Annotated in this window: 203 protein-coding genes, 1 tRNA gene, 1 other RNA gene, 3 pseudogenes and 1 riboswitch (2 of these 209 only partly in view); of the genes and pseudogenes, 118 read left to right on the top strand and 90 right to left on the bottom strand. The window is 67.6% G+C overall.

From position 1 onward, the window contains the following. The 5 genes from FHR73_RS05660 to FHR73_RS05640 form a co-directional block, all read right to left on the bottom strand. A protein-coding gene (locus FHR73_RS05660) for a multidrug efflux RND transporter permease subunit (RefSeq protein ID WP_183629946.1) crosses the window boundary here: on the bottom strand, positions 1-1,062 show its beginning. The gene continues 2,070 nt to the left of window position 1, outside the view; the window shows 1,062 of its 3,132 coding nt (coding positions 1-1,062); it begins with the start codon at positions 1,060-1,062; its stop codon lies off the left edge, out of view. Between the two features lie 9 nt (positions 1,063-1,071). Continuing rightward, positions 1,072-2,307 carry an MdtA/MuxA family multidrug efflux RND transporter periplasmic adaptor subunit gene (locus tag FHR73_RS05655; protein ID WP_183629945.1) on the bottom strand — a complete coding sequence of 412 codons (1,236 nt, stop codon included), beginning with the start codon at positions 2,305-2,307 and terminating at the stop codon, positions 1,072-1,074. Positions 2,308-2,465: 158 nt separating this feature from the next. Beyond that, entirely contained in the window at positions 2,466-2,966 is a 501-nt protein-coding gene (tpx, locus tag FHR73_RS05650; protein ID WP_183629944.1) for a thiol peroxidase, read from the bottom strand. A 79-nt stretch (positions 2,967-3,045) separates the two neighbouring features. Further along, the gene (locus FHR73_RS05645; protein ID WP_183629943.1) at positions 3,046-6,738 is read right to left on the bottom strand and encodes a translocation/assembly module TamB domain-containing protein; all 3,693 of its coding nucleotides are present in this window, start codon (positions 6,736-6,738) and stop codon (positions 3,046-3,048) included. Then, positions 6,735-8,468, bottom strand: a complete 1,734-nt coding sequence (locus FHR73_RS05640) for an autotransporter assembly complex family protein (RefSeq protein WP_183629942.1) — start codon at positions 8,466-8,468, stop codon at positions 6,735-6,737. Before FHR73_RS05640 ends, FHR73_RS05645 begins: the two co-directional genes overlap by 4 nt. Positions 8,469-8,589: 121 nt before the next feature. Here FHR73_RS05640 and xthA point away from each other — a divergent pair, with 121 nt between their 5' ends. Continuing rightward, on the top strand, positions 8,590-9,402 hold the full coding sequence (gene xthA / locus FHR73_RS05635) for an exodeoxyribonuclease III (protein ID WP_183629941.1): 813 nt from the start codon (positions 8,590-8,592) through the stop codon (positions 9,400-9,402). Between the two features lie 69 nt (positions 9,403-9,471). Beyond that, the gene (locus FHR73_RS05630; protein ID WP_183629940.1) at positions 9,472-10,827 is read left to right on the top strand and encodes a substrate-binding domain-containing protein; all 1,356 of its coding nucleotides are present in this window, start codon (positions 9,472-9,474) and stop codon (positions 10,825-10,827) included. A 209-nt stretch (positions 10,828-11,036) separates the two neighbouring features. On the opposite strand, the gene FHR73_RS05625 is transcribed toward FHR73_RS05630, so the two are convergent. After that, positions 11,037-11,519: a DUF192 domain-containing protein gene (locus FHR73_RS05625; RefSeq protein WP_183629939.1), complete on the bottom strand. Its 483-nt coding sequence runs from the start codon at positions 11,517-11,519 to the stop codon at positions 11,037-11,039. 64 nt (positions 11,520-11,583) lie between these two features. Here FHR73_RS05625 and FHR73_RS05620 point away from each other — a divergent pair, with 64 nt between their 5' ends. Then, positions 11,584-12,792: an MFS transporter gene (locus FHR73_RS05620; protein WP_183629938.1), complete on the top strand. Its 1,209-nt coding sequence runs from the start codon at positions 11,584-11,586 to the stop codon at positions 12,790-12,792. Beyond that, positions 12,789-13,997, top strand: a complete 1,209-nt coding sequence (locus FHR73_RS05615) for an MFS transporter (RefSeq protein ID WP_183629937.1) — start codon at positions 12,789-12,791, stop codon at positions 13,995-13,997. Before FHR73_RS05620 ends, FHR73_RS05615 begins: the two co-directional genes overlap by 4 nt. A 73-nt stretch (positions 13,998-14,070) precedes the next feature. Here the strand turns inward: FHR73_RS05615 and FHR73_RS05610 are convergent, their stop codons facing one another. Continuing rightward, positions 14,071-14,265, bottom strand: a complete 195-nt coding sequence (locus FHR73_RS05610) for a hypothetical protein (RefSeq protein WP_007158427.1) — start codon at positions 14,263-14,265, stop codon at positions 14,071-14,073. Between the two features lie 252 nt (positions 14,266-14,517). Here FHR73_RS05610 and FHR73_RS05605 point away from each other — a divergent pair, with 252 nt between their 5' ends. The 3 genes from FHR73_RS05605 (at position 14,518) to mqo (ending at position 18,715) form a co-directional block, all read left to right on the top strand. Further along, positions 14,518-14,934, top strand: a complete 417-nt coding sequence (locus FHR73_RS05605) for a response regulator (protein WP_183629936.1) — start codon at positions 14,518-14,520, stop codon at positions 14,932-14,934. 240 nt (positions 14,935-15,174) lie between these two features. Further along, a complete protein-coding gene (locus FHR73_RS05600) occupies positions 15,175-16,764 on the top strand; it encodes an ABC-F family ATPase (RefSeq protein WP_183629935.1) in 1,590 nt (529 codons plus the stop codon). A gap of 454 nt (positions 16,765-17,218) precedes the next feature. Then, complete coding sequence (gene mqo, locus FHR73_RS05595; RefSeq protein ID WP_183629934.1) at positions 17,219-18,715, top strand: malate dehydrogenase (quinone); 1,497 nt, start codon at positions 17,219-17,221, stop codon at positions 18,713-18,715. A 121-nt stretch (positions 18,716-18,836) separates the two neighbouring features. On the opposite strand, the gene FHR73_RS05590 is transcribed toward mqo, so the two are convergent. From FHR73_RS05590 to FHR73_RS05580, 3 genes are read right to left on the bottom strand one after another with little or no spacing between them, the layout of a single operon-like run. Beyond that, complete coding sequence (locus tag FHR73_RS05590; protein ID WP_409258651.1) at positions 18,837-20,648, bottom strand: gamma-glutamyltransferase family protein; 1,812 nt, start codon at positions 20,646-20,648, stop codon at positions 18,837-18,839. Between the two features lie 60 nt (positions 20,649-20,708). Further along, a complete protein-coding gene (locus FHR73_RS22630; protein ID WP_311629065.1) occupies positions 20,709-21,209 on the bottom strand; it encodes a DUF1294 domain-containing protein in 501 nt (166 codons plus the stop codon). Then, entirely contained in the window at positions 21,206-22,042 is an 837-nt protein-coding gene (locus FHR73_RS05580) for an undecaprenyl-diphosphate phosphatase (RefSeq protein ID WP_183629932.1), read from the bottom strand. Before FHR73_RS05580 ends, FHR73_RS22630 begins: the two co-directional genes overlap by 4 nt. A 266-nt stretch (positions 22,043-22,308) precedes the next feature. Between FHR73_RS05580 and pnuC the strand changes: the two genes are divergently transcribed. The 5 genes from pnuC to FHR73_RS05555 all read left to right on the top strand — a co-directional run bounded on the left by pnuC (position 22,309) and on the right by FHR73_RS05555 (position 24,970). Continuing rightward, positions 22,309-22,872, top strand: coding sequence for a nicotinamide riboside transporter PnuC (gene pnuC, locus FHR73_RS05575; protein ID WP_183630204.1), 564 nt, complete (start codon positions 22,309-22,311; stop codon positions 22,870-22,872). Beyond that, on the top strand, positions 22,869-23,396 hold the full coding sequence (locus tag FHR73_RS05570; RefSeq protein WP_183629931.1) for an AAA family ATPase: 528 nt from the start codon (positions 22,869-22,871) through the stop codon (positions 23,394-23,396). Before pnuC ends, FHR73_RS05570 begins: the two co-directional genes overlap by 4 nt. A gap of 37 nt (positions 23,397-23,433) precedes the next feature. Continuing rightward, positions 23,434-23,988: a Smr/MutS family protein gene (locus tag FHR73_RS05565; protein WP_183629930.1), complete on the top strand. Its 555-nt coding sequence runs from the start codon at positions 23,434-23,436 to the stop codon at positions 23,986-23,988. 63 nt (positions 23,989-24,051) lie between these two features. Continuing rightward, positions 24,052-24,600: a GTP cyclohydrolase I FolE gene (gene folE, locus FHR73_RS05560; RefSeq protein WP_183629929.1), complete on the top strand. Its 549-nt coding sequence runs from the start codon at positions 24,052-24,054 to the stop codon at positions 24,598-24,600. A gap of 64 nt (positions 24,601-24,664) precedes the next feature. Further along, positions 24,665-24,970 carry a putative quinol monooxygenase gene (locus FHR73_RS05555; protein ID WP_183629928.1) on the top strand — a complete coding sequence of 102 codons (306 nt, stop codon included), beginning with the start codon at positions 24,665-24,667 and terminating at the stop codon, positions 24,968-24,970. 508 nt (positions 24,971-25,478) lie between these two features. Here the strand turns inward: FHR73_RS05555 and FHR73_RS05550 are convergent. After that, entirely contained in the window at positions 25,479-26,027 is a 549-nt protein-coding gene (locus FHR73_RS05550; protein WP_017640536.1) for an adenine phosphoribosyltransferase, read from the bottom strand. 208 nt (positions 26,028-26,235) lie between these two features. Here FHR73_RS05550 and FHR73_RS05545 point away from each other — a divergent pair, with 208 nt between their 5' ends. Genes FHR73_RS05545 through rbsD form a run of 6 tightly spaced genes read left to right on the top strand, consistent with a single transcriptional unit; the run spans position 26,236 to position 32,056 of the window. Beyond that, positions 26,236-27,192: a sugar ABC transporter substrate-binding protein gene (locus FHR73_RS05545; RefSeq protein ID WP_133860613.1), complete on the top strand. Its 957-nt coding sequence runs from the start codon at positions 26,236-26,238 to the stop codon at positions 27,190-27,192. Between the two features lie 15 nt (positions 27,193-27,207). After that, complete coding sequence (locus FHR73_RS05540; RefSeq protein WP_183629927.1) at positions 27,208-28,764, top strand: sugar ABC transporter ATP-binding protein; 1,557 nt, start codon at positions 27,208-27,210, stop codon at positions 28,762-28,764. Beyond that, positions 28,761-29,738 carry an ABC transporter permease gene (locus FHR73_RS05535; protein WP_183629926.1) on the top strand — a complete coding sequence of 326 codons (978 nt, stop codon included), beginning with the start codon at positions 28,761-28,763 and terminating at the stop codon, positions 29,736-29,738. The genes FHR73_RS05540 and FHR73_RS05535 overlap by 4 nt, the downstream gene beginning before the upstream one ends. Continuing rightward, positions 29,738-30,757, top strand: coding sequence for a LacI family DNA-binding transcriptional regulator (locus FHR73_RS05530; RefSeq protein WP_183629925.1), 1,020 nt, complete (start codon positions 29,738-29,740; stop codon positions 30,755-30,757). The genes FHR73_RS05535 and FHR73_RS05530 overlap by 1 nt, the downstream gene beginning before the upstream one ends. Further along, positions 30,747-31,655, top strand: coding sequence for a ribokinase (gene rbsK, locus FHR73_RS05525; RefSeq protein WP_183629924.1), 909 nt, complete (start codon positions 30,747-30,749; stop codon positions 31,653-31,655). The genes FHR73_RS05530 and rbsK overlap by 11 nt, the downstream gene beginning before the upstream one ends. Then, a complete protein-coding gene (rbsD, locus tag FHR73_RS05520; protein WP_183629923.1) occupies positions 31,652-32,056 on the top strand; it encodes a D-ribose pyranase in 405 nt (134 codons plus the stop codon). Before rbsK ends, rbsD begins: the two co-directional genes overlap by 4 nt. On the opposite strand, the gene FHR73_RS05515 is transcribed toward rbsD, so the two are convergent. Further along, positions 32,053-34,917 (bottom strand): EAL domain-containing protein, encoded by a 2,865-nt coding sequence (locus FHR73_RS05515; protein ID WP_260175597.1) that lies wholly within the window; start codon positions 34,915-34,917, stop codon positions 32,053-32,055. The two genes, rbsD and FHR73_RS05515, sit on opposite strands and share 4 nt — an antisense overlap. A gap of 351 nt (positions 34,918-35,268) precedes the next feature. On the opposite strand from FHR73_RS05515, the gene FHR73_RS05510 reads away from it, so the two are divergent. From FHR73_RS05510 to FHR73_RS05500, 3 genes are all read left to right on the top strand, one after another. Then, positions 35,269-35,781: a ferritin-like domain-containing protein gene (locus FHR73_RS05510; protein ID WP_183629922.1), complete on the top strand. Its 513-nt coding sequence runs from the start codon at positions 35,269-35,271 to the stop codon at positions 35,779-35,781. A gap of 39 nt (positions 35,782-35,820) precedes the next feature. Then, complete coding sequence (locus FHR73_RS05505) at positions 35,821-36,720, top strand: manganese catalase family protein (protein WP_183629921.1); 900 nt, start codon at positions 35,821-35,823, stop codon at positions 36,718-36,720. A 340-nt stretch (positions 36,721-37,060) separates the two neighbouring features. Next, positions 37,061-37,483, top strand: a complete 423-nt coding sequence (locus FHR73_RS05500; RefSeq protein ID WP_260175596.1) for a hypothetical protein — start codon at positions 37,061-37,063, stop codon at positions 37,481-37,483. 46 nt (positions 37,484-37,529) lie between these two features. Here the strand turns inward: FHR73_RS05500 and FHR73_RS05495 are convergent, their stop codons facing one another. Next, the gene (locus tag FHR73_RS05495; protein WP_183629920.1) at positions 37,530-38,129 is read right to left on the bottom strand and encodes a glutathione S-transferase family protein; all 600 of its coding nucleotides are present in this window, start codon (positions 38,127-38,129) and stop codon (positions 37,530-37,532) included. Position 38,130: 1 nt separating this feature from the next. Beyond that, positions 38,131-39,300 (bottom strand): PLP-dependent aminotransferase family protein, encoded by a 1,170-nt coding sequence (locus FHR73_RS05490; protein WP_183629919.1) that lies wholly within the window; start codon positions 39,298-39,300, stop codon positions 38,131-38,133. An 80-nt stretch (positions 39,301-39,380) separates the two neighbouring features. Between FHR73_RS05490 and FHR73_RS05485 the strand changes: the two genes are divergently transcribed. The 5 genes from FHR73_RS05485 to FHR73_RS05465 all read left to right on the top strand — a co-directional run bounded on the left by FHR73_RS05485 (position 39,381) and on the right by FHR73_RS05465 (position 43,905). Next, positions 39,381-39,860, top strand: a complete 480-nt coding sequence (locus FHR73_RS05485) for a MarR family winged helix-turn-helix transcriptional regulator (RefSeq protein WP_183629918.1) — start codon at positions 39,381-39,383, stop codon at positions 39,858-39,860. Between the two features lie 88 nt (positions 39,861-39,948). Beyond that, positions 39,949-40,554 (top strand): LysE family translocator, encoded by a 606-nt coding sequence (locus tag FHR73_RS05480; RefSeq protein WP_183629917.1) that lies wholly within the window; start codon positions 39,949-39,951, stop codon positions 40,552-40,554. A gap of 9 nt (positions 40,555-40,563) precedes the next feature. Next, positions 40,564-41,751, top strand: a complete 1,188-nt coding sequence (locus FHR73_RS05475; protein ID WP_183629916.1) for a benzoate/H(+) symporter BenE family transporter — start codon at positions 40,564-40,566, stop codon at positions 41,749-41,751. 55 nt (positions 41,752-41,806) lie between these two features. Further along, complete coding sequence (locus tag FHR73_RS05470; RefSeq protein ID WP_183629915.1) at positions 41,807-42,808, top strand: NADP-dependent oxidoreductase; 1,002 nt, start codon at positions 41,807-41,809, stop codon at positions 42,806-42,808. Between the two features lie 173 nt (positions 42,809-42,981). Then, positions 42,982-43,905 carry a GGDEF domain-containing protein gene (locus FHR73_RS05465; RefSeq protein ID WP_183629914.1) on the top strand — a complete coding sequence of 308 codons (924 nt, stop codon included), beginning with the start codon at positions 42,982-42,984 and terminating at the stop codon, positions 43,903-43,905. A gap of 30 nt (positions 43,906-43,935) precedes the next feature. Here FHR73_RS05465 and rluB read toward each other — a convergent pair whose 3' ends face one another. From rluB to zwf, 4 genes are all read right to left on the bottom strand, one after another. Then, positions 43,936-44,997 carry a 23S rRNA pseudouridine(2605) synthase RluB gene (gene rluB / locus FHR73_RS05460; RefSeq protein WP_183629913.1) on the bottom strand — a complete coding sequence of 354 codons (1,062 nt, stop codon included), beginning with the start codon at positions 44,995-44,997 and terminating at the stop codon, positions 43,936-43,938. Between the two features lie 130 nt (positions 44,998-45,127). After that, positions 45,128-45,766 carry a bifunctional 4-hydroxy-2-oxoglutarate aldolase/2-dehydro-3-deoxy-phosphogluconate aldolase gene (locus FHR73_RS05455; protein WP_183629912.1) on the bottom strand — a complete coding sequence of 213 codons (639 nt, stop codon included), beginning with the start codon at positions 45,764-45,766 and terminating at the stop codon, positions 45,128-45,130. A 20-nt stretch (positions 45,767-45,786) separates the two neighbouring features. Next, positions 45,787-46,497 (bottom strand): 6-phosphogluconolactonase, encoded by a 711-nt coding sequence (gene pgl / locus FHR73_RS05450; RefSeq protein WP_183629911.1) that lies wholly within the window; start codon positions 46,495-46,497, stop codon positions 45,787-45,789. Next, positions 46,484-47,953 (bottom strand): glucose-6-phosphate dehydrogenase, encoded by a 1,470-nt coding sequence (gene zwf / locus FHR73_RS05445; RefSeq protein ID WP_183629910.1) that lies wholly within the window; start codon positions 47,951-47,953, stop codon positions 46,484-46,486. Before zwf ends, pgl begins: the two co-directional genes overlap by 14 nt. A 164-nt stretch (positions 47,954-48,117) precedes the next feature. Between zwf and FHR73_RS05440 the strand changes: the two genes are divergently transcribed. Beyond that, positions 48,118-48,987: a MurR/RpiR family transcriptional regulator gene (locus FHR73_RS05440; RefSeq protein WP_133860632.1), complete on the top strand. Its 870-nt coding sequence runs from the start codon at positions 48,118-48,120 to the stop codon at positions 48,985-48,987. A gap of 186 nt (positions 48,988-49,173) precedes the next feature. On the opposite strand, the gene FHR73_RS05435 is transcribed toward FHR73_RS05440, so the two are convergent. The 8 genes and pseudogenes from FHR73_RS05435 to FHR73_RS05405 form a co-directional block, all read right to left on the bottom strand. After that, positions 49,174-50,223, bottom strand: a complete 1,050-nt coding sequence (locus FHR73_RS05435; protein ID WP_183629909.1) for an AI-2E family transporter — start codon at positions 50,221-50,223, stop codon at positions 49,174-49,176. Between the two features lie 123 nt (positions 50,224-50,346). After that, positions 50,347-51,102, bottom strand: a complete 756-nt coding sequence (locus tag FHR73_RS22710; protein ID WP_409258665.1) for a methyl-accepting chemotaxis protein — start codon at positions 51,100-51,102, stop codon at positions 50,347-50,349. 102 nt (positions 51,103-51,204) lie between these two features. Continuing rightward, positions 51,205-51,963 (bottom strand): annotated as a pseudogene (locus FHR73_RS22705) (cache domain-containing protein); the annotation flags it as partial. Between the two features lie 127 nt (positions 51,964-52,090). Beyond that, positions 52,091-53,428 carry a sensor histidine kinase gene (locus tag FHR73_RS05425; RefSeq protein ID WP_183629907.1) on the bottom strand — a complete coding sequence of 446 codons (1,338 nt, stop codon included), beginning with the start codon at positions 53,426-53,428 and terminating at the stop codon, positions 52,091-52,093. Continuing rightward, positions 53,425-54,090, bottom strand: coding sequence for a response regulator transcription factor (locus FHR73_RS05420; RefSeq protein WP_183629906.1), 666 nt, complete (start codon positions 54,088-54,090; stop codon positions 53,425-53,427). The genes FHR73_RS05425 and FHR73_RS05420 overlap by 4 nt, the downstream gene beginning before the upstream one ends. Then, complete coding sequence (locus tag FHR73_RS05415) at positions 54,091-54,447, bottom strand: PepSY domain-containing protein (RefSeq protein ID WP_311629048.1); 357 nt, start codon at positions 54,445-54,447, stop codon at positions 54,091-54,093. Then, positions 54,387-54,695 carry a PepSY domain-containing protein gene (locus FHR73_RS05410; RefSeq protein WP_183629905.1) on the bottom strand — a complete coding sequence of 103 codons (309 nt, stop codon included), beginning with the start codon at positions 54,693-54,695 and terminating at the stop codon, positions 54,387-54,389. Before FHR73_RS05410 ends, FHR73_RS05415 begins: the two co-directional genes overlap by 61 nt. A 74-nt stretch (positions 54,696-54,769) precedes the next feature. Further along, positions 54,770-55,027 carry a DUF3253 domain-containing protein gene (locus FHR73_RS05405; RefSeq protein ID WP_183629904.1) on the bottom strand — a complete coding sequence of 86 codons (258 nt, stop codon included), beginning with the start codon at positions 55,025-55,027 and terminating at the stop codon, positions 54,770-54,772. A gap of 90 nt (positions 55,028-55,117) precedes the next feature. Between FHR73_RS05405 and FHR73_RS05400 the strand changes: the two genes are divergently transcribed. The 4 genes from FHR73_RS05400 to FHR73_RS05385 all read left to right on the top strand — a co-directional run bounded on the left by FHR73_RS05400 (position 55,118) and on the right by FHR73_RS05385 (position 59,016). Further along, positions 55,118-56,215, top strand: coding sequence for a DNA topoisomerase IB (locus FHR73_RS05400; RefSeq protein WP_183629903.1), 1,098 nt, complete (start codon positions 55,118-55,120; stop codon positions 56,213-56,215). A gap of 268 nt (positions 56,216-56,483) precedes the next feature. After that, positions 56,484-57,218, top strand: coding sequence for a zinc ABC transporter ATP-binding protein AztA (gene aztA, locus FHR73_RS05395; protein WP_183629902.1), 735 nt, complete (start codon positions 56,484-56,486; stop codon positions 57,216-57,218). Further along, positions 57,215-58,084: a metal ABC transporter permease gene (locus tag FHR73_RS05390; protein WP_183629901.1), complete on the top strand. Its 870-nt coding sequence runs from the start codon at positions 57,215-57,217 to the stop codon at positions 58,082-58,084. The genes aztA and FHR73_RS05390 overlap by 4 nt, the downstream gene beginning before the upstream one ends. 11 nt (positions 58,085-58,095) lie before the next feature. Further along, a complete protein-coding gene (locus FHR73_RS05385; RefSeq protein ID WP_183629900.1) occupies positions 58,096-59,016 on the top strand; it encodes a metal ABC transporter substrate-binding protein in 921 nt (306 codons plus the stop codon). 436 nt (positions 59,017-59,452) lie between these two features. Here the strand turns inward: FHR73_RS05385 and FHR73_RS05380 are convergent, their stop codons facing one another. Genes FHR73_RS05380 through cobW form a run of 4 tightly spaced genes read right to left on the bottom strand, consistent with a single transcriptional unit; the run spans position 59,453 to position 65,970 of the window. Next, on the bottom strand, positions 59,453-60,097 hold the full coding sequence (locus tag FHR73_RS05380; RefSeq protein ID WP_221191464.1) for a VWA domain-containing protein: 645 nt from the start codon (positions 60,095-60,097) through the stop codon (positions 59,453-59,455). 20 nt (positions 60,098-60,117) lie between these two features. After that, positions 60,118-61,161, bottom strand: coding sequence for an ATP-binding protein (locus tag FHR73_RS05375; protein ID WP_183629898.1), 1,044 nt, complete (start codon positions 61,159-61,161; stop codon positions 60,118-60,120). A 1-nt stretch (position 61,162) separates the two neighbouring features. Further along, positions 61,163-64,912, bottom strand: coding sequence for a cobaltochelatase subunit CobN (gene cobN, locus FHR73_RS05370; protein WP_183629897.1), 3,750 nt, complete (start codon positions 64,910-64,912; stop codon positions 61,163-61,165). Positions 64,913-64,917: 5 nt separating this feature from the next. After that, a complete protein-coding gene (cobW, locus tag FHR73_RS05365; protein WP_183629896.1) occupies positions 64,918-65,970 on the bottom strand; it encodes a cobalamin biosynthesis protein CobW in 1,053 nt (350 codons plus the stop codon). Between the two features lie 102 nt (positions 65,971-66,072). Next, a riboswitch (cobalamin riboswitch) is annotated at positions 66,073-66,399 on the bottom strand. Positions 66,400-66,673: 274 nt separating this feature from the next. On the opposite strand from cobW, the gene FHR73_RS05360 reads away from it, so the two are divergent. Beyond that, positions 66,674-67,048, top strand: coding sequence for a cobalamin biosynthesis protein (locus FHR73_RS05360; RefSeq protein ID WP_183629895.1), 375 nt, complete (start codon positions 66,674-66,676; stop codon positions 67,046-67,048). On the opposite strand, the gene FHR73_RS05355 is transcribed toward FHR73_RS05360, so the two are convergent. The 3 genes from FHR73_RS05355 to FHR73_RS05345 all read right to left on the bottom strand — a co-directional run bounded on the left by FHR73_RS05355 (position 67,039) and on the right by FHR73_RS05345 (position 69,376). Further along, a complete protein-coding gene (locus FHR73_RS05355; RefSeq protein WP_183630200.1) occupies positions 67,039-67,767 on the bottom strand; it encodes a ScpA family protein in 729 nt (242 codons plus the stop codon). The two genes, FHR73_RS05360 and FHR73_RS05355, sit on opposite strands and share 10 nt — an antisense overlap. 110 nt (positions 67,768-67,877) lie before the next feature. Beyond that, positions 67,878-68,507 (bottom strand): L-threonylcarbamoyladenylate synthase, encoded by a 630-nt coding sequence (locus FHR73_RS05350; RefSeq protein WP_027599504.1) that lies wholly within the window; start codon positions 68,505-68,507, stop codon positions 67,878-67,880. Beyond that, positions 68,504-69,376, bottom strand: coding sequence for a PHP domain-containing protein (locus FHR73_RS05345; RefSeq protein ID WP_183629894.1), 873 nt, complete (start codon positions 69,374-69,376; stop codon positions 68,504-68,506). The genes FHR73_RS05350 and FHR73_RS05345 overlap by 4 nt, the downstream gene beginning before the upstream one ends. A 60-nt stretch (positions 69,377-69,436) precedes the next feature. On the opposite strand from FHR73_RS05345, the gene FHR73_RS05340 reads away from it, so the two are divergent. From FHR73_RS05340 to FHR73_RS05325, 4 genes are all read left to right on the top strand, one after another. Next, the gene (locus tag FHR73_RS05340; protein WP_183629893.1) at positions 69,437-70,021 is read left to right on the top strand and encodes a septation protein A; all 585 of its coding nucleotides are present in this window, start codon (positions 69,437-69,439) and stop codon (positions 70,019-70,021) included. A gap of 4 nt (positions 70,022-70,025) precedes the next feature. Beyond that, positions 70,026-70,703: a response regulator transcription factor gene (locus FHR73_RS05335; RefSeq protein WP_133860652.1), complete on the top strand. Its 678-nt coding sequence runs from the start codon at positions 70,026-70,028 to the stop codon at positions 70,701-70,703. Positions 70,704-70,814: 111 nt separating this feature from the next. Continuing rightward, positions 70,815-71,249, top strand: coding sequence for a Spy/CpxP family protein refolding chaperone (locus tag FHR73_RS05330; protein ID WP_183629892.1), 435 nt, complete (start codon positions 70,815-70,817; stop codon positions 71,247-71,249). Positions 71,250-71,303: 54 nt separating this feature from the next. Further along, positions 71,304-72,677, top strand: coding sequence for a HAMP domain-containing sensor histidine kinase (locus FHR73_RS05325; RefSeq protein WP_183629891.1), 1,374 nt, complete (start codon positions 71,304-71,306; stop codon positions 72,675-72,677). Here FHR73_RS05325 and FHR73_RS05320 read toward each other — a convergent pair. Continuing rightward, positions 72,652-73,218: a nitroreductase family protein gene (locus FHR73_RS05320; protein WP_183629890.1), complete on the bottom strand. Its 567-nt coding sequence runs from the start codon at positions 73,216-73,218 to the stop codon at positions 72,652-72,654. The two genes, FHR73_RS05325 and FHR73_RS05320, sit on opposite strands and share 26 nt — an antisense overlap. A 200-nt stretch (positions 73,219-73,418) precedes the next feature. Here FHR73_RS05320 and FHR73_RS05315 point away from each other — a divergent pair, with 200 nt between their 5' ends. Continuing rightward, the gene (locus FHR73_RS05315) at positions 73,419-74,801 is read left to right on the top strand and encodes an adenylate/guanylate cyclase domain-containing protein (RefSeq protein WP_183629889.1); all 1,383 of its coding nucleotides are present in this window, start codon (positions 73,419-73,421) and stop codon (positions 74,799-74,801) included. A gap of 68 nt (positions 74,802-74,869) precedes the next feature. Here FHR73_RS05315 and FHR73_RS05310 read toward each other — a convergent pair whose 3' ends face one another. Then, positions 74,870-76,564, bottom strand: a complete 1,695-nt coding sequence (locus tag FHR73_RS05310) for a DEAD/DEAH box helicase (RefSeq protein WP_183629888.1) — start codon at positions 76,562-76,564, stop codon at positions 74,870-74,872. A gap of 281 nt (positions 76,565-76,845) precedes the next feature. Next, the gene (locus tag FHR73_RS05305; RefSeq protein ID WP_183629887.1) at positions 76,846-77,595 is read right to left on the bottom strand and encodes a spermidine synthase; all 750 of its coding nucleotides are present in this window, start codon (positions 77,593-77,595) and stop codon (positions 76,846-76,848) included. A gap of 112 nt (positions 77,596-77,707) precedes the next feature. On the opposite strand from FHR73_RS05305, the gene FHR73_RS05300 reads away from it, so the two are divergent. Further along, entirely contained in the window at positions 77,708-79,054 is a 1,347-nt protein-coding gene (locus FHR73_RS05300) for a class II 3-deoxy-7-phosphoheptulonate synthase (RefSeq protein ID WP_144958803.1), read from the top strand. Here the strand turns inward: FHR73_RS05300 and FHR73_RS05295 are convergent. After that, complete coding sequence (locus tag FHR73_RS05295; protein ID WP_183629886.1) at positions 79,051-80,274, bottom strand: winged helix-turn-helix domain-containing protein; 1,224 nt, start codon at positions 80,272-80,274, stop codon at positions 79,051-79,053. The two genes, FHR73_RS05300 and FHR73_RS05295, sit on opposite strands and share 4 nt — an antisense overlap. Positions 80,275-80,308: 34 nt before the next feature. Further along, positions 80,309-80,560, bottom strand: a complete 252-nt coding sequence (locus FHR73_RS05290) for a DUF1127 domain-containing protein (protein WP_183629885.1) — start codon at positions 80,558-80,560, stop codon at positions 80,309-80,311. 101 nt (positions 80,561-80,661) lie between these two features. On the opposite strand from FHR73_RS05290, the gene FHR73_RS05285 reads away from it, so the two are divergent. Beyond that, the gene (locus tag FHR73_RS05285; protein ID WP_183629884.1) at positions 80,662-81,513 is read left to right on the top strand and encodes a LysR substrate-binding domain-containing protein; all 852 of its coding nucleotides are present in this window, start codon (positions 80,662-80,664) and stop codon (positions 81,511-81,513) included. Here FHR73_RS05285 and FHR73_RS05280 read toward each other — a convergent pair whose 3' ends face one another. The 3 genes and pseudogenes from FHR73_RS05280 to earP all read right to left on the bottom strand — a co-directional run. Further along, positions 81,514-82,254 (bottom strand): sulfite exporter TauE/SafE family protein, encoded by a 741-nt coding sequence (locus tag FHR73_RS05280; protein WP_183630199.1) that lies wholly within the window; start codon positions 82,252-82,254, stop codon positions 81,514-81,516. 122 nt (positions 82,255-82,376) lie between these two features. Continuing rightward, the gene (gene efp / locus FHR73_RS05275) at positions 82,377-82,943 is read right to left on the bottom strand and encodes an elongation factor P (protein ID WP_166655901.1); all 567 of its coding nucleotides are present in this window, start codon (positions 82,941-82,943) and stop codon (positions 82,377-82,379) included. Between the two features lie 48 nt (positions 82,944-82,991). Further along, positions 82,992-84,119: pseudogene (earP, locus tag FHR73_RS05270) on the bottom strand (elongation factor P maturation arginine rhamnosyltransferase EarP); the annotation flags it as partial. A 138-nt stretch (positions 84,120-84,257) separates the two neighbouring features. Between earP and FHR73_RS05265 the strand changes: the two are divergent. Further along, positions 84,258-84,950 (top strand): endonuclease, encoded by a 693-nt coding sequence (locus FHR73_RS05265; RefSeq protein WP_183629883.1) that lies wholly within the window; start codon positions 84,258-84,260, stop codon positions 84,948-84,950. A gap of 27 nt (positions 84,951-84,977) precedes the next feature. Here FHR73_RS05265 and FHR73_RS05260 read toward each other — a convergent pair whose 3' ends face one another. The 3 genes from FHR73_RS05260 to FHR73_RS05250 form a co-directional block, all read right to left on the bottom strand. Further along, the gene (locus FHR73_RS05260; protein ID WP_166655902.1) at positions 84,978-85,589 is read right to left on the bottom strand and encodes a tRNA-(ms[2]io[6]A)-hydroxylase; all 612 of its coding nucleotides are present in this window, start codon (positions 85,587-85,589) and stop codon (positions 84,978-84,980) included. A gap of 83 nt (positions 85,590-85,672) precedes the next feature. Next, a complete protein-coding gene (locus FHR73_RS05255; RefSeq protein ID WP_183629882.1) occupies positions 85,673-86,149 on the bottom strand; it encodes a DUF1289 domain-containing protein in 477 nt (158 codons plus the stop codon). A 109-nt stretch (positions 86,150-86,258) separates the two neighbouring features. Further along, positions 86,259-87,704 carry an NCS1 family nucleobase:cation symporter-1 gene (locus tag FHR73_RS05250; RefSeq protein WP_183629881.1) on the bottom strand — a complete coding sequence of 482 codons (1,446 nt, stop codon included), beginning with the start codon at positions 87,702-87,704 and terminating at the stop codon, positions 86,259-86,261. Between the two features lie 298 nt (positions 87,705-88,002). On the opposite strand from FHR73_RS05250, the gene FHR73_RS05245 reads away from it, so the two are divergent. From FHR73_RS05245 to FHR73_RS05190, 12 genes are all read left to right on the top strand, one after another. Next, on the top strand, positions 88,003-88,707 hold the full coding sequence (locus FHR73_RS05245; protein ID WP_183629880.1) for a GntR family transcriptional regulator: 705 nt from the start codon (positions 88,003-88,005) through the stop codon (positions 88,705-88,707). A gap of 8 nt (positions 88,708-88,715) precedes the next feature. After that, a complete protein-coding gene (locus FHR73_RS05240; RefSeq protein ID WP_183629879.1) occupies positions 88,716-89,447 on the top strand; it encodes an aspartate/glutamate racemase family protein in 732 nt (243 codons plus the stop codon). A gap of 368 nt (positions 89,448-89,815) precedes the next feature. Next, complete coding sequence (gene acnB, locus FHR73_RS05235) at positions 89,816-92,416, top strand: bifunctional aconitate hydratase 2/2-methylisocitrate dehydratase (protein WP_183629878.1); 2,601 nt, start codon at positions 89,816-89,818, stop codon at positions 92,414-92,416. Between the two features lie 242 nt (positions 92,417-92,658). Further along, positions 92,659-92,871 carry a hypothetical protein gene (locus FHR73_RS05230; RefSeq protein WP_183629877.1) on the top strand — a complete coding sequence of 71 codons (213 nt, stop codon included), beginning with the start codon at positions 92,659-92,661 and terminating at the stop codon, positions 92,869-92,871. A gap of 44 nt (positions 92,872-92,915) precedes the next feature. Next, the gene (locus tag FHR73_RS05225; RefSeq protein WP_183629876.1) at positions 92,916-93,983 is read left to right on the top strand and encodes an endo-1,4-beta-xylanase; all 1,068 of its coding nucleotides are present in this window, start codon (positions 92,916-92,918) and stop codon (positions 93,981-93,983) included. 127 nt (positions 93,984-94,110) lie between these two features. Beyond that, entirely contained in the window at positions 94,111-94,329 is a 219-nt protein-coding gene (locus tag FHR73_RS05220) for a hypothetical protein (RefSeq protein WP_027602181.1), read from the top strand. Between the two features lie 142 nt (positions 94,330-94,471). After that, positions 94,472-94,561 carry a potassium-transporting ATPase subunit F gene (locus FHR73_RS05215; RefSeq protein ID WP_017640468.1) on the top strand — a complete coding sequence of 30 codons (90 nt, stop codon included), beginning with the start codon at positions 94,472-94,474 and terminating at the stop codon, positions 94,559-94,561. A gap of 9 nt (positions 94,562-94,570) precedes the next feature. Then, positions 94,571-96,268, top strand: a complete 1,698-nt coding sequence (gene kdpA / locus FHR73_RS05210) for a potassium-transporting ATPase subunit KdpA (protein WP_183629875.1) — start codon at positions 94,571-94,573, stop codon at positions 96,266-96,268. Position 96,269: 1 nt separating this feature from the next. Then, a complete protein-coding gene (kdpB, locus tag FHR73_RS05205; protein ID WP_183629874.1) occupies positions 96,270-98,300 on the top strand; it encodes a potassium-transporting ATPase subunit KdpB in 2,031 nt (676 codons plus the stop codon). A gap of 10 nt (positions 98,301-98,310) precedes the next feature. Next, positions 98,311-98,862 carry a potassium-transporting ATPase subunit KdpC gene (gene kdpC / locus FHR73_RS05200; protein ID WP_183629873.1) on the top strand — a complete coding sequence of 184 codons (552 nt, stop codon included), beginning with the start codon at positions 98,311-98,313 and terminating at the stop codon, positions 98,860-98,862. After that, positions 98,859-101,483: a sensor histidine kinase KdpD gene (locus FHR73_RS05195; RefSeq protein WP_183629872.1), complete on the top strand. Its 2,625-nt coding sequence runs from the start codon at positions 98,859-98,861 to the stop codon at positions 101,481-101,483. Before kdpC ends, FHR73_RS05195 begins: the two co-directional genes overlap by 4 nt. A 62-nt stretch (positions 101,484-101,545) precedes the next feature. Further along, positions 101,546-102,235: a response regulator gene (locus FHR73_RS05190; protein WP_183629871.1), complete on the top strand. Its 690-nt coding sequence runs from the start codon at positions 101,546-101,548 to the stop codon at positions 102,233-102,235. A gap of 303 nt (positions 102,236-102,538) precedes the next feature. Here the strand turns inward: FHR73_RS05190 and FHR73_RS05185 are convergent, their stop codons facing one another. The 4 genes from FHR73_RS05185 to FHR73_RS05170 form a co-directional block, all read right to left on the bottom strand. Then, complete coding sequence (locus FHR73_RS05185) at positions 102,539-102,913, bottom strand: histone-like nucleoid-structuring protein, MvaT/MvaU family (protein WP_007158514.1); 375 nt, start codon at positions 102,911-102,913, stop codon at positions 102,539-102,541. A 349-nt stretch (positions 102,914-103,262) separates the two neighbouring features. Further along, the gene (locus FHR73_RS05180; RefSeq protein ID WP_183629870.1) at positions 103,263-103,838 is read right to left on the bottom strand and encodes a hypothetical protein; all 576 of its coding nucleotides are present in this window, start codon (positions 103,836-103,838) and stop codon (positions 103,263-103,265) included. Between the two features lie 155 nt (positions 103,839-103,993). Beyond that, positions 103,994-104,070, bottom strand: a tRNA-Asp gene (locus FHR73_RS05175). A 164-nt stretch (positions 104,071-104,234) separates the two neighbouring features. Beyond that, on the bottom strand, positions 104,235-105,182 hold the full coding sequence (locus FHR73_RS05170) for a LysR family transcriptional regulator (RefSeq protein WP_183629869.1): 948 nt from the start codon (positions 105,180-105,182) through the stop codon (positions 104,235-104,237). Positions 105,183-105,360: 178 nt separating this feature from the next. Here FHR73_RS05170 and FHR73_RS05165 point away from each other — a divergent pair, with 178 nt between their 5' ends. From FHR73_RS05165 to FHR73_RS05140, 6 genes are all read left to right on the top strand, one after another. Next, positions 105,361-106,659 (top strand): MFS transporter, encoded by a 1,299-nt coding sequence (locus FHR73_RS05165; protein ID WP_183629868.1) that lies wholly within the window; start codon positions 105,361-105,363, stop codon positions 106,657-106,659. 12 nt (positions 106,660-106,671) lie between these two features. Beyond that, positions 106,672-107,856, top strand: a complete 1,185-nt coding sequence (gene rhmD / locus FHR73_RS05160) for an L-rhamnonate dehydratase (protein ID WP_183629867.1) — start codon at positions 106,672-106,674, stop codon at positions 107,854-107,856. Between the two features lie 21 nt (positions 107,857-107,877). Then, the gene (locus FHR73_RS05155) at positions 107,878-109,212 is read left to right on the top strand and encodes an MFS transporter (RefSeq protein WP_183629866.1); all 1,335 of its coding nucleotides are present in this window, start codon (positions 107,878-107,880) and stop codon (positions 109,210-109,212) included. A 21-nt stretch (positions 109,213-109,233) separates the two neighbouring features. Further along, a complete protein-coding gene (locus FHR73_RS05150) occupies positions 109,234-110,034 on the top strand; it encodes an aldolase/citrate lyase family protein (RefSeq protein ID WP_183629865.1) in 801 nt (266 codons plus the stop codon). 13 nt (positions 110,035-110,047) lie between these two features. Further along, positions 110,048-111,481: an aldehyde dehydrogenase gene (aldA, locus tag FHR73_RS05145; RefSeq protein WP_183629864.1), complete on the top strand. Its 1,434-nt coding sequence runs from the start codon at positions 110,048-110,050 to the stop codon at positions 111,479-111,481. A 121-nt stretch (positions 111,482-111,602) separates the two neighbouring features. Continuing rightward, positions 111,603-111,827, top strand: a complete 225-nt coding sequence (locus tag FHR73_RS05140) for a DUF2188 domain-containing protein (RefSeq protein ID WP_183629863.1) — start codon at positions 111,603-111,605, stop codon at positions 111,825-111,827. Between the two features lie 30 nt (positions 111,828-111,857). Here FHR73_RS05140 and FHR73_RS05135 read toward each other — a convergent pair whose 3' ends face one another. Then, the gene (locus FHR73_RS05135) at positions 111,858-112,766 is read right to left on the bottom strand and encodes a LysR family transcriptional regulator (RefSeq protein ID WP_183629862.1); all 909 of its coding nucleotides are present in this window, start codon (positions 112,764-112,766) and stop codon (positions 111,858-111,860) included. Positions 112,767-113,133: 367 nt separating this feature from the next. Here FHR73_RS05135 and FHR73_RS05130 point away from each other — a divergent pair, with 367 nt between their 5' ends. From FHR73_RS05130 to FHR73_RS05040, 19 genes are all read left to right on the top strand, one after another. Continuing rightward, positions 113,134-114,297, top strand: coding sequence for an isovaleryl-CoA dehydrogenase (locus FHR73_RS05130; protein ID WP_183629861.1), 1,164 nt, complete (start codon positions 113,134-113,136; stop codon positions 114,295-114,297). Between the two features lie 10 nt (positions 114,298-114,307). Then, the gene (locus FHR73_RS05125; protein ID WP_183629860.1) at positions 114,308-115,915 is read left to right on the top strand and encodes a carboxyl transferase domain-containing protein; all 1,608 of its coding nucleotides are present in this window, start codon (positions 114,308-114,310) and stop codon (positions 115,913-115,915) included. Between the two features lie 3 nt (positions 115,916-115,918). Then, a complete protein-coding gene (locus tag FHR73_RS05120) occupies positions 115,919-116,719 on the top strand; it encodes an enoyl-CoA hydratase-related protein (RefSeq protein ID WP_183629859.1) in 801 nt (266 codons plus the stop codon). Further along, positions 116,716-118,650: an acetyl/propionyl/methylcrotonyl-CoA carboxylase subunit alpha gene (locus FHR73_RS05115; RefSeq protein ID WP_183629858.1), complete on the top strand. Its 1,935-nt coding sequence runs from the start codon at positions 116,716-116,718 to the stop codon at positions 118,648-118,650. The genes FHR73_RS05120 and FHR73_RS05115 overlap by 4 nt, the downstream gene beginning before the upstream one ends. After that, on the top strand, positions 118,647-119,561 hold the full coding sequence (locus FHR73_RS05110; protein WP_183629857.1) for a hydroxymethylglutaryl-CoA lyase: 915 nt from the start codon (positions 118,647-118,649) through the stop codon (positions 119,559-119,561). The genes FHR73_RS05115 and FHR73_RS05110 overlap by 4 nt, the downstream gene beginning before the upstream one ends. 81 nt (positions 119,562-119,642) lie before the next feature. Continuing rightward, positions 119,643-120,677 (top strand): LacI family DNA-binding transcriptional regulator, encoded by a 1,035-nt coding sequence (locus tag FHR73_RS05105; protein ID WP_183629856.1) that lies wholly within the window; start codon positions 119,643-119,645, stop codon positions 120,675-120,677. Between the two features lie 148 nt (positions 120,678-120,825). Next, positions 120,826-122,181, top strand: a complete 1,356-nt coding sequence (locus FHR73_RS05100) for an MFS transporter (protein WP_183629855.1) — start codon at positions 120,826-120,828, stop codon at positions 122,179-122,181. An 18-nt stretch (positions 122,182-122,199) separates the two neighbouring features. Next, positions 122,200-123,558 carry a glucarate dehydratase gene (gene gudD / locus FHR73_RS05095; protein ID WP_183629854.1) on the top strand — a complete coding sequence of 453 codons (1,359 nt, stop codon included), beginning with the start codon at positions 122,200-122,202 and terminating at the stop codon, positions 123,556-123,558. Between the two features lie 205 nt (positions 123,559-123,763). Continuing rightward, complete coding sequence (locus FHR73_RS05090) at positions 123,764-124,474, top strand: YfdX family protein (RefSeq protein ID WP_183629853.1); 711 nt, start codon at positions 123,764-123,766, stop codon at positions 124,472-124,474. Positions 124,475-124,603: 129 nt separating this feature from the next. Then, complete coding sequence (mdcA, locus tag FHR73_RS05085; protein ID WP_183629852.1) at positions 124,604-126,280, top strand: malonate decarboxylase subunit alpha; 1,677 nt, start codon at positions 124,604-124,606, stop codon at positions 126,278-126,280. After that, entirely contained in the window at positions 126,280-127,137 is an 858-nt protein-coding gene (locus FHR73_RS05080; protein WP_183629851.1) for a triphosphoribosyl-dephospho-CoA synthase, read from the top strand. The genes mdcA and FHR73_RS05080 overlap by 1 nt, the downstream gene beginning before the upstream one ends. Then, complete coding sequence (locus FHR73_RS05075) at positions 127,137-127,451, top strand: malonate decarboxylase subunit delta (RefSeq protein ID WP_145003410.1); 315 nt, start codon at positions 127,137-127,139, stop codon at positions 127,449-127,451. The genes FHR73_RS05080 and FHR73_RS05075 overlap by 1 nt, the downstream gene beginning before the upstream one ends. Continuing rightward, on the top strand, positions 127,444-128,310 hold the full coding sequence (locus tag FHR73_RS05070) for a biotin-independent malonate decarboxylase subunit beta (RefSeq protein WP_183629850.1): 867 nt from the start codon (positions 127,444-127,446) through the stop codon (positions 128,308-128,310). Before FHR73_RS05075 ends, FHR73_RS05070 begins: the two co-directional genes overlap by 8 nt. Next, the gene (mdcE, locus tag FHR73_RS05065; protein ID WP_183629849.1) at positions 128,307-129,122 is read left to right on the top strand and encodes a biotin-independent malonate decarboxylase subunit gamma; all 816 of its coding nucleotides are present in this window, start codon (positions 128,307-128,309) and stop codon (positions 129,120-129,122) included. Before FHR73_RS05070 ends, mdcE begins: the two co-directional genes overlap by 4 nt. A gap of 14 nt (positions 129,123-129,136) precedes the next feature. Continuing rightward, positions 129,137-129,823 (top strand): malonate decarboxylase holo-ACP synthase, encoded by a 687-nt coding sequence (locus FHR73_RS05060; protein ID WP_183629848.1) that lies wholly within the window; start codon positions 129,137-129,139, stop codon positions 129,821-129,823. After that, a complete protein-coding gene (gene mdcH, locus FHR73_RS05055; RefSeq protein WP_183629847.1) occupies positions 129,820-130,755 on the top strand; it encodes a malonate decarboxylase subunit epsilon in 936 nt (311 codons plus the stop codon). Before FHR73_RS05060 ends, mdcH begins: the two co-directional genes overlap by 4 nt. 221 nt (positions 130,756-130,976) lie before the next feature. Continuing rightward, positions 130,977-131,411: a malonate transporter subunit MadL gene (madL, locus tag FHR73_RS05050; RefSeq protein WP_183629846.1), complete on the top strand. Its 435-nt coding sequence runs from the start codon at positions 130,977-130,979 to the stop codon at positions 131,409-131,411. Between the two features lies 1 nt (position 131,412). After that, complete coding sequence (gene madM, locus FHR73_RS05045; protein ID WP_059315062.1) at positions 131,413-132,177, top strand: malonate transporter subunit MadM; 765 nt, start codon at positions 131,413-131,415, stop codon at positions 132,175-132,177. Positions 132,178-132,238: 61 nt separating this feature from the next. After that, a non-coding RNA gene (locus FHR73_RS05040) (sX9 sRNA) lies at positions 132,239-132,314 on the top strand. Between the two features lie 3 nt (positions 132,315-132,317). On the opposite strand, the gene FHR73_RS05035 is transcribed toward FHR73_RS05040, so the two are convergent. Continuing rightward, a complete protein-coding gene (locus FHR73_RS05035; protein ID WP_183629845.1) occupies positions 132,318-133,226 on the bottom strand; it encodes a LysR family transcriptional regulator in 909 nt (302 codons plus the stop codon). A gap of 135 nt (positions 133,227-133,361) precedes the next feature. On the opposite strand from FHR73_RS05035, the gene FHR73_RS05030 reads away from it, so the two are divergent. From FHR73_RS05030 to FHR73_RS05020, 3 genes are all read left to right on the top strand, one after another. Continuing rightward, positions 133,362-134,261 carry a LysR family transcriptional regulator gene (locus FHR73_RS05030; RefSeq protein WP_183629844.1) on the top strand — a complete coding sequence of 300 codons (900 nt, stop codon included), beginning with the start codon at positions 133,362-133,364 and terminating at the stop codon, positions 134,259-134,261. 188 nt (positions 134,262-134,449) lie between these two features. Continuing rightward, positions 134,450-135,766 (top strand): MFS transporter, encoded by a 1,317-nt coding sequence (locus tag FHR73_RS05025; RefSeq protein WP_183629843.1) that lies wholly within the window; start codon positions 134,450-134,452, stop codon positions 135,764-135,766. Positions 135,767-135,814: 48 nt separating this feature from the next. Next, positions 135,815-136,813, top strand: coding sequence for a succinylglutamate desuccinylase/aspartoacylase family protein (locus tag FHR73_RS05020; RefSeq protein ID WP_183629842.1), 999 nt, complete (start codon positions 135,815-135,817; stop codon positions 136,811-136,813). Positions 136,814-136,867: 54 nt separating this feature from the next. Here FHR73_RS05020 and FHR73_RS05015 read toward each other — a convergent pair whose 3' ends face one another. The 4 genes from FHR73_RS05015 to FHR73_RS05000 form a co-directional block, all read right to left on the bottom strand. Further along, complete coding sequence (locus FHR73_RS05015) at positions 136,868-137,866, bottom strand: transketolase family protein (protein WP_183629841.1); 999 nt, start codon at positions 137,864-137,866, stop codon at positions 136,868-136,870. Continuing rightward, on the bottom strand, positions 137,866-138,714 hold the full coding sequence (locus FHR73_RS05010; RefSeq protein WP_183629840.1) for a transketolase: 849 nt from the start codon (positions 138,712-138,714) through the stop codon (positions 137,866-137,868). Before FHR73_RS05010 ends, FHR73_RS05015 begins: the two co-directional genes overlap by 1 nt. Before the next feature lie 14 nt (positions 138,715-138,728). Beyond that, positions 138,729-140,027: an MFS transporter gene (locus FHR73_RS05005; protein ID WP_059229683.1), complete on the bottom strand. Its 1,299-nt coding sequence runs from the start codon at positions 140,025-140,027 to the stop codon at positions 138,729-138,731. 78 nt (positions 140,028-140,105) lie between these two features. Next, positions 140,106-140,855: an SDR family NAD(P)-dependent oxidoreductase gene (locus tag FHR73_RS05000; RefSeq protein ID WP_027599557.1), complete on the bottom strand. Its 750-nt coding sequence runs from the start codon at positions 140,853-140,855 to the stop codon at positions 140,106-140,108. A gap of 194 nt (positions 140,856-141,049) precedes the next feature. Here FHR73_RS05000 and FHR73_RS04995 point away from each other — a divergent pair, with 194 nt between their 5' ends. After that, positions 141,050-141,961: a LysR substrate-binding domain-containing protein gene (locus FHR73_RS04995; RefSeq protein ID WP_183629839.1), complete on the top strand. Its 912-nt coding sequence runs from the start codon at positions 141,050-141,052 to the stop codon at positions 141,959-141,961. Here FHR73_RS04995 and FHR73_RS04990 read toward each other — a convergent pair. Further along, entirely contained in the window at positions 141,958-142,839 is an 882-nt protein-coding gene (locus FHR73_RS04990; protein WP_183629838.1) for a LysR family transcriptional regulator, read from the bottom strand. The two genes, FHR73_RS04995 and FHR73_RS04990, sit on opposite strands and share 4 nt — an antisense overlap. A gap of 128 nt (positions 142,840-142,967) precedes the next feature. Here FHR73_RS04990 and FHR73_RS04985 point away from each other — a divergent pair, with 128 nt between their 5' ends. From FHR73_RS04985 to FHR73_RS04975, 3 genes are read left to right on the top strand one after another with little or no spacing between them, the layout of a single operon-like run. Then, positions 142,968-144,278 carry a CitMHS family transporter gene (locus tag FHR73_RS04985; RefSeq protein ID WP_183629837.1) on the top strand — a complete coding sequence of 437 codons (1,311 nt, stop codon included), beginning with the start codon at positions 142,968-142,970 and terminating at the stop codon, positions 144,276-144,278. Next, complete coding sequence (locus FHR73_RS04980) at positions 144,279-145,631, top strand: acyclic terpene utilization AtuA family protein (protein WP_183629836.1); 1,353 nt, start codon at positions 144,279-144,281, stop codon at positions 145,629-145,631. Then, a complete protein-coding gene (locus FHR73_RS04975; RefSeq protein WP_183629835.1) occupies positions 145,628-145,942 on the top strand; it encodes a hypothetical protein in 315 nt (104 codons plus the stop codon). The genes FHR73_RS04980 and FHR73_RS04975 overlap by 4 nt, the downstream gene beginning before the upstream one ends. A 3-nt stretch (positions 145,943-145,945) precedes the next feature. Here FHR73_RS04975 and FHR73_RS04970 read toward each other — a convergent pair whose 3' ends face one another. Beyond that, complete coding sequence (locus tag FHR73_RS04970; protein WP_183629834.1) at positions 145,946-146,224, bottom strand: hypothetical protein; 279 nt, start codon at positions 146,222-146,224, stop codon at positions 145,946-145,948. 349 nt (positions 146,225-146,573) lie between these two features. Between FHR73_RS04970 and FHR73_RS04965 the strand changes: the two genes are divergently transcribed. Continuing rightward, positions 146,574-146,864 carry a hypothetical protein gene (locus tag FHR73_RS04965; protein ID WP_183629833.1) on the top strand — a complete coding sequence of 97 codons (291 nt, stop codon included), beginning with the start codon at positions 146,574-146,576 and terminating at the stop codon, positions 146,862-146,864. Positions 146,865-146,918: 54 nt separating this feature from the next. On the opposite strand, the gene FHR73_RS04960 is transcribed toward FHR73_RS04965, so the two are convergent. Then, positions 146,919-147,890: an SDR family oxidoreductase gene (locus FHR73_RS04960; protein ID WP_183629832.1), complete on the bottom strand. Its 972-nt coding sequence runs from the start codon at positions 147,888-147,890 to the stop codon at positions 146,919-146,921. A gap of 170 nt (positions 147,891-148,060) precedes the next feature. Beyond that, entirely contained in the window at positions 148,061-149,944 is a 1,884-nt protein-coding gene (locus FHR73_RS04955) for a sigma-54-dependent Fis family transcriptional regulator (protein ID WP_183629831.1), read from the bottom strand. A 364-nt stretch (positions 149,945-150,308) separates the two neighbouring features. On the opposite strand from FHR73_RS04955, the gene FHR73_RS04950 reads away from it, so the two are divergent. The 5 genes from FHR73_RS04950 to FHR73_RS04930 are packed head-to-tail and all read left to right on the top strand — an operon-like array spanning position 150,309 to position 155,577. Beyond that, positions 150,309-151,358 (top strand): ATP-NAD kinase family protein, encoded by a 1,050-nt coding sequence (locus FHR73_RS04950; protein WP_183629830.1) that lies wholly within the window; start codon positions 150,309-150,311, stop codon positions 151,356-151,358. Between the two features lies 1 nt (position 151,359). Continuing rightward, positions 151,360-152,337, top strand: coding sequence for a thiamine pyrophosphate-dependent dehydrogenase E1 component subunit alpha (locus tag FHR73_RS04945; protein WP_007158560.1), 978 nt, complete (start codon positions 151,360-151,362; stop codon positions 152,335-152,337). A gap of 25 nt (positions 152,338-152,362) precedes the next feature. After that, positions 152,363-153,382 (top strand): alpha-ketoacid dehydrogenase subunit beta, encoded by a 1,020-nt coding sequence (locus FHR73_RS04940; protein ID WP_007158561.1) that lies wholly within the window; start codon positions 152,363-152,365, stop codon positions 153,380-153,382. Further along, positions 153,379-154,500: an acetoin dehydrogenase dihydrolipoyllysine-residue acetyltransferase subunit gene (locus FHR73_RS04935; protein WP_183629829.1), complete on the top strand. Its 1,122-nt coding sequence runs from the start codon at positions 153,379-153,381 to the stop codon at positions 154,498-154,500. The genes FHR73_RS04940 and FHR73_RS04935 overlap by 4 nt, the downstream gene beginning before the upstream one ends. Positions 154,501-154,512: 12 nt before the next feature. Next, a complete protein-coding gene (locus FHR73_RS04930) occupies positions 154,513-155,577 on the top strand; it encodes a 2,3-butanediol dehydrogenase (protein WP_183629828.1) in 1,065 nt (354 codons plus the stop codon). A 38-nt stretch (positions 155,578-155,615) separates the two neighbouring features. Here FHR73_RS04930 and FHR73_RS04925 read toward each other — a convergent pair whose 3' ends face one another. The 3 genes from FHR73_RS04925 to FHR73_RS04915 all read right to left on the bottom strand — a co-directional run bounded on the left by FHR73_RS04925 (position 155,616) and on the right by FHR73_RS04915 (position 158,767). After that, complete coding sequence (locus tag FHR73_RS04925) at positions 155,616-156,194, bottom strand: glutathione S-transferase family protein (protein ID WP_183629827.1); 579 nt, start codon at positions 156,192-156,194, stop codon at positions 155,616-155,618. Positions 156,195-156,260: 66 nt separating this feature from the next. Then, positions 156,261-157,223 (bottom strand): class I SAM-dependent methyltransferase, encoded by a 963-nt coding sequence (locus FHR73_RS04920; protein ID WP_183630198.1) that lies wholly within the window; start codon positions 157,221-157,223, stop codon positions 156,261-156,263. Positions 157,224-157,294: 71 nt separating this feature from the next. Next, complete coding sequence (locus FHR73_RS04915) at positions 157,295-158,767, bottom strand: iron-containing redox enzyme family protein (protein ID WP_183629826.1); 1,473 nt, start codon at positions 158,765-158,767, stop codon at positions 157,295-157,297. A gap of 271 nt (positions 158,768-159,038) precedes the next feature. On the opposite strand from FHR73_RS04915, the gene FHR73_RS04910 reads away from it, so the two are divergent. Beyond that, positions 159,039-159,959 (top strand): sensor domain-containing diguanylate cyclase, encoded by a 921-nt coding sequence (locus FHR73_RS04910; RefSeq protein ID WP_183629825.1) that lies wholly within the window; start codon positions 159,039-159,041, stop codon positions 159,957-159,959. On the opposite strand, the gene FHR73_RS04905 is transcribed toward FHR73_RS04910, so the two are convergent. Both FHR73_RS04905 and FHR73_RS04900 read right to left on the bottom strand, forming a co-directional pair. Then, a complete protein-coding gene (locus FHR73_RS04905; RefSeq protein WP_183629824.1) occupies positions 159,956-160,264 on the bottom strand; it encodes a hypothetical protein in 309 nt (102 codons plus the stop codon). The two genes, FHR73_RS04910 and FHR73_RS04905, sit on opposite strands and share 4 nt — an antisense overlap. Positions 160,265-160,423: 159 nt before the next feature. After that, positions 160,424-162,043, bottom strand: a complete 1,620-nt coding sequence (locus FHR73_RS04900; RefSeq protein WP_183629823.1) for a methyl-accepting chemotaxis protein — start codon at positions 162,041-162,043, stop codon at positions 160,424-160,426. 227 nt (positions 162,044-162,270) lie between these two features. Between FHR73_RS04900 and FHR73_RS04895 the strand changes: the two genes are divergently transcribed. Next, positions 162,271-165,357, top strand: coding sequence for an ATP-binding protein (locus tag FHR73_RS04895; RefSeq protein ID WP_183629822.1), 3,087 nt, complete (start codon positions 162,271-162,273; stop codon positions 165,355-165,357). Here the strand turns inward: FHR73_RS04895 and FHR73_RS04890 are convergent. After that, complete coding sequence (locus FHR73_RS04890) at positions 165,354-166,670, bottom strand: APC family permease (RefSeq protein WP_183629821.1); 1,317 nt, start codon at positions 166,668-166,670, stop codon at positions 165,354-165,356. The two genes, FHR73_RS04895 and FHR73_RS04890, sit on opposite strands and share 4 nt — an antisense overlap. 394 nt (positions 166,671-167,064) lie before the next feature. Between FHR73_RS04890 and FHR73_RS04885 the strand changes: the two genes are divergently transcribed. Further along, positions 167,065-169,974, top strand: a complete 2,910-nt coding sequence (locus tag FHR73_RS04885) for a PAS domain-containing protein (RefSeq protein ID WP_260175594.1) — start codon at positions 167,065-167,067, stop codon at positions 169,972-169,974. 9 nt (positions 169,975-169,983) lie between these two features. On the opposite strand, the gene FHR73_RS04880 is transcribed toward FHR73_RS04885, so the two are convergent. Both FHR73_RS04880 and FHR73_RS04875 read right to left on the bottom strand, forming a co-directional pair. Next, entirely contained in the window at positions 169,984-170,898 is a 915-nt protein-coding gene (locus FHR73_RS04880) for a transporter (protein WP_183630196.1), read from the bottom strand. A 110-nt stretch (positions 170,899-171,008) separates the two neighbouring features. Beyond that, a complete protein-coding gene (locus FHR73_RS04875) occupies positions 171,009-172,001 on the bottom strand; it encodes a helix-turn-helix transcriptional regulator (RefSeq protein ID WP_183629820.1) in 993 nt (330 codons plus the stop codon). A 277-nt stretch (positions 172,002-172,278) separates the two neighbouring features. Here FHR73_RS04875 and FHR73_RS04870 point away from each other — a divergent pair, with 277 nt between their 5' ends. Beyond that, positions 172,279-173,244 carry an alpha/beta hydrolase gene (locus FHR73_RS04870; RefSeq protein ID WP_183629819.1) on the top strand — a complete coding sequence of 322 codons (966 nt, stop codon included), beginning with the start codon at positions 172,279-172,281 and terminating at the stop codon, positions 173,242-173,244. A gap of 15 nt (positions 173,245-173,259) precedes the next feature. On the opposite strand, the gene FHR73_RS04865 is transcribed toward FHR73_RS04870, so the two are convergent. From FHR73_RS04865 to FHR73_RS04855, 3 genes are all read right to left on the bottom strand, one after another. Beyond that, a complete protein-coding gene (locus tag FHR73_RS04865) occupies positions 173,260-174,426 on the bottom strand; it encodes a D-alanyl-D-alanine carboxypeptidase family protein (protein WP_183630195.1) in 1,167 nt (388 codons plus the stop codon). Between the two features lie 113 nt (positions 174,427-174,539). After that, positions 174,540-175,913, bottom strand: coding sequence for a HAMP domain-containing sensor histidine kinase (locus FHR73_RS04860; protein ID WP_183629818.1), 1,374 nt, complete (start codon positions 175,911-175,913; stop codon positions 174,540-174,542). Beyond that, on the bottom strand, positions 175,891-176,568 hold the full coding sequence (locus FHR73_RS04855) for a response regulator transcription factor (protein WP_183629817.1): 678 nt from the start codon (positions 176,566-176,568) through the stop codon (positions 175,891-175,893). The genes FHR73_RS04860 and FHR73_RS04855 overlap by 23 nt, the downstream gene beginning before the upstream one ends. Before the next feature lie 151 nt (positions 176,569-176,719). Between FHR73_RS04855 and FHR73_RS04850 the strand changes: the two genes are divergently transcribed. Further along, the gene (locus FHR73_RS04850) at positions 176,720-177,508 is read left to right on the top strand and encodes an extracellular solute-binding protein (protein WP_183629816.1); all 789 of its coding nucleotides are present in this window, start codon (positions 176,720-176,722) and stop codon (positions 177,506-177,508) included. A gap of 17 nt (positions 177,509-177,525) precedes the next feature. Here the strand turns inward: FHR73_RS04850 and FHR73_RS04845 are convergent, their stop codons facing one another. The 3 genes from FHR73_RS04845 to FHR73_RS04835 form a co-directional block, all read right to left on the bottom strand. Then, positions 177,526-178,839 carry a CitMHS family transporter gene (locus tag FHR73_RS04845; RefSeq protein ID WP_183629815.1) on the bottom strand — a complete coding sequence of 438 codons (1,314 nt, stop codon included), beginning with the start codon at positions 178,837-178,839 and terminating at the stop codon, positions 177,526-177,528. A gap of 114 nt (positions 178,840-178,953) precedes the next feature. Next, positions 178,954-180,267 carry a C4-dicarboxylate transporter DctA gene (gene dctA / locus FHR73_RS04840; RefSeq protein ID WP_183629814.1) on the bottom strand — a complete coding sequence of 438 codons (1,314 nt, stop codon included), beginning with the start codon at positions 180,265-180,267 and terminating at the stop codon, positions 178,954-178,956. Between the two features lie 58 nt (positions 180,268-180,325). Then, complete coding sequence (locus FHR73_RS04835) at positions 180,326-181,405, bottom strand: 4-oxalomesaconate tautomerase (RefSeq protein ID WP_183629813.1); 1,080 nt, start codon at positions 181,403-181,405, stop codon at positions 180,326-180,328. 146 nt (positions 181,406-181,551) lie between these two features. Between FHR73_RS04835 and FHR73_RS04830 the strand changes: the two genes are divergently transcribed. The 5 genes from FHR73_RS04830 (at position 181,552) to FHR73_RS04810 (ending at position 186,500) form a co-directional block, all read left to right on the top strand. Further along, positions 181,552-182,451 (top strand): LysR family transcriptional regulator, encoded by a 900-nt coding sequence (locus FHR73_RS04830; RefSeq protein ID WP_007158583.1) that lies wholly within the window; start codon positions 181,552-181,554, stop codon positions 182,449-182,451. A gap of 207 nt (positions 182,452-182,658) precedes the next feature. Continuing rightward, positions 182,659-183,513, top strand: a complete 855-nt coding sequence (locus FHR73_RS04825; RefSeq protein WP_311628990.1) for a ubiquinol oxidase subunit II — start codon at positions 182,659-182,661, stop codon at positions 183,511-183,513. 22 nt (positions 183,514-183,535) lie between these two features. Continuing rightward, positions 183,536-185,569, top strand: coding sequence for a cbb3-type cytochrome c oxidase subunit I (locus FHR73_RS04820; RefSeq protein ID WP_409258664.1), 2,034 nt, complete (start codon positions 183,536-183,538; stop codon positions 185,567-185,569). Further along, a complete protein-coding gene (locus FHR73_RS04815; protein WP_183629810.1) occupies positions 185,566-186,195 on the top strand; it encodes a cytochrome (ubi)quinol oxidase subunit III in 630 nt (209 codons plus the stop codon). Before FHR73_RS04820 ends, FHR73_RS04815 begins: the two co-directional genes overlap by 4 nt. After that, complete coding sequence (locus tag FHR73_RS04810; protein WP_183629809.1) at positions 186,192-186,500, top strand: cytochrome o ubiquinol/quinol oxidase subunit IV; 309 nt, start codon at positions 186,192-186,194, stop codon at positions 186,498-186,500. Before FHR73_RS04815 ends, FHR73_RS04810 begins: the two co-directional genes overlap by 4 nt. 45 nt (positions 186,501-186,545) lie before the next feature. Here the strand turns inward: FHR73_RS04810 and FHR73_RS04805 are convergent, their stop codons facing one another. Both FHR73_RS04805 and FHR73_RS04800 read right to left on the bottom strand, forming a co-directional pair. After that, positions 186,546-187,841: a sorbosone dehydrogenase family protein gene (locus FHR73_RS04805; protein WP_183629808.1), complete on the bottom strand. Its 1,296-nt coding sequence runs from the start codon at positions 187,839-187,841 to the stop codon at positions 186,546-186,548. Next, positions 187,838-188,266 (bottom strand): DUF2231 domain-containing protein, encoded by a 429-nt coding sequence (locus FHR73_RS04800; protein ID WP_158894380.1) that lies wholly within the window; start codon positions 188,264-188,266, stop codon positions 187,838-187,840. The genes FHR73_RS04805 and FHR73_RS04800 overlap by 4 nt, the downstream gene beginning before the upstream one ends. A 264-nt stretch (positions 188,267-188,530) precedes the next feature. Here FHR73_RS04800 and FHR73_RS04795 point away from each other — a divergent pair, with 264 nt between their 5' ends. Continuing rightward, entirely contained in the window at positions 188,531-189,655 is a 1,125-nt protein-coding gene (locus FHR73_RS04795; RefSeq protein ID WP_183629807.1) for an MFS transporter, read from the top strand. Positions 189,656-189,710: 55 nt separating this feature from the next. Here FHR73_RS04795 and FHR73_RS04790 read toward each other — a convergent pair whose 3' ends face one another. Both FHR73_RS04790 and FHR73_RS04785 read right to left on the bottom strand, forming a co-directional pair. Further along, positions 189,711-191,036, bottom strand: a complete 1,326-nt coding sequence (locus tag FHR73_RS04790) for a M20/M25/M40 family metallo-hydrolase (RefSeq protein WP_183629806.1) — start codon at positions 191,034-191,036, stop codon at positions 189,711-189,713. Positions 191,037-191,391: 355 nt separating this feature from the next. Beyond that, a complete protein-coding gene (locus tag FHR73_RS04785) occupies positions 191,392-192,354 on the bottom strand; it encodes an aromatic alcohol reductase (protein WP_183629805.1) in 963 nt (320 codons plus the stop codon). 92 nt (positions 192,355-192,446) lie between these two features. Here FHR73_RS04785 and FHR73_RS04780 point away from each other — a divergent pair, with 92 nt between their 5' ends. Further along, a complete protein-coding gene (locus FHR73_RS04780; protein WP_183629804.1) occupies positions 192,447-192,914 on the top strand; it encodes a helix-turn-helix domain-containing protein in 468 nt (155 codons plus the stop codon). Positions 192,915-193,023: 109 nt separating this feature from the next. Further along, positions 193,024-193,647, top strand: coding sequence for a VOC family protein (locus FHR73_RS04775; protein WP_183629803.1), 624 nt, complete (start codon positions 193,024-193,026; stop codon positions 193,645-193,647). A 33-nt stretch (positions 193,648-193,680) separates the two neighbouring features. Here the strand turns inward: FHR73_RS04775 and FHR73_RS04770 are convergent, their stop codons facing one another. The 7 genes and pseudogenes from FHR73_RS04770 to FHR73_RS04745 all read right to left on the bottom strand — a co-directional run bounded on the left by FHR73_RS04770 (position 193,681) and on the right by FHR73_RS04745 (position 201,630). Further along, complete coding sequence (locus FHR73_RS04770) at positions 193,681-194,895, bottom strand: HD-GYP domain-containing protein (RefSeq protein WP_183629802.1); 1,215 nt, start codon at positions 194,893-194,895, stop codon at positions 193,681-193,683. Between the two features lie 183 nt (positions 194,896-195,078). Then, the gene (locus FHR73_RS22700) at positions 195,079-195,870 is read right to left on the bottom strand and encodes a methyl-accepting chemotaxis protein (protein ID WP_409258663.1); all 792 of its coding nucleotides are present in this window, start codon (positions 195,868-195,870) and stop codon (positions 195,079-195,081) included. 66 nt (positions 195,871-195,936) lie between these two features. Continuing rightward, positions 195,937-196,707: pseudogene (locus tag FHR73_RS22695) on the bottom strand (MCP four helix bundle domain-containing protein); the annotation flags it as partial. Between the two features lie 139 nt (positions 196,708-196,846). Continuing rightward, the gene (locus FHR73_RS04760; protein WP_183629800.1) at positions 196,847-197,473 is read right to left on the bottom strand and encodes a response regulator transcription factor; all 627 of its coding nucleotides are present in this window, start codon (positions 197,471-197,473) and stop codon (positions 196,847-196,849) included. Next, positions 197,470-198,528, bottom strand: coding sequence for a sensor histidine kinase (locus FHR73_RS04755; RefSeq protein ID WP_183629799.1), 1,059 nt, complete (start codon positions 198,526-198,528; stop codon positions 197,470-197,472). Before FHR73_RS04755 ends, FHR73_RS04760 begins: the two co-directional genes overlap by 4 nt. A 26-nt stretch (positions 198,529-198,554) precedes the next feature. Further along, positions 198,555-199,862 carry an AAA-associated domain-containing protein gene (locus FHR73_RS04750; protein ID WP_183629798.1) on the bottom strand — a complete coding sequence of 436 codons (1,308 nt, stop codon included), beginning with the start codon at positions 199,860-199,862 and terminating at the stop codon, positions 198,555-198,557. A gap of 13 nt (positions 199,863-199,875) precedes the next feature. Beyond that, positions 199,876-201,630, bottom strand: a complete 1,755-nt coding sequence (locus FHR73_RS04745; protein WP_183629797.1) for an ABC transporter permease subunit — start codon at positions 201,628-201,630, stop codon at positions 199,876-199,878. Between the two features lie 275 nt (positions 201,631-201,905). Here FHR73_RS04745 and FHR73_RS04740 point away from each other — a divergent pair, with 275 nt between their 5' ends. The 12 genes from FHR73_RS04740 (at position 201,906) to FHR73_RS04685 (ending at position 213,438) form a co-directional block, all read left to right on the top strand. After that, positions 201,906-202,907 (top strand): substrate-binding domain-containing protein, encoded by a 1,002-nt coding sequence (locus FHR73_RS04740; RefSeq protein WP_183629796.1) that lies wholly within the window; start codon positions 201,906-201,908, stop codon positions 202,905-202,907. Beyond that, entirely contained in the window at positions 202,904-203,917 is a 1,014-nt protein-coding gene (locus FHR73_RS04735) for an ABC transporter substrate-binding protein (protein WP_183629795.1), read from the top strand. Before FHR73_RS04740 ends, FHR73_RS04735 begins: the two co-directional genes overlap by 4 nt. A gap of 1 nt (position 203,918) precedes the next feature. Further along, positions 203,919-204,776 (top strand): ABC transporter permease, encoded by an 858-nt coding sequence (locus FHR73_RS04730; protein ID WP_183629794.1) that lies wholly within the window; start codon positions 203,919-203,921, stop codon positions 204,774-204,776. Beyond that, positions 204,773-205,567: an ABC transporter permease gene (locus tag FHR73_RS04725; protein WP_183629793.1), complete on the top strand. Its 795-nt coding sequence runs from the start codon at positions 204,773-204,775 to the stop codon at positions 205,565-205,567. The genes FHR73_RS04730 and FHR73_RS04725 overlap by 4 nt, the downstream gene beginning before the upstream one ends. Next, complete coding sequence (locus tag FHR73_RS04720; RefSeq protein WP_183629792.1) at positions 205,564-206,595, top strand: ABC transporter ATP-binding protein; 1,032 nt, start codon at positions 205,564-205,566, stop codon at positions 206,593-206,595. Before FHR73_RS04725 ends, FHR73_RS04720 begins: the two co-directional genes overlap by 4 nt. Before the next feature lie 9 nt (positions 206,596-206,604). After that, complete coding sequence (locus tag FHR73_RS04715) at positions 206,605-207,432, top strand: phosphodiesterase (RefSeq protein ID WP_183629791.1); 828 nt, start codon at positions 206,605-206,607, stop codon at positions 207,430-207,432. A 178-nt stretch (positions 207,433-207,610) separates the two neighbouring features. Further along, the gene (locus FHR73_RS04710; RefSeq protein WP_183629790.1) at positions 207,611-208,297 is read left to right on the top strand and encodes a GntR family transcriptional regulator; all 687 of its coding nucleotides are present in this window, start codon (positions 207,611-207,613) and stop codon (positions 208,295-208,297) included. A gap of 40 nt (positions 208,298-208,337) precedes the next feature. Continuing rightward, entirely contained in the window at positions 208,338-209,144 is an 807-nt protein-coding gene (locus FHR73_RS04705) for an ABC transporter substrate-binding protein (protein WP_183629789.1), read from the top strand. Between the two features lie 12 nt (positions 209,145-209,156). Continuing rightward, on the top strand, positions 209,157-209,924 hold the full coding sequence (locus FHR73_RS04700; RefSeq protein ID WP_183629788.1) for an amino acid ABC transporter permease: 768 nt from the start codon (positions 209,157-209,159) through the stop codon (positions 209,922-209,924). Between the two features lie 2 nt (positions 209,925-209,926). Next, positions 209,927-210,703, top strand: a complete 777-nt coding sequence (locus FHR73_RS04695) for an amino acid ABC transporter ATP-binding protein (RefSeq protein ID WP_183629787.1) — start codon at positions 209,927-209,929, stop codon at positions 210,701-210,703. Positions 210,704-210,716: 13 nt separating this feature from the next. Beyond that, positions 210,717-211,805, top strand: coding sequence for a polyamine ABC transporter substrate-binding protein (locus FHR73_RS04690; RefSeq protein WP_183629786.1), 1,089 nt, complete (start codon positions 210,717-210,719; stop codon positions 211,803-211,805). 16 nt (positions 211,806-211,821) lie between these two features. Continuing rightward, positions 211,822-213,438 (top strand): gamma-glutamyltransferase family protein, encoded by a 1,617-nt coding sequence (locus FHR73_RS04685; protein WP_183629785.1) that lies wholly within the window; start codon positions 211,822-211,824, stop codon positions 213,436-213,438. Between the two features lie 40 nt (positions 213,439-213,478). Here the strand turns inward: FHR73_RS04685 and FHR73_RS04680 are convergent, their stop codons facing one another. Together FHR73_RS04680 and FHR73_RS04675 are read right to left on the bottom strand one after the other, a co-directional pair. Continuing rightward, positions 213,479-215,680 (bottom strand): OsmC domain/YcaO domain-containing protein, encoded by a 2,202-nt coding sequence (locus tag FHR73_RS04680; protein ID WP_183629784.1) that lies wholly within the window; start codon positions 215,678-215,680, stop codon positions 213,479-213,481. A 97-nt stretch (positions 215,681-215,777) separates the two neighbouring features. Further along, positions 215,778-216,656, bottom strand: coding sequence for a LysR family transcriptional regulator (locus FHR73_RS04675; RefSeq protein ID WP_183630194.1), 879 nt, complete (start codon positions 216,654-216,656; stop codon positions 215,778-215,780). 106 nt (positions 216,657-216,762) lie between these two features. On the opposite strand from FHR73_RS04675, the gene FHR73_RS04670 reads away from it, so the two are divergent. From FHR73_RS04670 to FHR73_RS04660, 3 genes are all read left to right on the top strand, one after another. After that, positions 216,763-217,626, top strand: coding sequence for an SDR family oxidoreductase (locus FHR73_RS04670; RefSeq protein ID WP_183629783.1), 864 nt, complete (start codon positions 216,763-216,765; stop codon positions 217,624-217,626). Positions 217,627-217,780: 154 nt separating this feature from the next. Next, the gene (locus FHR73_RS04665) at positions 217,781-218,491 is read left to right on the top strand and encodes an SOS response-associated peptidase family protein (RefSeq protein ID WP_183629782.1); all 711 of its coding nucleotides are present in this window, start codon (positions 217,781-217,783) and stop codon (positions 218,489-218,491) included. A 197-nt stretch (positions 218,492-218,688) separates the two neighbouring features. Beyond that, entirely contained in the window at positions 218,689-219,300 is a 612-nt protein-coding gene (locus FHR73_RS04660) for a histidine phosphatase family protein (RefSeq protein WP_260175593.1), read from the top strand. 9 nt (positions 219,301-219,309) lie between these two features. Here FHR73_RS04660 and FHR73_RS04655 read toward each other — a convergent pair whose 3' ends face one another. The 5 genes in view from FHR73_RS04655 to FHR73_RS04635 are tightly spaced (at most 8 nt apart) and all read right to left on the bottom strand, a layout consistent with a single transcriptional unit that may run on beyond the window. After that, positions 219,310-220,713 (bottom strand): LLM class flavin-dependent oxidoreductase, encoded by a 1,404-nt coding sequence (locus FHR73_RS04655; RefSeq protein WP_183629781.1) that lies wholly within the window; start codon positions 220,711-220,713, stop codon positions 219,310-219,312. Between the two features lie 8 nt (positions 220,714-220,721). Continuing rightward, complete coding sequence (locus FHR73_RS04650; RefSeq protein WP_183629780.1) at positions 220,722-221,675, bottom strand: ABC transporter permease subunit; 954 nt, start codon at positions 221,673-221,675, stop codon at positions 220,722-220,724. Then, a complete protein-coding gene (locus tag FHR73_RS04645) occupies positions 221,672-222,661 on the bottom strand; it encodes an ABC transporter permease (protein ID WP_260175592.1) in 990 nt (329 codons plus the stop codon). The genes FHR73_RS04650 and FHR73_RS04645 overlap by 4 nt, the downstream gene beginning before the upstream one ends. Continuing rightward, the gene (locus tag FHR73_RS04640) at positions 222,645-224,183 is read right to left on the bottom strand and encodes a sugar ABC transporter ATP-binding protein (RefSeq protein ID WP_183629779.1); all 1,539 of its coding nucleotides are present in this window, start codon (positions 224,181-224,183) and stop codon (positions 222,645-222,647) included. The genes FHR73_RS04645 and FHR73_RS04640 overlap by 17 nt, the downstream gene beginning before the upstream one ends. Further along, positions 224,180-225,009, bottom strand: partial view of a sugar ABC transporter substrate-binding protein gene (locus FHR73_RS04635; RefSeq protein ID WP_183629778.1) — the 3' portion only. Its footprint extends 136 nt past the window's final position; the window shows 830 of its 966 coding nt (coding positions 137-966); the start codon falls outside the window, past its right edge; the stop codon is at positions 224,180-224,182. The genes FHR73_RS04640 and FHR73_RS04635 overlap by 4 nt, the downstream gene beginning before the upstream one ends.

The raw sequence follows: 225,009 nt of genomic DNA, 5'->3' as shown, positions 1-225,009 counted from the left end.
GCGCAGGAAGACGAAGGTGACCATCACCACCAGCCCCACCGCCAGCAGCATCTCGTGCTGGACGTCGGTGACCGCGGCGCGGATGGTCTCGGTGCGGTCGCTGAGCACGGCGATGTCGAGACCGGCCGGCAGGCTTTCCTTGAGGCTAAGCAAGAGCGCCTGGATGCGGTCGACGGTCTGGATGACGTTGGCGCCGGGCTGGCGCTGGACATTGACCAGGATGGCGCCGCTGCGATTGGCCCAGGCGGCCAGGCGGTCGTTTTCCGCGCCCTGGGCGATGGTGGCGACATCACCCAGGCGCAGGGCGCCGTTGTCGGCGTAGTTGAGGATCAGGTCGCCGTAGGCCTTGGGATCGCGCAACTGGTCGTTGGCATCCAGGGTGGCGACCCGGGTGGGGCCGTCAAAGCTGCCCTTGGGCTGGTTGGTGTTCTCGCTGGTGACCAGGCTGCGCACGTCGGCCAGGGTCAGGTTGTGGGCGGCGAGCTTGTCCGGATCGACCTGGATGCGCACGGCCGGACGCTGGCCGCCGGCCAGGCTGACCATCCCTACCCCGCTCACCTGGGCCAGCTTCTGCGCCATGCGGGTATCGACCAGGTCGTAGAGCGTGGGCAGCGGCAGCGTCCTGGAACTGATCGCCAGGGTGACGATGGGCGTATCCGCCGGATTGACCTTGTTGTACACCGGCGGCGCCGGCAGGTCGTTGGGCAGGAGGTTGTTGGCCGCATTGATCGCCGCCTGGACCTCCTGTTCGGCGACCGACAGGTCCAGCTCCAGGTTGAATCTGAGGGTGATGACCGAGGCGCCGCCGGAGCTGGTGGAGGCCATCTGCGACAGGCCCGGCATCTGCCCGAACTGACGCTCCAGGGGCGCGGTGACGGCACTGGTCATGACATCGGGGCTGGCGCCCGGATAGAGGGTGAGCACGCGGATGGTGGGATAGTCCACCTGCGGCAGGGCCGCGACCGGCAGCAGGCGATAGGCCAGCAGACCGGCGATGAGCAGTGCCACCATCAACAGGGTGGTGGCGACCGGGCGCAGGATGAAGGGGCGCGAGATATCCATCGCGGCCGGTCAGCCCTGGGTCTTGCCGGGCTTGCGTACCGCCGGCTTGGCCGGTTCGCTGGGCGCCGCCGAGGCGCCGGTGACCACCTCCACCTCGTTGCCCTCGCGCAGGCGATCGGTGCCTTCGGTCACCACCCGGTCACCGGCGGCCAGGCCCTCGGTGACCACGGTCAGGCTGCCGTCATCCGGCCCCAGCTTGAGGCTGCGCACCTGGATCTTGTTGTCGGCACCGACCACGTAGGCGAAGATGCCATTGGAGCCGAACTGGATGGAGGCCGAAGGCACCACCAGGGCCTGCTCCAGCACCTGTTCGCGCACGCGCACGGTCACGAACTGGTTGGGGAACAGCGCCTCGTCGCCATTGGCGAAGCGCGCGCGGAACTTGAGGGTGCCGGTGGCCGTGTCGATCTGGTTGTCGAAGCTCTGCAGGGTGCCGTCGGCGACCTTGCGCGAACCCCCGCGATCCCAGGCTTCGACCGGCAGGGTCTGGCCGGCGCGGGCGCGCTTGAGCAGTTCGCCGAGCTGGCTTTCCGGCAGGGTGAAGACCACCGAGATCGGCTGGGTCTGGGTGATGACGGCCACCACGGTGCTGTCGTTGGCGGACAGCAGGTTGCCGCCGTCCAGCTGGCGCAGGCCGACGCGACCGGCGATGGGCGCCTTGATCTGGGTGAAGGCCAGATTCAGCTTGGCATCGGCCACCGCCGCCTGGCTGTTCTTGAGCGTGCCGCGGTACTGGTTGACCAGGGCTTCCTGGGTATCCAGCGTCTGCCGGGCGATGCTGTCTTCACGGAACAGGCCCTGGTAGCGCTTGAGGTCCAGCTCGGCATTGCGCAGCTGCGCCTGGTTCTGCTGCAGGGTGCCTTCGGCCTGTTGCAGGGCCACCTCGTAGGGACGTGGATCTATGGTCGCCAGCAACTCGCCGGCCTTGACCTTCTGGCCTTCCTCGAAGGCCACCCGCACCAGTTCGCCGGCGACCCGGGTGCGCACGTTCACGGTATTGAGCGCCGTCACCGTACCGATGGACTTGCGCACGATGGGAAAGCTGCGCTGCTCCACCGCCACCACCCGTACCGGCGTGGGGCCGGTCATGCCGAAGGGCGAACGCGGGCCCTTGCCGGCGGCGACCTCGTTCTTCTGTGCGTGCTGGTGATACCAATACCAGCCACCCGCGGCCACCAGCGCCACGAGGACGAGCAGCCAGACCAGTCGGCGACGGGAGGAAGAGCGAGGCGAAGAGTCGGACATCGAGAATACGTACACGCTGGGAAATGCGGAAGATAAGCAGTAGCGAGACGGCTAACCAGCCCCTTTACCGCGTTTTTACCTAAAGCAAAACGGGCAGGCACAAGAGGCGCCTGCCCGTCTCGAAGCGCCCACCGCTCTGGGCGGTGGATGGCCGGCGATCAGCCGAGAACGGCGAGTGCAGCCGCGTAATCCGGCTCCTGGCCAATCTCCGGAACCAGCTCGCTGTGCAGCACCTTGTCCTGCTCGTCCAGCACCACCACGGCGCGGGCGGCCAGGCCCTGCAACGGACCGCTGGCGAGGGCGACGCCATAGTCCCGCAGGAATTCGGCACCGCGCAGGGTGGACAGGTTCACGACCTTCTCCAGGCCCTCGGCGCCGCAGAAGCGCTTCTGGGCGAACGGCAGGTCGGCGGAGATGCACAGCACCAGGGTGTTATCCAGCTTGTCGACTTCGGTGTTGAACTTGCGTACCGAGGCCGCGCAGGTCGGGGTATCGACGCTGGGGAAGATGTTGAGCACCTTGCGCTTGCCGGCGAGGCTGGCCAGGGTGATGTCCTGCAGATCGCCATTGACCAGGCTGAACGCCGGGGCCTGCTGACCAGGTTGCGGCAGGTTGCCCTGCACCTCGACCGGGTTGCCACGCAAATTGACGGTTGCCATGAACGGCTCCTTTCTCATGAGACGGGACAGGGAGTAAACACGTTTTCCGCAGGCGATCAAAGCGTTACGCGTACCCACTTCAAAAATCGCGGCGATAGAAGAAATCCAGGGAGTTGGCCAGACCGCTGGCGATCTCGAGATAGAGCCGGCGGGTGAGCTGGTAGCGCAGGGCCACGGTGTTCGCCGAAGCGAACACTCCGACCCCATAGCGCACCGACAATCGGTCGGTGAGGTTACCCGAGGCCACCACGCTGGTCTTGTCTCCCGAACCCGCCGTATCCAGCTGGAAGTTCTGGATGCCCAACCGCTGCGCCAGGGCGCCGGCGGTACCGGAACTGCCGGCCAGGCCCAGGGCCAGGGCCGCCTGGCCGAGCACGTTGTTGTCCCCTTCGCTGCCGCTGGACAGCGGACGACCCAGCACCAGGTAGGCCAGCGCCTGCTCCTGGCTCATGCTCGGCTCGGAGAACACCTCGATGCGCGGCTGCTGGGCGAAACCCGAGAGCCGCAGGCCCGCGGTGACGTTCTGCTCCTGCACCACCCGCACGGCTTCGACGTCGATATAGGGCTGGGCGATGGGGCCCTGGAAGAACAGCCGGGCGCGTCTCATGGTTAGGCGCTGGCCATAGGCGTTGTAGCGGCCGTTGCGCAGATTCAGCTCGCCGCGGGTGTCGAGGTTGTCGCCGATGTGCACCTTGCCGACGATCTCGGCGGACAGCCCGAAGGCATCGAAGGTGAGCTTGTCGGAACCGACCAGCACGTCGACGTCCATGGCGATCTGCATGGGCTGCTGCCTGGCGGGCGCTTCCTGGCCGACGATGACGGCATCGTCCGACACCTTGACCGTGGACGGCGGCAGCTGCTGGACCTGGATGCGCCCGCGCGGCACCCGGACCTCGCCGGCCAGGGCCAGACGGCCGTCCTTCATCAGGATCTTGAGATTGGGCGCCACTTCCAGCTGGGCATAGGGTTCGACGTTGACCGGCAGCTTGTCGCCGGTGACCGCCACGTTGACGTCCAGGCCATTGGCCCAGCCGACGCTGCCCTGGATCTGGCCACGCCCCTGGGTCCCGCTGCGCCAGCCGCCGTCGAGAACGGCGCTATCGCCCTGGATGCGAGCGGTCAGGCCGAGATCCTGCAGGCGCGTCGGCACGCTGCCGCCGCCGATGTCGCCACCACTGAGCTGGATCTGGCCATTGACCCGCGGTTGCAGCAGGGTCCCTCCCAGCTCGCCCGCGCCGTTGATCTTGCCCTCGAGGTGTTCGATGCCTTCGACGAAGGCCTTGCCCAGGGCCAGATTCAGGCCCTGCAACTGGAAACGACCGGCCAGCGCCTGGCTCGGATCGCGGGGATCCAGCCGGGCCTGGACGTCGAGCCGGCCGAGATCGGCACTGGTCAGGCGGACCTGGGTGTCGACCTGCTGCGGCTTCAGGGCGCTGGTGACGTCCAGACTGTCGTAGCTGAAGGTCTGCCACTGCCCCGCCGCGTCGCGCAGTTTGACGCTGCCCCGCCCGGCCTGGAGCCGGATCTCGCCCTCGGGTCCGGCCTTGGGCAGGCGCAGGTCGACGTCGCCATCCAGCGTTCCCTGCCAGGCCAGTTCCGGCGGCAGCAGCGGTTGCAGACTGGCGAGCGGGAAGGCGCGCAGGTGCCAGGCTAAACGGGTGTCGGGCAGCAGTTGCTGATCGTCGCCACAGAGGCTGGCCGCGCCGGACCGCCAGCAGTGCCGGCCCAGCTCCAGGCGCCCGTTGGCCAGGCGTTCGATGCGCGCCGGGCTCTGCAGGGTCCAGTTCTGGCCGCTGGCGGCGACCGAGCCGCGCGCGAGCTGGCCCTTCCAGTCGCCGTTGTCGGCCAGGGTACCGCCGGCCGCGAGCGCCAGGTTGAGCGGCGCGCCCTTGAGCGACAGCTCGGCCTGCTGCTGGCGACGATCGCCCTGCCCCTGCAGGCGCAGGACGCCGAAGTCGCGCCCGGCCGCCTGCAGCCCCTGGGCGGTCAGGTCCAGATCGCCGCGTTGGCGATCATCCAGCGTCGCCGCCAGGGTCAGGCTGGCCATGCGGTTATCGGCATAGGCGAGTTGGCGCCCGTCGAGGCGCAGCTGGCCAGCCGGCGCCTTGAGGGTGCCGGCCAGATCCAGGCGGCCCTGGGCACTGCCGGACAGATCGGGCCAGAGTTGGCCGAGGCGGCGCAGGTCCAGTTGCAGCTGGCCTTGCAGCCGCTGGTCGAGGGCGCCTTGCCCCTGGATGCGGTTGTCACCCAGGCGGATGTCCAGCTGCGAGACCTGCCATTGCTCGTCGGCGCCCTTGGCCTTGGCCGTCAGCACGGCCGGCTGGTTGCGCAGTCGGCCCTTGAGATCCAGATCGGCGTCCAGCTGCAGGCGGCCATCCTTGAAGGCACCGGAACTGCGCAGCGGACCGGCCAGGCTGCCGGGCAATTGGGCGACCCAGAAGGCCGGATCCAGGCGACTCAGATCCAGGGCCACCTGCCAGCTCACGCCCTCGGCGAAGCCCAGGTTGACCTTGCCCTGCGCCCGCCCCTGACCGGCCTGGAGATCCAGCGACGGCAGGTTGAGCTGGGTGGTATCGCCACTGAAGGGGGTGGCCAGGGTGAAGGCGCCGGCCGGACCGGTGGCGGCGGCCTTGAGATTGCCCAGGTAGGCGCCGTCCCGGTAGGCCACCTCGCCTTGCAGGCGCTGCAGGCTCACCGGGGGCTCCGCCATGGGATAGAGCCGCCGCCAGGGGAAATCCTGCCAATTCAGGGTGGCATCGGCCGCCAGCCCCTGGTGCCAGTCGACCTGTCCGGCCAGCGCCACGCGCTGGTCGGGCGCGGCCTGCAAGCGCAGCGCCGCGATCTGCGCGCCCTGGGCATCGACCCGGCCATCCAGATTCAGCGCCACCGGACCGCCCTCGCCCGGCAACCGTGCCTGGCCGACCAGGGCGTAGCCCGCGGCCAGATCGCCCCGTGCGGTCAGTTTGAGGTCGTTCAGCCGCAGGGTCTCGGGCAGGCTGGCGGCCGCCTTGAAGCCATCGGCCACCAGTTGCAGATCGGCCGGGACGTTTTCCACCAGTGGCTGCACCGTGCCGGTCAGGCGGCCGGGCAGATAGCCGCTGCTGTCGGCCTCCAGCTGCAAGGTCTTCTGCAATTCGCCGTCCAGCTTGAGCGCCAGCGACCAGGGCGCAGCCTCCGGCGCGGGCAGGCCGAGGGTGCCCTGCAACTGCAGCGGCCAGGCGCCGCTGGGCTGCAACCGGCCGTGAGTATCCAGAGTGATGCCGTGGGCCATGCCGGCCAGGCGCTCGATGGCGATGCCATCGGCCTGCCAGCGGGCCTGGAGTTCCAGGTCGCGGGCCTGCTCGGCGCCGTTGTAAAGGATCTCGCCGATCCGTACCTCACCTAGCTGCACCCCCAACGGCAAGCCGAGGCTGGGCAACTGGATGGGTCCGCTCCGCTCGGGCGCAGGCTCCGGACTGGGCGCCTGCTCGATGGCGACACGGGAGGCGACCAGGGTATCGAGGCACAGCTGCAGCCTGAGCAGGCAGCCGGGTCGCCAGGCGAATTCGGGCGCCTCGACCGTGACCCGGGTGGCACCGCCGTCCCAGACCAGCTGCCGGGCCTGCCAATGGCCACCCAGGCGCCCCTGAAAATCGACCAGGGTCAGACCCGGGACCCGTTCCAGCAGCAGACGGCTGACGCTGCCGTTGCCCAATACCAGGGCCAGCAACAGGATCAGGGCGCCCAGCAGGGCGGCCAGTACGCCAAGGATGACACCGCCTACCGACTTCACAGCTCAGGTCCTATGGAAAAGTGCAGGCGGATGCCGCCGGGTTCGTCGAGACCATGGGCCAGGTCGACGCGGATCGGCCCGACCGGCGAGACCCAGCGCACGCCGACGCCGACGCTGGTCTTGAGTTCGTAGTTGTTAAGGTCGTTGAAGGCGCTGCCCTGATCGATGAAGGTGGCCAGGCGCCATTTGTCCCGCAGGGGATACTGGTACTCGACGCCGCCGGCGACCAGGTAGCGGCCCCCCACGTAGTCGCCTTCATCGTTTTCCGGCGACAGGGTCTGGTAGTCGTAGCCGCGAACGCTCTGGTCGCCGCCGGCGAAGAAGCGCAGTGACGGCGGCACCTTGTTGTAGCCATTGGTGAAGTTGCCGCCCAGTTGCAGGCGTCCGAGGAAGCGGTGCCCATCGCCCACGGTGATCAGCCCGCGGGCCAGCGCCGTGGCATGGATCATGTTGGCGTCCGAGAGCAGTCCTTCCTTCGCCGCCGAGACGCCGAATTGCAGACGGTAGCCGCGATTGGGGTCGATGCGGTTGTCGCTGCGCAGCAGGGAGAAATCGACCCCCGGCATGACCAGGTTGGACGTGCCCTCGTCATTGCCCAGGCGATAGCTTTCGTTGCGCCACTTGAGCGAGAGCACCCGCTCCCAGCCGTTGGGAAACTTGCGATGCCACTCGGGGCCCACGGTCAGCAACTGGCTGAGGGAGTCGTCGTTGGCGATCTGCTCGTACTGGTAGCCGCCGGCGAAGCGGAACTTGTCGTTGATCGGGTCCTGTCCGGGAATGTCGTACCAGGTGGCGATGCTCTGGCGGGGCGCCGACAACTCCGCTTCCGCGCCCAGGCTGTGGCCCTGGGGATTGAGCCAGTGGTTTTCCCAGGTGAATCTCAGCCGTGGGCCGACATCGGTGGAATAGCCGGGGCCAAAGCCGAAGGTGCGCGGCTTGCGGGTCCGCAAGGTGACCGTTACCGGCACCTCGGCCGCGCCTTCCTGCTTGGGATAGGTGTCGAGTCGCGCGCCGTCGAAGAAGCCGCTGGCCAGCAGGTTGCTCTGGAAATCGGCGATCAGCTCGGAATCGTAGGGCGTGCCCTGGGCGAAGGGCACCATGCGCTGAAGCAGATCGGGATCGAAGGGCGCATCCCCTTCGAACGAAACCTTGCCAAGAACGAAGCGTGGCCCGCTGTCGAACACCAGGGCGATATCGGCAAAGCCGGTGGCTGGATCAATGCGCAACTGATGCTGGGTGAAGGTGCCGCGAAAGAAGCCATAACGCTGCGCCTGATTCTGGATCAGGCTCTTGGCGTCTTCGTAGAGGCCCTGGTTCAGCGGCTGGCCAGCCTTGAGTCCGGCCGGAATCGGCTGGCGAAAGGCGCGCAACTCGCGCGCCGGGCCTTCGATACGGATATCCACGTTGCGCAGCCTGACCGGCTCGCCCGGCCGTACCTCGACGACCAGCCGTGGCGTTTCGCCCAGCTCGACGCGGCTCTCGATCTGCGCGTGGTAGTAGCCGAGCGCCTGGGCCGCCTGTTCGGCCTGCCGTTCCGTGGCCGGACGCAGGCGCTGCAACCCGGCGACATCCCGCCCCTCGACCGAGCCGATATAGGCCTGGATGTTGTCTCGCAAGGCGTTATTGGCGGGCTGGACGCGAACGCTGACTTCGGCCGGTGCCGCCCAGGCCGCGCCGTGCAGACAACAAATTCCAATCAGGGCGCGGCGTAGAGCGTTCGGCTTATTCATACAGGGATGCTAACGGGCGTTGCGCTGTGAGACAAACGGGAGTGACCAGGGTTCGCCAGGTCGCCGCTTCGGCAACAGGCTTTCTGCTAGGCTAGGGCCATCCACGTTTTGGGAGGGCGTCATGAAGGTAGTCTGCTTCAATATCAACGGCTTGCGTGCAAGACCTCATCAACTTTCTGCCATCATCGAACGCTATGATCCGGATGTGATCGGCCTCCAGGAAACCAAGGTCTCGGATGACCAGTTTCCCCTGGCAGAGGTCGAGGCCCTGGGCTATCACGTGCACTATCACGGTCAGAAGGGTCACTACGGCGTGGCCCTGCTGTCCCGCCTGGCGCCGCTGGAGCTGCACAAGGGCTTTCCGGGCGACGGTGAGGAATCCCAGAAGAGATTCATCTATGGTGTCTTCGCGGACCGCCAGGGTCAGCCGCTGGTAGTGATGAACGGCTATTTCCCTCAGGGCGAGAACATCGCCCATCCAACTAAATTCCCTGGCAAGAGGAAGTTCTACGCGGATCTTCAGAATCTACTTGAAGAACGTTTCTCGCCGGACACGCCCTTGCTGCTCATGGGCGACTTCAATATTTCGGCCCAGGATCGCGACATCGGCATCGGCGCCGCCAATGCCAAGCGCTGGCTGCGTACCGGCGCCTGCAGCTTCCAGCCGGAAGAACGCGAGTGGATGCAGCGGCTGCTGGGCTGGGGCCTGGTCGACAGCTATCGCCAGCTGCACCCGGAAGTCGACGACCGCTTCAGCTGGTTCCCCTATCGCAGTCGCGGTTTCGAAGACGAACCCAAGCGCGGCCTGCGCATCGACACCATCCTGGCTTCGCGAAGCCTGCAGGAGCGCATCGTCTCCGCCGGGGTGGACTACGAGATCCGCGGCATGGAGAAACCCTCCGACCACGCGCCGATCTGGCTGGAATTGACGTGAGGTCCTGTCACACCGACGTCATGCGGCATCCCTAAGGTGTCGGCCTCGCCTTAGGCTCGAGGCCGACCCATGAATTGCTCCGCCCCGGTATTCCGCCGCGCCCTGCTGCGGCGAGCGGTGCTCGCGACCTTGCTTCCGCTGCTGCCTTCACCCCTGCTGGCCAGCGAATCAACGACCACCCTCCTGCGCCTGCAGGGCTCCAACACCATCAATGCCCGCCTCGGTCCGCGCCTGGTGGCGGCCCTGCTCGGCGAGCGCGGCTACCGCGAGCCCCAGGTGGTACCCACCGCGGTGATGGACGAGTGGCACCTGGTGGCGCGCGCCCCGAACGGCACTAGCGTGGCCGTGCAGATCGCGGCCCATGGTTCCAGTACCGGCTTTACCGCCCTGGCCGCGGGTACCACCGATATCGCCGCGGCGTCGCGCCCCATCACCGACAGCGAGGTGAGCACCCTGGCCGGCCTGGGTGACCTACGCAGCAAGGAGGCGGAGTACGTCATCGGCCTGGACGGCCTGGCGATCATCGTGCATCCCGGCAATCCGCTACGGGAGCTCGATCTGCAGCAGCTGGCGCAGATCTTCTCCGGTGACCTCAGCGACTGGCAGCAACTGGGCGGCACGCCCGGCCCGATCCGGCTCTATGCGCGGGATGATCGCTCGGGCACCTACGATACCTTTCGCGAGCTGGTCCTGAATCCTGCCGGCAAACGCCTGGGCGCCGCCGCCAGGCGCTTCGAGTCCAACGAGGAACTGGCGCAGCGGGTAGCCGAGGATCCCGCCGGCATCGGCTTCACCAGCCTGGCAGCGGCGGCCACGTCGCCAAAGCTGGCCCTGCGCGATGGCGAAGGCCGCGCCATCGCCCCCAGCGAGGCCAGCATCGCCACCGAGGACTATCCGCTCGCCCGCCGCCTCTTCCTCTATGGCCCGCCTGCCCAACGCTCGGACTGGGCGCGCAGCCTGCTGGAGTTCAGCCAGACTCCGGCGGGTCAGGCGGTGGTGCAGCAAAGCGGCTTCGTCGCCCAGCGCATCGAGCCTCTGACCATAGGCGACACCCGTGGCATGCCATCCGCCTACAGCGAGCTGGCGCGTAGGTCGCAGCGCCTCACGGTCAACTTCCGCTTCACCGCCGGCAGCGCGCGCCTGGACAACAAGGCGCTGCGTGATGTCGAGCGGCTGGCCGCCTTCATGCGCCAGCCGGAGAACGCCAACCGGCAGCTGATCCTGGTGGGCTTCAACGATGCCACTGAGGATCCGGCACGCGCAGCCCTGCTGGCGCGCCTGCGTGCCACCGCGGTGGCCACGGCGTTGCGTCACCAGCAAGCCTTCGCCAGCGAACTGCTTTCCCTCGGCGACCAGCTACCGGTCGCCGGACTGTCGCCCAACGGCCGGGTGAAGAACCGCCGTGTCGAGGCCTGGATTCACTAGCGAACGGCGACGCCAGGCCGGTGGCGGGAAGAGGTGCGAGGCACACAAGCACGCCAGTGCGTTGCAGGCGCAAGGGTCAGCTGCCGACGACGCGCAAAAAAACCTAAAGTAACTTCTTAAAAGTAATTTCTAATCCAGTTCAATAAAATAACGCATACATATGATTTTAAAGGAAAATATAATAATAAAATTGATAACTGAGCCTTCTGCTAGCGAGAGGCAGGCGCAACCCTCTCCAGCCCCTGCACACGTTCGCCCGTTTTGATCCCATGCGTCGAAAACCAGCCGGCCTGGGTTTCCAGCGCGTAGCGCGCTGGGGCCCTCGAGCAATGGCGGGTATCGGTCAGTGGCTGCATCTCGACGGCATTGAGGAGCCTGCCGCTCGCATCGATGAAGGCGGCGGCCAGGGCGCTGGGGGTGTCGCGCATCCACAGGCAGCGTTCGTCATCTCCGGCGAAAACGAACAGCATGCCTTCGCGGGCGCCCAGTGGCGGTCGGCCCATGAGTCCCTGAGCCCGCTGTGCAGGCGTCGCCGCCACCTCGACGGCCAGGCGCTGCTCGGCGATCCGCAATTCGAGCCGCTCCGCCGCCCAGCCGGGCATGGCCACCAGGGCGGCGAACAGCAGGAAACCGCCCCGACCACAAGCTGGCACCCGCTTCGCTTCCTCGCGCGCATGGACAAAAAACGTCATCGCATGTGACCTTTACCGGACGAAAGCAATCTATCCCACATTGTCAGACAACCTCTCGAGTCCGATGTCGACCGCCAGCCTACCGCCCGCACCCTCACCCGCTCTGGCCACCCGCATTACCCTGGGCACGGTGCTCTTCACCTTTATCGCCTACCTTACCATCGGCATCCCCCTGGCCGTGCTGCCGGGCTACGTGCATGACCAGCTGGGTTTCAACTCCATCATCGCCGGCCTGGTGATCAGCAGTCAGTACCTGGCGACGCTGTTCTCGCGCTCCCATGCCGGACGCATCATCGATACCGTGGGCGCCAAGCAGTCGGTGCTCTACGGCATGCTCGGCTGCGGCCTCAGCGGTGTCCTGATGCTGGCCTCGGTGCTCCTGCAGGCCTGGCCCTGGGTCAGCCTCACCGCCCTGCTGCTCGGTCGGCTGGTGCTGGGTTGCGCCGAAAGCCTTTCGGGCACCGGCGCCATCTCCTGGGCGATCGGCCGGGTCGGTCCGACCAACACCGCCAAGGTGATCTCCTGGAACGGCGTCGCCAGCTACGGCGCCCTGGCCATAGGCGCGCCGCTGGGCGTCGTGCTGGTAGATACCCTGGGGCTGTGGATCATGGGAGTCAGCATCATCGGTCTGGCTGCCGTGGGTTATCGCATCGCCAAGCCCCGTCCGCCCATCGTCCCGGTCCGCGGCGAACGCCTGCCCTTCACCACCGTGCTGGGCCGGGTCCTGCCCTTCGGCCTCGGCCTGGCGCTGGGCGGCATCGGCTTCGGTACCCTGGCGACCTTCATCACCCTCTATTACGCCAGTCAGGGCTGGAGCGGCGCGGCCCTGTGCCTGACCGTGTTCGGTTCCTTCTTCATCGGGGTGCGCTTGGTCTGTGCCAACGCCATCAATCGCCATGGCGGCTTTCGCGTCGCCATCGTCAGCCTGGCGGTGGAGGCCGTGGGCCTGGCCATCCTCTGGCTGGCGCCCAGCGTGACCACCGCCCTGGCCGGCGCCGCCCTCACCGGGATCGGTTTCTCGCTGGTGTTCCCGGCCCTGGCCGTGGAAGCCGTGCAGCGGGTTCCATCCTCCAACCGGGGCGCCGCCCTGGCCGGCTACTCGGTATTCATCGACCTTTCGCTGGCGGTCACCGGCCCCCTGATCGGCGCCGTGGCCACCCATTTCGGCTATGCAGCCAGCTTTCTCTGCGCCGCCCTGGCCGCGCTCGCCGGCCTGGCCCTCAGCGTTCGCCTCCTCTGCCGTTTCGACGAGTCCTCTCGAGAACAGTCATGACCACGACCGCCCCTCCCGCTACCTCGCTCGCCGTCACGCTGCGTATCGTTTCGATCGTCGTCTTCAGCTTCCTGCTGTTCCTGGCGATCGGCCTGCCGCTGGCGATCCTGCCGGGCTACGTTCACGACGATCTCGGCTACGGCTCGGTAATCGCGGGGCTGGCGATCAGCATCCAGTACCTCGCCACCCTGTTCACCCGGCCCCTGGCCGGCAAGCTGGCCGACAGCATCGGCGCCAAGCGCGGGGTGATCTACGGCCTGTTCGGCTGCGTCGCCTGCGGTGTACTGACCCTGCTGGCGACCTCGCTGCAGAGCGTGCCCGGCCTCAGCCTGGGCCTGCTGATCGTCGGCCGGGTCATCCTCGGCATGTCCCAGGCCATGATAGGCACCGGCTGCCTGAGCTGGGGCATGGGCAGCGTCGGCATGCAGCACGTGAGCAAGGTGATCTCCTGGAACGGCATCGCTGCCTACGGCGCTCTCGCAATCGGCGCACCGCTGGGTGTGGCCATGGTCGCAGGCCTGGGCCTGTGGAGCCTGGGCGTGGCCATCGCGCTGCTGGGTGCGCTGGGCCTGGCGCTGGCCTGGAACAAGGAACCGGCACCGGTGATTCCCGGTGAGCGCCTGCCCTTTCACAAGGTGTTCTGGCGCATCAGCCCCTTTGGCCTCTGCCTGCTGCTAAGCTCCGTCGGCTTCGGCGCCATCGCCACCTTCGTCACGCTCTACTATGCGAGCAATGGCTGGCCCAACGCCGCCTTCTGCCTCACCGCCTTCGGTGCCGCCTTCATCTGTGCGCGGCTGCTGTTCGCCGGCACCATTAACAAACTGGGCGGCTTTCGGGTCGCCCTGGCCTGTTTCACCGTCGAGACCCTGGGTCTGCTGCTGCTCTGGCTGGCGGTCACGCCGCAGATGGCACTGATCGGCGCGGCCATGGCCGGCTTCGGGCTGTCGCTGGTCTATCCCGCCCTGGGGGTGGAGGCCATCGTCAAGGTACCGCCCACCAATCGCAGTGCCGCGCTGGGCGCCTACTCGCTATGCCTGGACCTAGCGCTGGGCATCACCGGTCCGCTGGCCGGGGCCATCGCCAACGGCTTCGGTTTCAGCGCCATCTTCCTGTTCGCCGGCCTCATGGCCCTGGCCGGCCTGGGCCTCAGCGCCCTGCTCTATCGCCGCGCGCTGCGCGAGCGTCCCGACCAGACGGCAGCCTGACCGGCTGGCAGCGCCAGCGGCAGGCGGCTGCCGAATCGCCCAGCGGCAGGTGAATGCCGGCCTTCCACAGCGCCTACAGCGGACCGGGATCCGGAATCGGCGCCGGCGGCTTGGCGGGTTCGGTCAGATTCTCGACCACCTCGTCGGGGATCTCGGTATCGATTTCCTCGTCGGCCATGTCGGAGTCGTTGAGCGGTGCCTGATCGCCACCCAGCCAGAGGGCCAGCGGCGAGGTGGTGTCGGGCGCGGGAGAAAGAGAAAGGATCATGCCGTGGCTCCTGTGCCGGTCGGTCTCAGAGATTAGTAGGTCGGCGGCGCCAGATGTTTCATCCGGACGCTTACCGCACGTCGCCCGACCGCCAAGCGGCGTCTACCCCTTGCCAGAGCCTTCGCGCGAATCCGCTGCCTGGACGTGAAGGTCCATCCCGGCAAAGATCAGCGCTTATCCGGGCCATTGGCCAGCAATCTGGCCGGCGGCTGACTAGACTTCAGGGATCCTCCCACCCTGGACTGCCTGCCTATGGATACGCCGACCCGCTCCGCCAGCACCTCGAATCTGCTCGCCGTCGTCGCCGAGGACGAATTGCTGCTCCAGGCCCTGGTCCGCGAGGTCCTCAAGCAGGAGGGCTTCCATGTGGAGACCTTCGGCACCGCCGACGCCGCCCTGCAGTTTCTCGAATTGCATTGGCAGCAGGTCAATGTGGTGGTGTCCAACGTACGGATGCCGGGCGTGATCGACGGCGTCCAACTGGCCAGGATCGTCAGCGAACGCTGGCCGGGGGTGCCCTTCGTGCTGATGTCCGGCTACGCCGGCCTGCGCAATGACATTCCGTCCGGGATACCCTTCCTGCACAAGCCCTGGACGCTGGATCAACTGACCGAAGCGGTCTGGAACGTGGTGCCGCGTCCCGGCTCTTCCGGCCCGGCCGCCCGCTAGTCCAGCGACACCCGGCCGCCGCCTGCCCCGTACAAACGACCTCGCAGCTATGACACAATAGGCGGCATGTCGGGCACCGCCCGCCTTTACCGCAGCCCAGCCAGGCCGCCGCGCACCGTCGCTGCCCATCGAGCCTGCCCGCTGGACCTCTGCCCGTCCGATCGAAACGCTCTGTCCTGGCCGCCCGCCGGCCCGGACAGCGGCCGAACTCCGGTCTGAAACCCCTTACAGGTAACTCCCTTGATCTCCACCGCTAACATCACCATGCAGTTTGGCGCCAAGCCGCTGTTTGAGAACGTGTCCGTCAAATTCGGCAACGGCCATCGCTATGGCCTGATCGGCGCCAACGGCTGCGGCAAGTCCACCTTCATGAAGATTCTCGGCGGCGATCTGGAGCCCACCGGCGGCCAGGTGATGCTCGAACCCAATGTGCGCCTGGGCAAGCTGCGCCAGGACCAGTTCGCCTACGAGGATTGCACGGTCATCGACACCGTGATCATGGGTCACGCCGAACTGGCCAAGGTCAAGGCCGAGCGTGACCGCATCTATTCGCTGCCGGAAATGAGCGAAGACGACGGCATGGCCGTGGCCGAACTGGAGGTGCAGTTCGCCGAATTCGACGGCTACACCGCCGAAGCGCGTGCCGGCGAGCTGCTGCTCGGCCTGGGCATCCCCCAGGACCAGCACTTCGGCCCCATGAGCGCCGTCGCCCCCGGCTGGAAGCTGCGCGTGCTGCTGGCCCAGGCACTGTTCTCCGATCCGGAACTGCTGCTGCTCGACGAGCCGACCAACCACCTGGACATCAACACCATCCGCTGGCTGGAAGGCATCCTGGTCGCGCGCAACAGTACCATGATCATCATTTCCCACGATCGTCACTTCCTGAACAGCGTCTGCACCCACATGGCCGACCTGGACTATGGCGAGCTGCGCCTGTTCCCGGGCAACTACGACGAGTACATGACCGCCGCCACCCAGGCGCGCGAGCGGCTGCTGTCGGACAACGCCAAGAAGAAGGCCCAGATCGCCGAACTGCAGCAGTTCGTCAGCCGCTTCTCGGCCAACGCCTCCAAGGCCAAGCAGGCCACCAGCCGGGCGCGCCAGATCGACAAGATCCAGCTGGACGAGGTCAAGCCTTCCAGTCGCGTCAGCCCCTTCATCCGCTTCGAGCAGCACAAGAAGCTGCACCGTCAGGCGGTGACCCTGGAGCACGTCACCCAGGGCTTCGACGGCACGCCGCTGTTCAAGCGCCTGGGCCTGCAGGTCGAGGCCGGCGAGCGGGTCGCCATCATCGGCCCCAACGGCATCGGCAAGACCACCCTGCTGCGCACCCTGGTAGGCGAGATGACCCCGCAGAGCGGCGAGGTGAAATGGACCGACAGCGCCGACGTGGGCTACTTCGCCCAGGATCACGCCGAGGACTTCGCCGACGACGTCACTCTGTTCGACTGGATGGGTCAGTGGACCCAGGGCGGCGAACAGCTGGTCCGGGGCACCCTGGGTCGCATGCTGTTCTCCAGCGACGATATCCAGAAGTCGGTCAAGGTCATCTCCGGTGGCGAGCAGGGCCGCATGCTGTTCGGCAAGCTGATCCTGAAGAAACCCAACGTACTGGTGATGGACGAGCCGACCAACCACCTGGACATGGAATCCATCGAGGCGCTGAACCTGGCGCTGGAAAACTATCCGGGCACCCTGATCTTCGTCAGCCACGACCGCGAATTCGTCTCCTCCCTGGCCACCCGCATCCTCGACATGAGCGAGACCGGCGTGGTGGATTTCAGCGGCAGCTATGACGACTACCTGCGCAGCCAGGGCATCAACGGCTGACCCGGGGTTCGTGTAGTGGGTCGCGCGACCCACTACACGAACAAAATAGAGGGTGCCCTAAACAGTTACCCTAGGTATCATTTCGCACCGAAACGGGTACTCGACCAGGATCGCCGCGATCATCACCTATCGTTTGCGCCGGGAGACCAGGGGTCTCCTGCCACGTCTCGTAACACGTAGCGCCCCCTTCCGGCACGCTCGACGGGTTCCCTGTCGCATCCTGATCTCCCCGCCTGGCACCGGCCTTCGCCGGCCCGCCGGGACGCTTGGCCCCCATTCAATAAATCAGAACATTGCCGGACGGCCGCTGTCGCAACTGACTGCCATGCCCTACCGGTTGCCCACCCCTGCCCGGCCGCTTGCGGCCAGCCAGGGGTTGCCCAACTCGAGGTCGGGCTCCGACGCCCGCTCTCCCTCAGGTGTAAAGCGAGACACTGTCTCAGGAGTACGATGAATGCACAGTGGTAACGAAGAGTCGGATTTCGTTTTCGTCGGCGCGGGAATCATGAGCGCGACCCTGGCGGTCATGCTCAAGGAACTGGAGCCCACGAGTACCGTCGAGGTACTCGAACTGCTCGACGTAGGCGCGGCGGAGAGTTCCAACCCCTGGAACAACGCCGGAACCGGCCATGCGGCCCTCTGCGAGTTGAACTACACGCCGGAAAAGGCGGACGGCAGCATCGACATCACCAAGGCCCTCAGCATCAACGGCATGTTCGAGGCCTCCAAGCAGTTCTGGTCCTATCTGGTGGAAGAAGGCCACTTCGGCTCGCCGCGCGCCTTCATCAGCCCGGTGCCGCACATGTCCTTCGTGCATGGCGCCAAGGACATGGCCTTCCTGCGCAAGCGCTATGACGCCCTCAAGGATCACGCCTGCTTCGACGGCATGGAGTATTCCGAGGACCACGCCAAGCTGCGCGAGTGGATGCCGCTGGTGATGGAAGGCCGGCCGGCCACCGAAGCCGTGGCCGCGACCCACGTGGCCGGGGGTACCGACGTCAACTTCGGCGCCCTGACCATGAGCCTGCTGGGTCACCTGCAGACCCGCCCCGGCACCCAGGTCCGTTACAACCAGAAGGTGGTGGATCTGACTCGCGAAGCCGACCAGCGCTGGCGCCTGACCATCGAAGACAGTCGCTCGGGCGCCACCCGGACGCTGATCGCCAAGTTCGTGTTTCTCGGCGCCGGTGGCGCGGCCCTGCCGCTGCTGCAGAAGTCGGGCATTCCCGAGGGCGCCGGCTATGGCGGCTTCCCGGTGAGCGGCCAGTGGCTGCGCTGCGACGATCCGCACATCGTCGAGCGCCACCAGGCCAAGGTCTACGGCCTGGCCGGGGTCAACTCGCCACCGATGTCGGTCCCGCACCTGGACACCCGGGTGGTGGATGGCAAGAAGTCGCTGCTGTTCGGGCCCTTCGCCGGCTTCACCACCAAGTTCCTCAAGCGGGGTTCCTTCCTCGACCTGCCCAAGTCGATCAAGTCGGGCAACATCGGCCCCATGCTCGCCGTGGCGCGGGACAACATGCCGCTGACCCGCTACCTGGTCGGCCAGGTGCTGCAGTCCTTCGACCAGCGCGTCGAGGAATTGCGCGCCTTCTACCCGGCCGTGCGCAAGCAGGACTGGCGCCTGGAAGTGGCGGGCCAGCGGGTGCAGATCATCAAGAAGGATCCGCAGAAAGGCGGTGTCCTGCAGTTCGGCACCGAGATCGTCGCCTCCGGTGACGGCACCATCGCCGCCCTGCTGGGCGCCTCCCCGGGTGCCTCCACCTCGGTGTCCATCATGCTGACCCTGGTGGAGCGCTGCTTCCCCGGCCGCTTCCAGAGCGAAGACTGGCAGGCCAAGCTGCGCACCATGTTCCCGGCCTTCGGCCACAAGCTGGCGGAAGAACCCGAACTGCTGCGCGAAGTGCGCGAGCGCACCACCCGCGTGCTGCAGCTCGACCAGCCGGCCTGACCCCACCTGGATGGCCCACTGGCGGGCCATCCCTGCTCCTGACGTCCCCACCCCAGCAAAACCGCCCCCTCTCCCCCAGGGAGAGGGTTGGGGTGAGGGGCTATCGCCCTCCGACGCCCGCCTAATCCCCCAGTGCCGCGCCCTCGCGCCGCGGATCGGCACCTCCCTGCCAGCCTGAGCCCACCCGGCGAATGACCTGGATGCCGCTGGTCATCTCGTCTTCGCGCACCTGATGCCCACGCTGCTCCAGCGCCTGGCGCAGGGCCGCGGTGGTCTCGCCACGCTCCAGCTCGGTGGGGCCATTGCGGCTGCCGAAATTCGGCAGGCCCGCTGCCGCCTGGGGATCCAGTTGCCAGTCCAGCAAGCCGACCAGGGTCTTGACCACATAGCCGGCGATCTGCGAACCGCCCGGCGAGCCCAGGGTGGCCAGCAGCTCGCCACTCTGGCGATCGAACACCAGGGTCGGCGACATGGTCGAGCGCGGGCGCTTGCCCGGCTCCACCCGATTGGCCACCGGCAGGCCCTTCTCGCGTGGCACGAAGGAAAAGTCCGTCAGCTGATTGTTGAGCATGAAGCCCTTCACCATCAGGTGGGAGCCGAAGTAGCTTTCCACCGTGGTGGTCATGGACAGGGCGCCGCCCCAGGCATCCGCGGCCACCACCTGCGAAGTAGAGATGCGCAGCGGCGAACGATCCGGCGCCCAGGCCAGCGTCGGTCCTGGCGGAGTGCCCGGCGCCGCCTTGCCCAGGCTGCGCACCCCGACCTGCTGCGCCCGACTGGCCAAATACCCGGGATCGAGCAGACCCTTGACGTTGACCGGCACCCGCTCTGGATCGGCCACGTACTGGGCGCGATCGGCATAGGCCAGGCGCTCGGCTTCGGCGATCAGGTGCACGGCTTCGGGACGCGGCTCCTGGCCCGCCGGCAGCGCGGTCGGCACCGGTCGCAGCGGCGCCAGGGCCCAGGCCGGATCACGGGCTTCCAGGGCCTGGAGGATGCCCAGGGTCTGGGCCACGGTGATGCCACCGGCAGGCGGCGGCATGCCGCACACGCGCCAGCGCCGGTAGTCGGTGCACAGTGGCGTGCGCGTCCTGGCGCGATAGCCGGCCAGATCCTGGAGACTCAGGCTGCCGGGATTGGGGCTTTGCTGCACGGCCGTGGCAATAGCCTGGGCCAGGTTGCCGCGATAGAGCGCCCCGGCGCCTTCCCGGGCGATCAGCGCCAGGGTATCGGCCAACTCGGGATTGCGCAGCCGGGTGCCCACCGGCTTCACCTGCCCCTGGGCATCCAGGTAGAGCGCGGCCATACCCGGTGACTGCTTGAGGAAGGGGTCGTGGAGCAGCTGGTTATGCAGCCGCGGCGACAACGGGAAACCCTCGCGGGCCAGGCGGATGGCCGGCTCGAACAGCACCTGCCAGGCCAGCTTGCCGTGGTCGCGATGCGCCAGCTCAAGCGCGCGCAGCACCCCGGGCACCCCGACCGAACGACCGCCGATCCGTGCCTCCTCGAAGGCCATGGGGCTGCCGTCCGGGTGCAGGAAGAGCCTTTCCGTGGCGCCCGCCGGCGCGGTCTCGCGACCGTCGTAGGCTTGGACCTGGCGACCGTCCCAGTAGAGCAGGAAGGCGCCTCCGCCGATCCCCGAGGATTGCGGCTCGACCAGGGTCAGGACCGCCTGCATGGCGATGGCGGCGTCGATGGCCGAGCCACCCTGGCGCAGGATCTCCCGCCCTGCCTCGGCGGCCAGGGGGTTGGCCGCCGCCGCCATCTGCCGGGTGGCTGCGCTGGCCGTCAGCCCGGGGCGGTAACCGGAACCGGCCTCGGGGGCCGTGGGCAAGGCGGTTTCGCGATTCTGGCTACAGGCGGCCAGGGTCAGGGACAGGAAAAGGGGCGTGAGGATCGACAGAGGGGTTCGCAACGGGGGGCTCCTGGGCAACCGGGGGCTTTCGCTCGCCAAGCCTAGCCCATCAGTCGCACCGGCGCCGCCGGCCCGACCTCAGAGCGGCAGGTGACGGTGCAGAAAGCCGCCGCAGAGCACATCCAGCCAGAGCAACTGGTGGACGGCGACGATGGCGAAGAACACCAGCCGAAAGCTCAGCTTGACCGTCTTGTGGCGAAAGCGCTGCTGGGCGATCAGGGCGCCCGGCCAGCCGCCGAGCAATTCGCCCAGGTGCAGCATCCGCTCCGGTACGCGCCAGCCCTTGTCGCGGGCGCGCTGCTTGTCGTGCTTGTAGAGCAGATAGGTGGCCACGCTGGCCAGCAGGTAGAGCGCCACTGGCCAGAGCACCCCGCGGCCGAAGGCCAGGGACAGCATGCCTACCAGGGGCAGGATGAAGACCGCGATCTGCAGCAGCGCCAGCATGTCCTGGCGGGCGATGGCCGCGCGCTGCTGGTAGGGCGTCAGCGGCCCTGCCCGCTTGGCGGCCTTGGGGGAAGCGTTCTGCGTAGACGCACGAGCCGGCTTGCGCCGGCTCTGCTGTTCCTTCTCGGGTTTCACCCGGCCGCCTTGGCCGCGTGCCAGTCGATCCAGCCGAATTGCCAGGTGGCCAGGATCAGCAGTCCGAAGACGATGCGGTACCAGCCGAAGACCTCATAGCTGTGGTTGCCGATGAACTTCAGCAAGGCCTTGACCGCCAGCATGGCGAAGATGAAGGAGGTGACGAAGCCGACCCCGAATACCAGGACATCGCTGGCGGTGAACAGATGACGGTACTTGTACACCGAGTAGACCGTCGCGCCGACCATGGTCGGCATGGCGAGGAAGAAGGAAAACTCGGTGGCCGCCTTGCGCGACAAGCCGAACAGCAGGCCGCCGATGATGGTGGAACCGGAGCGCGAGGTGCCCGGAATCATCGCCAGGCACTGGGCACAGCCGACCTTGAGGGCGTCATGCCAGCGCATGTCGTCCACCTCTTCCACGCGGATGCGATGGGTACGCTTTTCCGCCCAGATCATGATCACGCCACCGATCACCAGGGCGAAAGCCACGGTGATGGGGTTGAACAGGTATTCGTGGATCAGGTCGCCGAGGATCACGCCCAGCACGGCGGCGGGCAGGAAGGCGACGATCAGGTTGCCGGTGAACCGCTGCGCATAGGACTTGCGCGGCAGATCGGTGACGATCGCGAAGACCTTGGCGCGGTATTCCCAGACCACGGCCAGGATGGCCGCCAGCTGGATGATGATATTGAAGGCGATGGCCCTTTCCCCACCGAAGCCGATCAGATCGGCAACGACGATCTGGTGGCCGGTACTGGAAATGGGCAGAAACTCGGTGATGCCCTCGACGATCCCCAGAATCAGCGCCTGCAAGGCACTCCATAGGTCCATGGTATTACTCCATCCAAGTGAAACATTTGCAGGTAGCCGGAGCTGCAGGCTCCGGCGGCAACGGGGTTCGAACCGTGACGCTCCGCAGGGCATGGCCCTTCGCGGTACCCAAGACAGCACGTGCTGAAGTCAGCGCCCGGCACCTTACCAGAGCGAGACCGGTTGAAGAGACCGATAGACGGCCATTAGGTGCCGTACAATGACCCATTCAATCTTTCCGGATGTGAAGCATGTCGTTTCTGGAGTCCCTCACCACCCTGCTGGGCATGTCGCCAGTGGAGCTGCTGGCCGCCGTTCTCGGGGTGATCGCCGTCTGGCTGACGGTGCGCCAGAACATCTGGGCCTGGCCCATCGGCCTGGTGATGGTGGTGCTCTACGCCTGGATCTTCCTGGACGTGAAGCTCTATTCCGACATGCTGTTGCAGTGCATCTATGCGGTGCTGCAACTCTATGGCTGGTGGCAATGGCTTAGAGGCGGCCAGCAGCACCAAGGCCGCGTGGTCAGCTCGCTCGCGGCGAGACCCTTGCTGGCCGGTCTGGCCGTTGGCGCCCTGGGTAGCCTGGCGCTCGGCTATCTCATGGGCACCCACACCGATGCCGCCCTGCCCTGGCTGGATGCGGCGCTCACCGGTTTCAGTCTGGTCGCGCAGTTCTGGATGGCGCAGAAGCGCCTGCAATGCTGGGTGCTGTGGTTCGTGCTGGACGTCATCTATGTAGGCCTCTTCTATTACAAGGGCCTCTACCCCACCGCGATCCTCTACGCGGTCTTCGTCGGCCTCGCCGCCTATGGCTGGCTGGACTGGCGCCGCGCCCTGGCGACCTCGCGATGAAGGTGGTGGTGCTGACCGGCCCCGAATCCAGTGGCAAATCCTGGCTGGCGACGGTCCTGAGCGAGAGATTCGGCGGTGTCCGGGTCGACGAGTACGTTCGCGAATATTGCGAGGCGCACGGCACCGACACCCGCCTGGCGGATGTGGAGCTCATCGCCCGCGAGCAATTGCGCCGGGAAGACCAGGCGCGGGCCAGGGCGCCGGCATTGCTGCTGCTGGACACCCATCTGCTGAGCAACCTGCTGTGGAGTCGGCTGCTGTTCGAGGCCGCGCCCGCCTGGCTGGAGCCGGCGCTGCTGGCCCGCCGCTACGACCTGCACCTGCTGCTCGACCCGCGCGACGTCGCCTGGCAGGACGACGGTCAGCGCTGCCAGCCGGAGCTCGCCGAGCGCCTGGCATTCTTCGCCAGCTGCCGGGACTGGCTGCAGACCCACGGCCAGCCGGTGCTGGAAATCGCCGGCGACTGGCCCGAGCGGCAAAGGGCCGCGCTGGCCGCGGTGAGTCGATTGCTGCACGAGTCCTGACCCGTCGGTAGAATGACGTCCTACACCGGAGAACGCCATGCACGACGACGATGCCTCTTTCGCTGACTTCACCCGCGGGATCCGTCCACTCAGGCAGGATCGCGCCGACACCGGCAAGTCGCGCGCCGACCTGGGCCAGATCGCCCAGCGCCGGGCCGATGCGACCAGGACCTCGACCACGACCCGGGTGGATGGCCTGAGCGATGCCTTCGTCATCGATGTAGGCGCCGAAGACGAACTCTACTGGGGACGCGATGGCGTCCAGGACACCCAGCTGAAGCGCCTCAGGAGCGGCCAGATCCCCTTCGAGGGCAGCCTGGACCTGCACGGCATGACCGTGGAAAGAGCGCGCGAGACCCTCTGGGACTTTCTCGCCGAGGCCACCCGCCTGGAAATCCGCTGCGTGCGCATCACCCATGGCAAGGCCGCGCGCCTGGATGGGCGTCGGCCGCTGATCAAGAGTCACGTCAACACCTGGTTGCGCCAGCACGCTCAGGTGCTGGGCTTCACCTCCTGCCTGCCCCGCCACGGTGGCACCGGCTCGCTTTATGTCTTGCTCAAGCGCACCATGCTCGAAGGTCGCGACGAGTGACTCCGCGACTCGGGTGACGTCTCACCAGAGCGCCAACCTCCTTATCGACAAACAGGAACCCAAATGTCTCTCGAACAGCACTACTCCTCGATCCTGACCGGACTCGGCGAAGACATCAGCCGGGAGGGGCTGGTGGATACGCCCAAGCGCGCGGCCAAGGCCATGCAGTACCTCTGCCGTGGCTACACCCAGACGCTGGAAGAGGTGGTGGGCGAGGCGCTCTTCACTTCCGACAACAGCGAAATGGTGCTGGTCAAGAACATCGAGCTGTACTCCCTGTGCGAGCACCACATGCTGCCCTTCATCGGCAAGGCCCACGTCGCCTACATGCCCAAGGGCAAGGTGCTGGGGCTGTCCAAGGTGGCACGCATCGTCGACATGTTCGCCCGCCGACTGCAGATCCAGGAAAACATGACCCGGCAGATCGCCGAAGCCATCGAGAAAGTCACGGGCGCGGCCGGTGTCGCGGTGGTCATCGAGGCGCAGCACATGTGCATGATGATGCGTGGCGTGGAGAAGCAGAATTCCTCCATGGTCACCTCGGTGATGCTCGGCCAGTTCCGCGCCAGCGATGCCACCCGCGCCGAATTCCTCAGCCTGATCAATCGCTGAACCGGTCGAGACGTTCGCCATCCCGGAGGGTCGAAGCCTCGAACCTCCAGGAGACCTGTACGCCATGGCGGACGTCCACAGCCTCACCCTGTTCAAGGCCCAACCCGAACGCTCCCAGGCGCTGGGCGCCCACCTGCTGGATCTGGCCGCCATGGCCGTGCGGGACGAGGGGTGCCTGGACTATCGGGTCTTCCAGGGCAGCGAGGACGGCGACGTCTGGGTGGTCCAGGCCCGCTGGATCTCGGTCGCCGCCCAGGACGACCACTTCAACCAGCCACACACCCTCGCCTTTCTCGACGAGTTGCCCAAGCTGGCGGACGAGGTGGATCTGTATCCGCTGGAGCCGAAAGAGCCGACGGCCGAGCTTTGACGAGCGGCTGCCAGGATTGCGCTAAATCGCAGGTTGGGTCGAGACGGCTCCATTATCGAAGCCCAACGGGCTCGGTACTGAGCAGGAGCTGTTGGGCTTCGCTGCGCTCAACCCAACCTACGGTGCCCGTTTCAGGATCGTAGGTTGGGTTGAGACGGCTCCATCGTCGAAGCCCAACGGGCGCGGTACTGAGCAGAAGCTGTTGGGCTTCGCTGTGCTCAGCCCAACCTACGGTGCCCAGGGCAGGATCGTAGGTTGGGTTGAGACGGCTCGATCGTCGAAGCCCAACGGGCCCGGCGCCGGGGCGGGAGCTGTTGGGCTTCGCTGTGCTCAGCCCAACCTACGAGCCGAGTGCCCGGTTACGGCCATGGCGATCTGCCGATGCGGCCGGCCCTGCCAAGCCACCCCCGTCGTAGGGTGGACAACGGCGTAGCCTTGTCCGCGAATGGGCACCGCGGGAGATGGAAAAGGCTGCGCGGTTTTCCGCGCTACCGCCCTTCCCCACCACTCAATACTCGGACAGCGCAAAGCTGGTCAGGGCGAAGGTGGGGATGCCGGCGGCTTCCAGGCGCTTGGAGCCGCCCAGTTCGGGCAGGTCGACGATGGCGGCGGCCTCGTGGACCTCGGCGCCCAGGCGGCGGATCAGGTTGCCGGCGGCGACCAGAGTGCCACCGGTGGCGATGAGGTCGTCGACCAGCAGCACCGAATCCCCGGCACCGACGCTGTCCTTATGCACCTCGATCACCGAATCGCCGTATTCGGTGCTGTAGACCTCGGTCAGCAACTCGGCCGGCAGCTTGCCCTGCTTGCGAAACAGCACCAGCGGCTTGCCCAGTTCGTAGGCCAAGATCGGACCGATGAGGAATCCGCGGGCATCCAGCGCCCCGACATGGGTAAAGGACGCCGAACGATAGCGCTCCAGCAACTCCGCCATGACGGCGCGCAGCCCCTCGGGCGACTGGAACAGTGGCGTGATGTCCCGAAAGATCACCCCCGGCTTGGGAAAATCGGGCACGGCGCGGATGAGGGATTTCAGGGCGGATTCGGAAAAGGACATGGCAGAGACTCTCGGGCGCCGGGCGCCTGGTTGAACACGATTGCACAGTATACCGATGCCTGCCCGGCCAGGGCCAACCCGCCATCCCTGCGAGCTGAATCGATTCATGTAGTGACTCGCGTTGACAGCTACCAACGAAGCGGACATTCTCGGCCACGCGCAAACGTTTGCGCGACCACAAGAACCATAAGAATTCGGAGATTCCCCTATGCTGGCCTTTCGCCCTGCCCGCCTGCTGGCGGCTATCGCTCTCGCCTCCGCTTCGCTGATCCTGCCGCTCACCGCCAGTCATGCCACGGCCGCCGAAAAGCCCAAGGTCGCGCTGGTCATGAAGTCCCTGGCCAACGAATTCTTCCTGACCATGGAAGACGGCGCCAAGACCTACCAGAAAGAGCATTCCGCCGACTTCGACCTGATCTCCAACGGGATCAAGGACGAGACCGACACCTCCAGCCAGATCCGTATCGTCGAGCAGATGATCGTGTCCAAGGTCGACGCCCTGGTCATCGCCCCGGCCGACTCCAAGGCGCTGGTTCCGGTCCTGAAGAAGGCCAGCGACGCCGGCATCAAGGTGGTCAACATCGACAATCGCCTGGATCCCGAGGTGCTCAAGTCCAAGTCCCTGGACATCCCCTTCGTCGGCCCCGACAACCGCAAGGGCGCACGCCTGGTGGGCGAGTACCTGGCCAAGCAGCTCAAGCAGGGTGACCAGGTCGGCATCATCGAGGGCGTCTCCACCACCACCAACGCCCAGCAGCGCACCGCGGGCTTCAAGGACGCCATGGAAGCGGCCGGCATGAAGATCGTCGGCGTGCAGTCCGGCAACTGGGAAATCGACAAGGGCAATGCCGTCGCCGCGGCCATGCTCAACGAGTATCCCGACCTGAAGGCCCTGCTGGCCGGCAACGACAGCATGGCGCTGGGCGCCGTCTCCGCCGTGCGCGCCGCCGGCAAGAAAGGTCAGGTGCAGATCGTCGGCTACGACAACATCAAGGCCATCCACCCGATGCTGAAAGACGGTCGCGTCCTCGCCACCGCCGACCAGTTCGCCGCCAAGCAGGCCGTGTTCGGTATCGACGCCGCGCTCAAGCTGGTCAAGGGCGAGCCCACCGGTGCCAAGGACGGCGTGATCGAGACGCCGGTCGAACTCGTCACCCAGCCCTGAGTCAAGGAGAGCCCCATGTCGTCCGAGGTCATCCTCAGCGCCCGTGGCATCGGCAAGACCTATGCCCAGCCGGTACTCGGCGGCGTGGACCTGGAATTGCGCGCCGGCCAGGTGCTGGCGCTCACCGGGGAAAACGGCGCCGGCAAGAGCACCCTGTCCAAGATCCTCTGTGGCCTGGTGCAACCCACCACCGGCGAGCTGAGCTTCCTCGGCCGACCCTATGCCCCGGGCAGCCGCCGTGAGGCGGAAGCCCAGGGCGTACGGATGGTCATGCAGGAACTCAATCTGCTGCCTACCCTCACCGTGGCGGAAAATCTCTTTCTGGATCGCCTGCCCCGGCGACTGGGCTGGATCGACCGGCGCCAGTTGCGCGAACAGGCGCGGCTGGCCATGGCCCAGGTCGGCCTGGAGGCCATCGATCCGGATACCCCCATCGCCGAACTGGGCGTGGGTCACCAGCAGATGGTGGAAATCGCCCGCAACCTGATCGGCGATTGCCGGGTGCTGATTCTCGACGAGCCGACCGCCATGCTCACCTCGCGCGAGGTGGAATTGCTGTTCGAACAGATCGAGCGCCTGCGTGCCCGGGGCGTGGCCCTGGTCTACATCTCCCATCGCCTGGAGGAACTCAAGCGCATCGCCCAGCAGCTGGTGGTGCTGCGCGATGGTCGCCTGGTGGCCGACGCGCCCATGGCGGAGTACGGCACCGACCAGATCGTCAGCCTCATGGTCGGCCGCGATCTCGGCGAGCACCTCGACATGGGCGAACGGCGGTTCGGCCCGCCCCTGCTGGAGGTCAAGGGGCTCACGCGCGCCGACAAGGTCCAGGACGTCTCCTTCAGCGTCCGCGCCGGCGAGATCTATGGCATCTCCGGGCTGATCGGCGCCGGACGGACCGAACTGCTGCGGCTGATCTTCGGCGCCGATCGCGCCGATTCCGGCGCGGTGCAGCTGGCTGGCAAGCCGGTCGACCTGGGTTCACCGGCCAAGGTGGTGCGCCAGGGCATCGCCCTGATCACCGAGGACCGCAAGGGCGAAGGCCTGCTGCTCAGCCAGCCGATCAGTGCCAACATCGCCCTGGGCAACATGGCCAAGGTCGCCCAGCAGGGCCTGGTCAGCACTTCGCGCGAAGCGGCCCTGGCCGAGCGCCATATCAAGGGCATGCGCATCCGCTGCAACGATGGCACCCAGCCCGTGGGCGAACTCTCCGGGGGCAATCAGCAGAAGGTGGTCATCGGCCGCTGGCTCGAGCGCGACTGCCAGGTGCTGCTGTTCGACGAACCCACGCGCGGCATCGACGTCGGCGCCAAGTTCGAGATCTATGGCCTGCTGGCCGAACTCACCCGCCAGGGCAAGGCCCTGGTCGTGGTCTCCAGTGACCTGCGCGAGCTGATGCTGATCTGCGATCGCATCGGCGTGATCTCCGCCGGCCGCCTGGAAGCCACCTTCGAACGCCATGACTGGGATCAGGAGCGGCTGCTGGCCGCCGCCTTCGCCGGCTATCGCTCCCGCGAGGCCCTGCTGGAAGAACCCGTCCCACCGCAAACCCTTTCTCAGGAAGCCATTCGATGAGCAGTCTTCCCGTCACCTCTTCCCGGCGCGCCTTCGGCCTGGGCCTGGGCACCTACGTCGGCCTGGCCGCCGCCCTGCTGGCCATGATCGTGCTGTTCTCCCTGATGAGCAGCCACTTTCTCTCCTATGCCACCTTCACCACCCTGGCCAACCAGATCCCCGATCTGATGGTGCTGGCGACCGGGATGACCTTCATCCTGATCATCGGCGGCATCGATCTCTCGGTGGGTTCGGTGGTCGCCCTGGCCGCCGCCGTGGTCAGCGTCGCCACCCTGGAATGGGGCTGGGGCATCCTGCCGGCCGCCGCCCTGGGTATGCTCGCCGCTGCCCTGACCGGCACCCTCACCGGCAGCGTGACCGTGGCCTGGCGCATCCCCTCCTTCATCGTCTCCCTGGGCGTGCTGGAGATGGCCCGTGGCGCCGCCTACCAACTGACCGATTCGCGTACCGCCTACATCGGCGATGCCTATGCCTGGCTGTCGACGCCCTTCGCCTTCGGCATCTCGCCCTCCTTCGTCATCGCCCTGCTGGTGATCGTGATCGCGCAGCTGCTGCTGACCCGTTCGGTGCTCGGGCGCTACCTGATCGCCATCGGCACCAACGAGGAAGCGGTGCGCCTGGCCGGGATCAATCCCAAGCCCTACAAGGTCATCGTCTTCGCCCTCATGGGCCTGCTGGCGGGCCTGGCCGCACTGTTCCAGATCTCCCGCCTGGAAGCCGCCGATCCCAATGCCGGCGTCGGCCTGGAGCTGCAGGTGATCGCCGCCGTGGTGATCGGCGGGACCAGCCTCATGGGCGGCCGCGGCTCGGTGATCAGCACCTTCTTCGGCGTGCTGATCATCTCGGTGCTGGCCGCGGGCCTGGCCCAGATCGGCGCCAGTGAGCCGACCAAGCGCATCATCACCGGCGCGGTCATCGTGGTTGCGGTGATCCTCGACACCTATCGCAGCCAGCGCGCCAAGAGCAAGGGCTGATGGCGACCATCAAGGATGTCGCCGCCCGCGCCGGCATCTCCTACACCACGGTCTCCCATGTGGTGAACAACAGTCGCCCGGTCAGTCCGGGCGTGCGGAACAAGGTCGAGGCGGCCATCGCCGAACTGGGCTACGTGCCCAGCGGCGTGGCCCGCTCCCTGCGCAGTCGCGCCACCGGCACCTTTGGCGTGCTGGTGCCCAATGCGGTCAACCCCTACTTCGCCGAACTGGCGCGGGGGATCGAGGATCACTGCGAGCGCCAGGGCTACAGCGTCATCCTCTGCAATTCCGATGACGACGCCGACAAGCAGTTGCGCTATCTGCGGGTACTCAAGGAGCGCCGGATCGACGGCCTGGTGGTCGCCACCGTGGACGGCGATCCGCGCTTCGCCCGTGCCCTCGCCGGCCTGCGCATCCCGCTGGTGCTGGCAGACCGCCCGCTGGACGGCGTCCAGGCCGCGCATATCCGCATCGATCACCACCAGGGCGGCCTGCTCGCCACCCGCCACCTGCTGGAACTCGGTCATCGCCGCATCGCCTGCATCGGTGGCCCGGCCGATTCCCCCGTCGCCAGTGAAAGGATCACCGGCTACCAGGAGGCTCTGGCGCAAGCCGGTAGCGCCCCTGGCGCCATCGAGCGCTGCCCCTTCACCGCGGCGGCCGGTCATGCCGCGGCCCGCGAATTGCTGGCCCGGGCGGAGCGCCCGAGCGCGATCTTCGCCGGCAACGACACCATCGCGCTGGGCGTGCTGCGCGCCGCTGCCGAACTAGGCCTGAGCGTCCCCGGCCAGCTCTCGGTAGTGGGCTTCGACGACATCGAACTCAGCCGCTATCTCTACCCGGCCCTGACCACCATCGGCCAGTCGATCCGCGATCTCGGCGAGCGCGCCGCCCAGCTCCTGCTGGCGCGCCGCGAGACGGTCGGCAGCCCTTCCACCCACGACATCGCCGTACCCCGGCTGGTGCTGCGCGAATCCACCGCGGCGCCCCCTGCTCTGGAGACCTCCCATGCACCCTGACGTCGTCGTCATCGGCAGCCTGAACATGGACCTGGTGGTGCGCGCCCCGCGCCTGCCCAAGGGCGGCGAGACCCTCGCCGGCCACGCTTTCACCACCGCACCCGGCGGCAAGGGCGCGAATCAGGCCGTCGCCGCGGCGCGCCTGGGCGCCCGGGTCGCCATGATCGGCTGCGTCGGCGCCGATCCCTACGGCGACTTCCTGACCCGCAGCCTGGTGCAGGAAGGCATCGACTGCCAGGGTGTCTCGGTGGCGGCCGAGGTCCCCACCGGCATCGCGTCCATCCTGGTGGACGACCAGGGCCAGAATGCCATCGTCATCGTCGCCGGCGGCAACGGCGAACTGTCCGCCGCGCACCTGCAAGCGCAGGAGCGCGTGCTCGACCAGGCCAAGCTGGTGATCGCCCAGCTGGAAGTGCCGCTGGCCACCGTGGGCGACGCCCTCGCCCGCGCCCATGCACTGGGCAAGACGGTGATCCTCAATCCGGCGCCGGCCACCGGTCCGCTGCCGGCCGAGTGGTACGCCCATATCGACTACCTGGTGCCCAACGAAAGCGAAGCCAGCCTGCTGACCGGCCTGCCGGTAGACACCCTGGACCAGGCCGAAGCCGCCGCGCGGCAGCTGGTCGCCGCCGGCGCCCGCCAGGTGCTGCTGACCCTGGGTGGCCAGGGCCTGCTGCAGGTCACGGCCGACAGCTGCCGCCACCACCCGGCCACACCGGTCAAGGCGGTGGATACCACCGCCGCCGGCGACACCTTCCTCGGTGGCTTCGCCGCCGGCCTGGCGGAAGGTCTCAGCGTGGAGGCCGCCATCGCCCTCGGCCAGCAGGCCGCCGCCATCGCCGTCACCCGTCCGGGCGCCCAGCCCTCCATCCCTACCCGCCAGGAGCTCGCCCGGTGAAAAAGACCTCTCTGCTCAACATCGCCCTGTCCCAGGCCGTCGCCAGTCTCGGTCACGGCGACCTGGTGGTAATCGGTGACGCCGGCATGCCGGTACCGCCGGGTACCCCGCTGGTCGATCTGGCCGTCACCCCAGGCGTGCCGGATTTCCTCAGTGTGCTCCAGGCGCTGCTCAGCGAGATGCAGGTGGAAAGCCATCTGCTCGCCGAGGAAACCCTCACCGCCCAGCCACCGGCACTGGGCGAACTGGAACGCCTGACCGCGGACGGCGCCCTGGGCAGCCGCCGCCTGGTTTCCCATGACGAGATGAAGACCCTCTGTCGCCAGGCGCGGGTGCAGATCCGCACCGGCGAGTGCCAGCCCTACACCAACCTGATCCTGGTGGCCGGCGTCGCCTTCTAGTCGACGGCCCTGGCCAGCAGCCGCCGGGTCGTCAGCAGATCCAGCGGGCGGGCGAAGAAATAACCCTGGGCATGGCGGGCCCCCATGTCCCTGAGCAGTTGCAGCGCCTGGGCGTCCTCGACGCCCTCGGCGACCACATCCAGCCCCAGCGACTCGGCCATGCGCACGATGGCGCGAACGATGGCGACACTGCGCGCGCTGTCGGCCAGGCGCAGGACAAAGGACTTGTCGATCTTGAGGCCGCGAAAGCGGTATTCGTGGACGTAACCCAGCGACGAGAAGCCCGCGCCGAAATCGTCCAGCACCACCGAGACCCCATGGCGATCCAGGGCCTCCATGGCCGCCTTGGCGCGCTCCGGCTCGGCGACCAGTGCCCCCTCGGTCAACTCCAGGCAGATCCGCGACGGCGCCACGCCATACGCGGCCAGGATGCTCAGCACCTCGTCGGCGAATTCCGGCCGCACGATGCTGTAGCTGGAGCAATTGACGTGCACCACCGGCCAGTGCGCCTGGGCCGGCTCGGCCAGGGTGGCGGCGATGCGCGTCAGCATGTAGGTATCCAGGCGTCCGATCAGCCGTAGGCCTTCCAGTTCGGGTAGAAAGGCCCCTGGTGCCAGTACGCTGCCGTCCGGCTGACGCCAGCGGATCAGCGCCTCCAGCGCCGCCACGCGGCCGCTGGTGACGTCGATGATCGGCTGGAAGAAGGGCTCCAGTTCGTTGCCATTCTTCAGCGCCTTGCGCAGCGCGCCTTCGCGCACCACCTGGTCGGAGACCACCTGGCGCAGCTCCTGGTTGAAGACGGCGAAGTTGTCGCGGCCGCCCTGCTTGACCCGGTACATGGCCGTGTCGGCGTCGCGCAGCAGGTCATCCGGCTGCTGATGCAGACTGGGATCGGCCACCACGATGCCGATGCTGCAGGAGGCGAACAGGCTGTGGTCGTCGATCACCAGCGGGCGGTCGAAGGCTTCGATGATGCGCTGGGCGATGGCCACCGGCGAATCCAGGCCGCCACCGGGCACCAGGATGGCGAATTCGTCGCCCCCCAGCCGTGCCAGCAGGTCGGTCTCGCGCAGGCAGCTCGACAATCGCTCACCGGCCGCCACCAGCAGCAGGTCACCGAAGGGATGGCCGAACTGGTCGTTGATGCGCTTGAACCTGTCCAGGTCGAGAAACATCACCGCCAGGCCGGTCCCGTCGCGCTCCAGCGCCGTCCAGAGTTCGCCCAGGCGCTGCTGGAAGAAGCTGCGATTGGGCAGCCGGGTCAGGGCATCGTGATTGTTCTCGTACAGCAGTCGGGCATTGGCCGCGTCCAGCGCCCGGGTGCGCTCCTGCACCCTGACCTCAAGGGCCTGGCGCGACTGCTGGATGGCTTCCGCAGCGCTGCGCCGGGACAAGGCGGTGTCGATGTGGCGCGAGACGAAGGTCAGCAGCTCCTGGTCGCGCCGGCTGTAGTAGACGTCTTCGCGATAGCTCTGCACCGCCAGCACCCCCCGGACGTGCTTACCGTCATAGAGCGGGATGCCCAGCCAGGAGCAGGCTTCCGGGGTACCCGCGACCGGGGTGATCTCGCCCTGCTCGATCAGCAGCCGGGCCTTCTGTCGATCGATAATGCAGGGTCGCCGTTGGCGGATGGTGTACTCGGTATAGCCGCGGGTGCCGCGTCGGGCGACGGGTGCCGTGGTACGGCGCTCATCGGCGAAATAGGGAAAGCTCACCTCCCCCGAGGCGTCGTCGTAGAGGGCGATGTAGAAGTTGTGGGCATAGAGCAACTCGCCGACGACGCGGTGCAGACCGCCCAGCAGTTCCGGCATGTCGGTGCTGGCGCTGGACAGCTCGGCGATGCGGAACAGCGCCGCCTGCAGCTGCTCGGCGCGTTCGCGCTCGGCGATCTGCTCGCGCAGCCGGGCATTGACCTCCGACAGCTCCAGGGTGCGCTGGCCCACGGTGGCTTCCAGGGATTCGCGCCGCAGGATGCGATCCAGGGCCATGGCCACGTCGCGGGCGATCACCTGGAACAGCGCCTGGTCTTCGGGGCCATAGCGGCGCTCGCGGTCGTAGACCTGCAGGCTGAGCACGCCGAAGGTGCGATCGGCACCATCCTTGAGCGGGATGCCCATCCAGAACTCGGGGACCGAGCCCTGGCAATAGTAGGGCCCTGCCACCTGCGCCGCTTCGATGGCTTCCTTGGGCAGCAGCAGCGGTGTCCCGTGCATGAGCACATAGGCGGTCAGGCAGGGCCGCTCGCGATCCAGCAGTTCGAAGGAGCCTGGCTCGGGCGGACTTTCGTCGCGCTGGTCGAAATAATAGGGATAGTGGATCTGGTCCGAGTCGGCGTCCTGCAGCGCCAGGAAGAAATTCTCGGCATCGATCAGCGAGACCAGCAGCTCGTGGGTGCGCTGCATGAACAGCTGACGATCCAGCGTCGAACTGGCCAGGTAGGTGATGTCGTAGAGCACCTGCTGGATAGCCTGGGCCCGCTGCAACTGCAGGCGCTGCAGGACGAAGCCGAATCTCAGCGCCAGCGCGGCGAAATCGGTGTGCCCATCCGGACGGGCGAGCAACCAGCCCAGCGGTGTCGGGCCACTGCCGGTGGGATGGCAGCTGAGCCCGGCCTCGGCGGACAGCTGCGCCAATTCCTCGTCGTCGAGCACTTCCGGCCAGGCACTGGCACCATTGCCGGTGGCCATGCATGACCAGTTGCCGCGCCGTTGGTACCAGGCCCAGTCGGCAGCGGCAGCGGCCGCACGCAGCTGCGCGATGATCTGCTCCGCGTCCAATCCCGGCGCATTCGGATCCGGCCAGCGTGCCTCCGGCGGCCTGGCCGGGCGTGCGCCTGGCGACTGTTCCTCAGGCCCTTTCATGCTGACTCCTTCCCGTGCATTCCCCAAATCCTGACACAGATGACACCGGCATCGGCAAGTACGGAATGAACGGTTTCCCTGGGGGCGCGAACGGCAAAGATATGACTAATAGCTCAGACCGACTGGGACAAGAGTTATACAGCGGAGAAGGTCCTGTCCAAGAACCCACCCTGGTAGACCACTCCCCGCCGCTGGGCTTGTAGAACAAAACGCCAGGCGCTTTCCCATCGATCCGAAAGGCCGCCGCGACCCGAATCTCTCGCTAGGCCAGGACCACTAATAAGCAGACAGAACGCAATCTGGTGGGGCCCTCCAGCCCGTTGTCGCCCTCTCCACGAGCAGGAGTTTTCCATGACCGCTTCCAAGCAAGACAACCTCATCGACTGGCTGCGCGATGCCCATGCCATGGAGGAACAGGCCGAGAAGATGCTCTCCGCCCAGGCCGCCCGGCTGGAGCACTACCCGCAACTGCGCCAGCGCATCGAGCAGCACATCAGGGAAACCCAGGAGCAGCGCCAGATCATCGAAGGCTGCCTGAGTCGTCACGGCAGCAGCGCCTCGACCCTCAAGGACATGGGCGGCAAGTTGATGGCGCTGGGCCAGGCCCTTGGCGGCGCGCCCATGAGCGATGAGGTCATCAAGGGCGCCATCGCCGGCTACGTCTTCGAAAACATCGAAATCGCCACCTACACCACGCTGATCGCGGCCGCTGCCGAGATTGGCGACACCGAAACGCAGCAAGCCTGCGAACGCATCCTCGAACAGGAGAAGGCCATGGCGGCCTGGTTGCTGGAAGACCTGCCCGCCACCACCCGTGCCTTCCTGGAACGCTCCGCCGATCCCGATCTGACCGCGAAGCGCTGAACCGCCCGAGCTTTACCGTGACTAGCCCCTGGAGGTTACATGTTCGTCCATAACAAGCGACTGCAATATACCGTGCGCGTGTCCGAACCCAATCCCGGTCTCGCCAACCTGATGCTGGAGCAATTCGGCGGTCCCCAAGGCGAACTCGCCGCCGCCATGCGCTACTTCACCCAGGCGATAGCCGAGCTCGACCCGGGCCGCAAGGACATGCTCTTCGACATCGCCACCGAAGAACTCAGCCACCTGGAAATCATCGGCTCGATGATCGCCATGCTGAACAAGGGCGCCAAAGGCGACCTGGCGGAAAAGACCCAGGAAGAAGCGGACATGTACCGCTCCCTTACCGGGGCCGGCAACGACTCCCACCTCACGCAGATCCTCTATGGCGGTGGCCCGCAGCTGGTCAACTCGGGCGGGGTACCCTGGACCGCGGCCTACATCGACAGCGTCGGTGAACCGACCATCGACCTCAGGTCGAACATCGCCGCCGAAGCCCGGGCCAAGATCGTCTATGAGCGCCTGATCAACGTCACCGACGATGCCGGCATCAAGGATACCCTGAGCTTCCTGATGACCCGCGAGATCGCGCACCAGAAGTCCTTCGAGAACGCGCTGCATTCCATCCAGCCCAACTTCCCCCAGGGCAAGATGCCGCCACGACCCGAGTTCGCTAGCGTGTACTACAACATGTCGCAAGGCGAAGGCGACCTGCGCGGACCCTGGAACCAGGGTCAGGACTGGGAGTTCGTGGAGCAGCCCACCCCCGCCGTGGACGGGGGCGACGGTCTGGCCAGCGTCAAGCTGCCACCGATGCAGGCCAAGGCGATCGAACAGCTCGCCACCCGCACGATGTCGGATCCGAATGCGGCGCCGGTAACGGGCGCCGACCTGGGCGCCGGCCTGGCCAAGCAGCTCGACAAGAACCGTCTGGACGAGTGATGTCGAGGCGACGACGCCCACCGGGCGTCGTCGCCCTTTCCCCGGCCTGACGACCTTTCGTCGGCCACTTCATCCCGCGCTCGCCCCCGCACGAACCTGGCCAATTGCCATCGGTCCTACTGCCGTCATCGTAGTAGGGAAAGCCCTGATGGAAGATTATCTCCTGGCGTTCGCCATGGTCGCTCTGACCGCCCTGTTCATAGGTCTCACTACCGTCGGTCTGGTGGAATTCACCTGATGGCGCTTTGCCGCCTTTCGCGCTGAACATTCGTTCGGCGGCGCAGTCTGCCGCTGTGCATTGATGCCACCACGTTGTACCGACGTAGTCAGGGACGCCACCATGAAACGCCACCTTTACGCCTTAGCCCTCGTTGCCAGCGCAGTCTGCAGCGCACCCGCCTTCGCCATGGATCAGAATGCCCTGCAATTCGAGCAGGCCAGCATGATTGCCTTCAAGAGCTGCGCGAACAAGGCGGTGATCGCCGGCACCCGCATCGGCGACACCGCCCGCTTCTCCGATACCGACGCCTGCGTTGTCCAGGCGCTGTCGCAGATCGAACCCGCCTACCAGAAGGCCCTTACCTCCTTGCAGAACAATGGCACCGCCCGCCGCTGCCTGCAGACCTACTACAGCAACTGGCTGACACTGATGAAATCCCTGCCGGAGCTGCAGTCCAAGCCGCCGTCCTCGGTGCTGCTGACCGCCAACGGTGGCGAGCGCCGCCTCAACCAGTACTGGCAATTCGTGGTCAGCGCCCGCTGATCACGCCCCGGCGTCCCGCGGGGAGCCTTGGCTCCCCGCTCGCGTTTCAGCCGATGGCGACATGCCCCGGCTGCGCTGCCACGCGGGCCAGCCAGGCCTGGATCGCCGGATAGTCGTCCAGTTGGAAGCCGCCTTCGTGGGCGACGTGGGTGTAGGCATAGAGCGCGATATCGGCGATCGAGTAGTCCTCGCCGACCAGGAAGGGCGTGCGCTGCAGCTGCTGCTCCATCACCCGTAATGCCTTGTAGCCGCGCACCAGACAGACCTCGTACTCCTCCCGGCGCTCCGCCGGCAGCCCCTGGTAGAGCTGGATGAAACGCGCCACCGCCACATAGGGCTCGTGACTGTACTGCTCGAAGAATTGCCACTGCAGCACCTGGGTCCGCAGGCGCGGCTCGCTGGGCAGGAAGCGCGTGCCGTCGGCGAGGAAGTTGAGGATGGCATTGGACTCCCACAGGCAGGTGCCGTCCTCCAGCTCCAGCACCGGAATCTTGCCGTTGGGATTCTTCGCCAGGAAGGCTTCGCTCCGGGTCTCGCCGGCGAGGATATCGACCTCGTGCCAGCGATACTCCACGCCGAGCAGGTGCAGCATCAGCACCACCTTGTAGCAGTTGCCGGAACGACGATCGCCATAGACCTGATACATCTCACAGCTCCTTGTAATGGGGGGTGGCTTCGCGGATCACGCTGGCCAGGCGCGCAAGGCCCGTGTCCAGCCGCTCGGGCAGCACATGACTGAAATTGAGCCGCAGCAGACCGCGGTGACGCTCCGGCTCGGCGAAGAACGGCTCGCCCGGCATGAAGGCGACATCCTGCGCCAGGGCGGCGTCCAGCAGCGTACGGGTATCCAGGGGCGTTTTCAGCCGCAACCAGAAGAACAGACCGCCCTGCGGGATCTGCCAGTCGGCGATATCGCCGAAATGCCGCGTCAGCGCCAGCGCGAAGCCATCGCGGCGCTCACGATAGAAGGCCCGTACCTCCTCCAGGTGCCTGGCATAGCGGTCGCTGCCCAGCCATTGCAGGACCTGCCACTGGCTCATGCGGCAGGTGTGCAGATCGGCAGCCTGCTTGAGCGCCCGCAAGGGCTTGAGCAACTCGGGCGAGGCGATCAGGTAGCCCACGCGCAAGCCGGGCAGCAGGGTCTTTGACAGGCTGCCGGTGTGGATCCAGGCGCTGCGCCGGAGCTGGGCGCATAGCGACCGCGCCGGCGCCCCGTCATAGCTGAGTTCGCGATAGGGCTCGTCCTCGACCAGGGTCACGCCGTACTCGTCCAGCAGGGCTGCCACCGCCGCCCGGTTGGCTGCGGAATAGCGCACCCCGGAGGGATTCTGGAAGGTCGGGATCAGATAGGCGAAGGCCGGGCGTTGCCGCTCCAGTTGCAGACGCAAGGCCTCCAGATCCAGCCCCTCCGGGGCCAGACTGACCTCCAGACAATCCGCGCCAAAGAACTGGAAGCTCTGCAACGCCGCCAGGTAGGTGGGGCCTTCCACCAGCACCGGAGTGCCGACGTCGAGATAGAGCTTGGCGATCAGATCCAGGGCCTGCTGCGAACCCGTGGTCACCAGCACCTGGTCCGCCGTGCATTCCAGACCATAGCCGCGGGCCTGGGCGGCGATGGCTTCGCGCAGGGCCGGCTCGCCCTCGCTCATGCCGTACTGACCCAGACCGGCCGGCATCCGGCTCCAGTCCACCGCCGGCAGACAGCGCTCGGCGGGCAGGCCTCCGGCGAAGGACATCACCTCCGGGCGCTGCGCCGCCGCCAGGATGTCGCGGATCAGGCTGCTCTTGAGTCGGGTCACCCGTTCGGAAAATGCCATCTGCCCTCCTGTGGCCCGTGGCCGGCTAATGAGTCAAACTACTTGACCGACCCTAATGCACTCCGGAAAGACAAGTCAATATGCTTGACCTAAACCAGACCACCCAGCAGCGCCTGGTCATGGAGACCTTCTTCTTCGGCTACCAGGCGTTCACCGCCAAGGCCGACGACATGCTCGCGCGCCGCGGCCTGAGCCGGGTCCACCAGCGCATCCTGTTCTTCATCGCCCGCGAACCGGGATTGAGCAACAAGGCCCTCCTGGAAGTGCTCAACGTCAGCAAGCAGGCGCTGAACATTCCGCTGCGGCAGTTGCTGGAGATGCAACTGGTGGCCATGGCGACTGACGCGACGGACAAGCGCAAGCGACGGCTGTCGCTGACCCGTGGCGGCGCCGCGCTGGAGCAGACCTTGAGACGCGAGCAGATGCGCCTGGTGCAGGCTGCCCTGGCCGCGGCCGGAGCGGACGCCGCCGAAGGCTGGCTGGCCTTCAACCAGGCGCTGGCCGGTCGCCATGAGGCCGAAGGCAGCCAGGACAGTTCGCAACCCTCGGTCGACTCCTGAAAACTGTACCGTTGGTTCGCGGCCTCGGTGTACGGATACCGGCCCGAGCGGCCTGGCTAAGCTGGCGCAAAGCCCAGGGATGCCCCTCATGACCGTCGAACTGCTCTCCGCCTTCATGCTCTTCGCCTTCGTCTCCTCCGCCACGCCCGGCCCCAACAACATGATGCTGCTGGCATCAGGGGTCAATTTCGGCTTTCGGCGGACCCTGCCACACATGTTCGGCATCAGCCTGGGCCACATGCTGCTGGTCATCTGCACCGGTCTCGGCCTGGGTCAGCTGTTCGTGCTCTATCCACCGCTGCAGATCGCCTTGCGGGTCATTGGCGGTGGCTATCTGCTGTATCTGGCCTGGAAGCTGGCCACCGCCTCCGCCCCGACGCCGCGGGAGTCGGGCAGCGGCAAACCCTTCGGCTTCTTCCAGGCAGCGGCCTTCCAATGGGTGAACCCCAAGGCCTGGGTGATGGCCATCGGCGCGGTCACCGCCTATATTCCGGCCGAGAACTTCACCGCCAACCTGCTGCTGGTCGCCTTGCTCTTCGCCCTGATCAACCTGCCCAGCGTCAGCCTCTGGACCCTGTTCGGCATGGGCCTGCGCCGTCTGCTCAGCAGCCCGGCACGGTTGCGGCTGTTCAACTGGAGCATGGCGTTGCTGCTGGTGCTGTCCCTCTACCCCATCCTGTTCGGCCATCGCTGAGGTTTTTCGATGCACGCGGCTCCGCAACGCCTTACCCCGCTGGCCGACACCTCGCCCGCCGCCGTGGTCGCCGGCTTCGTCGCCATGCTGGTGGGCTACACCAGCTCCCTGGTGCTGATGTTCCAGGCCGGCCAGAATGCCGGCCTGAGCACCGGACAGATCTCCTCCTGGATCTGGGCATTGTCCATCGGCATGGCGCTGACCACCATCGGCCTATCGCTGAAATACCGCACCCCCATCGTCATCGCCTGGTCGACCCCGGGCGCCGCGTTGCTGGTCACCAGCCTGCCGTCGGTGCCCTACAGCGACGCCATCGGCGCCTTCGTCATCTGCGCCGTGCTGCTCGCCCTCTGCGGCCTCACCGGCAGCGTCGACCGCCTGCTGCGCCGGGTGCCGCCGGCACTCGCCGCCGCTCTGCTGGCCGGCATCCTCTTCCGCATCGGTATCGAGATCTGCGCCGCGGCCCAGCACCAGACCGCCCTGGTCCTGGGCATGGCCCTGGCCTATCTGGTGGCCAAGCGGCTGTGGCCGCGCTACTGCGTGCTGGTCGCCCTGGTGGTGGGCCTGCTGCTGGCCGCCGGGCTGGGCCTGCTGGACTTCCACGCCCTGCGGCTGGAATTGGCAGTGCCGGTGTGGACTGCCCCGACCTTTTCCCTGGCCGCCACCATCGGCATCGCCATCCCGCTGTTCGTGGTGGCCATGGCCTCGCAGAACATGCCGGGCATCGCCGTGCTGCGTACCGATGGCTACGCGGTTCCGGCCTCGCCGCTGATCGCCACCACCGGCCTCGCCTCGCTGCTGCTGGCACCCTTCGGCTCCCATGGCATCAACCTGGCGGCCATCAGCGCGGCGATCTGCACCGGTCCCCAGGCCCATGAAGACGCCAGCAAGCGCTATACGGCGGCGATCTGGTGCGGCCTCTTCTACGGCATCGCCGGGTTGTTCGGTGCCACCCTGGCCGCCTTGTTCACCGCCCTACCAGGCGAGCTGGTGATCTCGGTGGCCGCCCTGGCGCTGCTCGGCTCCATCATGAACGGCCTGCACGGCGCCCTGGCCGATCCCGGACAGCGCGAGCCGGCGCTCATCACCTTCCTGGTCACCGCCTCGGGCCTGACCCTGGCCGGGATCGGCGCGGCCTTCTGGGGCCTGGTCGCCGGCCTTTTGGCCAGTTTGCTACTCACTGCACGCCGCCGTTAGAACCTGCACCCCTCCTGACGGGTCGGAACTGGATCCTTCACGTCAGGAGAACACCATGTCCCGTACCAATCGCCAATTCCTGCTCGCCAAGCGCCCGTCCGGCGAACCCACCGCCGACACCTTCGAGCGCGTCGAGCAGCCGGTCGGCGAACCCGGCGCCGGTCAGGTGCTGATCAAGAATCTCTTCCTCTCCCTCGACCCGGCCATGCGCGGCTGGATGAACGAGGGCAAGTCCTATATCAAGCCCATCGGCATCGGCGAAGTCATTCGCGCCCTTGGCGTCGGCGAGGTGGTGGCCTCCAATCACCCGGACTTCAAGGTAGGCGACACGATCAACGGCATGCTCGGCATCCAGGATTACTTTCTGGGCGAGCCCCAGGGCTTCTACAAGGTGGACCCCAGCAAGGCCAGCCTGCCCCAGTATCTTTCCGTGCTCGGCATGACCGGCCTGACCGCCTACTTCGGCCTGCTGGAAGTCGGCGAGCCCAAGGCCGGCCAGACCATCGTGGTCTCCGGCGCTGCCGGCGCGGTCGGCAGCATGGTGGGGCAGATCGGCAAGCTCAAGGCCTGTCATGTGGTGGGCATCGCCGGTGGTGCGGAAAAATGCCGCTATCTGATCGAGGAGCTGGGATTCGACGCTGCCATCGACTACAAGGCCGAGCCGGACCTCGCGGCCGCCCTGCAGCGGGAGTGCCCCAACGGTATCGATGTCTATTTCGACAACGTCGGCGGCCCGACCCTGGACGCGGTCCTGGCGCAGATCAATTTCCGTGCGCGGATAGTGCTCTGCGGCGCCATCAGCCAGTACAACAGCGACAAGGTGCAGGGTCCACAGAATTACCTGGCGCTGCTCAGCAATCGCGCGCGCATGGAAGGCTTCATCGTGCTCGACCACGCCGCTCGCTACGCCGAGGCCCAGAAGCAGCTGTTGATCTGGCTGGCCGATGGCCAGCTCAAATCCCGCGAACACGTGGTGGAAGGCCTGGACACCTTTCCCGAGACCCTGATGAAACTGTTCTCCGGCGAGAACTTCGGTAAGCTGGTGCTCAAGGTCTAGACCACGCGTCGGAAAGTCGTCACCCGCGGGCCGCAATAGCGGCCCGCCTGGGCTTCAGGCGTCAAGTTACAGACGGCCAATCGCCACCATTCTGCTAAGTCATTGATTTGATTGACTCTACAAGACTGGCACGCTTCTCGCTGTAGAGGGACTATCCGCCAAGGAGAACAGGCATGGTCCCGCCCTCGTCCAACACCATCAACCTCGATCGCGCTCGCCAGCAGCGTAACGCCACTCTGGCCGTCCCCGCCCGCGAAAGCGATCCCGCGGTACTGGGCGCCCTGCGCCAGCGCTTGCTCGGCGTCCTGCAGACCTCGCTGGATCTCGAACGGGTCCTGCAACTCTTCCGGCAGGAGGTGGATACGCTGGTGGACCTGCCTGGCCTCGCCTATCGCAATGCCGCGGAAGACGTCGCCATCGGCCTGGGCGAAGACCAGGGTCATCAGGTGCACTATCACCTGAGCCAGGGGGACCTTCGCCTGGGTGACCTGACCTTCTACCGTCAGGAGCGCTTTCAGGACAGCGAACTCGGTGCGCTGGAATACCTGCTCGGTAGCCTGCTGTTTCCCCTGCGCAATGCCCTGCTCTATCGCGAGGCCCAGAACAATGCCCTGCGCGATGCCCTGACCGGTGTCGGCAATCGCAGCGCCCTGGATCGTGCCCTGGTGCGCGAACTGGAACTGGCCCGCCGGACCCAGCAGCCGCTGTCGCTGCTGATGGTGGATCTGGACCATTTCAAGCGCATCAACGACCGCTTCGGCCACAGTGTCGGCGACGACGTGCTGCGCCAGACCGCCCGCACCCTCGGCAACAGCCTGAGAAGCATGGACATGGTCTTTCGCTTTGGCGGCGAGGAATTCTGTGTGCTGCTGTCGGCCACCGGCCATGAGGCAGCCCATATCGTGGCGGAACGCCTAAGAGCGGCGGTGGAGGCCCAGTCGGAGAACGCCGGTGCCATTCCGCTGCCGGTCACCCTGAGCCTGGGTCTGGCAACCCTGCGCGACGTGGAATCCCCGCGTTGCCTGCTGCTGCGCGCGGATCGGGCCCTCTATCAGGCCAAGGCCGACGGCCGCAATCGATTCTGCAGCCTGGCCTGAGGGTCGCCTGGAGCCAGGCGACCTCGCGGCTTAGCGGCGACCGCCCTTGCCGGTACCGCCGCCACTCGGACCACGACGCGGCGCAATGCCTGGCGAGGTACGACCCTTGCTGACCGGCTTGCGGCCCATTTCGCTGGGACGCTCGGCCACGGCCGACCCCTGGGTCTTGCCGGCCTTGCCCGTCTTGTTGAGCTTGTTCCGCGAACCCCGACCGGCATCGATCGGCCGCGCGGTCTTGCGCTGCTGGCGCTCGAGCTTTTCCTTGGTCTTGCCGCCCATGGACGGCAGCGCCACCGGCGGCAGGCCGACTTCGCCCGCAAGGATGTCGATCTCCCCCTGGGTCATCTCGCGCCAGCGCCCAACCGGCAGATCGCTGGTCATGAACACCGGACCGAAACGTACGCGCTTCAAGCGGCTCACCACCAGGCCCTGGGATTCCCACAGCCGACGAACCTCGCGGTTGCGGCCTTCCATCACCACGCAATGGAACCAGTGGTTGAAGCCGTCGCCTTCCGGCGCCTGCTGGACGTCGGTGAAGCGTGCCGGGCCGTCTTCGAGGATCACCCCGTTCTTCAGGCGCAGCAGCATCTCTTCGGTGACCTCGCCGCGTACCCGTACCGCGTACTCGCGGTCCATCTGGTAGGACGGGTGCATCAGCCGGTTGGCCAGTTCGCCATCGGTGGTGAACATCAGCAGGCCGGTGGTGTTGATGTCCAGGCGACCGACATTGATCCAGCGGCCCTGCTTGGGCTTGGGCAGGCGATCGAAGACGGTGGGCCGGCCTTCGGGATCGTCACGGGTGCAGATCTCGCCTTCGGGCTTGTTGTAGATCAGCACGCGACGTACCACTTCCTCGGCCTGGTCACGCTTGAGCAGCCGTCCGTCCACCGCGATGGCGTCCTTGGGCATGACGCGCAGCCCCAGGGGGGCGACCACGCCGTTGACCTTGATGCGGCCTTCGCCGATCCAGGCTTCGACGTCGCGACGCGAGCCGACGCCCAGGCGCGACAGCACCTTCTGCAGCTTTTCGCCAGCCGGCGCGGGGACGGTTTCGTCGAGGGATTCGTTTGGGGGATTCTTGTCGAGGGTCATCAGGCACCTCCCGGTGTAGTGGACGACAAAGGCGCCGCGGAACGGGCGCCAGGAAAAAGACAGGGGCGCATGATAGCGCCCCTGCTCGCGCCAGCCTAGCTCGTCCGGCGGGTGACGGATGGCCGCAGGCTCAGTCCAGCGTCGCCAGGGCTTCGCGGCAGAGCTGCTCGACGCGCGTCCAGTCCTTGGCCTTCACCACGTCGCTGGGCAGCATCCAGCTGCCGCCGACGCACAGCAGGTTGGGCTGCTGGAAGTAGTTCTTCACGTTGCCCGGGTTGACGCCGCCGGTGGGGCAGAACTTGAGTTCGGCGAAGGGGCCGGCAAAAGCCTTGAGCGCATCCACGCCGCCATAGACGTTGGCAGGGAACAGCTTGAAGCGGCGATAACCCAGGCGGTAGGCCTGCATGATCTCCGAGGGCGTGGCGATGCCCGGCAGCAGCGGGATGGGCGCCGATACCCCGGCCTGGAGGATTTCCTCGGTGGTGCCCGGAGTGACGATGAACTGGGCGCCGGCCTCGACCGCGGCGTCGAACATCCGCACATCCAGCACGGTGCCCACGCCGACATCCAGCTCGGGACGTTCCTGGCGCAGCAGGCGCACCGCGTCCAGCCCATGGGCCGATCTCAGGGTGATTTCCAGGGCGGTGAGTCCCCCCGCGGCCATGGCGTCGGCGAACGGCAGCACGTCAGCGGGATCGTTGATCACGATCACCGGCAGGATTCGCGCGCGGGCGCACAGGGCATCTAGGGTCGCGATCTTGTTCTGCATGTCCAAAACTCAACTCCTCGTCAGGGGCACCAATAGACGACCAGGGGTTCGCGCAGGAACGCCTTGATCGGAGTGGCCAGCTCGTCGCCCTCGGCCAGAGCAGTTTCCAGCACCTGTCGCTTGCCCGCGCCCTGGATGGCGAGGATCTGCTGCCGCGCGCGACTCAGGTAGGCGCGGCTCAGGGTGATGCGGGTCTGCGGCGCGGACGGTGCCACGCCGGGAAAGCTCAGGCGCTCGCTGGCCGGATCCAGGGCCTCTTCCAGGCCGGGACTGCCGGGGAACAGCGAGGCGGTATGGGCATCGTCGCCCATGCCCAGCACCAGCACATCGGGGGTCGCCAGGGTGTCGCGCAGCCGGGCCTCGGTCTGGGCCATGCCCTCTTCCGTGGCGCTGGCCGGACTGTAGAGATCGACGAAACCTGCGGCGGCGGCGGGGCCCTGGAACAGGTGCTGGCGCAACAGGCCGGCATTGCTGTCCGGGTGGTCACCGGGGACCCAGCGCTCGTCCGCCAGGGTGACCAGCACCCTGGACCAGTCCAGCTCGGCCTGCGCCAGGCGCTCCAAGAAGGGCACCGGACTGCGGCCACCGGACACGATCAGCAGTGCCTCACCACGGGCCGCCAGGGCCTCGCGCAGCGCCGCGGTGACCGTCTCGGCCAACGCCGCGGCATGGGCCTCGCGGTCGGGCAATTCGCGCAGGGTCACGCCCTGCCCCAGATCAGATGTCGCCATACCAGGATCTCCCGTCTCGTGCGATCAGTGCGATGGAGGTCAGCGGACCCCAGCTGCCGGCGGCATAGGACTTGGGCGAGTCGCCCATCTTCGACCAGCCATCCATCAGCTGATCGCACCATTTCCAGGCCGCTTCGATCTCGTCCTTGCGGACGAACAGCGACTGGTTGCCCTGCATGACTTCCAGCAGCAGTCGCTCGTAGGCATCCGGGGTGCGCAGATGCTTGAAGGTCTCGGAGAAATTGAGCTGCAACGGACCGCTGCGCAGCTGCATGCCCTTGCGCAGACCCTGGTCCTTGCTCATCACCTGCAGCGAAATCCCTTCGTCCGGCTGGATGCGGATGATCAGGCGGTTGCTGATCAGGCTGCGCTGCTCGGGAGCGAAGATGTAGTGCGGTGGTTCCTTGAAGTGGATGACGATCTGCGACAGCTTCTGCGGCATGCGCTTGCCGGTACGCAGATAGAAAGGCACGCCCGACCAGCGCCAGTTGCGGATGTCGGCGCGGATGGCGACAAAGGTCTCGGTGCGGCTTTCGGTGTTGGAATTGGGCTCTTCCAGATAACCCGGCACAGGCTTGCCGTCGCTGTAGCCCGAGGTGTACTGCCCGAGGACCACGCGGCTGGCCAGCTGGTCGGCGGTGATGGGCTCGAGCGCCTTGAGCACCTTGACCTTCTCGTCACGAATGCTGTCGGCCGAAAGATCCGCCGGCGGGTCCATGGCGGTCAGGCAGAGCAGCTGCAGCAGGTGGTTCTGCACCATGTCGCGCAGCTGGCCGGCCTGGTCGAAATAGCCCCAGCGCCCCTCGATACCCACCTTCTCGGCCACGGTGATTTCCACGTGGGAGATATAGTTCTGGTTCCACTGGGTCTCGAACAGGCTGTTGGCGAAGCGCAGGGCGATAAGGTTCTGCACCGTCTCCTTGCCCAGGTAATGGTCGATGCGGTAGACGCGGTCTTCGGGGAAGAAGCGCGCCACGGCGTCGTTGACCACCTTGGAGGATTCCAGGTCGTAGCCGATGGGCTTTTCCATCACCACCCGGGTGCGCTCGCACAGGCCGACGGCGGCGAGGTTCTCGCAGATGGCACTGTAGACCAGCGCCGGGGTGGCGAAATAGGCGATCAGCGGCGAGGTCTCGCCCACAGCCTCGGCAAGTCCCGTATAGTCTTCGCGATTGCGAAAATCGATGGCGCGATAGCCCAGGCGGCCGCGCATCCGGGTCCATACCGCTTCGTCCCAGTCGGCCTTGGGCACATAGTGGCGCAGGCGCTCCTCGATGTGCTCCAGCTGCTTGACCCCATCGCCCTGGTCACGCGCCAGCGCCATGATGCGGGTATCCTCGTGCAGCAGACCTTCACGATCCAGCTGGTACAGGGCAGGGAAAAGTTTGCGCAGAGCCAGGTCGCCCAACGCGCCGAAGATTGCCAGGGTACAGGGTAGAACTCGGACGCCAGCCATAAATATTCGTTCTTTTACTTAAAGTTTGAGATATTCCAGCACCATCATAGGGGAGCTGGGGCGATTCGCGTAGTCTTTATATTAAAAAATACGGCGCAGGGGTAAGCCCGGCCCACACCTTTTATAGCCTTAGGATAGAGGCACAACAACCACTAGGAGTTCTCATGGATCGTGCCAGCACCCTGCTGCAAACCATCCAGAACCGCATCGGCGAACTCAACCGCGCGGAACGCAAGGTCGCCGAGGTCATCCTGCAGAATCCCCGGCAGGCCACCCGCTACACCATCGCGGCCCTGGCCCAGGCGGCCCAGGTCAGCGAGCCCACCGTCAATCGCTTCTGCCGTTCGCTCGGCGTGAGCGGCTACCCGGAGATGAAGATCCAGCTGGCGCAGAGCATCGCCAGCGGCGCGGTCTACGTCAGCCAGGCGGTGGAAGCCAACGACGAATCCGAAGCCTACGCGGAAAAGATCTTCAGCAGCACCATCGCCTCGCTGGACAGCGCCCGCCAGCGACTGGACGCCCGCACCGTGGATCGCGCGGTGGACCTGATGATCCAGGCGCGGCAGATCCACTTCTTCGGCTTGGGCGCCTCGGCACCCGTGGCCCTGGACGCCCAGCACAAGTTCTTTCGCTTCAACATGGCGGTGTCGGCGCATTCGGACGTGCTGATGCAGCGGATGCTCGCTTCCATCGCCAGGACCGGCGACCTGTTCGTGATCATCTCCTACACCGGCCGCACCCGTGAACTGGTGGACGTGGCCAAGCTGGCGCGGGACAACGGCGCCTCGGTGCTCGGCCTCACCGCCAGCAATACCCCGCTGGCCAAGGTCTGCACCCACAGCCTGGACATCCCCTTGCCGGAAGACACTGACATCTACATGCCCATGACCTCGCGGATCATCCAGCTCACCGTGCTGGACATCCTCGCCACCGGGGTCACGCTCAAGCGCGGCGTGGATTTCCAGCCGCACCTGCGCAAGGTCAAGGAAAGTCTGGTCGCCACCCGCTATCCCTCGGAGCCCGACCAGGGCTAAGCGCCCTCACTGTGCAAAACCTGCTTAGGATCTCGCGAGCTAGAGCCAAACAAGGCCTAGGCGGCCCCGCGAAAACACCTGAGGAAGCGGAGTTTACATAGAGTAAATGAGCATTCCGGCGGGGCTGGCCTTCCAGGGCGCTTTTAACGCGGTTTGGCCGACGCGCAGCAGATCGTAAGCAGGTTTTTAGATGTCGTCGCGGTGGCTGAACAGGTCCCAGGTCGACATGAACAGCGCGGCGATCAGCGGGCCGATGACGAAGCCGTTGAGGCCGAACAGCGACATGCCGCCGATGGTGGAGATCAGCACCACGTAGTCCGGCATCTTGGTGTCCTTGCCGACCAGGATGGGGCGCAGCAGGTTGTCCACCAGACCGATCACCACCACGGCGAAGACGATCAGGATCACCCCCTTGATCACCGCGCCGGTGGCCAGGAAGTAGATGGCCACCGGCACCCAGATCAGCGCCGAACCCACGGCGGGCAGCAGCGACAGGAAGGCCATCAGGGTGCCCCACAGCACCGCGCCCTGGACACCCAGCACGCCGAGGATGAAGCCGCCCAGGGCGCCCTGCACCACGGCGACGATGATGTTGCCCTTGACCGTGGCGCGCACCACGGCGGTGAACTTGGCCATCAGGCTGCGCTTGTGCATGTCGCTCAGCGGAATGGCCTTGCGGATCAGTGCCACCAGCTGCGAACCGTCGCGCAGCAGGAAGAACAGCAGATAGAGCATCACGCCGAAGCCGATCAGGAACTGGAAGGTCCCCTGGCCGAAGCTGAAGGCCTGGGTCGCGACCCACTGGCTGCCCTGCATGGCACCGGCGGAGAGCTTTTGGCGGATGCCGTCCAGGTCACCGGCGCCAAAGCGCTGCAGGACGCTGCGCACCGAATCCGGCAAGGCGCCCCAGACCTGCTGATAGTACTGGCCGAAGTTGAGCTGACCGCTGTTGACCTGCTGATACAGCAGCGAGCCTTCCTGCACCAGGGAGATGGCGATGAACACCACCGGCAGGATGACGATGAGCAGGATCACGAACAGGGTGCAGAGCGCACCGAGGTTGCGTCTGTTGTTGAAGCGCCGGACGAACCAGCGTTGCAGCGGGGCGAACAGGATGGCGAGGATGGCACCCCAGAACACCGCCCCCAGGAAGGGCGTGAGGATCCAGACGAAGGCCAGCGAGACCACCACCAGCAGGATCAGGAATGTCTTGTTTTCCAGCCGAGCACTTTTCATTGGCTTTCGCGATTCCAAACAAGGATGACAGGCCTTGCTTAGAGCCTCGGAAGCCGTGGGGTTCCCATAAGCACCCCCAACTCGACCCGAAGAGGCGCGCCGAGGTGGCCGGCGCGCCCGGGATCATACGCGAAACTGACGGACCAGGCCGTCCAGCCGCTCGCCCAGGCCGACCATGCCGGCGGTGTTGCGCGCGCCCTGCTGGGCGCCCTGGGCCATGCTGTCGACGGCATTGGCGATGGTGTGGACGCTGCGGTTGACCTCCTCGGCCACCGTCGTCTGCTCCTCGGCGGCACTGGCGATCTGGCTGTTCATGGCGTTGATGGTGGCGATCAGTTCGCTGATGGCGGCCAGGGCGGTGCCGGCCTGCTCGGCCTGGGCCGTGGTGGCCTCGCCCATGCCGCCCGAGCGTTCCATGGCCCCGACCGCGCGGCCGGTGGCCTGTTGCAGACGATCGATCATGCCCTGGATTTCCTGGGTGCTCTGCTGGGTCCGGCTGGCCAGGGCCCGTACCTCGTCGGCGACCACGGCGAATCCGCGACCGGCCTCGCCCGCCCGGGCCGCTTCGATGGCGGCGTTGAGCGCCAGCAGATTGGTCTGCTCGGCAATGGCGCGAATCACGTCGAGCACGCCGACGATGGCGCCCACGTCCTGCTTGAGGCCATCCAGGGACACGCTGCTCTGGCGCACCTCCTCGACCAGTTCATGAATGCGCGCCACGCTGGTGGCGACCGTCTCGCGGGCCAGCCGGCCCTTTTCCTCGGTCTGACGGGTGGCTTCGGAAGCCTGCAGGGCACTGCTCGCCACTTCCTGGGCCGCCGCCGACATCTGGTTGATGGCGGTGGCCACCTGGTCGGTTTCGCTGCGCTGGCGCTGCATGTCGCGATCGGTGCGCTGGGCCTGCTGGGCGACAGCGTCGAGCAGACCGGTGAACTGGTGGGTGATGTCGACGACCTGGGCGATGGTGCCCTGGATGCGATCGACGAAGCGATTGAAGGCGGCAGCGAGTTCGCCGATCTCGTCGCGCCCGTTGACCGGCAGGCGGCGGGTCAGATCGCCCTCCCCGGCCGCGATGTCGTCGAGATTCTCCCGGATCTGCGCCAGGGGCCTGAGGGTGCGGGCGGCAAACAGCTGCGCGGCGATGCCGATCACCACCAGCAGCACGCCGGCCACGCCGAAGATCAGCCAGAGCTGGTCCTGGGTACGCTTGGCGACCTGTTGCGCCACCGCGGCGACCTCGGCCTCCACGCCATCCAGATTCACCGCCGAGCCGATCACCAGATCCCATTTGGACAGGTAGTCGGTGTAGGCGAGCTTGGGCACCAGCACGTCCTTGTTGCCGGGCAGCGAGGAACTGTAGCGGCTGAAATGCGAGCCATCCTTGCCCACCCGGACCAGTTCCTGATTGAGATAGATCCCACTGGGATCGCGGTTGTCCTTGAAGCTCTTGCCGATACCGGCCGGATCGTTGCCCTTGAACAGGCGGACCACGTTGGAATCGTAGCCGAAGATATAGCCGTCCTTGCCGTAGCTGATGGCCGACAGCAGGCCGATGGCCTCCTTGCGCGCCTCGGTATCGCCCGCGGCGGCCCTGTCGTACAGCGGCTTGACCACGGTCATGGCGGCTTCCACGGTGTTCTGCAGGGCGCTGCGACTCTGGACCATCAGTCGCTCGCGGGCGTCGGCGACGTCCCTGGCGGCCTGCTCGTGCAGGACCCAGTAGGACAGTCCACCCAGCACCAGCGTGAAGAGGCAGACCGGCAGGACGGCCAGTAAGGTGACTTTGAATTTGAGGCTCACGAGGTTCTCCTTGGTCGCAAGAGCTTGTGCGGTTATCGGCGTCCTGCCGGATAACTTGACCAGGGAGTCACTTGAGTGACGGGGTGCGTGCCGGCACCGGCAGCCGGATGACCACCGCCAGCCCACCCAGCTCGGAGGTCTCAAGGACGAGGGTTCCGCCACAGCTGTCGACGATGTCCTTGGCGATCCCCAGCCCCAGCCCGTGACCGCTGACCGCTTCATCCAGCCGGCAACCCCGATCGAGGATGGTCTCGCGCTGGGCCTCAGGCACACCGGGTCCGTCGTCCTCGACGTGGATCAGATAGCCCTCTGCACCCTGCGCCACCGCCAGCCGGACCTGCCGATCCGCCCATTTGCCGGCGTTGTCCAGCAGGGTCCCGAACAACTCCAGCAGGTCTTCCCGGTCCCAGGGCAGCCGCAGCTCCGCGGGTAGCCGGCACTCGAACGCCAGGTGCTCGCCATGCAACCGATTGAGCAGTACGCAGAGTTCACGCAATTCGGCGCCATTTAGGTACGCGCCCGGCAGCGCCTCGCCGGCCAGCCGGGCACGGCGCAACTCCCGCTCCAGGCGCTGACGGATACGACCCAGTTGCTCGCGCAAGACCTCGCGCTGCGCGGGCATCGCCTGCAGTTCGGGCCGCTCGGCCAGGCTGGTCAGCACCGCCAGCGGGGTCTTGAGTGCATGCCCCAGGTTGCCGATGCCATGCCGCGCGCGCTTGAGACCGTCTTCGGTATGGCGCAGCAGGGCATTCATTTCCGCCACCAGCGGCGCGAGTTCGGAGGGCACGCTGGCGTCCAGTGTCGAGCGGCGCCCCTGGTGCAGCTGGGCGATCTGCTCGCGCACCCGCTCCAGCGGACGCAGGGCCCGGCGCACGATCAGCCGTTGCAGCAGCAGGACCAGCAGCAAGGTCGCCAGCCCCAGCAGGCCACCGAACGCGAGGATGCGCGTCAGGTTGGTCAACAGGGGGTTGTAGTCGTCGGCGACCGTTACTTGCACCGTCTGGCCATAGCGCTGGTAATCGGCGCGGTAGGCGAGCAAGCGCTGCCCACTGGGGCCGTCCGCCAGGGTCTCGCTCAGGCCGTGGCCGGGCGGCGCTTCCAGTTGCGCATCCCACAGTGAGCGCGAGCGCCAGCGGATGCCCAGCGCCGGGATCTCGATGAGGAAATAGCGGCCGGACAGTGGCCGGGTATAGAGACTGCCCAGCCGGCTTTCGTCCAGTTGCAGGCCATGGGGACCGCGCACCAGGGTGGCGAGCAGGTTTTCCGTCTCGCCGCGCAGTCCGGTTTCCAGATAGCGGCGCAGGGCATGGTCCACCAGCCAGGCACCGCCCAGCACCAGCACCAGACCGGCCACCAGCAGGATGGCCACCAGCCCGACCCTGAGCCGGGCCTGGATGGATTTCAATCGACACCGCCCAGGCGATAGCCCTGACCGCGCCGTGTCTCGATGACCGCGCGGCCCAGCTTGCGGCGCAGATGATTGACGTGGACCTCGATGACATTGGAGTCGCGCTCGCTCTCGCCGTCGTAGAGATGGTCGTTGAGTCGCGTCTTCGACAGGATCTGCCCGGGATGCAGCAGGAAGCAGCGCAGCAGGCGAAATTCCGCCGCGCTCAGGGCGATGGTTTCACTGCCACGCACCACGCATTGGCGCGCCTCGTCGAGCGCGAGTCCGGCTGCCTGCAGCATCGGCTGGTTGGCTACGCCGCGCACCCGCCGCAGCAAGGCGGCGATGCGCAGACCCAATTCTTCGGGGTGAAAGGGTTTGGTGAGGTAGTCATCGGCACCGGCCTTGAGGCCGTCGATGCGCTCCACCCAGCTGTCGCGCGCGGTCAGGATCAATACCGGAGTGGCCAGCGCCTTGGCGCGCCACTCGCCGAGCACCTCCAGTCCGGGCCGGCCGGGCAGACACAGGTCGAGAACGATGAGGTCATAGGGCTCCTGGGCGCCCTGCCAGGCGGCGTCCCGGCCATCGGCCAGCCAGTCGATGGCGTAGCCCTGCCGTGCAAGGAACGCCGTGATCTCGTCGGCCAGGGCCACATCGTCTTCCACCAACAGCAGGCGCATCTAGTCGTCCACCTCGTCCTTCATGATGGCGCCATCCATCGCGCCGATTTCCAGTTCGCGGACGACATCGCCGACGAGGATCTCGATCTCGTAGCGATACTGCCCGTCCTCCTCTTCCAGTTCGGCTTCCAGCAGCCGTGCCTGGGGATAGCGTTCGTTGACCCGCTGCAGCAGGCTTTCCAGCGGCCGGATCACGCCTTCCGTGCGCAACTTGAGCGCCTCGTCCTGATCCAGGTCACGGGCCTGGACCAGGGGTGACAGGCTGCCGAGCAGTACCAGCCCGGCAAGGCCAAGGGTCAGTTGTCGCGCTGGTCTTTCAGGACTTCGCCAGTGGTGGCGTCGAGTTCCAGATCCCATTTCACACCTTTCGGGTCACGCAGTTCCAGTTGGTAAATGTAGCGGCCGTACTCTTCTTCCAGCTCGGTCTCGTGGGTCGTCGAGCCCGGATGCTTGGCGATGGCGGCCTGGTTGAGCACCTCGAAGCTCTTGATCTTGCCGCTGTCACGCAGCTTGAGGGCTTCATCGGGGCCGAGATCGCGGGCCTGGGCGACGCTCACACCGGTGAGCAGGAAGGCGGCAGTTGCGAGGGCGGTCAGCTTTTTCATGGTGATTCTCTCTGGTTGCTGTTTGATCTGGGTCCAGAGTAGCGATCCGCCATTAATCGAAACTTAAACGCCGATTAAGCCAGGCTTAATCGGATCGGACCACGCCAGGGCGCTTCGGCATCCAGGGCTTCGCCCTTTTGCGTCACCTGCAGGCGACCCTCGCGAGCCAGCTCACGCGCCGTAGCACGCAGGGGTTCCATCAATGGCCGCCAGTCCGCAGCCAGGTCACGCGCCACCTCCGACGGACAAAAGGTCGTCCCTGGACGGCGCGCCTGTGCCTTGGCCAGCAGGGCTTCGCGCAACTGTGCGTCGGTCGGCTTGAGCGCTGTCATGAGAACCGGGTCCCTTCTCCTGGAGTCCACCGTTTCGACCAGGAAATTGTCGGTGCAGTCATGACCTCTCGCTCGAAAGTCTCGAAAGTAATGCAACGCCTCGCCCAGACCGACCTGCCCATCCCCGCCGATGAGCGTGACGACACCGGTACCGCCCTTTGTACGCCCCTGCCACCCGACCTCAATTACGTCGATGACAGCCAGGCGGGCCTGAGCCGACGCAAGCTGCGCGGCACCTGGGCCTACTTCACCCCCGATGGCGAACGCATCCGTGACCAGGCGGAAGTCGAGCGCATCAACAAGCTGGCCATTCCGCCGGCCTATGCCGATGTCTGGATCTGCCCGGACGCCAATGGCCATCTGCAGGCCACCGGACGCGACGCCCGCGGCCGCAAGCAGTATCGCTACCACCCGCGCTGGCGCGAGATCCGCGATACCGACAAGTACGAGCGGATGCTGGCGTTCGGCCAGGCCCTGCCCAAGTTGCGGCAGCGGGTGGAAGAGGATCTCGCCCGGCGCGGCCTTTGTCGGGAAAAGGTCATGGCCACGGTCATCAGCCTGCTCGACGCGACCCTGATCCGGGTCGGCAACGCCCAGTACGCCAAGAGCAACAAGTCCTATGGCCTCACCACCCTGCGCAATCGGCACGCCGAGGTGCATGGCAATACCATCGCCTTCCATTTCCGCGGCAAGAGCGGGGTCGAGCACGACATCAAGGTCAGCGATCCACGCCTGGCGCGCACCGTGAAGAAATGCCTGGAGCTGCCCGGCCAGCACCTCTTCCAGTACGTGGACGGAGAGGGCGACCGCCATACCGTGACCTCGTCCGACGTGAATGCCTATCTGCACGAACTCACGGGCGCCGACTTCACCGCCAAGGACTATCGTACCTGGGCGGGCAGCGCGCTGGCCCTGGAAGCCCTGCGCGAATTGCGCTGCGAAACCCAGACCGATGCCAAGAAGGAACTGGTGGACATGGTCAAGGCGGTGTCCCGTACCCTGGGCAATACCCCGGCGGTCTGCCGCAAGTGCTACATCCATCCAGGCGTGCTGGATGCCTTCCTGGCCGGCGACCTCTGCACCCTGCCCAAACCGCGCAAGCGCAAGGGGCTGAAGGAGGAAGAGGTGCTGCTGCTCAACTTCCTGCAACGGCTGGAACAGCGGATGGCGGAGACCCAGGCAGCCTGACGAGGTCGTGCGCCACACCGCCCCTCGCGGGGGGTGGTGTAGCGTCCGGCGATAGAACCCAGCCCTGCTCGTCCAACGTGACTCATCGCTGACGCCCTGATGACGGCGACGCAAATGTTATGTTATAACTTTTGCACGTTATTCAAGGCTCAGTCATGGCATCCCCTCGCGCGTCCCTCCTGCTCCTTTCCGTGCCCGTTCGGCTGTTGCTCGCCGCCATCCCGCTGGTCGGACTTTGGCTGGCCGTGCTCTGGGCGGTCGCCCTGCCATGAGCGCCGCCATCGAACTTCAGGACCTGACCCTGGCCTACCAGCGGCATCCGGCCATCCACCATCTCAGTGGCTGCTTCCGCACCGGCAGTCTCACCGCCATCGTCGGCCCCAACGGGGCAGGCAAGTCCACACTGCTCAAGGCCATCGCGGGCACCCTGAGACCGGTCAGTGGCCGGGTGGACCGTGCCGTACCCCAGCGCCGGCTGGGCTATCTGCCGCAGGCCGCGGAGATCGACCGCAGCTTTCCCCTAAGCGTGCTGGAGACCGTGATACTGGGCGCCTGGCGCGGCCTGGGCATCTGGCGCGGGGTCACCGCGGCCCAGCGTGAGGAAGCCTCACGGGCGTTGCAGGCGGTAGGCCTCGAAGGCCTCGAAGATCGCCTGGTCGGCGCGCTGTCCTCCGGACAATTCCAGCGAGTACTGTTCGCCCGGCTGCTGCTGCAGGATGCGCCGGTGCTCCTGCTGGACGAGCCCTTCACCGCCATCGATGCCCGCACCACCGCGGACCTCTTGACCATCGTCCGCCGCTGGCATGGCCAGGGCCGCACGGTGATCGCGGTGCTGCACGACCTGGAGCAGGTTCGCCAGCACTTTCCCGAGACCCTGCTGCTGGCCCGGGAAGCCATCGCCTGGGGCGCCACCGATCAGGTGCTGGTCAGCGACCATCTGGCCCGCGCGCGCAATCTCGCCGAACACTGGGACGCCAATGCGGCGGTCTGTGAGCGCGCATGACCCTCTATCAACTCCTCTTCGAACCCTTCGTCGAATTCGGCTTCATGCGCCGCGCGCTGGTGGCCTGCCTGGCCCTGGCGCTGGGCGCCGGTCCGGTCGGTGTGCTGCTGATGCTCCGGCGCATGAGTCTGGTAGGCGATGCCATGAGTCATGCCGTACTGCCAGGCGCCGCCCTGGGCTTTATGGTCGCCGGTCTTTCGCTGCCGGCCATGGGCATCGGCGGGATGCTCGCCGGCCTGCTGGTGGCCGGACTCGCCGGCCTGGTCAGCCGCTTCACCAGCCAGCGTGAAGATGCCAGCTTCGCCAGCTTCTACCTGATCTCCCTGGCCGCCGGGGTGCTGATCGTGTCGCTGCACGGCTCCAGCGTGGATCTGCTGCATGTACTGTTCGGCACCATCCTGGCCATCGACGCCACGGCGCTCTACCTGGTCGCCGGCATCGCCACCCTGTCGCTGGTGGTGCTGGCCGTAATCTACCGGCCGCTGGCGCTGGAGTGCTTCGATCCGGGCTTCCTGCGCGCCGTGGGTGGGCGCGGTTCGCTCTATCACCTGCTGTTCCTGCTGCTGGTGGTGCTCAACCTGGTCGCCGGCTTCCAGGCGCTGGGTACCCTGATGGCGGTGGGCCTGATGATGCTGCCGGCCACCGCGGCGCGCTTCTGGGCCAACAGCCTGCCCGGACTGATGGCGGTGGCCAGCCTGATCGCCAGCCTCAGCGGCCTGCTCGGCCTGGTGCTGTCCTACCACCTCGGCTGCGCCTCGGGTCCGGCCATCGTCCTCACCGCGGGTGGCTGCTACCTCTTCTCCCTGCTGTTCGGGCGCCTGGGTCTCTACCGGCGGCTGCGTCCCCGCCCTCACCTCACCCACTGAAAGGAGTCACCATGAAATCCCTGTTCTCCCTGGGCGCCGCCCTGCTGCTTGCCGCTGCCGGCCAGGCCCAGGCCGCACCGGTCAAGGCCGTCGCCACCTTTACCGTGATCGCCGACGTGGTCAAACAGGTCGGTGGCGACCAGGTGCAGGTTTCCTCCCTGGTCGGTCCCAATGGCGATCCCCATGCCTACGAACCGACGCCCACGGATGCCCAGGCGCTGAAGCAGGCCGATGTGGTGTTCATGAGCGGTCTGCACCTGGAAGGCTGGATGGATCGTCTGATCAAGGCCTCCGGCCAGGCGCGTCCGCCGGTGGTGCTCAGCGAAGGGATCAAGACCCGCGAGATGGTGGAAGACGAGGATGAACACGGCCACGCGGACCATGATCACGACCATGGCGGTATCGATCCCCATGTCTGGAACAACCCGCTCAACGTGGTCGTCTACACCCGCAACGTGGTGAAGGCGCTGTCCGCGGTCGATCCGGCGCAGGCCGCCACCTTCGAGGCCAACGGCGATCGCTACATCGCCGAACTGGAAGCCCTGGATCGCTATGCCCGCGAGCAGATCGGTCAGGTACCCCAGGCGAAGCGCAAGGTGCTGACCTCCCATGATGCCTTTGGCTACTTCGCCGACGCCTATGGCGTGACCTTCATCTCGCCGCTGGGTCTGTCGACCGAGGCCGAGGCTTCCGCCCAGGACGTCGCCAAGCTGATCCGCCAGATCAAGCAGGAGCATGTCGCCACCTACTTCTTCGAGAACTCCAACGATCCGCGCCTGGTGCAGCAGATCGCCAAGGCCAGCGGCGCCCAGCCGGGCGGCGAGCTGTACGTCGAGGCCCTGTCGCCGGCAGACGGCCCGGCGGCGACCTATGCCGCCATGTTCCGCTACAACGTGGACACCCTGGTCAAGGCGATGAAGGGCGGGCATTGAGGACGAGGTCTTCTGGTAGGTTGGGTTGAGCGCAGCGAAGCCCAACAGCGTGAGGCTCGGGTTCCTCGATGTTGGGCTTCGACGATAAAGCCGTCTCAACCCAACCTACGCCAGACCGGTAGGTTGGCACTGAGTGAAGCGAAACCCAACAGCGTGACGCTCGAGCTCCTCGATGTTGGGCTTCGACGATGGAGCTGTCTCAACCCAACCTACGCCAGACCGGTAGGTTGGGTTGAGCGGAGCGAAGCCTAACAGCATGAGGCTCTAGCTCCTCAGTGTTGGGCTTCGACGATGAAGCCGTCTCAACCCAACCTACGCAGACCGGTAGGCTGGGTTGAGCGCAGCGAAGCCCAACAGCGTGACGCTCGAGCTCCTCGATGTTGGGCTTCGACGATGGAGCCGTCTTAACCCAACCGACGAGCTGGAGGCTGGTTGGCTAGACCACCGGTACCTCTTCGAGGTGCCGGTATTCCGCGCCCAGGCGCCGGGCGAGTTCCCCGGCTCGGCCCAGGCGCAGCGGTCCCAGTTCGATATCCAGCACCTGGACAGGACAGTCCGGTACTGCCAGCTCTTCCAGGTCGCGCAGGCGCCCGTCTGTGACCAGCAACAGCTGGCATTCCTCGCCAGGGTGCTGCCGGCGACGACTTCTCAGCCAGGCCTGAGCTTCCGCCAGGCCCGCCAGCAAGGGCGTTCCGCCTCCCGCTCCCAGCTGCTCCAGCCAGGCCTGCAATGCCCGACCGCTGCGCTCGCCCTGGAAAGACCATTCGGGTCGCTCCCCTGCCGTCTGCAGGACCGCGACTCTGACCCGTTGGCGATAGGCCTGTTCGAACCAGTCGGCCAGCAGGCCCTTGGCCTGGGCCAGGGCGCCGTGGCGGCGGGTGGACGCGGAGTGATCGACGATCACCAGCCAGAGCTGGGCCGGGCGCTGCCGGCGCGGTTGCCGCAAGAGCTCATCAGCGCGACGTGGACGCCCTCGGAGCAGCGTCGGCACCCAAGCGATGGGGCCTGTCGTGCCGGGCGAACGGCCGCCCTGACGCCCGCCCGGGGCCTTGCCCGTCCCGCTTCGGGCATCGCGATCCAGGGCATGAGGTGATCGGATGCCTAGGGCTTTTTTGCCCCGCCAAGGCGGCGCCTGGGTCCCGTCGCGGTGGGCTCCGGCGCCAGGGCGCCCCAGCTATCGCCCTCACCCTCCGCGGGCTCGGCATCACCTTGCCGTTGTTGATCGCCTGGCTCCTGCTCCGGAGTATCAATAGCCGAATAATCCTTCAGGGGTGGTATTACTGCGGGGGTATCCACCAACTCGCGGCGCCGATGGCGCAGGGCGAATTCGGCCACGGCGGCGATATCGGTGTTTTCGATCGCCGTGGCACCACGCCAGGCGGCATGGGCGCGGGCCGCGCGCAACCAGACCAGATCGGCACGCAGGCCGTCGACCCCGGCCTGGTGACAGCCCGCGGTGATGGCTTCCAGGGCGGTATCGTCCAGCGGGATCTCCGCCAGTCGCGCCCGGCCCGCGGCGCAGCGCTCACGCAGCTCCGCCTGGGCTGGCTCCCACTGGGCGATGAAGGCTAGCGGATCGCTGTCGAAGGCCAGACGCCGGCGCAGGATCTCCGCCCGTTCCCGGGGTGCCGGCCGGCTGTCCAGCGCCAGGGCGAAACCAAAGCGATCCAGCAACTGCGGACGCAACTCGCCCTCCTCCGGATTCATGGTGCCCACCAGCAGAAAGCGCGCGGCGTGCTCGTGGGAGATGCCGTCACGCTCGACGCGGTTGACACCACTGGCCGCTACGTCGAGCAGCAGGTCGACCAGATGGTCCGGCAGCAGATTGACCTCGTCGACATAGAGCACGCCGCCATCGGCCGCCGCCACTACGCCCGGTGCGAAGCGCGCCCGACCCTCACCGAGGGCCGCCTCCAGATCCAGGGTGCCGACAATGCGCTCTTCGCTGGCGCCCAGTGGCAGGGTGACGAAGGGACCGCCCCCGAGCAGATCGGCCAGGCCCCGGGCCAGGGTCGACTTGGCCATGCCCCGGGGACCTTCGATCAGCACGCCACCGATCCGGGGATCGATAGCATTCAGGCACAGCGCCAACTTGAGGCTGTCTGCGCCGACCACGGCGGCCAGGGGAAAGACGGGAGCGGTCATCTCAGGCTTCATCCATATCCATCAGCAACTGTTCGAGGGCTTCACGGTAGTCGCCGGGCTTCTGCCAGAGGCCGCGCTGCTGGGCTTCCAGCAGGCGCTCGGTCATGTCCCGCAGGGCCTCGGGGTTGTGGCGTTCGACGAAGTCACGGGTATCGGCATCGAGCAGATAGGCATCGGCCAGTTGCCGGTACTGGTGATCCTCGACCAACTCGGTGGTGGCGCCGAAACCGAACAGATAATCCACGGTGGCGGCCATTTCGAAGGCGCCCTTGTAGCCATGGCGCTTCATGCCGGCGATCCACTTGGGATTGGCCGCCCGGGAGCGCACGACGCGGCCCAGCTCTTCCTTGAGGGTACGGATCTTCGGCAGGTCGGCCTGGGCGTGATCACCGAAGTAGCTGGCACGCCGCTGACCGCTCAGGGTCTCGGCGGCGGCCAGCATGCCGCCCTGGAACTGGTAATAGTCGTTGGAATCGAGCAGGTCATGCTCGCGGTTGTCCTGGTTCTGCAGTACGGCCTGCAGCCGGCCCAGGCGGCGCGAGAAGTCGTCACGGGCGGCGGTGCCGTCATCCTCGGCGCCATAGGCATAGCCGCCCCAGTTGAGATAGGCCGTGGCCAGTTCGCTGCGCTCCTGCCACTGGCGCTCTTCCACCGCGCCCTGGACACCGGCACCGTAGGCCCCGGGCTGGGCGCCGAAGATGCGCCAGCCAGCCTGACGCCGCGCGAGGTCAGCAGCGGTACCGGCGGCCTCCAGCGCGGCACGTTCGCGGCGTACCTGGGCCGCCAGCGGATTGAGGTCGTCCGGCTCGTCCAGCGCGGCGACCGCCTGGACGGCGGCATCGAACAGCCGTACCAGACCGCCGAAGGCATCGCGGAAAAAGCCGGAGATGCGCAGCGTGACATCCACTCGCGGGCGATCCAGCAGCGACAGCGGCAGGATCTCGAAGTCCTCTACCCGGGCACTGCCGGTCTGCCATACCGGGCGCACGCCCAGCAGCGCCATGGCCTGGGCGATGTCGTCGCCGCCGGTCCTCATGGTCGCCGTGCCCCAGACCGAGAGACCCAGCTGGCGCAGGTGATCGCCCTCCTCCTGCAGATGACGCTCCAGCAGCAGATTGGCCGACTGCCAGCCGAGCCGCCAGGCGGTCATGCTCGGCAGGTTGCGCACATCCACGGAAAAGAAGTTGCGCCCGGTGGGCAGGACATCCAGCCGCCCACGACTGGGCGCGCCGCTGGGTCCGGCGGGCACGAAGCGCCCCTCCAGTGCCCTCAGCAGGCCGCCGATTTCGGCGGGACCGCAGCCATCCAGGGCCGGGGCGACCTGGCCGACCAGGTGCTCCAGCACCGGGCGGGTGGCCGGCAGTTCGTCCAGCGCCAACGGCAGGGGCTCGGCATCGACGGTCGCAGCGACCAGAGCCAGGGCCAGCAACTCCAGGCGCTCCCGAGTATCGCCCAGGGTGCGCCAGGGCTCGCTCGACAACTGTTCCAGGCAGGCCGGACGCGGACCCTGCCAGGACTCGCCGAGGTCGGCGGCCAGGGGATCGAATCCCAGCTGCAGGTCCTTGGCCAGCGTCCGCAATAGGCTGGCATTGCCGCCCTGGGCATCGCCACGGGGGATACGCAGGAGAGCCACCAGGGTATCGCGACGCAGCTGGCCGGTTGGGGATTCACCGAACACGTGCAGGCCGTCGCGGATCTGGGACTCCTTGAGGTCGCAGAGATAGGCGTCCAGCTGCGGCAGCCAGCTGTCCGGATCGTCGGTGATCACCAGCCCCAGCTCGCGATCCAGGGCGGTTTCTCGTACCAGTTGCAGGATCTCGCCGCGCAATTCGCTGGCGCGCCGCAGATCCAGCAGGCTGGCGTCATAGTATTCGTCGGCAAGGCGTTCCAGGTCGCGCAGCGGTCCGTAGCTCTCGGCGCGGGTCAGCGGCGGCATCAGGTGGTCGATGATCACCGCCTGGGTGCGCCGCTTGGCCTGGGCGCCCTCGCCCGGATCGTTGACGATGAAGGGATAGACGTTGGGCAGCGGTCCGAGGATGACGTCCGGCCAACACTCCGCCGACAACCCGACGCCCTTGCCCGGCAACCACTCCAGATTGCCGTGCTTGCCCAGATGCACCACCGCCTGAGCGCCATAGGCCTCGCGTAGCCAGAAATAGAAGGCCAGGTAGCCATGGGGCGGCACCAGCGCAGGATCGTGGTAGACCGCCGCCGGATCGACGTCGTAGCCACGCGCCGGCTGGATACCGACGAAGGTCAGGCCGAAGCGCACCCCGGCCACCATGAGCCGACCGCGACGGTGCATGGGATCGGTCTCGGGCCCGCCCCAGCGCTCGGTCACCGCCTGCTGCAGGCTGACTGGCAACCGGGCGAACAGCGTCTGATAGTCGTCCAGCGCCAGACTCTGCAGGGCCGGACGCAGATCGCGCAGGGCGCTGTCGTTGGTCACCCCACCGAGCAGGCGCTCGATCAGGGCGGTACCGCTCTCCGGCAGATTGGCCACCGGGTAGCCGGCCGTCTGCAGCGCCTGCAGCACCTTGAGCGCCGCCGCCGGGGTATCCAGGCCGACGCCGTTGCCGATGCGGCCGTCGCGGGTCGGATAGTTGGCCAGGATCAGGGCGATGCGCTTGTCCGCTGCGGGACGCCGCGCCAACTCGATCCAGCTGCGCGCCAGCCGCGCGACGAAGGCCATGCGCTCGCCATCGGCCTGGTAGTTGACCACGTCGCTCTGGCTGCGCTCGCAGCGCCAGGCCAGGCCCTTGAAACTGATCGGCCGGGTGATGATGCGCCCGTCCAGCTCCGGCAGGGCGATGTGCATGGCTAGGTCGCGGGCACCCAGGCCCTGGGGGTTTTCGAACCAACGCTCGCGATTGTCCTGGGCGCAGATCGCCTGGAGCACCGGCACCGGGCGGCGGAACGGCGTCAGATTCGGCCGCTCCGGACTGGACTGGGCGAAACCGGTGGTATTGAGGATCAGCGCCGTGGCGGTCTCGTCCAGCAGCCGTTCCACCTCCTCCAGGCAGGCCGGCTCCTTGAGACTGGCCACGGCGATGGGCAGCGGATTCAGGCCCTGGGCTTCCAGTTGCTGGCAGAAGACATCGACGAAGGCGGTGTTGGCCGATTGCAGGTGGGTGCGGTAGAACAGCAGCGCCGCGGTGGGCCAATCCGGTCGCCAGCGCTGGCGCCAACCATCCAGGCCCAGGGCATCCGGATGATGGACGGCCACCCTTGGCAATTCCCGTGGCGCCTCGTAGGTGTAGCGGGCATCCAGGCATTCGGTGGCCAGGCAATGCAGGAAATCCCGGGCATTGCCCAGGCCGCCCTGGCGCAGGTAGCGCCACAGCCGTTCGGCCAGCTCGGGCGCCACCGTACCCAGGGCCATCAGCTCCGGGTCGGGCCGATCACAGCCGGGCACCGCGATCAGGGTCAGCCCCCGCGCGGTCAACTCGGCCAGCCGTTCCATGCCATAGCGCCAGTACCCCTGGCCGCCATGCAGGGAGATGAACACCACCCGCGCCTGGCTGAGCACCTCCTCGACATAGAGATCCACCGAGGCGTGGTTCTGCAACTGCATGGGATTGGCCAGGCGCAGGCTCGGATAGCCGGCGTCCAGGCTACGGGTCGCCTCGGCCAGCAGCGCCAGGTGCGAGTCGCCACTGCAGAGCACGACGATCTCGCCCGGTGTCTGCGCCAGGTGGGCGATGCCGTCGTCCGGGACGAAACCGCCCGGCTGGGTACGCAGCAGATGCATCTGGGTCAGGCCACCGCGGCGCGCAGCTGGGCGGTGATGGCCGCCTGGTCCAGCTCCTGACCGATCAGCACCAGCTGGGTGCTGCGGGTCTCGCCGGTCTTCCAGGTACGGTCGAAATGCTTGTCGAAGCGGGTGCCCACGCCCTGCACCAGCAGCCGCAGCGGCTTGCCGGCGATGGCGGCGAAGCCCTTCACCCGCAGTACGCCATGATGCTTGACCACCTCGGCCAGGGCCGCCAGCAGGGTCGCTTCCGCCACCTCGGGCAACTCGACGCCAAAGGAGTCGAATTCGTCGTGGTCATGGTCTTCATGACCCTCCAGATCGTGGTGGGTCGGACGGCTGTCGATGTGCGCCTCGGACTCGGCCTGCAGGCCCAGCAGCACCGACAGCGGCAGCACGCCACGACTGGCTTCCACCACCTTGACCGCCGGCGGCAGCTCTTCGCTCACCTCGGCACGCACCCGGGCCAGCGCCTCGGTGTCCAGGCCGTCGGCCTTGTTGAGGATCACCAGATCGGCACTGGCGAGCTGGTCTTCGAACAACTCGTGCAGCGGCGATTCATGGTCGAGGTTGGGGTCCTGGCGACGCTGGGCATCCACCTGCTCGGGATGGGCGGCGAAGGTGCCGGCCGCCACCGCCGGGCTGTCGACCACGGTGATCACCGCATCCACGGTGCAGGCGTTGCGGATCTCCGGCCACTGGAAGGCCTGTACCAGCGGCTTGGGCAGGGCCAGGCCACTGGTCTCGATGAGGATGTGGTCGATGTCGCCGCGGCGCGCCACCAATTCCTTCATCACCGGGAAGAATTCTTCCTGCACGGTGCAGCACAGGCAGCCATTGGCCAATTCGAAGACACGGCCCTGGGCCTCTTCCTCACTACAGCCGATGCTGCACTGGCGGAGGATCTCACCGTCGATGCCCAGCTCGCCGAATTCGTTGACGATCACCGCGATGCGCCGGCCCTCGGCGTGGTCGAGCATGTGCCGCAGCAGGGTGGTCTTGCCGGAACCGAGGAAGCCGGTAACGATGGTGACGGGAGTCTTGGCCAGGGTTTTCATGGGCTGCCCTTAGAGAAAAAGCGAAAGAAGACGGGCAGGCATGCCGGACGCCCGCGTGACGGCGAGGCCCTGGTGGCAGCCCGGATCACCCCGCCCGGTTGCGTGTTCGAAGCGTGACGAGGCAGGTCTCCTGGCTCGCGGCGCCTGGCTCCGGCCTTCCCGCGTGAGCAGTGGCCTTAGGGCATGTTCATAATTTCGCGAGCTAGAGTCAAACAAGGCGAAGATGCTTGAGGAAGCGGAGTTTACAAATGGTAAATGAGCATTCCGAAAGCATCTTCAACGCAGTTTGGCCGACGCGCAGCAAATTATGAACAGGCTCTAGTGGAGAGGCTAAAAATGCCGCTTACAGTTGCGGGGGCAGCCGCGGTATCACACCGCGTTCCCTTTCAAGCTCTTGCCGACAAGAGCACCTCGGAACGCGACAGGCTACGAGCGCCCCGCCGGGGTGTCAATCAGCCAGGCTTGACCGGCGGGCGAGGCGCGTGGTCTGCTCGCTGCGTCCGCCAAGGGCGAGCCACCGCCTGCCTTCCTCAGCCCCAAGACCTGCCATGATCGCTACCACGCGCGCCCTCACCATCCTGTACCGGACCATTATTTCGGCCTGGCACCCGGCCCTTGGCCGGCTCGCCCTTCGGCCGCTGAGCGGCTCAGGGCCCGGACTGGGCTGCCGCGATTCCTTGCGCCGCATGGACGTTCAAGGCTAATGGCCCTGGTCCTGGGCCTCGGCTGCCGCCAGGGCTGTTCGCTGGACGAACTCGCCGAACTGGCGCTCGGGGTCTTGCGGGAAGCCCGGCGCGATCGCACCGCGCTGACCGCGCTGGCGACCGTTGCCAGTCGACTCGAGGAAAGCGGGTTGCGCGCCCTCGCCCAGCGTTGGCAGCTGCCTCTGCACGGCTTCACCGCCGAGCGTCTGGCGCAAGAGCGCGGCATAACCGCAGCCAGCGACCTGGTGTTGCAGCACACTGGCAGCCCCAGCGTGGCCGAAGCCGCGGCCCTGGCCGCGGCCGGTGAAGGTGCCCGGTTGCTGGTGAGCAAGCGCAAGAGTGCGGCCGCGACGGCAGCCCTGGCCTACGCCTGAGCGAGTTCTTCCGCGTCGGTGTCCCTGACCCGGGCGCGGACGTGGATGGGGCTGAAGGGCTCGTTCTGCACCAGCTCCACTAGGGATTCCTTGACCAGCTCGAGGATGGCCATGAACGTCACCACCACGCCAAGCCGCCCTTCGTCCAGGGTGAACAGCGCCACGAAGGGCACGAAGGCGCCCTCCTTGAGGCGCTCCAGCACCTGGCTCATGCGCTCACGGGTGGACAGCACCTCGCGGGTCACCTGGTGGCTCTCGAACAGGTCGGCGCGGCGCAGGACCTCGCCCATCGCCAGCAGCAACTCGCCGAGGTCCACCTCGGGCAACAGCTTGCGCGCCCGCGCATCCGGCGCCGGCAAGGTAGGCACCACGAAGTTGCGGCCCTCGCGCGGCAGGTCATCGAGATCCTCGGCGGCCTTCTTGAAGCGCTCGTATTCCTGCAGGCGCCGGATCAGTTCGGCGCGGGGATCCTCTTCCTCGGCTTCCAGGCCTTCGGCCCGCGGCAGCAGCATCCGCGACTTGATCTCCGCCAGCATGGCCGCCATCAGCAGGTATTCGGCGGCCAGTTCCAGCTGCACCGCCTTCATCAGCTCGACGTAGCTCATGTACTGCCGGGTGATCTCGGCGACCGGGATGTCGAGGATGTTGATGTTCTGCTTGCGGATCAGATAGAGCAGCAGGTCGAGCGGTCCTTCGAAGGCTTCGAGAAAGACCTCCAGGGCATCGGGCGGGATATAGAGGTCCTGGGGCAGTTCGGTGAAGGCCTCGCCATAGACCAGCGCCAGGCGCAGCTGCTCGGGTTCGAGCAGCTGGGGGTCCAGGGCTTCGCTCATGCTTCGATCATGAAGGGCGTCGGATCCCCGGCACCGACGCGGATCACTTCCGGTTCGTCGTCGGCCAGGCTGATCACGGTGGACGGCTGCAAGCCACCCGGACCGCCTTCGATCACCAGGTCGACGAAATGCTCGAGACGCTCGCGGATCTCCCAGGCGTCGCCCAGGGCTTCGTCATCCCCCGGCAGGATCAGACTCACGCTCATCAAGGGCTCGCCCAGTGCCTCCAGCAACGCCAGGGTGATGGGATGCTGGGGCACCCGCACGCCGATGGTGCGCCGCTTGGGATGCAGCAGCATGCGCGGCACTTCGCGGGTGGCATTGAGGATGAAGGTGTAGGGCCCGGGGGTATAGGCCTTGAGCAGGCGGAAGGCGCTGGTATCCACCTTGGCATAGATGCCCAGCTCGGAAAGATCGCAGCACACCAGGGTGAAGTTGTGCTTGTCGTCGAGCTGGCGGATGCGGCGGATCCGCTCCACCGCGCTCTTCTCGCCGATACGACAACCCAGCGCATAGGACGAATCGGTGGGATAGGCGATGACACCGCCGGACTGGATGATTTCCACGGCCTGACGAATCAGCCGCGGCTGGGGATTCTGCGGATGAATTTCGATGAACTGGCTCATTGGGGTTCCCGCATCTGAGGGTATAGCGGTTGACTGAAGCGCGCCCAGAGGGGCGGCAGATCTTCGGGCAACGGACGGTACATACCCAGCTCCGACCAATCGGCCGGCGCATGGAAATCGCTGCCCGCACTGACCATCAGACCGAATTCCCGCGCCAGAATTGCCAGGGTCCCGACCTGCTCCGCCGGCTGCACGCCGTTGACCACCTCGATGGCATGGCCGCCGCCGCTGACGAATTCGCCGATCAGCTTGCGTAGCTTGGTGCGGGTGAAGCCATAGGCCAGCGGATGCGCCAGGCTGATCCAGGCCTTGGCGCCCTTGAGCGTCGCCAGGGTCTCGGCCAGGGTCGGCCAATGCTGCTTGACGTCGCCGAGCTTGCCGCCACCGAGCCACTTGCGAAAGGCATCGCCGCGGTCCGCGACATGGCCGGCCTGCACCAGATATTCGGCGAAATGCGGCCGGGCCGGCGCATTGCGACTGTCGCCCAGGGCCAGTTGCACCGCGCGCGCCCCGTCCAGGGTGCCGGGCATGCCCTTGGCCGCCAGCCGCCGGTCGATTTCCCGGGCGCGCTCCCAGCGACCTTCGTGCAGGGCTTCCAAGGCGGCATTCAACTCAGGAGCGTCAGGGGCGAAATTGTAGCCCAGCACATGCAGCGTGGCGCCGCCCCAGGTACAGGACATCTCGATCCCAGGGAGCAGGCGCAGACCCAGGCCGTCCGCGGCTTCCAGGGCTTCGGCATAGCCGTCCAGGGTGTCGTGATCGGTGATGGCCAGCAGCTGCACCCCGCGCTCGTGGGCGCGCCTGACCACCTCGGCGGGCGCGAAGGCGCCGTCCGACGCGGTGGTATGACAGTGCAGGTCGATACGCATGGCTTTCTCCTCCGGCTTCATCAGGTATTATGCCGCGATGCACTGCTATCGGCTGCGTTAATGAAACAATTCATCGATTTCATCCCCCTGCTCCTGTTCTTCCTGGTCTACAAGCTCGATCCGCGTCCGCTGGAATTCGCCGGGCATGCCTTCACCCTGGGCGGCATCTTCAGTGCCACCGCGGTCCTGATCATCGCGTCCCTGGTGGTCTATGGCGCGATCTTCGCGACCCAGCGCCGGCTGGAAAAGAGCCAGTGGCTGACGCTGATCGCCTGCCTGGTGTTTGGCGGCATGACCCTGGCATTCCATAGCGAGACCTTCCTGAAGTGGAAGGCGCCGGTGGTGAACTGGCTCTTCGCCGTGGCCTTCCTGGGCAGCCAGTTCATCGGCGACAAGCCGCTGATTCAGCGCATGCTGGGCCACGCGGTGCGCCTGCCGGCACCGATCTGGACACGGCTGAACATCGCCTGGATCATCTTCTTCATCGTCTGCGGCTGCGCGAATCTCTATGTGGCCTTCACCTACGAAAGCTTCTGGGTCGACTTCAAGGTCTTCGGCAGCCTGGCGATGACCCTGGTGTTCATGCTTGGCCAGGGCCTCTATCTGGCGCGCCATCTGCAACCCATGGATGAACCGCGAGACTGATCCGATGAGCCAGATACTGCTGATCGACGACGACCAGGAGCTGTGCGAGCTGCTCGGCGCCTGGCTGAAACAGGAAGGCTTCGAGGTCACCGCCTGCCACGCCGGCAGCGATGCCCGCACCCAGTTGCGCGAGGCGACGCCGGACGTGGTGGTGCTGGACGTGATGCTGCCCGATGGCAGTGGCCTGGAATTGCTCAAGCAGTTGCGCAGCGACCATCCGCAACTGCCCGTGCTGATGCTGTCGGGGCGTGGCGAGCCGCTGGACCGGATCCTCGGCCTGGAGCTGGGCGCCGACGACTATCTGGCCAAACCCTGCGATCCGCGCGAACTCACCGCACGGCTGAGAGCCATCCTCAGGCGCAGCCATCCGGCCCAACCCGCGGCCCGCCTGCAGCTGGGCGATCTGTCGCTGAGTCTGGCGCGGGGCGTCGCCAACATCGGCGAAACCGAGATCACCCTGACCCTCACCGAGAGCCGCATCCTCGAAGCCCTGCTGCGCCAGCCGGGCGAACCCCTGGAAAAGCAGGCACTGGCCCAGGCCGCCCTCGGACGCAAGCTGACGCTCTACGATCGCAGTCTGGACATGCACGTCAGCAATCTGCGACGCAAGCTCGGCAGCCATGCCGACGGTCGCCCGCGCATCCTCGCCCTGCGTGGCCGCGGCTACTACTACAGCGTCTAGCCCACCGCGCAGCCTTTACCCCCTCTTTACCTCCGCTGACCGCCATTGACTCCCCCGCTCCTAGACTGGGCTCATCCGGTATTGCACCGGTCATCCCAAGGAGATTTCCCGATGCGCAAACTCATGCCCGCCGTGCTGTTCGCCGCCCTGCTGCCGACCCTGACCCTGGCCGCGACCCAGGACAGCGCCGACATCACCCCGCCGCCCCACGGCAAAATGATGGACGGTGGCCCGCGTGGCGATGGCCCTCTGCGCGGCCTCAAGCTGACGCCCGAGCAACGCGAGCAGGTCGGCAAGCTGATGAGCGAGGAACGCCAGCAGCAGCGCGAGATCGTCAAGGGCTATCTCGACAAGCTGCCCGAGGATCAGCGCAAGGCCCTGCACGACCAGCTGGATGGCAATCGCGACAAGACCCGTCAGTCCATTCGCGCCCTGCTCAAGCCCGATCAGCAGAAGCGCTTCGACGAAATGGAAAAGAAGCGCGAGGATCGCGCCAAGGAGTGGGCGGAATTCCAGCAGTGGAAGCAGGACCACAAGTCCTCGTAATCCTCGATCGCTGCGCCGACGGTCCTCGGCGCAGCGTCTGACCAAGGCGACCGCATGGTTTTCCGTTCCCTCTTCTGGCGCATCTTCGCCACCTTCTGGCTGGCCATCCTTTCCGCGGTCGGCCTGACCATGCTGCTCGGCCACCTGGCCGACCAGGATTCCTGGATTCTCGCGCAGCATCCCGGCTTGCGCGACCTCCCCGAACAATGGGTGCAACGCTATGAAAACGACGGTCCCGCCGCCGCCCAGGGCTTGCTCGAACAGCGCAAGGGCCGCTACGGCATCGATGTGCTGGTGCTGGGCGAGAACGGCTCGCCCCTGGTGCGCGGCACCCTGCCACCGCGCATCTTCGACCAGGATCTCGACCAGCCGCAGCGTCAGCAGCGCCCCGGCCCCGGCGCCCGCGACCCCAACCGGCCGCTGCCCTGGCGACGCCTGACCGACGAATACACCAGCCCGAGCGGCCAGAATTACCTGTTCATCTACCACCTGCCCACGCCGGAGCTGGGTGCCTGGCGCCGGCAAAGCCTGTTCTGGCCGGTCGGCATGCTGGCCATCGCCACCGTGGTGCTGACCCTGTTCAGCCTGCTGCTGACCCTGAGTCTGACCCGGCCGCTCAATCATCTGCGCCGCGCCGTCCACGACCTCGGCCAGACCGCCTACCAGCAGGACACCCTGGCCCGCCTGGCCCGGCGCAAGGACGAACTGGGCGTGCTGGCCGAGGACTTCAATCGCATGGGCGCCCATCTGCAGCGCCTGATCGACAGCCAGCGGCAACTGCTGCGCGACGTCTCCCACGAACTGCGTTCACCGCTGGCGCGGCTGCGTATCGCCCTGGCGCTGGCCGAACGCTCCGATCCCCGTGACCTGGGCAACATGTGGCCGCGGCTGACCCTGGAATGCGATCGCCTGGAAACCCTGATCGGCGAGATCCTCGCCCTGGCTCGCCAGGAAGCGGATCCGGGCCCACCCGAGCAACTGGAATTGCATCCGCTGCTGGAAGGCCTGGTGGAGGATGCCCAGCTCAGCGCGCCTCAGCAGCGCGTGGAACTGGACGTGCCCGCCGCGCTGCGGCTGGATGGCTGGCCGGACGTGCTGGAACGCGCGCTGGACAATCTGTTGCGCAATGCGCTGCGTTTCAATCCACCCGCGCAGCCCATCGTCATTTCGGCGACGGCGGCGAAGGGCGAGGTCCGCATCCAGGTGCGCGACCACGGCCCCGGGGTCAAGGCAGCCGATCTGCCGCGCCTGGGTGAGCCCTTTTTCCGCTCGGATCAACAGCACGCCACTGGCTACGGCCTCGGCCTGGCCATCGCCCGCCGCGCTGTGGAGCGCCATGGAGGCGAGCTGCAGCTGAGCAATCACCCGGACGGCGGCTTTCTCGCCACCGTCACCCTGCCGCTCAGACCGGTCCTGGCCAATGGCTGACCTGCGCACTCAGATCACGCGGCGCCGGCACGCGCGGTGCCACCTCCGGCGTACCCAGGTAGATGTAGCCCACCAACTGTTCATTTTCGGCCAGCCCAAGTCCCTGCAGGACCCAGGGGTCGTAGCTGAAGTCACCGGAACGCCAGACCGCCCCCAGGCCCAGGGCGAAGGCGGCGTTGACCAGGCCGTGGGCGACGCAGCCAGCGGTGATGATCTGCTCCTGGACGGGCACCTTGGGGTGTTCCTGGGGGGTGGCGACGACGGCGATCACCAGGGGCGCCCGCAGCGGCATGCGCCGGGCCTTGTCCAGGGCCGCCGCATCGGCGTCGGGCTCGCGACGACGCAGGGCGTCGGCATAGAGTTCGCCGAGCGCGGTGCGGCCCTCGCCGGCCACCAGCAGCAACCGCCAGGGGCGCAGCAGCTTGTGGTCCGGCGCCCGGTCCGCAGCGCGCAGCAGCGTCTCGAGTTGCTCGGGGGTCGGACCCGGCTCGGTCAGGCGACCGACCGAGGCGCGATTGCAAAGGGCTTCGAGGGCATCCATAGCGTCTCTCCTGTAAGAATGCCGCAGTGTAACCCAGGGATGACTGCCGAATTTGGCTGTCACAGCAGCGGAATGGCCGACAATCTTGGCCGCCGCCGGGGCGGTCGGCTAAGATCGCCAATGCAAGAAAACCCGGCCGCTTTCATCGTCGCGAACGGAGTTATCCCGACCTCTCGCCTTTTTCGAAACGGACCCGACAGATGAAGTTTGCGCTTAACCGGTTCCTCGCTGCGTCCGGTGACAGCCTGGGCGTCTACTACGCCCGGGTATTCGCCTATCTGATCGCCGCCGCCAGCGTCACCGCGGGTTACTACGTCCAGGCCGATGCCGTGGGTCTCTGGCTGATCCCCTATGCCCTGCTCTATCCGCACGTGGCCCAGACGCTGAGTCTCAAGCTCCGGCGCGACCGCGGCGCCCAGACCGATATCTTGCTCGCCGCCGTGGACGCCATCCACGTCGGCATGGCGGCGGTGGTGTTGCGCTTCCCGCTGATGCCCACCCTGATGCTGCTGTTCATGCTCGGCTACACCAGCATGCTGCGCGGCGGTCCGCGCCTGCTCGGTCTCTGCCTGCTGTTCGCCACCAGCGCCGCGGCGCTGGGCAGTGCCACCTTCTTCCAGGGCGTCGACCTCACCAGCCCGCTGCTGGTGGCGGTCACCAGCGTGGTGGGCACCATGCTGCACCTCTGGGGCACCGGCTATTTCCTGCACCGCCAGCGCAAGCGCCTCGTCCAGATCAACGACGACCTCAAGCGCGAGCAGGAAAAGTCGGCGATCCTGGCGCACAACCTAGCCAAGTACCTTTCGCCCCAGGTCTGGGAATCCATCTTCACCGGCAAGCAGCACATCGCCCTGGGCACCCAGCGCAAGAAGCTCACGGTGTTCTTCTCCGACATCAAGGGCTTCACCGAGCTGTCCGAGGAACTCGAGGCCGAAGCCCTCACCGACATGCTCAACAACTACCTCAACGAGATGTCGAAGATCGCCGTGAAGTACGGTGGCACCATCGACAAGTTCGTCGGTGACTGCGTGATGGTGTTCTTCGGCGACGCCAACAGCCAGGGCGCCAAGAAGGATGCCGTGGCCGCGGTCTCCATGGCCATCGCCATGCGCAAGCACATGAAGGTCCTGCGCCAGCAGTGGCGCAGCCAGGGCATCAACAAGCCCCTGGAGATCCGCATGGGTCTGAACACCGGTTACTGCACGGTCGGCAACTTCGGTTCCAGCACGCGCATGGACTACACCATCATCGGTCGCGAAGTGAACCTGGCTAGCCGCCTGGAAAACGCCGCCGACGCTGGCGAGATCCTGATCAGCCACGAGACCTACTCGCTGGTCAAGGAAACCATCATGTGCCGCGACAAGAGCTGGATCACCGTCAAGGGCTTCAGCAAGCCGGTGCAGATCTACCAGGTGGTGGACTTCCGCCGCGACCTGGGCGCCTCGCCCAGCTACGTCGAGCACGAACTGCCGGGCTTCTCCATGTATATGGATACCAACAACATCCAGAACTACGACAAGGATAGAGTCATCCAGGCGCTGCAGCTGGCGGCGGAAAAGTTGAAGGACAAGGTGATCCTCTAGTCGCCCGCCTTTGCTGCAGGCAGAAAAAAGCCCCGGATATCCGGGGCTTTTTCATGGGACCGCGGGGATCAATCCTCGCGATAGCGACGCAGACGCAGGGCCTTGCCGGCTACACGAGTGTCCTTGAGCTTGGTCAGCAGACGCTCCAGGCCGTCCTCGGGTAGCTCCACCAGGCTGAAGGAGTCACGGATCTGGATGCGGCCGATGGCCTCGCGATCCATGCCGCCTTCATTGATGATGGCACCCAGCAGGTTCTTGGCGGCAACGCCGTCACGCGCGCCCAGGGCGGTGCGGCAACGCACGCGGCCTTCCGGCAGCGGCTGCATCGGGCGACGCTCGCCACGATCCGGACGCTCGCCACGCTCGGGGCGATCGCCGCGCTCGGGACGCTCGCCACGGGGACGCTCGCCACGACCGGCGCCGGGGGTCAGCGGCTGCTCGCGACGGACCGACTCGATGTCCAGGGCACGGCCGCTGGTCAGCTTGGCCAGCAGGGCTGCCGCCAGGGTGGCGGGATCGCACTGCAGGCGCTCGCACAGTTCCTGACGCAGGGCGCCATGAGTGGCATCGGCATCGGCCAGCAGCGAACCTACGCCATCGGCCAGGCGGGAGATACGGGCTTCCAGCACGGCTTCGGCGTCGGGCAGGCGGATCTCGCCGACACGCTGACCGGTGACACGCTCGATCACCTGCAGCATGCGCCGCTCGCGCGGGGTGACCAGCAGCAGCGCGCGGCCTTCACGACCGGCACGCCCGGTACGCCCGATACGGTGCACGTAGGACTCGGGATCGTAGGGCATGTCCACGTTGAGCACGTGGGTGATGCGCGCCACGTCCAGGCCACGAGCGGCCACGTCGGTGGCGACCACGATGTCCAGCGAACCGTCCTTGAGGGACTCGATGGTCTTCTCGCGCTGGGCCTGGGGCATGTCGCCGTTCAGGGCGCTGACGCGATAGCCCTGGCGCTCGAGCAGCTCGGCCAGGTCCAGGGTCGCCTGCTTGGTCCGCACGAAGGCGATCAGGGCGTCGAAGTTCTCCACTTCCAGCAGGCGCAGCACCGAGGCCGGCTTCTGGTCGGCATGGACCATCAGATGCGCCTGCTCGATGCGGGCGACGGTCTGGGTCTTGGCCGCGATGCGGACGTGTTGCGGCTCTTTCAGGTGACGTTCGGCGATGGCGCGGATCGACGGCGGCAGGGTCGCCGAGAACAGCACGGTCTGACGGGTTTCCGGCATGGCTTCGAAGATGAATTCGAGGTCGTCCATGAAGCCCAGCTTGAGCATCTCGTCGGCTTCGTCGAGCACCAGGCGCTGGACGGTGGCCAGCAGGTTGTCGTCACGGCGCAGGTGGTCGCACAGGCGGCCGGGGGTGGCGACCAGTACCTGGGCACCCATGCGCAGGGACTTCAGCTGCGGACCCATGGGCGCGCCGCCGTAGAGAGCCACGACTTTTACGCCGGGCATCTCGGTGGAGTAGGTTTCGCAGGCGGTAGCGACCTGCAGGGCCAGTTCACGGGTAGGAACCAGCACCAGAATCTGGGGTTCACGACGGGACGGGTCGAGCTGCGAGAGCAGCGGCAGAGCAAAGGCTGCGGTCTTGCCCGTACCGGTCTGCGCCTGGCCGATCATGTCGTGGCCGGCGAGGATCACCGGAATGGACTGCGACTGGATGGGCGACGGCTCTTCGTAGCCGACGGCCTTGATGGCGGCGAGGATGGCGGGATTGAGATTGAGCGCAGCGAAATTGCTGATGTCCTGGGTCATTGTCTTGCCTCGTGTGCTTCGCAAAGACCCCAAAGCCAAGAGCTGCGCTTATCCGAATGACCGAAGTCGCCCAGGCAGCCAAGGTGTGAGCTTTTTGCGAAATAGCGGATGAAAGGGGGTGAAGCGTCTAGGATTGTTCGCCGTTGGGCGAACGCACGACCGGCGTGGCCATGGCGGCGGACCGGGAGAATGCAGTTCCTGAACGGAAGGTCAAAAAGACCGGGGCGAATAATACCCGAACCCTGGACATTTCTCCAGAGAACCTTGGTCTACTTTTGTGGTCAGGTTGCCGCACGCAGGTTGTCCAGATAGGCCTCCAGATCAAAGCCGATCCGCGGGCTCAATTCGCGAACGCGCTGCCGCGTGCCCTCCTCGTCCAGCTCCTGTTCCAGACTCGCCGGCACCAGCAGGATCACGTTGCCCTCCACCACCGGGCACTCCCAGTAATGATGGCGGAACAGCCCGCGCAGCAGCGCGGCGCCCAACGGCTTGCCGTCGGTGGCGCTCCACTGGTTGATCATCAGCCAGCCGCCCGGATTGAGCTTGGCCTGGCAGTTTTCCAGAAAGCGCCAGGCCAGGTGGGCGCTGGAGGGGCCGACATCGGTATAGAGGTCGACGAAGATCAGATCGGCAGGCGCAGCGCTGTCGAGCAGGTCCAGGGCATCGCCAATGCGGATCGCCAGCCGCGGATCCTCTTCCAGGCCCAGATGCTGGCGGGCCAGGCGCGGCACCGCGGGACGCAGCTCCAGTGCTTCCACCGCCTCCAGGGGCAGCCACTTGAGGCAGGCCTGGGTCAGGGTGCCGGCGCCCAGTCCGAGGAAGAGTGCCCGCCGCGGCTGCGGATGGCAGAGCGCGCCCAGCAGCATGGCGCGGTTGTAGTCGTATTCCAGCCAGGCGGGATCCTCGGTGAAGACGCAGCTCTGCTCCACCTCCTCGCCGAACTCCAGGAAGCGATAGGGCCCCACTTCGACCACCCGGATCCGGCCATGGTCATCGACGACCTCTTCCAACAAAACTTCCGTCTCGACCATCACCACCCTCCTCTATAGCCGCCCATGGTAGCCGCGATGGGCACTGTCTATCGAGCGTTGCGCCCGTCATCGGTTAGTATGGAAGGCTTCGTCGCACCACTCAGAGAGAATCATGTCCGCGCCCTGGAGCCCCACCAGCTGGAGAAGCCTGCCCATCCAGCAGCAGCCCGAATACCCCGATCAAGCCCGTCTCGCCGATGTCGAGCGCACCCTGGCCGGCTATCCGCCGCTGGTGTTTGCCGGCGAAGCCCGCGAATTGCGCCGGCAGTTCGCCGAGGTGACCCAGGGTCGGGCCTTCCTGTTGCAGGGCGGTGATTGCGCGGAAAGCTTTTTCGAATTCTCCGCCGGCAAGATTCGCGACACCTTCAAGGTGCTCCTGCAGATGGCGGTGGTCATGACATTCGCCGCGGGCTGCCCGGTGGTCAAGGTTGGCCGCATGGCCGGCCAGTTCGCCAAGCCGCGCTCGTCCGGCGATGAAGTCCAGGACGGCGTCTCCCTGCCGGCCTACCGCGGCGACATCGTCAACGGCATCGACTTCACCGAAGGCAGCCGCATCCCGGATCCGCAGCGCCTGATCCAGGCCTACAACCAGTCCACCGCGACCCTCAACCTGCTGCGCGCCTTTGCCCAGGGCGGTTTCGCCGACCTGCACCAGGTCCATCGCTGGAACCTGGACTTCATCGCCAACTCGGCCCTGGCCGACCGCTACCACCAGCTGGCGGACCGCATCGACGAGACCCTGGCCTTCATGCGTGCCTGCGGCCTGGACACCGCGCCCCAGGTCAAGGAAACCAACTTCTTCACCGCCCACGAGGCGCTGCTGCTCAACTACGAAGAAGCCTTCGTCCGCCGCGACAGCCTGACCGGCGACTGGTACGACTGCTCCGCGCACATGCTCTGGATCGGCGACCGCACCCGCCAGCCCGATGGTGCCCACGTCGAATTCCTGCGCGGCGTGAACAACCCCATCGGCGTCAAGGTCGGTCCTTCCACCACCAGCGAAGACCTGATCCGCCTGATCGACACCCTCAACCCGGAGAACGATCCGGGCCGCCTCAATCTCATCGTGCGCATGGGCGTGGGCAAGGTCGGCGATCACCTGCCGCGCCTGATCCAGACCGTGGAGCGCGAAGGCCGCCAGGTGCTGTGGAGTTCCGACCCCATGCACGGCAACACCATCAAGGCCTCCACCGGCTACAAGACCCGGGATTTCGCCAGCGTGCTGGGCGAGGTCAAGGAGTTCTTCGGCGTGCACCAGGCCGAGGGCACCTACGCGGGCGGCATCCACATCGAGATGACCGGGCAGAACGTCACCGAGTGCATCGGCGGCGCCCGCCCGGTCACCGAAGACGCCCTCTCCGATCGCTACCACACCCACTGCGACCCGCGCCTGAACGCCGACCAGTCCCTGGAACTGGCCTTCATGATCGCCGAGACGCTCAAGGGCATCCGCCGCTAGACCGAGGGCGCGGCGGCGAACCCGTGCCGCGCCATGGCCTCGCGCAAGACGTCCGCCGGCCCGTGCAACTGCAGGTCGGCGAGACCGAGCCACGCGGCCAGGGCACGCAACTGCCCCGCCAGGGCATCCAGCCCCTCGTCATCCAGCCCCGCCGCCTCCAGATGCACCGCATGCACCGCCAGGCGCGACTGCGCGCGTTCGGCGCGTAGATCCACCCGTGCCGCCAGCCGCTCCCGATAGAGAAAGGGCAATACGTAGTAGCCGTACACCCGCTTGGATGCCGGCGTGTAGATCTCCAGTCGATAGCGGAAACCGAACAGCTGCTCGGTACGCTCGCGCTCCCAGACCAGGGAATCGAAGGGCGACAGCAGCGCCGCCGCCTGCACCGGACGCCCGGGATTGGGCGCCTCGGCCACATAGGCCGGCTTCGACCAGCCCTGCACCTGAAGCGACTGCAGACTACCCTCCTCGCGCAATTCGGCGATGCCCTGGCGGGCCTCGGCGGGACTGAGGCGGAAATAATCGCGCAACTGGACTTCGCTCGCCACGCCCAGGGCACGGGCGCTGCGCAGCAGCAGTGCCCGCCGCGCGGCTTCGGGCGTGGGGACCGGCGCCGCAAGCACCGCCGCCGGCAGTACCCGCTCGGGCAGGTCATAGAGGCGTTCGAAGCCGCGCCGTCCGGCCACCGTCACCTCGCCGGCGGCAAACAGCCACTCCAGCGCCAGTTTGCCCGGACTCCAATCCCACCAGGGGCCAGCCTGCTCGACCCGCTTGGCCAGGCTGCCAGCGCCAAGGGCACCGCGCTGCACCACCGCCTCCAGGGTCTGGGCGACGACCTGCGGCTGCTCGACGGCGAACCGCGCCAGCTGGCGATAGATGCCGATGCCCTGGCGCGCCTGATCGCGCCGCCAGCGCAGCTCGGCCCAGACCTCGGCCGGCACCAGCGAAGCCTCGTGAGCCCAGCATTCATAGAGTTGCCGCTTACGCCCCTGACCCCAGGCCAGGGCATCGAAGTCGGCGAAGGCATAGCGGCCGAGACGACTGAACAGCGGCAGATAGTGCGAGCGCACCAGGGCATTGACCGAATCTATCTGCAGCACATTCAGGCGTACGGCCTGGCGGTACAGGGCGGCCGGACCCGCGCCGCCCTTGGGTTGACCACCGAAACCCTGGGCACGCAAGGCCAGGCGCCGGGCTTCGCGCAGGGAAAGGCTATCCATCCGAGCTCCTGATAGAGAGAGGTGATCCTCCACCCTAGCAGGATCGGCGGCGGCCCTCCTCTGCGGGTTGCTGCCAGAACGGCTTATCGGCTTCCTGCCAGGCATCGGCGCGACTCAGACCGAGGTCGTGCAGCGCGCCCTCATCCAGTCGATAGAGGGCTCGGCGTTGGCGAGAAAGCTCTACCGCCCGCTGCAACCAGGCCCAGACCTGCCGCAGACGCAAGGTGGCGCCCGCAACACCAGGGGAACGCCCGGACGAATCTCGGTGAGCGATGAGCTGAGCCATGGTGAATCTCCTTCTCCAGGGGGTATGGCTCAAGTCTGGAAGCTGGAATAACATCAATCCAACGAATCTTTTTGATGCGATCCATTCGCCTGGTTGATGCCATGACGTATCCGAGTATAGAGACCGATCTGCTGCGCACCTTCGTCGCCATCGCCGATCAGGGTGGCTTCACCCGCGCGGCCGAGGTGGTCAATCGCACCCAGTCGGCGGTGAGCATGCAGATGCGCAAGCTCGAAGAGGACGTGCTGCAGCGGCGGCTGTTCGAACGGGAGGGCCGCCAGGTGCGCCTGACGGCGGAAGGTCAGATCCTGCTGGGCTTCGCCCGGCGGATCCTCAAGCTGCATGGTGAGGTGATGACCACCCTGCGCGAACCGCACATGGTGGGTACGGTGCGTATCGGCACGCCCGACGATTACGTGATGAGGTTCATTCCCGGCATCCTGGCCGGCTTCGCCAAGGCCTATCCGCTGGTGCAGGTGGATGTCCACTGCGAGCCCACCGCCGGTCTGCTGCAACGCCAGGACCTCGATCTGACCATCGTCACCCGCGAACCAGGCAACGAGATCGGCCTGCCCCTGCGTCGCGAGCGCTTCATCTGGGCCGAGGCGCCGGGTTTCGATGTCCACCAGCGCGATCCGCTGCCGCTGGCGATGTTCAACACCTCATGCTTTCTCAGCGAATGGGCGCGCCGGGCGCTGGACAATCGCGGACGCGGCTATCGCCTGGCCTACAGCAGCCCGAGCCTTGCCGCGCTGCTCGGCATCGTCAAGGCCGGCCTGGCCGTCACCGCGCAGTTGGAAAGCCTGCTACCGAGCGAACTGCGGCGGCTGGGGGAAGCCGACGGCATGCCCGACCTGCCTTCTTGTTCCATCGAACTGCTGCGCAATACGCGCAGCGCCTCGCCGATCATCGACACCCTCGCCGAGCATATCGCCGAAGGCTTTCGGCAGTAGTCAGCGCAGCGCCAGCAGCACCGCGCAAAGCAGCAGAAAACCGCAGAACAGCAGGCGCAGCAGCCGCTCGGGCAACTGGTGCGCAAGTCGCACGCCCCAGCTGACGCTGAACAGGCCCCCCAGCGCCAGCGGCAGACCGACGTGCCAGTCCACCTCGCCGTGCCAGGCATAGCTGGCCAGGGTGACCCCGGTGGTGGGCAGCGCCATGGCCAGGGACATGCCCTGGGCCGCCACCTGGGTCATGCCCATCACCCCGGCGAGAATGGGGGTGGCGATCACTGCGCCACCGACGCCGAACAGCCCGCCGACCAGCCCCGCCACCAGCCCCAGCACCCCGAGGCCCAGACGACTCGGCGTCGTCAGCGGCGGCTGGCCACGGCGATAGAGCTGCCAGAGGTTGTAGAGCACCAGCACGAGCAGGAAGCCGACGAAGCCGTGGCGCATGGAGCGGGCGTCGAGGGATACCGCCAGCGCCGTACCCGCCAGGGCCGAGAGCATGCCGGCGGCGGCCAGCAGACCGGCGCGCTGCCAGTCGATGCGATTGCGCTGGTTGTACTTGTAGACCGACAGCAGCACGTTGGGCACCACCATCACCAGGGCGGTGCCCTGCGCGAGTTGCTGGTCGAGGCCGAACAGCAGGGCCAGCACCGGAATGGCGATCAGGCCGCCGCCGATGCCGAACAGCCCACCCACCACGCCCAGCACCGCCCCGAGGACGACATCGATCAACAACGTAAACAGCGATTCCACGGCAGTTCTATCCAGCGGCAAACGGATTTGGAGAGACCGGCCAGGCCGGCCCGCGGCAAAGGCCCAAACAGCAAAAAGCCCGGCAAGCCGGGCTTTCTATCGAGACGCCTGGTTTAGACCTTGGCGCGCGACTTGTACTCGTTGGTACGGGTGTCGATCTCGATGTGGTCACCGATGTCGCAGAACTCGGAGACCTTCAGCTCGTAGCCGTTGTTCAGGCGAGCGGTCTTCATGACCTTGCCCGAGGTGTCGCCACGAACGGCCGGCTCGGTGTAGGAGATCTGGCGCACGATGGTGGTGGGCAGTTCGATGGAGATGACACGGTCGTTGTAGAACACCGCTTCGCAGACGTCGGTCATGCCGTCTTCGATGAAGGCGATGGCATCGCCCAGGTCGTCTTTCTCGACTTCGTACTGGTTGTAGTCGTTGTCGACGAAAACGTACAGGGGATCGGCAAAGTAGGAATAGGTCACTTCCTTGCGATCCAGAATCACCGGCTCGAGCTTGTCGTCGGCGCGGAAGACGGTCTCGGTCGCGCTGCCGGAGAGCAGGCTCTTCAGCTTCATCTTGACCACTGCAGCGTTACGGCCGGACTTGTTGTATTCAGCTTTCTGGATGACCCAGGGAGCGTTGTCGATCATGGCCACTTGGCCGGCACGGAACTCTTGTGCGGTTTTCATGCGGTTATCCGTATGGATGGAAGAACGGGATTTCGAGGCGCCATATGATAGCCAATCTGTATGGAAATGCACCAGGCTGGCGGCAAGATCGCTGTGAGAAGCCATCCGATCGCTCCAATCACGCGCCAGCAGACGCCAGTTTTCGACCTGCGCCTCCAGCGCCGACCAGGCGGCCGCCAGGTCGCCGCGCCCGTTCCAGGCCAGCCACAGGGCGCTGACCGCGGCACCCAGCGCCGGCGTGCCGGATGCGACGTAGCGCGCCAGGAAGGCCTCGAGCTTGACGAAATGGGCGTCTTCTTCCTGCGGATAGATGTGCCAGACGAAGGGATGCGCCGCCCATTGCGCGCGGACGAAGGAGTCCTCGCCACGGATGGCATTGAAGTCGCAGCACCAGAGTAGCCGGTCGTACTCCTGCTGGGAGACGAAGGGCAGTACCTGCACCCGCAGGGCGCCGCGCCGATGGCCGTCGCTCGCCTTGAGCCAGTCCACGCCGAGCCAGGCAGCGACGTTGGCCAGCACCCGCCCCTCCGGCACCAGCAGGCAGGTGGGCTGGGAGCCGGCGCTGAGGGCATCGAGCCAGTCGATCAGCGCCGGGTTCTCGTAGGCGAACAGCGAGAACAGCCGCTCCCCGGGCTGGCGCCGCACGCCCAATCCAGCGAGAAAGTCGTCCTGGGTCGCGGCGGCCTGGAGGAAGCCGTTACGCTGCGCGAGCAGATCGTGCTCGCGCAGCAGCCCGCCCACCTTGGCGGTGAAGCCGGGAAAGAAGAAGTACTTGTTCAGCCCGGTCGGCTGCAACGACGGCAGGGCGTGACAGCCTTCGATCCACTCCTCCGCGCTCAGGTACTCCAGGTTGAGCCAGAGCGGGCGCTCGGCGCGACGCGCCATGGCGCTGATGAAGCCTTCCGGCAACTGGCAGGCGAAGGCTTCCACCACCACGTCACCCGGCTCGGCCGCCGTCCAGTCGGCGTGCCAGCGACGGACCTCGACGCCGCGGTGCCATTGCTGCTCGGCCGCACCGTCGACTCCCGGCTGGATCCGCGCCAGGGGATAGAGGTCATCGATCCAGAGGCGGACCTGCTGCCCATGCTCGGCGACCAGCTGATGGGCCAGACGCCAGGTGATACCCGCGTCGCCATAGTTGTCCACCACCGTGCAGAAGATGTCCCAGGCTGCCATGCCATACCTCTAAGTCATTGATATCGAATCGTGTTCCGCCTGATTGGCGGGTGGACGCGGGACGGCTTCCAGTGAACCCAGTCACACCGCGGCCAGGAGCGGGCCGGTAGTATCCGCGCTTTTTCGGACGGATTCTCCATGTCGTTGCGCCCCGCCCTGCTGTTCTGCCTGAGCCTGGCTTCCCTGAGCGCCCTGGCGACGCCCCAACCGCCCCGCACCTTCGGCGAAGCCAAGCTGGTGGCGGCCAAGGTCTACGCCAAGCAGGGCGTGGACTTCTATTGCGGCTGCCACTACAGCGGCAAGACCGTGGACCTCAAGAGCTGTGGCTACGTCCCGCGCAAGAGCGCCCAGCGCGCCAGCCGCATCGAATGGGAGCACATCGTGCCGGCCTGGGTGATCGGCCACCAGCGCCAGTGCTGGCAGAAAGGCGGTCGCAAGAACTGCACGGCCAACGACCCGGTGTACCAGAAGGCCGAGGCCGACCTCTTCAACCTGGTGCCGGTGGTCGGCGAGGTCAATGGCGACCGCAGCAACTTCGCCTTCGGCTGGCTGCCGCAGAAGCCCAGCCAGTATGGCGCCTGCCAGATGGTGGTGGACTTCAAGGCCAAGACCGCCATGCCACGGCCGGAAATCCGCGGCATGGTCGCCCGCACCTACTTCTACATGAGCGACCGCTACGACCTGCGCCTGTCCAAGCAGGATCGCCAGCTCTACACCGCCTGGACCAAGCAGTATCCACCGGAGGCCTGGGAGCGTCAGCGCAACCAGCGCCTGGCCTGCATCATGGGTCGCGGCAATCCCTACGTCGGCGAGACCAAGGCCTGCAAGTGAGGCGGCCCGGCGCCTGCCGTCAGGCTCTCAGGCGGCGGTCGGAATGCCGCTGTGGAATCTCAGCTCGCGGTCACTAGAGGTGATCAACTCCACTTCCAGGGCGCGGACCTCCGCGATCTTGGCGTCGACGTCGTCGCGCTCGCCATAGAGATAGGCGAGCTTGAGATAGTCCTGGAAATGCCGGGCTTCGGAGGCCAGCAGACCGCTGTAGAACTTGCCCAGCTCCGCGTCCAGATGAGGTGCTACCGCACCGAAGCGCTCGCAGGAGCGGCATTCGATGAAGGCACCGATCACCAGGCTGTCGGTCAGCTTCAGCGGCTCATGGTTACGACAGAGCTTGCGCAGGGCGCCGGCATAGCGGGCCGAACTGACGTTGCGGTGCTCGATGCCGCGGCGCTTCATGATCTGCAGCACCTGCTCGAAATGGCGCAGCTCTTCGCGGGCGATGCGCGACATCTTCCAGGACAGCTCGGCGCGATTGGAATAGGTGAACAGATAGTGGAAGGCGGCGCCGGCCGCCTTCTTCTCGTTGTTGGCGTGGTCCTGCAATAGCGTCGGCAGGTCCTGCAACGCGGCCTCGACCCAGGCATCCGGCGTGCGGCAACCGAGGAATTCGTTCATCTCGGGCAAGGACATCAGCGTGCTCCCGTGCAAAAGCCGCGCATTATAGAGAAAGGCAGGCGCCTGGGCAGCGCCGCCTGCCTGCTGGCGTCTACTGGCGTCTAGACGCGGCTGTCGATGCCTTCGAGCAGGAAGCGCGGGGCGATGTAGCGGTCGTAGTGGGCTTCGGAAAGCAGGAAGAATTCCCGGTCGATGGCGTCGCGCAACTCGGCCAGGGGTCGATCGCGAAACTCCGGCAGCAGGCGCAGGCCATAGGCATCCAGTTGCTGGATGTGCCGCGCACCCCGGGCCAGCAATTGATAGGCCCAGCAATACTCCGACTGATCGGGCCGGAAGCGGATGCTGCGTTGCTGCAACTGCTGGCGCAACAGCGCCGCATCGAAGACATCGACCTTGGCCGACACCACCTGCACCAGCAGCAGCTCCAGACGCGCCCAGACGGCGCGCCGCTCCTCTTCGCCGTAGAGATTCCAGTTCACCACCTCGTGGTGGAATCTCTTGCAGCCACGACAGACGTGGTCGCCGAACATCGTCGAGCACAGGCCGACACAGGGCGTCTTGATGACAGGAGCGGGCATGGGCGGCAAGCCTTGGAGCAAAACGCCTAGTCTAGCCGGAAACGTCAACGACCGGCGCGGGTGGCCCGCGCCGGTCGTGCAGAATCCCATCCTGATCACAGGACGCGGATCACACCGCGGCGACCCCCCGGCTCGCTACCGGATGGGCGCTGCGGCGGCTCAACCCATAGAAGAACAGCCCACCGAGGAAGCAGCCGGTGAACCAGGCGAAGTTGGCGATCGGCTTGAACCAGGGCACGAAGGTGAAGCACAACCCGATCAGCGCGGCCGCGACCAGCGCCTGCACCGCCACCCAGTTGACGCCGCCGCTGTACCAGTAGGCGCCCTTCGGGGTGTCGTCGAACAGGGCGTCGACCTCGATCCGGCCCTTGCGCAGCAGGTAGTAGTCCACCAGCAGGATGCCGAACAGCGGGCCGATGCAGGCAGCCAGAACGTCCAGGGTGTAGTGGATCACCTCGGGGTTGTTGAACAGATTCCAGGGGGTGAGAAAGATCGAGGCCACCGCGGCGATCATGCCGCCCGCGCGCCAGCTGATCTTGCTGGGCGCCACGTTGGCGAAGTCGAAGGCCGGCGAGACGAAGTTGGCGACGATGTTGATGCCGATGGTGGCGGTCACGAAGGTGAAGGCGCCGAGCAGCACCGCGGTGGTGTTGTCGATGCGGGCCACGGTGGCGATGGGATCGTGGATCATCTCGCCGAAGACCGGGAGGGTGCCGGACACGATCACCACGGTGACCAGGGAAAACGCCAGGAAGTTGATCGGCAGGCCCCAGAAATTCCCGCGACGCACATCCTGCATGGAGCGGCAGTAGCGGCTGAAGTCACCGAAGTTGAGCGTGGGCCCGGAGAAATAGGACACCACCAGGGCGATGGCGACGATCACCTGGCCGAAGGCGGCCCAGCCGGTCAGCTGCTTTTCCGCCAGGGTGAAGCTGATGTTGCTCCAGCCCGCGCGCCAGACGATCCAGGCGGCGAGCACGAACATCACCGCATAGACGGCCGGACCGGCCCAGTCGATGAAGCGGCGGATGGATTCCATGCCCGCCCAGAAGACGCAGGCCTGCAGGAACCAGAGGGTAAGGAAGCCGCCCCAGCCCAGGTAGGACAGGCCCAGGAAGCTGCTGTCGCCATAGACCGCCAGCGCGGGAAAGAAGCGCAGCACCACGATGACCAGGGCGCTGGAGGCCAGATAGGTCTGGATGCCGTACCAGGCCACCGCGATCAGGCCGCGGATCAACGCCGGGATGTTCGCGCCGAAGACGCCAAAGGCCAGGCGACAGATCACCGGATAGGGTACGCCCGCCTGTTGGCTGGGCCGGGCGACCAGATTGGCGATCACCTGAACGATGCAGATCCCTACCAGCAGGGCGATCAGCACCTGCCAGCTGGCCAGGCCCAGGGCGAACAGGCTGGCAGCGAAGACATAGCCGCCGACGCTGTGCACGTCGCTCATCCAGAAGGCGAAGATGTTGTACCAATTCCATTTCTGCTCGACCGGGCCGAGGTCTTCGTTGTACAGACGTGGGCTGTAGCCCGGGGGAATCTGCTGGTTCATGGATCGCCTCCTCCGTGGTGGCGGGCACCTGCATACGGCGCTCACCTTGTTTTGTATACAATCCCACCAGGCAGAGTCCGTGCCAGGTACCCCAGGAAGGCCTTAACTCGCTGGCGCCATAGGGAATTTCTCGAAAAGAAGGCTCTAACGCAGGCGCGGGAGCGTTACCGGAGACGCACCTCGCTGGGGCGTTAGGTGGCAGCGAGGCGCTACCTTGGCGCACGCAGCCCGGCCCATTCCTGCATCGTCAGCGCCCGAGACTTTGTATACAATTCAGGCAAATCGCCGGAGTCAGCCCATGAGTGCAGTACCCGCGTCACTCGCCGTTGCCGCCTCCCCCCGGGACGAGCGGATCTACCAGGACATCCTCGAGGCCATCGTCGAGCATCGCCTGGCGCCGGGCACCCGGCTGCCGGAGGACACCCTGGCGGAGACCTTCGGCATCAGTCGCACGGGCATCCGCAAGGTGCTGCAGCGACTGGCCCTGGAACGGCTGGTGACCCTGCGCGCCAATCGCGGCGCCCAGGTCGCCCAGCCCAGCGCCAAGGAAGCCCAGGACATCCTCGCCGCGCGGCAGCTGATCGAACCGGCGCTGATGCCCCTGGTGGCGGCCCGCGTCGACAGCGCCCAGTTGGCCTCCCTGCGCCAGCTCTGCCTGGAAGAACACGAGGCCCAGCACGGCGGGCGCCACAGCCTGGCGATCCAACTGTCCGCGCGCTTTCACGTCGAACTCGCCGCCCTGGCCGACAACCAGGTGCTGACCGAACAGGTCGCCCAGTTGGCCAGCCGCTCTTCGCTGCTGATCGCCATCTATGGCTCGCGGCACAGCCTGGGCTGCGATTGCGGCCAGCACGAAGACCTGCTGGACCTGCTCGCCCGGGGCGAGGGGGCAGCCGCCAGCGACTGGATGGCGCGCCACCTGCGCCTGATCCGCGAATCCCTCCGCATCGACCGGCCCGCGGCCGCCGAGCCCGATTTCCGCAGCATCTTCAAACGCAGTTGAGGCCCCCCATGCAGATCCAGGTCATCAATCCCAATACCAGTGCCGGCATGACCGCCAAGATCGGTCGCGCGGCCCAGGCCATCGCCCGTCCGGGCACCATCATCCTCGCCAGCAATCCCGAGTCCGGCCCCGTGTCCATCGAGAGTCACTACGACGAGGCCGTGGCCGCGGTCGGCGTGATCGAGGAAATGCGCAAGGGCGTCGAGGCCGGTTGCGCGGCCCATGTCATCGCCTGCTTCGGTGATCCGGGCCTGCTCGCGGCGCGGGAAATGGCCAGGGGGCCGGTGCTGGGCATCGCCGAGGCCGGCTTCCATCTGGCCAGCCTGCTGGCCACCCGTTTCGCCGTGGTGACCACCCTCACCCGCACCCGCATCATCGCCGAGCACCTGCTCCAGCGGTACGGCTTCGCCGAGCTGTGCACCTCGGTGCGCTGCATCGACCTGCCGGTGCTGGCCCTGGAAGCCGCCGACGACAGCCTGATCGAGCTGATCGCCGCCGAGGGTCACCGCGCCCGTGACGAAGAAGGCGCCGGCGCCATCGTCCTCGGTTGTGGCGGCATGGCCGATCTGCGCGAGGCCCTGAGCGAGGCCATCGGCATCCCGGTGATCGAAGGCGTCAGCGCCGCGGTCAAGCTGGCCGAGTCACTGGTGGACCTGGGCCTGGGCACCAGCAAGCATGGCGATCTGGCCTACCCCATCGCCAAGCCCTTCACCGGACGCTTCGCCCACCTGGGCCGCTAGCCCGCCGCCAGGGTCGAGCGATCTGCAGCAGAGATGCGACAACGCAGCGCTTAACTTCGCCCGAAGCTTGGCGTAGAATTAGGCAGCCTTATAGGCGCAATGTCCGATACGAAGCTGTTTTCAAAGCGTCACGAGCAAAGTATCCGGTAGCTGGCAATTCGGCGATCAGGGCAGCGGCGGCCTCATCAACCGCCCTGCTGCCGATCAGCTCTCAAGCAACCGGCGTAAAACTTTGAAAACAGCTTCCGGCGGAATGCGTCCGGCGCGACGGCGGTCCTGCCCGCAGCCTCCCCCGTCATACCCTGCCGGATACATTCCGGGGCGCCAGCCCCCGGACGCAATATTGGACCACTGATGAGGGTCAACCTGTGCTTGAAGCCTATCGTAACCACGTAGAAGAGCGTGCCGCCCAGGGCATCGTGCCCCAGCCGCTGAACGCCGAGCAAACGGCCGGTCTGGTCGAACTGCTGAAGAATCCCCCGGCCGGCGAAGAAGCTTTTCTCGTCGACCTCATTACCAACCGCGTGCCGCCGGGCGTCGACGAAGCCGCCTACGTGAAGGCCGGCTTCCTCTCCGCGGTCGCCAAGGGCGAAACCCAGTCCCCGCTGATCTCCCGCCAGCGCGCCACCGAGCTGCTGGGCACCATGCAGGGCGGCTACAACATCGCCACCCTGGTCGAGCTGCTGGACGACGCCGAACTGGGCGCCGTGGCCGCCGAACAACTCAAGCACACCCTGCTGATGTTCGACGCCTTCCACGACGTGGCCGAGAAGGCCAAGAGCGGCAACGCCCACGCCAAGGCCGTCATGCAGTCCTGGGCCGAAGGCGAGTGGTACCGGAAGCGTCCGGAAATCGCCGAGAAGTACACCCTGACCGTGTTCAAGGTGCCTGGCGAAACCAACACCGACGACCTTTCCCCCGCGCCTGACGCCTGGTCGCGCCCGGACATCCCGCTGCACGCCCTGGCCATGCTGAAGATGGCTCGCGACGGCATCGTGCCCGAGCAGCAAGGCAGCATCGGTCCGCTGAAGCAGATCGAGGAAGTGCGCGCCAAGGGCTTCCCGGTCGCCTACGTCGGTGACGTGGTCGGTACCGGTTCTTCCCGCAAGTCCGCCACCAACTCGGTGCTGTGGTTCTTCGGCGACGACATCCCCTACGTGCCGAACAAGCGCGCCGGCGGTTTCTGCTTCGGCTCCAAGATCGCCCCGATCTTCTACAACACCATGGAAGACGCCGGCGCCCTGCCGATCGAATTCGACGTGTCGGAGCTGGAAATGGGCGACGTCATCGACGTCTATCCCAAGGCCGGCAAGGTCACCCGCCATGGCAGTGACGAGGTGCTCGCCACCTTCGAACTCAAGACCCCCGTGCTGCTGGACGAAGTCCGCGCCGGCGGCCGTATCCCGCTGATCGTCGGCCGTGGCCTGACCGAGAAGGCGCGTGCCGAACTGGGCATGGGTCCGACCGACCTGTTCAACAAGCCGGACCAGCCGGCCGAGAGCAGCAAGGGCTACACCCTGGCGCAGAAGATGGTCGGCAAGGCCTGCGGCGTCGAGGGCGTGCGCCCCGGCACCTACTGCGAGCCGAAGATGACCACCGTCGGTTCCCAGGACACCACTGGCCCGATGACCCGCGACGAGCTGAAGGACCTGGCCTGCCTGGGCTTCTCGGCTGACCTGGTGATGCAGTCCTTCTGCCACACCGCGGCCTATCCCAAGCCCATCGACGTCAAGACCCACCACACCCTGCCGGATTTCATCCGCACCCGTGGCGGCGTCTCCCTGCGTCCGGGCGACGGCATCATCCACAGCTGGCTGAACCGCATGCTGCTGCCCGACACCGTCGGCACCGGTGGCGATTCCCACACCCGCTTCCCGATCGGCATCTCCTTCCCGGCCGGTTCTGGCCTGGTGGCCTTCGCCGCGGCCACCGGCGTCATGCCGCTGGACATGCCGGAGTCGGTGCTGGTGCGCTTCAAGGGCAAGATGCAGCCCGGGATCACCCTGCGTGACCTGGTGCATGCCATCCCCTACTACGCCATCCAGAAGGGTCTGCTGACCGTCGAGAAGAAGGGCAAGAAGAACATCTTCTCCGGCCGCATCCTCGAGATCGAAGGCCTGGAAGACCTGACCGTGGAGCAGGCGTTCGAGCTGTCCGATGCCTCCGCCGAGCGTTCCGCCGCCGGTTGCACCATCAAGCTGTCGCCCGAGTCGATCACCGAGTACCTGCAGTCCAACATCACCCTGCTGCGCTGGATGATCGAGGAAGGCTACGGTGACCCGCGCACCCTGGAACGCCGTGCGCGCGCCATGGAAGCCTGGATCGCCAACCCGGAACTGCTCGCCGCCGATGCCGACGCCGAATACAGCGAAGTCATCGAGATCGACCTGTCCGAGGTCAACGAGCCGGTGCTGTGCGCCCCGAACGATCCGGACGACGCCCGCCTGCTGTCCCAGGTGGCCGGCGACAAGATCGACGAGGTGTTCATCGGTTCCTGCATGACCAACATCGGTCACTTCCGCGCCGCCGGCAAGCTGCTGGACAAGGTCAAGGGTTCGATCCCGACCCGTCTGTGGCTGTCGCCGCCGACCAAGATGGACCAGCACCAGCTGACCGAGGAAGGCTACTACGGCATCTACGGCAAGGCCGGCGCGCGCATGGAAATGCCGGGTTGCTCGCTGTGCATGGGTAACCAGGCACGCGTGGCCGCCAACGCCACCGTGGTGTCCACCTCCACCCGTAACTTCCCCAACCGCCTGGGCGACGGTGCCAACGTCTACCTGGCGTCGGCGGAGCTGGCGGCGGTGGCCTCGATCCTGGGCAAGCTGCCCAGCGTCGAGGAGTACATGGAATACGCGAAGAGCATCGACAGCATGGCCGCGGACGTCTACCGCTACCTGAGCTTCGACCAGATCGCCGAATTCCGTGAAAGCGCCGAGAAGGCCCGCATCGCCGCCGTCGAAGTCTGACACTAGCGTTCGGGTAATGAAAAAACCGCCCTTCGGGGCGGTTTTTTTATGGGGGTTTCCGTAGCGTGGACAAGGCGAAGCTTGTCCACGCGGGAGACCAAAGCGATGTGCTGGTGGCTGTCGGTGGAAAAGGCTGCGCCGTTTTCCACGCTACGCGGCTGGCGGCACGGGCACGCGCCTTAAGCACCTGTTAACCCAGGTGCCGTTACCTTCGGCGCTCCATCACGCCTCGGGTACCTGCCATGAAACGTCTTGCGGTCGTCATCCTGTCGGTCTCCCTGCTCGGCCTCAGCCAGGCGAGCCTGGCGGCGGGTTGCATCAAGGGCGCCGTGGTCGGCGGAATGGCCGGGCATGTCGCCGGTCACCATGCCATCGCCGGTGCGGTGGCCGGTTGCGTCATCGGCCACCACCTGGCGGCGAAGGCCAAGGAAGAGTCGCCGCACACCCATGGCTGATCGGCCGCCCGCCACCCACTACCGATTGCTGGGAGGTCATCCCGATGCCGCGCGCTCTGCTCGCCCTGCTGGTGGCTCTGGGTCTTTGGAATGCCGGTGCCCTGGCCGCGGAGCCGACCGCCACGCGCTCCCTGGCGGCGGCCTATGGCGCCCGCCTGAAAATCGGCGCGGCCGTCGAGCCCGAGCAACTCGCGGCTGCCGACGGGGCGCTGCTGGCCCGGCAATTCAGCAGTCTGGTGGCGGAAAACGCCATGAAGCCCCTGCGCATTCATCCCCAGGAAGACCGCTATGTCTTCGCGCCAGCCGATGCCCTCGTCGCCTTCGCCGAACAGCACGGCCTGGCGGTGCGCGGCCATACGCTGCTCTGGGGCAGCCATACCCCGGACTGGTTCTGGCAGGGTGCCGATGGCCAGCCGGCCACCCGCGAGCAGGTGCTGCAGCGCCTGCGAGCGCATATCGCCACGGTGGTCGGCCACTACCGCGGGCGGGTCTATGCCTGGGACGTGGTCAACGAGGCCATAGACCCCAGTCAGTCCAGTTGCCTGCGTGACGATCGCTGGCTGCAGGTGGTCGGTCCGGACTACCTCGCCGTGGCCTTTCGCGCCGCCCATGCCGCCGATCCCCAGGCGCGCCTGTTCATCAATGATTTCAACACCCAGGAACCGGCCAAGCGCGACTGCCTGGCGCGGGTGGTCAAGGGCCTGCTGGCCGAGGGCGTGCCGGTGCAGGGCGTCGGCCACCAGACCCATATCAGTATCTACTGGCCATCCGTGGCGGCCATCGATCAGTCGCTCACCACCTTCGCCCGTCTCGGACTGGAAAACCAGATCACCGAGTTGGACATGAGTCTCTACCAGCACCACGACTACCATCCCGCACTCGGTCTGCCGCAGCGCCTGGACCTGCAGGCCGAACGCTATCGCGACCTCATGGCCATGGTCCTGAGGCATCCCGAGGTGAGCGCCGTGACCTGGTGGGGTGTGGCCGACGACCACAGCTATCTGAACAATCCGCCGGGCGTACCGGGTGACGACCAGCCGCTGTTGTTCGATCACCAGCAGCGGCCGAAACCGGCCTTCTGGGCCGTGCTGCACCAGGCGCCCCACACTTAGCCTGTCGCCTGGCAGGCTCTGGCGTGCGGCTTGTCCACGACAAGATTTGCACAGGCGGCGAACCCCCGGCGCCTCGCCAGGTCAATTGTTACAGGACATTACTTCGCACCCACGAGAGGTCGCCACCATGAAGCTCCTGCCTACCCTTGCCCTGTCTGCTCTGCTGCTGGGCGCCAGTCAAGCCACCTTCGCCGCCGGTTGCGTCAAGGGCGCCGTGGTCGGCGGCGCCGCGGGCCATGTTGCCGGCGGTCACGGCGTTGCCGGTGCCGCCGCAGGCTGCGCCATCGGTCACCACGAGGCCAACAAGAAGGCCAAGGAAGAACAGCAGGCCGCGCCCAAGCAATAGTCGCAAGGCCCCGCCAGCACTGGCGGGCGGGGCCGATTTAACGCTTTCTTTACGCCCCGCCACCGCTCCCCGCCTCGCTTCTTTACGCCCCTCCTCCCGACAATTTCTCCACGCGGCAACGGCCGTCTCTGGAGAACTCGTGATGACCCCCTGGAATCTTCTGGCCCTGCTCCTGGCACTGGGTCTGTTCGTCTATCTGCTGGCGGCGCTGCTACGCGCCGGCCGGTCCTAGGGAGGCGGCATGGACAGCCAAGCCGCGTTCCTGATTCTGGCCTTCCTGGCCCTGACCTTTCTTCCCGCGCCCTTCCTGGGGCGCTACTTCTACCGCGCGCTGGAAGGTGAGCGGACCTGGCTGACCTTTGTCGGCGGGCCCTTGGAGCGCCTGACCCTCAAGGTGGTGGGCACCGATGGCCGCGGCCAGGACTGGCGCACCTATGCCATCGCCCTGGTGCTGTTCAATGGGCTGGGCATCGGGCTGCTGTTCGCCATCCTCGTGCTGCAGGGCAGTCTGCCGTTGAATCCGCAGCATCTGCCCGGCCTGGAATGGACCCTGGCGCTGAACACCGCCATCAGTTTCGTCACCAACACCAATTGGCAGGCCTATAGCGGCGAAGCCTCGCTGAGCTATTTCAGCCAGATGGTCGGCCTGGGCGTGCAGAACTTCGTCAGCGCCGCAGTGGGCGTAGCCGTACTCGCCGCCCTGGCCCGCGGCATCACCCGCCGCAGCGCCCAGGAGATCGGCAACTTCTGGGTCGATCTGTTCCGCGCCACCTTCTATGTGCTGCTGCCGTTGTGCGTACCCCTGGCGCTGCTGCTGATCTGGCAGGGCGTGCCCCAGACCTTCGCCGCCTATGTCGACGCCACCACCCTGCAAGGCGCCAGCCAGGCCCTGCCGCTGGGCCCGGCCGCCAGCCAGATCGCCATCAAGCAGCTGGGCACCAACGGCGGCGGCTTCTTTGGCGTCAACTCGGCGCACCCCTTCGAGAACCCCACGGCGCTGAGCGATCTGCTGGAGCTGTCGGCCATCCTCATGATTCCGGCGGCCCTGGTGTTCAGCTTTGGCCACTACGTCAAGGATCGGCGGCAGAGCTGGGCGATCTTCGCCGCCATGTTCGGCCTGCTGGTGGTCGGAGGCGCTGTCGCCATTGGCGCCCAGAATCACGCCAACCCCGCGCTGGTCGGCCTGGCGATCACCCAGGGGGCGTCCCTGGAAGGCCTGGAGACCCGCTTCGGCGGTACCGCCTCGGCGCTCTGGGCAACGGTGACCACGGCCGCCTCCAACGGCTCGGTGAACGCCATGCATGACAGCCTGGCCCCCCTGACCGGGCTGATCGCCCTGTTCAACATGATGCTCGGCGAGGTGATCTTCGGCGGCGTCGGCGCCGGTCTCTACGGCATGCTGCTCAATGTGCTGATCGCTGTCTTCATCGCCGGCCTGATGGTGGGTCGTACCCCGGAATACCTGGGCAAGAAGCTGGAAGCCCCCGAGGTGCGGCTGCTGGTGGCGACCCTGCTGGTCATGCCGCTGGGCGTGCTGGTGCTGGGCGCCATCGCCGCCAGCGTCCCGGCCGGCGTCGCCGGGATCGCCGCCACGGGTCCCCATGGCTTCAGCCAGCTGCTCTATGCCTATACCTCGGCCACGGCCAACAACGGCTCGGCCTTTGGCGGCTTCAGCGCCAACACGCCCTTCCACAACCTGATGCTGAGCCTGGCCCTGCTGATCGGTCGCTTCGGCTATATCCTGCCGGTCCTGGCCATCGCCGGCAGCCTGGCCGCCAAGCGACCCGTGCCGCTCGGCCCCAACAGCTTCCCCACCCACGGCCCGCTGTTCGTCACCCTGCTGGTGATCACCCTGCTGCTGGTGGGCGGCCTGACCTTCCTGCCGACGCTCGCCCTGGGGCCGATCGCCGACCATCTGCAACTGTTCGGAGTCCGCTGAAATGGATGCCCAGACCCACACCCTGCCCACTCCTACCCCTGGCACCCTCTGGCGCCAGGCGCTGCGGCAGGCCTTCGTCAAGCTCGACCCGCGCCAGCAGATCCGCTCGCCGGTGATGTTCGTGGTGGAGATCACCGCGCTGTTCTCCACCCTGCTGTGCCTGGCGCCGGACAATGGCGTGAGCACCGGGGTGGCAGTGCAGATCACTCTCTGGCTGTGGTTCACCCTGCTGTTCGCCAACTTCGCCGAAGCTCTCGCCGAGGGGCGCGGCAAGGCGCGCGCCGACAGCCTCAAGGGCATCGGCCAGAACCTGGCCGCCCGCCTGGAGGAAAACGGCGAGCACCTGATGGTGCCGGCCAGCTCCCTGCGCAAGGGCCAGATCGTGCGGGTGGAAGCCGGCGAGCTGATCCCCGGTGACGGCGAGATCATCGAAGGCGTGGCCGCGGTCAACGAGGCGGCCATCACCGGGGAATCGGCGCCGGTGATCCGTGAGTCCGGCGGCGATCGCTCGGCGGTGACCGGCAATACCCGGGTGGTGTCGGACTGGATCCGGGTGCGCATCACCGCCAACCCCGGCGAATCGACCCTGGACCGGATGATCGCGCTAGTCGAGGGCGCCAAGCGCCAGAAGACCCCCAACGAGGTCGCCCTGGACATCCTGCTGATCGGCCTGACGCTGATCTTCCTGCTGGTGGTGGTGACCCTGCAGCCCTTTGCCGCCCTGGCCGGTGGCGAGCTGCCGCTGCTGTTCCTGGTGGCGCTGCTGGTGACCCTGATCCCCACCACCATCGGCGGCCTGCTCTCGGCCATCGGCATCGCCGGCATGGATCGCCTGGTGCGGCTGAACGTGATCGCCACCTCGGGGCGCGCCGTGGAAGCCGCCGGTGACGTTCACACCCTGCTGCTGGACAAGACCGGCACCATCACCTTCGGCAATCGCCGCTGCAGCGCCCTGTACGCGGCCCAGGGCATCACCCCCAAGGCCCTGGCCGAGGGCGCCCTCTATGCCTCCCTGGCCGACGAGACCCCGGAAGGCCGCTCGGTGGTGGAATACCTGCGCAACCTGCACCCGCTGGAAGAGCCGCCGCGCGCCCAGGTCGCGGCCATTCCCTTCAGCGCCGAGACGCGCCTGTCGGGCATCGACTGGCAGGGCCGCGAGTATCGCAAGGGTGCGGTGGACGCCGTGCTGATGTTTCTCGGCCAGACCCGCGCCGACCTGCCGGAGGTGCTGGCCCGGGAGATCGAGACCATCGCCAAGAGCGGCGGCACCCCGCTGCTGGTCTGCGGCGAGGGCCGCCTGCTCGGCGCCATCCACCTCAAGGACGTGGTCAAGCCGGGCATCCGCGAGCGCTTCGCCGAGCTGCGTACCCTGGGCATCCGCACCGTGATGGTGACCGGCGACAACCCCCTGACCGCCACGGCCATCGCCGCCGAAGCCGGGGTGGACGATGTCATCGCCGAAGCCACGCCCGAGAAGAAGCTGGAACGCATCCGCAGCGAACAGGCCGAGGGCAAGCTGGTGGCCATGTGCGGGGACGGCGCCAACGACGCCCCGGCGCTGGCCCAGGCCGATGTCGGCATGGCGATGAACGACGGCACCCAGGCCGCCCGCGAGGCCGCCAACCTGGTGGACCTGGATTCCGACCCCACCAAGCTGCTCGACGTGGTGCAGGTGGGCAAGGAACTGCTGGTGACCCGCGGCGCCCTGACCACCTTCTCGGTGGCCAACGACGTGGCCAAGTACTTCGCCATCCTGCCGGCGCTGTTCGCCGGCATCTATCCGCAGCTGAACGTGCTCAACGTGATGCACCTGGCCAGTCCGCAGAGCGCCATCCTCTCGGCCATCGTGTTCAACGCCCTGATCATCGTCGCGCTGATTCCCCTGGCGCTGCGCGGGGTCCGGGTCAAGGCCGCCAGCGCCGCCGCCCTGTTGCGCCGCAACCTGCTGATCTATGGGCTGGGCGGCATCGCCGTGCCCTTCGTCGGCATCAAAGCTATCGACCTGGCGCTCGGCGCCCTGGGTCTGGTCTGAGGAGACCGCCATGCTCATGCAATTGCGTTCCGCCCTGCTGATGCTCCTGCTGCTCAGCGCCCTGACCGGGGGCGCCTACCCCCTGCTGGTGACGGTGCTCGGCCAGGTGCTGTTCGCCGACCAGGCCGGCGGCAGCCTGATCCAGCGCGCCGACGGCAGCGTGGTCGGCTCGCGCCTGATCGCGCAGAAATTCACCGGCCCCGAGTGGTTCCAGCCGCGCCCCTCGGCCGGCGACTACGCCACCGTCTCCAGCAGCGCCAGCAACCTGGCCCAGTCGGCGCCGGGGCTGCGCGAGCGGATCGAGAAGACGCTGCCCGACATCCAGGTGGACGGCCAGGGCCCGGTGCCCCAGGAGCTGGTGACCACCTCCGCCAGCGGCCTCGACCCCGACCTCAGCCCAGCCGGCGCCCGCTATCAGATCGCCCGTGTCGCGGCCGCGCGCGGCCTGGCACCGGAGCGCCTGGAAGCCCTGGTGAACGAGCAGACGCGCAGCTCGCGCTTCGGTCCGGCAACGGTTAATGTCCTGCTTCTCAATCTGGCCCTGGCGGAACTGGCTCCATGACCGACAGCACCGGGCGCGCCGAGGCGCTGCTCGCCGAACACCGCGAAGGCCGTGGCCGCCTCAAGGTCTTCCTGGGAGCGGCGCCTGGCGTAGGCAAGACCTACGCCATGCTGCAGGCGGCCCAGACCGCCCTGCGCCAGGGCCGCCGGGTGCGCGCCGGGATCGTCGAAACCCATGGGCGACGGGAGACCGCCGCCCTCCTCGCCGGCCTGCCGCAGCAACCACTACGGCGGGTCGAGCACCGCGGCCTCAAGCTCACCGAACTGGATCTGGAAGGCCTGCTGGCCGATCCGCCGGAACTGGTGCTGGTCGACGAACTCGCCCACAGCAACGCCCCCGGCAGTCGCCATGCCAAGCGCTGGCAGGACGTCGCAGACCTGCTCGCCGCCGGCATCAACGTCTACACCACGGTCAATGTCCAGCACTTGGAAAGCCTCAACGACGAGGTGCGCGACATCACCGGCGTCCAGGTGCGCGAGACGGTGCCGGACCAGGTGCTGCTCGATGCCGATGACCTGGTGCTCATCGACCTGCCGCCCCGGGAGTTGCTGGAGCGGCTGCGCGAGGGCAAGGTCTATGTGCCCGAGCAGGCGCGCGCGGCCATCGATGCCTTTTTCAGCCAGACCAATCTCACCGCCCTGCGCGAGCTGGCCATGCGCACCGCCGCCGCCCAGGTGGATTCGGCGCTCGCCCTGAGATACCGCCAGCAGGGCCAGGCCGCTCCGCCGCTGCTGGGCCGCCTGATCGTCGGCGCCGGCACCGCGCCTTCGGCGGAGCGCCTGGTGCGCCATGCCAGCCGCCTCGCCGACCAGCGCCACCTGCCCTGGACCCTGGTCCACGTCGACACCGGCCAGCCGCTGGACGACGCCGCCCGCGCCAACCTGCAGGCCAGCCAGCGGCTGGCCGAACGGCTGGGCGGCGAGGTGCTGACCCTGAGAGACAGCGATCCGGCCCGCGCCCTGGTCCGCCATGCCCGCGACCAGCGCGCCAGCGTGCTGCTGATCGGCCGTGGCCGTCCGCGCGGCTTCAGCCTGCGGCGGCGCCTGGCCAGTCGCCTGCTGCGCCTGGCCCAGGGGCTGGAGATCGCCATCCTCGACCTGGATCGCGACGCCCCGCCCGCCGCTCGGCCGCGCCGGGCGATCAGGCCCGGTCCCTATGGCGCCGCCGTTCTCGCGACCGGCGTGGCCGCGGCCATCGCCGAGGGGCTGTCCGGACTGCTGGAACTGCCCAATATCTCGCTGATCTTTCTGGCCGCCGTGCTGCTGGTGGCGGTCCGCAGCAGTCGCGGGCCGGCGCTGTTCTGCGCCCTGCTGGGCTTTCTCGCCTACGATTTCCTGTTCATCCCGCCGGCCTTCTCGCTGACCATCAACCGCGAGCAGGACGTCCTCACCCTGGCCTTCTTCCTGTTGATGGCCCTGCTCACCGGTGACCTGGCCGCCCGCCAGCGGCGTCAGCTGCAGGCGCTGCGCCGGACCCAGCGCGAGACCTTGGCGCTGCTGGACTTCACCCGCCAGCTGAGCGCCGCCAGCGATCGCCAGGCGGTGGTCAGCGTCACGCTCAAGCAGCTGGGCGACGCCACGCGCCACGTCTGCCTGCTGCTGCCGGAAAAGACGGGGCAGCTGGTGAGCCAACCGGGCGAGCAGAGCCTGGCCGACAGTGAACGCATCGCCGCCGAATGGGCCTGGAAGCAGGAAAAGCCGGCCGGTCGCGGCACCGACACCCTGCCCTCCGGTAACTGGTGGTGGTGGCCGCTGCTCGGCGAGGGTGGCAGCCTGGCCGTGCTGGGCGTACGGCGCGACGATGCCCAGCCCCTGGACCACGCCGAGCGGCGCCAGCTGGCCAGCCTGGCGCAGCCGCTGGCCCAGGCCCTGGCGCGGGTGCGTCTCAGCGAGGATCTCGAAGCCGCGCGCCTGCACGGCGAGACCGAACAGCTGCGCAGCGCCCTGCTCGCCTCGGTGTCCCACGACCTGCGCACGCCGCTGACGGTGATGCGCGGCTCCATCGATGCCCTGGCCACCCTGGGCGAGGCCATTCCCGCCAGCGATCGCCAGGAGTTGCTGGACGCCACCCGCCAGGAGGCCGAACGCCTCGATCGCTATATCCAGAATCTGCTGGACATGACCCGCCTCGGCCACGGCAGCCTGCAGCTGGCGCGGGACTGGGTCGACCCCGGTGACATCCTGGCCAGCGCCCTGCAGCGCCTGCAGCCGCTGCTGAGCGGCTTGCAGGTAGCCAATCGGATCGAACCGGGCCTGCCGCTGCTCTGGGTTCATCCGGCGCTGATCGAACAGGCGCTGGTCAATGTGCTGGAGAATGCCATCCGCTTCTCCGCACCCGGCGGGCGGTTGGAGATCAGCCTGCTGCGCCAGGGCAATGAACTGCAGCTGGCCGTGGCCGACGAGGGCCCGGGCATTCCGCCCGAGGACCGCACGCGGATCTTCGACATGTTCTATACCGCGGCGCGTGGCGATCGGGGCGGCCAGGGGACCGGTCTGGGTCTGGCGATCTGCCAGGGCATGGTCGGCGCCCATGGCGGACGGGTCAGCGTGGAAGACGGCCTCGACGGTCGTGGCACCACGATGCGCATGCACCTGCCATTGCCCGCCCCTCCGGCCGCATAAGGCCAGGCCACCCGACAGCCGCAGCGGCTATGATGACGCCCTCTCGTGTGGAACCCGCCCAGATGCCCGCTCACGTCCTCGTCATCGACGATGAACCCCAGATCCGCAAATTCCTGCGCATCAGCCTGGCGGCCCAGGGCTACCAGGTCAGCGAAGCCGCCACCGGCACCGAAGGCCTGGCCCAGGCGGCGCTCGGCCAGCCGGACCTGGTCATCCTCGACCTGGGCCTGCCCGATCGTGACGGCCAGGAGGTGCTGGTCGAATTGCGCGAGTGGTCCGCGGTGCCGGTGCTGGTGCTGTCGGTGCGGGCGGACGAACGCGAGAAGGTCCGCGCCCTGGATGCCGGCGCCAACGACTACGTGACCAAGCCCTTCGGTATCCAGGAATTCCTCGCCCGCAGTCGCGCCCTGCTGCGACAGACCCCGGCCACGGCGACCCAGCAGGTGGCGGCGCTGGAGGTTGGCGATCTGCGAGTGGATTTCGCCTATCGGCGGGTCACGCTGGGCGGCAGCGAAGTGGCCCTGACGCGCAAGGAATACGCCGTGCTGGCCGCCCTCGCCCACCATCCGGGACGGGTGGTGACCCAGCGGCAATTGCTGATCGATATCTGGGGCCCGACCCATGCGCAGGACAGTCATTATCTGCGCATCGTGATTGGCCATCTGCGGCAGAAGTTGGCAGACGATCCGCTGGCGCCGCGCTATATCGTCACGGAACCCGGCGTGGGTTATCGCCTGCGCATCGAAGGTTAGCCACCCCGGGTTGAATGCCGCTTATCGAGTGCGGAAACAGGCCGCCTTCCCGTTATCATCCCGCCCTTGGCCGTCGGCATAAGTCAGGCCGGTTTTGACCTTCCTCGTGAGCGCGCGGGCGGTTGAAAGATACGATGAATGCGATGGTCGCCGCAGTTTGAAAGGCGGCCGGAAAACCATCGTTCCTAATATGGGCTTGAACGTGGCGAGATTACGGGATGTGCCGAGAGTGCGGTCGCGGGAAAAGGATTTCGGTCGGTAGGTCTGCCTTGCGCAGCTACCGACCGCAATCCGGGCAAGGCGTTACTGCAGCCAGCCTTCCACGGTATCGGCGCCGTGTTCGGCTTTCCAGGCTTTCAGCAACTTGTGGTTGCCGCCCTTGGTTTCGATGATTTCGCCGGTCTTGGGATGCTGATAGCGCTTGGTGCTGCGCGGACGACGCTTGCCAGCCGGCTTTTCCGGATGCGGCGTCTGCGCCTTGTGCTTGGGGGCAGCGTTGGGATCCAGGATGCCGATGATATCGCCCAGGTTCATGTGGTATTCATCCATCAGGGCCTGGAGCTTACTTTCGAATTCGATTTCTTTCTGCAGGGAACTGTCTTGCTTGAGATCTTCGAGCAGTTGCAATTGAGCGCGAAGTTGCTCTTCGGCAGCACGGAATTCGGCGAGACGGGACATGGACACTCCTGGCGACAATCTGAAAAGGCTGCTGGAAACTTCGCCCGCGAGCGAAAGATGCCCGCGAAGATAAAGGATTGATGCCCCGGATGCCAGTGACACGTAATCCTTTTGAAAAAATAGAAGGCACTTTGCGCGACGGCAAGTTTGAATATTAAGAAAACCTTAAGCCAAGCCGGAGAATTGGCGCCAACAAGGTCTTGATAAGCCTCTTCGCAAGTAACCCGGTAGTAACCGAACCCACCGAAGAAAAGCGAGCCAAGTAAGAACGCTCAACGCAACTGCATAATCATGCAGAAGTTGGCAAAACTTGCAGGCTTGGACTTTGCCAGACGCTCTGGCATGCCCCTCAGGCTGAAGCATCCAGATCCAGCTGCGCCTCGGGCACGGGCTGCCAGTTGAACGTCCGCGCTATTATCCGCCGGTATTCGGTGTCTATGGCCACCGGCGTCCGGCGAATATAGTCTCGCGCATGCGCCTGCCGCTCGTGGTCGAGTTTGCGCAGGTAGTCGAGCGCCTGTTCCGCCGTAGGCATGCGCTGATTGAGGCCACCGCTGCGCGGCGGCAAGGCGGTCCAGACCACGGCGTCGATACCCTGCTCCGCGGCCCAGGCGGCGATGCGCTGCTGGAACGGCGACTGCGGCCCGCTCGGCCAGCTGCCGATGCACGCGGGCTGCTCCCGCGGTACCCCCTCGCGCTCACGCAAGGCCTCGCGCGCCTCTTCCAGGGTGTCGACCGCGAGATAGGCCCAGAGCACCTGGACCTCGGCCACGCCCTCGCAGATGACCGTGGCCAACTCGCCGCTGTCGCCCTCCCGGGCGAATTCGATGGGCAACCAGGGTCCGTCGGCGAACCAGTCCGAGGCGACCGGCAATTCCGCCGCCTTCCAGATCAACGAACCCCAACCCAGACAGGCGATCTTCATGGCCACTCCCGCGCATCGATGATAGCCATTGGAGGCTACCGAAGCGTTGGGGTTTCCCGGCGGCAAGACTTGGCGACAAAAGTGCAGGACGAAAAAAAGCGGCCGCAAGGGCCGCTTCTTTCGTTACCCGCGAGGCAGAGCTCGCGAGTGGTATGTGGCGCAGCGGACGGGACTCGAACCCGCGACCCCCGGCGTGACAGGCCGGTATTCTAACCGACTGAACTACCGCTGCGCATGGAAGCCTTGCGGCATCCTGCTGGTACTTAACGAGAACCCGTTCAGCGGGGTTCTCTGCACCAGCGGCCGCTAAGATACTGATTTATCAGGGAAGAAACAACAGGGGCAGAAAAAATATTTCTCGCCATGCAGGGGCGGCGGCGCCAGCGAGGGCGGTGCTCAGACCGTGGTGCCCGCGGCCTGCCGTCTGAGCAGGCCGAGAAAGCCCTCCAGCGCCGCGCTGGGTACCTGGCCGGTGCGCAGCAGGATCCCGAAGGGCGTCAGGGGTTCGGTGATCTCCAGATCGAGCCGCACCAGCAGCCCGGTACGCAGGTGATCCCGGACCACGGCCTCGGTCAGCACCAGGATGGCGTCGGTGATCTGCACCAGTTGCAGCATGGCGAATACCGAGCCGCATTCGATGATGTCCGCGGGCGGCGGTAGCGAGTGCCGGACAAAGGCCGCCTCCAGCGCGACCCGCGCCGGACTGGCTTCCGGTTGCAGGATCCAGGGCCAGTCCTCGACCAGTTCGGCCAGATCCGGCACGGCGCGCCCGGTCAGGGGATGTCCGGTGCGCACCACCACCGCCAGGTGCTCGTTGCCCAGCGGCTCGAAGGTGAAGCGACCGAGGTCGGCCGGCTGGGTGAAACGGGCGATGGCCACATCGATCCGCTCCTGTTCGAGCAGTTCGGTGAGCTGGTCGCTGGTGTCGCCGAGGATGCGCAACTGCAGGCCGGGTTGGCACGCCTTGCTCTCGGCGATGGCCCGCACCACCAGATCGGGCAAGGCGCCCATGATGGCGCCCACCGCCAGATGCCCGTAACCGCCGGCGCGACGCGCATCGAGGTCTTCGGCGCAGCGATCCAGGCCATTGAGCGCACGGCGGGCGAATTCGATGATCTCCACGCCCAGCGCCGTGGGCGTCAGACCCCGCGCCTGACGCTCGAACAGCACGCAGCCAAAGGCCTCCTCCACGTCCTGCAGCATCCGCGTGGTGGCCGGCTGCGACATGTGCAGGGCTTCCGCGGCGCGGTGCAGATTGCGGGTACCGGCCAGGGTCACCAGCATCAGCAGGTGCTTGTAGCGCAGCCGACCGAACAGCGCGCGGGCATGGGGCGAAGCGTTCATCGGCGGAATCCTGGAGACGCGGGCGGAGGCGTCCAGCCGGGCTCGACGGCTCTGGCCAGGCTGCTGACGCGTACCGATACCTTAAGGGTATCGGTCCTAAACAAAAAGCGATTATCCAGGCATTGCAACTGCGACTACCTTGAGCCGTGGCCGAATCACAACAACAAGAGAGATCGCCATGCACACCACCCTGTCACCGGGGCTGGTCGCCAAGGTCACCCGGCGCCTGCTGCCCTTCCTGCTGCTGATGTACGTCATGGCCTTTCTCGACCGGGCCAACGTGGGTTTCGCCAAGGTCGCCTTCCAGGCCGATACCGGCATCTCCGACGCGGCCTTCGCCTTTGGTGCCGGCGTCTTCTTCGTCGGCTACGCCTTTCTCGAGATCCCCAGCAATCTGATCATGCACCGCGTCGGCGCCCGGCTGTGGATGTGTCGGATCATGGTGAGCTGGGGCCTGATCTCCGCCGCCATGATGTTCGCCCACACGGCGACGGCCTTCTATGTGCTGCGCTTCCTGCTCGGGGTGGCCGAAGCCGGCTTCTTCCCCGGCGTCATCCTCTACCTCACCTACTGGTTCCCCTCGCGCTACCGCGCCCGGGCACTGGGCTTTTTCTACTTCGGCGCGCCCCTGGCCTTCATCTTCGGCAGTCCACTGTCGGGCCTGCTGCTGGAATTCGACGGCTTCGGCGGTCTGCAGGGCTGGCAGTGGATGTTCCTGGTCGAAGGGGTGCTGGCCAGCCTGGTCGGTGTCTGGGCCTGGTTCTACCTGGACAACCGGCCGCGCGATGCCCGCTGGCTGAGCGACGCGGAAAAGCAGGCGCTGCAACAGGCGCTGGACGCCGAGGACGCCGCCAAGCCGCACCATGGCGGGCTGCTGCGCCTGCTCGGGCAGCCGCGCATCCTGCTGCTGTGCAGCATCTACCTGCTGATCCAGGCCAGCGTCTATGGCGTGGTCTTCTATCTGCCGACCCAGGTGGCCGGGCTGCTCGGACAGAAGGTCGGGCTGCTGGTCGGCCTGGTCTCGGCGATCCCCTGGGTCTGCGCCCTGCTCGCCGCCTGGCTGATCCCCAGCTGGTCGGATCGCACCGGCGAACGCCGTCGCACCGCCGCCGCCACCCTGGCCATCTCCGGCCTCGGCATCGCTGCATCGGTGACCTTCTCGCCGCTCTATGCGCTGATCGCCCTGTGCTTTGCCGCCGCCGGCTTCATCGCCGTGCAGCCGCTGTTCTGGACCTTTCCGTCCGACCAGTTGCGCGGCAGCGCCGCCGCGGGCGGCATCGCCCTGATCAATACCTGCGGCGCCATCGGCGGCTTCATCGCGCCCCTCGCCAAGCGCTGGGCCGAGGTGACCTTCGCCCACCCCGGCGCCGGCCTCTATCTGCTCGCCGGCACCACCCTGGTGGCCGCCGCCCTGATCCTCGGCCTGCGCCGCCGCGACCAGGCCGATCCCCAACCCCAGCTCACGCCCAGTCATTAAGGGAGCTTCGCCATGACCCTACCCACCATCAAGCAGGTGCGCGCCTACACCCTTCGCGGCGGCGGCGCCGACTACCACGACCAGGGCGACGGCCACTGGATCGACGACCACATCGCCACGCCCATGGCCAAGTACCCAGAATACCGCCAGAGTCGCCGCAGCTTTGGCATCAATGTGCTGGGCACCCTGGTGGTGGAAGTCGAGGCCAGCGACGGCACCGTGGGTTTCGCCGTCACCACCGGCGGCGAGCTGGGTGCCTTCATCGTCGAGCGGCACCTGGCGCGCTTCCTGGAGGGGGCCAAGGTCACCGACCTGGAAAAGATCTGGGACCAGATGTACCTCTCCACCCTCTATTACGGGCGCAAGGGCATCGTGCTCAACACCATTTCCGGGGTGGATCTCGCGCTCTGGGACCTGCTCGGCAAGCTGCGCCAGGAGCCGGTGCACCAGCTGCTCGGCGGCGCCGTGCGTGACGAATTGCAGTTCTATGCCACCGGCGCCCGGCCGGACCTGGCCAAAGAGATGGGCTTCATCGGCGGCAAGCTGCCGCTGCAGCATGGCCCGGCCGAAGGCGAGGAAGGCCTGCGCAAGAACCTGGAGGCCCTGGCGACCATGCGCGAGCGGGTCGGCGACGACTTCTGGCTGATGCTCGACTGCTGGATGAGCCTGGACCTCAACTACGCCACCCGCCTGGCCCAGGGCGCCCAGCAATTCGGCCTCAAGTGGATCGAGGAGGCGCTGCCGCCGGACGACTACTGGGGCTATGCCGAACTCAGGCGCAATGTGCCGAAGGGCATGCTGGTGACCACCGGCGAGCACGAGGCCACCCGCTGGGGCTTCCGCCTGCTGCTGGAGATGGGTTGCTGCGACATCCTCCAGCCGGACGTCGGCTGGTGCGGCGGCCTCACCGAGCTGATCCGCATCTCGGCCCTGGCCGATGCCCACAACGCCCTGGTGGTACCCCACGGCTCCTCGGTCTACAGCTACCACTTCGTCATCACCCGCACCAACAGTCCCTTCGCCGAGTTCCTGATGATGGCGCCCAAGGCCGACGAGGTGGTCCCCATGTTCCATCCGCAGTTGCTCGACGAACCCGTTCCGGTGCGCGGCCGCATGCGCGCCTCGGCGCTGGATCGGCCCGGCTTCGGCGTGCGCCTCAATCCGGAGTGCGCCCTGGAACGTCCCTATCGCCACTGAGGCGTTGCCCCGGAGGGCTGGATGAAAGCGACCCAAGACACCCTGGCGGCACCCGTGGCGGATGCACGCCCCGCGGCGACGCCGCTGCCACCCAAGAGCGCTCGCCTCAAGCGGGTCCAGGTGATCGCCCTGGCGCTGCTGGTGCTGGCGGGCTTCGTTAACTACCTGGACCGCAGTACCCTGGCCATCGCCAACCAGACCATCAGCGGCGAATTGGGCTTCACGCCGACCGAGATGGGCCTGCTGCTGTCGGCCTTCGCCTGGGCCTATGCCTTCGCCCAGCTGCCCATTGGCGGCCTGCTGGATCGCTTCGGCGCGCGCCTGACCCTGGGTCTGGGCATCTGCCTGTGGTCGCTCGCCCAGGGCGTGCTCGGGCTGCTCGGCAGCCTGCACCTGATGATCCTGGCCCGCGTCGGCCTGGGCATCGGTGAGGCGCCGCAATTCCCCGCCGGAGCCAAGGTGGTCAGCGAATGGTTCAACGTGCGCGAGCGCGGCCTGCCCTCCGGCATCTTCAACCTCTCCTCCTCGCTGGGGCCGGCGATCTCCCAGCCGATCCTCACTGCCCTGCTGCTGTGGCTGGGCTGGCGGCAGATGTTCATCGCCATGGGCGTGCTCGGCGTTCTGGTAGCGGCGCTCTGGTACCTGAGCTATCGCGATCGGGTGCAGGTGGTGCTGGACGCCGCGGAGCGGGCGCACCTGGATGCCGGGCTACCCCCCCAGGACGCCGGCCAGCGGCTGACCTTCGCCGACTGGCTGGGGTTGTTCCGCCGCCGCCTGACCTGGGGCGTGGTGATCGGCTACGTGGGCATCATCTACATGCTGTCGCTGTTCCTGACCTGGCTACCGGCCTACCTGGAACGGGTCCATCACCTGTCCCTGTCCCAGGCCGGCTGGGTCGCCAGCCTGCCGTTCCTGGCCGGCGCCTGTGGCGTGATCGGCGGTGGCCTGCTGGTGGATCGCCTGACCCGCAGCGGGCGCAGCCTTGCCTTCAGTCGCAAGCTGCCGATCTGCGGCGGTCTGGCCGCGGCCGGGCTGTTCGCCCTGTGCAGCGCCGGGGTGACCGGCATCGGCAGCGTCATCCTCTGCTTCAGCCTGGCGCTGTTCAGCCTCAATGTGGCGGTGGCCGGCACCTGGTCGCTGGTGAGCGTCGCCGTGCCCTCGCACCAGGTGGCCTCGCTGGCCAGCATCCAGAACTTCGGTGGCTACTTCGGTGGCGCCTTCGCCCCGGTCATCACCGGCATGATCGTCCAGCAGACCGGCTCCTTCGGCCTCGCCCTCGGCATCGCCGCCGCGGTCGCGGTGGCCGGCGCCCTGAGCTATGGCCTGCTGGTGCGCCTGCCCGACACCCCTTCCTGATTCCCTTTGGAGACCACCGTCATGGACCTGCCACTCAATCCCTTCAAGGCCCGCCTCACGGGCAGCGATACCCTCTATGGCCTCTGGGCCGGATTCGCCACCGGCTATGCCGCCGAGATCGCCGCCGGCACCGGCTACGACTGGCTGCTGATCGACGGCGAGCACGCGCCCAACACGGTGCCGAGCATCCTCGCCCAGTTGCAGGCGGTGGCGCCCTACCCCACGGCGCCGGTGGTGCGCTGCGTCACCGGTGACGCGGTGCTGATCAAGCAGTTGCTGGACATCGGCGTGCAGACGCTGATGGTGCCCATGGTGGAGACCGCCGACCAGGCCCGCGCCCTGGTGCAGGCCATGCGCTATCCCCCCCACGGCATTCGCGGCGTTGGCGGCGGCCTGGCCCGCGCCACCCGCTGGGACGCGGTACCCGACTACCTGCACACCGCCCATACCGAGCTGTGCCTGATCGTCCAGGTGGAATCGCGGCTGGGCAGCGACAACGTCGCCGAGATCGCCGCGGTGGACGGCGTGGACGCCGTCTTCGTCGGTCCGGCCGATCTCTCCAGCGGCCTGGGCCATGCCGGCAATCCGGGCCACCCCGAGGTGCAGGCGCGCATCCGCGCCGCCATCGACGCCACCCGCGCGGCCGGCAAGGTGGCCGGGATCCTGGCGCCCCAGGAAGACGATGCCCGACGCTATCGCGACTGGGGTTGCCAGTTCGTCGCCGTCGGCATCGACATCAGCCTGTTCCGCCAGGCGGCGCTGGCCAACCTGGCCCGCTATCGCCCCCTCGAAGCGCCCCAGGCGCCCTCTCGCACCTACTGACTCGGAGTCCGCCATGGCCGATCTGCCTCTTTACCAGAACTACATCGATGGCCGTTTCCTGCCGGCCGCCGAGGACTTTCTCGTCCACAATCCGGCCACCGGCGAGGCCCTGGCCCGGGTACCGGCGTCCGGTCGCGACGACGTCGACCAGGCCATCGCCGCCGCCCGCCGCGCGCAAAAGGCCTGGGCCCGCAAACCGGCCATCGAGCGCGCCGGCCACCTCAGGCGCATCGCCGCCAAGCTGCGCGAGCAGGCACCGCGCCTGGCCCAAACGATTGTCGCCGAACAGGGCAAGATCCACGGCCTGGCCGAGGTGGAGGTCAATTTCACCGCCGACTACCTCGACTACATGGCCGAGTGGGCACGGCGCATCGAAGGCGAGATCATCACCAGCGACCGACCCGACGAGCAGATTTTTCTCCTGCGCAAGCCGCTGGGCGTGGTGGCCGGCATCCTGCCCTGGAACTTCCCCTTCTTCCTGATCGCCCGCAAGCTGGCGCCGGCGCTGCTCACCGGCAACACCATGGTCATCAAGCCCAGCGAAGAAACCCCGATCAATGCCCATGAATTCGCCCGCCTGGTGGCCGAGACGGATCTGCCGCCCGGGGTGTTCAACCTGGTCAGCGGCGCCGGCGCCGTGGGGGGCCAGCTCAGTGCCCACGCCGGCATCGACATGGTCAGCTTTACCGGCAGCGTCGGCACCGGCTCGCGGATCATGGCCGCTGCCGCGCCGAATCTGACCAAGCTCAATCTGGAGCTGGGGGGCAAGGCGCCGGCCATCGTCCTGGCCGATGCCGACCTGGACCTGGCGGTCCGGGCGATCCGTGACTCGCGCATCATCAACACCGGGCAGGTGTGCAACTGCGCCGAACGGGTCTATGTGGAACGCGCGGTGGCCGAGGACTTCATCGAGCGCATCGGCCGGGCCATGGCCGCTACCCGCTATGGCGATCCCCAGGCCGACACCAACGTGGAGATGGGACCGCTGATCAACGCTGCCGGCCTCGACAAGGTGGCGGCCAAGGTCGATGTCGCCCTCGGCCAGGGCGCCCGCCTGGTCACCGGTGGCCGTCGCGCCGACCTGGGTCGCGGCTTCCACTTCCAGCCCACGGTGCTGGCGGACTGTCGCGCGGACATGCCGATCATGCGCGAGGAGATATTCGGCCCCGTGTTGCCGATCCAGGTGGTGGACGATCTCGACGAAGCCATCGCCCTGGCCAACGACTGCGAATACGGACTCACCTCTTCCGTCTACACCCGCAGCCTGGGCAAGGCCATGCACGCCATGCGCGAAATCGATTTTGGCGAGACCTACATCAACCGGGAAAACTTCGAGGCCATGCAGGGCTACCACGCCGGGGTGCGCAAGTCCGGCATCGGCGGCGCCGACGGCAAGCACGGCCTCTATGAGTACACTCACACCCAGGTGGTCTATCTGCAGGGCTGAGTGGCGCGACCTGGTTCCTGGCCTGGCCGGGGCCGCTTCGCTCGAATGTTCTTGAGCCAAAGCGGGTCGAAACAGCTGCAACCCAAGACCAGGCGCGGGCCCAGGGCCCCAGGGAGACCAGATGCAGAACTACCACATCCTACCTACCGACACCGGCTGGGAATTCAAGGAAGAGCATGGCGATCGCGCCCTGCTCAAGGCCTCGACCAAGGACGCCATCGTCCACCAGGCGGCGCAGTTCATGGACGGCAAGACCGGCAGCGTCAAGATCCACACCGGTGATGGCCGCATCGAGGAAGAGCGCACCTATCCGCGCAGTGCGGATCCGGCGAAGTCCAAGGGCTGAGCGGCCAGCGGGCGCGCGCGCCGCGCCCCGCTAGCCCGCCGCCGACACCAGGAATTGCCGAAACGCCTGGGCCCCGGGGCTCAGGCGGTCTTCGGGACTCCAGATCAGGCCCAGCTCCATGGGCGGGATGGCATCGGCCACCGGGCGGGCTTCCAGCTTGCGGCCTTCCAGCGACCAGCCGCGATAGAGCATGTCGGAGAGGATGGTCACGCCGAAGCCGTGGGCCACCAGGCCGCGCAGCGATTCCATGGACGAGGTCTTGAACACCACGTTGGGTTCCAGGCCCGCCGCGCGCCAGTAGCGCAGGGTCGAGGTCTCGCCTTCGTCCACCGTGGCGAGGATGTAGGGATAGGGAGCGATGTCGGCCAGGGTGACGCGCTCCGGCGCCAGCAGCGGATGGGCGCTGGGCAGCCAGAGCTGGCGCGGCGAGCGCATCAGCAGGTGGCGCTCGAAGGGCTGGGTGGCGTCGACGTTGGAGATGACCGTGAGGCCCAGCTCCAGGGTACCGTCGGTGATGCCGGCTTCGATGCTGGGTCGGTCCATGTCGCGCAGGTCGATGTCGATCTGCGGATAGCTGCGCTTGAAGCGCGCGAGCAGGGTCGGCAGGTAGTAGCCGAGCACCGCATAGGAGGCGCCGACGCGCGCCTGGCCGGTCAGCGCATGACGCTGGAACAGCGGCTGGCTGACGGCGTCCTGCAGGGTGTCGAGGACATGCCGGGCATGGTGATAGAACTGGTGCCCCTCGGCGGTGAGCTTGACGCCGTGGGGCAGGCGCTCGAACAGCCGCACGGCGAGCAGCGCCTCCAGCTGGCTGACCGCCGTGGTGACCGCCGACTGGCTGACGTTGACCGCGCTGGCGGCCAGGGAAAACTGGCTGTTCTCGGCGGCGGCGACGAAGTAGCGCAGCTGCCGCATCGAGATGTCCTTGAGCACTGCCATCTGCTTTTCCAATACCTGGATTCTATTTTTATCGTTTCACGATAGCGCATTTCTCCTCCTAGACTCAGGGGAATAGGCACGCCGCCTTCCTCTCGCGGTCGCCATGACAAGAATAATGAACAGGAGGACGGACCATGTGCGCCCTGGCGCCCGCGTTCCGCACCCGCGCCCCGTGCGCCCCCTTGCCCTGCCGTCGGCCGCCCGGCCCGACGTCTTTCCGGCTGCCGCTTTCGCGCCACGCCCGCGCCTGGCCGATGACACAGCCCCGCCCTGTCCCTTTCCGCTCCGCGCCGTACCAGGCGGCCGCCCCGTGCGCGCCCGATCGGCTCACCGCTCGCACCCGACAATCCCGACAACAGGTGACCCCATGAGCTATCCGAGTCTCAACTTCGCCCTGGGCGAGACCCTCGACCTGCTGCGCGACCAGGTGCGTACCCTGGTCGCCCGCGAGGTGGCGCCCCGCGCGGGCGAGATCGATGCCAGCAACAGCTTCCCCATGGACCTCTGGCGCACCTTCGGTGACCTGGGCCTGCTCGGCATCACCGTGGGCGAGGAATACGGCGGCGCAGGACTCGGCTACCTGGCCCATGCGGTGGCCATGGAAGAGCTTAGCCGCGGCTCGGCCTCGGTGGCCCTGTCCTATGGCGCCCACTCAAACCTCTGCGTCAACCAGATCCACCGCAACGGCAACGCCGCGCAGAAGGCCCGCTACCTGCCCGGACTGGTCAGCGGCGAGCACGTCGGCGCCCTGGCCATGAGCGAACCCAATGCCGGCTCGGACGTGGTCTCCATGAAGTTGCGCGCCGAACGCCGCGGCGATCGCTATGTGCTCAACGGCAGCAAGACCTGGATCACCAACGGGCCCGATGCCCACACCTACGTCATCTATGCCAAGACCGAACCGGAAAAGGCGGCCCACGGCATCACCGCCTTCATCGTCGAGCGCGACTGGAAGGGTTTCAGCCGCGGCAGCAAGTTCGACAAGCTGGGGATGCGCGGCTCCAACACCTGCGAGCTGTTCTTCGACGATGTGGAGGTGCCGGAAGAAAACGTGCTGGGCCAGGTCAATGGCGGGGTCAAAGTGCTGATGAGCGGCCTGGACTACGAGCGGGTGGTCCTCGCCGGCGGCCCGGTGGGCATCATGCAGGCCTGCCTGGACGTGGTGCTGCCCTATGTCCATGACCGCAAGCAATTCGGCCAGAGCATCGGCGAATTCCAGCTGATCCAGGGCAAGGTGGCCGATCTCTACACCGGCCTCAATGCCAGCCGCGCCTATCTCTATGCGGTGGCCCAGGCCTGCGATCGCGGCGAGACCACCCGCAAGGACGCCGCCGGGGTGATCCTCTACACCGCCGAGAAGGCCACCCAGATGGCCCTGGAAGCCATCCAGATCCTCGGTGGCAACGGCTACATCAACGAATACCCCACCGGCCGCCTGCTGCGCGACGCCAAGCTCTACGAGATCGGCGCCGGCACCAGCGAGATCCGCCGCATGCTGATCGGCCGCGAGCTGTTCAACGAAACCCGGTGAGGACGCCTTCATGACCGTGCTGACCTCCACGCTGAACCGGCGCACCCCGGACTACCAGCGCAACGCCGCCGCCATGGCCGAACAACTGGCCCGGCTCGACGGGCTGCTGGCGCGCATCCGCGAAGGCGGCGGGGCCAAGGCCCAGGCGCGCCATACCGCCCGCGGCAAGCTGCTGCCCCGCGCCCGCATCGATCTGTTGCTGGACCCGGGCTCGCCCTTCCTGGAGATCGGCGCCCTGGCCGCCCTCGACGTCTACGAGGAAGAGGTACCCGCGGCCGGGGTGGTGGCCGGCATCGGCCGCATCGAGGGCGTCGAGTGCATGATCATCGCCAACGACGCCACGGTGAAGGGCGGCTCCTACTATCCGCTCACGGTGAAGAAGCACCTGCGCGCCCAGGCCATCGCCCTGCAGAATCGGCTGCCCTGCCTCTACCTGGTGGATTCCGGCGGCGCCAACCTGCCCCGCCAGGAAGACGTCTTCCCCGACCGCGAGCACTTCGGGCGGATCTTCTTCAACCAGGCGACCATGAGCGCCCAGGGCATCCCGCAGATCGCCGTGGTGATGGGCTCCTGCACCGCCGGCGGCGCCTATGTGCCGGCCATGAGCGACGAGACCATCATGGTGCGCCAGCAGGCCACCATCTTTCTCGCCGGCCCGCCGCTGGTGAAGGCCGCCACCGGCGAGGTGGTCAGCGCCGAGGAACTGGGCGGCGCCGATGTCCATTGCCGGACCTCCGGCGTGGCCGACCACTACGCCGAGAACGATGCCCATGCCCTGGCGCTGGCCCGGCGCTGCATCGCCAACCTCAACTGGCGCAAGCTGGGCGACTTGCAGCTGAAGACGCCCAGCGCGCCCCTGTACCCGGCCGAGGAGTTGCACGGCCTGGTGCCGGCCGATCCCAAGCAGCCGCTGGAGGTGCGCGAGGTGATCGCGCGACTGGTGGACGGCAGCGTCTTCGATGAATTCAAGGCGCAATTCGGCACCACCCTGGTCTGCGGCTTCGGCCATCTGCACGGCCATCCGCTGGCCATTCTCGGCAACAACGGCATCCTCTTCGCCGAGTCGGCGCAGAAAGGCGCGCACTTCATCGAACTGGCCTGCCAACGCCGCATTCCCCTGCTGTTCCTACAGAACATCACCGGCTTCATGGTCGGCAAGAAATACGAGGAAGGCGGCATCGCCAAGCACGGCGCCAAGCTGGTCACCGCGGTGGCCTGCGCCCGGGTGCCCAAGTTCACCGTGATCATCGGCGGCAGCTTTGGCGCCGGCAACTACGGCATGTGCGGTCGCGCCTACGATCCGCGCTTCCTGTGGATGTGGCCCAATGCGCGCATCGGCGTGATGGGCGCCGAGCAGGCGGCCGGGGTGCTGGTGCAGGTCAAGCGCGAGCAGGCCGAACGCGCTGGCGAGGCCTTCGACGACGCAGAGGCGGCGCGCATCAAGGCCCCCATCGTCGAGCAGTACGAACGCCAGGCCCATGCCCTTTATTCCAGCGCGCGGCTGTGGGACGACGGGGTGATCGACCCGGCCCAGACCCGCGAGGTCCTCGCCCTGGCCCTGTCGGCCAGTCTCAACGCCCCTCTCGAGCCGACGACCTTCGGCGTCTTCCGGATGTAGGCCATGACTGACTTCCACACCCTGGAACTGATCCGCGATCCGCGCGGCTTCGCCACCCTCTGGATCGATCGCGCGGATCGCCACAATGCCCTGGATGCGCAGCTGATCGCGGAGCTGGGCGGCGTGCTCGCCGAGATCGCCAGCGACCAGGAACTGCGCTTTCTGCTCCTGCGCGGTCGCGGGCGGCACTTCTGCGCCGGCGCCGACCTCGCCTGGATGCAGGCCGCGGCCCGCCTGGACGCCGCCGCCAATCGCGCCGACACCGAGCGCCTGGCCGAGGTGATGTATCGCCTGCAGGGCCTGCCGATGCCGACCCTGGCGGTGGTCCAGGGCGCGGCCTTTGGCGGCGCGGTGGGCTTGGTCAGCTGCTGCGACCTGGCCCTGGCCGCGAGCGACGCCATCTTCTGCCTGTCGGAGGTGCGCATCGGCCTGGTGCCGGCGGTCATCGCGCCCTTCGTGATCCGCGCCCTGGGTGAGCGCGCGGCGCGGCGCTACATGCTCGGCGCCGAGCGCTTTTCCGGCGAACGCGCCGCCGAGCTGGGCCTGGTGGCCGAGACCGCCCCGGCCGCCGAACTGGAGGCCCTGGTCGAGGCCTGGATCGCCCGGCTGCTGGACAACGGCCCCCAGGCGTTGCGCGCCTGCAAGCGGCTGCTGGACGGCGCTGGCGCCGGTGCACCCGGCGCCGAGGTGCGCACCTTCACCGAAGGCCTGATCGCCGAGGTGCGCGTCACTCCCGAAGCCCAGGAAGGCCTGCAGGCCTTTTTGGAGAAACGTCGCCCCGCCTGGCAGGAGACCTCGCCATGACCTTCGACCGTCTGCTCGTCGCCAACCGCGGCGAGATCGCCTGCCGGGTGATGCGTACTGCCAAGGCCCTCGGCCTGAGTACCGTCGCCGTGCACAGCGCCATCGATGCCGACGCCCGCCACGTGCGCCAGGCCGACTGGGCGGTGGACCTGGGCGGGACCAAACCGGCCGACAGCTATCTGCTGGGCGAGCGCATCATCGCCGCCGCCCTGGCCACCGGCGCCCAGGCGATCCATCCGGGCTACGGCTTCCTGTCCGAGAACGCCGCCTTCGCCGAGGCGGTGGCCGCGGCGGGGCTGGTCTTCGTCGGGCCGCCCGCCGCGGCGATCCGCGCCATGGGCAGCAAGTCCGCGGCCAAGGCGCTAATGACCGACGCCGGGGTGCCCCTGGTGCCGGGTTATCACGGCGAGGACCAGTCCCTGGCCACCTTTCGCGACGCCGCGGCGCGCATCGGCTATCCGGTGCTGCTCAAGGCCACCGCTGGCGGCGGCGGCAAGGGCATGAAGATCGTCGAACGCGAAGCCGACCTGGCCGAGGGCCTCGCCTCGGCCCAGCGCGAGGCGCTCTCGGCCTTTGGCGATGCGCGGATGCTGGTGGAGAAATACGTGCTGCAACCGCGCCACGTGGAAATCCAGGTGTTCGCCGATGGGCACGGCCACTGCCTCTATCTCAACGAACGTGATTGCTCCATCCAGCGCCGCCACCAGAAGGTGATCGAGGAGGCCCCCGCACCGGGTCTCACGCCCGAATTACGCCGGGCCATGGGCGAGGCGGCGGTGCAGGCGGCCCAGGCCATCGGCTACGTCGGCGCCGGCACCGTGGAATTCCTGCTCGACGCCCGCGGCGACTTCTTCTTCATGGAGATGAACACCCGGCTACAAGTGGAGCACCCGGTCACCGAGGCCATCACCGGCCTGGACCTGGTGGCCTGGCAACTGCGCGTGGCCGCGGGCGAACCCCTGCCCCTCACCCAGGCGCAGGTGCCGCTGCACGGCCATGCCATCGAGGTGCGCCTCTATGCCGAGGACACCGACCAGGGCTTCCTGCCGGCCTCGGGCACCCTGCAGCTCTATCGCGAGCCCGCGGCCGGTCCGGGACGGCGAGTGGACAGCGGCGTGGAGGAAGGGGACGAGGTGTCGCCCTTCTACGACCCCATGCTGGCCAAGCTGATCGCCTGGGGCGACAGCCGCGAACAGGCGCGCAAGCGTTTGCTGGCCATGCTCGAAGACACCGCGGTGGGCGGCTTCGCCACCAACCTCGCCTTCCTGCAGCGCCTGCTCGCCCATCCGGCCTTTGCCGCGGCGGCGCTGGACACCGGTTTCATCGAGCGGCATCAGGCGGCCCTGCTGCCCGCACCCGCAGAACTGCCGGAGGCCTTCTGGACCCTGGCGGGCCAGGCCTGGCTAGCGACGCTGCCGCCCGCTGCCGATGCCACGTCACCCTGGGCATCCCGTCAGGGCTGGCGCCTGGGCGGACCGCCGCGCATCGCGCTGCGGCTGGCCTGTCGCGGCGAGGTGCGCAACCTGACCCTGGTCGATGCGGTGGCCGTCGAGTTGAGCGGTGATTGGCTCTACTGGCAGGCGGACGGCGTGCGCCAGAGCGCCCGCTTCCATCGCCGTGGGCAGACGCTGTTTATCGAATGGCAGGACCGCCTCGAAGCCGTCACCTGGGCCGATCCGCTGGCCGAGGTCGCGCGCCAGGCCGATGCGGGTGGTCTCACCGCGCCGATGAACGCCAGCGTGGTGGCGGTTTCGGTGGCCGTCGGCGATACCGTGGCAGCCGGGGCCCCGTTGGTGGTCCTGGAGGCGATGAAGATGGAGCACAGCATCCGCGCGCCCCGCGCCGGCGTGGTGGCGGCGCTGTTCTGCAGCCCCGGCGAGCTGGTGGCCGAGGGCGCGCCGCTGGTGGAGCTAGAGGCGTCGCCGTCATGAGCGAGGCCTTGCCGACCCGGGTGCGGCTGGTCGAGGTCGGACCCCGCGATGGCCTGCAGAACGAGCCCCAGGCGCTGGGCATCGCCGAGCGCATCCAGCTGTGCACGGCGCTGGTCGCCAGTGGCGTGCGGCATCTGGAGGTGGGCAGCTTCGTCTCGCCACTCTGGGTGCCGCAGATGGCCGGGACCGCCGAAGTGCTGGCAGGACTCGGCCGGCCTGAGGGCGTGGTCCGCTCGGTGCTGGTGCCCAACCTGAAAGGCTTCGAGGCCGCCCTGGCGGCGGGGGTGGATGAGATCGCCGTCTTCGCCGCCGCCTCGGAGGGTTTCTCCCAGCGCAACATCAACTGCTCCATCGCCGAGAGCCTGGCGCGCTTCGTACCCGTGGTCGAGGGCGCGCGGGCGGCGGGCATCCGGGTGCGTGGCTATGTGTCCTGCGTGCTGGGCTGCCCCTACGACGGCGAGATCGCCCCCGACCAGGTGGCCAGCGTGACCCGCGAACTGCTGGAACTGGGCTGCGCCGAGGTCTCCCTGGGCGACACCATCGGCGTCGGCACCCCGGGCCGGACCCGGGCGCTCTGGCAGCGACTGGGCCGGGAGGTGCCCCTCAGCCAGCTGGCCGGGCACTTCCACGACACTCATGGCCAGGCCCTGGCCAACGTCTACGCCAGCCTGCTCGAAGGCGTCGCGGTGTTCGACAGCTCCGTCGGCGGCCTGGGCGGCTGTCCCTATGCCCGGGGCGCCAGCGGCAATGTCGCCAGCGAGGACCTGGTCTATCTGCTGGACGGCATGGGCATAGCGACCGGGCTCGACCTCGCCGGACTGGTCGAGGTCGGCCAGGACGTCTCCGCCCTGCTGGGTCGACCCAACCAGTCGCGGGTCGGCCGCGCCCGGGCGGCGCGAGCGGTCGACTAGCGGGGGGGCTCTGGCCGGCGCCCATGGCAACCGCCAGGGCTTGCTCTCATAATGGCGGCCTCTCTCACCCAAGGACCCGCTTTGGCCAGGAAGTCCCGACGCGAACTCGCCCAGCTCGATGGCACCACCGAGCTGCCCCTCACCGTGCGCGAGGTCGCCCTCGCCGCCGGCGTGTCGCCCATCACCGTGTCCCGGGCGCTGCACCGCCCGAGCCTGGTGAGCGACGCCACCCGCGAGCATGTCCTGGCCGTGGTCAAGGAGCTGGGCTACGTGCCCAACCTGCTGGCGGGCAGCCTGGCCTCCAGCAAGAGTCGGCTGGTGGCCATCCTGCTGCCCACCATCGCCAACTCCATCTATGCCACCGTGGTGCAGGCGATCATGGATCGCCTCACCGAGGCGGGCTACCAGGCGCTGATCGGTCCCACCGGCTATTCGCCGGAAAAGGAAGAAGAACTGCTGGAAGCCATCCTCGGTCGCCGCCCCGATGGCATCGTCCTCACCGGCACCCTGCACACCCCGGCCAGTCGCGCGCGGCTGGCGGCGCTGAACATCCCGGTGGTGGAAGCCTGGGACCTGAGCGCCGAGGCCCTGGACATGCAGGTGGGCTTTTCCCACGAGCAGGTCGGCGCGGCCCTGGCGGAGCACTTCGTCGCCCGCGGCTATCGCCGTTTCGGGGTGATCTCGGTGGACGATCCCCGCGCCATGCGCCGCAACCTGGCCCTGCAGGCCCGCCTGGCCGAGCTGGGCATCCCCGAATTGCCCATGGAGGTGCTGCCGCTGCCGGCCACCTGGGAAGTCGGCCGGATCGGCCTGGCGCGCCTGCTGGAACGCCCCGAGCCGCCGGAGCTGGTGCTGTGCAGCTCCGACACCCTGGCCCTGGGCGTAGTCGCCGAGGCCAGCAGCCGTGGCCTGCGCATCCCCGCGCAACTGGCGGTGGTCGGCTTCGGCGACACCACCAACGGCCGCTTCGCCACCCCGGCGCTGTCCACGGTCAGCGTCAATGCCGATGCCATGGGCCAGAGGGTCGCCCAGGCACTGCTCGACCGCCTCGCGGGCGATCGGACCGCGGTAAGTCTCGACACCGGTTTCACCCTGATCGAGCGCCAGAGCTCCTAACGGATTTTTTGCACGCAGCCACAGATTTAACGGTTGAATGATAGCGTTATCTGTTTAATGATAACGCTATCGTTGTCAGACGACTTACAACATAAGCCCGCTACACGATGTCAGCCCGCACACAAAAACAAACCAGTGGGAGCTCTCCATGCACGAAACCAAGCAGACGCGTGTCCGCTACCTGATCCTGTTCATGCTGTTCGTCGTGACCACGATCAACTACGCCGACCGCGCCACCATTTCCATCGCCGGCTCCGCCCTGCAAAAAGACCTCGGCATCAGTGCCGTCTCCCTCGGCTTCATCTTCTCCGCCTTCGGCTGGGCCTATGTGCTCGGCCAGATCCCCGGCGGCTGGCTGCTCGATCGCTTCGGTTCGAAGAAGGTCTATGCGGCGAGCATCTTCACCTGGTCGGTGTTCACCATGCTGCAAGGCTACATCGGTGAATTCGGCATCGGCACCGCGGTATTCCTGCTGTTCGCCCTGAGATTCATGGTCGGCCTGGCCGAAGCGCCCTCCTTCCCCGGCAACGCCCGCATCGTCGCCGCCTGGTTCCCCACCAAGGAGCGCGGCACCGCCTCGGCGATCTTCAACTCGGCGCAATACTTCGCCACCGTGCTGTTCGCGCCGCTGATGGGCTGGATCGTCTATCACTTCGGCTGGCAGCACGTCTTCGTGGTGATGGGCGCCCTGGGCATCGCCTTCTCGGCGGTCTGGATGGCGGTGATCTACAGCCCCCGCGAACATCCGCGCGCCAATGCCGCCGAGATCGACTACATCGCCAGCAACGGTGGCCTGGTCGATCTGGACACCCCCGGCAAGAAGAGCGAAGGCCCGAAGTGGAGCTACATCGGCCAGCTGCTGACCAATCGCATGATGGCCGGCATCTACCTGGGCCAGTTCTGCATCAACGCCCTCACCTACTTCTTCCTCACCTGGTTCCCCGTCTACCTGGTACAGGAACGCGGCATGACCATCCTCAAGGCCGGCATCATCGCCTCCCTGCCGGCCATCTGCGGCTTCATCGGCGGCGTGCTGGGCGGGGTGATCTCCGACTACCTGCTGCGCCGCGGCAGCAGCCTGAGCGTGGCGCGCAAGACCCCCATCGTCGCCGGCATGCTGCTGTCGATGAGCATGATCCTCTGCAACTACGTCGACGCCGACTGGATGGTGGTGGGCTTCATGGCCATGGCCTTCTTCGGCAAGGGCATCGGCGCCCTGGGCTGGGCGGTGGTCTCCGACACCTCGCCCAAGCAGATCGCCGGCCTCTCCGGTGGCCTGTTCAACACCATCGGCAACCTGTCCTCCATCACCACCCCGATCATCATCGGCTACATCATCGCCGCCACCGGTTCCTTCAAGATGGCCCTGGTGTTCGTCGGTGCCAACGCCCTGGTGGCCGCCATCAGTTACCTGTTCGTCGTCGGCGAGATCAAGCGCGTCGAGTTGCGCGGCGTGCCCACGCCGCCCGCCGAAGCCCCGCTCGCCGCTGAAACCTCTCGCTGATCGCCAAGGAGCCCGACCATGACGCAATTCAACGCCACCCCCGCCCTGCACACCGGCACCCCGGTGGTCACCTCGCTGGAGGTCGTGCCCGTCGCCGGCCAGGACAGCATGCTGCTCAACCTGAGCGGTGCCCACGGTCCCTACTTCACCCGCAACGTGCTGATCCTCAAGGACAGTGCCGGGCGCACCGGCGTTGGCGAGGTGCCCGGCGGCGAGAGCATCCGCCAGACGCTGGAAGACGCCCGCCAGTTCCTCGTCGGCCAGCCGCTGGGGCAGTACCAGCGCATCCTCGGCCAGGTCCGCCAGGCCTTCGCCGGCCGTGATTCCAGCGGCCGTGGCCTGCAGACCTTCGACCTGCGCATCACCATCCACGCCGTCACCGCCCTGGAAGCCGCTCTGCTCGACCTGCTTGGCCAGCACCTGGAAGTGCCGGTCGCGGCCCTGCTCGGCGAAGGCCAGCAGCGCGACGCCGTGGAGATGCTCGGCTACCTGTTCTATGTCGGCGACCGCACCAGGACCACCCTGGACTACCGCAGCGAAGCCGAGAGCGACGACGCCTGGTTCCGCGTGCGCAACGAAGAAGCCCTGACCCCCGAGACCGTGGTGCGCCTGGCCGAGGCGGCCTACGACCGCTACGGCTTCAAGGACTTCAAGCTCAAGGGCGGCGTGCTCAGCGGCGATGCCGAGATCGAGGCGGTCACCGCCCTGGCCGAGCGCTTCCCCGAGGCGCGCGTGACCCTCGATCCCAACGGCGCCTGGTCGCTCAAGGAAGCCATCCGCCTGTGCCGCGACCAGCACCACGTGCTGGCCTATGCCGAGGACCCCTGTGGCGCCGAGAACGGCTATTCCGGACGCGAGGTGATGGCCGAATTCCGCCGCGCCACCGGCCTGCCCACCGCCACCAACATGATCGCCACCGACTGGCGCCAGATGGGTCATGCCATCCAGCTGCAATCGGTGGACATCCCCCTGGCCGATCCACACTTCTGGACGATGCAGGGCTCGGTGCGGGTGGCGCAGATGTGCAACGACTGGGGCCTGACCTGGGGTTCGCACTCCAACAACCACTTCGACATCTCCCTGGCCATGTTCACCCACGTCGCCGCCGCGGCGCCGGGCAAGATCACCGCCATCGACACCCACTGGATCTGGCAGGACGGCCAGCGCCTGACCCGGCAACCGCTGGAGATCAAGGGTGGCCTGGTGGCGGTGCCGCAGCAGGGTGGCCTGGGCGTGGAGCTGGATCTGGACGCCCTCGCCCGCGCCCACGAGCTGTACAAGACCAAGGGCCTCGGCGCGCGCGACGACGCCATGGCCATGCAATTCCTCTCGCCCAACTGGACCTTCGATAACAAGAAGCCCTGCCTGGTGCGCTGAGCCCCTCGGCCCGCCAACAGCGCCCGCTCCGGCCTCCCCGGGGCGGGCGCTGTTTCCGTTTCAGCGTCCGACACAAGGAATTACACCTACCGATAGCCTGCTAAGCGTTCCTTAAGCTCACCGGATGGACACTGGACCCCAAGGTATCGCGCAACCCTGCCCGATACCCCGCGGTTCCAGTTACTTTCGTATCCGGGAGAAGCACATGAACCTCAATCGTCGTATCACCAAGAGCCTCCTCGTCCTGACCATCGCCTCGGTGTTTTCCACCGCCGCCCTGGCCAACACCCGACCCGACATCGCCACCCAGCAGGTCGCCACCCTGCCGGCGATCTCCCAGCAGGGCCAGCAGGCCTTCATGGACGTGGTCGCCGCCCGCCAGGACCTCTTCGAAGCCCATGTCGATCAGGCCAAGCAGCAACTGGCCGCTGCAGAAAGCGCGCTGCAGACCGCCCAGACCGACAAGACCGCCTACCTTAAGTCGGCCAGGGACCTGCGGGGTCAGGACGGCAAACTCATGCAGGTCTCCGCGCAGGACGCCAAGGCCACGGCCTGGCTGCCGATCGGGAGCGGCATGGCGCTGCGTGACGACTATGTCGCCACCCCGGCCAAGAACCAGGCCGTGGTCCAGGCCAACGAGAAGATCCAGCAGGGCGATACCAAGGGCGCTGGCGAGATCCTCAAGGTGGCCGGCGTCGACGTCGACTACTCCACCGCCGTGCTGCCGGCCCAGGAAACCCTGGACCTGGTGCACCGGGCCAACCAGGAGCTGGGCCACGAGCAATACTGGCAGGCGAACCTCACGCTCAAGCAGGTGCAGAACAGCCTGAGATACGACAACGCCAACGTCGACGTGACCCCCACCAGCTGGTTCTCCAAGACCACCTCGATCTTCACCCCGGTCGACAAGACCTGAGCCGGTCACAGGCACCTGAGCTCAACGGAATCGTTAACTTCAGCGTAACGATTCCGCCCTCAGGTTGATTGAACGCCAGGGGAGCGAGGTCTAGGGTGACTCCACGACAGGTGATTCGTGGAGACCCCAATGACAACGACATCCCACCCACCGGCTCGGATCGCCAGGCGCCGCAGCGACAAGCAGCAGCGCCTGGACCGGGTGGCCGCGCTGGCCGATGGCAAGGTGCTGCCCACCGCGTCCATCGTCGCGGCCCTGGAACAGCTGCTCGCCCCCGGCGACCGCGTGGTGCTGGAAGGCAACAACCAGAAGCAGGCCGACTTCCTCTCCCGCAGCCTCGCCCAGGTCGATCCAGCCCGGCTGCACGACCTGCACATGATCATGCCCAGCGTCGGTCGCGCCGAGCACCTGGACCTCTTCGAACGCGGCATCGCCCGCAAGCTGGACTTCTCCTTTGCCGGCACCCAGAGCCTGAGGATCAGCCAGCTGCTGGAGGACGGCCTGCTCGAAGTCGGCGCCATCCACACCTACATCGAACTCTATGCCCGGCTGCTGGTGGACCTGATCCCCAAGATGGTGCTCAGCGCCGGCTTCATGGCCGACCGTGCCGGCAACATCTATACCGGCCCCAGCACCGAGGACAGCCCGGCGCTGATCGAGCCGGCCGCCTTCAGCGACGGCATCGTCATCGTCCAGGTCAACCAGCTGGTGGACGACGTATCCGAGTTGCCGCGGGTCGACATCCCGGCGGACTGGGTGGATTTCGTGGTGGTGGCCGACCGGCCCTTCTATATCGAACCCCTGTTCACCCGCGATCCGCGCCACATCAAGCCGGTGCACGTGCTGATGGCGATGATGGCCATCCGCGGTATCTATGAACGCCACCAGGTGCAGTCGCTCAACCACGGCATCGGCTTCAACACCGCGGCCATCGAGCTGATCCTGCCCACCTATGGCGAGCGCCTGGGCCTCAAGGGCAAGATCTGCCGGCACTGGACGCTCAATCCCCACCCCACGCTGATCCCGGCCATCGAGAGCGGCTGGGTGGAGAGCGTGCACTGCTTCGGCACCGAACTGGGCATGGAGGGCTATATCGCCCAGCGTCCGGACGTCTTCTTTACCGGTCGCGACGGTTCGCTGCGATCCAACCGCCTGCTCTGCCAGCTGGCCGGCCAATACGCCGTCGACCTCTTTATCGGCGCCACCCTGCAGGTCGACGGCGACGGCCATTCCTCCACCGTGACCCGGGGGCGCCTGGCCGGCTTCGGTGGTGCCCCCAACATGGGCCATGACCCGCGCGGCCGCCGCCATCCCACCCCGGCCTGGCTGGACATGCGCCAGCAGACGGGCGACAGCGCCCCGGCGCTGCTGGAGCGGGGCAAGAAGCTGGTGGTGCAGATGGTCGAGACCTTCCAGGAAGGCGGCAAACCCACCTTCGTCGATACCCTGGACGCCGTGGAGGTGGCGCGCAAGAGCGGCATGCCGCTGGCGCCCATCATGGTCTATGGCGACGACGTCACCCACCTGCTCACCGAGGAAGGCATCGCCTACCTGTACCGCGCCCGCTCCCTGGACGAGCGCCGGGCGATGATCGCCGCCGTGGCCGGGGTCACCGCCATCGGCCTGCGCAGCGATCCGGCCGAGGCCCGGCGGCTGCGCCAGGAAGGCCTGGTCGCGCTGCCCGAGGACCTCGGCATCCGCCGCACCGACGCCAGTCGCGAATTGCTCGCCGCTAAGAGCATCGGCGAACTGGTGGAATGGTCCGGCGGCCTCTATCAACCCCCGGCCAAGTTCAGGAGCTGGTGATGCGCGCCCTCGCCCGTCTTGCCCCCTCTCCCGCCGAACGCCTGGCCGACCTGGCCGTGACCGCCCTGGTCGACGAAGCCGAACTCTCGCCCAAGCCGGCCCTGGTGGATCGCCGCGGCCAGGGTGCCCACCAGGACCTCAGCCTCGGCCTGATGCTGACCTCGGCCCAGGCCCTGCGGCCCTGCTTCCAGGCCATGGCCGAAGCCGCCGAACTGGAACTGCCCGCCGCCGAACTGCGCCGCCTGATCGGTCGCCTGGGGCGGGAGGGCGAAGCCGCCATGCTGCAGGTCACCGGCGGAATCAATACCCACCGCGGCGCCATCTGGGCGCTGGGACTGCTGCTGACGGCGGCGGTGCAGGCGCGACCGGACTCGGCGCGCGCGCTGTGCCTGGCCGCCGGGCACCTGGCCAGCCTGCCCGATTCGGACGCACCCCGCACCGCCCCCAGCCATGGCCAGGGCGTCGCCCAACGCTATGGCGTCGGCGGTGCACGGGCCGAGGCGGCTGCGGGCTTTCCGGCCATTCACCAGCGCGGCCTGCCGCAGCTGCGCGCCAGCCGCCAGGCGGATGCCGGCGAGCAGAACGCTCGTCTGGATGCCCTGCTGGCGATCATGACCCGACTGGACGACACCTGCGTGCTGCACCGCGGCGGTCCCGCCGCCCTGGCGACCATGCAACAGGGCGCCCAGGCGGTGCTGGACGCCGGTGGCAGCGCCAGTCTCGCCGGGCGCCGCCAGCTGTTGCTGCTGGATCGTCAGTTGCTGGCCGCCAACGCCTCTCCGGGTGGCGCTGCCGATCTCTTGGCCGCCACCCTTCTCGTCGATCGCCTGGAGCCACGGCTCCCTGGAGACCTCTGATGGAACACTTCACCTGCCGCTATCCGGCCAGCCAGCGCCGCCAGGGCCGTGCCCTGGTGGGCTGCGTCGGCTCGGGGGACCTGGAGGTCCTGCTCGAACCCGCCAGCGCCGACTTCACCCTCAAGGTGACCACCTCGGTCAATGGCAGTGAACCGCGCTGGCGCGCCCTCTTCGACCGGCTGTTCGCCGCGCGCGAGGACCTGCCGGCCCTGACCCTGGACATCCATGACTTCGGCGCCACCCCGGGCGTGGTGCGCCTGCGCCTGGAGCAGGGTCTGGAAACCCTCGACCTGGAGGACAGCACCCATGGCTGAAGCCACCCTTCCCGATGTGCAGACATTGCTGCACAGCCGCAGCTTCGTCGAACTCGGCGCCCGCGAACGGGCGCGCACGGTGCTCGATGCCGGCAGCTTTCGCGAGCTGGTCGGGCCCTTCGAGCGGCTGATGTCGCCCTGGCTGCCCAGGCAGGGCATCGTCTGCCAGGCCGATGACGGCGTGGTGGTGGCCAAGGGGCTGATCGACGGCCGGCCGGCGGTGGTCTGTGCCATCGAGGGCGCCTTCCAGGGCGGCAGCATGGGTGAAGTGGGCGGCGCCAAGATCGCCGGGGCGCTGGAACTAGCCCTGGAAGACAACCTCGCCGGCACCCCGACCCGCGCCGTGCTGCTGCTGGAAACCGGCGGCGTGCGCCTGCAGGAAGCCAACCTGGGGCTCGCCGCCATCGCCGAGATCCAGGCGGCCATCGTCGCCTTGCGCGCGCACCAGCCGGTCATCGGCGTCATCGCCGGCAGCGTCGGCTGCTTTGGCGGCATGTCCATCGCCGCGGGGCTGTGCAGTCAGCTGATCGTCACCCGCGAGGCCCGGCTGGGCCTCAACGGCCCCCAGGTGATCGAACAGGAAGCCGGCATCGAGGAATACGACTCCCGCGACCGCCCCTTCATCTGGAGCCTGACCGGCGGCGAGCAGCGTGTCGCCACGGGCCTGGCCGATGTCTTCGTCGCCGACGACAGCGCCGCCGTGACCGCCGCCATCCGCCAGGGCTTCAGCCAGGGCGTTGCCGGCACCTTGCGCAGCGGGCAGGCCGACCACTACCTGACGCGCCTCGCCGATCTCGACACCCGTCCCCAGGCGGACGCCGCCGCGGTCCGCCACCTCTATGCCGGAGACCAGCCATGAGCACCCAGCCTTCGCAACGCGGCCTGACCTGGTTCCAGGCGCTGGCCGGCCAGGGCGAGGCGCTGGCCAGCCTGCCCGCCTCCCTGCGCGTCGCCGACCTCGAACTGGCCGGACGCCCCGCGCGCTGGCTGGCGGTGGTTGCCGATGCCGAGAATCCCTTTCCCCGCGCCCGCCAGGGCGAGGTGGGTCTGCTGGAGGGCTGGGGCCTGGCCCGGGCCATCCAGCAGGCCATCGCCGAAGATCGTGACGCTGCCCTGAAACGTACCCTGATCGCCCTGGTGGACGTGCCCAGCCAGGCCTATGGGCGCCGCGAGGAGGCCTTTGGCATCCACCAGGCCCTGGCCGGGGCCGCCGGGGCCTATGCCGAGGCGCGCCTGGCCGGGCATCCGGTGCTGGGGCTGCTGGTGGGCAAGGCCATGTCTGGCGGCTTTCTCGCCCATGGCTACCAGGCCAATCGCCTGCTGGCCCTGCGCGATCCCCAGGTGCAGGTGCATGCCATGGGCAAGGCCTCGGCCGCGCGGGTCACCCTGCGCAGCGTAGAAGAGCTGGAACGCCTGGCGGCGGACATCCCGCCCATGGCCTACGACCTGGACAGCTACGCCTCCCTCGGCTTGCTCTGGCGCCAATTGGAAGTGGCCCAGCCCGACCAGCCCTCAGCCGAAGATGTGCAGCAGGTGCGCCAGGCCCTGGCCGACGCCCAGGCGGATGTCCTGGCCAGCGGTGCCACCGATCTCCGGCTCCGGCTGGACGGCGCCAATCGCGCCGCCTCTCGCGAGGTGCGCGAACGCCTGAGAGCGGGATGGAACGCGTGATGAGCGGGCGGGCGATGGGATCGTTGGGCTTCGCTGCGCTCAACTCAACCTACGAGGCTCCGGTAGGTTGGGTTGAGCGCAGCGAAGCCCAACACCGCCCCCACGACCTCCTCTGGGGCCTCACCCCGGACGCCCTGCCCGGGCAAGCCCCCGCCTGGGCCCACCAGGTCGCCCAGGCCGGCCTGCCCGTGGTGGTCCGCCGCGCGGCGCACGATAATGGCCGCATCCCGATCGGCCTGCGCGGCACCACTCGCGCCGAGCGTCTGGCAGCCTGGCTGGAACCTGCTGCCGTGAGGCGCCAGCACTCTCCCGAGACCCTGAGAATCTCGAAGGATTGCCGTGACCTGCCGGTCTTCTCGACCCTGGCCGCTGTCGAATCGCTATTGGATGAGCTGGGCCTGCCCTGGGGCCCCACCGGTGCCGCAGGCTACGAGCTGACCAGCGGCTGGCCGGCGCTGCATGCCGGGAGCGATCTGGATCTGCTGATCCGCTGCGCAACCCCGCTGTCGCGCGACCAGGCCCGGGCCTTGCTGGCGTCCCTGCAGGCGCGGGCGCTGTGCCGCCTGGATATCCTGCTGGAGACCCCGCTCGGCGGTGTGGCCCTGGCCGATTGGGCCGGAAACGCCCCACGCGTGCTGCTCAAGACCGCTGCCGGTCCCCAGCTGGTAGGCGATCCCTGGCGGGAGGTGCGCGCCGCATGAGCACCCTCTTCCAGTTTCCCGGCCAGGGCGCCCAGCGGCCCGGCCTGCTGCACGCCCTGCCCGACGCCGCCGAGGTCCGGCGGACGCTGGCGGAAGCCGCCGCGGTGCTGGACATTGATCCCCTCAGCCTGGACTCCGCCCAGGCGCTGGAACACACCCGCGCCGTGCAGCTCTGCCTGCTGATCGCCGGCGTCGCCACGGCGCGCCTGCTCTTGAATCGCGGACCGGCGCCGCAACTGGTGGCCGGGCTGTCCATCGGCGCCTATGCCGCCGCGGTAGTGGCCGAGGCCCTGGAATTCGCCGATGCCCTACGCCTGGTGGCCCGCCGCGGCGAGTTGATGCAGGCGGCCTACCCGTCCGGCTACGGCATGCTGGCGATCCTTGGCCTGGGGCGTGGCGCGGTCGAGAAGCTGGTTACTGACCACCAGCGCCCTGACGCGCCGCTATACCTGGCCAACGCCAATGCCGAGCAGCAATACGTGGTGGCGGGGAGCGACGCGGGCCTGGCCACCTTGGCCGAGGCGGCGCGCGCCGAAGGCGCGGCGGCGGCCAAGCGCCTGGCCATGAGCGTGCCGTCCCATTGCCCGCTGCTGGCGGAGGCTGCCAGGACCCTGGACCAGGCGTTCGCCGGCATCGAGCTGCGGGCGCCGCGCCTGGCCTATCTGAGCGGCACCTCGGCCCGGCGGCTGGTGCGCGCCGAGCAGCTGCGCGACGACCTCGCCTTCAACATGGCGCGGCCCATCGAATGGCACGCCACCCTGGAAGCCGCTCGCGAGCGCGGCGTGCGCCTGGCCATCGAGCTGGCGCCGGGTAGCGTGCTCACCCAGCTGGCCAGGCGCGTGCTGCCCACTAGCGGCGTTCTGGCCTGGCAGGATACCCACCCCGACACCCTGGAGGCGCTGCGGCGCGAGGAGGCGGCGCGACTGGATTGAGCTTTTCCCATACGGCGGCGGCCCTCACCCCAGCCCTCTCCCGGACGGAGAGGGGGTAACAGCGAGCGCGGTGGCAGGCTTCCACCCAACCCACACAGGACCCGAAGAGACCTTCAAACACGGCGCCGCCCTCATCCCGGCCCTCCCCCGGACGGAGAGGGGTAACAAAGAGAGCGGTGCCAGGCTTCACCCCACCCCAAGCACAACCGAGGACAACAACAATGATCATCTACGGTGTAGCGCTCCTGGCCGTCTGCATGCTTGCAGGCGTCATCATCGGCGACTTCCTGGGCGTCCTGCTCGGGGTCAAGTCAAACGTCGGCGGGGTGGGCATCGCCATGCTCCTGCTGATCTGCGCCCGGCTCTACATGGAGCGGCACGGCGGCATGAGCAAGGAGTGCGAATTCGGGGTCGGCTTCTGGGGCGCGCTGTACATCCCGGTGGTGGTGGCCATGGCCGCCCAGCAGAACGTGGTCACCGCCCTGCATGGCGGACCGGTGGCGGTGCTGGCGGCCGTGGGCGCCGTGGGGATCTGCGGGGTGACCATCGCCCTGATCAGCCGCAGCCATCGCGGCGAACCGCTACCGCCACTGCCGGACGCCGCCGTGGCCCCCGCGCCAGCGGTCGCCCATGTCGCACCGGCCGGAGGTCGCTAGGATGAACGACATCGTCACCAAAGCCCTGCAACATAACGGCCTGGTCGCCGCCTTCGCGCTGATCGGCCTGATCATGTGGATCTCGGTGGTCCTTTCGCGCCGGCTGACCTTCGGCCGAGTGCACGGCTCGGCCATCGCCATCGTCATCGGCCTGGTGCTGGCCTGGGTCGGAGGGACCGTCACCGGCGGCCAGAAAGGCCTGGCCGACCTGGCGCTGTTTTCCGGTATCGGCCTGATGGGCGGCGCCATGCTGCGCGACTTCGCCATCGTCGCCACCGCCTTCGAGGTCCAGGCCACCGAGGCGCGCAAGGCTGGAATGATCGGCGCCGTGGCCCTGCTGCTCGGCACCGTGCTGCCCTTCATCGTCGGCGCCGCCGTGGCCTGGGCCTTCGGCTACCGCGACGCGGTGAGCATGACCACCATTGGCGCGGGCGCGGTGACCTACATCGTCGGCCCGGTGACCGGCGCCGCCCTGGGCGCCAGCTCCGACGTCATGGCGCTGTCCATCGCCACCGGCCTGATCAAGGCGATCATCGTCATGGTGGCGACGCCCGCGTCGGCGCGCCTGCTGGCGCTGGACAATCCGCGCTCGGCGATGGTCTTCGGCGGCCTGGCCGGCACCGTCAGCGGCGTCACCGCGGGACTTGCCGCCACCGACCGCCGACTGGTGCCCTATGGCGCCCTCACCGCCACCTTCCACACTGGCCTGGGCTGCCTGCTGGGGCCGTCGCTGCTGTTCTTCTGCGTGCGGGCGCTGGTGGGTTAAGAGCAACTAATAAGCCTACTGCGCGTCCACCAGACGGGCGCGTGCAGTGCTCGGAATCCTCATGTATCACCCATACACTGCGGTTCCTGCGCGCCGCGCGCACCCGCCTGACAGCCGCTCGCTACGTTTTATTAGCCGCTCTAAGCTCGCGCGTACATCCGGCACTCGGCGACGAAGGCCAGCAGGTTGGGATCGCGCTCGCGGCTGCGCAGGAACACCGCGCCGATGCGCTGCTGCAGCCGATAACGCGCGGCCAGGGGCAGCAGCTTGAGGCGGTTCTGGTAGACCGCCTCGACCCGCCCCGGCAACAGCGCGTAGCCCACCCCAGAGCTGACCATGCTCATCAGCGAGAAGATGTCGTTGACCTGCATGATCACCTCCGGCTCGAAGCCGGCCTGGGCGAACACCTGGCGGCCGTCGCGAAAGGTGGCGAAGCCCTGGGTCAGGGTCACGAAGGGCACCCCGGCGAGGTCGCGCAGGTCCACCTCGGCCTGGTCGGCGAAGGGCGAGTCGCTGGGCGCGGCAAGAAAGATGTCGTCACTGAACAGCTCGACGCTCTCGCAATCGGCATCCACCACGGCGTCGTCCAGGGCCACCAGCATGGCGTCCAGCTTGAAGTCGTGCAGCTGCTCGGCGAGATCGGCGTTGGAACCCAGCACCAGGTCGATGTTGAGTTCGCTGCGCCTGAGCTTTAGGCCCATGATCAGCTGGGGCACGGTCTTGACCGTCAGCGAATAGAGCGCGCCCAGGCGAAAGCGATCGGCCGAGAAGCCCGCCGCCTGCCGGGTGAGGCGTACCGTCTCGGCCAGGTCCTGCATCAGGCGCTCGGCCCGTGCCTCCAGCACGAAGGCGCCGTCCAGCGGCGTCAGGGTGCGCCCCTCGTGCTTGAACAGCGGACAGCGCAGGGCGTTCTCCAGCGAATGGATGGCACGGTGCACGCTGACATGGCTGGTGCCCAGCTCGGCGGCGGCCCGCGCCAGGTTGCGGCTGCGCATGAAGGCCAGAAAGATCTCCAGCTTGCGCAGGGTGAGTTCATCGGTATCGGACATGGCGGCCAGCGGGCGGTGGAAGACAGCTGCCCACCTTGCCCGGATGGGCGGGCGGCGTCGAGGGCTGCGGCCCGGACTGGCCGTGAACGCCCTCACCCCGTACCCTGCCCTGGCATCGTCCCGGGCCTGAGATCTATGCAACTGGAATGGCTGGAAGACTTCATCGAACTCGCGCGCACCCGCAGCCTGTCGCGCGCGGCGGAAAATCGCTTTGTCACTCATCCAGCCTTCGGTCGGCGCATCCGCGCCCTGGAAGACTGGTGTGGGGCGCCCCTCATCCGTCGCCAGCAGCCCATCAGCCTGACCCCTGAAGGTCTGCTGTTGCTGGAAACGGCACGGGAGGTTGTCGACCGATTGAGCGAATGCCGCTCGCTGTTTCAGGGTGCCTCCCTGCAGCGCGAACAGCCGATCCGTATCGCCACTGGCCGGACCCTGGCCAGCGACTTCTTTCCGGAGTGGTACGACAGCTTGAGCGCACGGTTCGGCGAGTTTCCCGTATCGCTCATCACCAGTGGCGCCCAGGAAGCCATCGGTCGGCTGGCCGCTGGCGATGCCGACCTGATGCTGATCTTCAGCAGTCCGCTCACCGAGCGGTTGCTGGATCCTGCACGTTTCGAAACCCTGGTCATCGGTCAGGACGAGCTGCTGCCGGTCTGCGTACCAGATGGGGACGGACAACCGCGCTATCGACTGGAAGACGGCGCCGCTGCGGTGCCTTGGCTGGCCTTCGCGCCGTCGCTCGCACTGCGCGGCGTACTGGCTCGGCACCTCTCCCGGCTGCCGAGTAAGCTGGCCATGCGCATGATCTACCAGGCCGATTCCTATCCGGCCATCCACCAGATGGCGCGCCGTGGCCACGGCCTGGCCTGGCTGCCCCGCATGGTGGTGCGCGAGTCCCTGGCCCAGGGCAGTCTGGTGCTGGCGGGATCGACGGGGCTGATCGCCACCTTCGATATCTGCCTGCATCGCTTGCGCGGGCCGCACGATGAACGCCTTGAACATATCTGGCGAACCCTTGCGACGAGCGCCCCATAGCGGTGCACGACAAAATAATCAGCGCCTGAACCCATAGGGACAAGCACGACCTTGAGCACCTGTGCCTGGTCGGCCCAGGCCTGTGCCGAAACGGCAATTGAGCCGGTGCCTGGGCTTGACTCAAGGTGAAGCCTCAATCGTGAAGGCGCTGCCACCCCTGGCGGCGCTCCGCCAAGGGGAACCCGGTCATGTCGCACTCCATATCGACCCTTGCCAATGCCGAGGCCCCCACAGCGGCCCGGCGTGGCTCCTGGAAGGAAATCTGCGCGGCCGGCATCGGCAATGCCCTGGAATTCTATGATCTGCTGATCTACGGCTATTTCGCCGTGATCATCAGCCGACAGTTCTTTCCAGCCGAGAACGAAACCACTTCGCTGCTCCTGAGCGTGGCCACTTTCGCCATCTCCTTCATCATGCGGCCGCTAGGGGCCGTGGTGCTGGGCTCCTACACCGACCGTCGTGGCCGCAAGGCCTCGCTGACACTGTCCATCGCTCTGATGATGATTGGCACCCTGCTGATGACCTGCGTGCCCACCTATGGCCAGATCGGCCTGCTGGCCCCGCTGATCGTGATCGTCGCGCGGATGCTGCAGGGCTTCTCCAGCGGCGGCGAATTCGGTGCCTGCACAGCCTTCATGGCCGAGAACGCTACCGAAGGTCGCCGCGGCTTCTTCGCCAGCTGGCAACTCTCCACCCAGGGCCTGGCCACGGTCTTCGCCGCCGGCGTAGCGGCGGTCCTGAGCTATGTGCTCAGTCCGGCGCAGCTGGATGACTGGGGCTGGCGACTCGCATTCGGCATTGGTTTGCTGATCGGTCCCATCGGTCTTTATATCCGCCGGCAGATGGACGAGACCCCGGAATTCAAGGCGCTGGCCCGCCGCGAGGGTCCGGAGCCGACCCCGGTGCGGGATCTGCTCAAGGCTGACTGGGCCGTGCTGCTGCTGTGCATCGGCGTGGTGTCCGGCGCCACCGCCTTCAATTACGTGCACAAGCTGTACATGCCCACCTATGCCATGAAGCAGCTGCACATCGCCGCCACCTCCTCCTTCCTCGGCGCCTTCATCACCGGTCTTGCCATCATGCTGATGTCGCCGGTGTTCGGCATCCTCTCCGACCGCTTCGGCCGGCTGCGGGTACTGGGTATCGCCATGACGCTGGTAGGGCTTTCTTCCTATCCGTTGTTTCTGCTGCTCAATGCCCTGCCTTCCATCACTACTCTGCTATTGGTGCAGGCACTGGTGGGCGTCCTGATCGCCGCGTCCTTGGGTCCCATCCCGGCCATGCTCTCCGATGCCTTCCCCACCCGTACCCGCGGCTCGGGACTGTCACTCAGCTACAACTTTTCGGTCACGGCATTCGGCGGTTTCGCCCCGCTGGTGGTGACCTGGATGATCAACAGCAGCGGCGACAACCTGGCGCCCAGCTATTACGTGATGGGCACCGCTGCCCTGAGTCTGATCTCCATCCTGGCGCTGACCCGCACCCGTCGCCATACCCCGGTTTGATCCCCCACCGGGGCGCGGCCCCGGTCTGCCTACCCTTAGGAGCCTGCCATGACCACCCTCGCCCAGATCCGTGCCGGTCTGCCCCGCTATCCCATCGAGGTCGAATTCCCCGACATCGAGCGCTGGAAGACCAGCAATACCGGTATCGACTATGTGCACAGCTTCGACAGCGGCATCGAAGGTCCCCACGTCGCCATCATGGCCCTGACCCATGGCAACGAGGTCAGCGGCGCCATTGCCGTGGATGAGCTGCTGCGTCGTGGTATCCGGCCAAGCCGGGGCAAGCTGACCCTGGCCTTTGGCAACGTGGCCGCCTACCACGCCTTCGACCCGGACGATATCGACGCCACCCGCTACCTGGAAGAGGACATGAATCGCGTCTGGCTGCCTCAGCGGCTCCAGGGGCCTGCAACGACGGCCGATCTGGCCCGTGCCCAGCAGCTGCGTCCGTTGATCGACGAGGTGGATTGGCTGCTGGATATCCACTCCATGCACGAGCATTCCGCACCACTGATGATGACCGGGCCACTGGAAAAGGGCCTGCGCCTGGCTGCCCAGCTGGGCACCCCGGAATTCGTGATTGCCGACGAGGGCCACCAGAACGGCCGTCGACTGCGTGACTTTGGTGGCTTCGGCCAGCCCGACAGCCAGAAGAACGCCCTGCTGATCGAAACCGGCCAACACGTGCTAGGCGTGAGCCGGCAGATCGCCCTCGACTGTGTCGCCCGCTTCCTGCTGTTGGCCGAGGTAGTGGACGAAGCCGCGGTCGCCGACCTGCTGCAGGTAGCCAAGCCAAAGCGCCAGCGTTTTCTGCGGGTGACCGATGCCATCGTCGCCGACACCTTGGACTTCCGTTTTACCCAAGACTTCAAGGGTCTGGAAACCATCCGCGAGGCAGGTACCCTGATCGCCACCGACGGCGAGCGCGAGATCCGTACCCCCTACCCCAATTGCGTGCTGATCCAGCCCTCGATCCGCCACCTGGGTAGCGGTGTCACCGTCGTGCGCCTGGCGCGGGAACTGGGTGAAGACGAAGTGCCCCGTTGAGGTAGCGGGGCTTGGGGCTGCGGCGGCGCCGAGCGCAATCCGCAGCCCTATTCCCTACAACCAACCCTTGATCTGCTGGCAGACCGCCGTGGTGGAGATGCCGTAACGGTCGTGCAGGGTCGGCAGCGCCCCGGCGTCGAGGAAGGCGTCGGGCAGCGCGATCTGGCGGAAGGTGGGCGTCACGCCGTTGCGCAGCAGGGTGGTCGCGACGGCCTCCCCCAGGCCACCGATCAGCGAATGATTCTCCGCCGCCACCACCAGCCGCCCCGGCTTGCGGGCTTCCGCCAGGAGGGTCGCTTCGTCCAGCGGCTTGATGGTCGGCACGTGCAGCACCGAGACGTCCACGCCATCCGCGGCCAGGGCCTCGGCGGCCTCCAGGGCGCGCATGGTCATCAGGCCGGTGGACACCACCAGCACGTCGCGTCCAGGGCGCACCACCTGGGCCTTGCCGAGCTGGAACCGGTAGTCGTAGCGATCCAGCACCAGGGGGACGTTGCCGCGCAGCAGGCGCATGTAGACCGGGCCCTGGTGGGCGGCGATGGCCGGCACCGCCTGCTCGATCTCCAGGGCGTCGCAGGGGTCGATCACCATGAGGTTGGGCATGGCGCGAAAGATCGCCAGGTCGTCGGTGGCCTGGTGGCTGGGGCCGTAGCCGGTGGTCAGCCCGGGCAGGCCGCAGACGATCTTGACGTTGAGGTTTTCCTCGGCGATGGCCATGCAGATGAAGTCGTAGGCGCGTCGCGAGGCGAATACCGCATAGGTGGTCGCGAACGGCACGCAGCCTTCGCGGGCCAGGCCGGCGGCGGCGCTCATCAGCAGCTGCTCGGCCATGCCCATCTGGTAGAAGCGCTCGGGATGGGCCTTGGCGAAGATGTGCAGGTCGGTGTACTTGGCGAGGTCCGCGGTGAGGCCGACTATGTCCTGGCGCTGTTCGGCCAGGGCCGCCAGGGCATGACCGAAGGGAGCCGGTCGCGTGGGCTGGCCCTCGGCGGCGATGCTGGCGATCATCGCCGAGGTGGTCAGGCGTGGCTTGGTGGCGGTGCTGGTAGTCATCAGAAGTCCCTCCCGGCATCCAGGGCGTCGAGGGCCAGGGCCCATTCGTGCGCCTCGACGCGGATGAAGTGAGTCTTGTCGCGGGTTTCCAGGAAGGGCACGCCTTTGCCCATGCGGGTATCGCAGAGAATGATCCGGGGCTGCGGGTCCGGGTGCCGGCGGGCGCGGTCGAAGGCGGCGACCAGCGCCGCGCGGTCGTTGCCGTCGACGCGCTGGACGAACCAGCCGAAGGCCTGCCAACGCTCGGCCAGGGGCTCGAAGGCCAGGATCTCGCGGCAATGGCCGTCGGCCTGCTGGTTGTTCACGTCCACCAGGGCGATGAGATTGTCCAGTTGCCAGTGGGAAGCCGACATGGCCGCTTCCCAGGTCGAACCCTCGTTGAGTTCGCCATCGGACAGCAGGTTGTAGACGAAGGCGCCGGAGTTCTTGCGCTTGAGGCCGAGGCAGGCGCCCACGGCGATGCCCAGGCCCTGGCCGAGGGAACCACCGGTGATCTCCATGCCGGGGGTGTAGGCGGCCATGCCCGACATGGGCAGGCGGCTGTCGTCGCAGCCATAGGTCTCCAGCTCGTCCTGCGGCACGATCCCGGCCTCGATCAGCGCCGCATAGAGGGCGATGGCGTAGTGGCCGATGGACAGGTAGAAGCGGTCGCGCCCTTCCCATTCGGGCTCCTGCGGCTGGTAGCTCAGGGCGTGGAAGTAGGCGACGGCCAGGACGTCGGCGACGCCCAGCGCCTGGCCGACATAACCCTGGCCCTGGATCTGGCCCATGCGCAGGGCATGGCGGCGGATGTTGTGGGCGCGCTCGGCCAGCGAGAGCGGTACGGGTTGTGGCGAAGAAGCGGTCATGATCTGTACCTCGATTAGCGATTGACCAGGGCGGCGGGAATGCGCAGGACCAGCGTGGCGCCTATCACCAGCACCCCGGTGATGAGGAACATGCCGATGGCGCTGGAGCCGGTGCTGGTGGTGATCCAGCCGATCAGGTAGGGCGAGCAGAAGCCGGCCAGGTTGGCGAAGCTGTTCACCGCGGCGATGCCGGCGGCGGCGGTGACCCCGCCCAGCAGCGTGGTGGGCAGCATCCAGAACAGCGAGGACGCGGAAAGGATGCCGGCCGCGGCCAGGCACAGGCTGAGGATCGACAGGGTGACGTTGTGGCCGAACACCGCGGCGAGGCTGAGGCCGCAGGCGCCCAGCAGCATGGGGATCACCAGGTGCCAGCGGCGCTCGCGGTGCCGGTCGCCGCTGCGTCCGGCCAGCAGCATGGCGACGATGGCGCACATATAGGGCAGGCTGGTGAGCAGGCCGATGTGCAGCGGATCGGCGACCCCCGAATTGCGCACCAGGGTCGGCAACCAGAAGGTGATGGCGTACTGGCCCATGACCACGCAGAAGTAGATGGCGGCCAGCAGCCACAGCCGGCGATCACGGATGAAGTCGCGCACGCTGGCGTGCTCGGTCTTGTGCTGGTTGTCCTCGGCCAGTTCCTTCTGGATCAGCGCCTTTTCCTCGTCGTCCAGCCAGGTCGCCTGGTGCACGCCGTCCTTGAGATAGCCGAGCACCATCAGCCCCACCAGCACCGTGGGGATGGCTTCGATGACGAACATCCACTGCCAGCCGGCCCAGCCGTGGACGCCGGCGAACTGATTCATGATCCAGCCCGACAGCGGCCCGCCGATCATCCCCGACAGCGGAATGGCGACGAACCAGAGCACCGTCATGCGAGCGCGGCGGTAGGTGGGAAACCAGTAGGTGAGATAGAGCAGCAGGCCGGGCGCCAGGCCCGCCTCGGCCACGCCGAGCAGGAAGCGCAGCAGATAGAACTGCCAGGCCGTCTCGACGAAAGCGAACAGCCCCGAAAGGATGCCCCAGGTGATCATGATGCGGGCGATCCAGCGGCGGGCGCCGACCTTGTGCAGGATGATGTTGCTGGGCACCTCGCAGAGGAAATAGCCGATGAAGAACATGCCGGCGCCGAGGCCGTAGACGGCTTCGCTCAGGGCCAGGTCGTTCATCATCTGCAGCTTGGCGAAGCCGACGTTGACCCGGTCCAGATAGGCGCAGAAGTAGCACAGCATCAGGAAGGGCATCAGCCGCCAGGCGGTCTTGCGATAGGCATTGGCGCGCGCCGAGGTGGCCGCTGCCAGGGTGAGCGTAGTCATGGTCTGATCTCTTGTTGTTATGGACGCCGCAGCCGCGGGCGCCCTTGTCGATGCAGAGCGTTGAAAACGAGGGGGCGATCAGTGGATCAGCATGCCGCCGTTGACGTCCAGGGTGACGCCGGTCAGGTAGCCGGAGAGATCGCTGGCCAGGAACAGCGCGGCATTGGCCACGTCCCTGGGCTCGCCGAGGCGACCCAGCGGGATGCCGTCGATGATCGACTGGCGGCGCTCGTCGTGCATCAGCCCACCGGTGATATCGGTCTGGATCAGGCCGGGGGTCAGGGCATTCACGCGGATGCCATCCGGCCCGAATTCCCGCGCCATGGCCCTGGTCAGCCCCAGCACCCCGGCCTTGGCGGCGCTGTAGTGCGGACCGCCGAAGATGCCGCCGCCACGCTGGGCGGACACCGAGGACAGGCAGACGATGCTGCCACCGCCCTGCTCGCGCATGGCCGGGATCACCGCCTGGGACATCAGCAGGGTGCCGCGCAGGTTGACGTCGAGGATGCGGTCGTAGTCGGCGCGACCGATCTCCAGGGTCTTCACCGGCTGGGTGATGCCCGCATTGTTGACCAGCACATCGAGGCGGCCGTAGTGGGCGAGCGCCTGGTCGACCGCGGCCCTGACCTGGGCTTCGTCGGCCACGTTGGCCGCCAGGCCCAGGTGACCTTCGCCGAGGCTGGCGGCGGCATCCCGCGCCGCGCTGGCATCGAGGTCGAGGATGATGACCCGCGCGCCCTGGGCGGCGAAGGCCTGGGCCGTGGCTCGACCGATGCCGCGCGCGGAGGCGGCGCCGGTGACGAGGGCGATCTTGTCTTGCAGCAGCAGGGAATGCAGGGGCATGACGCTATCCTTCTTGTTGTTGTGGAGGGCTGTCGCTGAGGGCCAGAGTGCCCCTGCCCCAAGGCCCCAGCAACGCAGCCTGCGTCAGACCGTGCTGAATAAAATTCATGCCTGCAGCTTGGCAGCCGGGCCAGGTCTCTCGACAATCAGTCTCGAACTGGCCACAGGAGCCGCGCCCCATGGATTCCGGCAAGACGCTTTCCCTGCCACCCCTGAAAGCCCTTCAAGCCTTCGAGCAGACTGCCCGCTTCGCCAACGTCGCCCGCGCCGCCGAGCAACTGGCGCTGACGCCCTCGGCGGTCAGCCACCAGCTGGCCAAGCTGGAGGCCCTGGTGGGGCGCGCCCTCTTCGTTCGCGGGGCGCGCGGCATGACCCTGACCCCGGCCGGGGAGCAATACCTGGAAGAGGTCAGCGAGGTGCTGCACCGGCTGGCCATGGCCACGGATCGCGCGGCCAGCGATGCCGGCCTGGAATGCCTGCGCCTGCACTCGGCGCCGAGCTTCGGCCTGCTCTGGCTGATGCCACGGCTGGAGCTGTTCCGCCAGAGTCATCCCGACCTGCAGATCAACCTCTCCTGCTCCTACGAGTCCCTGCACTTCAGCCGCGACAAGGTCGACATCGACATTCGCCACGGCCTGCCCAGCTGGCCGAATCTGGAGATCCGCACCCTGCAGCGCGAACGCCTGGCGGTCCTGGCCGCGCCGCAGTTGCTGGAAAAACGTCCGGTCCACTCGCCGGCGGATCTGCTGCACAGCGAGCTGATCCTGTCCGAGGCTACCCTGATGAAGTGGCCCAACTGGTTCGCCCAGCAGGGCCTGGCGCTACCGGAGCGGCCCTACACCCTGAGCTTCGATCGCTCCTACATGACCCTGGAAGCCGCCCGCCATGGCCTGGGCTTCGCCCTGGAGAGCACGGTGCTGGCAGCGGACTATCTGGACCGCGGCGATCTGGTGCAGGTGCTGCCCCAGGATGACGACCTGCCGGTGGCCGCTCACCACCTGGTGTTTCCCCGGGCGCACTCACGCTACGCCCGGGTGCGGCGCTTTCTCGACTGGCTGCAACAGGAGCTGGGGCAGCCCTTCGAGTACTAGCCTGCCGGCAGCCGCTCCCGGAGCAAGGCGACGAAAGCCTGGGCCGCCGGCGTGAGGCTGCGGCCGCTGGGCGTGAGGATGCCCAGCGGCCGGGCCAGGCTCTCGCCACGAACCGGCAGGGCCACCACCGGGGCCTCGCCACCGGCCGATTCCGGCAACAACGCGAGGCCCTGCCCGGCCGCCACCAGGGCCAGCAGGGTGCTCATGTAGTTGGCTTCCAGCGCCGCCACCAGGCGCAGGCCGGCGGCGGCGAAGGCGAAGTCCAGGCACTCGCGCACGCTGCTGTCACGCCCCGTGAGCAGCAGGGGCACGGCGTCGAGTTCGCCCAGGGTGATCTCGCTGCGGCCTGCCCAGGGATGGTCGCGGGGCACGAACAGCTGCAGGTGATCGACGTAGAGCGGCTGGAAGTCCAGGCCCACGGCGCGCGGGCGGACACCGATGCCCAGGTCCACCTGCCCTTCCCGGACCAGCGCTTCGACCCGGCCGGCCACCATATCCTGCAGGCGCACCTCGATGGCCGGATGACGCGCCTGGAAGGTCTTCAGCAATTCGGGAAAGGGCCCCATGAAGAAGGATGGCAAGGCCGCCAGGGTGATGCGCCCGCGACGCAGGCCGGCCAGGTCCCGCGCGTGGGTCTGGACATCGCCCAGGTCCACCAGGATGCGCTCCAGGGGTCCGCGCAGTTCTTCCCCGGCGGTGGTCAGCTGGACCCGCCGCGGGGTGCGCTCCAGCAGCTGCACCTCCAGCCAGGCTTCGAGTTGCTGGATCTGCACGGTGAGCGCGGGAGGTGACAGGTGCAAGTCCTCCGCGGCGCGGGCGAAGGAGCCCTGACGGGCCACGGCGAGAAAGGCCTGCACGTGCTGGAGCAGATTCTTCATTTTGTTTTTCTGAACGCTGCTTCGGAAGATTCCAATTTACAGGACATCGGACGTCTTCGAATACTGGACCCACAACAACAAAACCTCCCGTGCGCCCGCCTGCCGCGCCACGGTCCAAGGAGTCCGCCATGCTCGCCCTGCTCGGTGTCGTCACCATTCTCGCGTTGCTCGTCGCGGTCATGAGCAAACGCGTCTCGCCCCTGGTCGCCCTGATCGTCATCCCCATCGCCGCCGCGCTGATCGGTGGCTTCGGCCTGGGCACCAGTGCCTTCATCATCGCCGGCATCAAGGGCGTCGCCCCGGTGATCGGCATGTTCGTCTTCGCCATCCTGTTCTTCGGCATCATGACCGACGCCGGGATGCTCGACCCCATCATCGACCGCATCCTGCGCACCGTCGGCACCCGGCCGACGCGGATCGTCTGCGGCAGCGCCCTGCTCGCCTTGCTGGTGCACCTGGACGGCTCCGGTGCGGTGACCTTCCTGGTGACCATCCCAGCCATGCTGCCGCTCTATACCCGCCTCGGACTGGACCGGCGCATCCTCGCCTGCGTAGCCGCCATGGCCGCCGGGGTCAACTTCCTGCCCTGGACCGGACCGGTGCTGCGCTCGTCCGCCGCCCTGCACGTGCCGGTGGCCGATCTGTTCCAGCCGCTGATCCCGGTGCAGCTGGTGGGCCTGGCCTTCGTCTTCGCCAGCGCCTGGTGGCTCGGGCGGCGCGAGGAGAAGCGCCTGACCCTGGCCGGCCAGGCGCCCTGGCTGGCCGGCGGTGGCGCCGGTGCCGCGCCGGAGCGGGTGCTCAGCGAGGCCGAGCGTGCCCTGCGTCGCCCAGGGCGCTTCTGGATCAATCTGCTGCTGACCCTGGTGGTGATGGGCGTGATGATCGCCGGCTGGGTCGATCCGGTGGTGATGTTCATGCTCGGCACCGTGGCCGCACTGTGCCTGAACTACCCGTCGGTGGACGCCCAGAAGGCGCGCATCGACGCCCACGCCAAGACCGCCCTGACCATGGCCAGCATCCTGTTCGCCGCCGGCGTCTTCACCGGCATCATGCAGGGCAGCGGCATGCTCAAGGCCATGGCCCAGGTGGCGGTGGCCGGCATCCCGGCCGGGCATGGCCAGCTGATCCCGGCGGTGGTGGGCTTCCTGTCCATGCCGCTGAGCCTGCTGTTCGATCCAGATTCCTTTTACTTCGGCGTCATGCCGGTGATCGCCGAGGTTGGCCGCAACCTGGGGGTTGATCCGGTGCAGGTGGCCCAGGCCTCGCTGCTCGGGGTGCACACCACCGGCTTCCCGGTCAGCCCCTTGACCCCGGCGACCTTCCTGCTGGTGGGCCTGTGCAAGCTGGACCTGGCCGATCACCAGCGCTTCACCATCCCCTTCCTGTTCGCGGCCTCGGTGCTCATGACCCTGACCGCCCTGCTCCTGGGAGTCTTCTAGATGAGCCGTCTTCTTCGCATCGGCTGCGGCGCCGGCTATTCCGGCGATCGCATCGAACCCGCCGTGGAGCTGGCCGAGCACGGCCGGCTCGACTACCTGGTCTTCGAATGCCTGGCCGAACGCACCATCGCCCTGGCGCAACAGGCGCGGCTGGCCGATCCCGAGACGGGTTTCGATCCGCTGCTGGAGGCACGGATGCGCCGCATCCTGCCGCTGTTGCGCCAGGCCGGGCGACCGCGCCTGCGGGTAGTCACCAACATGGGCGCCGCCCATCCCCTCGCCGCGGCGCGCAAGGTCGCGGCCCTGGCGCGGGATTTGGGTATGAGCGGGCTGAAGATCGCCGCCGTGGCCGGCGACGACGTGCTGGCCCAGTTGCCGGCCGACGCCGTGCTGGACAGTGGCCAGACCCTGGCCGAACTGGGCGACCGGGTGATCTCGGCCAATGCCTACCTGGGCGTGGAAGGCATCGTCCAGGCCCTTGAGGCGGACGCCGATGTCATCATCACCGGCCGGGTGGCCGATCCCTCGCTGTTTCTCGCGCCGCTGGTGCATGAATTCGGCTGGGCAGCGGATGACTGGGCGCGTCGCGGACGCGGCACCCTGGTCGGCCACCTGCTGGAATGCGCGGGCCAGGTCACCGGCGGCTACTTCGCCGATCCCGGCTACAAGGACGTCCCCGACCTCGCCCGCCTGGGCTTTCCCCTGGCCGAGGTGGACGCCGAGGGCCAGGCGACCCTCACCAAGGTCGCCGGCTCCGGCGGCTGCGTGACCCCGGCGACCTGCACCGAGCAACTGCTCTATGAGGTCCACGACCCGGCGGCCTACCTGACGCCGGATGTCACCGCCGACTTTTCCGGCGTCGCCCTCGATCAGTCCGCGCCCGACCGGGTCGCGGTCAGTGGGGCCCGGGGCCAGCCGCGCCCCGAACAGCTCAAGGTCTCGGTGGGTTATCGCGACGGCTGGCATGGCGAAGGCCAGATCTCCTACGCCGGCCCGGGCGCCGTGGGCCGGGCCAGGCTGGCAGCAGAGGTAGTGCGCGAACGCCTGCAACTCTGCGGCATACCGGTGGAAGAGCTGCGCTGCGAACTGATCGGCTGCGACGCCCTGCACGGCGCGACCCTGGCCGCGCGCGCCAGCGGCGAACCCTGGGAGGTGCGCCTGCGGGTGGTCGGCCGCTGCGCCAGCCGGGCGGCGGCGGTGCAGATCGGCAACGAGGTGGAAACCCTCTACACCAATGGCCCGGCCGGCGGTGGCGGCGCCACCAAGGCGGTCCGCGAGGTCATCGCCGTGGCCTCGCTGCTGTGGCCGCGTGCGGCCGTCACCCCTACCCTGGAGCTGGAGACGCTGCCATGAAACTGCGCGAGATCGCCCACGTCCGTACCGGCGACAAGGGGGACATTTCCAACATGGCGGTGATCGCCTATCGCCGCGAAGACTTCGAACTCCTGCGCCAGGCGCTTACCGCGGAACGGGTCGCCGCCTGGTTCGCCGACAGCCGCCCGGCCGATGCCGCGCCCGTGCGCCGCTACGAATTGCCGGCCCTGGGCGCGCTGAATTTCGTGCTGCCCGGCGCCCTGCGCGGCGGCGTCACCCGCTCGCTGGCGCTGGACGCCCACGGCAAGGGCCTGGGCGCGGCGCTGCTGGATCTGGAGCTGGAGGACTAGGCGTCAGCCGTGGAAGCTGACGCACTGGTCGGACAGGTCGTTGATGAAGACACTGTCCTTGTCGAGCGGGACCTGGGCGCCCTTGCGGCGCAATTCGTTGATGGCGTGCAGCAGCACCAGGTTGATCCGCTCGACTCTCAGGTCTTCGGCGCGGATCAGTCGCGTCACCCGGGCATTGTGATCGACATCGATGAGGGTGATCAGCAGGCCGTCATCCCTTTGCTCCAGCTGGTGACGCAGCGGGGGATCGAGCTGGGCCAAACGTTCGTGCAACTTGTCCATGCCGGGCCTCGCTAAAACCAGACGTGTACCCTCAAGGCTAGCCGTCACGCTGAGGAACGCAAGCGCGCAGCGCGGGCGCGGCAAACGGCCGGGTGGGCGATTGGAGGCACTGTCACGAAGCTGCCATCCGCGACGGCCAAGCTGGGGGACCCGATCGCCCCGCCATGGCGGAGGCCGCCCGATGGATATGCCTGTTGCCGCCTCCCCTGTTGTGCCTCCGGCACCCCGCCCTGCCACCCTCCCGGTCGCGCTCCGCGTGCGGTCGGCGACGGCCCAGGGCCGGCGCATCGCCCAGGCCACCCGCCAGCTGATCGCGCTTGGTCATAAGCGCATCCTGCTGGTTGCGCATATGGAACCTGACGCGCTGCGATCGGACGCCGAGTTGCAGGGTCATGGCGAGGTGATGCTGGCGGTGGGCCTGCCGCTGCTGCCCCGCCTGGAGCTCGATACCGCGACGCCGCTGGACTGGCCGGAGTGGCAGAGCGCCCTGGAAGCCGTCGCCCCCACGGTGCTGCTATGCACCCGCGCGGCCCTGGTGCCACCGCTCGAAGCCGCCTTGCGCAGCCATGGCCTGCTCGCCCACCTGACGGTGGTCGGGCCGGATAACGGCGTAGCGGCGGCGGGTTCCACTCACCACTGATCCCAAACGGGCGGCCGGGCGCACAGACCGCCCCCGGACGCCCCTTTGGCCCCGTCAGAAATTCGAACCCCTGATCGTCCGTCCCGCCTGATCGGGCTGCTGCAGATTGCCCGAGGTGGCGGCCTTGGCCGGATTCCAGTCGATCTCGGCGCGCTGGACCGCGGCCGCGGTGAAGCGCTCGTTGAGCTCCGGCGCCAGGCGATGGCCCCAATAGGCCAGCTTCGCCTTGTAGCCCACGGTGATCTCCTTTTGCGGCTGCAGCAGCGCGCCGACGATGGCCTGCACCGCCTTGTCCGGTGAATCCTTGGTGGGCAGGTCGGCGCGGTGGCCGGTATAGGTGGCCGCATGGCCCCAGATCGGCGTATCCAGCGCCCAGGGCAGTACCGTCGACAGCTGGATGTTCCGCTGGCGTCCACGGCGCAATTCCTGCTGCAGCACCCGACCGAGACTGAGCACCGCGGCCTTGGACGCCGAGTAGGAGGCCTGGTAGGCATGGGGGATCTCGCCGTCCACCGAGGCCACGTTGACCAACCGGCCGTAGCCCTGGCGCCGGAAGCGCTGCAGGGCCAGGTGGCTGCCGATCACCACGCCTTTGACATTGGTATCCAGCAGGCGCAGGTGGTCTTCCAGGGGTACCTCCTCAAAGCGCCCGACCGCCACCACGCCGGCGTTGTTGATCCAGCCATCGATCCGGCCGAAGCGCTGCTCGGCCTGCTCGGCCAGGGCGGTCATCTGCGCCACCTCGGCCACGTCGGTGGGCACTGCCAGGGCGGCCACGCCCAGGGCCTGGACCTCGACCGCCAGGGCTTCCAGCGCGTCGCTGCGCCGCGCTGCCAGCACCAGGTTGGCGCCGTGCCGGGCCAGCGCCAGGGCCACGCCGCGGCCGACGCCACTGGAGGCGCCAGTGACAACGATAGTCCGGCCATTCAGCTGCTGGCGATCGATCCGTGGCGAACGCCGGGACGAGCTGCGATTCAGCAGGGCCAGGGCGGCAGGCAGGGCAAGCAACAGCGGCAGGGTACGCATCGGGGGGCTTCCTCAGGGTCTGTGTCTGAGGTGTGACTCCTCGGCGACCGCGCTGACGTCCCGCAGCGAGACGACCGGGGCCAGCGATGCCGGCGCCGGCCGCTTCGGTTGTCTGCGGTAACTACCATGCCAGGGCGGCCGCTGCCAGCCATGACCGTTCGGCGGAACGCCTAGTCCTCGGACTGGCGATGCGGCATGGCGATGCCGTGCAGCTTGAGACGCCGGTAGAGGGTGGCCCGGGACATCCCCAGGGCACGCGCCGCAGGGATGGCCTTCCAGCGATGCCGCACCAGGGCCGCCAGGATCGCCCGCCGCTCGGGGCTGTCGACCCCGGGCGGCGGCTCGATGGCCGGCGCGCCGCCGGGCCGCAGACTGGCCGGCAGGTGATCGAGGGAGATCAGGACGCCGTCGCACAGGGCGCAGGCGTAGCGCAGCACGTTGCGCAATTCGCGCACGTTGCCCGGCCAGGCATGAGCCAGGATGGCCTCCTGCACCTGGGGCGCCAGCTCCGGCGCCGGACGCTCGCCGCATTCCTCTTCGAGCAGCCGCCGCGCCAGCGCCAGGCGGTCGCCACGCGCGCGCAGCGGCGGCAGCTGGAAGACGGCGCCATTGAGGCGATAGAGCAGGTCTTCGCGAAACAGCCCGGCGGCGACCTGCGCCTGGAGGTCGCGGTGGGTGGCGCAGACCAGTCGCACATCGACTCGCCGCGCCTGAGCGCTGCCCACCGGCAGCACCTCGCCTTCGGCCAGCACCCGCAGTAGCCGGGTCTGCAGCGCCAGGGGCATGTCGCCGATCTCGTCGAGAAACAGGGTGCCGCCATCGGCCGCCACGATCAGGCCATCGCGACCCTGGCGCTGGGCGCCGGTAAAGGCCCCCGCGGCATGGCCGAACAATTCGCTCTCGATCAGGCTCTCCGGCAGCGCCGCGCAATTGAGGGCGACGAAGGGCCGCCCGCTGCGATCGCCACTCTGGTGCAGGCCGCGGGCAAACACCTCCTTGCCGGTGCCGGTCTCGCCGGTCACCAGGATCGGCAGGCCATGCCGGTAGAGCCGCAGGGCGGTCGCGAGTGCCTGGCTGACCCGGGGCTCCTCCTCGGGGTCCGTCGCACGCGGCTCGCGGACTAGCGGGATCACCACACCCGTACGCTGCCGCGGCGCCCGGACGCGGGCGTGGAAATGCGCCGCGCCCAGCCGCAGGGGTTCGCCATCGTCCTCCTGCAACCGCGCCGGAGCATCGCGACCGAACACCTCGTCGAGGCGCTGCGGCAGATAGCCCAGCTGAGCGAGGCAGAGTTGACGGGCCGGGCGATTGAGGCCGGTCAGGCGCCCATTCGAATCCCAGGCCAGCAGGAATTCCGGCTGGGTATCGAGATAGCTGGCCTGGGCATGGCCGCAGAGCACCCAGTCGCCCCGGGCGCTGTGCATGAAGTAGGCATTCTCGATGCGCTGGGCGCTGTCGCGGGTGAAGTGCTGGATCAGCAGCTGGCTGCGGCGGTCGTCCGGCGAACGTGGCGCCGAGACGTCCAGCACCCCGAGCAACTCGCCGCTCGGCGCGAACACCGGCGCGGCGGTGCAGGTCAGGCCGGTAAAGGCCACGCGGAAGTGATCGGCCTTGTGCACCGTGACCGGCGCCCGGTCGGTGAGCACCGCGGCGACCCCGCAAGTACCCTCCTCCTGCTCGGACCAGCAGGTGCCCAGGTAGAGCCCGGCGCGGCGGCATTCGTCGTCCAGGCGGTCGCTGACCCGGTAGTCCAGGGTATGGCCCTGGGCGTCGGCCAGCAGCACGCAGTAGTCGGCCGCCTCGACCCGTGCGTGCAGGGCGCCCAGTTCGCCATCGGCGACGCGCAGGAAGTCTTCCGCCGCCTGCTGGTGCTGGCGCAATTCGTAGCGCGAGAGGATGCGCGGGCCCCGCAGGCTGCCCGGGTCGAGCTGATATTGCTCGAAGGAACGACGCCAGGAATCGAGGATGCGCCCGGGCGGACTGGCCGTGCGCAGGGGCGCACGCAGGGCCTGGTCGATGGCGCGGGCGTGATAGCGGGCCTGGGTAGACAGCATGGACGTCTCTCCCTGAATTCCGGTCATGGCATGGAAGGCCGGTCATTGTTCTGTCCTTCATTTAGCGCCCGCTGGCCCCGGCCTTCAAGTCCGCCGCGCCGTGAGACGAATCGTCTCAGCGTCTCGCCTTGCCGTCGCAACCGTGAGACGCCCCGGCGCGGCGCGGCCTTCCAGCCACACCTGCAGATGCCCCGCAAAACCGCACCCCGCCTGGCCTGCAGCGGATTCGCAGCGACCTGGCACCGCCCTTGCTCAAGGCTCTGCGACGCTCCCAAGACAACGACAAGAGGGCCAGACCCATGAGCGCACCCCGGCATTGCCGCACGGCTGCCCTGATCGATGGCCCAGGCCGCGGAGGCCAGCCATGCCCATAACCGTCGGCATTCTGCCCAACCCGGCGTCGGGGCGCGACCTGCGCCGCCTGACCGGCAACGCCGCCCTGACCTCCAGCACCGACAAGGCCGGGGTGGTGATGCGCCTGCTGGCTGCCTTTGGCGCCACCGGGGTGGAGCGGGTGCTCTTGCCGCCGGACATGACCGGTATCGCCGCCGCGGTGCTCAAGGCCAGTGGCAGTCGCCAGGCCCGCGAGCAGCGCTGGCCGGAGCTGGTCTTTCTCAATCTGCCGCTGACCCAGACCGTGGACGACACCCGGCGCGCCGCGCGGCTGTTGCTGGCCCAGGGCGCGGCGGTGATCGCCGTGCTCGGCGGCGACGGCACCCACAAAGCGGTGGCCGCCGAGGTGGGCGACCTGCCGCTGCTGACCCTGTCCACCGGCACCAACAACGCTTTTCCCGAATTGCGCGAGGCCACCAGCGCCGGCCTGGCCGGTGGCCTGGTGGCGAGCGGCCGCATCGATCCGGCCCTGGCGCTGCGGCGCAACAAGCGGCTGCGGGTGGAGGTGCCGGAGCGCGGCCTGCGCGACTGGGCGCTGGTGGACGTGGCGGTCTGTCGCCAGGCCTATCTCGGCGCCCGGGCGGTGACCCGGGTGGAGGATCTGGCCGAGGTCTTCACCACCTTCGCCGAGCCCTGGGCCATCGGCCTGTCGGCCCTCTGCGGCCTCTGGCATCCAGTCGCGCGCAGCGCCCCCCATGGCGGCTGGGTGCGGCTGGAGCCCGAGGCGCCGGCGCAACTGACCGTCCCCCTCGCCCCCGGCGTGCTGGCCCAGGCCGGTATCGCCGCCAGCGGCCTGCTGCTGCCGGGCGAGCCGCGCACCCTGTCGCTAGCCGCCGGCACCCTGGCGCTGGACGGCGAGCGGGAAATCGAATTCGGCCCCGAGGCGCGTCCGCAGGTGACGCTGGACCTCGACGGCCCCCTGAGCATCGACGTGGAGCGGGTGCTGGAGCTGGCGGCGCAGCAGCGCCTGCTGGTCCGCCGCCGGCCCGCGTCGGCCCTCGGCAATCCTGGAGAACAATAAGATGAGCGAGACCCCAAGCGTCGAAAACCTGAGCCATGCCTACCGGGTGATGCGCACCATCCGCGCCTTCGAGGAGCGGCTGCACGTGGAATTCGCCACCGGCGAGATTCCCGGCTTCGTCCACCTCTATGCCGGCGAGGAAGCCTCGGCCGCCGGCGTCATGGCCCACCTGGGCCACGAGGACAGCATCGCCTCCACCCACCGCGGCCACGGCCACTGCATCGCCAAGGGCGTGGACGTCTACGGCATGATGGCCGAGATCTACGGCAAGAAGACCGGGGTCTGCCAGGGCAAGGGCGGCTCCATGCACATCGCCGATCTGGAAAAGGGCATGCTCGGCGCCAACGGCATCGTCGGCGCCGGAGCGCCGCTGGCCGCCGGTGCCGCCCTGGCGGCCAAGCTCAAGGGCAGCGACGCCGTGGCCGTGGCCTTCTTCGGTGACGGCGGCTCCAACGAGGGCGCGGTGTTCGAGGCCATGAACCTGGCCTCGGTGTGGAATCTCCCCTGCATCTTCGTCGCCGAGAACAACGGCTATGCCGAGGCCACCGCCTCCAACTGGTCGGTGGCCTGCGACCACATCGCCGACCGCGCGGCCGGCTTCGGCATGCCCGGGGTGACGGTGGACGGCTTCGACTTCTTCGCCGTCCACGAAGCCGCCGCGGCCGCCGTGGCCCGCGCCCGGGCCGGCGAAGGCCCCTCGCTGATCGAGGTGAAGTTCACCCGCTACTTCGGCCACTTCGAGGGCGACGCCCAGACCTATCGCGATCCCAACGAGGTCAAGCAGGCCCGCGAGCAGCGCGACTGCCTGATGCAGTTCCGCGAGCGGGTGACGCGTTCCGGCCAGTTGCAGCCCGCCCTGCTCGACAGCATCGACCAGGAGGTGGAACAGCTCATCGAGGATGCCGTGCGCAAGGCCAAGGCCGATCCCAAGCCCGGCCCGGAAGACCTGCTCACCGACGTCTACGTCACCTACGCCTGATCGGAAAACAACAAGGAGCGCCACCATGGCCAGAAAGATCAGCTACCAGCAAGCCATCAACGAAGCCCTGGAACAGGAGATGCGCCGCGATCCCACCGTCTTCCTCATGGGCGAGGACAACGCCGGCGGCGCCGGGGCGCCCGGCGAACAGGACGCCTGGGGCGGCGTGCTCGGGGTCACCAAGGGTCTCTACCACAAATTTCCCGGGCGGGTGCTGGACACGCCGCTGTCGGAGATCGGCTACGTCGGCGCGGCGGTGGGCGCTGCCGCCCGCGGCACCCGCCCGGTGTGCGAACTGATGTTCGTCGACTTCGCCGGCTGCTGCCTGGACCAGATCCTCAACCAGGCCGCCAAATTCCGCTACATGTTCGGCGGCAAGGCGGTCACCCCCCTGGTCCTGCGCACCATGGTCGGCGCGGGCCTCAGGGCCGCGGCCCAGCATTCGCAGATGCTCACCTCCTGGTGGACGCACATCCCCGGGCTCAAGGTGGTCTGCCCGGCCACCCCCTATGACGCCAAGGGCCTGCTGATCCAGGCCATCCGCGACAACGACCCGGTGATCTTCTGCGAGCACAAGCTGCTCTACGGCATGCAGGGCGAGGTGCCGGAAGAGTCCTATGCCATCCCCTTCGGCGAGGCCAGCTTTCTGCGTGAGGGCGACGACGTCAGCCTCATCACCTATGGCCGCATGGTGCACCTGGCCATGGACGCCGCCGCCAATCTGGCGCGCCAGGGGGTGTCCTGCGAGGTGCTGGACCTGCGCACCACCAGTCCGCTGGATAGGGACAGCATCCTGGAAAGCGTGGAAAAGACCGGTCGCGCGGTGGTCATCGACGAAGCCAATCCGCGTTGCTCGGTGGCCACCGACATCGCCGCCCTGCTCGCCGAACAGGCCTTCGACGACCTGCGCGCCCCGGTGCAGCTGGTGACCGCGCCGCACACCCCGGTGCCCTTCTCCGATGCCCTGGAAGACCTCTATATCCCCGACGCGGCCAAGATCGAGCGCGCCGTGCTGAAGATCACCCAAGGGAGGCAGGCCGCATGAGCCAGATCCATACCCTGACCATGCCCAAGTGGGGGCTGTCCATGAGCGAAGGCCGGGTCAACGCCTGGCTCAAGGCCGAAGGTGACGCCATCACCAAGGGCGACGAGGTGCTCGACGTCGAGACCGACAAGATCAGCAGCAGCGTCGAGGCGCCCTTCTCCGGCACCCTGCGCCGCTGCCTGGCCCGCGAGGACGAGACCCTGGCGGTGGGCGCCCTGCTGGCCATCGTGGTGGAAGGCGAAGCCAGCGACGAAGAGATCGACGCCGTGATCGCCCGCTTCCAGGCGGACTTCGTGCCCGGTGGCGAAGACGCCGCCGAGGCCGGTCCCCAGGCCCAGCGCATCGAACTCGACGGCCGGCCGCTGCGTTATCTGGAACGCGGTGAAGGTGGCCTGCCCGTGGTGCTGATCCACGGCTTCTCCGGCGACCTGGACAACTGGCTGTTCAACCACGAGGCGCTGGCCGCCGAGCGCCGGGTGATCGCTCTGGACCTGCCCGGCCATGGCCAGTCCGGCAAGACGCTGGCCACGGGCGACCTCGCCGAGCTGGGCGCTGCTGTGCAGGCGCTGCTCGACTACCTGGACATCCCCCGCGCCGTGCTGGTCGGCCATTCCATGGGCGGCGCCGTGGCCCTGCACCTGGCGCAGGTGGCGCCCCAGCGGGTCGCCGGCCTGGTGCTGATCGGCAGTGCCGGCCTGGGTACGGAGATCAACGGTGACTATCTGCAAGGCTTCGTCACCGCCACCAGCCGCAACCAACTCAAGGGCCCGATCAGCCTGCTGTTCAGCGATCCAGGACTGGTCACCCGGCCGTTGCTGGAGGACCTGCTCAAGTACAAGCGGCTGGAAGGCGTGGACCAGGCACTGCACCAGCTGGCGGGCAAGCTCTTCCCCAACGGCCAGCAGACCCAGGTGCTGCGCCAGGTACTGGGCGGCGAGATGCCCGCGCTGCTGATCTGGGGCAAGGCCGACGCCATCATTCCGGTCCAGCATGCCGAAGGCCTGCCCGCGGCCGTCCAGGTCGAGATCCTGGAGGGCCAGGGCCACATGGTGCAGATGGAAGCCGCCGACCGGGTCAATGCCCTGATCCAGGCCTTTCTGCCCCGCTGCGAACGCTAGAGGAGTCCCATCATGAAAGCAGCCCGTTTCCATGCCGCCCGCGACATCCGGGTGGAAGACGTCCCGTCACCCGGCGCGCCGGGCCCCACCCAGGTGCTGGTCAGGAACCAGTTCTGTGGCATCTGCGGCACCGACCTGCACGAATACTTGGGCGGCCCCATCTTCATTCCCACCGCGCCGCACAGCTACACCGGCGGCCAGGTGCCGCAAATCCTCGGCCACGAGTATTCCGGCGTGGTGGAGGCCGTGGGCAGCCAGGTGACCGCGGTGAAACCCGGTGACCGGGTCTCTATCCAGCCCATGGTCTCGCCGCGGGACGACTACTACGGCCGCCGCGGCCAGTACCAGCTCAGCGAACAGCTGGCGATCATCGGCCTGTCCCATCCCTGGGGCGGCATGGCCGAGTACTCCCTGGTGGAGGACTACAACGCCATCCCCATGCCGGACGACCTCAGCACCGCGCACGCGGCCTTGATCGAACCCACGGCGGTGACCGTCTACGCCACCCACAGGGGCGGGGTGAAGCCCGGCGACAGCGTGCTGGTGGCCGGCGCCGGGCCCATCGGCCAGTTGCAGGTCATGGCCGCGCGCGCCGCCGGTGCTACCCGGATCTTTCTGGTGGATCTCAACGACAACCGCCTGGAGATGGCCCGGCGCCTGGTGGACGGCCTCATCACCCTCAATCCCGGCAATACCGATGTGCTGCGCGAGGTGCGCGCCCACACCGCCGGCGGTGTCGGGGTGGACGTGGCTTTCGAATGCGTCGGCGCCGAGGCGCCGCTGGGGCTGTGCCTGGAGGCGGTCCGCCGCCAGGGCGTGGTGGTCCAGGTGGGGATGCAGGGCAAGCCGCCGGCACTGGACGGCTTCACCCTGACCTACAAGGACGTCGACCTGCGCGGCTCCTGGTGCTACTCGACGCTGATGTGGCCCCAGGTGGCGGCCCTGATCGCCAGTGGCCAGCTGCCGGCGGAAAAGGTGGTGACCCGCCATATCGCCCTGGACGACGTCGTGGAACAGGGCTTCGAAGCCTTGCTGGACAAGGCCGGGACCCAGTTGAAGATCCTGATCGAGTTGTAGGGCTTGCCCACGCGGCCGGCCGCGTGGGGTTTCTCGCCCTACTGGAAGGTCGTCGCGCTAAAGCTGGGGCGTGCGGTGAGCCGCTGGTGGAAGGCCACCAGCCGCGGGTGCCCGGTCCAGTCGATTTCCGGCAGGCGAAAGCTCAGGTAGTCCAGGCCGACGGCCACCAGGTAGTGGCTGAAATCCAGATCCTCCGCATCCAGTGTGGAAGTCTCGTCCAGGCGCGTCAGCAGTCGGTCGATGGCGGCCAGTCGGCGGGCGCCCAGCGCCGACTCGTCCTGGGCCGCACCGCCATGCTTGCGGGCGATCACCGTGCCAAAGGCGGCGTCGATCAGGCCCTGGCCCAGGCCAGCCAATTGCAGGCGCTCGGCCGCGAGCGGATTGCCGCCGCCCAGCTGGTGCAGGTGGCCGCAGATCAGCAGGGTCTCGCCGAGGGCGATACCCTCGTCGGTGATCAGGACCGGGACCTTGTTGCCTGGGTTGGCTGCCAGCAAGGTCGGATCGTCGTTCCAGGGATCGCTCCACACCAGCGTCAGTCGCTCGCCGAAGCCGGCTTCGAGGGCGGTGACGCGCGCGGCGCGGGCATAGGGCGAGGTCTGGTTCAGCAGCAGTTGCATGGCGGACTCCGGGACACGGGTGGGCAGTAAAGACGTGCCCGCCAGTGTAGCCGCTGCAGTACGCCGTCAGTGCGGCCGGGTCACCGTAAGGACCACGGCGGCGATGCGATCGGTATGGGCATAGACGCCGCTCTCCAGCTCCTCGCCGAAAACATCCGGGTCCAGTTCGCGATAGCGCCAGGCGACCTCGTGACCGGCCAGGCGGGTGCGGACCTCTTCCAGGAAGGGATCGCGGCCCTCCACCATGGCGACCCCGGTGTAGAGCAGCAGGGTGCCGCCCGGGGCCAGGCGCTCCAGGGCCGTGTCGAGGATGGCCAGCGACAGGCCGGCGCCCAGCGGGCCGCCGCCATGGCGATAGGCACGCTCGCCCAGGTCGACCAAATAGGGCGGATTGGACAGGATGAAATCGAAGTCGCCGTCCACGTCCTTGAGCAGGTTGCTGTAGCACGCCCGCAGATTGTCGGCCCCGGCCAACGCGGCATTGACTCGGGTCAGCGCCAGGGCGCGCTCGTTGATGTCCACCGCCAGCACCTCGGCGTCGGGCCGCGCCAGGGCGACCAGGATGGCGCCAGGACCGGCGCCGCTGCCGATGTCCACCGCGCGGCGGATGGCACCGGTGTCATGGCGCAGCTGGGCTTCCAGGGCATTGGCATAGCGATAGGTGTCGGGGCCGAAGAACACCGCATCGGCCTCTTCAGTGGGATAGGCGGAATGCACGAACAGCTGGTCGCCCAGGCTGGATACCCGTACCCGGCTGCGCCAGCCGCCCGGCACGGGGCTCAGCAACTCGGCCGCGGCCAGGGCGTCGATAAGGGACTCCGGTAGCACCTCGTGGGAAAATGGCCGGCTCCAGCCGAAGACGCCTTGCAGATCCCGCGCCCAGGCATTGCCGGGTCGGGCGTTGACCCGGGCATGGGACGCCGGGGTCGGAGTGATGAAGTGATAGTCGGCTGCACGCAGCGTCTCGACCAGCAGCTTGAGCGCCGCGGCCGGGTCAGGGGTGGTGGCGGTGCGTTCGGGATGTTCCATGGCCGTCACGGGCAGGTCCTTGAGTGGCAATCGAAATGAACAAAGGACCCTTGCGGGTCCCTGCCTGGGCGTCAGCCCAACAGCGAGACGAACAGCCGCGTCGCCAGCAGGCCGGCGCGGCTGTGATGGCGCGCCGGCGACAGCTGCTCGACCAGCAGCGCCATGGCGGCGGCGCGACTGGGCTGGCTGGCCAGCCGCTGTTCCAGCGCGACCTCTTCGCGGTCGAAATCGCTGGCCTGGGCCCTGCTGGCATTCGCTGCCCCGCCCTGCTCCGCTTCCAGCGCCGGGCACAGGCGTTCCTGCTGGCGCTGGCGGGCGCGAAAGCTGACTTCGCGGCGCGGCAGCACGGCCACCCGCTCGCCGGTGGCCTGCTTGCGCGCGCCGTTGTGCACGAAGTCGCCGGCGATCCAGTCGTGGATCAGTTGCTGCTCGTAGGCGGTGAAGACGCCGAACATCTCCGCACGTTCGCCCTGGATCAGCCGCCAGAAGCGGCTGTTGACCGGGTCCTCGTGACGCGTGATCCAACCCTGTTCCTGCATCACCTGGAGGAAATCGGGAATCTGCGACGGATCGACTAGCCAGTCGCTGACACTGCGGCCACCGATGCGGCAATAGTCGGAATGAACGTAGCGGCCGACGCTGCTCTTTTCCGCCAGCACCTCGATGACCGCCTGCTCCAGATCGAAGCCGGCGATCACCGAGGTGGTGCTGGCGCCCAGTTCGTTGAGCAGATAGCCCTGAACCACGCGTTGGTAGAAGGCCGCGCGGCCGTCGGCGGGCATGGCGTCGTGCACCGCCTGGAGCGCCTTGCGCGCATGGCCGGTGCCGGCATTGTCGACGGTCACGTGCAGGGTGAAGTAGTAGGGATCGATGCCCAGTTCGTTGAGTTCGTAGGAGGTGATCAACAGGTGCAGCGGCAACTGCTCGTAGCCCAGGTTGAAACCCAGCACCTCGGGCAGGTAGTGATCGGCGTTATGGGCCAGGGCCAGCTGAATGGCGCCCTGGACATAGTGGTCGTCGCTCAGGTCGGCGAAGTCCTCGCAGCCGTGGCTGGCCAGCAGCTTGCGATAGAGCACTACGTGATTCTTGTCCGGTTGGCCGTCGCCCAGTTCTTCGAGGTAGATCTGGATGGCGGCGCGATAGCGCAGGTCGTCCCAGTGGGCCAGGGTGCCATAGAGCCAGGCGCCATCCACCAGCTTGGTCGGCGCCACGCCGCGCAGGAAATGCAGCGCATGGGCCTTGCTGCCGAAGTAGCGGCGCGGCGCCCCGGCCTTGCGCGCGGCCAGGTAGTCGCGGTACTGGGCGCCGACCCGGGCATTGTTGTCCAGCACCCAGGCTTCCAGACCCTCGGGGTCTTCCGGCAGGTCGGCGGTCATGCCGCCGACCGCCTGCAGCTGGTCATCGAGAAAGAGTCGGGCCTGCTCCTGCGCCATGGCGCCCGGGTGCTCCACCAGCAATTCCTGATAGAGCGATCTGGCGGGTTGTAGGGTGAGCGGGTTGGAGGCGGTGCGCTGGCCGGTAACGGCTCTTGTCGTGGTCTGCATGGAGGGCACATCTGGCAGCTGATGAATACCTCGTTCGGCCCGTGGGCGAGGCCTTGGTTCCGGGCAAGATCCGCACGGGAGCGCGCCGTCTCGCTTGTGGCCGTCAAAGGCGCAGGCTGGCGGCCCGCTGCCATTCGTCGGCGGCCGGTCCACACCGCTTCGTCTGCTGCCGCGCTGCGCGGCAGGCGACGGGTGACCTGACGAGGGACCTCATTTCCCCGGCTGGCGGGCCGATACCCTGAAAATCCATACGACCGCCAGGCCTCTGCCCATGTCCCCCGCCGATTCCGACGTCGATCTGCGCACCCTCCTCGATTCGATCCAGGAGTTCATCGTCGCCAAGGATGGGCGCGGACGCTGGCTGTTCGTCAATCGCATCGTGCTCGAAGCCTATGCCATGGTCGGCTTCGACTACGCGGGCATCACCGATGTCGAGTTGATCGAGCTATTTCCGACCCATGCCGAGGCCTTTCGCTACAACATCGAGACCGACGAGCAGGCCTGGCAGAACGGCGCACCTACCCAGATCGAAAAGTCCTTCCTGGGTCCGGACGGCCGCATCAACACCTGGGAGGTGGTCAAGACCCCGCACTTCGACGCCCAGGGTGGACGGCGGCTGCTGACCATCGTCAGTCGCAACGTCACCGAGCGCAAACTGGCCGAGACCGCGCTGCAGGAAAGCGAAAGGCGCTTCCGGTCGCTGGCCTACCTGGACGCCCTGACCGGCATCGCCAACCGCCGCAGCATCCTCGACCAGATCGCCCACTTCCGGGCCGGCAATACCAGCGGCCAACCCTGCGCCCTGTTCTATCTGGACCTCGACCGCTTCAAGGCCATCAACGACGAATTCGGCCATGAATTCGGCGATCTGCTGCTGGTGGCTTTCGTCGCCCGGGTCAGCGCCTGCCTGCGCCCTGGCGATCTGCTCGGCCGGATCGGCGGCGACGAATTCATCGTCTTCCTGCGCGAGACCTCCGCCGCGGCGGCCCTGGCCCTGGCCGAGCGCCTCTGCCGCGCGCTGCAGCAACCCTGGCAGCTGCAGGGCATCACCCTCGAGACCACCTCCTCCATCGGCATCGCCCATTGCACCGACGGCAGTCTCAATGTCCATGAACTGATCCGCCGCGCCGATGGCGCCCTGTATCAGGCCAAGCGCGCCGGACGGGCGCGGGTGGTCCTGGCCGAGGCCTAGAGCCGCTCGGTCGGCTGGGCGCGAATCAATATCTCGCGCTGGCGAAAGGCCGATTCCAGACGCCGCCGATAATCGGCCCACCAGGCCCGATCCAGGCCTTCGGCCATGACCTCGTAGACCAGCAATTCGTCGTCCTCGACGCGCTGCCCCTCCTCCTGGCACAGGCCATCGACCGGCGCCCGGCTGAAGGCGGTCAGCCCGCCGAAACGCGCCACCAGTTCCTCACGGACCTCCTGGAACAGCGTCCCGGGTAGGCGCTGACCGTCGTTGTCATTCAGGGGTAGCAGCAACTGGACGAGGTACATGGCCGTCTCTCCTGGGATCTTTCGCTGCAGACCCTTGGGGACCCCGAACCGGTTCCCGGCCGTTGGTCCTGCCATGCCTGCCTGCCTGCCGGTAGGCGGGAAACGAAAAGGCCCTGCCGAGGGGCTCTCGGCAGGGCCTTTCGCGCGTCCGACTGCCGATCAGACCGAGAAGCGACCGACCAGGCGATTCATGTCCACCGCCAGGCGCGAGACCTCATGGGCGGCCGCGGCGGTCTGGTGGGCACCGGCCGAGGTCTGGATCGACAGGTCGCGGATGCTGACCAGATTCTGGTCCACCGACCGGGCGACCTGGGCCTGCTCTTCCGAGGCCGTGGCGATGAGGAAATTGCGCTCGTTGATCTCGGTGATGGAGCGGGCGATCTCCGCCAAGGCAGCGCCGGCTTCGTTGGCGATCTTCAGGGTGGCGGTGGCCTCGTCGCGGCTGCGTTGCATGGCCTGGACGGCACCCTCCGAACCGCTCTGGATGCCGCCGATCATCTGTTCGATCTCACGGGTGGACTCCTGGGTCCTGTGGGCCAGGGCCCGTACCTCGTCGGCGACCACGGCGAAGCCACGGCCCTGTTCGCCGGCCCGGGCGGCTTCGATGGCGGCGTTCAGCGCCAGCAGGTTGGTCTGCTCGGCGATGCCGCGGATCACGTCGACCACGGTGGCGATGCCTTGCGCCTGCCCGGCCAGGGCGACGATCTGCTCGCTGGTGTGGGACACGGTGCCGGTCAGCGACTGGATGGCATTGACCGTCTCGGTGACACGGGCCGCGCCCAGACCGGTGGAGCGCTCGGACTGCTGCGCCGAGGTGGAGGCCGAGGCGGCGTTGCGGGCCACCTCCTCGACCGCGGCGGTCATCTCGTTGACCGCGGTAGCCGCCTGCTCCACTTCGCTGTTCTGCCGTTGCAGCCCACGGCTGCCCTCTTCGGTCACGGCGTTCATTTCTTCGGCGGCGGACGCCAGCTGGGTCGAGGCTTCGCCGATGTGGCTGACGGTGTCGCGCAGGGTCTGCTGCATCTGCACCGTGGCGCGCATCAGGTCCGCCATTTCGTCGCGACCCTCGGCCACGGCCGACACCCGCAGATCGCCGTCGGCGATACGCTGGTTGATGGTCAGCACCTGGCGCAGCGGCTGCAGGATGCTGCGGGTGTAGAGCACCGCCAGCACCACGGTGAGGACCACGGCCACGGCGGAGATCACCCCGAGGACCCAGAGGTTGTGGCTGTAGGTCTGGGTAGCCAGCTGGCCGGCCTCCTTGGCGCCGCGCTGGTTGAAGTCAGCCAGGGCGACGATCTTCTCCTGCAGGTCGTTGGTCAGCGGACGGATGTTGGCATTGGTAAAGGTAATGCCTTCGCTGGCCGGACGGGTCCGGGCGATGGTGAGAATCTCGTCCAGGCGCGCATCGTAGGCCTTGACGCCAGCGGACACGGCATCGGCCAACCGCTGCTCCTCAGGCGAAGCGACCAAGGCCTGGTACGCCGCAACCTCCTGTTGCAGCTGGCCACGCGTCTGAGTGATGGTCGCGGCGGCAATCTGCTTCATCTGCTCGTCTTCCGAGGCCACCATGCGCAGGGTCTCCAGGCGCAGGCGCAGAACCAGGGAGTCCATCTTCGCGGTCTGGGCGATGCTGGCCATCCAGTTGGTCTCGACATCCTGTTCAGCCTTGTACAGGGAATTCAGGCCCAGGGCGGAGGTGACGGCGAGCACCAGCAGCAACAGGGTGACGGCGGCAAAGCACACGGCCGAACGGGCCGACAATTTCAGGGTACGCATGGAGTAACTCCGGGCAGAAAAGGCAGATTCACCTCCTTCTGTTCGGCGCCACCCCCCCTGGCTGAATAGCCACCCATCGCCGATCAACGGCACCCCCTCGATAAGCTGCAGGCTAGAGCCGGCGCGGCCTCCAGCGATATGCACCGAGCCGACGACGGAATCGCAGCCCTGGCAAAAGGCCACTCGAACTCAGGCTAGAATGAGCCTTTTCCGCCATTGAAATGCCTATGTCGCCGACGAAGCTTCGCCCTGCGCATCTGGTCCCCCTGCGCAACCGCCTGCTGGCCATCGCCTTCGCCGGGATCGTGCCCCTGGCGCTGGTGGCCGGGCTGGGGCTTTGGCTGCTCGTTCATCACCAGCAGCACGAAGCCGAACAGCGTGCGCTGGAGTCCAGTCGCCAGGCGGCCACCACCATCGAAAGCGAATTGCGCCGTTCGGTGACCATCCTCCAGGCCCTGGCCGAGTCGCCGCTGCTGGCGGCGGGCGACCTGGAGGGCTTCGCCACCCTGGTCGAGCGGGTCCTGCCGCTGGTGCCGGGCTGGCGCACGGTGCTGCTGGCCACGCCGGATGGCCAGGTCGTCCGGCGCATATCTACGCACCACCGGCAGCCCGCGGGTCCGCTGGCCGAGCCGGACAGCTTCGCCGAGGTGGTCGCCCTGCGCCGCCCGGTGATTGGCCAGCTGGGCAAGGGGCCCTCCGGCCAACTGGCCTTTCCGGTGCGGGTGCCCGTGCAGCGCCACGGCCAGCTGGACTTCGTGCTGACCGCCGTGATGACCCCGGAGAGCATCCGCGTCGCCCGCATGACCCGCACCCTGCCCAAGAACTGGGTCGGTTCAGTGTTCGATCGCCAGGGTCTGCGTATTGCCCGCACCACCCTGCACGACGAGACCCTTGGCCAGGGCGCCACGCCGGGCCTGGCCAGGCTGCTGGCGCAGCCCGGTGACGAGGGCGTCGGCCTCGCCCGGACCCGCGAAGGCCATGACGTCTACACGGCCTTCGTGCGGCTGCCCGACTCCGGCTGGACGGTGACCACGGCCATCCCCAACGCGGAGGTATCGACGGCGGCTACCCGCTCCTTCGCCCTCTATGGCGGCGGCCTGGCGCTGTCGGTGGCCTTCGCCTGGGCGATGGCGCTGCTGCTGTCGCGGCGGATCAGCCGGCCGGTGCAGGCGCTGCAGGAGGCCGCCCAGGCCCTGGGGCAGCGCCTGCCGCCGGTGCTGCCGGACAGCGACGTGCTGGAGATCCGCCAGGTCGGCGAAGCCCTGCTGGCCGCTGCCGACGCCCGCAGGCTGATCGAAGAGGAACGCGACGACTACCTGCGCAGCCTGCAACTGAGCCAGGACCAGCTGCACCTGCAGGTCGCCGACTTGGAGGTCCTGCAGCGACTCAATCACCGCCTGCTGCAGTTGCCCTCGCTGCCGCAGCAGTTGCAGGAGATCCTCGAGGTTCTCTGTCGCTTCCACCAGACGTCCCAGGGCTGCGTCTCGCTGCTGGAAGACGGCAAGCCACCGCAGCTGTATTTCGCGGCCGGTTTCTCGGCCGAGGATCAGGCTCAGCTGGCCGCTCTGCCACTGGCGGAGAGCGCCTGTGCCGCCGCCGTGCGCAGCGACACCCGGGTGGTAGTGCCGGCGCTGGCGAGCGCACCCGAATTCGCCGCCCTGGGTGCACTGGGCCAGCACCTGGGCTTCGCCGCCCTGCATGCCGTGCCCCTGCGCAGTACCCTGCACGGCACCCTGGGCGCCATCACCGTCCACCTACCGGAGGCCCGCGAGCCCACGCCGCGCCAGCAGCGCCTGGCCGACCTGTGCGCCTCCAAGGCGGTGCTGGTGATCGACCGCGCGCGCATCCAGGAAGCCGCCCTGCGTTCGCAACGCCGGCTGCGGGTGGCCTTGGAAAGCTCCCAGGTGTCCTTCGGTATCGCCGTGCCCGCTGCCACGGGCACTTTCAGCTGGGACTATCTCAACCCCATAGGCGCCACCACCCTGGGCCTCGACAGCAGCGCCGCGAGCGCCCGCCTGCCCTGGGCCAGTGCGCGAATCCTGCAGCTCTGCACGGAGCACCAGGCCGGCGAGGCGGCCTGGTCCGTCGAAGCGCAGGGCCCTGATGCCAGCGGCGCCAGTTGCTGGCTGCAGATCAGCGCCACGCCCTTCGACGGCAACATGGCGGTCTGGTTTCTCGACATCAGCGAGCGCAAGCGCCAGGAGCAGCAACTGCGCGACAACGACCGGCAAAAGGACGAATTCCTTGCCGTACTGGCCCATGAACTGCGCAATCCCCTGGCGCCCATCCGCAACGCGGCGGCGCTGATCGCCGCGCCCCAGGCCTCGCTCGAACAGCAGCAGCGCAGTTGCCAGACCATCGAGCGGCAGGTGGAGCGCATGGGCGCCCTGCTCAACGACCTGCTGGACATCTCGCGCATCACCTTTGGCCGCATCACCCTGCACACCGCATTCGTAACCCTGCAGACGGTGCTCCAGGCGGCCGCCGACGCGGCCCAGGCGCCAATGCAGGACAAGGGCCAGAGCTTCGCGCTGCAACTGCCCGAGGCGCCGCTCTGGCTGTACGCCGATACGCTGCGCCTGGAGCAGATCTTCATCAACCTGCTGGGCAACGCCGCCCGCTACACCCCGGCAGGCGGTCGGATCACCCTCGCCGTGCAGGCGGGCGCCGACGAGGTGCGGGTGGAGATCGCCGACAACGGCATCGGCATCGCCCCCGAACGCCTGACCGACCTGTTCCAGATGTTCGGTCAGATCGATCCCCGCCTGGCGGAACGCTCACCGGGCCTGGGTATCGGCCTGGCGCTGTCCCGCGAACTGGCGCGGCTGCAGGGTGGCGACATCACCGCGACCAGCGCCGGCCTGGGTCAGGGCAGCCGCTTCACCGTGAGCCTGCCGCTGACCGTGGCGCCCCCGGCGGCCGTGGCGGAACCCGCCGCAGCGGCGACGGCGCTGCCCGCCACGCGGCGGATCCTGGTGGCGGACGACAACCCCGACATCGCCGACACCATCGCCGAATTGCTGGAGCTGGACGGCCACGAGGTGCGCGTCGTCTACGACGGCCAGGCGGCCCTGACGCTGTTCCAGAGCTATGACCCCGACATCGTCATCTCCGACATCGGCATGCCGGGCCTGACCGGTCACCAGCTGGCCCGGGCGATCCGCGCGACCCCGGCCGGCCAGGCGGTCAGGCTGATCGCCATGACCGGCTGGGGCCAGGCCCAGGACAAGGCTGAGGCCCTGGCGGCCGGCTTCGATCATCATCTGACCAAGCCGGCCGACATGCAGACCCTCTATGCCCTGGTGGGCGCCTAGGCGGTGACCCGGCGCGCACCGGCCAGTCGCGTCAGCCCATAGAGCGCCACCCCGACCAGTAGCATCAGGCCGGCGCGCCACCAGGTCGCGGCGCCCTGCTGGGTCAGCAGCAGGGCACAGGAACCCAGCGCCAGCACCGGAAAGAGCCAGTGCACCCGGAAGTGCGCGTGCTCGACCCGGTCGCGCTTGAGCACCAGCACCGCCAAATTGGTGCTGATGAACACCACCAGGAGCAGCAGCACCACGGTTTCGGCCAGCACATCCAGGGTGCTGGTATAGGTCAGGGCGATGGCCACCGCGGTAGTGGCGAGGATGGCGATCCCGGGGGTCTGACGGCGCGGCAGCACCCGGCCGAGCACCGGTGGCAGCAGGCCCTGGCGGGCCATGCCATAGGCCAGGCGGCTGGCCATGATCATGGTCAGTAGCGCGCCGTTGGCCACCGCGATCAGCGCAATGACGGCGAACAGCCGGGTCGGTACGCCCAGCCCCGAGGCGCCGAGCACGTCCATCAGCGGCGCACTCGAGGCCTTGAGCTGGTCGACCGGCAGCACCAGGGCGGCGCCAGCGCCCACCAGCATGTAGACGATACCGGCGATGACCAGGGCGCCGAAGAGCGCCCGCGGATAGACGCGGCTGACGTCACGCACCTCTTCGGCCAGATTGGCCGAGGTCTCGAAGCCGACGAAGGAATAGAAGGCCAGCAGCGAGGCGCTGAGAATGGCCACGGTCGCCGAGGGCGCATCCACCTCCAGCAGTCGCGCCGGCTCGCCCTGCCCCTGGGCGACGAACCAGGCGGCTGCGGCGATGACGATCACCAGGCCCGACAACTCGACCAGGGTCATCACCAGATTGACCGACAGCGATTCCTTGATGCCCCGGGCGTTGAGCAGGCCGATGAGCACCAGGAAAGCCAGGCAGACCCAACTGGCCGGCCAGGGCACCAGGGCCTGCAGATAGCCACCGGCAAAGGCCACCGCCAGGCCCGCGGCACTGGTGACCCCGGCGGCCAGCATCGAGAAGCCCACCAGAAAGGACAGCCAGGGTCGGCCGAAGGCCCGCTCGGCAAACACTGCCGCGCCACCCGCTCTGGGGTACTTGGTGACCAGTTCGGCATAGGAGGCGGCGGTCAGCAGGGCGAACAGCAAGGCGATCAGCAAGGGCGCCCAGATGGCCCCACCGACCCGCCCGGCGATGGTCCCGGCCAGGGCGTAGACGCCGGCGCCGAGCACGTCGCCGAGAATGAAGAACAGCAGCATGGGCAGGGTGATGGCGCGTTTGAGCGTAGCGGTTGCGGGAGAGGATTCCGTGGCCATGCGCGGGGTGCTCCTTGAGCGGTCTGGGGACGGGCGCGGGCCCTTGCCGGGTCCGCCGCGTGCAACCGTAGAGAGCCCGGGCAGCGACCGGGTTCCGGTTGCTGACCGTTCGTCCCCCGGGTCGGACGGTCAGGCGCGCGGGCATAGCGCGATCCTGGGCCCCGGCTACCGGCCAGCCGCCGCTGCGCTTGCCCTCGTCTAGCCCGGGAGCCCGCACGAGCGCACCGTTTCGCTCACATGCAGCGGTTTTGCCCGGCCACTGGCAAGCCACCGATCCGCTGGGTTTGCCGATCAGCGGCAGGGCCTTTTCGCCCTCGCGGGCCCTTGCCACACTCTCCGACTTTTTGCGGTCGAACGACCCTGAAGATCCCTTCCCCCGAGGATGCCCAGCAAGATGAGTGAGGGACCCCTGGCCACGCTGACGCGCGCCGAACTCGAAGCCGAGGTGCTGCGCCTGCGCGCCGCCTTGCAGGAGGCCCTGCCGGACAAAGACGCCGCCCGCCGCCCCAGCAAGGCACGCAGCCGCGCCGTGCTGGAAAGCACCACCCAGTTCGCCATCGTGGTCTGCGACCGTGAGGGGCTCATCACGGACTGGAATCCGGGCGCCGAGCAGGTCATGGGCTGGACCGCCCAGGAGATGATCGGCGAGGATGCCTCGCGCTTCTTTACTCCTGAAGACCGGGCCAACCGTCGTGCCGCGTACGAGATGGCCAGGGCTTTGCGGGATGGCAGCGCCTTGGACGAGCGCTGGCACCTGCGCAAGGACGGCCAGCGCTTCTGGGCCTCGGGCGAGATGATGGCCCTGACCGACGACGATGGCGAGCCCCTGGGGTTCGTCAAGATCCTGCGCGATCGTACCGTCGAACACCTGGCGGGCCTGGCGCTCAAGGAAACCCAGGAACGCTACCGGCTGGTGGCCGAAGCCACCAATGACGCCATCTGGGATTGGGACTTCAGCACCGGCCAGGTGCGCTGGAACGAAGCCTTGACCGCAGCCTATGGCCACGCCCCTGAAGCGATGGACTCTACCGGCAGCTGGTGGCTCGCCCAGATCCATCCGGACGACCGCACGCGAATCGACGCCTCCATCCATGGGGTGATCGATGGCGACGGCCTGGTCTGGACCGACGAATACCGCTTTCTGCGTGTGGACGGCTCCTATGCGCTGGTGTTCGACCGCGGTCGGGTGATCCGTGATGTCTACGGCCGCCCCACGCGGATGATCGGCGCCATGCTGGACATGAGTCAGCTGCAGACGGCCGAAACCGCCCTGCGCAAGAGCGAGGAGCGCTTTCGCGCCATCATCGAGACCATCGGCTCGGCCTTCGCCATCGTCCAGGTCAAGTTCGATGCCGACGACAAGCCCATCGACTACCGCTTCCTGGAAGCCAACCCAGCGTTCGAGCGCCAGGCCGGGGTCAATCTGCGCGGCAAGTGGGTGACCGAATTCGCGCCCAACCTGGAGCAGTTCTGGTTCGACACCTATGGCCATGTGGCCAAGACCGGCGAACCGGCCACCTTCGAGAACTACGCCAACACCTTCGAACGCTGGTTCGACGTGCGTGCCGTGCGGGTCGGCGACCCGGACGAGCGCCAGATCGCCATCCTCTTCAGCGACGTGACCGAGCGGCGCAATGCCGAGGAACGACTGCGCATCAGCGAGGCCCTGGCCCGGGAAAACATCGAGCGGGTGCAGCTGGCGCTCTCCGCCGGCGCCATCATCGGCACCTGGCACTGGGACCTGCCAACCGACAGATTCACCGTGGACGAAGCCTTCGCCACGGTCTTCGACCTCGATCCGCAGCTGGGCCGCAAGGGCCTGAGCCTGGCGCAGGTGGTCACCAACGTTCACCCCGATGACCAGGAGGGCCTCGCCCGGGCCATCGAGGTGGCGATCACCCAGGCCGGCTCCTTCGCGCATCAATACCGGGTGCGGCGCGCCGATGGCCGCTACTACTGGATCGAAGCCAACGGCCGGGTGGAGCTGGACACCGACGGCACCCCGCTGCGCTTTCCCGGGGTGCTCATCGATGTCGAGGAGCGCCGCGCCATCGAAGCCGAGCGCGACAAGGCCCTGGCCGCCCTGCGCACCCTCAACGACACCCTGGAGATCCGCGTCGCCGAGCGCTCGGCGGAATTGATGCAGGCCGAGGAAAAGCTGCGCCAGTCGCAGAAGATGGAAGCCGTCGGCCAGCTCACCGGCGGCCTCGCCCATGACTTCAACAACCTGCTGGCCGGTATCTCCGGGGCGCTGGAACTGATGGAGACGCGCATCGCCCAGGGCCGCCTGCGCGAACTCGATCGCTATCTGGTCGCCGCTCAGGGCGCGGCCAAGCGCGCCGCCGCCCTCACCCACCGGCTGCTGGCCTTTTCCCGGCGCCAGACCCTGGCGCCACGACCGGTGGACGTCAACCAGCTGATCGATGGCCTCACCGAACTCATCCAGCGCACCGTCGGCCCGGGCATCCAGGTCGAGACCGTCGGCGCCACGGGTCTCTGGTCGGCGCTGGTCGACCCCAGCCAGCTGGAAAACTCCCTGCTCAATCTCTGCATCAACGCCCGCGACGCCATGCCCGAGGGCGGTCGCATCACCATCGAGACCGCCAATCGCTGGATGGATCGCGAGACCGCCCGTGCCCAGGATTTGCCGGAAGGCCAGTACCTGTCGCTGTGCGTGACGGATACCGGGGTGGGCATTCCGCCGGAGGTGGCGGCCCGGGTGTTCGAGCCCTTCTTCACCACCAAGCCGATCGGCCAGGGCACCGGCCTGGGCCTGTCGATGATCTATGGCTTCGCGCGTCAGTCGGGCGGTCAGGTGCGGCTCTACTCCGAAGTCGGCCAGGGCACCACCCTGTGCATCTATCTGCCGCGTTATCTGGGCGAGGCCGCCGCCGACGAAGACCTGGCCACGCGCCTGGACATGGCCAGCAGCGCCCAGGGCGAGACGGTGCTCATCGTCGACGACGAACCGACTGTGCGGATGCTGGTGGTGGATATCCTCGAAGACCTCGGCTACGCGGTGATCGAAGCCGCCGACAGCCTGACCGGCCTGAAGATCCTGCAGTCCGCTGTGCACCTGGACCTGCTGATCACCGACGTCGGCCTGCCCGGTGGCATGAACGGCCGGCAGATGGCCGAGGCGGGTCGCCAGTCCCGCCCGGGGCTGAAGACCCTGTTCATCACCGGCTATGCCGAGAACGCCGCCATCGGCAACGGCCACCTGGACCCCGGCATGGAGATCCTCACCAAGCCCTTCGCCGTGGACAATCTGGCGGCGCGGGTGCAGGAGCTGATGGGCGGCTAGCCCGCCCCGCTAGAAGCTGGCGCCGATCTTCAGCGCTACCGTATAGCCCTCCGCCCGGTTGCGCGTCTCGAACTCCTTGTAGGCGTGCAGCCAGATGGCCGGCAATCCCGAGGCGGGGTCGAAGAAGCTAAGCGCCGGACCCAGCGCCAGGGTCCGGGCGCGATTGCCGCGGGTCACGCCGGGGGCGTCGTCGTCGCTGAGCTGGCGGTAGTAGTAGCCGCCCACCCCCGCCGTCCAGGGACCGACGTGCTGGCCGACGGCGAACTCGTGGCGATACTCCACCCCGCTGCGGTAGTCGGTGGCCGAGTTGCGCGCATTGATGTCGACCTGGAAGCTGGACGAGAGCTCCAGCCCGCTCGGGCTGATGTAGCTGGCATTGAAGATCGGCGAGACCGTCCAGTGGTTGGTCCCCGGACTGACCAGGCGATTCTTGTCATAGTCGCCAGTGGGCGCCTGGATCGACAGCTGGGTGTTGATGCCCACGCCGGGCGCCGGCTCCCAGGCGAGGATCAGCGGGATCAGCTGCAGGTCGGCCGGGCGGAACAGCTCGGCGCTGTCGCTGAACACCCGCTGCCCACCGGCGTTGATGCCGAGGTCGGCATCCATGCGAAAGAACACCGAGACCGCGCCGAAGCCGTAGCGCGCGCCGAACAGCTGCCTGTCGGTCATGCGCAGATAGGCCAGGCCGATGGCCAGGACGTTGATGTTGAAGTCGTTGCCGTCGTCCCGGCCATGGCTGTCCTTGATCACCCGCGCCTGGTAATCGCTGAAGCGCAGGCCAAAAGTGCCGACGGGCGTCGACGGCGGCATGAAGCCGGCACCGAAGTCCTGCATCCCGGCAGCGGTGGTCGGCATGCCCTTCTCGGTGGCGTGGGTGGTGGCGGCTAGCGCCGCGAGCGACAGGACGGCGGCGCGGGTCAGCATTCCGGGCATAGACGGCATGGCGGGATTCCTCAGGGCTTTCGAGCGGGCGAGCGAGGCCTCACCGGGCGCGCGGGGCGCCCGGTCTTGGCGTGGGGATCAGAGGGGGGAGATCAGTCCGGCGCGGCGGCGACCTGTTGCGCGATCTGCGCCTTGCGGTTGACGCCAAGCTTCTCGTAGATGCGCCTCAGGTGATGGCGTACCGTGGCCGGCGCCATGCCCAGGCTGCGGGCGACTTCCTTGTAGGTCTGGCCAAGGGCGAAGCACTGGGCCACTTCCAATTCGCGGGCACTGAGGCGTTCCGCCGAACTGCGCCGGCGCGCCTTGAGCAGCAGCAGGTCGCCCAGCGGCTGGGCGTCGAGTTGCAGGATGCGTCCCTGGTAGGGGCCCTGGGGATCACAGGCGGTCGGCAGGCGATTGCCCTGCCAGCCCTCCCACTCCCCGGCCAGCAGGGCGGCGAAGCCAGGCTCCATGGACAGCAGCACGCCATAGCGATCGCACACCGCCAGGGCCAGTTCGTCGAAGCTGCCCTGGCTGTCCCTAAGGGTCGCCAGGGTGCGCAGGCAACTCTCGCGCTCGGCATGCAGCAGGTGTGGCATCAGCCATTCCACCAGCTGGCATTCCAGGATGGTGAAGGGCGTGGCAGGGTCGTCGCGGAACAGCGTGAGATGCACGCCCAGGCGGGTCTGGTCATCGGTGAGTACGATGCGCAGGCCGTGGTCCAGGCCATACCGCCGCCCCAGGGCGGCCAGGGTCGGCGCGGCCGCTTCGTTCCGGCAATCGAACAGCTGGCAGCGGCCCTGCTCCTGATGCAGGTCGCCGAGGCCGCGGTCGTCGGCCTTGAGGGCATCCCATTCGCGGGTATAGCTGCCGGGCAGCCCCAGCAGGAAGGTGCTGTGCGCCACGGGGACGCCGTCGCGCCAGGCGGAGTTGCCCCACCAGGCCTTGTCGAAGGCGACCAGGCGCTGCAACTGCTCCAGGGCCTGGGCATGGAATTCGGTGATGGCCCCGCCCCGCAGGCGGGCTTGCAGCGCCAGGACGACCTGGCTGAAGCGCGCCACCACGTCGCTGGGCACACTGCAGGAAACGACGGCTGACTGATCCATGCTACCCCCATTGTTTTGATTGTCTGGGTAGGATGCCGGCCCCCTGGCGGGGCCTGGCTTGGGTCCGAGTCTACCGTACCGCAGCGGCGCGCCTATCGTTCAGATGCAGGATAGGCCGGCCTCTGCTACGGGCGGGCCCGCGCAACGGCCGCGCGCGCGCCGCGGTCCAACGCCCGCTGCCATCGTTCATCTGATCGATAGACCCGCCCGAACGCTCCGGCGAGGCTGGCGGCGACCCGGCCTCCATCCTGGCGCCCGGGACCACAGGAGAAGCCCCATGCCCGACGTCTTCGCGCGCCTCACTCCCGAGGTTGCCGGCCTGCTGGCGCAGCTGGCCGCCCACCCGCAGCCGCCGCTGGACAGCCTCACCCCGGCGCAGGCGCGCGCCGCCTATGTGCAGCTGAATCGCGCCCTCGGCCTGCCGCCGGCAGCGGTAGCGCGGGTGGACGAGCTCAGCGCTCCCGGTCCGCTCGGCCCCATCCCGCTGCGCCTCTATCGCCCCTATGCGGAAGACGATCAACCCCGCCCGCTGGTGGTCTATCTGCACGGCGGTGGCTGGGTGATCGGCGACCTGGACAGCCATGACTCGCTCTGCCGGCAGATCGCCCTGGGTACCGGCTATGCGGTGCTGGCGGTGCACTATGCCCTCGCCCCCGAACATCCGGCACCGGCGAGCCCCGACGATGTGCTGGCCGCCCTGCACTGGCTGGCCGAGGCCGGCAGTGCTCTCCACCTCGATCTCGATCGCGTCGCCGTGGCCGGCGACAGCGCCGGCGGCGGCCTGGCGGCCATGGCCGCGCTGCACCTGCGCGAAGGACCGCTCAGGCTCAAGGCCCAGGTGCTGATCTACCCCGGCGTCGACAACACGCCCGAGGCCTGGAATCACCCCTCGCGCATCGAGAACGCCGAGGTCCCGCCGCTGACCCGGCCGATGATGGATTACTTCTCCGGGATGTATCTCCAGGACGTGGACACCCGCGATCCGCGCGTCTCGCCGCTCCATGCCGCCTCCCACGCCGACCTGCCGCCGGCGCTGATCTTTGGCGCCGAATGCGACGCCCTGCGCGATGACGCCCGCCTCTATGCCCAGGCGCTGATCGGCGCCGGCAACGCCGTGGAGTATCACGAGCTGCCGGGCATGATCCATGGCTTCATCGAGATGCTCGGGGCGCTGCCAGGCGTGCGCTGGACCCTGGAGCGGATGAACGCCTTTCTGCGCGAGCACCTGCAGCAGGCGGCCTGAGTCCGCCCACGCGGATCAGACCCGGCCGAACCAGTGCAGCACCAGCCGGTAGAGGTGCTCGGGCCAGCGCGACCACCAGCCGCCCTGCTCCACGGCCTCCAGGGCCACCAGCGGGCGGGTCTGCAGGAGGCGGTCGCCCTCCACCAGCTCCAGGCGGCCGACCACCGCGCCCTGCGCGATGGGCGCCACCAGCGGCTCGTTCAGTACCAGGCGGCGCTCGGGCGGTTGCTGGCCCTTGGGGCGGGTCAGCACCACGTCCTCGGTCACGCCCACCGGCAAGGTCGCCTGCTTGCCCTCCCAGATCGCCGGGGTGCCCAGGGCGACGCCGGCCTTGTCGAGGCTCAGGTTGTCGAAGAAGCGATAGCCGTAGGTCAGCAGCTTCTGGGTGTCCGCCGCGCGGTTGTTGATGGAATTGGAGCCGAACACCGCGGTGATCAGCCGGCGTCCGTCGCGCAGCGCCGAGGTGACCATGCAGTAGCCGGCCGCCTCGGTATGCCCGGTCTTGAGGCCGTCCACGGTGTGATCACGCCACAGCAGCAGGTTACGATTGGGCTGGCGGATGCCGTTCCAGGTGAAATGCTTTTTGGCATAGAGCTCATAGTAGGCCGACTCGTCCTGGATGATGGCGCGGGCTAGCAGCGCCATGTCGTAGGGCGAGGAAAAGTGCTCGGGGTCGGGCAGCCCGGTGGGATTCATGAAGTGACTGTCGTGCAGGCCGAGGCGCTGCGCCGTGGCGTTCATCAGACTGGCGAAGCTCTCGTTGCTGCCGGCGATGTGCTCGGCCAGGGCCACGCTGGCATCGTTGCCCGAGTCGATGACGATGCCCTGCAGGAGATCGTGCACCGACACCTGGCTGCGCGGATCGAGAAACATCCGCGAGCCTTCGGTGCGCCAGGCGTGTTCGCTGACGGTGACCGGGTCATCGGCCTTGAGCTGGCCGGCCTGGATGTCGCGGGTCGCCACATAGACGGTCATCAGCTTGGTCAGGCTGGCCGGCGGCAGGTGCTCGTGGGCATTCTCTTCGGCGATCACCTGGCCGGTGGTGGCATCCATCAGCACCCAGGCCTTGGCCGAGAGCTGGGGCGGCGAAGGAATCAGCACGGTGGCGGCGGGTGCAGCGGCGGGCGCGGCCTCGACCTGGCCGAGCCAGGCGAGACCCAGGGCGGCGAAGCCCAGTAGCAAGGGGTGTTTCACGAGCGGCAGATCCGGTGTGGCGGCAAGGGCCCGCCATCCTGGGAGCGCCCTGCCCCGGGCTCAAATGAAGCAAAGTGAAAAAAAATTTAGGAAGGCGCCCTTCAGCCGGCGCTGGTGATGACCACCCGGGCGCCCGCCAGCTCGGCCGCCTCGATGCTCAGGCTGAAGCCATGCAGGCGGACGATGGCCGCCACCAGCGACAGGCCCAGGCCATAGCCCGGTTGCTGGCGACTGGCATCGCCGCGATAGAGCCGGCGCAACACACTCTCGCGCTCGGCCTCGGGAATGCCGGGGCCGTCGTCGACCACCTCGATGCGCACCGTCAGGCCGACCGCGCGCGCCACCAGGCGCACCCGGCCGCCCTCGGAGGCGAACTTGAGGGCGTTGTCGAGCAGATTGACCAGCGCCTCGAACAGCAACTCGGCGTCACCCTGCACCTCCGGTAGATCCTCGCCCAGTTCCAGGCTCAGGGTCTGAGCCTTTTCCTGGGCCAGGGGTTCGTAGAAGTCATGGGCCTGGCGCAGCAGCGCCGCCAGGTCCAGGGGCGCGAAGGCCATACGCCGCCGAGTGTCCTCCAGCTCGGAGATGCGCAGAAGCCCCTGGAAGCGCGACATGATGGCTTCGGTCTCGGCCAGCGCCTCGCCGAGGCTGTCGGCCTGGGGTTCGGCCAGCGGCAACTGCTGCAGCTGGTGCAGGCGCGCGCGCAGCCGGGTCAGCGGGGTGCGCAGGTCATGGGCGATGCCGTCGCAGACGCCCTTCACCTCGTGCATCGAGCGCTCCAGCTGCGCCAGGGTGGTATTGACCGCATCGGCCAGCATGTCCAGCTCGTCGTGCCGCGGCGACAGCGGCAGGCGTTCTTCCAGGTGACCGGCGACGATCCGTTCCAGGCTGCGTTGCAGTCGCTCGACGCGCCGCAGCGGTCGTCGCCGCAGCAGGTGCCAGCCGACCAGCCCGGGGATCAGCGTCAGCGACAGGCCCCAGAACAGCGCCTGGCCGATGATGCCGCCCACCGCCGAGATGGAGCCGCCATCGCGGGCCAGCACCAGGATGCGGCCGTCGGCGCGGCGCTGCAGAAAGGCATGGCTGCTGCGCGTCTCGTCCAGGGCGTCGGTGGTCCTGAGGCCACGCTGCAGGTAGTGCACCTGGCCGTCGTCCGGCAGGTTGCGCAGCAGCTTGACCAGGTTGCCGGCGATAGGGCGACCATCGGCCTCGAACAGGCCGTAGGCGTCGATGCCGGGCATGGAATAGACCTCGCTGGCCTGCAACTCGCCCAGCAGGTCGGCGTCGGCCACCTTGCCGTAGTAGTGCGCCCGCTGCAGCAGGGTGCGCTCCGCCACGGCGCCCAGGTAGCCGGAGATCTGCCAGTAGAGCACCCCGGTGAAGACCGCGCCCCAGGCCACGAAGAGCAGCGCATAGAGCGCCAGCAGGCGGCTGCTGCCCGAGCGCCAGCGCCTAGTCCGGGACGACGAGGACATAGCCGGCTCCGCGAACGGTATGCACCAGCGGCCGTCCCGCCCGTTCGATCTTGCGTCTGAGCCGCCCCATGTGCACGTCGATGATGTTGGTGCCCGGATCGAAGTGATAGCCCCAGACCTGCTCGAAGAGCATGGTGCGAGTGACCAGTTGCCCGGCGTTGCGCATCAGGTAGGTGAGGATCTTGAACTCGGTGGGCAGCAGGGCGATGGCCTCGCCGGCGCGGGTCAGGGTGTTCTCGATCAGGTCCAGGGTCAGCTCGCCCACCCGCAATTGGTGACTGGCGGACTGGGCCGCCGGCCGCCTGAGCAGCGCCTCCAGCCGCGCCATCATCTCCACCAGGGAAAAGGGCTTGGTCAGGTAGTCGTCACCGCCGCATCTCAGGCCACGGACGCGCTCGTCGACATCGGACAGCGCGCTGAGCATCAGCACCGGGGTGGCGATGCCGAGGCCGCGCAGGGTGCTGACGATGGTCAGGCCGTCGAAGTCCGGCAGCATGCGGTCGAGGGTAATGATGTCGTGGCCACCGGCGATGGCCGCGGCCAGGCCGTCGCGGCCGGTGCGCTCCCAGCGTACCTGATAGTCTTGCGCCTGCAATTCGCTGGCGATGGCGTGGGCGGTCACCTCGTCGTCTTCGATGACCAAAGCCTGGGTCATGATGGCCTCTGGATCTGGCGCCCGGTCTGGCGGACCGGACACCCTAGGGAAAACGCCCAGGTCGGTAAATTAAATTTTTCTTCATTCGGACTAACGCGCTTCCGCCTCGCCCGCGGTCTATCGTCGGTCTTTTCACCCTGGAGTCTTCACCATGTTTCGACGTCTGCCCACCCTCGCCCTCGGCGCCCTGCTGCTGGCCTCCACGCCGCTGCTGGCCGCGCAACCCGTCACCACCCTCACGGTGCTGAGTTCGGGCGGCATCATGGGCGCCATCCGCGAAGTCGCCCCGGCCTACGAAAAGGCCACCGGCGTGAAACTGGACATCGCCGCCGCGCCGTCCATGGGCGACACGCCCCAGGCCATCCCCCAGCGCCTGGCCCGCAACGAGCCGGCCGACGTGGTGCTGATGGTGGGTTCGGCGCTGGACAAGCTGGTCGCCAACGGCCAGGCGCTCAAGGACAGCCGCGTCGACCTGGGCCAGTCCTTCATCGCCCTGGCGGTGCGCAAGGGCGCGCCCAAGCCGGACATCTCCACCATGGAGGCCTTCAAGCAGAGCCTGGAAAGCGCCCAGTCGGTGGCCTATTCCGACAGCGCCAGCGGCGTCTACCTGGCGCACATCCTCTTTCCGAGCATGCAGCTGAGCGATGCCTTCAAGGCCAAGGCGCGCATGATCCCCGCCGAGCCGGTGGGCGAAGTCGTCGCCCGGGGTGACGCGCAGCTGGGCTTCCAGCAGCTGAGCGAGTTGAAGCCGGTGCAGGGCATCGACATCGTCGGCCTGATCCCCGACCAGGCGCAGAAGATGACCCTCTATTCCGGCGCCGTGGTCAGCAAGAGCACGCACCCGGATGCGGCGCGCGCCCTGCTGCAGTATCTGGCCTCGAAGGACGCCGCCAAGGCGATCGAGGACAGCGGTCTCAAGCCCATCCCCGCCCAGCAATAAGGGCCAGGCCGCCGGCGTCAGACAAAGAAGGAAATGGCGCCGGTGGCCAGGGCGAGCACGGTGATGACCAGCGAGGTCAGCACCGCCCACTTGACGGTGGCCTTCTGGAAGTCACCGATGTCGCGGTCGACCATGCCCACCAGCAGCAGCGTCGAGGCCACCAGCGGACTCATCAGGTGCACCGGCTGGCCCAGCACCGAGGCGCGGGCGATCTCCACCGGATCGATGCCGTAGGCCGCGGCGGCGTTGGCCAGGATGGGCACCACGCCGAAGTAGTAGGCATCGTTGGACAGCACGAAGGTCAGCGGCATGCTGGTGATGGCCACCACCAGCGGGAACCAGTGGCCCCAGGCCGGCGGAATCCAGTCGACCAGCGTCTGGGCCAGGGCGTCGACCATCTTGGTGCCGGAAAAGATGCCGGCGAAGATGCCCGCGGCGAACACCAGCAGCACCACGGTCATGGCGTTGCCGGAATGCGCCAGGATGCGCTCCTTCTGCAACTCCAGCTGCGGATAGTTGATCATCAGCGCTAACACGAAGCCGATCATGAACAGGATGGCGGCGTGCATCACACCCATGACCAGGGCGGTCATCACCGCGATCACCAGCACCAGGTTGACGTAGGCCAGCCGCGGCCGCTTGGTCGGCGAATCGCCAAGGATCTCCTCGATATAGCACTTGCCGCCGGCCGCCCCGCCGCTCTCCAGGGCGACGTTGCCGATGCGCGCGCGTTCGCGGCGACCGAGCAGGAAGGCGGTGAAGACCACCCAGGCCGCCCCGCCGATCACCGTGGGCAGCATGGGAATGAAGTAGGCGGTGGCGTCCAGCCCCAGCGCGGCGATGGCGCGGGTGGCCGGTCCGCCCCAGGGACTCATGCCGCTCATGATACTCAGCGAGAGCATGGAGACGGTCGCCAGCACCATGGGATTCATGCCGATGCGCTTGTACAGCGGCAGCATGGCCGCGCAGGTAATCATGTAGGTGGTGGTGCCGTCGCCGTCCAGGGCCACCAGCAGCGAGAGCAGCGCGGTGCCGATGGCGATCTTGACCGGGTCGCCGTTGACGCGCTTGAGGATCTTGCGGATCAGCGGATCGAACAGCCCGGCGTCGATCATCAGGCCGAAGAAGAGGATGGCGAACAGCAGCAGCGCCGCCGAGGGCGCCACCATCTTCAGGCCATCGAGCATCATCTTGCCGGTGGTGGGGGCGAAGCCACCGATGAGGGCGAATACGATGGGCACCACGGTGAGCGCCACGATGGGCGACAGACGTTTGCTCATGATCAGGTAGGTGAAGGTCACCACCATGATCAGACCGAGAAGCGCGAGCATAGGCATATCCCTTGTTCTTGTCGTGGGTCTGGCCGGACGCGGGCCAGCCGATCCCCGCCTCCGGCCAGCTGACGGCGCGGAGGTGGGAGTGCAGCGATGCCGTGGTTGGAGCGATCAGGCGTGGGGACGAACGTCCGGTGCCGTCCACTCGGCGGCCTCGGGCAGCGCCACGGGTTCAGCCTTGCCACTGGCCAGGGCGCGCATCAGCTTCTCGCGATCGCATGCGCCCTCGCCCAGCGCGATCACCACGGTGGCCACGGCGTTGCTGGCCAGGCTGGTCAGGGCGCGGGCCTCGGACATGAAGCGGTCGATGCCGATGAGCAGCGCCAGACCGGCCAGCGGGATGTCGTGGATCACGGTGAGGGTCGAGGCCAGGGCGACGAAGCCGCTGCCGGTGACCCCTGCCGCGCCCTTGGAGGACAGCAGCATGATCGCCAGCATGGTCAGGGTCTGGCCGAGGCTGAGCTCGATGTTGCAGGCCTGGGCGATGAACACTGCGGCCAGCGACAGGTAGATGGCGGTGCCGTCCAGGTTGAAGGAGTAGCCGGTAGGCAGCACCAGACCGACCACGCCCTTCTTGCAGCCCAGGCCTTCGAGCTTTTGCAGCATGCGCGGCAGCACCGGCTCGGTGGACGAGGTACCGAGCACCACCAGGAATTCCTCGCGGAAGTAGCGCAGCAGCTGCCACAGGCTGAAGCCGCGCGAGCGGCACAGGGCGCCCAGGACCACGAAGACGAAGAAGGCGCAGGCGATGTAGAGGGTGGCGATCAGCTTCGCCAGGGAGCCCAGCGAGGTGATGCCGTACTGGCCGACGGTAAAGGCCAGGGCGCCAAAGGCACCCACCGGCGCGAAGCGCATCAGGTAGCCGAAGATGCGGAAGACCATCTGTGAGGCCGACTCCAGCACCTCCAGCACCGGCCGCCCGCGCTCGCCCATGGCGGACAGCGCGAAGCCGCAGAGCACGGCGATGAACAGCACCGGCAGCACCTCACCCTTGTTGAACGCCCCCATGAAGGTGTCCGGGATGATGTGCATGAAGAAGTCCACCACGCTGAGCTTGGCCGCCGACGCCGTGTACTGGGCGATGCTGGCGGTGCTCAGGGTCGCGGGATCGATGTTCATGCCCACGCCGGGCTGGAACAGGTAGACCGCGCCGAGGCCGATGAACAGGCTGATGACGGTGAGCACCAGGAACAGCAGCAGCGTCTTGCCCATCAGCCGACCCAGGGTGCTCTTGTCGGTCATGCCGGCGATGCCGGTGACGATGGTGCAGAACACCACCGGGGCGATCATCATCTTGATCAGCTTGATGAAGGCGTCACCCAGGGGCTTGAGCGCGACGGCCTGTTGCGCCCAGAAGTGACCGACCAGCACCCCGAGGACCACGGCGCAGAGGATCTGGAAGTACAGCGATTTGGCAAGTTTCATGGGGCATCACCGTTTATTGAAGTTGTGCGGATGCGCTGGTGGGGGGTGGGGTGCTACGTCAGCCGGCGAGCCTCCGCGCGGTGGGTGCGTAGACATGGCCGGCGAACAGACGGCGCGCGGTCCGGACGACCGAGGCCTGGATGGTAGTGCCGTCCGCGCCGCCGCGCGACAGCACCACGTCGATCCCGCCGCTCGGATGCTCCAGGCGGACGGTGGTCAGGTCACGCGCCGCCTCGCCCAGTAGCGCCATCACCACGGTCTCCGGGGTGACGCAGGCGGTGGCCAGGCCGATCGAGCCGGTGATGGCCAGCGCCCGGTGGCAGCTGTGCGGCATGAAGTAGCGCACCTGCAGGGTGCCGCCGTGCTGGGGCGCGGAGATCAGCACCGGCTTGGGGATCACCTTGCCGCTGACATCGCCCAGGCCCATGGCCCGACCCGCCTGCAGACGCAGGTCTTCCAGCCGCGCCAGCAGCGCCGCGTTGGCGTCCAGTTCGGCCGGCCGCTCGCTGCCGGTCACGCCCAGGTAGCGGGCGTCGACGATCATCATCGGCATGGCCATGTCGATGCAGGTCACCGGCACGCCATCGAAGACATCGGTGGCCTGGCCGGTGGGAAACAGCTTGCCGGTCTTGCTGCCCACGGCGTCGAGAAAGGTCAGCTGCACCGGCGCGGCGGTGCCGGGCACGCCGTCGATGGCGGTGTCGCCTTCATAGCGCACCAGGCCGCCGGGCGTATGCACCAGGGAATCGACGAAGCTGTTGGTGTTGAGGTTGCGGATGCGCACCAGGGTCTTGCCGTCTCTGGCGGCGACCATCCCCTGCTCCACGGCGAAGGGACCCACGGCGCAGAGCATGTTGCCGCAGTTGGGTGCGGTATCGACGCGGCGCTCGGCGACCATCACCTGGACGAAGAGATAGTCCACGTCGGCATCGGGATGACCGGACGGGCTGATGATGGCGACCTTGCTGGTCTGAGGGCTGCCGCCGCCGATACCATCGATTTCCAGCTCGTGGCCGGCGCCCATGAGGTCGATCAGCATCTCGTCGCGCTGGACGGGATCGCTGGGCAGGTCGCTGGCGAGGAAGAAGGGGCCCTTAGAGGTGCCACCTCGCATGAGAACGCAGGGAATACGTTGCATGACTGCTGACTCTTGTTGATCAATAGCGGTTATTGATGTTCTGGGAGCAAGATTGGCAGCGGCAGATAAATCTATCCAATGCAAATATCAGCGCTATTATTCCACTTTATTAATCAATAAAGCCGGTTTTCCGGGACAGGGCATTCATGGACTACGAGCTGCAAGACATTCGATCTTTCGTGAAAATCGCCGAACTGGGCAGCTTCCATGAGGCAGCCGACGCCCTGCACCTGTCACAGCCGGCCTTGAGTCGGCGCATCAAGAAGCTGGAAGACGGCCTGGGCACGCCCCTGCTCGAACGCACCACTCGTCGCGTCGGCCTCACCAGCGTCGGCCGCGATTTCCTGCCCAAGGCGCGCCGGCTGCTGGACGACTTCGAGGACTCCATCCTTAGCATCCGCGAACTGGCCGAGCGCCAGACCGGCCAGGTCACCCTGGCCTGCATCCCCACCGCGGCCTTCTACTTCCTGCCCTCGGTGATCCGCCAGTACAACGAGCAATACCCCAAGATCCGCATCCGCCTGTTGGACCTCAGCGCCAACGACGGCCTGGAGGCCGTGCTGCGTGGCGAAGCCGACTTCGGCATCAACATGCTCAGCGGCCAGCACCCGGACATCGAGTTCGTGCCGCTGGTGCAGGAGCAATTCGTGCTGGCCTGCCGGCGTGACCACGAACTGGCCGGACGCCCGTCGATCAGCTGGGCCGAGCTGGTCGAGCACCGGCTGATCGGCGTGGGGCGCCTCAGCGGCAACCGGGTCCTGCTCGACCATGCCCTTTCCGCGCGGGGCATCCGCCCCAAGTGGTTCTATGAGGTGCAGCACCTGTCCACCTCCCTGGGCATGGTGGAAGCCGGCCTCGGCGTCTCGGCCATGCCCAGCCTGGCCATGCCGGACGCCGACCACCCGACCCTGGTCAGCGTGCCGCTCAGCGATCCGGAAGTGACCCGGACCCTCGGGCTGGTCTCGCGCCGGGGCGCCTCGCTGTCGCCCGCCGCGGAAAAATTCGTCGCCATCCTGCTCGGCCAGTGGAAGACCGAACAGCCCTAGCCCGAGGCCTGTACGCCGGCGCAGCCTGAGTCAGGGCGGCCAAGCGCCAGTATCCAGTGAACGTCACGCCTGCTCGGGCGGTCTGTTGGCTGCAACAACTGGTTACGGTCGGGTCCGCTCATGTCCCTTGCGCGAAAGTCGCGTCGTTCTTCTCCCTGTCCGGGGAGCACCTCGAGGCGCCACTCGGCGATCGGGTCCCTGGCTGGCGTGCTGCTGGCCGCTTCGCTCGCTGGCTGTTCGCCGCTGCAGCACGGCTTTCTTGCCCCGGCCGGTCTCGCCGCCAGCGGCGAACGCGACCTGCTGCTGTGGATCGTCGGCCTGGCGCTGGTGGTGGTCCTGCCGGTGATCCTGCTCACCCCGCTGATCGTCTGGCGCTATCGCCACGGCAACACGCGTGCCGCCTACCGACCGCGCTGGGAATTCTCCTGGCTGCTGGACATCTTCGCCTGGGGCGTGCCGGCGCTGATCGTCGCGGTGCTGGCGGTGCTGGTCTGGACCCGCACCCACAGCCTCGATCCCTATCGCTCGCCGACGCCCAGCCAGGCGCCGCTGGAGGTCCAGGTAATCGGCCTGGACTGGAAGTGGCTGTTCCTCTATCCCGAACAGGGCATCGCCACGGTCAATGAACTGGTCTTGCCCGCGGGGCGGCCGGTGCAGTTGAAACTCACCAGCGATACGGTGATGCAATCCCTGCTGCTGCCGCGTCTGGGCGGCCAGATCTACGCCATGGCCGGCATGCAGACCCAGCGCTATCTGCAGATTCCCGCGCCCGGCCAGTTCGAGGGCCGCAATGCCCAGTACAGCGGCGAAGGCTTCCAGGACCAGCATTTCCCGATCCGGGTGCTGGATGCCCAGGACTTCGCCAGCTGGACCCGGAGCGTCAGCCAGACCCGCGAGGCGCTGGATTGCGCCCATTACCAGGTGCTGGCCCGCCCCGGCACCCTGGAGCAGGCCGCCGAATTGCGCCTGACCCAACCCGCCCTCTTCGCCTGGGTGCTGGCGCGCTATCGCCAGGACCCGATACCCGCCTGCGCCACCTTCCAGGGAGCCACCCATGACTGATTCCTCGGCCCTCTGGCACCTGCTGTTCGGTCGCCTGGGCTATGACGCCCTGCCCTTCTACAGCCTGATCGCCACCTGCGGCGCCAGCGTGGTGATCCTTGGCGCCCTGGCCGCCGCCGGGGCCATCACCTGGCTCGGCAAGTGGCGCTATCTCTGGCAGGAGTGGTTCACCAGCCTGGACCACAAGCGCATCGGCATCATGTACGTGGTACTGGCCCTGGTGATGTTCAGCCGCGGCGTGGTGGAAGGGGTGATGATGCGCACCCAGCAGGCCCTGGCCATCGATGCGCCGGGCTACCTGCCGCCGGAGCATTTCGGCCAGTTGTTCAGCACCCACGGCACCATCATGGTGTTCTTCGTCGCCATGCCCTTTCTCACCGGGCTGATCAACTTCGTCATGCCGCTGCAGATCGGCGCCCGCGACGTGCGCTTTCCGCTGCTCAACGCCATCAGCCTCTGGCTGACCGTGGCCGGCGCCGCCCTGGTGATGGTCTCGCTGGTGCTGGGGCGCTTCTCCACCGGCGGCTGGAGCGGCTATCCGCCCTATACCGGCGCCGAATACCAGCCCGGAGTCGGCCCCGACTACTGGATCTGGGCGCTGACCCTGAGCTCCCTGGGCAGCACCCTGACCGGCCTCAACTTCGCCGTCACCCTCTACAAGGAGCGGACGCCGGGCATGCGCCTGTTCCACATGACGCTGTTCAGCTGGACGGCGCTGTGCACCAGCATCCTGATGATCTTCGCCATGCCGCCGCTGACCGTGGCCACCCTGCTGCTGGCCCTGGACCGCTACCTGGACTTCCATTTCTTCACCAACACCCAGGGCGGCAACCTGATGAACTACATCAACCTGTTCTGGCTGTTCGGCCACCCGGAGGTGTACATCCTGATCCTGCCGGCCTTCGGGGTGTTCTCCGAGGTCTTCGCCACCTTCTCCACCAAGCGGCTCTATGGCTATCACTCGCTGGTCTGGGCCACCCTGGTGATCGCCGTGCTGTCCTTTACCGTCTGGCTGCACCACTTCTTCACGATGGGTCAGTCGCCCAAGATCAACGCCGCCTTCGGCATCGCCACCATGCTCATCGGCATTCCCACCGGGGTGAAGATCTACGACTGGATGGCGACCATGTTCCGCGGCCGCATCCGCCTGACCACGCCGCTGATCTACGCGGTGATGTTCATCATGCTATTCGTCATCGGCGGCCTCACCGGCATCACCCTGGCCACGCCGCCGGTGGACTACCAGGTGCACAACACCGTCTACCTGGTCGCCCACTTCCACAACATGCTGATCCCCGGGATGCTGTTCGGCATGCTGGCCGGCTATCACTTCTGGTTTCCCAAGGCCTTCGGCTTTCGCCTCGACGAGCGCTGGGGCCGTATCGCCGCGCTGAATTTCGGCCTGGGCTTCCTGCTCGCCTTCATGCCGCTGTACGTGCTGGGCGTGTCCGGCCTGCCGCGGCGCAGCCAGGCGATCCACAATCCCGACTTCGCCCCGCTGCTGTGGGTCGCCGAGCTGGGCGCGGTGATCCTGCTCGCCGCCCTGGCCAGCCTGGTGATCCAGCTGGTGGTGAGCATCCGCCGCCGCGACACTGCGCGGGTGCCGGCGGGCGATCCCTGGAATGGCCGTACCCTGGAATGGGCCGTGGCTGCGCCACCGCCGGAATACAACTTCGCCGTGCCGCTGCCGATCAACGACCGGGACCCCTTCACCTGGCTCAAGGAACACGGCCTGGCCTACGACCGGCCGCGCACCTATGCCGACCTCGTCCTGCCCAAGAACAGCGCCGTGCCGGCCCTTGTCGGGGCGGCGGGCTTCGCCTGCGCCTTCGGGCTGGTCTGGCACATCGGTTGGCTGACCGTGCTCGGCCTGGGAGTGGCCTGGGGCGCGGTGATCGCCCGCAGCTTCCAGCGCGACACCGAGCGGCTGATTTCCGCCGCGGACATCCGCCGCGAACACGAGGCCTGGCTGGATCAGGTCGCCGCCACTCGGCCAGTCAAGCGGGACGAGGAAACCGGGCCGGGCAATCGCGGCCTGGCGGAGATGGGGCCATGAGTCCGCGCGACATGAACCACGCCGGCCTCAACGTCGGCGCCACCGATCACGCGACCCACGCCGAGGCGGAATATTCGCTGTTCGGGTTCTGGATCTTCCTGATGAGCGACGCCCTGGTGTTCGCGCTGCTGTTCGCCATCTACGCGACGCTGCAGCACGCCACCGCCGGGGGACCGGTCGCCCGGGACGTCTTCGAGATCGGCAGTGTCACCCTGCAGACCCTGGTGCTGCTGGCCAGTAGCTTCACCTACGGCCTGGCGTCGCTGGCCATGAAATACCACAAGGGTCGCCTGCGGCCCCTGGTGACCTGGCTGCTGGTGACCCTGGCGCTGGGCCTGGTCTTTCTCGGCCTGGAAGTGCACGACTTCCTTGGCATGGCGGATCAGGGCGCCCTGCCCCAGCGCAGCGCCTTTCTCTCGGCCTTCTTCGCCCTGGTGGGCATGCACGGGGTGCACGTCGCCAGCGGCTGCCTGTGGCTGGTGGTGATGCTGGTGCAGCTCAGGGTGTTCGGCCTGGATACGCCGGTGAAGACCCGACTGATGCGCCTGGGCCTGTTCTGGCATTTTCTCGATATCGTCTGGGTGGCCATCCTCTCGGTGGTCTACCTGCAGGGGCTGCTGCCATGAAGAGAGATGACTATCGTCGGGAGCTGACGAGCTATGTGATCGGCCTGGTGCTGGCGGTGACGCTGAGTCTGATCCCCATCGGCCTGGTGCTGTTCCCGACCTGGCCGCGCGGGACCACCCTGGGCGTCATCTTCGGCCTGGGCCTGCTGCAGATCCTGGTGCACCTGCGCTGCTTCCTGCATATCAGCCTGGGTCGCTCGCACCGCCACGACCTCTATCTGCTCTTGTTCACCAGCCTGATCCTGGTGCTGATGGTGGTGGGCAGCCTGGTGGTGCTCGGCGATCTGCATCACCGCATGCATTGATCGGCTTGCCGCCCGACTGCGCGGCAAGCCGATCCTGCTCGCACCTTACTGCGTACGCGTCACCCGCCAAACGGTGTTGGCCAGGTCGTCGGCGATGATGACGCCACCGCGCTGATCCACCGCCACCCCGACCGGGCGGCCGCGGGTCTTGCCATCGTCGCCAAAGAATCCGGTGGCGAAGTCGATGGGCTCGCCAGCCGGACGGCCCTGCTGGAAGGGCACGAAGACCACGCGATAACCCACCGGCTTGTCACGGTTCCAGCTACCGTGTTCGCCGACGAAGACCCCATCGGTGAACTGACCGCCCACCGCCGCGGTGGAAAAGGTTACGCCCAGGGCGGCGACGTGGGAACCCAGGCTGTAGTCGGGCTTGATGGCCGCGGCCACCTTGGCCGGATCCTGCGGCTGGGCGCGGGTATCGACGTTCTGCCCCCAGTAGCTGTAGGGCCAGCCATAGAAGCCGCCTTCGCGGATGGAGGTCAGGTAGTCCGGCACCAGGTCCGGGCCGATCTCGTCGCGCTCGTTGGCCACCGCCCAGAGCTGGCCGCTGTCGGGCTGTATGGCCAGGGCGGTGGGATTGCGCACCCCGGTGGCATAGTTCTTGTGCGCACCGGTCTGGGCATCAATCTGCCAGATCACCGCGCGATCCACCTCGACGTCCATGCCGCGCTCGCCGACGTTGCTGTTGGAGCCAATGCCGACATAGAGGTAGCGACCATCGGCACTGGCGGCCAGGGACTTGGTCCAGTGGTGGTTGATCGCCGCCGGCAGCTCGACCAGCTTGTCCGGCGCGCCGCTGGCCTGGGTCTGGCCGTCCTGGTAGGGAAAGCTGACCAAGGCGTCCTGGTTCGCCACATAGATGCGGCCGTTGGCGAAGGCCAGGCCATAGGGCGCGTTGAGATTCTCGGCGAACACCGTCTTGAGTTCGTATTTGCCGTCGCCGTCGGCGTCGCGCAGCAGGGTCAGGCGATTGCCGCCCTTTACCTGGGTGTTGCCCTGGGCCTTGATGTAGCCGGCGATGACGTCCTTGGGCTTCAGCTTGGGCGCGTTGCCGCCGCGGCCCTCGGCCACCAGGATGTCGCCGTTGGGCAGCACCAGCATCTGCCGCGGAATGCGCAGATCGGTGGCGATGGCGGTGATGGTGTAGCCCTGGGGCACCGTGGGTACGCGATCACCCCAGGGTGCCGGCTGGGCGATCTTCATGCTCGGCAGGAGGCCGCGCTGGGGTTCGGGCAGCTTGGGATCGGGGCCGCGGGCCTGGGTGTCGGCGCCGCCCTCGTTGCCGCAGGCGGCCAGCAGCACGGCCAGACCGAGGACGCTCAAGGCTCTTAGAGTACTCATCGAACCACCTCCGAACGCAGGTTGGAGAGCGCGATCCAGGCAGCCACCAGGCTCAGCACCGAGACCACCACCGAGAGGATCAGTCCGGCGGGCATCACCGCCCAGGCGTCCTTGGCGTGCTCGAAGGCATTGACCAGCCCCAGCACCCAGGCCAGCAGCAGCAGGAGGAAATAGGCCGCCGGCCGGCGACCGCGGAAGCGCGCGCCGAACAGATTGCCCAGGGCGAACAGCAGCGCCAGTCCGGACAGCAACAGCGCGCCGGCGATCAGCCAGGCGGCGAAGTTGGCCCACTGGATCTGCATCGTCTGGTAGTAGGCGATGTCGCTGAGCAGGCCGCCGATGAACAGCGGGACGGAACCGGCCAGCAGCAACGCGTGCAGCGGGCCGGGCCGGACAGGGTGGTAATGGTGGGCAGCTACGGTCACTGACGACTCCTTTTCAAGACGGGACGTGGCAGGGCCGGGCAGCCACTGCACGGCGCAAGACGCACTGAAAAGGATTGCGCGCGGCTGGAGTTAGTTCAGCCGTTTCGCCTGGCGGACACCTCTTGCAAAAGAAGAGATAATGACAGTCTCGTTGCAGCCGCGGCCTCTGCCTGGCGCCTGATCGGCAATGCCGTCCCTGCAATCCGCTGTCCAGCTGCCGACCGAAGGGCTGGACGTTACCTCGCCCACAGGAATCTTTCGCGCATGACCTCTCCCCGGTCCGTCGACCAGGCCTCGCGGCGTGCGGCCATCGTCCTCGCCTGCTGCCTGCCCAGCGACGTGCTGCTCTATCTCGTCCTGCCCATGTACGCCCCGGTCTTCGGCATCACCTTGATCGAGGCCGGCATCCTGCTGGCCGCCAACCGGCTGATCCGCATCGTCGGCTATCGCTATGTGGTGCAGCTCTATGCCCGCTGCGGCGATCGCCGCAGTCTGGTCGTGGCCGCCGCGGTGGCCGCCCTTTGCGCTCTGGGCAACGCCCATCTCTCCGGCTTCTGGGCACTACTGGGACTGCGCCTGGCCTGGGGTCTGAGCTTCGCCACCTTCAACCTGTCCACCCAGGTGCTGGCCACCGCCGACCCGGCCGGCGCCGCCCGGCGCACCGGCACCTCGCGGGCGCTGATCGCCATCGGCCCCATGCTGGCCCTCTCCGTGGGCGCCTGGCTGACCCTGGAGTACGGCCCGCGCGCGGTGCTGCTGCTCAGCAGCGGACTCTGCCTGATCGGCCTGCTGCTGGCCCTGGGGCTGCCCCGCGCCGGGCACGAGTTGCCGGCGCCCGGACGCCGCCTGCGCTGGCCGGATCGCATCGTCACCTGGTCCTTCATCGAAGGGGTGACCCTGGACGGCCTGTTCATCTTTGGCCTGTCGGCCTTTTCCCAGGCGGTACTGGGCGGCAATGCGGTGCTGGTGGCCGGATTACTGATGGCGCTGCGCTATCTGTCCGACATGCTGCTCAGCCCGCTCGGCGGCCGGGCGGCGGATCGCTATGGCGCGGCGCCCATGCTGGTGGTCTGCTCGACGCTGACCGCGCTGTTCCTGATCGCCTTCGGCTTTCACTGGCTGATCCTCGGCGCTGGCGGGGTGTTGATCCTGCGCGCCCTGCAGATCCCCCTGGTGGTGACCCTGGTCGCCACCCGCCATCCCGGTCAGGCACGGTTGCCGGCACTGGCCTCCAACGCCATGTGGCGCGACGTGGGTGCCAGCGTCGGCCCGCTGCTGGCCGGCGTGCTCATTCCGCTGGTGCCTTCGACCCTGCTGTATCCGTTGTCCGGCCTGGCGATCCTGGTCAGCTCCCTGGCCTGCCTGCGACTGAAACCGACGAGCGAATAGCGCCGCCGGCCCTGGCACCTGTCCCTTGCGGACAGCTACCAGGACCGGCCGCGGGCTACTTGCCCTTGGCCTGCAGCACCGGCTCGCTGACGCCCTTGACGCCGACCAGGGTCAGGCTGGTCAGCAGCACGTTCTGCGGGCCCTGGTAGGCGTCCACCGGCTTGTACCATTCCGCCAGCGAGTGGGCACTGCCGCCCTCCCCGCCACCGCTGATGGTCATGGCCGGAATGCCCAGGGACATGGCGGTATTGGAATCGGTGCTGCCACCGCTGAGGGTGACCTTGGCGCCCTTGGTGACCGCCGCAATGGAGCGCTGCGCCGTCTGCACCATGGGCGAATCCTCCGCCGTGCCCCCGGCCGGACGATCGCCGATCAGCTTGATGTCCACCGAGATCTGGTCGGTTTCCCAGCGCTGGTTCTCTTCCTTCACCGCGTCCTGCACCAGGGCCAGGATCTCCTTCTCTTCGGCCAGCAGCGCGGCCTCTTCGTTGGATCTCATGTCCAGGGTCAGCCGCGCCTCGCCGGCGATGGCGTTGACCGAGGTGCCACCCTGTACCGTACCAACGGTAAAGGTGGTCTTGGGTTCCTTGGGCGGACGCACCTCGGCGATCTTGGCGATGGCGCGGCCCATGGCGTGGATGGCGCTGGGTCGGCCGAATTCGGCGAAGCTGTGGCCACCCGGTCCCTTGAAGGTCATCTCGTACCTGTGGCTGCCGGTACCGCGATTGACGATGCGGCGCACGTCGATGCCATCCACCGAGATGAAGCCGTCGATGCCCTGGCGATCCTTGAACAGCGCCTTCACCCCGCGCAGGTTGCCCAGCTCTTCCTCGCCCACGGTGCCGACGAAGACCAGGTCGCCCACCGTCTCGATGCCGCTCTTGTTCAGGGCATCGATCACCGACAGCAGCGCCGCCAGGCCCCGGGCGTCATCGCCGATGCCAGGGCCGAAGGTCTTGCCATCCTGTTCCTTGAGGGTCAGGTCGGTGCCCTCGGGAAACACCGTGTCCAGGTGCGCCGACACCACCAGCTGCGGACCCTGGCCAGTGCCCTTGCGGGTGGCGATCACATAGCCTTTCGGGGCGATGCTGGCGTCCTTGAGACCCAGCTCCTGGAAGCGCTTGAGGTAATACTCGGCGCGCACCTTTTCCTTGAACGGCGGCGCGGGAATCTGGGCGATATGCTTCTGTTCCGTGAAGGTGCGGCCGTCGTCGGCGCGCAGCGCTTCCAGCGCCTTGCCAATCCGGGCATCGCCCTGGACGGCAGACAGGGAACCCTCGACACCCGGCGCGGCGGCCAGGGGCAGCGCCAGGGTGGCGGTCGCGGCGGTGAGCACTAGAGCGGAAAAGCGGTTGGCCAAGGCCGAACGAGCAAAAGACATCTGACACTCCCATTGCCTGAATTGGTATTCCGATCGAGCACAATCGTCAGACGAATGCGCCCTGCCTGACCCTAGGTGCCTGTGAACGAAAGGTCAAAGATCCGGGCGCTCTCGGATATGTAGCGTCGTTCAGGGTGCTCTGTGCGACTCAGGCGTCCAGAAACTCCCAACCCTCGGCGGCCAGTCGCCGAAGTCGCGGGCAGATTTCGGTACCGCGTTCGGCCAAGGCGGCATGCGGAAGGGTCGGCACGAGCAGAAGCCACGGGTAAGGTTTTATCGGAAATACGCGAAGCCGCCCTACGTCTTTAGGGAATCTTGGCGATGCAGGAAAGGGATGACCCCAGTCCTGCACGCTTCATTCGGCCCGCCCGGCCTCGACCAGGTGCTCCCGCGCCCACTGCTCCGCGCTGGTCACCGCGAAACCGTGCCGGGCATTGAAGGTGGTCTCCATCGGCCAGGCGACGCCGCGGCCCTGGGCGAACACGGCGCGGTACTTCCAGATGTGCTTGAGCTGGTCGTCAGGCTCTTTCTCCAGCTCATCCAGCAACTGGGGAACCGTCCACACCTGGGTGCCGAAGGGCCGCTGCAGCACCCGCTCCAGTAGCGCGGCCAGCTCGCCATAGGCCAAGGTGTCACCGGCGAGATAGACGATCTCGTTACGAAAGCGTGGCTCGAAAAACACGATCTCGGCCGTCAGCCTGCCAATATCCTCGGGCGTCGTCAGGGTCACCTGGGTATCCAGACTGCCCAGCGCCCTGACGGTATCCGTCATGAGATCGACGACCTCGAACGCGGGTTCGAACAGGAAGCTGGTGAACATCCCGGTGGAGATGATCACCCACTCGGTCTGGCTCTGGACGCGCAGCAATTCCCGCACCTCGAGTTGGGCATCGAACAGGTCCTGGGGACTGCCACGACCGATGACGTCGTAGTCCACCCCGAATTGCCAGGGAAAGTAGCGCTTCACCCCCGAGGCGAGTGCCGCACGCGCCAGCTTCATGGGGGTTTCCCGACCTGCGACCATGCCGGCGCAGCCAATTACGGTATCGAATCGCGCGAAGACCGCCGCCAGTTGGTCGATGGAATCCTTGACCAGGTCGCCTGCTACCAAGGTGACGCCGATCGCGCGCAACTCTCCCATCTCCCTTTTCTTGCCAGCTTCCTGGCTGTCGAGAGTGGCTTGGCGCAACAGTACGCTCACCTTCGAACCAGGCTTCTGCCTGGCAAGCCGGGCGAGATTGCGCAGTACCGGCAAGCCGAGCTCGCCCGCGCCAAGCACGAGAATGGATTGGGTAGCGGTAGGGAATTGGGTAGTCATCATGACTCCTGACGTCAGGTATAAGATGAGCAAATGCTGGCAGACGCCAGCGGCGCTCAAAAGAAGGCACACGCGTGATACCAGGGGACGAGATGACCGATCTGGAACTCCTCCAACAGTCCGAAGCCATCTGCCAGACACTCAGGCGGGACGAAGACGGCGTACGCCGCGAGGTGCTGACCCATGCGGGCAGTCGCTGGTCCCTGGGGGTTCTGCATGCCTTGGGGGTTTATGGCGTCATGCGGCACGCCGAACTGGCGCGACAACTGTCGGGCATCACCCAGCGGATGCTGACCAAGACCCTGCGCGCCCTCGAACGTGACGGCCTGCTGCTGCGGCACGACTTCGACGAAGTCCCGCCCAGGGTCGAATACGAACTGACGCCGCTGGGCATGAGCCTGCTGCTCCGGATGACGCCTATCTGGACCTGGGTCATCGAAAACGTCGAGGATTTCCTGGCCGCGCGCCGCGCCTTCGATGAGCGAGGCCCGGAGAAGCCGGCGTGGCAATCGCCCAGACCGATGCCGAACGAGCCCACTGGCGAAGACCCGCGGGCCTGAGTGGGACCGCCAGGACAACCGACCGCGCTTCACGGTAGCTGGGCCAGTGACCCAGGGCGGATCATGCCGCTCCTCTCATGCTCCAAATTATCCGCTCAGGAGTCGCCCCATGAGACTTTCCAACCTGGATCACCTGGTCATCGTGGCCCCAACCCTCGACGCGGGTGCCAGGTATGTCGAGCAGCGCCTCGGTGTGGCGCTGCAGGCCGGCGGCAAGCACGCGCGCATGGGTACCCACAACCTCCTGCTACGGCTGGGTGACGGCTATCTGGAAGTCATAGCCCCGGACCCGGACGCGCCGTCGCCGACCAGACCGCGCTGGTTCGGGCTGGATGAGCTGGCACCTGATGCTGCGCCCCGCCTGGTCCACTGGGTGGCCGGGACCCAGGGCTTGGCGCAAGCGGATGTGCGCCTCACGCGGACCTTCGGCCGCATCGAGTCGATGAGTCGCGGCACGCTGGCCTGGCAGATCTCAATCCACGCCGATGGGCAGCTGCCGCTGGGCGGTGTCCTGCCCAGCCTGATCGACTGGGGCGATGCCCGGCACCCCGCGCAAGGGCTGATCGATCAGGGCTGCCGCCTGCAGCGCCTGGAGCTCAGGCATCCCGATGCCGGTCTGCTCGGGCAGCAGCTGGAGGCGATCGGCTTTTCCGGACCCGTCGCGGTGATGCCTGGCGAAATGCCTGGCTTGCTGGCCTACCTGGAGACGCCGACGGGTCTAAAGACCCTCTGATGGCCGGACCCGTAACGGCGACCCCTCACCCGTTCAGCCCGGCACCACCAGTCCCTTGGCGCGGTAGGCGTCGATGTCGATGCCATAGGCACCCGAGGGCTTCACCTCGCGGACGCTGACCAGGCGGCCCTGCTCATCGAGCGGATTACGTGCCAGGTCGAGCACCCGCTCCGGGCGCGGCTGCTTGCTGGCGTCCAGCACGATCAGCACCCGCGGCTTGAGTTTGCTGCCGGCGTCGAAGCCGATGATGATGCCCACCTCGCCGGTGCTCAGCTCGACGATCTCGCCCGGCGGATAGACGCCGATCAGCTGGATGAAGGCCAGGACCACGGCTTCGTCGAATTGCGTACCCCGGGCTTCGAACAGCACGCGCAGGGCTTCCAGGCTGGAGCGGCCCTCGCTGTAGGGGCGATCGCTGGTGATGGCGTCATAGGCATCCACCACGGCGATGATCCTGGCCTTGAAGGGGATGCGGTGCGCCGGCAGCTGGCGGGGATAACCCCTGCCATCCATGCGCTCGTGGTGGGTATGGGCGACGTCGACGGCGGCCGGCGGCACCTCGCTGTTGGCCATCAGCAACTGATAGCCATAGGTGGTATGGGCCTGCATGAGGCGAAATTCTTCGTCGGTCAGGCGGCCCGGCTTGTTGAGGATCTCGTCGGGCACCTTGATCTTGCCGACGTCGTGCAGCATGCCGCACACCCCGAGTTCCTCCAGTTCGAGAGGCAGCAGGCCCAGCGCCTTGCCCAGGGCGATGGCATAGAGCGAGACGCGCAGGCAGTGTTCCGCGGTGTAGTGATCACGCTGCTTGATGCGCGCCAGCCAGAAGCTGGCCGCGGGGTGCTTGAGCACGCTCTCGACGCACTCGCCGACCGCGCGGCGCACTTCGCCGACGTCGAGTTCCTTGCCGAACTTGACGGCGTCGAGCATCCGCATCGACACGGCGCGGGCTTCGCGCCACACCGGTTCGGTGGTCTTGACCTCATCCCGGTAGTCGACGGCATAGGTCTTGGCCTGAGCGCCTGCCGACAGGCTGGCGGACAGCGGTGTCACCGTATGGCTCTGGCGGCGATCCACCCAGACGAATTCGCAGGTCTCCTGCAGGGTGCGCAGGTCGTGCGCGTTCTGGATGGGGAAACCCTGGAACAGGAAGGGCGTGCCTTCCCAGGGCCGATCCAGTTCGCAGACGTACATGCCCAGCTGCAACTGGGAGACGGGGACTCTGAGGCTGTATTGGGGCAGCGCCATGGCTTCTCGGCAAGCACGTCGGTGAGCGGGGCCTGATAGGTATTACAATAACCATTGATACCAAAATGCCACCACTCAGGGAAGCATTCGTCCTGTCGCGCCGATGAGCTGGCGAAAAACAGTGGTCAGAGGTAACGGTTTGTAACGTCGGGGCGCGCAATGCCAGGTTGCGCGCCCTCCCCCTCACGCCAGCTTGAAGCGTCGCACCAGCGTCTGCAGTTCGCCGGCCAGTTCCGACAGCTGCTCGCTGGCGCCCACGGTTTCGCGATTGCCATCGCTGGTCTGCACCGACAGATCGCGAATGCTGATGAGATTGCGGTCCACCTCGCGAGAGACGTGGGCCTGTTCTTCGGAAGCGGTGGCGATCTGCAGGTTGCGTTCGTCGATCAGGCGCACCGCCTGGAGGATGTCGCTCAGCGCCGCGCCGGCTTCCTGGGCCACGGCATGGGTGGCCTGGGCCTGGGTGGTGCTGAGCTGCATGGAATCCAGGGCTTCGGCCGAGCCCTTCTGGATCGCCTGGATCATCTGTTCGATCTCGCGGGTCGAGGTCTGGGTGCGATGCGCCAGGGCGCGTACCTCGTCGGCGACCACGGCGAAGCCACGGCCCTGCTCGCCGGCGCGGGCGGCCTCGATGGCGGCGTTGAGCGCCAGCAGATTGGTCTGCTCGGCAATGGAGCCGATTACGCTGAGCACCTGGCTGATGTCCTGGGCCTGCCCGGCCAGGCCTTCGACCTGGACCGAGGTGGACTGCACCTGCTGGGTGAGACGCTGCATGGCGTCAAGCGCCTGGCCGACCTTGGCATTGCCATTTTCCGCCGCGGCATTGGATTCCCGTGCGGCCTGAGAGGTGGAGGACGCGTTGCGGGCCACCTCCTCCACGGCGGCGCTCATTTCGGTGACCGCGGTAGCGGCCTGGTCGATCTCGGCGTTCTGGCTCGCCAGGGCACGACTGGCCTGGTCGGTGACGGCATGCATGGTACGCGCGGTGTCGTTCAGGCGGCTGGACGAGCGGGAGATGCCGTGCAGGGTATCCTTGAGGTTGTCCTGCATCTGCGCTAGGGCGCGCATCAGGCCGGCGGCTTCGTCCTTGCCGGTCGGATCTATCCTGCCGGTCAGCTCGCCCTGGGCGATGGCGTTGGCCACCGCCAGGGAAGCGCCGATCGGCTGGGCAAGGCTGCGGGTCAGGCGCCAGGCCAGCAGCAGGGTTACCAGCACCGCCAGCAGCATGATGCCGACCACGATACTGACGCTATGGTCATAGATGCCGGTCGCCGCTTCCCCAGCCTGACGGGCGCCCTGGCTGTTGAATTCGCGCAGCCGGGTCAGTTGCTCCTGATAGCCTTCGGCGCGCTGGCGCTGCTCGCCGTTGGCCAGCTTGAGGGCCTCGGCGCGGTCGCTGGCGGCCAGGGTCACCACCCGATCCAGCCCGTCCAGATAGCCCTTCATCTGCAGCGCGGCCTGGTCGAAGTTGTTGCGTTCCTCGGGGGTGGAGATCAGGTGGTCACGGTAATAGGCCGTGCGGGCGTTCATCAGATCGCGATTCTGCTGGATCTGCCGGGTGGCGATGGCCATGGCGGCGCTGTCCTCACTGGCTAGCAGGCGGATGCTTTCCAGGCGGGTATGCAGCAGCGCGATCTGGATGTCATCGGTGGTCTGGACGCTCGCCAGCCACTCGGCCTCCATCGCCTGTTCAGTGGCGCGCAGGGCATTGAGCTGGACCAGGGCGAAGGCCCCGAGCAGCATCACGAACAGGGTGACCGCACCAAAGCAGAGGATGGCGCGCGGGGCGATGCGTAGCTGACGAAGGTTCAAGATAGGCTCCTTGGATCAGCGGAAGGCGATCCTCTAAAGCCCGTATCGACTGACTATTACCTTTCTTTAGCGCGCAAGCGATTGCCGCGACAAGAAGGCGGCGGAGTTTGTCCAGTGGCTGTACGCCTGCAGGACAAGCCTAGCCGCGCGCCGCCTCCAGCCGCTCGACCATCTTGACCAGTTCCGCCAGGGAACCGGCCTGCAGCTTGCGCATGAGGGCCGCGCGGCGCACCTTGACGGTGATCTCGCTGACCCCCAGCTGGGCGGCGATCTGCTTGTTGAGCAGGCCGGTCACCACCCGTGCCAGCACCGCACGCTCTCCCTCGTTGAGGGTATCGAGGCGGGTCTGCAGGTCCTGTAACTGGCGGCGCTGGGCATGGGCCTCCTGCGCCTTGCGCAGCGCCTGGTCGATGGCATCGAGCAGGTCCTGGTCCCGGAATGGCTTGGTGAGGAATTCCAGGGCGCCCTGCTTCATCGCCCTGACCGACATGGGGATGTCGCCATGGCCGGTGATGAAGATGATCGGCAGCGCCAGGCCGCGGCGCTGCAATTCCTGCTGCAGATCCAGGCCGTTCATGCCGGGCATGCGCACGTCCAGCACCAGGCAGCCCGGCTCGTCCAACCGGGCCCGGTCGAGAAAGTCGGCGGCCGAGGCATAGCTGCGGGTATCGAGCCCCACGGACGCCAGCAGGTCTTCCACGGCGGCGCGCACCGAGGCGTCGTCGTCCACCAGGTGGACCAGCGCGGGCTGGGTTTGCTCGGTCATGGTTGCGGATCCTTGGGCAGGCTGCAGTAGACCCCGGTGCCGCCTTCTGGCAGCGAGGTGGCCCAGATCCGTCCGCCATGGGCTTCGACGATGGAGCGACTCAGCGCCAGTCCCAGGCCCATGCCCTGCTCCTTGGTGGTGTAGAAGGCCTCGAACATCTGCTCGCGCGCCATGGGCGTCAAGCCGCGACCGCTGTCTTCCACGCCGAGGCGGATGGCACCAGCGGTGTCCTGTCCCACCTGGATGACCACCCGCCGCTGCTCGGGCGGCACCCCTTCGAGAGCGTCCAGGGCGTTGAGCAGCAGGTTGAGAATGACCTGCTGCAACTGGCTTTCGTCGGCCAGCAGCGGCGGCAGGCCCTCCTGCAGGCGAACCTCCACGGCGACCTGGCGCTGGTTCAATTCGGCGCGGACGAAATCCAGCACCTTCTCCACGGTATCGGCGACGTTGAGCCAATCCTTGGCCACCTGCGCCTGGCGCACCAGGCTGCGTACCCGGGCGATCACCGCGCTGGCGCGGTGGGCGTCGTCGATGACCCGTTGCGCCGCCTGCACGGCGCGCTCCACCTGCGGCGGCTGATTGCTCAGCCAGCGCTGGCAGGCGTTGCCACTGGCGGCGATGGCGGTGAGCGGCTGGTTCACCTCGTGGGCGATGGACGCGGCCAGTTCACCCAGCTGACTCAGGCGTCCGGCCTGGACCAGGCGCGTCCGGGCCGCATCGGCGGCGCGCTTGGCGGCCTCCAGCCGCAGCGACAGAGCGGCGACCGCGACGATGGCCAGCAGGCTGATGATGCAGTTGACCAGGCCGGCCTCCTGGTCCCCGCTGCGAGTGGCGGCATAGCTGCAGAGCACCAGCAGCGTGCAGCCCAGCGCGGTGATCGTGACCCCGCGCGCCGACAGGAAGCCGGCCGCCAGGAGCACCACCACCACCTGGAAGACGCCGATGGCGATCTCCCGGTCGGTAAAGGTGTCCAGCAGGGCAATGCCCAGTGCCAGGGCGCAGAGGCCCCCTAGCCGCAGCCAGTGGGTGGTGGTGGCGAAGGGTCGTCGATCCATGGCCAGTCTCTCGTTCGAAGGCGTGCCTAGCCCGGATTTTCCAGGCTGAACATATCGGCCGCCTGATCATAGGCGAAGAGCTCACCATAGCGCCCCCACTGGATGGCGCTGCCAAGGGTGCGGGCGGCGTCGGCTTCGTCCATGAAGTCCTCCAGTTCGTCGCGAAAGCGCCGCGCCGGCGCCGTGTGGCCCTGGCGATCGTCCAGCACCCGGCGGATGTGGGCCACCAGGGGTACGAAGTTGAGCAACTGGCGGGCGAACAGCTGCTTGCGCACGTCCACCCCCGCCTCGACATAGGCCCGCCCGGCCGGCAGCAGGCGCAGATCGCCGCCTTCGAGGACCGCCAGGCGCAGCAGTTGCAGCACCTCGGCCAGGGGAAAGAGCTCGTCCAGTGCATAGCCCAGCCCCCCGGCCAGTTCCGGCAGGTCGGCACGCCCGTCGTAGGGCGCGGCCTGGACCGCCTCCAGCAGACCGGCCAGGGCGTTGGTCGATACCGTCGGCAGCCGCATGCCCAGGCCATTGCCGGGCACCCCTGCGTCGTGTGGCGCCGGCGTGGTCTCGCCGGTCATGCGCACATAGATCTCCTCCACCAGTTCGCGAAAGGCCGGATCGTGGCGATTGCGCGGCTGTGGCAGGTCGATGCGGATCTCGCTGGCGACGCGCCCGGGATTGCTGGAGAAGATCAGCACCCGATCGCAGAGCAGCACCGCCTCGGCGATGTTGTGGGTGACCATGAGGATCGAGCGGATCGGCATGCGCCCTTCGACCCAGAGATCGAGCAGGTCGGTGCGCAGGGTCTCGGCGGTGAGCACGTCCAGCGCCGAGAAGGGTTCGTCCATCAGCAGCACGTCCGGATGCACCACCAGGGCACGGGCCAGGCCGACGCGCTGGCGCATGCCGCCGGAAAGCTCCTTGGGATAGGCGCTCTCGAAGCCGTCCAGGCCGATCAGGTCGATGGCGGCCAGGGCGCGACGACGGCGCTCGTCCAGCGGCACGTGCAGGGCTTCCAGGCCGATCTCCACGTTCTGCAGCACGGTCAGCCAGGGAAACAGCGCGAAGCTCTGGAACACCATGCTGACCCGGGCGCGCTGGCCGTCGTCCTTGGGCGGGAAATCGACGCTGCCGCCGCTGGGGGTGAGCAGGCCGGCGATGGACCTGAGCAGGGTCGACTTGCCCGAACCGGAGCGACCCAGCAGGCCGACGATCTCGTTTTCGTGCAGCGTCAGCGACACTTCGTCCAGCACGACCCGGGCCGGGCCGCCGGCGTTGCCGTACAGCTGGCGGACATTCTGCACGTCGATCAGGGGACGGGAATTCAGCGCGGTCAGATTCATGGCGTTTCTCCTCTCAGTCGAGCCGCAGACGGCGTTCGGCGTAGGCATACAGGGGCCGCCAGAGCAGCCGGTTGAAACCGAGTACGAAGATCGACATCACCACGATGCCCAGGGCGACCCGGGGGAAGTCCCCGGCGGTGGTCATCTGCGCGATGTAGGCGCCCAGGCCATGGGCCTGCAGGCGTTCGTTGCCCCAGCTCACCACCTCGGCGACGATGCTGGCGTTCCAGGAGCCGCCCGCGGCGGTCAGGGCGCCGGTGACGTAGTAGGGAAAGATCGCCGGCAGGGCCAGCTGCCGCCACCACTGCCAGCGCTTGAGGCCGAACAGCCGGGCCGCTTCGCGCAGGTCGTTGGGCAGCACGCTGGCGCCGGCGATGACGTTGAACAGGATGTACCACTGGGTGCCCAGCACCATCAGCGGCGACAGCCAGATGTCCGGATTGAGGTGGAAGCTGACGATGCCCACCACCGCCACCGGGAACAGCACGTTGGCCGGAAAGGCGGCGAGGAACTGGGCCACCGCCTGCAAGCGCTGCGACCAGCCCGGGCGCAGGCCGATCCAGACACCGATGGGCACCCAGATCAGGCTGGCGACGGCGATCAGCAGCAGCACCCGGGCCATGGTCAGCAGCCCCAGGCCGAGCACCGAGACCGCTTCCACCCAATAGACGTCGGCGGCGATGAAGCGGTACAGGGCAAAGATGCCATAGGGCAGTACCAGCAGCAGCGCGCCGTACCAGAGCACGTCCAGCCCGCGTTGCAGCCAGGCGCGGCTTTGCGGCGCCAGGTGCCAGTGCGGCCAGGCGCGGCGGATCCGCGGGGTGGCGAGCTGGGTGCAGAAACTGCCGAAGCCACCCAGCATGCGGCCCAGACGCGCGCGCCGGACCAGGTCGTAGACCCAGGAGCGCGGCACCTGCTGGCTGGCGGTCTGCTCGACGCGAAAGCGATCGGCCCAGGCCACCACCGGGCGGAAGAACAGCTGGTCGTAGACCAGGATCACCAGCCCCATGGCCAGCACTGCCCAGCCGATGGCGGCGATGTCCTGGCGGGCGATGGCCAGCGCCAGCCAGGAGCCGATGCCCGGCAGGTTGATGGTGTTGTCGCCCACGGTGATGGCTTCCGAGGCCACCACGAAGAACCAGCCGCCGGACATGGACATCATGGTGTTCCACACCAGGCCGGGGATGGCGAACGGCAGCTCGAGGCGAAAGAACCGGCGCCAGGGCGACAGCCCGAATTGACGACTCACCTGCTGCAGGTCCTCGGGCACGGTGCGCAGCGACTGGTAGAAGCCGAACGCCATGTTCCAGGCCTGGCTGGTGAAGATGGCGAAGATGGCCGCGCACTCGGCGCCCAGCTGGCGCCCCGGGAACAGGCCCAGGAAGAAGCTGACGGTAAAGGTCAGGAAGCCGAGGATGGGCACCGACTGCAGGATGTCGATGGCCGGCAGGATCAGCAGCTCCGCCTTGCGACTCTTGGCCGCCAGGGTGGCGAAGACGAAGGTGAACAGCAGCGAGGCGCCCAGGGCGATGAACATGCGCAGGGTGGTGCGCAGGGCGTACTCGGGCAGCCGTGCCAGGTCCAGGGTCATGGGATCGGCGTCGAGCACGGCCAGGGGCGCGCGCATCTCGGCGACGCCATGCCAGATCAGCGCCAGGGCGATCAGCCCGAGGGCGAGGCAAAGGGCATCGGCCCACAGGGAGGTGGGACGCTGCCGCAGCGAGCGCGGCGCCACGGCGGGGGTGTAGAGGCCAGGAAGGGTCTTCATGGCGTACCTCTTTGAAGGGGGCCTTGGGAGAGCGGCCGACCCTGCCGCGCAGGGTCTGGACACCGGGCTAATCTAGGCTCGCCACCCCGTCCCAGCCATCGAAACGAAGGACGTTTGGCTATACCAAGGTATATCCCGCCCAGGCCCGCCCGTGCCTCCCGCCCTCAGCGCCGGCGCCCGGCGCCAGAACAGAAGTTTCATCTCGCTGTCATCGTCCCGACATCTGCCGCCGGCATTGTCTGCCCCCAATGAGATCGATCTCAAACGAGGCCGGCATGACCGATCTGAAACAGGTGGCGCAACAGGCGGGGGTCTCCCGGGCCACCGCGGCACGCGCCTTCGCCACCCCCGAGCAGGTACGCGAGAGCACCCGGCAACGGGTGCTGGACGCCGCCCGCAGTCTCAATTTCCGCCCCAACCTGCTGGGTCGCCAGCTGCGCCAGCAGAGCACCCGGCTGATCGGCGTGGTGGTGCCCAGCCTGCTCAACCCGGTGTTCGCCGAGCAGTTGCACGCCATGGAGCGCACCGCCCGCAGCCAGGGGTATTCGCTGGTGATCGCCACCACCGACTACCAACCCGAGCGCGAGGCGGCGGTGGTGGAAGAACTGCTGCGCCAGCGCGTCGCCGGCCTGGTACTGACGGTGGCCGATGCCGACCGCAGCGAGGTGCTGGCGGAGCTGAGCCAGGAGCAGACGCCCTTCATCCTGGCCTATCACGAACCCCAGCGCCCCTATGCGGCGGTGGCGGTGGACAACCGCCAGGGCATGGCCATGGCCACCGAGCACCTGCTCGGCCTGGGACACCGCCGCATCGCCCTGGTCTCGGGCCCGGCCCAGCAATCGGATCGCAGCGAGCGCCGGTTCGCCGGCTATTGCCAGGCCATGGCCGCCGCCGGCCTGCCGACGCTGCCGCGCCTGGAACTGGCCAGCCATACCGACGCCGACTGGGCGGAGCTGGCGCCGCTGCTGGAGCGCCACGCCCCGACCGCCCTGCTCTGCACCAACGATCTGCTGGCCATCAGCGTCATCGCCGAACTGCAGCGCCACGGGGTGCCCGTGCCCGCCGACCTCTCGGTGGTGGGCTTCGACGGCATCGCCATGGGCGCCCGTCTCGAACCCAGCCTGTGCAGCGTCATGCAGCCCTTGCAGAGCCTGGGCGCCGTGCTCGTCACCGAATTGCTGGCGCTGATCGCCGGCAGTGCCATCCACCAGCAGTGCCTGCCCTGCCTCGTCCGTCCCGGCACCAGTGCCGGCCCCTTGAAGGAGCCCTACCGATGAAATCCCGCTTCCCCGTGCGTCGCCTCCTGGCCGGCGTGGTCCTGGCCTGCGGTCTGGCCAGCGCCCAGGCCGCCGAAACCGCCATCTGCTACAACTGCCCGCTGGAGTGGGCCGACTGGGGCGCCCAGCTCAAGGCCATCGCCGCCGATACCGGTATCGAAGTCCCGCAGGACAACAAGAATTCCGGCCAGTCGCTGGCCCAGCTGGTGGCCGAACGCGAAGCCCCGGTGGCCGACGTCGTCTACTACGGGGTGACCTTCGGCATCCAGGCCGACAAGGCCAGGGTGCTGCAGCCCTACCAGCCCAAGCACTGGGACCAGGTCCCGGCCGGCCTCAAGGACCCCAAGGGTGAATGGACCGCCATCCATTCCGGCACCCTCGGCTTCATGGTCAACACCCAGGCCCTGGGCGGCAAGCCGGTGCCACAGCGCTGGGCCGACCTGCTCAAGCCCGAGTACCGCGGCTTGGTGGGCTACCTGGACCCCTCCAGCGCCTTCGTCGGCTACGTCACCGCGGTGGCGCTCAACCAGGCCCTGGGCGGCAACCTCGACGACTTCGGCCCGGCCATGGCCTTCTTCAAGAAGCTGGCCGCCAACGATCCCATCGTGCCCAAGCAGACCGCCTATGCGCGCCTGCTCTCCGGCGAGATCCCGATCCTGGTCGACTACGACTTCAACGCCTACCGCGCCCGTTACAAGGACAACGCCCCGGTGGCCTTCGTCATCCCCCAGGAAGGCAGCCTGAGCGTGCCCTACACCATGAGCCTGGTGAAGGGCGCGCCGCATCGCGCCAATGGCGAGAAGGTGCTGGACTACGTGCTGTCGGACAAGGGCCAGGCGCTCTGGGCCCAGGCCTATCTGCGCCCGGTGCGGGACGTGCCGCTGCCGGCCGAGGTGAAGGCGCGCTTCCTGCCCGACGCCGACTATGCCCGCGCCGGCACCGTCGACTACGGCCACATGGCGGCGGTCCAGGAAGCCTTCGCCAAGCGTTACCAGGCCGAGGTGCGCTGAGATGCAGGGCCTCGCCGTTTCCCTCGGGCGCCGCCGGGTGCCGCGTCGGCTGCCCCGGCCGGTGCTCGTCGCCCTGGCACCGGCGAGCGCCTTCCTGCTGGCCTTCTGGCTGCTGCCGCTGGTGCAGCTGCTGGTGCTCGGCGCTCGCCCGGACGCCGCCGGCAGCTCCGGCTACTGGCAGGTGCTGACCAGCGCCGGCTATCTGTCCGGACTCGCCCAGACGGTGGCCCTGGCCGCCGTCACCACCCTCGCCACCCTGCTGGTGGCCGGCATCGCCGGCTGCTTCCTAGCGCGCCACGCCTTCGCCGGGCGCAGCCTGCTGGTGGCCCTGCTAACCTTTCCGCTGGCCTTTCCGGGCGTGGTGGTGGGCTTCCTGATCATCCTGCTGGGTGGCCGCCAGGGCCTGTTCGCCGGTCTCGGCCGCAGCCTCTTCGGTGAGCCCTGGGTGTTCGCCTATTCGCTGTTCGGGCTGTTTCTCGGCTATCTCTATTTCTCCATTCCGCGGGTGATCCTCACGGTGATGGCGGCCTGCGAGACCCTCGACACCAGCCTGGAAGAAGCCGCCCGCTCCCTGGGCGCCGGCCTCTTCGCCGTGGTGCGCGACGTGCTGATCCCCGGCCTGACCCCGGCGCTGCTCTCCAGCGGCGCGCTGTGCTTTGCCACAGCCATGGGCGCCTTCGGCACCGCCTTCACCCTCGGCACGCGGCTGGCGGTGACGCCCATCGCCATCTACGACACCTTCACCAACTTCGCCAACTTCGGCGTGGCCGCGGCGCTCTCGGTGGTGCTCGGCCTCGTCACCTGGCTGGTCCTGCTGCTGGCCCGGCGCCTCGGCGGCGTCCAGGGAGACCTGCGATGAATCGACCCCTGCGCTTCTGGCTGCAACTGCTGTTCACCCTGCTGGTGGCGGCCTTCCTGCTGGTGCCGGTGCTGCTCTCGGTGCTGGCCGGCCTCACCCGCAACTACTTCCAGGGCCTCGCCAGCGGCCTCACCCTCGACTGGGTGATGCAGGTCTGGCAGGCCTATGCGCCCACCGTCTGGCTGTCGCTGCAACTGGCGCTGGGCACGGCCGCCCTCGCGGTGGTGCTCGGCGTCCCGGCGGCCTATGCCCTGGTGCGCCTGGACAACCGCTTCGCCCGCGCCTTCGAGGAATTGCTGGTGTTGCCGGTGGCCATGCCCGGCTTCGCCTCGGCGCTGGCGCTGCTGCTGACCTACGGTCACCTGGGCGGCTTTCGCCGCAGCCCGGCGATCATCCTGGTGGGTCACCTGCTGTTCACCCTGCCCTTCCTAATCCGCCCGGTGATGGCCGTGCTCCGGCGCAGCCAGCTGCCGCTGCTGGAAGAGGCCGCCGCCAGCCTCGGCGCCGGTCCCTGGCGGCGCTTCTTCGGCGTGGTAGTGCCCAATGCCCGCGCCGGCATCCTCGCCGGCAGCCTCATGGTGATCACCCTGTCGCTGGGTGAATTCAACCTCACCTGGATGCTGCACACGCCGCTGACCAAGACCCTGCCGGTGGGCCTGGCCGACAGCTACGCCTCGGCGCGGCTGGAGGTGGGTTCCGCCTACACCCTGATCTTCCTCTTGCTGATCGTGCCGCTGCTGGTCGCCCTCCAGGCCCTCAGCGCCCGTCTCTCCCGTGGAGCCCTGCGATGACCCAAGGTACCGCCGTCCGCCTGCGCCACTGCGCCAAGACCTTTGCCGGAGGCCGCCAGGTGCTGCAGCCCCTGGACCTCGACATCCAGCCGGGCGAGACCCTGGTGTTCCTCGGCCCGTCCGGCTGTGGCAAGACCACCACCCTGCGCCTGATCGCCGGCCTGGAGCAGCCCGATGCCGGCGGCCAGGTGCTGTTCGACGACCGTGACGTCACCGGCCTCCCCATCGAGCGGCGCGACGTCGGCATGGTGTTCCAGAACTACGCCCTGTTTCCCAACCTGGACGTGGCCGGCAACATCGCCTACGGCCTGAAGATCCGCGGCCTGCCGCGCGCCGAGCGCGAGGCCCGGGTCGCCGAGCTGCTGGCCATGATGCAACTCGAGGCCCTGGCCGAGCGGCGCATCCAGCAGCTGTCCGGCGGCCAGCGCCAGCGCGTGGCCCTGGCCCGGGCGCTGGCGCCATGCCCCCGGGTGCTGTTGTTCGACGAACCCCTGGCGGCCCTGGACGCCCAGTTGCGCGAGCAGCTGCGGGCCGATATCGGCGCCCTGCTGCGCGAACTGGGCACCACCTCCGTCTACGTCACCCACGACCAGCAGGAAGCCCTGGCCCTGGGCGATCGTATCGTGGTGATGGGCGAAGGCCGCATCGCCCAGATCGGTACCCCGACGCAGATCTACCAGCGCCCGGCCAGTCGCTTCGTTGCCGGTTTCGTCGGCCAGCTCAACCGCTTCGAGGTGCGCGGCCAGAGCGGCGCCGAGGTGGCGGTCGCCGGCGGACGCCTGCCCTGGACCGGCGCCGCCAGCACCCTGTTCTGTCGCCCGGAACACCTGGAGCCGAGCGCGACACCCGCGCACCTCACCGGCATCCTGGTCGGGCAATTCTTCCAGGGCGCCCATTCGCGGCTGCTGGTGGAGGTGGGCACCGGCCAGCCGCTGCTGGTCGACACCGCCCAGCCCCTGCAGGCGCAACCGGGCGACCTGCTGCACCTGAACGTGCACCCCGACGCCCTCTTCACCCTCGCTTCCTAGGAGACCCCGATGCATGCGCCCTTCCTGCTGGCCCAGCTCAGCGACCTGCACATCAAGGCCGGTGGCCGGCTGTCCTACGGGGTGGTCGATACCCTCGCCGCCCTGCGCCTGGCGGTGGACTGCCTCAACGCCCTGCAACCACGCCCGGATGCCCTGGTCATCACCGGCGACCTGGTGGACTTCGGGACTCCCGAGGAATACGCCACCCTGCGCGAGGTGCTGGCCGCACTGGTCATGCCCTTCTTCGTCATCCCCGGCAATCACGACGACCGCGCCGCCCTGCGCGCCGCCTTCGCCGATCACCCCTATCTGCCGGCCCAGGGCACCCTGGACTGGCAGCAGGACTGCGGCCCGCTGCGGCTGATCGGCCTGGATACCCATATCCCGGGCGAGCACGGGGGGCGTCTCGACGCCAGGCAACTGGCCTGGCTCGACGACCAGCTCGGCCAGGCACCCGACCAGCCGACCCTGGTGCTCCTGCACCATCCGCCGTTCCCGGTTGGCATCGGCCATATGGATCGCATCGGTCTGGCCGGCGGCGCCGAGCTGGAAGCGGTGATCCGCCGCCATCCCCAGGTGGAACGGCTGCTCTGCGGTCATCTGCACCGGCTGATCCAGCGCCGCTTCGGCGGCACCCTGGCCTGCGTCTGCCCCGGCGTGTCGCACCAGGTCGACCTGGACCTGCGCGAGGCGGCGCCGTCGCGCTTCCGCCTGGAGCCGCCGGGCCTGCTGCTGCATCGCTGGGCGGACGCGGCGCTGGTGACCCACCATCTGCCGCTGGGCAACTATCCCGGGCCCTACCCGTTCTTCGCCGCCGACGGCCAGTTGCTGGACTGACGCCGCCCCGTTTCGGGTCCTGGGGTAGCAAAGCCGCGGCAACGGCGACCCAGGCTGGTGCAAAAGGTAACGCCGGCGCCGGGCCGCCCTGAGCCGCGGCCCAGCGCTGGCGGGCACTGGGCGCCCTGGCATGGCCCTTGCCTTGGCAGATTGGATACAAAAATCCAGGAAGCCAGCCATGCCGCTCTCTGCCCTGTCCCGCTCCACCGCCCTGAGCGCCGAAGAAGAGGCCTATCGCCATCTGCTGCAGGCCATCTGCGCCGGACACTATCGCAATGGCGAACGGCTGATCGCCGAGGACATCGCCACCACCCTGGGCATGAGTCGCATGCCGGTGCGCAGCGCCTTCCAGCGCCTCGCCGCCGAAGGCCTGGTGATCCTCCGGCCGCACCGCGGCGCGGTGGTCAGCGGCCTGGACCTGGAGGACATGCGCGAGGTGTTCGAGATGCGTAGCGCCCTCGAAGGCCTGGCCATCCGCCTGGCCACGCCCCATGTCGGCCCCCGCGAGATGACGCGGCTGGAACGCCTGCTGGAAGACCTGGACGACGAGCAGGAACCCGGCGCCTGGGTCGCCCAGCACCGCGCCTTCCACGAATACCTGTGCAGCCTGGCCGGCCGGCCGCGGCTGCTGCGCCAGATCAATGGCCTCTATGCCCTGATCGAGCCGCACATGCAGCTCTGGCTGCACGTCGATCGCCCCCAGTCGGCCCGCGACGAGCACGCGCCCATCCTCGCCGCCCTGCGCGCCGGCGATGCCGCCGAGGCCGAGCGGGTGTTGCGCGAGCACATCGAGGGCACGGTGCCCGACCTGCTGACCTTTATCGAACGATCGGGCGACCAGACCCGACGTGCGCCCCCGCGCTGAGCCATCCGCCCTGCCCACCCCCGTCCTTCCGGAGAAGACCATGACCCGCCACCGGCTTTCCTGCAGTCTGCTCGCCCTGACCCTCGTCGCCGGCTTCACCCAGGCCGCCCCGCAGATCCGCGAGCGCCTGGCCAAGGCGTCCAAGATCACCTATTGCGGCGCCCTCGATACCCCGCCGATCGGCTTCTTCGACGAAGCCCAGAAGCCCAAGGGCCTTACCGTCGACCTCGGCGCCGAGATCGCCAAGCGCCTCGGCGACAAGAAGGTCGACTGGCGCGTGGTGCCCTTTTCGGGCCTGATCCCGGCCCTGCTGGCCGGCCAGTGCGACCTGCTGATCGACCAGCTGTTCGACAAGCCCGAGCGCCGCCAGGTGATCGACATCGTCAACTACATGTACTCCAGCCAGGCGGTGGTGGTGCCGGCCGGCAACAAGGCGGGCATCCATACCCTGGACGACCTCGCCGGCAAGAAGGTCGCGGTGCTCAACGGCTCCACCATCCGCACCCTGCTCGACGCCCACAACGAAGAGCTGAAGAAGGCCGGCAAGGCGCCCATGAAGCTGGTGGCCTACAACAGCGACACCGACGCCTTCCAGGCCCTGCGCCTGGGCCAGACCGACGCCTATGGCACCACGGTGGAAACCGCCGCCTACTACCAGGGCGTGGCGCCCGGCCAGTTCGAGACCGGCGTGCCGGCCTTCGCCCGCATCCTCACCGGGATCGGCGTGCGCAAGGACGACAGCCAGCTCAGCGCTGCCCTCACCCAGATCCTCGCCGACATGAAGGCCGATGGCAGCTACGCCACCCTCATGGCCAAGTGGCACCTGGAAGGCGACAAGCTCGATTAAGGGACGGTCACGATGAACTTCAGCTGGGATGTGTTCTGGCAGTACCTGCTGCACCCGAGCGACGTCTACCTCTACGGCCTCGGGCTGACCTGCGTCATCGCCGTCGGCGCCATGCTGCTGGGTTGCGCGCTCGGCCTCCTGGCGGCACTGGCACGGCTGTCGCGCTACCGGGCGCTGCAATACCCGGTGCGCTTCTACGTCTGGCTGATGCGCGGCACGCCGCTGCTGGTGCAGATCGTCTTCCTCTACACGGCCCTGGCGGCCGGCGGCATCTTCCGCTTCGAGGACCTGGACCTGGGTTTCCTGGTGATCCCGGGCAACATCCAGGCGGCCATCATCGCCCTGGGTCTCAACGAAGGCGCCTACATGGCCGAGATCATCCGCGCCGGCATCGGTGCGGTGGATCGCGGCCAGTACGAGGCGGCGCGCTCCCTGGGCATGACGCCGGCCAAGCTGATGCGGCGCATCGTGCTGCCTCAGGCGCTGCGAGTGATCATTCCGCCGCTCGGCAACGAGTTCAACGTGATGCTCAAGAACACCACCCTGGTCAGCGTCATCGGGGTGCAGGAGCTGCTGCTCAGCACCCAGATGATCACCTCGGCGACCTTCCGCGTCTTCGAGCTGTACCTGGTGGTGGCCATCTACTTCCTGGTCCTGACCACCCTCTGGGGCTTCTTCCAGGCCTGGCTGGAGCGGCGCTTCGGCAAGGCCGACGGTCCCAGGCCCACCGCCACCGGCCGGCTGTTCAGCCTGCAGGGCTTCAAGCTACGGGGACGCTAGCCATGACGACCACGCAAGAATCCGTGATCCAGGCGCTGGAGGTGCACAAGGCCTTCGGCGAGCTGGAGATCCTCAAGGGCGTGTCCCTGGAGGTACGCCGCGGCGAGGTGGTGGTGCTGATTGGCGCCTCCGGCTCCGGCAAGACCACCTTCATCCGCTGCCTCAACCACCTGGAGGACATCCAGGGCGGCACCATCCGCGTCAACGGCGAGCTGATGGGCTTCCGCGAGCGTGCCGATGGATCGAGGGTCAGGGACTCCGAACGCAACATCGCCCGTCGCCGGCGCGACATCGGCATGGTGTTCCAGAGATTCAATCTGTTCCCGCACATGACGGTGCTGGAAAACATCATCGAGGCGCCCATCCAGGTGCTCGGCGTGGCGCGCGCCGCCGCCGTGGAGCAGGCCCGCGCTCTGCTCGCGCGGGTGCGGCTGTCCGACAAGGCCGATCACTATCCGGCGCAACTCTCCGGCGGCCAGCAGCAGCGCGTGGCCATCGCCCGCGCCCTGGCCATGAAGCCCCAGGCCATGCTGTTCGACGAACCCACCAGCGCCCTCGACCCGGAAACCGTCGGCGAGGTGCTGCAGGTGATGAAGGAACTGGCCGAGGACGGCATGACCATGGTGGTGGTGACCCACGAGATGGGCTTCGCCCGCGAGGTGGCCGATCGCGTGGTGGTGCTGCACCAGGGCGAACTCATCGAGGAAGGCCCGCCCGCCCAGGTGTTCGGCAACCCCACCCATCCGCGCACCCGTGAATTCCTCAGCCGCGTGCTCTAGACCGGAGACCTTCATGGCCGTTCGTCCCCTGCTGGCCGCCCTCGCCCTCTGCCTGACGCCCCTGACCCAGGCGGCCGAATCCGAGGTGCATTTCTTCAACTGGTCGGACTACATCGGTCCGGACACCCTCAAGCAATTCACCCAGGCCAGTGGCGTCCAGGTGCGCTACGACGTTTTCGACACCAACGAGATGCTCGAAGCCAAGCTCCTGTCCGGCCATTCCGGCTATGACCTGGTGGTGCCTTCCAACCAGTTTCTCACCAAGCAGATCCATGCCGGTGCCTACCAGCCGCTGGATCGCAGCCGACTGCCCAACTGGCAGCACCTGGACCCGCGCCTGCTGCAGCGCCTGGAAGCGGCCGATCCCGGCAATCGCTACGCCGTGCCCTATCTCTGGGGCACCGTGGGCATCGGCTACAACGCGGCCAAGGTCCGCGCCGCCCTGGGCGATGCCGCCCCAGTGGATTCCTGGGACCTGCTGTTCAAGCCAGAGAATTTGGCCAGGCTCAAGGACTGCGGCGTGGCGCTGCTCGATGCGCCGCAAAAGGTCTTCGCCCAGACCCTGCACTACCTGGGCCTGGACCCCAACAGCCGGAATCCCGAGGACTACCACAAGGCCTCCGCACTGCTGCAGCAACTCAAGCCGTCGGTGACCTATTTCAGCTCCAGCAAATACATCACCGACCTGGCCAACGGCGACGTCTGCGTGGCCATGGGCTATTCGGGCGATGTCATGCAGGCCCAGAGCCGCGCCAGGGAAGCGGGCAAGGCCAGCGACGTGCGTTACGTGATCCCCAGGGAAGGCGCCAACCTCTGGTTCGACATGCTGGCCATTCCCAAGGACGCCAAGAATCCCCAGGGTGCCCTGGCGCTGATCGACTACCTGCTGCGCCCCGAGGTGATCGCCCCGGTCAGCGACTACGTCGGCTACGCCAATCCCAACCGCGACGCCACCGCCCTGCTCGCTGCCAAGGTACGCGACAACCCGGGCATCTACCCAAGTGCGGCCATTGCCGAGCGCCTCTACGTCTCAGCCGATCTGCCGCCGCAGATCCAGCGACTGATGACCCGCGAGTGGACCCGTATCAAGACCGGACAATGACCTCGAAGAGCCTGCCATGCTGAATTTCTCTGTCCACGACTACCCCTACGCCTCCCAACGCCAGAGCGTCTTCGCGCGCAATGGCATGGTCGCCACCTCCCAGCCGCTGGCCGCCGAGGCCGGCATCGCCATGCTGCGCCAGGGCGGCAACGCCATCGACGCGGCCATCGCCACCGCGGCGGCCCTGACCGTGGTGGAACCCACCGGCAATGCCATCGGCGGCGACGCCTTCGCCCTGGTCTGGGTCAAGGACAAGCTGCATGGCCTGGACGCCAGCGGTCATGCCCCGGCCAGCCTGGACATCGCCACGGTCAAGGCCGCCGGCCACGAGCGGATGCCGGTGCACGGCTGGTTGCCGGTCACGGTGCCGGGCTGTCCGGCGGCCTGGGCCGAGTTGTCGCGGCGCTTCGGCAAGCTGCCTTTCGCCACCCTGTTCGGACCCGCCATCGCCCTGGCGCGCGATGGCTTCCCGGTCTCGCCGGTGGTCGCCCACCAGTGGCGCATCGCCCAGGCCGAGTACCAAGCCAGCCGGGATAAGTCGCCCGAACTGGAAGCCTGGTTCGACACCTTCCTCATCGACGGCAAGGCCCCCGTCGCCGGCCAGCTGTTTCGCAATCCGGCCCAGGCGCGCACCCTGGAAGAACTGGCGCAGACCCGCTGCGAGAGCTTCTATCGCGGCGCCCTGGCCCAGCGCCTGGCCGCGCATGCCGCGGCCAGCGGCGGCCAGTTGAGCGCGGCGGACCTGGCCGGCTACCAGCCGCGCTGGGTCGAGCCGATCAAGGTCGACTACCGGGGTTACCAGGTGTGGGAGATCCCGCCGAGCGGCCAGGGTCTGATCGCGCTCATGACCCTGAACATCCTCAAGGGTTACGACTTCGATCAGCGCGACAGCCAGCTCACCTGGCACCGCCAGCTGGAGGCCATGAAGAAGGCCTATGCCGACGGCCTGCACTACATCACCGATCCCGAGCACATGAGAGTCGCCGCCAGCGTCCTGCTGGACGACGCCTATGCCGAGCGCCGCCGCGCCGAGATCACCGACCAGGCCCAACCGCCGCTGCACGGCGATCCCCAGGCCAGCGGCACCGTCTACATCGCCACCGCCGATGGCGAGGGCAACATGGTGTCCTTCATCCAGAGCGCCTACCACGGCTTCGGCTCCGGCGTGGTGCTGCCCGACAGCGGCATCGGCCTGCAGAATCGCGGCTCGGAATTCAGCCTGGATGCCGCGCATTCCAACGCCCTGGCGCCGGGCAAGCAGACCTTCCACACCATCATCCCGGGCTTTTTGACCCGGGGCGACGTGCCCATCGGTCCCTTCGGCGTCATGGGCGGCTACATGCAACCCCAGGGGCATGTGCAGATGGTGATGAACCTGGTGGACTTCGGCCTGAATCCCCAGGCGGCCCTGGATGCGCCGCGCTGGCAGTGGCTGGGTGACATGAAGGTTGGCATCGAGCAGGCGGCCTCTCGCGCCCTGGCCAGTGGCCTGGCGCGGCGCGGCCACCAGATCGAGATCGCCCACGATTCCACCGACTTCGGTCGCGGCCAGATCATCGTCCGCGATCCGGAGACCGGCGTGCTCTGCGGCGGCACCGAGCCGCGCGCGGATTCCCATATCGCGGTCTGCTGACCGCCGGGAAGGCCCCGCCCGGGTCCGGGCGGGCTATCCGTCAGAGCGCGATGCCGGCCGCCCGGGCCCGCGCCGCGTGCAGCTTGCGATAGCTGTCGATCAGCCGCAGGTGCTTGTCGATGCCTTCCAGCTTGAGGCTGGTGGGCGTCAGGCCAGGGAAGCGCAGCTCTCCCGAGACCGAACCCAGGGCGGCGTCCAGCCGTTCGTTGCCGAACATGCGGCGGAAGTTGACCTCGAAGTCGGCGAGTTCCAGTTCGTCGTCCATCTCGACTTCCAGCACCGCATTGAGCGCCTGGTAGAACAGGCCGCGCTCCAGGGTGTTGTCGTTGAACTGCAGGAAGGTCTCCACCTCTTCCTTGGCCTCTTCGAAGTGCTGCAGCGCCAGGTGGATGAGCAGCTTGAGTTCCAGCACGGTCAGCTGGCCCCAGACGGTGTTCTCGTCGAATTCGATGCCGATCAGGGTGGCGATACGCGTGTAGTCGTCCACCTGGGTGTCGTCGAGGCGTTCGAGCAGGGATTCCAGCGCCGCATCGTCCAGGCGGTGCAAATTGAGGATGTCCTCGCGCACTGGCAGCGCCTTGTTGGTGTTGTCCCAGATCAGGTCCTCGACCGGATAGATCTCCGAATAGCCGGGCACCAGGATGCGACAGGCCGGCGCGCCCAGTTCCTCGTACACCGCCATGTAGGCCTCCAGATCCCGCTCGGCGAGGATGCCGAACAGGGTGGCGGCCTCCTGGGCGGTGGCGTCTTCGCCCTCGCTGGAAAAGTCCCAGTCGACGAACTCATGGTCGGCCCTGGCGCTGAAGAAGCGCCAGGAGACCAGGCCGCTGGAATCGATGAAGTGCTCGACGAAGTTGTTCGGCTCCATCAGCGCCTGGCTCTCGAAGGTCGGCTGCGGCAGGTCGTTGAGGCCCTCGAAGCTGCGGCCCTGCAGCAATTCGGTGAGGCTGCGCTCCAGGGCGATCTCCAGGCGCGGATGGGCGCCGAAGGAGGCGAACACCCCACCGGTGCGCGGATTCATCAGGGTCACGCACATCACCGGGAATTCACCACCCAGGGAGGCGTCCTTGACCAGCACCGGGAAGCCCTGGGCTTCCAGGCCGCGGATGCCCTCGACGATGGCGGGATAGCGGGCCAGCACCGCGTCGGGGACGTCGGGCAGCGCCAGCTCGCCTTCGAGGATCTCGCGCTTCACCGCCCGCTCGAAGATCTCCGACAGGCACTGCACCTGGGCTTCGGCCAGGGTGTTGCCGGCGCTCATGCCGTTGCTGAGGTAGAGGTTCTCGATCAGGTTCGAGGGGAAGTACACCACCTCACCGTCGGACTGGCGCACGAAGGGCAGCGCGCAGATGCCGCGCGCCACGTTGCCTGAGTTGGTGTCGTGCAGGTGCGAGGCGCGCAGTTCGCCTTCCGGGTCATAGATCTTGCGGCAGTAGCGGTCGAGGATCTCGCGGGGCAGCGCATCCTTGGGCCCCGGCTGGAACCAGCGTTCGGCGGGATGATGGACGAAGGCGGCCTGGCCGATGGCCTCGCCCCAGTACTGGTCGTTGTAGAAGAAGTTGCAGTTGAGGCGTTCGATGAATTCGCCCAGCGCCGAGGCCAGCGCCGCTTCCTTGGTCGCGCCCTTGCCATTGGTGAAGCACAGCGCCGACTGCACGTCGCGCAGGTGCAGCGACCAGACGTTGGGCACGATGTTGCGCCAGGAGGCGATCTCCACCTTCATGCCCAGCTCGGCGAGGATGCCGGAGAGCTTGGCGATCGTCTCTTCCAGCGGCCGGTCCTTGCCGGGAATGTAGGTCTGGCGGGTGCTATCGCTGGGCAGCAGCAGGGCCTGGGCATCGGCGTCGAGGCTCGCCACCGCCTCGATGATGAAGTCGGGACCGGCCTGCACCGCCTTCTTCACCGTGCAGCGATCGATGGATCTGAGGATGCCCTGGCGGTCCTTGTCGGAGAGGTCGCCGGGCAGCTCGACCTGGATCTTGAAGGTCTGCTTGTAGCGATTCTCCGGGTCGACGATGTTGCTTTGCGCCAGGCGGATGTTGTCGGTGGGGATGTCGCGGGTCTGGCAATAGAGCTTGACGAAATAGGCCGCGCAGAGCGCCGAGGACGCCAGGAAATAGTCGAAGGGCCCCGGGGCCGAGCCGTCACCCTTGTAGCGGATGGGCTGATCGGCGATCACCGAGAAGTCGTCGAACTTGGCCTCGAGCCTCAGGTTGTCGAGAAAATTGACCTTGATTTCCATGCACAGCATTCCGGTTTGGAGACAGAGTGGCCGCCATTATCCGGACAAAGGGCCGTGGGTGATACGCAGGCTGTCGTCTCGTGGCCAGCGGCCCCCGCTAGTCCAGCCGAAAGATCCCGTCCGGATAGCGCGCGCAGAGGAAATCGACGAAGGCCCTGACCTTGGGGCTCTGCAAGCGCCGCGAGGTGTGCAGCACCCAGAGTTCGGTCTCGCCGGCCAGGGTGCCCCAGCGGCTGAGCGCACCCTGCTCCAGCTGCCGTTGCACCAGCGACAGCGGCAACAGCGCCGCACCCGCCCCGGCGAGGACCGCCTCGCGGATGCTCAGCAGCGAGGTCAGCTGCACCACCGGCTGGGGCAGGAAGCGCGCGCCGTCCTCCGCCAGCATCCAGACCTCGCCGTCGCGCTGGCCGGGCATGACCACCGCCGGCAGCGGTACGGGTTCGGCGGCAGACGCGAGGGGGCGCTCAAGGCCGGGGGCTGCCACCAGCACCCTTCGATCCCGGGCGAAGCAGCGACCCACCAGGCGGCTGTCGGCCGCCGGATTGATGCGGATGGCCAGGTCGAAGTGCTCGTCCACCAGATCGGCCAGGCGATCCTCGGCCACCGCCTCGATCAGGATCTCCGGGTACTGCCGGCGAAAATCCGCACTCAGGCGTCCCAGCGCTACCTGGGAAAACAGCAGCGGCGCGGCGATGCGCAACCGCCCGCGCGGCACCGCCACCCCCTCCTGCACCGCCGCCAGCGCCTCCTGCACTTCGCGCAGCGGCCCCAGGGTCCGGGCCGCCAGGTCGGCGCCGGCCGGCGTCAGGACGAGGCTGCGTCCACCGCGCTCGATCAGGCGAACCCCTAGCGCCTCTTCCAGGTCGGCCAATCGCCGCGACAGGCTGGCCTTGGGTCGGCCACTGGCGCGACTGGCCTTGCCGATGCCGCCGTGGGTGGCGATGAGCTGGAAGTCGACGAGCAGACCGAAGTCCATGAGACTGTCTCGATTGTGGAACGGCATGTCCCTATCCTAGCGGCTATTGGCTCGAGGTGGGACGACTTAAGGTGGCGCTACCCCTCACCCACCTGGAGTTACCGACATGACCATCCTCGTCACTGGCGCCACCGGCCGCGTAGGCCGCCACCTCGTCCAGCACCTCGTGCAGTGCGAGGCCAAGGTGCGGGTGCTGACCCGCAACCCGGCCAGCGCCGATTTTCCTGCCGCGGTCGAGGTCATGCAGGGCGACCTGCTCGATCTCGCCGCCCTGCGTCGCGCCTTCGCCGGCGTTTCCACCCTCTTCCTGCTCAATGCCGTGACCGGGGACGAATTCACCCAGGCGCTCATCACCCTCAACATCGCCCGGGAAAGCGGCGTCGAGCGGGTCGTCTACCTCTCGGTCTTTGGCGCCGACAGCGCAGTCAACGTGCCGCACTTCGCGGTGAAATTCGGCGCTGAACGCATGCTCGCGACCATGGGCTTCGGCGCCACCGTCCTGCGGCCCACCTATTTCATCGACAACGAAGCCAGGCTCAAGGACGTCATCCTGCAGCACGGGATCTACCCCATGCCCCTCGGCGGCAAGGGCGTGGCCATGGTCGATACCCGGGACATCGCCGAGGTCGCCGCCCTCGAACTCATCCGTCGCGACCAGGCGCCGGGCAGGCTACCCAGTGAGACGCTCAACCTGGTCGGCCCGGACACCCTCACCGGCGCAGGCGCCGCGGCGATCTGGAGCGAACTGCTGGGCCGCCCCATCCACTACGCCGGCGACGACCCCCAGGGCTTCGAACAGAACATGGCGACCGCGCTGCCGGCCTGGATGGCCTACGAGATGAGGCTCATGGCCGAGCGCTACGTCAGCGACGGCATGCTCCCACAACCCGGCGACCGCGAGCGGCTGGTCCGGATGCTGGGGCGCCCGCTGCACGGCTATCGCGACTTCGCCCGGGCGCTGATCGGCTGAGCGCCTGCGCTCTGGCCGTCTGCACGCCCGGACCCGGTACTTTGCCCGAGCGGCAGTGTCCCATCCTTAAGGCAGCGCCCTCCTGCGGCGCGCCTCAACCACCCGGGCGCAGCCGGATACCTCGGCTGCCCGCACGCCTTGCCAGGAGTCCGCCATGTGTGGCCGCTTTGCCCAGTATCGCTATGCCCTCGACTACCTGGACGCCCTCAGCGCCGGCGTCTCGGACGTTCGCACCGGCCTGGAACCCCGCGCCCTGGGTCGCTACAACGTGGCGCCCGGCACCCGGGTTCAGCTGCTTCACCAGCAGGCCGATGGCCTGCACCTGGACCCGGTGCGCTGGGGCTACCAGCCCGCCTGGGCACGCCAGGCCAAGCGGCCGCCGGTGATCAACGCGCGCGTGGAGACGGCGGCCACTAGCCGGATGTTTCGCGGCCTCTGGCAAAGGGGCCGCGCCCTGGTCATCGCCGATGGCTGGTACGAATGGAAGAAGGATCCCGCCGATCCCAAGCTCAAGCAGCCCTACTTCATCCGGCTTAAATCCGGCGAACCGCTGTTCTTCGCCGCCATCGGCCACTTCCGCCCGGCCGACCAGGCACCCCAGGACGATGACGGCTTCGTCATCATCACGGCTGCCTCCGACGCCGGCATGGTCGACATCCACGACCGCCGCCCGCTGGTCCTGCCACCCGCCGTGGCGCGCGAATGGCTGGACCCCGAGCTGCCCCTGGAACGCGCCGCCGAGATCGGCGCGGTCGAGGGCACGCCGGTGGACGCCTTCGACTGGTACCCAGTGGGCAAGGCGGTGGGCAGCGTGAAGAACGATGGACCCGAGTTGCTGGAGCGGATCGCCGAGCCGCTGGTGTAGGCGCTGACCCATGTCCGCCTCGTCATCCGGCCGGCGGCGCAGTGGCTCCGCCCCTGCGGCCTCCTGCCCTTGGCCACCCTGACCAGCAAGGCGTCCGGAGCAAAGCCGGCGCAGCCGCGCCAACGCTGGAATGCCCAGCGCACGATACGCTGGGAAGTCGCCGTTATAATCACGGGATAGCCCTTGCCATGATCTAGTTGCAGGAGGCGATCATTTCCAAGCGTTTTTCTTCCGGCAACTACCCAGGTCCCATGAAAATCATACTGATGCGCCACGGCAAGCCGGCGCTGGAGAACTACCGTGCCGTCGCCGCGCGCGACATGGTCGACTGGATCGCGGACTATGATCGGTCCGATATAGGCACGGATGCCGCCACTCCGGAAGCGATAGCCGCGGCCAGGGACATCGGCCTGGCAGCCACCAGCACCGCACCACGCGCCCTGACTTCTCTCGCCGCACTGGGCAAGGCGCCAGCCATCGAGGACGCGACCTTTCGCGAGGCGGCCCTGCCCGTGGTGCGCGTTCCGCTGCTACGCCTGTCACCCTTCACCTGGGCCTTCGTCTTTCGTCTGCTCTGGCTTTGCGGAGTGACGAAAGACTCCGAGTCCTATGCCCAGGCGAAACGGCGGTCGAGACAGGCAGCAGACAAGCTCGCCGCCCTGGCCGGTGGCCCGGACAGCGTATTGCTGCTGGGCCACGGCGTCATGAATCGACTGATCGCCAGGCAGTTGCTACGCCAAGGCTGGGTAGCAGTCAGCAAGACCGGCGGTGGCTACTGGGGCTTTGCCGTCTATGAAAAGGCGGAATAGCGGGGCGGACTAGGCCGGCACCCGTATCGCACTCCCCTCCCGCTGCCGCGCCAGGTCGCGATAGCCGGCGGCCGGATGGCTCTCTGGCAGCCGCGGGCCGGCGCTGCCGAGCTTTTCGCGCAACGTGCCCGGCTGATAGGCGCGCTTGTAGACCCCGCGTCGCTGCAGCTCCGGAACCAGCAAGTCCACCACGTCGGCAAAGGTCTCGTGGGTCACCGCATAGGCCAGGTTGAAGCCATCGACGTCGGTCTCCTCGACCCAGCTCTGCAACTCGTCCGCTACCGTCGCCGGGCTGCCTACCAGCAGCGGTCCGAAGCCGCCGATGCCGACCCAGTCGGCCAGTTCCTGCACCGTCCATTGCTTGCCGGGATCGGCGGTGGAGAAGGCCTCCACGGCGGACTGGATGGCATTGGTGTGCAGGTGCTTGAGGACCTGGTCCGGACGGTAGGCGGCGAAGTCGATACCGGTCCAGCCGGAGATCAGCGTCAGGGCGCCTTCGTAGCTCACATAGCTCCTGTAGTCCTGCCACTTGGCCCGCGCCTGGGCATCGGTCTCGCCGACGATGACTGTCTGCAGATTGAAGATCAGCACCCGGCGCGGATCGCGACCGGCCTCGGCGGCCCGGCGGCGGATGTCGGCCACGGTTTTCTTCAGCACCGTCTTGGACGGCGCGGCGACGAAGACGCATTCGGCGTGCTCGGCGGCGAACTGCCGGCCACGGCTGCTGGCGCCGGCCTGGTAGAGCACGGGCGTGCGCTGCGGCGAAGGCTCGCAGAGGTGATAACCAGGCACCTGGAAGTGCCGGCCATGGTGGCCGATGGGATGCACCTTGGCCGGATCGGTGAAGCGGCCGGAGGCGCGGTCGCGCAGCACCGCGCCCTCTTCCCAGCTGCCTTCCAGCAGCTTGTAGACCACCTGCAGGTATTCCTCGGCGTAGTCGTAGCGCGCATCGTGGTCGGCCTGGGCGGATTGGCCGAGGTTGCGCGCGCCGCTTTCCAGGTAGGAGGTGACGATGTTCCAGCCGATGCGCCCCCGGGTCAGGTGATCCAGGGTGGAGAGCCGGCGGGCGAAGGGATAGGGATGTTCGAAGCTCAGGGAGGCGGTGAGGCCGAAACCCAGGTGACGGGTCACCGCCGCCATGGGGGTGATCAACGCCAGGGGATCGTTGACCGGCACCTGGGTGGCCTCGCGCAGGGTCGCCGCCGGGCCGCCGCCATAGACGTCGTAGAGGCCGAGCACATCGGCGATGAACAGGCCGTCGAACAGCCCGCGTTCGAGCAGTTGCGCCAGCTCCGTCCAGTATTCGAGGTCCTTGTACTCCCAGGAGCGGTCGCGCGGATGGCGCCAGAGTCCGGGCGACTGGTGGGCCACGCAATTCATGTCGAAGGCATTGAGGCGGATTTCGCGGGACATGGGAACTCCTAGCGCGACGCGTCGCGGCGCCGTGCCAATTGGTTGAGGGTCAGCACCAGCAGGATCAGCAGCCCGGTGGCCACCTGCTGCCAGTAGAAATTCCAGCCCACCAGCAGCAGGCCGTTGGCGGCCACCGCCAGCAGCAGCACGCCCAGCAGGCTGCCGGGGACGTTGGGCCGGCCGTGGCGATTGAGGCTGGCGCCGATGAAGACGGCGCCGATGCCGTTGATGAGGTAGGCATTGCCCGAGAGCGGCACATAGGCATCGATGCGCAGCGCCAGCAGGATGCCGGCGACCGCCGCCACCAGGGCCGTGGCCAGGCAGGTCCAGAGCGCCAGGCGGCGCAGCGCCAACCCCGAATGGCGCGCCACCAGCGGCTGGCTGCCCAGGGCCAGCAGGGCGCGACCCAGGCGTCCGCGCGCCAGTACCACCCCGTAGAGCAGTGCCAGCAGCGCCACCGCCCAGACCGCCGCCGGTGCGCCCAGCCAGCTGCTCGCGGGGGGTCGGAATTCGGGTTTGAGGTAGAGCGGCAGGCCGCCCTCGGACAGCAGCTGTTGCAGGCTGGTACCGATGAACAGCACGCCCAGGCTGGCCAGGAACGGCGACAGGCCCACGCCGGCCACCAGCAGGGCGTTGGCGAGGCCGACCAGCAAGCCCAGCCCCACCCCACCGGCGAGCGCCACGGCGAGCGGCCAACCGGCGTTGAGCAAGGCGATGCAACCGAAGGCCGCCAGATCCAGGACGATGCCCACCGAAAGATCGATGCCGCCCGCGGCGATGGCGTAGGTCAACCCCAGGGCCACCAGCGCCGGGACCAGGCCATTGTTCAGCAACAGGCTGAGCAGGTTGCCCTGGCTGAGAAAGCCGGGCGCGGCCAGGGCGAAGACCACCACCAGCGCCAGGAACAGCAGCGGCAATGCCAGGCGCAGACCGGACCGACCGAGGGCAAGGGTCGCGTTCATCGGCGGCTCTCCTGGCGCAGGCTGGCCGCGGCCACCACCAGCAGGATCAGCACACCCTGGACGCCATTGACCAGGAAGCTGCTCACTCCGAGCAACTGGAAGCCATTGCCGAGCATGCCCACCAGCAGCGCCGCCAGCAGGGTGCCGCCGACGCTGGGTTGCGCGCGCCAGGAGAACACCGTGCCGAGAAAGGCGATGGCCACCACCGGCAGCAGCAGCTCGCCCGAACCCGGGGTACTGCCGCTGAACCAGGCGACCGACAGCAGCGCCGCCAGCGCCGCACAACCGCCGGCCAGCAGATAGCTGGAAAACACCAGCCTGCGCACCGGCAGACCCGCGGCGCGGGCCGCCTCGGGATGGTCGCCCACCGCCGCCAGGCGCAGCCCGTAGGGGGTGCGTTGCAGGAGCACCGCCAGCGCCAGGGCGGTCAGCAGCAGCACCCAACCCGCGGCCGGAACGCCCAGCCCGCTGCCGAGGCCCAGCAGATCCAGCCAGGGCGCACTGGCCGGCAGCACGGTATTTTCGCTCAGCACCAGTTCCAGACCGGCCACCACGTTGAGACTGGCCAGGGTGGCCAGCAGCGGCGGCAGGCCCAGCAGGGTCACCGTCAGGCCGTTGAGCGCTCCGACCAGCAGCCCGCAGACCAGGGTCAGGCCGATGGCCAGTGGCGCGCCGTAGCCGGCGTTGACCAGGGTCGCGTGCAGCGCCGCGCAGAGTCCGAGATTGGCCGCCAGCGAGAGGTCCAGGCCACCGGCGAGCACGTTGCCCCCGCCGCCGACGATCACCAGGGTCAGGCCCAGGGCGAGAATGCCGGGAATGGCGGCCTGGGCCAGGATGTTGGCCAGATTGCCTGACCCGAGAAAGCCCGGTGCGCGCCAGGCGAACAGGGCCGCGATCACCGCGAAGGCCAGCAGCGCGCCATGGCGCCAGAGGTCCGGGCGCCAGGTCGGGACCGGGATCGACAACCGCTCAGGACGCGAGGCCAAGATCCGCCCTCCGCTGCTGTCTGGCGGGCCATTCGCTGGCTCCGGTGGCGGCCGCCAGGAGCTCCTCCACCGTCGATTCGGCCGCCGGGCGTGCCGGCAGCAGGCGGCCGCGATGCATCACGTGGATGCGGTCGCAAAGGTTGAGCAGTTCGGGCAGATCCACCGACAGGATCAGCACGCCGGCGCCCTGCTCCACCAGCCGCGCGACCTGGCGATAGAGTTCGGCGCGGGCGGCGAGATCGATGCCCACGCTGGGTTCGTCGAGCAGATAGAGTCGCGCGTCCCGGGCCAGCCATTTGCCCAGGGCGACCTTCTGCTGGTTGCCGCCACTCAGGTGCCGCACCGGGGTATCCAGGTCCGGGGTGCGGATGTCCAGCGCCTGGCGGAGCCCATGGGCGGCGCGACGCTCGGCCCCTGGCAAGCGCAGCCCGTAGCGGCTGAAGCGCTCCAGGGCCGCCAGGGTGAGGTTCTCGGTCACGGTGAGATCCAGGGCCACGCCCTGTTGGCGGCGATTCTCCGGCAACAGCGCCAGACCCGCCCGCACCGCCGCGCGGGGACTGGCGAAACGGTGCGGGCGACCGTCCAGCAGCACGTCGCCCTCGACTACCGGCACCAGGCCGAACAGCGTCCTGAGCAACTCCTTGGCGCCCGAGCCCACCAGGCCGGCGACCCCGACGACCTCGCCGCGGCGCACCTGCAGGTCGACCTCGGCGAAGGCGCCCGGACGGCCCAGCCTGCGGGTCTCCAGCAGCACCGCGCCCGGCGCCGCCTGGGCCTTGGGATAGGCCTCGCCCAGCTCCCGGTTGATCATCAACCGCGCCATGGCCGCTGCCGGCGTCACGCTGGGCGTCACCTCCGCCACCACCCGGCCGCCGCGCAGCACCGTGGCGCGATCGCAGAGGCGCTCGACCTCCTGCAGGTAGTGGGACACATAGAGCAGGGCCAGCCCCTGGTCGCGCAACTGGCGCAGCAGGCTCAGCAGGCGCTCCACCTCGCCATGGGCCAGGGCCACCGTGGGTTCGTCGAGCACCAGCACCTTGGGCGTGGCGAGCAGCGCCCGGCTGATCTGCAGCAGCTGCTGTTCGGCGCTGCTCAGCTCCGCCACCCGGGTTCGCGCGCGGCAGTCCAGGCCGAAGCGCTCGGCCAGCAACCGCTCCGCCGCCCGTTCCTGCCCACGGCGATCCAGCAGCGGGCCAAGGCGCCGCTCCTGACCGAAGAACAGCGCCTCGGCCAGGGTGAAATTGGGCGGCAGCAGCCGTTCCTGGTGGATGATGGATACCCCGCGCCGCGCCAGCTCGCGCGGCCCCGCGCCGAGCAGCGACTGGCCGTCCAGGCGCAGCGCGCCGGCATCCGGTGTCACCAGGCCACCGAGCACCTTGATCAGGGTGGACTTGCCGGCACCGTTCTCGCCGATCAGCCCGTGGATCTCGCCGGCCCTGAGGGTCAGGTCCACGCCGTCCAGCGCCTGGGTGGCGCCATAACGCCGGGAGATGCCCTGCAGTTCGAGGATCGCCCTGCTCATGGGTCACCTCGCAGCGCCGCGACCTGATTCAGATTGCCAGGGGTCGTGAGCAGGGTCGCCACATGGGTCTCCTTGGGCAGATCGCGCGCACCGGCCAGATACCGGGCGACGTTCTGCACCGCGGTCCGGCCCATCAGCGCCGGTTGCTGGGCGACCACCGCGCCGACCGGACTGTCGCCGCGCTTGAGCAACTCCAGCACCTCGGGAGTACCGTCGACGCCATAGGTCTTGATCTCGGTCCGACCGGCTTCGATCAGCGCCTGGCTGGCGCCGAGCTGGGGAATGTCCCAGGCCGACCAGATGGCGGCGATCTGGCCCTTGGGGTACTTGTTGAGCAGCGCCGCGATCTGGCCACGGGCGTCCTGCACGGTGTTGGGAATCACGTCGCGCAACTCGGGCTGGATGATCTTCAGTCCCGGATGGGCATCGAGCACCGAGCGCAGCTCGGCGTAGCGGATGGCGCAGACCGGCACGCCCTGGAAGCCGTTGAACACCAGGATGTCGCCCTTGCCGCCGGTGTCCTTCGCCAGTTGCTCGGCCAGCTCCCGCCCGGCGGCGGCGTTGTCCGAGGTGGTGTTGTTGAGGCTGTACTGGGACGGCGCATCGATGGTGAACAGCGGGATGCCGGCCGCCTGGATGCGGCGCAGCCAGGGGTCTATCACGCTCAGGGTGCCCAGGGTCTGGATCACCGCGTCCGGCTTCTGGGTCACCAGGGTCTGCAGCTGGGTGACCAGATTCTTGTCGTTGCGACCGGCGTCCAGGGTGATGGGCGTGCCGCCCAGCCGCTTGACCTCTTCCACCTGGGCCTGGAAGGCCTTGAGATCGA

The organism is Pseudomonas sp. AS2.8 (assembly GCF_014190935.1).
Lineage (GTDB): Bacteria > Pseudomonadota > Gammaproteobacteria > Pseudomonadales > Pseudomonadaceae > Chryseomonas.
Note: the sequence above shows the minus strand (reverse complement) of the source record. Positions and strands in the feature narration are given on the sequence as shown.

Excerpts from the sequence above, each read along its gene's own strand:
- FHR73_RS05655 (WP_183629945.1), bottom strand. The coding sequence starts at position 2,307 with ATGTCCGACTCTTCGCCTCGCTCTTCCTCCCGTCGCCGACTGGTCTGG.
- tpx (WP_183629944.1), bottom strand. The coding sequence starts at position 2,966 with ATGGCAACCGTCAATTTGCGTGGCAACCCGGTCGAGGTGCAGGGCAAC.
- FHR73_RS05640 (WP_183629942.1), bottom strand. The coding sequence starts at position 8,468 with ATGAATAAGCCGAACGCTCTACGCCGCGCCCTGATTGGAATTTGTTGT.
- xthA (WP_183629941.1), top strand. The coding sequence starts at position 8,590 with ATGAAGGTAGTCTGCTTCAATATCAACGGCTTGCGTGCAAGACCTCAT.
- FHR73_RS05630 (WP_183629940.1), top strand. The coding sequence starts at position 9,472 with ATGAATTGCTCCGCCCCGGTATTCCGCCGCGCCCTGCTGCGGCGAGCG.
- FHR73_RS05625 (WP_183629939.1), bottom strand. The coding sequence starts at position 11,519 with ATGACGTTTTTTGTCCATGCGCGCGAGGAAGCGAAGCGGGTGCCAGCT.
- FHR73_RS05620 (WP_183629938.1), top strand. The coding sequence starts at position 11,584 with ATGTCGACCGCCAGCCTACCGCCCGCACCCTCACCCGCTCTGGCCACC.
- FHR73_RS05615 (WP_183629937.1), top strand. The coding sequence starts at position 12,789 with ATGACCACGACCGCCCCTCCCGCTACCTCGCTCGCCGTCACGCTGCGT.
- FHR73_RS05610 (WP_007158427.1), bottom strand. The coding sequence starts at position 14,265 with ATGATCCTTTCTCTTTCTCCCGCGCCCGACACCACCTCGCCGCTGGCC.
- FHR73_RS05605 (WP_183629936.1), top strand. The coding sequence starts at position 14,518 with ATGGATACGCCGACCCGCTCCGCCAGCACCTCGAATCTGCTCGCCGTC.
- mqo (WP_183629934.1), top strand. The coding sequence starts at position 17,219 with ATGCACAGTGGTAACGAAGAGTCGGATTTCGTTTTCGTCGGCGCGGGA.
- FHR73_RS05580 (WP_183629932.1), bottom strand. The coding sequence starts at position 22,042 with ATGGACCTATGGAGTGCCTTGCAGGCGCTGATTCTGGGGATCGTCGAG.
- pnuC (WP_183630204.1), top strand. The coding sequence starts at position 22,309 with ATGTCGCCAGTGGAGCTGCTGGCCGCCGTTCTCGGGGTGATCGCCGTC.
- FHR73_RS05570 (WP_183629931.1), top strand. The coding sequence starts at position 22,869 with ATGAAGGTGGTGGTGCTGACCGGCCCCGAATCCAGTGGCAAATCCTGG.
- FHR73_RS05565 (WP_183629930.1), top strand. The coding sequence starts at position 23,434 with ATGCACGACGACGATGCCTCTTTCGCTGACTTCACCCGCGGGATCCGT.
- folE (WP_183629929.1), top strand. The coding sequence starts at position 24,052 with ATGTCTCTCGAACAGCACTACTCCTCGATCCTGACCGGACTCGGCGAA.
- FHR73_RS05555 (WP_183629928.1), top strand. The coding sequence starts at position 24,665 with ATGGCGGACGTCCACAGCCTCACCCTGTTCAAGGCCCAACCCGAACGC.
- FHR73_RS05550 (WP_017640536.1), bottom strand. The coding sequence starts at position 26,027 with ATGTCCTTTTCCGAATCCGCCCTGAAATCCCTCATCCGCGCCGTGCCC.
- FHR73_RS05545 (WP_133860613.1), top strand. The coding sequence starts at position 26,236 with ATGCTGGCCTTTCGCCCTGCCCGCCTGCTGGCGGCTATCGCTCTCGCC.
- FHR73_RS05540 (WP_183629927.1), top strand. The coding sequence starts at position 27,208 with ATGTCGTCCGAGGTCATCCTCAGCGCCCGTGGCATCGGCAAGACCTAT.
- FHR73_RS05535 (WP_183629926.1), top strand. The coding sequence starts at position 28,761 with ATGAGCAGTCTTCCCGTCACCTCTTCCCGGCGCGCCTTCGGCCTGGGC.
- FHR73_RS05530 (WP_183629925.1), top strand. The coding sequence starts at position 29,738 with ATGGCGACCATCAAGGATGTCGCCGCCCGCGCCGGCATCTCCTACACC.
- rbsK (WP_183629924.1), top strand. The coding sequence starts at position 30,747 with ATGCACCCTGACGTCGTCGTCATCGGCAGCCTGAACATGGACCTGGTG.
- FHR73_RS05515 (WP_260175597.1), bottom strand. The coding sequence starts at position 34,917 with ATGAAAGGGCCTGAGGAACAGTCGCCAGGCGCACGCCCGGCCAGGCCG.
- FHR73_RS05510 (WP_183629922.1), top strand. The coding sequence starts at position 35,269 with ATGACCGCTTCCAAGCAAGACAACCTCATCGACTGGCTGCGCGATGCC.
- FHR73_RS05505 (WP_183629921.1), top strand. The coding sequence starts at position 35,821 with ATGTTCGTCCATAACAAGCGACTGCAATATACCGTGCGCGTGTCCGAA.
- FHR73_RS05500 (WP_260175596.1), top strand. The coding sequence starts at position 37,061 with ATGAAACGCCACCTTTACGCCTTAGCCCTCGTTGCCAGCGCAGTCTGC.
- FHR73_RS05495 (WP_183629920.1), bottom strand. The coding sequence starts at position 38,129 with ATGTATCAGGTCTATGGCGATCGTCGTTCCGGCAACTGCTACAAGGTG.
- FHR73_RS05490 (WP_183629919.1), bottom strand. The coding sequence starts at position 39,300 with ATGGCATTTTCCGAACGGGTGACCCGACTCAAGAGCAGCCTGATCCGC.
- FHR73_RS05485 (WP_183629918.1), top strand. The coding sequence starts at position 39,381 with ATGCTTGACCTAAACCAGACCACCCAGCAGCGCCTGGTCATGGAGACC.
- FHR73_RS05480 (WP_183629917.1), top strand. The coding sequence starts at position 39,949 with ATGACCGTCGAACTGCTCTCCGCCTTCATGCTCTTCGCCTTCGTCTCC.
- FHR73_RS05475 (WP_183629916.1), top strand. The coding sequence starts at position 40,564 with ATGCACGCGGCTCCGCAACGCCTTACCCCGCTGGCCGACACCTCGCCC.
- FHR73_RS05470 (WP_183629915.1), top strand. The coding sequence starts at position 41,807 with ATGTCCCGTACCAATCGCCAATTCCTGCTCGCCAAGCGCCCGTCCGGC.
- FHR73_RS05465 (WP_183629914.1), top strand. The coding sequence starts at position 42,982 with ATGGTCCCGCCCTCGTCCAACACCATCAACCTCGATCGCGCTCGCCAG.
- rluB (WP_183629913.1), bottom strand. The coding sequence starts at position 44,997 with ATGACCCTCGACAAGAATCCCCCAAACGAATCCCTCGACGAAACCGTC.
- FHR73_RS05455 (WP_183629912.1), bottom strand. The coding sequence starts at position 45,766 with ATGCAGAACAAGATCGCGACCCTAGATGCCCTGTGCGCCCGCGCGCGA.
- pgl (WP_183629911.1), bottom strand. The coding sequence starts at position 46,497 with ATGGCGACATCTGATCTGGGGCAGGGCGTGACCCTGCGCGAATTGCCC.
- zwf (WP_183629910.1), bottom strand. The coding sequence starts at position 47,953 with ATGGCTGGCGTCCGAGTTCTACCCTGTACCCTGGCAATCTTCGGCGCG.
- FHR73_RS05440 (WP_133860632.1), top strand. The coding sequence starts at position 48,118 with ATGGATCGTGCCAGCACCCTGCTGCAAACCATCCAGAACCGCATCGGC.
- FHR73_RS05435 (WP_183629909.1), bottom strand. The coding sequence starts at position 50,223 with ATGAAAAGTGCTCGGCTGGAAAACAAGACATTCCTGATCCTGCTGGTG.
- FHR73_RS22710 (WP_409258665.1), bottom strand. The coding sequence starts at position 51,102 with ATGCAGCGCCAGCGCAGCGAAACCGACCAGGTGGCCACCGCCATCAAC.
- FHR73_RS05420 (WP_183629906.1), bottom strand. The coding sequence starts at position 54,090 with ATGCGCCTGCTGTTGGTGGAAGACGATGTGGCCCTGGCCGACGAGATC.
- FHR73_RS05415 (WP_311629048.1), bottom strand. The coding sequence starts at position 54,447 with ATGGGATCTGGAACTCGACGCCACCACTGGCGAAGTCCTGAAAGACCA.
- FHR73_RS05410 (WP_183629905.1), bottom strand. The coding sequence starts at position 54,695 with ATGAAAAAGCTGACCGCCCTCGCAACTGCCGCCTTCCTGCTCACCGGT.
- FHR73_RS05405 (WP_183629904.1), bottom strand. The coding sequence starts at position 55,027 with ATGACAGCGCTCAAGCCGACCGACGCACAGTTGCGCGAAGCCCTGCTG.
- FHR73_RS05400 (WP_183629903.1), top strand. The coding sequence starts at position 55,118 with ATGCAACGCCTCGCCCAGACCGACCTGCCCATCCCCGCCGATGAGCGT.
- aztA (WP_183629902.1), top strand. The coding sequence starts at position 56,484 with ATGAGCGCCGCCATCGAACTTCAGGACCTGACCCTGGCCTACCAGCGG.
- FHR73_RS05390 (WP_183629901.1), top strand. The coding sequence starts at position 57,215 with ATGACCCTCTATCAACTCCTCTTCGAACCCTTCGTCGAATTCGGCTTC.
- FHR73_RS05385 (WP_183629900.1), top strand. The coding sequence starts at position 58,096 with ATGAAATCCCTGTTCTCCCTGGGCGCCGCCCTGCTGCTTGCCGCTGCC.
- FHR73_RS05375 (WP_183629898.1), bottom strand. The coding sequence starts at position 61,161 with ATGACCGCTCCCGTCTTTCCCCTGGCCGCCGTGGTCGGCGCAGACAGC.
- cobN (WP_183629897.1), bottom strand. The coding sequence starts at position 64,912 with ATGCATCTGCTGCGTACCCAGCCGGGCGGTTTCGTCCCGGACGACGGC.
- cobW (WP_183629896.1), bottom strand. The coding sequence starts at position 65,970 with ATGAAAACCCTGGCCAAGACTCCCGTCACCATCGTTACCGGCTTCCTC.
- FHR73_RS05360 (WP_183629895.1), top strand. The coding sequence starts at position 66,674 with ATGGCCCTGGTCCTGGGCCTCGGCTGCCGCCAGGGCTGTTCGCTGGAC.
- FHR73_RS05350 (WP_027599504.1), bottom strand. The coding sequence starts at position 68,507 with ATGAGCCAGTTCATCGAAATTCATCCGCAGAATCCCCAGCCGCGGCTG.
- FHR73_RS05345 (WP_183629894.1), bottom strand. The coding sequence starts at position 69,376 with ATGCGTATCGACCTGCACTGTCATACCACCGCGTCGGACGGCGCCTTC.
- FHR73_RS05340 (WP_183629893.1), top strand. The coding sequence starts at position 69,437 with ATGAAACAATTCATCGATTTCATCCCCCTGCTCCTGTTCTTCCTGGTC.
- FHR73_RS05335 (WP_133860652.1), top strand. The coding sequence starts at position 70,026 with ATGAGCCAGATACTGCTGATCGACGACGACCAGGAGCTGTGCGAGCTG.
- FHR73_RS05330 (WP_183629892.1), top strand. The coding sequence starts at position 70,815 with ATGCGCAAACTCATGCCCGCCGTGCTGTTCGCCGCCCTGCTGCCGACC.
- FHR73_RS05325 (WP_183629891.1), top strand. The coding sequence starts at position 71,304 with ATGGTTTTCCGTTCCCTCTTCTGGCGCATCTTCGCCACCTTCTGGCTG.
- FHR73_RS05320 (WP_183629890.1), bottom strand. The coding sequence starts at position 73,218 with ATGGATGCCCTCGAAGCCCTTTGCAATCGCGCCTCGGTCGGTCGCCTG.
- FHR73_RS05315 (WP_183629889.1), top strand. The coding sequence starts at position 73,419 with ATGAAGTTTGCGCTTAACCGGTTCCTCGCTGCGTCCGGTGACAGCCTG.
- FHR73_RS05310 (WP_183629888.1), bottom strand. The coding sequence starts at position 76,564 with ATGACCCAGGACATCAGCAATTTCGCTGCGCTCAATCTCAATCCCGCC.
- FHR73_RS05305 (WP_183629887.1), bottom strand. The coding sequence starts at position 77,595 with ATGGTCGAGACGGAAGTTTTGTTGGAAGAGGTCGTCGATGACCATGGC.
- FHR73_RS05300 (WP_144958803.1), top strand. The coding sequence starts at position 77,708 with ATGTCCGCGCCCTGGAGCCCCACCAGCTGGAGAAGCCTGCCCATCCAG.
- FHR73_RS05295 (WP_183629886.1), bottom strand. The coding sequence starts at position 80,274 with ATGGATAGCCTTTCCCTGCGCGAAGCCCGGCGCCTGGCCTTGCGTGCC.
- FHR73_RS05290 (WP_183629885.1), bottom strand. The coding sequence starts at position 80,560 with ATGGCTCAGCTCATCGCTCACCGAGATTCGTCCGGGCGTTCCCCTGGT.
- FHR73_RS05285 (WP_183629884.1), top strand. The coding sequence starts at position 80,662 with ATGACGTATCCGAGTATAGAGACCGATCTGCTGCGCACCTTCGTCGCC.
- efp (WP_166655901.1), bottom strand. The coding sequence starts at position 82,943 with ATGAAAACCGCACAAGAGTTCCGTGCCGGCCAAGTGGCCATGATCGAC.
- FHR73_RS05265 (WP_183629883.1), top strand. The coding sequence starts at position 84,258 with ATGTCGTTGCGCCCCGCCCTGCTGTTCTGCCTGAGCCTGGCTTCCCTG.
- FHR73_RS05255 (WP_183629882.1), bottom strand. The coding sequence starts at position 86,149 with ATGCCCGCTCCTGTCATCAAGACGCCCTGTGTCGGCCTGTGCTCGACG.
- FHR73_RS05250 (WP_183629881.1), bottom strand. The coding sequence starts at position 87,704 with ATGAACCAGCAGATTCCCCCGGGCTACAGCCCACGTCTGTACAACGAA.
- FHR73_RS05245 (WP_183629880.1), top strand. The coding sequence starts at position 88,003 with ATGAGTGCAGTACCCGCGTCACTCGCCGTTGCCGCCTCCCCCCGGGAC.
- FHR73_RS05240 (WP_183629879.1), top strand. The coding sequence starts at position 88,716 with ATGCAGATCCAGGTCATCAATCCCAATACCAGTGCCGGCATGACCGCC.
- FHR73_RS05230 (WP_183629877.1), top strand. The coding sequence starts at position 92,659 with ATGAAACGTCTTGCGGTCGTCATCCTGTCGGTCTCCCTGCTCGGCCTC.
- FHR73_RS05225 (WP_183629876.1), top strand. The coding sequence starts at position 92,916 with ATGCCGCGCGCTCTGCTCGCCCTGCTGGTGGCTCTGGGTCTTTGGAAT.
- FHR73_RS05220 (WP_027602181.1), top strand. The coding sequence starts at position 94,111 with ATGAAGCTCCTGCCTACCCTTGCCCTGTCTGCTCTGCTGCTGGGCGCC.
- FHR73_RS05215 (WP_017640468.1), top strand. The coding sequence starts at position 94,472 with ATGACCCCCTGGAATCTTCTGGCCCTGCTCCTGGCACTGGGTCTGTTC.
- kdpA (WP_183629875.1), top strand. The coding sequence starts at position 94,571 with ATGGACAGCCAAGCCGCGTTCCTGATTCTGGCCTTCCTGGCCCTGACC.
- kdpB (WP_183629874.1), top strand. The coding sequence starts at position 96,270 with ATGGATGCCCAGACCCACACCCTGCCCACTCCTACCCCTGGCACCCTC.
- kdpC (WP_183629873.1), top strand. The coding sequence starts at position 98,311 with ATGCTCATGCAATTGCGTTCCGCCCTGCTGATGCTCCTGCTGCTCAGC.
- FHR73_RS05195 (WP_183629872.1), top strand. The coding sequence starts at position 98,859 with ATGACCGACAGCACCGGGCGCGCCGAGGCGCTGCTCGCCGAACACCGC.
- FHR73_RS05190 (WP_183629871.1), top strand. The coding sequence starts at position 101,546 with ATGCCCGCTCACGTCCTCGTCATCGACGATGAACCCCAGATCCGCAAA.
- FHR73_RS05185 (WP_007158514.1), bottom strand. The coding sequence starts at position 102,913 with ATGTCCCGTCTCGCCGAATTCCGTGCTGCCGAAGAGCAACTTCGCGCT.
- FHR73_RS05180 (WP_183629870.1), bottom strand. The coding sequence starts at position 103,838 with ATGAAGATCGCCTGTCTGGGTTGGGGTTCGTTGATCTGGAAGGCGGCG.
- FHR73_RS05170 (WP_183629869.1), bottom strand. The coding sequence starts at position 105,182 with ATGAACGCTTCGCCCCATGCCCGCGCGCTGTTCGGTCGGCTGCGCTAC.
- FHR73_RS05165 (WP_183629868.1), top strand. The coding sequence starts at position 105,361 with ATGCACACCACCCTGTCACCGGGGCTGGTCGCCAAGGTCACCCGGCGC.
- rhmD (WP_183629867.1), top strand. The coding sequence starts at position 106,672 with ATGACCCTACCCACCATCAAGCAGGTGCGCGCCTACACCCTTCGCGGC.
- FHR73_RS05155 (WP_183629866.1), top strand. The coding sequence starts at position 107,878 with ATGAAAGCGACCCAAGACACCCTGGCGGCACCCGTGGCGGATGCACGC.
- FHR73_RS05150 (WP_183629865.1), top strand. The coding sequence starts at position 109,234 with ATGGACCTGCCACTCAATCCCTTCAAGGCCCGCCTCACGGGCAGCGAT.
- aldA (WP_183629864.1), top strand. The coding sequence starts at position 110,048 with ATGGCCGATCTGCCTCTTTACCAGAACTACATCGATGGCCGTTTCCTG.
- FHR73_RS05140 (WP_183629863.1), top strand. The coding sequence starts at position 111,603 with ATGCAGAACTACCACATCCTACCTACCGACACCGGCTGGGAATTCAAG.
- FHR73_RS05135 (WP_183629862.1), bottom strand. The coding sequence starts at position 112,766 with ATGGCAGTGCTCAAGGACATCTCGATGCGGCAGCTGCGCTACTTCGTC.
- FHR73_RS05130 (WP_183629861.1), top strand. The coding sequence starts at position 113,134 with ATGAGCTATCCGAGTCTCAACTTCGCCCTGGGCGAGACCCTCGACCTG.
- FHR73_RS05125 (WP_183629860.1), top strand. The coding sequence starts at position 114,308 with ATGACCGTGCTGACCTCCACGCTGAACCGGCGCACCCCGGACTACCAG.
- FHR73_RS05120 (WP_183629859.1), top strand. The coding sequence starts at position 115,919 with ATGACTGACTTCCACACCCTGGAACTGATCCGCGATCCGCGCGGCTTC.
- FHR73_RS05115 (WP_183629858.1), top strand. The coding sequence starts at position 116,716 with ATGACCTTCGACCGTCTGCTCGTCGCCAACCGCGGCGAGATCGCCTGC.
- FHR73_RS05110 (WP_183629857.1), top strand. The coding sequence starts at position 118,647 with ATGAGCGAGGCCTTGCCGACCCGGGTGCGGCTGGTCGAGGTCGGACCC.
- FHR73_RS05100 (WP_183629855.1), top strand. The coding sequence starts at position 120,826 with ATGCACGAAACCAAGCAGACGCGTGTCCGCTACCTGATCCTGTTCATG.
- gudD (WP_183629854.1), top strand. The coding sequence starts at position 122,200 with ATGACGCAATTCAACGCCACCCCCGCCCTGCACACCGGCACCCCGGTG.
- FHR73_RS05090 (WP_183629853.1), top strand. The coding sequence starts at position 123,764 with ATGAACCTCAATCGTCGTATCACCAAGAGCCTCCTCGTCCTGACCATC.
- mdcA (WP_183629852.1), top strand. The coding sequence starts at position 124,604 with ATGACAACGACATCCCACCCACCGGCTCGGATCGCCAGGCGCCGCAGC.
- FHR73_RS05080 (WP_183629851.1), top strand. The coding sequence starts at position 126,280 with ATGCGCGCCCTCGCCCGTCTTGCCCCCTCTCCCGCCGAACGCCTGGCC.
- FHR73_RS05075 (WP_145003410.1), top strand. The coding sequence starts at position 127,137 with ATGGAACACTTCACCTGCCGCTATCCGGCCAGCCAGCGCCGCCAGGGC.
- FHR73_RS05070 (WP_183629850.1), top strand. The coding sequence starts at position 127,444 with ATGGCTGAAGCCACCCTTCCCGATGTGCAGACATTGCTGCACAGCCGC.
- mdcE (WP_183629849.1), top strand. The coding sequence starts at position 128,307 with ATGAGCACCCAGCCTTCGCAACGCGGCCTGACCTGGTTCCAGGCGCTG.
- FHR73_RS05060 (WP_183629848.1), top strand. The coding sequence starts at position 129,137 with ATGGGATCGTTGGGCTTCGCTGCGCTCAACTCAACCTACGAGGCTCCG.
- mdcH (WP_183629847.1), top strand. The coding sequence starts at position 129,820 with ATGAGCACCCTCTTCCAGTTTCCCGGCCAGGGCGCCCAGCGGCCCGGC.
- madL (WP_183629846.1), top strand. The coding sequence starts at position 130,977 with ATGATCATCTACGGTGTAGCGCTCCTGGCCGTCTGCATGCTTGCAGGC.
- madM (WP_059315062.1), top strand. The coding sequence starts at position 131,413 with ATGAACGACATCGTCACCAAAGCCCTGCAACATAACGGCCTGGTCGCC.
- FHR73_RS05035 (WP_183629845.1), bottom strand. The coding sequence starts at position 133,226 with ATGTCCGATACCGATGAACTCACCCTGCGCAAGCTGGAGATCTTTCTG.
- FHR73_RS05030 (WP_183629844.1), top strand. The coding sequence starts at position 133,362 with ATGCAACTGGAATGGCTGGAAGACTTCATCGAACTCGCGCGCACCCGC.
- FHR73_RS05025 (WP_183629843.1), top strand. The coding sequence starts at position 134,450 with ATGTCGCACTCCATATCGACCCTTGCCAATGCCGAGGCCCCCACAGCG.
- FHR73_RS05020 (WP_183629842.1), top strand. The coding sequence starts at position 135,815 with ATGACCACCCTCGCCCAGATCCGTGCCGGTCTGCCCCGCTATCCCATC.
- FHR73_RS05015 (WP_183629841.1), bottom strand. The coding sequence starts at position 137,866 with ATGACTACCAGCACCGCCACCAAGCCACGCCTGACCACCTCGGCGATG.
- FHR73_RS05010 (WP_183629840.1), bottom strand. The coding sequence starts at position 138,714 with ATGACCGCTTCTTCGCCACAACCCGTACCGCTCTCGCTGGCCGAGCGC.
- FHR73_RS05005 (WP_059229683.1), bottom strand. The coding sequence starts at position 140,027 with ATGACTACGCTCACCCTGGCAGCGGCCACCTCGGCGCGCGCCAATGCC.
- FHR73_RS04995 (WP_183629839.1), top strand. The coding sequence starts at position 141,050 with ATGGATTCCGGCAAGACGCTTTCCCTGCCACCCCTGAAAGCCCTTCAA.
- FHR73_RS04990 (WP_183629838.1), bottom strand. The coding sequence starts at position 142,839 with ATGAAGAATCTGCTCCAGCACGTGCAGGCCTTTCTCGCCGTGGCCCGT.
- FHR73_RS04985 (WP_183629837.1), top strand. The coding sequence starts at position 142,968 with ATGCTCGCCCTGCTCGGTGTCGTCACCATTCTCGCGTTGCTCGTCGCG.
- FHR73_RS04980 (WP_183629836.1), top strand. The coding sequence starts at position 144,279 with ATGAGCCGTCTTCTTCGCATCGGCTGCGGCGCCGGCTATTCCGGCGAT.
- FHR73_RS04975 (WP_183629835.1), top strand. The coding sequence starts at position 145,628 with ATGAAACTGCGCGAGATCGCCCACGTCCGTACCGGCGACAAGGGGGAC.
- FHR73_RS04970 (WP_183629834.1), bottom strand. The coding sequence starts at position 146,224 with ATGGACAAGTTGCACGAACGTTTGGCCCAGCTCGATCCCCCGCTGCGT.
- FHR73_RS04965 (WP_183629833.1), top strand. The coding sequence starts at position 146,574 with ATGGAACCTGACGCGCTGCGATCGGACGCCGAGTTGCAGGGTCATGGC.
- FHR73_RS04960 (WP_183629832.1), bottom strand. The coding sequence starts at position 147,890 with ATGCGTACCCTGCCGCTGTTGCTTGCCCTGCCTGCCGCCCTGGCCCTG.
- FHR73_RS04955 (WP_183629831.1), bottom strand. The coding sequence starts at position 149,944 with ATGCTGTCTACCCAGGCCCGCTATCACGCCCGCGCCATCGACCAGGCC.
- FHR73_RS04950 (WP_183629830.1), top strand. The coding sequence starts at position 150,309 with ATGCCCATAACCGTCGGCATTCTGCCCAACCCGGCGTCGGGGCGCGAC.
- FHR73_RS04945 (WP_007158560.1), top strand. The coding sequence starts at position 151,360 with ATGAGCGAGACCCCAAGCGTCGAAAACCTGAGCCATGCCTACCGGGTG.
- FHR73_RS04940 (WP_007158561.1), top strand. The coding sequence starts at position 152,363 with ATGGCCAGAAAGATCAGCTACCAGCAAGCCATCAACGAAGCCCTGGAA.
- FHR73_RS04935 (WP_183629829.1), top strand. The coding sequence starts at position 153,379 with ATGAGCCAGATCCATACCCTGACCATGCCCAAGTGGGGGCTGTCCATG.
- FHR73_RS04930 (WP_183629828.1), top strand. The coding sequence starts at position 154,513 with ATGAAAGCAGCCCGTTTCCATGCCGCCCGCGACATCCGGGTGGAAGAC.
- FHR73_RS04925 (WP_183629827.1), bottom strand. The coding sequence starts at position 156,194 with ATGCAACTGCTGCTGAACCAGACCTCGCCCTATGCCCGCGCCGCGCGC.
- FHR73_RS04920 (WP_183630198.1), bottom strand. The coding sequence starts at position 157,223 with ATGGAACATCCCGAACGCACCGCCACCACCCCTGACCCGGCCGCGGCG.
- FHR73_RS04915 (WP_183629826.1), bottom strand. The coding sequence starts at position 158,767 with ATGCAGACCACGACAAGAGCCGTTACCGGCCAGCGCACCGCCTCCAAC.
- FHR73_RS04910 (WP_183629825.1), top strand. The coding sequence starts at position 159,039 with ATGTCCCCCGCCGATTCCGACGTCGATCTGCGCACCCTCCTCGATTCG.
- FHR73_RS04905 (WP_183629824.1), bottom strand. The coding sequence starts at position 160,264 with ATGTACCTCGTCCAGTTGCTGCTACCCCTGAATGACAACGACGGTCAG.
- FHR73_RS04900 (WP_183629823.1), bottom strand. The coding sequence starts at position 162,043 with ATGCGTACCCTGAAATTGTCGGCCCGTTCGGCCGTGTGCTTTGCCGCC.
- FHR73_RS04895 (WP_183629822.1), top strand. The coding sequence starts at position 162,271 with ATGTCGCCGACGAAGCTTCGCCCTGCGCATCTGGTCCCCCTGCGCAAC.
- FHR73_RS04890 (WP_183629821.1), bottom strand. The coding sequence starts at position 166,670 with ATGGCCACGGAATCCTCTCCCGCAACCGCTACGCTCAAACGCGCCATC.
- FHR73_RS04885 (WP_260175594.1), top strand. The coding sequence starts at position 167,065 with ATGAGTGAGGGACCCCTGGCCACGCTGACGCGCGCCGAACTCGAAGCC.
- FHR73_RS04880 (WP_183630196.1), bottom strand. The coding sequence starts at position 170,898 with ATGCTGACCCGCGCCGCCGTCCTGTCGCTCGCGGCGCTAGCCGCCACC.
- FHR73_RS04875 (WP_183629820.1), bottom strand. The coding sequence starts at position 172,001 with ATGGATCAGTCAGCCGTCGTTTCCTGCAGTGTGCCCAGCGACGTGGTG.
- FHR73_RS04870 (WP_183629819.1), top strand. The coding sequence starts at position 172,279 with ATGCCCGACGTCTTCGCGCGCCTCACTCCCGAGGTTGCCGGCCTGCTG.
- FHR73_RS04860 (WP_183629818.1), bottom strand. The coding sequence starts at position 175,913 with ATGTCCTCGTCGTCCCGGACTAGGCGCTGGCGCTCGGGCAGCAGCCGC.
- FHR73_RS04855 (WP_183629817.1), bottom strand. The coding sequence starts at position 176,568 with ATGACCCAGGCTTTGGTCATCGAAGACGACGAGGTGACCGCCCACGCC.
- FHR73_RS04850 (WP_183629816.1), top strand. The coding sequence starts at position 176,720 with ATGTTTCGACGTCTGCCCACCCTCGCCCTCGGCGCCCTGCTGCTGGCC.
- FHR73_RS04845 (WP_183629815.1), bottom strand. The coding sequence starts at position 178,839 with ATGCTCGCGCTTCTCGGTCTGATCATGGTGGTGACCTTCACCTACCTG.
- dctA (WP_183629814.1), bottom strand. The coding sequence starts at position 180,267 with ATGAAACTTGCCAAATCGCTGTACTTCCAGATCCTCTGCGCCGTGGTC.
- FHR73_RS04835 (WP_183629813.1), bottom strand. The coding sequence starts at position 181,405 with ATGCAACGTATTCCCTGCGTTCTCATGCGAGGTGGCACCTCTAAGGGC.
- FHR73_RS04830 (WP_007158583.1), top strand. The coding sequence starts at position 181,552 with ATGGACTACGAGCTGCAAGACATTCGATCTTTCGTGAAAATCGCCGAA.
- FHR73_RS04815 (WP_183629810.1), top strand. The coding sequence starts at position 185,566 with ATGAGTCCGCGCGACATGAACCACGCCGGCCTCAACGTCGGCGCCACC.
- FHR73_RS04810 (WP_183629809.1), top strand. The coding sequence starts at position 186,192 with ATGAAGAGAGATGACTATCGTCGGGAGCTGACGAGCTATGTGATCGGC.
- FHR73_RS04805 (WP_183629808.1), bottom strand. The coding sequence starts at position 187,841 with ATGAGTACTCTAAGAGCCTTGAGCGTCCTCGGTCTGGCCGTGCTGCTG.
- FHR73_RS04795 (WP_183629807.1), top strand. The coding sequence starts at position 188,531 with ATGACCTCTCCCCGGTCCGTCGACCAGGCCTCGCGGCGTGCGGCCATC.
- FHR73_RS04790 (WP_183629806.1), bottom strand. The coding sequence starts at position 191,036 with ATGTCTTTTGCTCGTTCGGCCTTGGCCAACCGCTTTTCCGCTCTAGTG.
- FHR73_RS04785 (WP_183629805.1), bottom strand. The coding sequence starts at position 192,354 with ATGACTACCCAATTCCCTACCGCTACCCAATCCATTCTCGTGCTTGGC.
- FHR73_RS04780 (WP_183629804.1), top strand. The coding sequence starts at position 192,447 with ATGACCGATCTGGAACTCCTCCAACAGTCCGAAGCCATCTGCCAGACA.
- FHR73_RS04775 (WP_183629803.1), top strand. The coding sequence starts at position 193,024 with ATGAGACTTTCCAACCTGGATCACCTGGTCATCGTGGCCCCAACCCTC.
- FHR73_RS04770 (WP_183629802.1), bottom strand. The coding sequence starts at position 194,895 with ATGGCGCTGCCCCAATACAGCCTCAGAGTCCCCGTCTCCCAGTTGCAG.
- FHR73_RS22700 (WP_409258663.1), bottom strand. The coding sequence starts at position 195,870 with ATGCATGCCGTCACCGACCAGGCCAGTCGTGCCCTGGCGAGCCAGAAC.
- FHR73_RS04760 (WP_183629800.1), bottom strand. The coding sequence starts at position 197,473 with ATGACCGAGCAAACCCAGCCCGCGCTGGTCCACCTGGTGGACGACGAC.
- FHR73_RS04755 (WP_183629799.1), bottom strand. The coding sequence starts at position 198,528 with ATGGATCGACGACCCTTCGCCACCACCACCCACTGGCTGCGGCTAGGG.
- FHR73_RS04750 (WP_183629798.1), bottom strand. The coding sequence starts at position 199,862 with ATGAATCTGACCGCGCTGAATTCCCGTCCCCTGATCGACGTGCAGAAT.
- FHR73_RS04745 (WP_183629797.1), bottom strand. The coding sequence starts at position 201,630 with ATGAAGACCCTTCCTGGCCTCTACACCCCCGCCGTGGCGCCGCGCTCG.
- FHR73_RS04740 (WP_183629796.1), top strand. The coding sequence starts at position 201,906 with ATGACCGATCTGAAACAGGTGGCGCAACAGGCGGGGGTCTCCCGGGCC.
- FHR73_RS04735 (WP_183629795.1), top strand. The coding sequence starts at position 202,904 with ATGAAATCCCGCTTCCCCGTGCGTCGCCTCCTGGCCGGCGTGGTCCTG.
- FHR73_RS04730 (WP_183629794.1), top strand. The coding sequence starts at position 203,919 with ATGCAGGGCCTCGCCGTTTCCCTCGGGCGCCGCCGGGTGCCGCGTCGG.
- FHR73_RS04725 (WP_183629793.1), top strand. The coding sequence starts at position 204,773 with ATGAATCGACCCCTGCGCTTCTGGCTGCAACTGCTGTTCACCCTGCTG.
- FHR73_RS04720 (WP_183629792.1), top strand. The coding sequence starts at position 205,564 with ATGACCCAAGGTACCGCCGTCCGCCTGCGCCACTGCGCCAAGACCTTT.
- FHR73_RS04715 (WP_183629791.1), top strand. The coding sequence starts at position 206,605 with ATGCATGCGCCCTTCCTGCTGGCCCAGCTCAGCGACCTGCACATCAAG.
- FHR73_RS04710 (WP_183629790.1), top strand. The coding sequence starts at position 207,611 with ATGCCGCTCTCTGCCCTGTCCCGCTCCACCGCCCTGAGCGCCGAAGAA.
- FHR73_RS04705 (WP_183629789.1), top strand. The coding sequence starts at position 208,338 with ATGACCCGCCACCGGCTTTCCTGCAGTCTGCTCGCCCTGACCCTCGTC.
- FHR73_RS04700 (WP_183629788.1), top strand. The coding sequence starts at position 209,157 with ATGAACTTCAGCTGGGATGTGTTCTGGCAGTACCTGCTGCACCCGAGC.
- FHR73_RS04695 (WP_183629787.1), top strand. The coding sequence starts at position 209,927 with ATGACGACCACGCAAGAATCCGTGATCCAGGCGCTGGAGGTGCACAAG.
- FHR73_RS04690 (WP_183629786.1), top strand. The coding sequence starts at position 210,717 with ATGGCCGTTCGTCCCCTGCTGGCCGCCCTCGCCCTCTGCCTGACGCCC.
- FHR73_RS04685 (WP_183629785.1), top strand. The coding sequence starts at position 211,822 with ATGCTGAATTTCTCTGTCCACGACTACCCCTACGCCTCCCAACGCCAG.
- FHR73_RS04680 (WP_183629784.1), bottom strand. The coding sequence starts at position 215,680 with ATGGAAATCAAGGTCAATTTTCTCGACAACCTGAGGCTCGAGGCCAAG.
- FHR73_RS04675 (WP_183630194.1), bottom strand. The coding sequence starts at position 216,656 with ATGGACTTCGGTCTGCTCGTCGACTTCCAGCTCATCGCCACCCACGGC.
- FHR73_RS04670 (WP_183629783.1), top strand. The coding sequence starts at position 216,763 with ATGACCATCCTCGTCACTGGCGCCACCGGCCGCGTAGGCCGCCACCTC.
- FHR73_RS04665 (WP_183629782.1), top strand. The coding sequence starts at position 217,781 with ATGTGTGGCCGCTTTGCCCAGTATCGCTATGCCCTCGACTACCTGGAC.
- FHR73_RS04655 (WP_183629781.1), bottom strand. The coding sequence starts at position 220,713 with ATGTCCCGCGAAATCCGCCTCAATGCCTTCGACATGAATTGCGTGGCC.
- FHR73_RS04650 (WP_183629780.1), bottom strand. The coding sequence starts at position 221,675 with ATGAACGCGACCCTTGCCCTCGGTCGGTCCGGTCTGCGCCTGGCATTG.
- FHR73_RS04640 (WP_183629779.1), bottom strand. The coding sequence starts at position 224,183 with ATGAGCAGGGCGATCCTCGAACTGCAGGGCATCTCCCGGCGTTATGGC.